This is a genomic window from Saccharopolyspora endophytica (genome assembly GCF_018070075.1).
Lineage (GTDB): Bacteria > Actinomycetota > Actinomycetes > Mycobacteriales > Pseudonocardiaceae > Saccharopolyspora > Saccharopolyspora endophytica.
Genome location: NZ_JAGPXE010000003.1, coordinates 1 through 227,948, shown reverse-complemented (window position 1 = coordinate 227,948; position 227,948 = coordinate 1). Strand labels below are relative to the sequence as shown.

At 71.2% G+C, this 227,948-nt stretch carries 209 protein-coding genes, 1 tRNA gene, 3 pseudogenes and 1 riboswitch (1 of these 214 running past the window's edge); of the genes and pseudogenes, 119 read left to right on the top strand and 94 right to left on the bottom strand.

The genetic code is table 11. From position 1 onward, the window contains the following. The 12 genes from qcrB to KBO27_RS08615 form a co-directional block, all read left to right on the top strand. Positions 1-681, top strand: partial view of a cytochrome bc1 complex cytochrome b subunit gene (gene qcrB, locus KBO27_RS08670; protein ID WP_210969458.1) — the 3' end only. The gene continues 957 nt to the left of window position 1, outside the view; only the last 681 of its 1,638 coding nucleotides appear in the window; its start codon lies beyond the left edge, outside the window; its stop codon occupies positions 679-681. Between the two features lie 43 nt (positions 682-724). Next, positions 725-1,639, top strand: a complete 915-nt coding sequence (locus KBO27_RS08665; RefSeq protein ID WP_210969457.1) for a ribonuclease Z — start codon at positions 725-727, stop codon at positions 1,637-1,639. A 96-nt stretch (positions 1,640-1,735) separates the two neighbouring features. Then, entirely contained in the window at positions 1,736-2,245 is a 510-nt protein-coding gene (locus KBO27_RS08660; RefSeq protein WP_210969456.1) for a mycothiol transferase, read from the top strand. Positions 2,246-2,284: 39 nt separating this feature from the next. Further along, positions 2,285-2,767, top strand: a complete 483-nt coding sequence (locus KBO27_RS08655) for a DnaJ family domain-containing protein (RefSeq protein ID WP_210969455.1) — start codon at positions 2,285-2,287, stop codon at positions 2,765-2,767. 197 nt (positions 2,768-2,964) lie between these two features. Further along, positions 2,965-3,453, top strand: a complete 489-nt coding sequence (locus KBO27_RS34165) for a winged helix-turn-helix domain-containing protein (RefSeq protein WP_281420682.1) — start codon at positions 2,965-2,967, stop codon at positions 3,451-3,453. A 77-nt stretch (positions 3,454-3,530) separates the two neighbouring features. After that, a complete protein-coding gene (locus KBO27_RS08645; RefSeq protein WP_210969453.1) occupies positions 3,531-4,826 on the top strand; it encodes a hypothetical protein in 1,296 nt (431 codons plus the stop codon). A 274-nt stretch (positions 4,827-5,100) separates the two neighbouring features. Continuing rightward, positions 5,101-6,087 (top strand): LacI family DNA-binding transcriptional regulator, encoded by a 987-nt coding sequence (locus KBO27_RS08640; protein ID WP_210969452.1) that lies wholly within the window; start codon positions 5,101-5,103, stop codon positions 6,085-6,087. Positions 6,088-6,097: 10 nt separating this feature from the next. Continuing rightward, the gene (locus KBO27_RS08635; RefSeq protein ID WP_210969451.1) at positions 6,098-7,570 is read left to right on the top strand and encodes a mannitol dehydrogenase family protein; all 1,473 of its coding nucleotides are present in this window, start codon (positions 6,098-6,100) and stop codon (positions 7,568-7,570) included. 29 nt (positions 7,571-7,599) lie between these two features. Further along, entirely contained in the window at positions 7,600-8,937 is a 1,338-nt protein-coding gene (locus KBO27_RS08630) for an MFS transporter (protein WP_210969450.1), read from the top strand. A gap of 104 nt (positions 8,938-9,041) precedes the next feature. Further along, positions 9,042-10,244 carry a sensor histidine kinase gene (locus tag KBO27_RS08625; RefSeq protein ID WP_210969449.1) on the top strand — a complete coding sequence of 401 codons (1,203 nt, stop codon included), beginning with the start codon at positions 9,042-9,044 and terminating at the stop codon, positions 10,242-10,244. After that, complete coding sequence (locus KBO27_RS08620; protein ID WP_307870297.1) at positions 10,241-10,918, top strand: response regulator; 678 nt, start codon at positions 10,241-10,243, stop codon at positions 10,916-10,918. Before KBO27_RS08625 ends, KBO27_RS08620 begins: the two co-directional genes overlap by 4 nt. Before the next feature lie 88 nt (positions 10,919-11,006). Continuing rightward, positions 11,007-12,092 carry a DUF418 domain-containing protein gene (locus KBO27_RS08615; protein WP_210969447.1) on the top strand — a complete coding sequence of 362 codons (1,086 nt, stop codon included), beginning with the start codon at positions 11,007-11,009 and terminating at the stop codon, positions 12,090-12,092. 10 nt (positions 12,093-12,102) lie between these two features. Here KBO27_RS08615 and KBO27_RS08610 read toward each other — a convergent pair whose 3' ends face one another. After that, on the bottom strand, positions 12,103-12,891 hold the full coding sequence (locus KBO27_RS08610; protein ID WP_210969446.1) for an MBL fold metallo-hydrolase: 789 nt from the start codon (positions 12,889-12,891) through the stop codon (positions 12,103-12,105). 74 nt (positions 12,892-12,965) lie between these two features. On the opposite strand from KBO27_RS08610, the gene KBO27_RS08605 reads away from it, so the two are divergent. Continuing rightward, on the top strand, positions 12,966-13,175 hold the full coding sequence (locus KBO27_RS08605) for a DUF2277 domain-containing protein (protein WP_210969445.1): 210 nt from the start codon (positions 12,966-12,968) through the stop codon (positions 13,173-13,175). A 4-nt stretch (positions 13,176-13,179) separates the two neighbouring features. Here KBO27_RS08605 and KBO27_RS08600 read toward each other — a convergent pair whose 3' ends face one another. Beyond that, positions 13,180-15,096 carry a primary-amine oxidase gene (locus tag KBO27_RS08600; protein WP_210969444.1) on the bottom strand — a complete coding sequence of 639 codons (1,917 nt, stop codon included), beginning with the start codon at positions 15,094-15,096 and terminating at the stop codon, positions 13,180-13,182. 164 nt (positions 15,097-15,260) lie between these two features. On the opposite strand from KBO27_RS08600, the gene KBO27_RS08595 reads away from it, so the two are divergent. Next, positions 15,261-16,514, top strand: a complete 1,254-nt coding sequence (locus tag KBO27_RS08595; RefSeq protein WP_210969443.1) for an amidohydrolase — start codon at positions 15,261-15,263, stop codon at positions 16,512-16,514. 10 nt (positions 16,515-16,524) lie between these two features. On the opposite strand, the gene KBO27_RS08590 is transcribed toward KBO27_RS08595, so the two are convergent. From KBO27_RS08590 to KBO27_RS08555, 8 genes are all read right to left on the bottom strand, one after another. Continuing rightward, positions 16,525-16,860, bottom strand: coding sequence for a hypothetical protein (locus tag KBO27_RS08590; protein WP_210969442.1), 336 nt, complete (start codon positions 16,858-16,860; stop codon positions 16,525-16,527). A gap of 57 nt (positions 16,861-16,917) precedes the next feature. Beyond that, the gene (locus KBO27_RS08585; RefSeq protein ID WP_210969441.1) at positions 16,918-17,772 is read right to left on the bottom strand and encodes a class III extradiol dioxygenase subunit beta; all 855 of its coding nucleotides are present in this window, start codon (positions 17,770-17,772) and stop codon (positions 16,918-16,920) included. After that, complete coding sequence (gene ligA, locus KBO27_RS08580; protein ID WP_210969440.1) at positions 17,765-18,118, bottom strand: protocatechuate 4,5-dioxygenase subunit alpha; 354 nt, start codon at positions 18,116-18,118, stop codon at positions 17,765-17,767. The genes KBO27_RS08585 and ligA overlap by 8 nt, the downstream gene beginning before the upstream one ends. Further along, positions 18,115-18,396, bottom strand: coding sequence for a muconolactone Delta-isomerase (locus KBO27_RS08575; RefSeq protein ID WP_210969439.1), 282 nt, complete (start codon positions 18,394-18,396; stop codon positions 18,115-18,117). The genes ligA and KBO27_RS08575 overlap by 4 nt, the downstream gene beginning before the upstream one ends. A gap of 11 nt (positions 18,397-18,407) precedes the next feature. Beyond that, positions 18,408-19,118 carry an alpha/beta fold hydrolase gene (locus KBO27_RS08570; protein ID WP_210969438.1) on the bottom strand — a complete coding sequence of 237 codons (711 nt, stop codon included), beginning with the start codon at positions 19,116-19,118 and terminating at the stop codon, positions 18,408-18,410. A 145-nt stretch (positions 19,119-19,263) separates the two neighbouring features. Continuing rightward, positions 19,264-19,932, bottom strand: a complete 669-nt coding sequence (locus KBO27_RS08565; RefSeq protein ID WP_210969801.1) for a response regulator — start codon at positions 19,930-19,932, stop codon at positions 19,264-19,266. Positions 19,933-19,964: 32 nt separating this feature from the next. Next, a complete protein-coding gene (locus KBO27_RS08560) occupies positions 19,965-21,482 on the bottom strand; it encodes a PAS domain-containing sensor histidine kinase (RefSeq protein WP_210969437.1) in 1,518 nt (505 codons plus the stop codon). Positions 21,483-21,567: 85 nt separating this feature from the next. Continuing rightward, positions 21,568-22,872 (bottom strand): MFS transporter, encoded by a 1,305-nt coding sequence (locus KBO27_RS08555; protein WP_210969436.1) that lies wholly within the window; start codon positions 22,870-22,872, stop codon positions 21,568-21,570. Between the two features lie 289 nt (positions 22,873-23,161). On the opposite strand from KBO27_RS08555, the gene KBO27_RS08550 reads away from it, so the two are divergent. After that, positions 23,162-23,947 carry a DUF1932 domain-containing protein gene (locus tag KBO27_RS08550; RefSeq protein WP_210969435.1) on the top strand — a complete coding sequence of 262 codons (786 nt, stop codon included), beginning with the start codon at positions 23,162-23,164 and terminating at the stop codon, positions 23,945-23,947. Positions 23,948-24,177: 230 nt separating this feature from the next. Here the strand turns inward: KBO27_RS08550 and KBO27_RS08545 are convergent, their stop codons facing one another. Beyond that, positions 24,178-24,990 carry an oxygenase MpaB family protein gene (locus KBO27_RS08545; RefSeq protein WP_210969434.1) on the bottom strand — a complete coding sequence of 271 codons (813 nt, stop codon included), beginning with the start codon at positions 24,988-24,990 and terminating at the stop codon, positions 24,178-24,180. 84 nt (positions 24,991-25,074) lie between these two features. On the opposite strand from KBO27_RS08545, the gene KBO27_RS08540 reads away from it, so the two are divergent. Beyond that, positions 25,075-25,692, top strand: a complete 618-nt coding sequence (locus KBO27_RS08540) for a TetR/AcrR family transcriptional regulator (RefSeq protein ID WP_210969433.1) — start codon at positions 25,075-25,077, stop codon at positions 25,690-25,692. 63 nt (positions 25,693-25,755) lie between these two features. Continuing rightward, complete coding sequence (locus KBO27_RS08535; protein ID WP_210969432.1) at positions 25,756-27,294, top strand: CoA transferase; 1,539 nt, start codon at positions 25,756-25,758, stop codon at positions 27,292-27,294. On the opposite strand, the gene KBO27_RS08530 is transcribed toward KBO27_RS08535, so the two are convergent. The 4 genes from KBO27_RS08530 to KBO27_RS08515 all read right to left on the bottom strand — a co-directional run bounded on the left by KBO27_RS08530 (position 27,287) and on the right by KBO27_RS08515 (position 30,937). Beyond that, entirely contained in the window at positions 27,287-28,597 is a 1,311-nt protein-coding gene (locus KBO27_RS08530) for a TRAP transporter large permease (RefSeq protein ID WP_210969431.1), read from the bottom strand. The two genes, KBO27_RS08535 and KBO27_RS08530, sit on opposite strands and share 8 nt — an antisense overlap. Then, complete coding sequence (locus KBO27_RS08525) at positions 28,594-29,127, bottom strand: TRAP transporter small permease (protein ID WP_210969430.1); 534 nt, start codon at positions 29,125-29,127, stop codon at positions 28,594-28,596. Before KBO27_RS08525 ends, KBO27_RS08530 begins: the two co-directional genes overlap by 4 nt. 9 nt (positions 29,128-29,136) lie before the next feature. Further along, entirely contained in the window at positions 29,137-30,144 is a 1,008-nt protein-coding gene (locus KBO27_RS08520; protein WP_210969429.1) for a TRAP transporter substrate-binding protein, read from the bottom strand. A gap of 136 nt (positions 30,145-30,280) precedes the next feature. Then, the gene (locus KBO27_RS08515; protein WP_210969428.1) at positions 30,281-30,937 is read right to left on the bottom strand and encodes a TetR/AcrR family transcriptional regulator; all 657 of its coding nucleotides are present in this window, start codon (positions 30,935-30,937) and stop codon (positions 30,281-30,283) included. 117 nt (positions 30,938-31,054) lie between these two features. Between KBO27_RS08515 and KBO27_RS08510 the strand changes: the two genes are divergently transcribed. The 3 genes from KBO27_RS08510 (at position 31,055) to KBO27_RS08500 (ending at position 33,679) form a co-directional block, all read left to right on the top strand. After that, the gene (locus tag KBO27_RS08510) at positions 31,055-31,606 is read left to right on the top strand and encodes an NADPH-dependent FMN reductase (protein ID WP_210969427.1); all 552 of its coding nucleotides are present in this window, start codon (positions 31,055-31,057) and stop codon (positions 31,604-31,606) included. Between the two features lie 70 nt (positions 31,607-31,676). Further along, positions 31,677-32,912: a D-arabinono-1,4-lactone oxidase gene (locus tag KBO27_RS08505; protein ID WP_210969426.1), complete on the top strand. Its 1,236-nt coding sequence runs from the start codon at positions 31,677-31,679 to the stop codon at positions 32,910-32,912. Beyond that, positions 32,912-33,679, top strand: a complete 768-nt coding sequence (locus tag KBO27_RS08500) for an IclR family transcriptional regulator (RefSeq protein WP_210969800.1) — start codon at positions 32,912-32,914, stop codon at positions 33,677-33,679. The genes KBO27_RS08505 and KBO27_RS08500 overlap by 1 nt, the downstream gene beginning before the upstream one ends. Positions 33,680-33,932: 253 nt before the next feature. Here the strand turns inward: KBO27_RS08500 and KBO27_RS08495 are convergent, their stop codons facing one another. Further along, positions 33,933-34,727: an SDR family NAD(P)-dependent oxidoreductase gene (locus KBO27_RS08495; RefSeq protein WP_210969425.1), complete on the bottom strand. Its 795-nt coding sequence runs from the start codon at positions 34,725-34,727 to the stop codon at positions 33,933-33,935. 229 nt (positions 34,728-34,956) lie between these two features. On the opposite strand from KBO27_RS08495, the pseudogene KBO27_RS33500 reads away from it, so the two are divergent. Then, a pseudogene (locus KBO27_RS33500) lies at positions 34,957-37,032 on the top strand (MFS transporter); the annotation flags it as partial. 71 nt (positions 37,033-37,103) lie between these two features. Here the strand turns inward: KBO27_RS33500 and KBO27_RS08480 are convergent. Then, on the bottom strand, positions 37,104-37,481 hold the full coding sequence (locus KBO27_RS08480; protein WP_210969424.1) for a VOC family protein: 378 nt from the start codon (positions 37,479-37,481) through the stop codon (positions 37,104-37,106). 239 nt (positions 37,482-37,720) lie between these two features. Between KBO27_RS08480 and KBO27_RS08475 the strand changes: the two genes are divergently transcribed. Next, on the top strand, positions 37,721-38,311 hold the full coding sequence (locus KBO27_RS08475) for a TetR/AcrR family transcriptional regulator C-terminal domain-containing protein (protein WP_307870338.1): 591 nt from the start codon (positions 37,721-37,723) through the stop codon (positions 38,309-38,311). A gap of 29 nt (positions 38,312-38,340) precedes the next feature. Here the strand turns inward: KBO27_RS08475 and KBO27_RS08470 are convergent, their stop codons facing one another. Then, positions 38,341-39,162 (bottom strand): PhzF family phenazine biosynthesis protein, encoded by an 822-nt coding sequence (locus KBO27_RS08470; protein WP_210969422.1) that lies wholly within the window; start codon positions 39,160-39,162, stop codon positions 38,341-38,343. Positions 39,163-39,234: 72 nt separating this feature from the next. Here KBO27_RS08470 and KBO27_RS08465 point away from each other — a divergent pair, with 72 nt between their 5' ends. Next, entirely contained in the window at positions 39,235-40,173 is a 939-nt protein-coding gene (locus KBO27_RS08465) for an NADP-dependent oxidoreductase (RefSeq protein WP_210969421.1), read from the top strand. Between the two features lie 22 nt (positions 40,174-40,195). Here the strand turns inward: KBO27_RS08465 and KBO27_RS08460 are convergent, their stop codons facing one another. Both KBO27_RS08460 and KBO27_RS08455 read right to left on the bottom strand, forming a co-directional pair. Further along, positions 40,196-41,152, bottom strand: a complete 957-nt coding sequence (locus KBO27_RS08460) for an aldo/keto reductase (RefSeq protein WP_307870296.1) — start codon at positions 41,150-41,152, stop codon at positions 40,196-40,198. Further along, the gene (locus tag KBO27_RS08455) at positions 41,149-41,901 is read right to left on the bottom strand and encodes an SDR family NAD(P)-dependent oxidoreductase (protein ID WP_210969420.1); all 753 of its coding nucleotides are present in this window, start codon (positions 41,899-41,901) and stop codon (positions 41,149-41,151) included. The genes KBO27_RS08460 and KBO27_RS08455 overlap by 4 nt, the downstream gene beginning before the upstream one ends. A 468-nt stretch (positions 41,902-42,369) precedes the next feature. Between KBO27_RS08455 and KBO27_RS08450 the strand changes: the two genes are divergently transcribed. The 8 genes from KBO27_RS08450 to KBO27_RS08415 all read left to right on the top strand — a co-directional run bounded on the left by KBO27_RS08450 (position 42,370) and on the right by KBO27_RS08415 (position 51,402). Further along, entirely contained in the window at positions 42,370-43,206 is an 837-nt protein-coding gene (locus KBO27_RS08450) for a metallophosphoesterase family protein (protein WP_210969419.1), read from the top strand. Further along, the gene (locus KBO27_RS08445; protein WP_210969418.1) at positions 43,206-43,847 is read left to right on the top strand and encodes a 4'-phosphopantetheinyl transferase family protein; all 642 of its coding nucleotides are present in this window, start codon (positions 43,206-43,208) and stop codon (positions 43,845-43,847) included. The genes KBO27_RS08450 and KBO27_RS08445 overlap by 1 nt, the downstream gene beginning before the upstream one ends. A 136-nt stretch (positions 43,848-43,983) precedes the next feature. Further along, the gene (locus tag KBO27_RS08440) at positions 43,984-45,006 is read left to right on the top strand and encodes a LacI family DNA-binding transcriptional regulator (protein WP_210969417.1); all 1,023 of its coding nucleotides are present in this window, start codon (positions 43,984-43,986) and stop codon (positions 45,004-45,006) included. Between the two features lie 133 nt (positions 45,007-45,139). After that, a complete protein-coding gene (locus KBO27_RS08435) occupies positions 45,140-46,447 on the top strand; it encodes an ABC transporter substrate-binding protein (RefSeq protein WP_210969416.1) in 1,308 nt (435 codons plus the stop codon). Then, positions 46,444-47,415 (top strand): carbohydrate ABC transporter permease, encoded by a 972-nt coding sequence (locus KBO27_RS08430; RefSeq protein WP_246536593.1) that lies wholly within the window; start codon positions 46,444-46,446, stop codon positions 47,413-47,415. The genes KBO27_RS08435 and KBO27_RS08430 overlap by 4 nt, the downstream gene beginning before the upstream one ends. Continuing rightward, a complete protein-coding gene (locus KBO27_RS08425; RefSeq protein WP_210969415.1) occupies positions 47,408-48,247 on the top strand; it encodes a carbohydrate ABC transporter permease in 840 nt (279 codons plus the stop codon). The genes KBO27_RS08430 and KBO27_RS08425 overlap by 8 nt, the downstream gene beginning before the upstream one ends. A 207-nt stretch (positions 48,248-48,454) precedes the next feature. After that, positions 48,455-50,389 carry a cellulase family glycosylhydrolase gene (locus KBO27_RS08420; RefSeq protein WP_210969414.1) on the top strand — a complete coding sequence of 645 codons (1,935 nt, stop codon included), beginning with the start codon at positions 48,455-48,457 and terminating at the stop codon, positions 50,387-50,389. A 122-nt stretch (positions 50,390-50,511) separates the two neighbouring features. Next, entirely contained in the window at positions 50,512-51,402 is an 891-nt protein-coding gene (locus tag KBO27_RS08415; RefSeq protein WP_210969413.1) for an SMP-30/gluconolactonase/LRE family protein, read from the top strand. 266 nt (positions 51,403-51,668) lie between these two features. On the opposite strand, the gene KBO27_RS08410 is transcribed toward KBO27_RS08415, so the two are convergent. From KBO27_RS08410 to KBO27_RS08400, 3 genes are read right to left on the bottom strand one after another with little or no spacing between them, the layout of a single operon-like run. Then, positions 51,669-52,487, bottom strand: a complete 819-nt coding sequence (locus KBO27_RS08410) for a carbohydrate ABC transporter permease (protein WP_210969412.1) — start codon at positions 52,485-52,487, stop codon at positions 51,669-51,671. Continuing rightward, positions 52,487-53,422 carry a carbohydrate ABC transporter permease gene (locus KBO27_RS08405; protein ID WP_210969411.1) on the bottom strand — a complete coding sequence of 312 codons (936 nt, stop codon included), beginning with the start codon at positions 53,420-53,422 and terminating at the stop codon, positions 52,487-52,489. The genes KBO27_RS08410 and KBO27_RS08405 overlap by 1 nt, the downstream gene beginning before the upstream one ends. Next, positions 53,419-54,717 (bottom strand): ABC transporter substrate-binding protein, encoded by a 1,299-nt coding sequence (locus KBO27_RS08400; RefSeq protein WP_210969410.1) that lies wholly within the window; start codon positions 54,715-54,717, stop codon positions 53,419-53,421. The genes KBO27_RS08405 and KBO27_RS08400 overlap by 4 nt, the downstream gene beginning before the upstream one ends. A gap of 299 nt (positions 54,718-55,016) precedes the next feature. Between KBO27_RS08400 and KBO27_RS08395 the strand changes: the two genes are divergently transcribed. The 3 genes from KBO27_RS08395 (at position 55,017) to KBO27_RS08385 (ending at position 59,555) form a co-directional block, all read left to right on the top strand. Next, the gene (locus KBO27_RS08395) at positions 55,017-57,329 is read left to right on the top strand and encodes a beta-xylosidase/alpha-l-arabinosidase (protein ID WP_210969409.1); all 2,313 of its coding nucleotides are present in this window, start codon (positions 55,017-55,019) and stop codon (positions 57,327-57,329) included. A gap of 69 nt (positions 57,330-57,398) precedes the next feature. Next, on the top strand, positions 57,399-58,421 hold the full coding sequence (locus KBO27_RS08390; RefSeq protein ID WP_307870295.1) for a LacI family DNA-binding transcriptional regulator: 1,023 nt from the start codon (positions 57,399-57,401) through the stop codon (positions 58,419-58,421). A 147-nt stretch (positions 58,422-58,568) separates the two neighbouring features. After that, positions 58,569-59,555 (top strand): LLM class flavin-dependent oxidoreductase, encoded by a 987-nt coding sequence (locus tag KBO27_RS08385; RefSeq protein ID WP_210969407.1) that lies wholly within the window; start codon positions 58,569-58,571, stop codon positions 59,553-59,555. A 136-nt stretch (positions 59,556-59,691) separates the two neighbouring features. Here KBO27_RS08385 and KBO27_RS08380 read toward each other — a convergent pair whose 3' ends face one another. Then, positions 59,692-60,699, bottom strand: a complete 1,008-nt coding sequence (locus KBO27_RS08380; protein ID WP_210969406.1) for an ABC transporter substrate-binding protein — start codon at positions 60,697-60,699, stop codon at positions 59,692-59,694. Positions 60,700-60,759: 60 nt separating this feature from the next. On the opposite strand from KBO27_RS08380, the gene KBO27_RS08375 reads away from it, so the two are divergent. The 4 genes from KBO27_RS08375 to selD all read left to right on the top strand — a co-directional run bounded on the left by KBO27_RS08375 (position 60,760) and on the right by selD (position 63,903). Further along, positions 60,760-61,689 carry a siderophore-interacting protein gene (locus KBO27_RS08375; protein WP_210969405.1) on the top strand — a complete coding sequence of 310 codons (930 nt, stop codon included), beginning with the start codon at positions 60,760-60,762 and terminating at the stop codon, positions 61,687-61,689. Positions 61,690-61,760: 71 nt separating this feature from the next. After that, complete coding sequence (locus KBO27_RS08370) at positions 61,761-62,744, top strand: sigma-70 family RNA polymerase sigma factor (RefSeq protein ID WP_210969404.1); 984 nt, start codon at positions 61,761-61,763, stop codon at positions 62,742-62,744. A gap of 37 nt (positions 62,745-62,781) precedes the next feature. Further along, positions 62,782-62,876 (top strand) — tRNA-Sec (locus KBO27_RS08365). 28 nt (positions 62,877-62,904) lie between these two features. Then, entirely contained in the window at positions 62,905-63,903 is a 999-nt protein-coding gene (gene selD, locus KBO27_RS08360; protein ID WP_210969403.1) for a selenide, water dikinase SelD, read from the top strand. Positions 63,904-63,913: 10 nt separating this feature from the next. Here selD and KBO27_RS08355 read toward each other — a convergent pair whose 3' ends face one another. Together KBO27_RS08355 and KBO27_RS08350 are read right to left on the bottom strand one after the other, a co-directional pair. Further along, on the bottom strand, positions 63,914-64,657 hold the full coding sequence (locus KBO27_RS08355; protein WP_210969402.1) for an SDR family oxidoreductase: 744 nt from the start codon (positions 64,655-64,657) through the stop codon (positions 63,914-63,916). A 65-nt stretch (positions 64,658-64,722) separates the two neighbouring features. Then, on the bottom strand, positions 64,723-66,051 hold the full coding sequence (locus tag KBO27_RS08350) for a carboxypeptidase regulatory-like domain-containing protein (protein ID WP_246536592.1): 1,329 nt from the start codon (positions 66,049-66,051) through the stop codon (positions 64,723-64,725). A 165-nt stretch (positions 66,052-66,216) separates the two neighbouring features. Between KBO27_RS08350 and KBO27_RS08345 the strand changes: the two genes are divergently transcribed. Beyond that, on the top strand, positions 66,217-67,170 hold the full coding sequence (locus tag KBO27_RS08345) for a DUF3048 domain-containing protein (RefSeq protein WP_210969401.1): 954 nt from the start codon (positions 66,217-66,219) through the stop codon (positions 67,168-67,170). On the opposite strand, the gene KBO27_RS08340 is transcribed toward KBO27_RS08345, so the two are convergent. Then, positions 67,167-68,612, bottom strand: coding sequence for an Nramp family divalent metal transporter (locus tag KBO27_RS08340; RefSeq protein WP_307870294.1), 1,446 nt, complete (start codon positions 68,610-68,612; stop codon positions 67,167-67,169). The genes KBO27_RS08345 and KBO27_RS08340 overlap by 4 nt on opposite strands. A gap of 206 nt (positions 68,613-68,818) precedes the next feature. Here KBO27_RS08340 and KBO27_RS08335 point away from each other — a divergent pair, with 206 nt between their 5' ends. From KBO27_RS08335 to KBO27_RS08295, 9 genes are all read left to right on the top strand, one after another. After that, entirely contained in the window at positions 68,819-69,304 is a 486-nt protein-coding gene (locus KBO27_RS08335; RefSeq protein ID WP_210969400.1) for an NUDIX domain-containing protein, read from the top strand. A gap of 114 nt (positions 69,305-69,418) precedes the next feature. Further along, the gene (locus KBO27_RS08330; protein WP_210969399.1) at positions 69,419-70,240 is read left to right on the top strand and encodes a CoA transferase subunit A; all 822 of its coding nucleotides are present in this window, start codon (positions 69,419-69,421) and stop codon (positions 70,238-70,240) included. Then, positions 70,237-70,992 (top strand): CoA-transferase subunit beta, encoded by a 756-nt coding sequence (locus tag KBO27_RS08325; protein ID WP_210969398.1) that lies wholly within the window; start codon positions 70,237-70,239, stop codon positions 70,990-70,992. Before KBO27_RS08330 ends, KBO27_RS08325 begins: the two co-directional genes overlap by 4 nt. 46 nt (positions 70,993-71,038) lie before the next feature. Further along, complete coding sequence (pcaH, locus tag KBO27_RS08320; RefSeq protein WP_210969397.1) at positions 71,039-71,791, top strand: protocatechuate 3,4-dioxygenase subunit beta; 753 nt, start codon at positions 71,039-71,041, stop codon at positions 71,789-71,791. After that, entirely contained in the window at positions 71,791-72,351 is a 561-nt protein-coding gene (gene pcaG, locus KBO27_RS08315; RefSeq protein WP_210969396.1) for a protocatechuate 3,4-dioxygenase subunit alpha, read from the top strand. Before pcaH ends, pcaG begins: the two co-directional genes overlap by 1 nt. A gap of 38 nt (positions 72,352-72,389) precedes the next feature. Further along, positions 72,390-73,706: a 3-carboxy-cis,cis-muconate cycloisomerase gene (gene pcaB, locus KBO27_RS08310; RefSeq protein ID WP_246536591.1), complete on the top strand. Its 1,317-nt coding sequence runs from the start codon at positions 72,390-72,392 to the stop codon at positions 73,704-73,706. Then, positions 73,703-74,461 carry a 3-oxoadipate enol-lactonase gene (gene pcaD / locus KBO27_RS08305; RefSeq protein ID WP_210969395.1) on the top strand — a complete coding sequence of 253 codons (759 nt, stop codon included), beginning with the start codon at positions 73,703-73,705 and terminating at the stop codon, positions 74,459-74,461. The genes pcaB and pcaD overlap by 4 nt, the downstream gene beginning before the upstream one ends. Further along, entirely contained in the window at positions 74,458-74,841 is a 384-nt protein-coding gene (gene pcaC / locus KBO27_RS08300) for a 4-carboxymuconolactone decarboxylase (RefSeq protein WP_210969394.1), read from the top strand. Before pcaD ends, pcaC begins: the two co-directional genes overlap by 4 nt. 35 nt (positions 74,842-74,876) lie before the next feature. Then, positions 74,877-75,677, top strand: coding sequence for an IclR family transcriptional regulator (locus KBO27_RS08295; protein WP_132673405.1), 801 nt, complete (start codon positions 74,877-74,879; stop codon positions 75,675-75,677). 205 nt (positions 75,678-75,882) lie between these two features. On the opposite strand, the gene KBO27_RS08290 is transcribed toward KBO27_RS08295, so the two are convergent. Further along, positions 75,883-76,638: a FadR/GntR family transcriptional regulator gene (locus tag KBO27_RS08290; RefSeq protein ID WP_210969393.1), complete on the bottom strand. Its 756-nt coding sequence runs from the start codon at positions 76,636-76,638 to the stop codon at positions 75,883-75,885. 150 nt (positions 76,639-76,788) lie between these two features. Here KBO27_RS08290 and KBO27_RS08285 point away from each other — a divergent pair, with 150 nt between their 5' ends. From KBO27_RS08285 to KBO27_RS08275, 3 genes are read left to right on the top strand one after another with little or no spacing between them, the layout of a single operon-like run. Further along, positions 76,789-77,523 carry a (Fe-S)-binding protein gene (locus KBO27_RS08285; protein WP_132673407.1) on the top strand — a complete coding sequence of 245 codons (735 nt, stop codon included), beginning with the start codon at positions 76,789-76,791 and terminating at the stop codon, positions 77,521-77,523. 17 nt (positions 77,524-77,540) lie between these two features. Continuing rightward, positions 77,541-78,968 (top strand): LutB/LldF family L-lactate oxidation iron-sulfur protein, encoded by a 1,428-nt coding sequence (locus KBO27_RS08280; protein WP_210969794.1) that lies wholly within the window; start codon positions 77,541-77,543, stop codon positions 78,966-78,968. Further along, a complete protein-coding gene (locus tag KBO27_RS08275; protein WP_210969392.1) occupies positions 78,965-79,600 on the top strand; it encodes a LutC/YkgG family protein in 636 nt (211 codons plus the stop codon). The genes KBO27_RS08280 and KBO27_RS08275 overlap by 4 nt, the downstream gene beginning before the upstream one ends. Positions 79,601-79,604: 4 nt before the next feature. Here KBO27_RS08275 and KBO27_RS08270 read toward each other — a convergent pair whose 3' ends face one another. Continuing rightward, positions 79,605-80,636: a DUF3616 domain-containing protein gene (locus KBO27_RS08270; protein WP_210969391.1), complete on the bottom strand. Its 1,032-nt coding sequence runs from the start codon at positions 80,634-80,636 to the stop codon at positions 79,605-79,607. A gap of 162 nt (positions 80,637-80,798) precedes the next feature. On the opposite strand from KBO27_RS08270, the gene KBO27_RS08265 reads away from it, so the two are divergent. Beyond that, entirely contained in the window at positions 80,799-81,011 is a 213-nt protein-coding gene (locus KBO27_RS08265) for a DUF8847 domain-containing protein (RefSeq protein WP_132673410.1), read from the top strand. 53 nt (positions 81,012-81,064) lie between these two features. Here KBO27_RS08265 and KBO27_RS08260 read toward each other — a convergent pair whose 3' ends face one another. Together KBO27_RS08260 and KBO27_RS08255 are read right to left on the bottom strand one after the other, a co-directional pair. Next, positions 81,065-82,543 (bottom strand): APC family permease, encoded by a 1,479-nt coding sequence (locus tag KBO27_RS08260; RefSeq protein WP_210969390.1) that lies wholly within the window; start codon positions 82,541-82,543, stop codon positions 81,065-81,067. Positions 82,544-82,565: 22 nt separating this feature from the next. Beyond that, a complete protein-coding gene (locus KBO27_RS08255) occupies positions 82,566-83,393 on the bottom strand; it encodes a GPP34 family phosphoprotein (protein ID WP_246536590.1) in 828 nt (275 codons plus the stop codon). Positions 83,394-83,596: 203 nt separating this feature from the next. Here KBO27_RS08255 and KBO27_RS08250 point away from each other — a divergent pair, with 203 nt between their 5' ends. Next, positions 83,597-85,453: an ABC transporter ATP-binding protein gene (locus KBO27_RS08250; RefSeq protein WP_210969793.1), complete on the top strand. Its 1,857-nt coding sequence runs from the start codon at positions 83,597-83,599 to the stop codon at positions 85,451-85,453. Between the two features lie 7 nt (positions 85,454-85,460). Here the strand turns inward: KBO27_RS08250 and KBO27_RS08245 are convergent, their stop codons facing one another. Next, positions 85,461-85,946 (bottom strand): MarR family winged helix-turn-helix transcriptional regulator, encoded by a 486-nt coding sequence (locus KBO27_RS08245; RefSeq protein WP_210969388.1) that lies wholly within the window; start codon positions 85,944-85,946, stop codon positions 85,461-85,463. Positions 85,947-85,974: 28 nt separating this feature from the next. Further along, positions 85,975-86,604, bottom strand: a complete 630-nt coding sequence (locus tag KBO27_RS08240; RefSeq protein WP_210969387.1) for a hypothetical protein — start codon at positions 86,602-86,604, stop codon at positions 85,975-85,977. 10 nt (positions 86,605-86,614) lie between these two features. On the opposite strand from KBO27_RS08240, the gene KBO27_RS08235 reads away from it, so the two are divergent. After that, positions 86,615-87,016 (top strand): hypothetical protein, encoded by a 402-nt coding sequence (locus KBO27_RS08235; RefSeq protein WP_210969386.1) that lies wholly within the window; start codon positions 86,615-86,617, stop codon positions 87,014-87,016. Between the two features lie 32 nt (positions 87,017-87,048). Here the strand turns inward: KBO27_RS08235 and KBO27_RS08230 are convergent, their stop codons facing one another. Then, complete coding sequence (locus tag KBO27_RS08230) at positions 87,049-88,041, bottom strand: PHP domain-containing protein (RefSeq protein WP_307870293.1); 993 nt, start codon at positions 88,039-88,041, stop codon at positions 87,049-87,051. Between the two features lie 123 nt (positions 88,042-88,164). On the opposite strand from KBO27_RS08230, the gene KBO27_RS08225 reads away from it, so the two are divergent. Continuing rightward, on the top strand, positions 88,165-89,232 hold the full coding sequence (locus KBO27_RS08225) for a tartrate dehydrogenase (RefSeq protein ID WP_210969385.1): 1,068 nt from the start codon (positions 88,165-88,167) through the stop codon (positions 89,230-89,232). Here KBO27_RS08225 and KBO27_RS08220 read toward each other — a convergent pair. After that, on the bottom strand, positions 89,222-90,565 hold the full coding sequence (locus KBO27_RS08220) for an amidase (RefSeq protein WP_246536589.1): 1,344 nt from the start codon (positions 90,563-90,565) through the stop codon (positions 89,222-89,224). The genes KBO27_RS08225 and KBO27_RS08220 overlap by 11 nt on opposite strands. Positions 90,566-90,625: 60 nt before the next feature. Continuing rightward, positions 90,626-91,408: a hypothetical protein gene (locus tag KBO27_RS08215; RefSeq protein WP_210969383.1), complete on the bottom strand. Its 783-nt coding sequence runs from the start codon at positions 91,406-91,408 to the stop codon at positions 90,626-90,628. A 258-nt stretch (positions 91,409-91,666) separates the two neighbouring features. Here KBO27_RS08215 and KBO27_RS08210 point away from each other — a divergent pair, with 258 nt between their 5' ends. Beyond that, positions 91,667-92,353, top strand: a complete 687-nt coding sequence (locus KBO27_RS08210) for a GntR family transcriptional regulator (RefSeq protein WP_210969382.1) — start codon at positions 91,667-91,669, stop codon at positions 92,351-92,353. Positions 92,354-92,591: 238 nt separating this feature from the next. On the opposite strand, the gene KBO27_RS08205 is transcribed toward KBO27_RS08210, so the two are convergent. Beyond that, positions 92,592-93,710 carry an acyl-CoA dehydrogenase family protein gene (locus KBO27_RS08205; protein WP_210969381.1) on the bottom strand — a complete coding sequence of 373 codons (1,119 nt, stop codon included), beginning with the start codon at positions 93,708-93,710 and terminating at the stop codon, positions 92,592-92,594. 70 nt (positions 93,711-93,780) lie between these two features. Next, positions 93,781-94,788, bottom strand: coding sequence for a 2-dehydropantoate 2-reductase (locus tag KBO27_RS08200; protein WP_210969380.1), 1,008 nt, complete (start codon positions 94,786-94,788; stop codon positions 93,781-93,783). A 299-nt stretch (positions 94,789-95,087) separates the two neighbouring features. Between KBO27_RS08200 and KBO27_RS08195 the strand changes: the two genes are divergently transcribed. From KBO27_RS08195 to KBO27_RS08175, 5 genes are all read left to right on the top strand, one after another. Next, positions 95,088-96,788 (top strand): thiamine pyrophosphate-binding protein, encoded by a 1,701-nt coding sequence (locus KBO27_RS08195; protein ID WP_210969379.1) that lies wholly within the window; start codon positions 95,088-95,090, stop codon positions 96,786-96,788. Positions 96,789-96,881: 93 nt separating this feature from the next. After that, positions 96,882-98,108, top strand: a complete 1,227-nt coding sequence (frc, locus tag KBO27_RS08190; protein WP_210969378.1) for a formyl-CoA transferase — start codon at positions 96,882-96,884, stop codon at positions 98,106-98,108. Between the two features lies 1 nt (position 98,109). Continuing rightward, positions 98,110-100,239, top strand: coding sequence for an acetate--CoA ligase family protein (locus KBO27_RS08185; RefSeq protein WP_210969377.1), 2,130 nt, complete (start codon positions 98,110-98,112; stop codon positions 100,237-100,239). Between the two features lie 315 nt (positions 100,240-100,554). Continuing rightward, the gene (locus tag KBO27_RS08180) at positions 100,555-101,961 is read left to right on the top strand and encodes an Nramp family divalent metal transporter (protein ID WP_246536588.1); all 1,407 of its coding nucleotides are present in this window, start codon (positions 100,555-100,557) and stop codon (positions 101,959-101,961) included. Position 101,962: 1 nt separating this feature from the next. Continuing rightward, positions 101,963-102,373: a hypothetical protein gene (locus KBO27_RS08175; RefSeq protein ID WP_210969376.1), complete on the top strand. Its 411-nt coding sequence runs from the start codon at positions 101,963-101,965 to the stop codon at positions 102,371-102,373. A 25-nt stretch (positions 102,374-102,398) separates the two neighbouring features. Here KBO27_RS08175 and KBO27_RS08170 read toward each other — a convergent pair whose 3' ends face one another. Then, positions 102,399-102,587: a hypothetical protein gene (locus KBO27_RS08170; protein ID WP_210969375.1), complete on the bottom strand. Its 189-nt coding sequence runs from the start codon at positions 102,585-102,587 to the stop codon at positions 102,399-102,401. A 110-nt stretch (positions 102,588-102,697) separates the two neighbouring features. Between KBO27_RS08170 and KBO27_RS08165 the strand changes: the two genes are divergently transcribed. The 5 genes and pseudogenes from KBO27_RS08165 to KBO27_RS33485 all read left to right on the top strand — a co-directional run bounded on the left by KBO27_RS08165 (position 102,698) and on the right by KBO27_RS33485 (position 108,440). After that, positions 102,698-103,999, top strand: coding sequence for an MFS transporter (locus KBO27_RS08165; RefSeq protein ID WP_210969374.1), 1,302 nt, complete (start codon positions 102,698-102,700; stop codon positions 103,997-103,999). Between the two features lie 78 nt (positions 104,000-104,077). After that, a complete protein-coding gene (locus tag KBO27_RS08160; RefSeq protein WP_210969373.1) occupies positions 104,078-105,658 on the top strand; it encodes a phytoene desaturase family protein in 1,581 nt (526 codons plus the stop codon). Positions 105,659-106,209: 551 nt separating this feature from the next. Further along, the gene (locus KBO27_RS08155; protein ID WP_132683110.1) at positions 106,210-106,731 is read left to right on the top strand and encodes a lytic polysaccharide monooxygenase auxiliary activity family 9 protein; all 522 of its coding nucleotides are present in this window, start codon (positions 106,210-106,212) and stop codon (positions 106,729-106,731) included. A gap of 106 nt (positions 106,732-106,837) precedes the next feature. Next, positions 106,838-107,527: pseudogene (locus KBO27_RS34900) on the top strand (DUF7800 domain-containing protein); the annotation flags it as partial. Positions 107,528-107,807: 280 nt separating this feature from the next. Beyond that, positions 107,808-108,440, top strand: a complete 633-nt coding sequence (locus KBO27_RS33485) for a metallophosphoesterase family protein (RefSeq protein WP_246536587.1) — start codon at positions 107,808-107,810, stop codon at positions 108,438-108,440. Here the strand turns inward: KBO27_RS33485 and ilvA are convergent. Together ilvA and KBO27_RS08140 are read right to left on the bottom strand one after the other, a co-directional pair. After that, the gene (gene ilvA / locus KBO27_RS08145) at positions 108,437-109,684 is read right to left on the bottom strand and encodes a threonine ammonia-lyase IlvA (protein WP_210969372.1); all 1,248 of its coding nucleotides are present in this window, start codon (positions 109,682-109,684) and stop codon (positions 108,437-108,439) included. The genes KBO27_RS33485 and ilvA overlap by 4 nt on opposite strands. 46 nt (positions 109,685-109,730) lie before the next feature. Then, positions 109,731-110,126, bottom strand: a complete 396-nt coding sequence (locus KBO27_RS08140) for a DUF5313 family protein (RefSeq protein WP_210969371.1) — start codon at positions 110,124-110,126, stop codon at positions 109,731-109,733. 138 nt (positions 110,127-110,264) lie between these two features. Between KBO27_RS08140 and KBO27_RS08135 the strand changes: the two genes are divergently transcribed. From KBO27_RS08135 to KBO27_RS08125, 3 genes are all read left to right on the top strand, one after another. Continuing rightward, a complete protein-coding gene (locus KBO27_RS08135) occupies positions 110,265-111,560 on the top strand; it encodes a nickel pincer cofactor-dependent isomerase, group 22 (RefSeq protein ID WP_210969370.1) in 1,296 nt (431 codons plus the stop codon). Positions 111,561-111,859: 299 nt separating this feature from the next. Continuing rightward, on the top strand, positions 111,860-112,426 hold the full coding sequence (locus KBO27_RS08130) for a GNAT family N-acetyltransferase (RefSeq protein ID WP_210969369.1): 567 nt from the start codon (positions 111,860-111,862) through the stop codon (positions 112,424-112,426). A 255-nt stretch (positions 112,427-112,681) separates the two neighbouring features. Further along, positions 112,682-114,100, top strand: a complete 1,419-nt coding sequence (locus tag KBO27_RS08125; protein WP_210969368.1) for an LCP family protein — start codon at positions 112,682-112,684, stop codon at positions 114,098-114,100. Here KBO27_RS08125 and KBO27_RS08120 read toward each other — a convergent pair. The 5 genes from KBO27_RS08120 to KBO27_RS08100 form a co-directional block, all read right to left on the bottom strand. Continuing rightward, positions 114,069-114,947: an alpha/beta fold hydrolase gene (locus KBO27_RS08120; protein WP_210969367.1), complete on the bottom strand. Its 879-nt coding sequence runs from the start codon at positions 114,945-114,947 to the stop codon at positions 114,069-114,071. The genes KBO27_RS08125 and KBO27_RS08120 overlap by 32 nt on opposite strands. Next, positions 114,947-116,002, bottom strand: coding sequence for an amidohydrolase family protein (locus tag KBO27_RS08115; protein WP_210969366.1), 1,056 nt, complete (start codon positions 116,000-116,002; stop codon positions 114,947-114,949). Before KBO27_RS08115 ends, KBO27_RS08120 begins: the two co-directional genes overlap by 1 nt. After that, positions 115,999-117,105, bottom strand: coding sequence for an amidohydrolase family protein (locus KBO27_RS08110; protein ID WP_210969365.1), 1,107 nt, complete (start codon positions 117,103-117,105; stop codon positions 115,999-116,001). The genes KBO27_RS08115 and KBO27_RS08110 overlap by 4 nt, the downstream gene beginning before the upstream one ends. Positions 117,106-117,108: 3 nt before the next feature. Then, on the bottom strand, positions 117,109-117,552 hold the full coding sequence (locus KBO27_RS08105; RefSeq protein WP_210969364.1) for a Rieske (2Fe-2S) protein: 444 nt from the start codon (positions 117,550-117,552) through the stop codon (positions 117,109-117,111). Positions 117,553-117,621: 69 nt separating this feature from the next. Further along, complete coding sequence (locus KBO27_RS08100; RefSeq protein WP_210969363.1) at positions 117,622-118,566, bottom strand: LysR family transcriptional regulator; 945 nt, start codon at positions 118,564-118,566, stop codon at positions 117,622-117,624. A 296-nt stretch (positions 118,567-118,862) separates the two neighbouring features. Between KBO27_RS08100 and KBO27_RS08095 the strand changes: the two genes are divergently transcribed. The 8 genes and pseudogenes from KBO27_RS08095 (at position 118,863) to KBO27_RS08065 (ending at position 126,997) form a co-directional block, all read left to right on the top strand. Continuing rightward, the gene (locus KBO27_RS08095) at positions 118,863-119,558 is read left to right on the top strand and encodes a hypothetical protein (protein ID WP_307870292.1); all 696 of its coding nucleotides are present in this window, start codon (positions 118,863-118,865) and stop codon (positions 119,556-119,558) included. Between the two features lie 12 nt (positions 119,559-119,570). Then, positions 119,571-120,134, top strand: a complete 564-nt coding sequence (locus tag KBO27_RS08090; RefSeq protein ID WP_210969362.1) for a hypothetical protein — start codon at positions 119,571-119,573, stop codon at positions 120,132-120,134. Between the two features lie 62 nt (positions 120,135-120,196). Further along, a complete protein-coding gene (locus KBO27_RS08085) occupies positions 120,197-122,101 on the top strand; it encodes a hypothetical protein (protein WP_210969361.1) in 1,905 nt (634 codons plus the stop codon). A 37-nt stretch (positions 122,102-122,138) separates the two neighbouring features. Next, positions 122,139-123,086, top strand: coding sequence for a helix-turn-helix domain-containing protein (locus tag KBO27_RS08080; RefSeq protein WP_210969360.1), 948 nt, complete (start codon positions 122,139-122,141; stop codon positions 123,084-123,086). A gap of 146 nt (positions 123,087-123,232) precedes the next feature. Next, a pseudogene (locus KBO27_RS33480) lies at positions 123,233-123,358 on the top strand (FAD-dependent monooxygenase); the annotation flags it as partial. Between the two features lie 77 nt (positions 123,359-123,435). Then, the gene (locus KBO27_RS08075) at positions 123,436-125,034 is read left to right on the top strand and encodes an FAD-dependent monooxygenase (RefSeq protein WP_246536585.1); all 1,599 of its coding nucleotides are present in this window, start codon (positions 123,436-123,438) and stop codon (positions 125,032-125,034) included. A 2-nt stretch (positions 125,035-125,036) separates the two neighbouring features. Next, entirely contained in the window at positions 125,037-126,098 is a 1,062-nt protein-coding gene (locus tag KBO27_RS08070) for a maleylacetate reductase (protein ID WP_210969359.1), read from the top strand. Beyond that, positions 126,095-126,997: a hydroxyquinol 1,2-dioxygenase gene (locus KBO27_RS08065; RefSeq protein WP_210969358.1), complete on the top strand. Its 903-nt coding sequence runs from the start codon at positions 126,095-126,097 to the stop codon at positions 126,995-126,997. The genes KBO27_RS08070 and KBO27_RS08065 overlap by 4 nt, the downstream gene beginning before the upstream one ends. Before the next feature lie 35 nt (positions 126,998-127,032). Here KBO27_RS08065 and KBO27_RS08060 read toward each other — a convergent pair whose 3' ends face one another. Continuing rightward, positions 127,033-127,497, bottom strand: a complete 465-nt coding sequence (locus tag KBO27_RS08060; RefSeq protein ID WP_210969357.1) for a CAP domain-containing protein — start codon at positions 127,495-127,497, stop codon at positions 127,033-127,035. A 182-nt stretch (positions 127,498-127,679) separates the two neighbouring features. Continuing rightward, positions 127,680-128,915 carry a cytochrome P450 gene (locus tag KBO27_RS08055; RefSeq protein ID WP_210969356.1) on the bottom strand — a complete coding sequence of 412 codons (1,236 nt, stop codon included), beginning with the start codon at positions 128,913-128,915 and terminating at the stop codon, positions 127,680-127,682. 107 nt (positions 128,916-129,022) lie between these two features. Between KBO27_RS08055 and KBO27_RS08050 the strand changes: the two genes are divergently transcribed. After that, positions 129,023-130,051: an alpha/beta hydrolase gene (locus KBO27_RS08050; protein ID WP_210969355.1), complete on the top strand. Its 1,029-nt coding sequence runs from the start codon at positions 129,023-129,025 to the stop codon at positions 130,049-130,051. Here KBO27_RS08050 and KBO27_RS08045 read toward each other — a convergent pair. Continuing rightward, positions 129,966-131,384, bottom strand: a complete 1,419-nt coding sequence (locus tag KBO27_RS08045) for a pyridoxal phosphate-dependent decarboxylase family protein (RefSeq protein ID WP_210969354.1) — start codon at positions 131,382-131,384, stop codon at positions 129,966-129,968. The genes KBO27_RS08050 and KBO27_RS08045 overlap by 86 nt on opposite strands. Next, on the bottom strand, positions 131,381-132,697 hold the full coding sequence (locus tag KBO27_RS08040) for an MFS transporter (RefSeq protein ID WP_307870291.1): 1,317 nt from the start codon (positions 132,695-132,697) through the stop codon (positions 131,381-131,383). Before KBO27_RS08040 ends, KBO27_RS08045 begins: the two co-directional genes overlap by 4 nt. 269 nt (positions 132,698-132,966) lie before the next feature. Between KBO27_RS08040 and KBO27_RS08035 the strand changes: the two genes are divergently transcribed. From KBO27_RS08035 to KBO27_RS08020, 4 genes are all read left to right on the top strand, one after another. Next, complete coding sequence (locus tag KBO27_RS08035; protein WP_246536583.1) at positions 132,967-134,139, top strand: aminotransferase-like domain-containing protein; 1,173 nt, start codon at positions 132,967-132,969, stop codon at positions 134,137-134,139. A 128-nt stretch (positions 134,140-134,267) separates the two neighbouring features. Beyond that, the gene (locus KBO27_RS08030) at positions 134,268-136,634 is read left to right on the top strand and encodes a xanthine dehydrogenase family protein molybdopterin-binding subunit (RefSeq protein WP_210969353.1); all 2,367 of its coding nucleotides are present in this window, start codon (positions 134,268-134,270) and stop codon (positions 136,632-136,634) included. Beyond that, on the top strand, positions 136,631-137,482 hold the full coding sequence (locus KBO27_RS34535) for an FAD binding domain-containing protein (protein ID WP_210969352.1): 852 nt from the start codon (positions 136,631-136,633) through the stop codon (positions 137,480-137,482). Before KBO27_RS08030 ends, KBO27_RS34535 begins: the two co-directional genes overlap by 4 nt. Beyond that, positions 137,475-137,954 carry a (2Fe-2S)-binding protein gene (locus KBO27_RS08020; protein WP_210969351.1) on the top strand — a complete coding sequence of 160 codons (480 nt, stop codon included), beginning with the start codon at positions 137,475-137,477 and terminating at the stop codon, positions 137,952-137,954. Before KBO27_RS34535 ends, KBO27_RS08020 begins: the two co-directional genes overlap by 8 nt. A 124-nt stretch (positions 137,955-138,078) precedes the next feature. On the opposite strand, the gene KBO27_RS08015 is transcribed toward KBO27_RS08020, so the two are convergent. Continuing rightward, positions 138,079-140,115, bottom strand: a complete 2,037-nt coding sequence (locus tag KBO27_RS08015) for a HelD family protein (protein ID WP_210969350.1) — start codon at positions 140,113-140,115, stop codon at positions 138,079-138,081. A gap of 254 nt (positions 140,116-140,369) precedes the next feature. On the opposite strand from KBO27_RS08015, the gene KBO27_RS08010 reads away from it, so the two are divergent. Further along, positions 140,370-141,128 carry a dienelactone hydrolase family protein gene (locus KBO27_RS08010; RefSeq protein ID WP_210969349.1) on the top strand — a complete coding sequence of 253 codons (759 nt, stop codon included), beginning with the start codon at positions 140,370-140,372 and terminating at the stop codon, positions 141,126-141,128. A gap of 45 nt (positions 141,129-141,173) precedes the next feature. Here the strand turns inward: KBO27_RS08010 and KBO27_RS08005 are convergent, their stop codons facing one another. Both KBO27_RS08005 and map read right to left on the bottom strand, forming a co-directional pair. Continuing rightward, positions 141,174-141,404 carry an HC3 family zinc finger protein gene (locus KBO27_RS08005; RefSeq protein WP_246536581.1) on the bottom strand — a complete coding sequence of 77 codons (231 nt, stop codon included), beginning with the start codon at positions 141,402-141,404 and terminating at the stop codon, positions 141,174-141,176. 266 nt (positions 141,405-141,670) lie between these two features. Beyond that, positions 141,671-142,435, bottom strand: a complete 765-nt coding sequence (gene map / locus KBO27_RS08000) for a type I methionyl aminopeptidase (RefSeq protein WP_210969348.1) — start codon at positions 142,433-142,435, stop codon at positions 141,671-141,673. A gap of 86 nt (positions 142,436-142,521) precedes the next feature. Between map and KBO27_RS07995 the strand changes: the two genes are divergently transcribed. Next, entirely contained in the window at positions 142,522-142,788 is a 267-nt protein-coding gene (locus KBO27_RS07995; protein WP_210969347.1) for a helix-turn-helix domain-containing protein, read from the top strand. Between the two features lie 3 nt (positions 142,789-142,791). On the opposite strand, the gene KBO27_RS34530 is transcribed toward KBO27_RS07995, so the two are convergent. The 5 genes from KBO27_RS34530 to KBO27_RS07965 form a co-directional block, all read right to left on the bottom strand. Then, positions 142,792-144,429 carry an FAD-dependent oxidoreductase gene (locus KBO27_RS34530; protein ID WP_307870290.1) on the bottom strand — a complete coding sequence of 546 codons (1,638 nt, stop codon included), beginning with the start codon at positions 144,427-144,429 and terminating at the stop codon, positions 142,792-142,794. Positions 144,430-144,532: 103 nt separating this feature from the next. Then, a complete protein-coding gene (locus tag KBO27_RS07980) occupies positions 144,533-144,934 on the bottom strand; it encodes a VOC family protein (RefSeq protein ID WP_210969346.1) in 402 nt (133 codons plus the stop codon). Between the two features lie 116 nt (positions 144,935-145,050). Beyond that, positions 145,051-145,698, bottom strand: coding sequence for a DJ-1/PfpI family protein (locus tag KBO27_RS07975; RefSeq protein WP_210969345.1), 648 nt, complete (start codon positions 145,696-145,698; stop codon positions 145,051-145,053). A 17-nt stretch (positions 145,699-145,715) separates the two neighbouring features. Continuing rightward, positions 145,716-146,681, bottom strand: coding sequence for a GlxA family transcriptional regulator (locus KBO27_RS07970; RefSeq protein ID WP_246536579.1), 966 nt, complete (start codon positions 146,679-146,681; stop codon positions 145,716-145,718). A 59-nt stretch (positions 146,682-146,740) separates the two neighbouring features. After that, entirely contained in the window at positions 146,741-147,178 is a 438-nt protein-coding gene (locus KBO27_RS07965) for a MarR family winged helix-turn-helix transcriptional regulator (RefSeq protein WP_210969343.1), read from the bottom strand. A 121-nt stretch (positions 147,179-147,299) separates the two neighbouring features. Between KBO27_RS07965 and KBO27_RS07960 the strand changes: the two genes are divergently transcribed. Together KBO27_RS07960 and KBO27_RS07955 are read left to right on the top strand one after the other, a co-directional pair. Then, positions 147,300-147,878, top strand: a complete 579-nt coding sequence (locus KBO27_RS07960) for a quercetin 2,3-dioxygenase (RefSeq protein WP_210969342.1) — start codon at positions 147,300-147,302, stop codon at positions 147,876-147,878. After that, a complete protein-coding gene (locus KBO27_RS07955) occupies positions 147,875-148,708 on the top strand; it encodes an alpha/beta hydrolase (RefSeq protein WP_210969341.1) in 834 nt (277 codons plus the stop codon). The genes KBO27_RS07960 and KBO27_RS07955 overlap by 4 nt, the downstream gene beginning before the upstream one ends. Before the next feature lie 3 nt (positions 148,709-148,711). On the opposite strand, the gene KBO27_RS07950 is transcribed toward KBO27_RS07955, so the two are convergent. The 3 genes from KBO27_RS07950 to KBO27_RS34145 form a co-directional block, all read right to left on the bottom strand. After that, positions 148,712-149,389: a GntR family transcriptional regulator gene (locus KBO27_RS07950; RefSeq protein WP_307870289.1), complete on the bottom strand. Its 678-nt coding sequence runs from the start codon at positions 149,387-149,389 to the stop codon at positions 148,712-148,714. Between the two features lie 90 nt (positions 149,390-149,479). Further along, the gene (locus KBO27_RS07945) at positions 149,480-150,265 is read right to left on the bottom strand and encodes an alpha/beta fold hydrolase (RefSeq protein ID WP_210969339.1); all 786 of its coding nucleotides are present in this window, start codon (positions 150,263-150,265) and stop codon (positions 149,480-149,482) included. A 167-nt stretch (positions 150,266-150,432) separates the two neighbouring features. Continuing rightward, positions 150,433-151,191 (bottom strand): AraC family transcriptional regulator, encoded by a 759-nt coding sequence (locus tag KBO27_RS34145; protein WP_210969338.1) that lies wholly within the window; start codon positions 151,189-151,191, stop codon positions 150,433-150,435. Positions 151,192-151,238: 47 nt separating this feature from the next. On the opposite strand from KBO27_RS34145, the gene KBO27_RS07935 reads away from it, so the two are divergent. The 5 genes from KBO27_RS07935 (at position 151,239) to KBO27_RS07920 (ending at position 154,601) form a co-directional block, all read left to right on the top strand. Continuing rightward, the gene (locus tag KBO27_RS07935) at positions 151,239-151,862 is read left to right on the top strand and encodes an MSMEG_1061 family FMN-dependent PPOX-type flavoprotein (protein ID WP_210969337.1); all 624 of its coding nucleotides are present in this window, start codon (positions 151,239-151,241) and stop codon (positions 151,860-151,862) included. Between the two features lie 11 nt (positions 151,863-151,873). After that, on the top strand, positions 151,874-152,752 hold the full coding sequence (locus tag KBO27_RS07930) for a PDR/VanB family oxidoreductase (protein WP_210969336.1): 879 nt from the start codon (positions 151,874-151,876) through the stop codon (positions 152,750-152,752). Positions 152,753-152,890: 138 nt separating this feature from the next. Continuing rightward, positions 152,891-153,013 (top strand): hypothetical protein, encoded by a 123-nt coding sequence (locus KBO27_RS34140; RefSeq protein WP_281420676.1) that lies wholly within the window; start codon positions 152,891-152,893, stop codon positions 153,011-153,013. Between the two features lie 128 nt (positions 153,014-153,141). Further along, the gene (locus KBO27_RS07925) at positions 153,142-153,594 is read left to right on the top strand and encodes an NUDIX domain-containing protein (RefSeq protein WP_210969335.1); all 453 of its coding nucleotides are present in this window, start codon (positions 153,142-153,144) and stop codon (positions 153,592-153,594) included. Positions 153,595-153,812: 218 nt separating this feature from the next. After that, on the top strand, positions 153,813-154,601 hold the full coding sequence (locus tag KBO27_RS07920; RefSeq protein ID WP_210969334.1) for an NPP1 family protein: 789 nt from the start codon (positions 153,813-153,815) through the stop codon (positions 154,599-154,601). Positions 154,602-154,614: 13 nt separating this feature from the next. Here the strand turns inward: KBO27_RS07920 and KBO27_RS07915 are convergent, their stop codons facing one another. From KBO27_RS07915 to KBO27_RS07905, 3 genes are all read right to left on the bottom strand, one after another. After that, entirely contained in the window at positions 154,615-155,460 is an 846-nt protein-coding gene (locus KBO27_RS07915) for an SMP-30/gluconolactonase/LRE family protein (protein WP_210969333.1), read from the bottom strand. Between the two features lie 20 nt (positions 155,461-155,480). Further along, the gene (locus tag KBO27_RS07910; protein ID WP_210969332.1) at positions 155,481-156,482 is read right to left on the bottom strand and encodes a zinc-dependent alcohol dehydrogenase; all 1,002 of its coding nucleotides are present in this window, start codon (positions 156,480-156,482) and stop codon (positions 155,481-155,483) included. A gap of 158 nt (positions 156,483-156,640) precedes the next feature. Then, positions 156,641-158,107 carry an AAA-type ATPase lid domain-containing protein gene (locus KBO27_RS07905; protein WP_210969331.1) on the bottom strand — a complete coding sequence of 489 codons (1,467 nt, stop codon included), beginning with the start codon at positions 158,105-158,107 and terminating at the stop codon, positions 156,641-156,643. A 177-nt stretch (positions 158,108-158,284) separates the two neighbouring features. Between KBO27_RS07905 and KBO27_RS07900 the strand changes: the two genes are divergently transcribed. The 5 genes from KBO27_RS07900 to KBO27_RS07880 all read left to right on the top strand — a co-directional run bounded on the left by KBO27_RS07900 (position 158,285) and on the right by KBO27_RS07880 (position 162,651). Beyond that, positions 158,285-159,283, top strand: coding sequence for an amidohydrolase family protein (locus KBO27_RS07900; RefSeq protein ID WP_210969330.1), 999 nt, complete (start codon positions 158,285-158,287; stop codon positions 159,281-159,283). Position 159,284: 1 nt separating this feature from the next. Continuing rightward, entirely contained in the window at positions 159,285-160,019 is a 735-nt protein-coding gene (locus KBO27_RS07895) for a metal-sulfur cluster assembly factor (RefSeq protein ID WP_307870288.1), read from the top strand. Next, complete coding sequence (locus KBO27_RS07890; protein WP_210969329.1) at positions 160,016-161,041, top strand: NAD(P)-dependent alcohol dehydrogenase; 1,026 nt, start codon at positions 160,016-160,018, stop codon at positions 161,039-161,041. Before KBO27_RS07895 ends, KBO27_RS07890 begins: the two co-directional genes overlap by 4 nt. Positions 161,042-161,057: 16 nt before the next feature. Continuing rightward, complete coding sequence (locus tag KBO27_RS07885) at positions 161,058-161,381, top strand: putative quinol monooxygenase (protein WP_210969328.1); 324 nt, start codon at positions 161,058-161,060, stop codon at positions 161,379-161,381. 79 nt (positions 161,382-161,460) lie between these two features. Then, positions 161,461-162,651, top strand: coding sequence for an MFS transporter (locus tag KBO27_RS07880; protein ID WP_210969327.1), 1,191 nt, complete (start codon positions 161,461-161,463; stop codon positions 162,649-162,651). Here the strand turns inward: KBO27_RS07880 and KBO27_RS07875 are convergent. Together KBO27_RS07875 and KBO27_RS07870 are read right to left on the bottom strand one after the other, a co-directional pair. Further along, positions 162,635-163,225, bottom strand: a complete 591-nt coding sequence (locus tag KBO27_RS07875) for an MSMEG_1061 family FMN-dependent PPOX-type flavoprotein (protein ID WP_210969326.1) — start codon at positions 163,223-163,225, stop codon at positions 162,635-162,637. The genes KBO27_RS07880 and KBO27_RS07875 overlap by 17 nt on opposite strands. A 38-nt stretch (positions 163,226-163,263) precedes the next feature. Next, positions 163,264-164,262, bottom strand: a complete 999-nt coding sequence (locus KBO27_RS07870) for an iron-siderophore ABC transporter substrate-binding protein (protein ID WP_210969325.1) — start codon at positions 164,260-164,262, stop codon at positions 163,264-163,266. A gap of 220 nt (positions 164,263-164,482) precedes the next feature. Here KBO27_RS07870 and KBO27_RS07865 point away from each other — a divergent pair, with 220 nt between their 5' ends. The 7 genes from KBO27_RS07865 (at position 164,483) to KBO27_RS07835 (ending at position 171,585) form a co-directional block, all read left to right on the top strand. Beyond that, a complete protein-coding gene (locus KBO27_RS07865) occupies positions 164,483-165,253 on the top strand; it encodes an SDR family NAD(P)-dependent oxidoreductase (protein WP_210969324.1) in 771 nt (256 codons plus the stop codon). A gap of 17 nt (positions 165,254-165,270) precedes the next feature. After that, positions 165,271-165,408, top strand: coding sequence for a hypothetical protein (locus tag KBO27_RS07860; RefSeq protein WP_210969323.1), 138 nt, complete (start codon positions 165,271-165,273; stop codon positions 165,406-165,408). After that, positions 165,406-165,587: riboswitch (cobalamin riboswitch) on the top strand. It overlaps the preceding gene by 3 nt. Before the next feature lie 65 nt (positions 165,588-165,652). Further along, the gene (locus KBO27_RS07855) at positions 165,653-166,642 is read left to right on the top strand and encodes an ABC transporter substrate-binding protein (RefSeq protein ID WP_307870287.1); all 990 of its coding nucleotides are present in this window, start codon (positions 165,653-165,655) and stop codon (positions 166,640-166,642) included. Then, positions 166,639-167,661 (top strand): FecCD family ABC transporter permease, encoded by a 1,023-nt coding sequence (locus KBO27_RS07850; protein WP_307870286.1) that lies wholly within the window; start codon positions 166,639-166,641, stop codon positions 167,659-167,661. Before KBO27_RS07855 ends, KBO27_RS07850 begins: the two co-directional genes overlap by 4 nt. 75 nt (positions 167,662-167,736) lie before the next feature. Continuing rightward, entirely contained in the window at positions 167,737-168,741 is a 1,005-nt protein-coding gene (locus tag KBO27_RS07845; protein WP_210969322.1) for a Gfo/Idh/MocA family protein, read from the top strand. A 52-nt stretch (positions 168,742-168,793) separates the two neighbouring features. Further along, positions 168,794-169,996 carry a cytochrome P450 gene (locus KBO27_RS07840; protein WP_210969321.1) on the top strand — a complete coding sequence of 401 codons (1,203 nt, stop codon included), beginning with the start codon at positions 168,794-168,796 and terminating at the stop codon, positions 169,994-169,996. After that, positions 169,990-171,585 carry an outer membrane protein assembly factor BamB family protein gene (locus KBO27_RS07835; RefSeq protein WP_210969320.1) on the top strand — a complete coding sequence of 532 codons (1,596 nt, stop codon included), beginning with the start codon at positions 169,990-169,992 and terminating at the stop codon, positions 171,583-171,585. The genes KBO27_RS07840 and KBO27_RS07835 overlap by 7 nt, the downstream gene beginning before the upstream one ends. A gap of 169 nt (positions 171,586-171,754) precedes the next feature. Here the strand turns inward: KBO27_RS07835 and KBO27_RS07830 are convergent, their stop codons facing one another. Together KBO27_RS07830 and KBO27_RS07825 are read right to left on the bottom strand one after the other, a co-directional pair. Continuing rightward, positions 171,755-171,958: a DUF397 domain-containing protein gene (locus KBO27_RS07830; RefSeq protein WP_210969319.1), complete on the bottom strand. Its 204-nt coding sequence runs from the start codon at positions 171,956-171,958 to the stop codon at positions 171,755-171,757. A gap of 13 nt (positions 171,959-171,971) precedes the next feature. Beyond that, positions 171,972-172,808, bottom strand: a complete 837-nt coding sequence (locus KBO27_RS07825) for a DUF5753 domain-containing protein (RefSeq protein WP_210969318.1) — start codon at positions 172,806-172,808, stop codon at positions 171,972-171,974. Between the two features lie 124 nt (positions 172,809-172,932). On the opposite strand from KBO27_RS07825, the gene KBO27_RS07820 reads away from it, so the two are divergent. Further along, positions 172,933-173,151, top strand: a complete 219-nt coding sequence (locus KBO27_RS07820) for a hypothetical protein (RefSeq protein WP_210969317.1) — start codon at positions 172,933-172,935, stop codon at positions 173,149-173,151. On the opposite strand, the gene KBO27_RS07815 is transcribed toward KBO27_RS07820, so the two are convergent. The 8 genes from KBO27_RS07815 to KBO27_RS07780 all read right to left on the bottom strand — a co-directional run bounded on the left by KBO27_RS07815 (position 173,152) and on the right by KBO27_RS07780 (position 182,494). Continuing rightward, positions 173,152-173,559 carry a VOC family protein gene (locus KBO27_RS07815; protein ID WP_210969316.1) on the bottom strand — a complete coding sequence of 136 codons (408 nt, stop codon included), beginning with the start codon at positions 173,557-173,559 and terminating at the stop codon, positions 173,152-173,154. It lies immediately after the preceding gene. Then, positions 173,556-174,419, bottom strand: coding sequence for a helix-turn-helix domain-containing protein (locus KBO27_RS34525; protein ID WP_210969315.1), 864 nt, complete (start codon positions 174,417-174,419; stop codon positions 173,556-173,558). The genes KBO27_RS07815 and KBO27_RS34525 overlap by 4 nt, the downstream gene beginning before the upstream one ends. A gap of 29 nt (positions 174,420-174,448) precedes the next feature. Next, positions 174,449-174,706 carry a hypothetical protein gene (locus KBO27_RS07805; protein WP_210969314.1) on the bottom strand — a complete coding sequence of 86 codons (258 nt, stop codon included), beginning with the start codon at positions 174,704-174,706 and terminating at the stop codon, positions 174,449-174,451. 18 nt (positions 174,707-174,724) lie between these two features. Further along, positions 174,725-175,822, bottom strand: a complete 1,098-nt coding sequence (gene tal / locus KBO27_RS07800) for a transaldolase (protein ID WP_210969782.1) — start codon at positions 175,820-175,822, stop codon at positions 174,725-174,727. Between the two features lie 63 nt (positions 175,823-175,885). Further along, on the bottom strand, positions 175,886-177,247 hold the full coding sequence (locus tag KBO27_RS07795; RefSeq protein ID WP_210969313.1) for a hypothetical protein: 1,362 nt from the start codon (positions 177,245-177,247) through the stop codon (positions 175,886-175,888). Beyond that, positions 177,247-178,341 carry a baeRF2 domain-containing protein gene (locus KBO27_RS07790; RefSeq protein ID WP_210969312.1) on the bottom strand — a complete coding sequence of 365 codons (1,095 nt, stop codon included), beginning with the start codon at positions 178,339-178,341 and terminating at the stop codon, positions 177,247-177,249. The genes KBO27_RS07795 and KBO27_RS07790 overlap by 1 nt, the downstream gene beginning before the upstream one ends. Positions 178,342-178,425: 84 nt before the next feature. After that, positions 178,426-179,223 carry an SAM-dependent methyltransferase gene (locus KBO27_RS07785; protein ID WP_246536577.1) on the bottom strand — a complete coding sequence of 266 codons (798 nt, stop codon included), beginning with the start codon at positions 179,221-179,223 and terminating at the stop codon, positions 178,426-178,428. A 187-nt stretch (positions 179,224-179,410) separates the two neighbouring features. Next, positions 179,411-182,494, bottom strand: coding sequence for an amidohydrolase family protein (locus tag KBO27_RS07780; protein ID WP_210969311.1), 3,084 nt, complete (start codon positions 182,492-182,494; stop codon positions 179,411-179,413). 307 nt (positions 182,495-182,801) lie between these two features. Here KBO27_RS07780 and KBO27_RS07775 point away from each other — a divergent pair, with 307 nt between their 5' ends. Beyond that, complete coding sequence (locus tag KBO27_RS07775; protein WP_210969310.1) at positions 182,802-185,705, top strand: arabinosyltransferase domain-containing protein; 2,904 nt, start codon at positions 182,802-182,804, stop codon at positions 185,703-185,705. A 205-nt stretch (positions 185,706-185,910) separates the two neighbouring features. Then, on the top strand, positions 185,911-186,345 hold the full coding sequence (locus tag KBO27_RS07770) for a DoxX family protein (protein WP_210969309.1): 435 nt from the start codon (positions 185,911-185,913) through the stop codon (positions 186,343-186,345). Position 186,346: 1 nt separating this feature from the next. Here the strand turns inward: KBO27_RS07770 and KBO27_RS07765 are convergent, their stop codons facing one another. The 6 genes from KBO27_RS07765 to KBO27_RS07740 form a co-directional block, all read right to left on the bottom strand. After that, complete coding sequence (locus tag KBO27_RS07765) at positions 186,347-187,042, bottom strand: DUF899 domain-containing protein (protein WP_210969308.1); 696 nt, start codon at positions 187,040-187,042, stop codon at positions 186,347-186,349. Between the two features lie 111 nt (positions 187,043-187,153). After that, complete coding sequence (locus tag KBO27_RS07760) at positions 187,154-187,897, bottom strand: Rv0361 family membrane protein (RefSeq protein ID WP_210969307.1); 744 nt, start codon at positions 187,895-187,897, stop codon at positions 187,154-187,156. A gap of 147 nt (positions 187,898-188,044) precedes the next feature. After that, positions 188,045-190,039, bottom strand: a complete 1,995-nt coding sequence (locus KBO27_RS07755; RefSeq protein ID WP_210969306.1) for a neutral/alkaline ceramidase — start codon at positions 190,037-190,039, stop codon at positions 188,045-188,047. Between the two features lie 84 nt (positions 190,040-190,123). Continuing rightward, positions 190,124-190,882 carry an SDR family NAD(P)-dependent oxidoreductase gene (locus KBO27_RS07750; RefSeq protein ID WP_132678995.1) on the bottom strand — a complete coding sequence of 253 codons (759 nt, stop codon included), beginning with the start codon at positions 190,880-190,882 and terminating at the stop codon, positions 190,124-190,126. 21 nt (positions 190,883-190,903) lie between these two features. Then, entirely contained in the window at positions 190,904-192,430 is a 1,527-nt protein-coding gene (locus tag KBO27_RS07745) for an AMP-binding protein (RefSeq protein ID WP_210969305.1), read from the bottom strand. Positions 192,431-192,770: 340 nt separating this feature from the next. Beyond that, on the bottom strand, positions 192,771-194,045 hold the full coding sequence (locus KBO27_RS07740; RefSeq protein WP_210969304.1) for a NupC/NupG family nucleoside CNT transporter: 1,275 nt from the start codon (positions 194,043-194,045) through the stop codon (positions 192,771-192,773). 308 nt (positions 194,046-194,353) lie between these two features. Between KBO27_RS07740 and KBO27_RS07735 the strand changes: the two genes are divergently transcribed. After that, on the top strand, positions 194,354-194,842 hold the full coding sequence (locus KBO27_RS07735; RefSeq protein WP_210969303.1) for a MarR family winged helix-turn-helix transcriptional regulator: 489 nt from the start codon (positions 194,354-194,356) through the stop codon (positions 194,840-194,842). A 4-nt stretch (positions 194,843-194,846) separates the two neighbouring features. Here KBO27_RS07735 and KBO27_RS07730 read toward each other — a convergent pair whose 3' ends face one another. From KBO27_RS07730 to KBO27_RS07710, 5 genes are all read right to left on the bottom strand, one after another. Then, a complete protein-coding gene (locus tag KBO27_RS07730) occupies positions 194,847-195,650 on the bottom strand; it encodes a siderophore-interacting protein (protein WP_307870285.1) in 804 nt (267 codons plus the stop codon). A gap of 246 nt (positions 195,651-195,896) precedes the next feature. Further along, positions 195,897-196,835, bottom strand: a complete 939-nt coding sequence (locus KBO27_RS07725) for a terpene synthase family protein (RefSeq protein ID WP_210969302.1) — start codon at positions 196,833-196,835, stop codon at positions 195,897-195,899. Then, positions 196,832-197,866, bottom strand: a complete 1,035-nt coding sequence (locus KBO27_RS07720) for a hypothetical protein (protein WP_210969301.1) — start codon at positions 197,864-197,866, stop codon at positions 196,832-196,834. Before KBO27_RS07720 ends, KBO27_RS07725 begins: the two co-directional genes overlap by 4 nt. A 293-nt stretch (positions 197,867-198,159) precedes the next feature. After that, positions 198,160-198,615, bottom strand: a complete 456-nt coding sequence (locus KBO27_RS07715) for a (2Fe-2S)-binding protein (protein ID WP_210969300.1) — start codon at positions 198,613-198,615, stop codon at positions 198,160-198,162. A 12-nt stretch (positions 198,616-198,627) separates the two neighbouring features. Further along, complete coding sequence (locus KBO27_RS07710) at positions 198,628-200,847, bottom strand: xanthine dehydrogenase family protein molybdopterin-binding subunit (protein WP_210969299.1); 2,220 nt, start codon at positions 200,845-200,847, stop codon at positions 198,628-198,630. A gap of 909 nt (positions 200,848-201,756) precedes the next feature. On the opposite strand from KBO27_RS07710, the gene KBO27_RS07705 reads away from it, so the two are divergent. After that, positions 201,757-202,704 carry a polyprenyl synthetase family protein gene (locus KBO27_RS07705; protein WP_246536575.1) on the top strand — a complete coding sequence of 316 codons (948 nt, stop codon included), beginning with the start codon at positions 201,757-201,759 and terminating at the stop codon, positions 202,702-202,704. On the opposite strand, the gene KBO27_RS07700 is transcribed toward KBO27_RS07705, so the two are convergent. From KBO27_RS07700 to KBO27_RS07685, 4 genes are all read right to left on the bottom strand, one after another. Then, a complete protein-coding gene (locus KBO27_RS07700) occupies positions 202,688-204,307 on the bottom strand; it encodes an ABC transporter ATP-binding protein (protein ID WP_210969297.1) in 1,620 nt (539 codons plus the stop codon). The two genes, KBO27_RS07705 and KBO27_RS07700, sit on opposite strands and share 17 nt — an antisense overlap. Further along, positions 204,304-205,344, bottom strand: a complete 1,041-nt coding sequence (locus KBO27_RS07695; RefSeq protein WP_210969296.1) for a DUF1611 domain-containing protein — start codon at positions 205,342-205,344, stop codon at positions 204,304-204,306. The genes KBO27_RS07700 and KBO27_RS07695 overlap by 4 nt, the downstream gene beginning before the upstream one ends. A 253-nt stretch (positions 205,345-205,597) precedes the next feature. Further along, on the bottom strand, positions 205,598-206,236 hold the full coding sequence (locus tag KBO27_RS07690) for a TetR/AcrR family transcriptional regulator (protein WP_210969295.1): 639 nt from the start codon (positions 206,234-206,236) through the stop codon (positions 205,598-205,600). 73 nt (positions 206,237-206,309) lie between these two features. Continuing rightward, positions 206,310-207,071, bottom strand: coding sequence for a 3-hydroxyacyl-CoA dehydrogenase (locus tag KBO27_RS07685; RefSeq protein WP_210969294.1), 762 nt, complete (start codon positions 207,069-207,071; stop codon positions 206,310-206,312). A 135-nt stretch (positions 207,072-207,206) separates the two neighbouring features. Between KBO27_RS07685 and KBO27_RS07680 the strand changes: the two genes are divergently transcribed. Next, the gene (locus tag KBO27_RS07680; RefSeq protein ID WP_210969293.1) at positions 207,207-208,397 is read left to right on the top strand and encodes a thiolase family protein; all 1,191 of its coding nucleotides are present in this window, start codon (positions 207,207-207,209) and stop codon (positions 208,395-208,397) included. Between the two features lie 30 nt (positions 208,398-208,427). On the opposite strand, the gene KBO27_RS07675 is transcribed toward KBO27_RS07680, so the two are convergent. Next, a complete protein-coding gene (locus KBO27_RS07675; RefSeq protein ID WP_246536573.1) occupies positions 208,428-208,670 on the bottom strand; it encodes a hypothetical protein in 243 nt (80 codons plus the stop codon). Between the two features lie 346 nt (positions 208,671-209,016). Between KBO27_RS07675 and KBO27_RS07670 the strand changes: the two genes are divergently transcribed. After that, positions 209,017-211,170, top strand: a complete 2,154-nt coding sequence (locus KBO27_RS07670; RefSeq protein WP_210969292.1) for an acyl-CoA dehydrogenase family protein — start codon at positions 209,017-209,019, stop codon at positions 211,168-211,170. Between the two features lie 117 nt (positions 211,171-211,287). After that, on the top strand, positions 211,288-211,800 hold the full coding sequence (locus tag KBO27_RS07665) for a pyridoxamine 5'-phosphate oxidase family protein (protein ID WP_246536572.1): 513 nt from the start codon (positions 211,288-211,290) through the stop codon (positions 211,798-211,800). A gap of 13 nt (positions 211,801-211,813) precedes the next feature. Here the strand turns inward: KBO27_RS07665 and KBO27_RS07660 are convergent, their stop codons facing one another. Continuing rightward, positions 211,814-212,680 carry a LysR family transcriptional regulator gene (locus KBO27_RS07660; RefSeq protein WP_246536571.1) on the bottom strand — a complete coding sequence of 289 codons (867 nt, stop codon included), beginning with the start codon at positions 212,678-212,680 and terminating at the stop codon, positions 211,814-211,816. Between the two features lie 98 nt (positions 212,681-212,778). Here KBO27_RS07660 and gabT point away from each other — a divergent pair, with 98 nt between their 5' ends. From gabT to KBO27_RS07625, 7 genes are all read left to right on the top strand, one after another. After that, positions 212,779-214,125 (top strand): 4-aminobutyrate--2-oxoglutarate transaminase, encoded by a 1,347-nt coding sequence (gabT, locus tag KBO27_RS07655; RefSeq protein ID WP_210969290.1) that lies wholly within the window; start codon positions 212,779-212,781, stop codon positions 214,123-214,125. Positions 214,126-214,137: 12 nt separating this feature from the next. Continuing rightward, the gene (locus KBO27_RS07650; protein WP_210969289.1) at positions 214,138-215,586 is read left to right on the top strand and encodes an NAD-dependent succinate-semialdehyde dehydrogenase; all 1,449 of its coding nucleotides are present in this window, start codon (positions 214,138-214,140) and stop codon (positions 215,584-215,586) included. 349 nt (positions 215,587-215,935) lie between these two features. Beyond that, positions 215,936-217,354, top strand: a complete 1,419-nt coding sequence (locus KBO27_RS07645; protein WP_210969288.1) for a PucR family transcriptional regulator — start codon at positions 215,936-215,938, stop codon at positions 217,352-217,354. Between the two features lie 156 nt (positions 217,355-217,510). Further along, on the top strand, positions 217,511-218,968 hold the full coding sequence (locus KBO27_RS07640; RefSeq protein ID WP_210969287.1) for a purine-cytosine permease family protein: 1,458 nt from the start codon (positions 217,511-217,513) through the stop codon (positions 218,966-218,968). A 12-nt stretch (positions 218,969-218,980) separates the two neighbouring features. After that, entirely contained in the window at positions 218,981-220,303 is a 1,323-nt protein-coding gene (locus KBO27_RS07635) for a flavin monoamine oxidase family protein (RefSeq protein WP_246536570.1), read from the top strand. Then, on the top strand, positions 220,300-221,244 hold the full coding sequence (gene speB, locus KBO27_RS07630; protein WP_210969286.1) for an agmatinase: 945 nt from the start codon (positions 220,300-220,302) through the stop codon (positions 221,242-221,244). Before KBO27_RS07635 ends, speB begins: the two co-directional genes overlap by 4 nt. Then, the gene (locus KBO27_RS07625) at positions 221,244-222,668 is read left to right on the top strand and encodes an aminobutyraldehyde dehydrogenase (protein WP_210969285.1); all 1,425 of its coding nucleotides are present in this window, start codon (positions 221,244-221,246) and stop codon (positions 222,666-222,668) included. The genes speB and KBO27_RS07625 overlap by 1 nt, the downstream gene beginning before the upstream one ends. A gap of 4 nt (positions 222,669-222,672) precedes the next feature. On the opposite strand, the gene KBO27_RS07620 is transcribed toward KBO27_RS07625, so the two are convergent. Continuing rightward, positions 222,673-225,612 (bottom strand): FAD-binding and (Fe-S)-binding domain-containing protein, encoded by a 2,940-nt coding sequence (locus tag KBO27_RS07620; protein WP_210969284.1) that lies wholly within the window; start codon positions 225,610-225,612, stop codon positions 222,673-222,675. A gap of 691 nt (positions 225,613-226,303) precedes the next feature. On the opposite strand from KBO27_RS07620, the gene KBO27_RS07615 reads away from it, so the two are divergent. Further along, positions 226,304-227,881, top strand: a complete 1,578-nt coding sequence (locus KBO27_RS07615) for a BCCT family transporter (RefSeq protein ID WP_210969283.1) — start codon at positions 226,304-226,306, stop codon at positions 227,879-227,881. Positions 227,882-227,948 lie beyond the last annotated feature (67 nt).

Sequence of the window (227,948 nt, the reverse complement as noted above, 5' to 3'; positions counted from 1 at the left end):
GGCCGGTTGTGGCCGCCGTGGGAGCTCTACCTCGGTCCGTTCACCATCGGATCGCCGTTCTTCCCGCTGATCCTGGGCATGGGCCTGGTGTTCACCGTCGCCGCGATGTACCCGATGCTGGAGCGCAAGCTCAGCGGCGACGACGCGCACCACAACCTGCTGCAGCGGCCGCGCGACAACCCGGTCCGCACCTCGCTGGGCATGATGGCGATCGCGTTCTTCGTCGTCGTGCTCATCTCCGGGATGAACGACATCGTCGCCTTCGTGTTCAACCTGTCGCTGAACATGATGACCTGGGCCGGGCGCGTCGGGGTGCTGGTGCTCCCGCCGCTGGCCTACTACATCACCTACCGGATCTGCATCGGGTTGCAGCGCAGCGACCGCGAGGTGCTGGAGCACGGCGTGGAAACAGGCATCGTCAAGCGGCTCCCGCACGGCGAGTTCATCGAGGTGCACCAGCCGCTCGGCCCGGTCGACGGGCACGGTCACCCGGAACCGCTGGACTACCAGGGCGCGCCGGTGCCCAAGAAGATGAACAAGCTCGGCGCCGCGGGGCACTCCGTCCCCGGCAGCCTGCTGCGGCCCGACCCGCCCGAGGAAACCCGGGCGTTGGAGTCCGCGCAGGAACACGACGAGGAATCGCCGGTGAAATCCGGTCGACCACGCCCGCCCGAAGACTGAGGCCCGCTCCGCGCGAGCCGGTCCGGCGCATAGGGTGCTCGACGTGTCCAACCGGGAACTCGTCGTGCTCGGCACGGCAAGCCAGGCGCCGACCCGCACCCGCAACCACAACGGCTACCTGCTGCGCTGGGACGGTCTGGGGCTGCTGTTCGACCCGGGTGAGGGCACGCAGCGGCAGATGACCTTCGCCGGCGTCAGCGCCAACGACGTCGACCACCTGTGCATCACCCACTTCCACGGTGATCACTGCCTGGGGGTGCCCGGCGTGGTGCACCGGATGTCGAGCGACCGGGTTCGCGGCGCGGTGCACGCGCACTACCCGGCGTCGGGCGCGAAGTTCTTCGGCCACCTGCGCTACGCGGCGGCCTACGACGACACGGTCCAGCTCGACGAGCACCCGATCACCGGCGACGGCACGATCGCGCGAGGTCCGTTCGGATCGTTGCGGGCGGTGCGGCTGGAACACCGCATCGAGGTGTTCGGCTACCGGCTCGAAGAACCCGACGGCCGCCGCATGCTGCCGGACGCGCTGGCGGAGCTGGGCGTGCGCGGACCCGACATCGGCAGGCTCCAGCGGGAGGGATCGGTGCGGGTCGGCGACCGGACCGTGGAGCTGGCGGAGGTCAGCGAGGAGCGACCCGGTCAGCGGTTCGCGTTCGTGATGGACACCCGGCTCTGCGACGGCGTGTTCGAGCTCGCCGACGACGCGGACATGCTGGTGATCGAATCGACCTTCCTCGACCAGGACGCCGACCTGGCGGATCGGTACCGGCACCTGACCGCCGGGCAGGCCGCCCGGGTCGCGGCCGACTGCGGGGTGCGGTGCCTGGTGCTGACCCACTTCTCGCAGCGCTACACCGATCCGCGCCGCTTCCACGACGAGGCGGCTGAGGTCTTCGACGGCACGATCGTCGTCGCGTCCGATCTCGACCGCATCCCGGTCCCGCCGCGCCGCTGACACCGCAACACGCCGTCTCGGATCCGCTGCCGCTGAGGCCGGCGCGCCGTACGGTGTGCGCAAGCGTTTGCCGCCGGATGTGAGGAGCGGGACCGGATGACCAGCGCCGATGTGCTCGTCGATGCGTTCAGCCGGATTCAGGGAGTGGTGCACGAAGCGGTCGTCGGTCTCGACGAGGAGGCGCTGGCGCACCGCATCGACCCCGACTCCAACTCGATCGCCTGGTTGCTGTGGCACCTGGCGCGGGTGCAGGACGATCACATCGCCGACGTCGCCGAGACCGAGCAGGTGTGGCTGGTGCAGAACTGGGCCGCGCGGTTCGGGCTGCCGCTGGACGAGGAGGACACCGGTTACGGCCACGACTCGGATCAGGTCGAGTCGGTGCGCGCCTCCGGTGAGCTGCTGACCGGCTACTACGACGCGGTGCACGAGCAGACGCTGCGGTTCGTCACCGGCCTCGGAGACGCCGACCTGGACGAGATCATCGACGCCAGCTGGTCCCCGCCGGTCACCCTCGGCGTGCGCCTGGTGAGCGTGATCGCCGACGACCTGCAGCACGCCGGCCAGGCCGCGCTGCTCAACGGGTTCCTGCGCCGCGCCCTCTGACGGTGGCGCGGGCCGGCGCTCGTCCCGGACAATCGCGTCATGGCCGAGCGCAAACCTCCCGGGGTCACCTTCGAGTCGTGGGTGGACCGGCAGATCCGCACCGCCCAAGAGCGCGGCGAGTTCGACGACCTGCCCGGTTCGGGCAAGCCGCTGCCGGGGGCCGGGGAGCCGCTGGACGAGCAGTGGTGGATCAAGGAGCAGATCCGCCGCGAGGGTCTCTCCGGTGACGCGCTGCTGCCCACTCCCCTGCGCCTGCGGCGCGAGATCGACCGGCTGCCCGAGACCATCGCCGAGCTGACCAGCGAGCAGGCCGTGCGCGAGGTCGCCGCCGAGCTCAACCGGCGCATCGTCGAGCACCTGCGCTTCCCGGCCGGCCCGCAGATCGCGATCGCACCGGTCAACGTGGACTCGCTGGTCGAGCGCTGGCGGTCGCAACGACCGGCCCCACAGCCTCCCGAAATCCCGAAACCGGCCGCCGCGCAGGCCCCCAAGCCGCGCCGGCGCCGCTGGTTCCGTCGCTGACCTGCGTATTCCCACTGTACGAGCACGCTTTGACGAGGGTCACCGACCCTGATTCCATCTGGTGGCATGGCCTCCGGACCGCTGCTGGTGCAGCGCGCGCACATCGACCTGCTGTGGGTCGCCTCCGCTGCGTGTCCGCGCGGTTGAGCTCTTCCGCTCCCGCCCGCTCACACCCCGCAGCGATGGAGAAACGTGCCATGACGCTGGAACCGACCACAGCGGACTTCGCCCCGGCCGACGCCGGTCTCGTCGAGGTCACCGCTCGATTCGTGGTCACCCGCGAAGACCTGGGTCTCCTGGAGAGGATACTGACCCGCAACGCCGAGCTGCGCGAGGCGATCCCGGCGCAGTCCACGGTGGACGCCGCTCCGGTGGAGTCGCCGACGCTGCGAATCCTGGTCGCCGCCAGGCAGATCGTCCGCCCGGACGGCACCCACATCCGCTTCACGCGGCTGGAGTTCGACCTGCTGCTGTTCCTGGCCCGCAACCCCGGACGGGTGCACCACCGCAACACGCTGCTGGCGGCGGTGTGGGACTTCTCCAGCGAACCCCGCACGCGCACGGTCGACGTCCACGTCCGCCGGATCCGCAACAAGCTCGGTCCCGAGATGGATCTCATCACGACGGTGCGCGGCGTCGGATATCGACTCGATCACGCCGAGCGCATCCGAATCATCACCGACTAGACCGATCGCGTTGACCCCGACCAGCGATCGCGCAATCCTGGTGAAGTTTCGTCGGCGAACTGAATCCGGGTGGGGACATGAGCGTGGTGATCGGCGTCCTGGTGCACACGCGGCACCAGGAGGTCTTCCGCCAGGCAGCGAGCACCGTCTCCGGCGTGACCCTGCGCTGGGCCATCTGCGGGGAACCCGCCCAGGCCGGGGACCGATTACGGGAACTGCTCGCCTCGCCGGGGGTGAACGGGCTGCTCATCGGCCCGCGCTCCTACGAGGCCGTGCGCGGTGAGGTCCCGGAGGACCTGCCGATGGCCGTGGCTCGGCCGAGCTCGCTCGAGCTGGCCCTGGCGGTCGCCAGGATGCGCAGCGACTACCCCGAGCACCGCAGGGCCAGCATCGACACCTTCGACCACCACGTGATCCAGGAGGTCGCCACCACGCTCGGCGTCCGCCACTCCGCGCTCCCGTACGCCACGGGACAGCCGATCGCGGAGATCGTGGACCACCACCGCGCGGCGCTGCGCAACGGCGGCGTGGTGATCACCCCGCGCCTGGAGGTCGCGGAGGCGCTGCGCGCGGAGGCACCGGTGGTCGACACCGACCTGCTGGCGGCATCCGTGCGCGCCGAGCTGCAGGACCTGCTGCTGCGGGTGAAGGCCGGTCAGGCCGAGGATTCCCGCTTCGCCGCCGGGGTCTTCCAGGTCCGCGACGGTGAGGACGTCGAGCGCGCGCGGGCGGGGTTGCGCGAGATCCTGCTGCAGGACCCGCACTTGGCCGGTTCCTGGGTGGAGAACCGCGGCAAGCGCGGACTGGTCCTGTTCGCCCACAAGGCACTGCTGGAGCGCGCGACCGCGGGCTGGCAGGTGGTTCCCGCACTGCAGCAGGCCGAGCGCAGCATGGACGTGCGCATCGCCGCCGGTTTCGGCCTGGGCGCTTCGGTGCGCGCCGGGATCTCGCTCGCCGAGCGCGCGGCGGTGCGCGCCGAGGCCGAGCCGCACTCGTGCGGGTTCGTCATCGAGGACAGCGGCATCATCATCGGACCGATCGGTGGTGGCGGACGGCGCACCGAGTTCGCCTACCGGGACCACAGCGCCGAGCTGGAGCGGACGGCCCGCGAGGTCGGGTTGAGTCCGACGACGCTGTCCCGCCTGGTGTCGCTGGAGCGCGAGTTGGGCGGGCGCGCGGTCTCGCCCAGCGAGCTGGCCACCTTGCTCGGCATCACCGACCCGAGCGGGAGGCGGCTGATCCGCAAGCTCGGCACCGCCGAACTGGTCACCTCCGAGGGCAGCGCGCAACCCACCCGGCGCGGCCGTCCGACCCGCCTCTACCGGCTGCGCGTCGGCGAAGCCCTGGGCCAATCCGGCACCGCCCTCGACTAGTCCCGCTCAGTCCGACCGGATGTGCCACTGCGCGGTGTCGCATTGACCGTCGTCGTTGTTGCCGACTGCGGCGTCCCGGCGGCGACGGCTACGACGTCGCGCCGCGACGCGACATCGCACTGCCCGCGGCCGTTGTCTCCGGCGGCGAGCACCCAGCCGTCCTGCGGCGGGCTCTGGGCGGGTGAGTTCGGCAAGAGGTTGACAAGTTTGCGCAAGGTTGGTCAAGATCTGCTCTGCCCGGCGCACCGCCGGGGTGCGACGGAGCGGAGGGGCGATGGCGCCGACCTTGACCGACGTGGCGAAACGCGCCGACGTCGCGCTGTCCACGGCCTCGCGCGCCTTCAGCGACCCGCAGCGGCTCGGCCCGGACACCTTGCGCAAGGTGCTCGACGCGGCCCAGGAGCTGGGCTACCAGACCGCCAAGCCCGCCGAGGCGCAGGTCGCCGGTTCCACGGTGGCGATGGTCGTGCCCGACATCGCCAACCCCGTCTACGGCACGCTGGTCAAGGCGGCGCAGGGCGAAGGCCGCAGGCGCAGGCACACCCTGGTGCTCCACGACACCGACCGCGACCCGGAGCGCGAACGCGAGGCCATCGCGCACCTGCGCAGCCAGGTCTCGGCCATCGTGCTGTGCTCGTCGCGGCTGCCGGCCGACGAGCTCGTCGAGCTGTGCGGGTCGACGCCGTCAGTGCTGATCAACCAGGAGCACGACGCCGTCGACTGCGTGCTCGCCGACGCTGGCGACGGCCTGCGCCAGGCCGTCGACTACCTCGCCGCGCTGGGCCACGAGCGCATCGCGTTCGTCTCCGGCTCCACCCACTCCTGGTCCAGCCCCCGCCGCGTGCGACTCGTCGAAGCCCTCGCCGCCGAGGCCGGCATCGCGCTGCACGTGCTGGACTGGCACGCCGAGACCGTCGCCGCCGGAACGGCCGTGGCCGCCAGCGTGCTGGCCACCGGCGCATCGGCGGTGATCACCCACAACGACCTGGTCGCCTTCGGCGTGATCAAGGGCGCTCGCGCGCTGGGCGTGCAGGTCCCCGACGGGCTCAGCGTCATCGGCATCGACGACGTGGCGCTCACCGAGGTCTCCCGGCCGTCGCTGACCTCCATCTCCATCCCGTGGTCCAAGGCGGGATCGATGAGCATGGAGCTGCTCGGCCCGATCCTGGGCGGCCACCGCCCGCCGCCGCGCAAGCACCTGCTGCCCGCGCACCTGGTCGTGCGCGACTCGACCGCTCCCGCCGCCCGCCGGCCCGCCTGATTGGTTCGCCATGCAACGACTCAACGCGTCCACCACGCCCGTCTCCGCCCTGCAGCACCACCGCTCGCTGGGCGCGCCGGGCATCGTCCACCTGGGACTCGGCAACTTCCACCGCGCGCACCAGGCCGTGCACACCGCCCGCGCGCTGGAGCACACCGAGGGGCCGTGGGCGATCGTCGGCGTGGCCAACTCCTCGGCGGCGATCGCCGAGGCCATGCGGGAGCAGGACATGCGCTACGGGGTCGTGGAGATCTCCCCGGAGCGCACCGAGGTCGGCGTCCCGGCCGTGCACAGCGACGTGCTGGTCGCCGCGCAGCAGCCGGACGCCGTGCTGGACGCGCTGTCGGCGCACGAGACCCGCATCGTCACGCTGACGATCACCGAGAAGGGCTACAGCTACTCGCCGCGCACCAAGTCCCTCGACCTCGACGACCCGGGGATCCGAGCCGACCTGGCCGGTGGCGCACCGCGCACCACCATCGGCCGGCTGGCCCGCGCGCTCCAGCGCCGCGCGGCCACGCACGCCTCGCCGGTGGCGATCCTGAGCTGCGACAACCTCACCGGCAACGGTGAGCTCACCGGGCGCCTGGTGCGCGAGTTCGCCGAGGCCCTGCCCGCCGCCGAGCGCGAAGACCTGCTCGCCTACCTGCGCGGATCGGTCAGCTTCCCGAACGGGATGGTCGACCGGATCGTGCCGGCGACCACCGACGCCTACCGCCAGGCCGTCGCCGACCGGCTCGGCCTGCGCGACGAGGCCCCGGTGCCCGCCGAACCGTTCAGCATGTGGGTGCTGGAGGACCACTTCGCCGCCGGACGTCCGGCCTGGGAGCACGGCGGGGTCACCTTCACCGACGACGTCGAGCCCTACGAGCTGATGAAGCTGCGGCTGCTCAACGGCACGCACTCGCTCATCGCCTACCTGGGCGCGCTCGACGGCTGCGACCTCATCGCCGAGGCGATCGCCCGGCCGCACATCGCCGAGGCCGCGCGGCGGCTGATGCGCGCCGACTACCTCCCGACGCTGACGATGCCCGCCGACATCGACTTCGAGGACTACTCCGCCCAGCTGTTCACGCGCTGGAGCAACAGCGCGCTGGGCCACCGCACCCGGCAGGTCGGCTCCGACGGCTCGACCAAGCTCGCCCAGCGCGTCCCGGAACCGGCCGCGCTGCACCTCAAGGCCGGTCGGGTGCCGCAGCACCTCGCGCTGAGCGTGGCCGCCTACCTGCGCTGCACCACCGCGCCCGGGACCACCGAGCACACCGCGGCGATGGTGGATCCGGGCGCCGAGGCGCTGCGCACCGCGCGCGCGAACGCCTCCGGCACGCGCGAGTTCGTCGCCGCCGCTCTGCGCGACGGACTGCTCGGCGACGAACTCGCCGCGCACCAGGAGTTCCAGGCGCGGGTCGCCGAGCTCGTCGACGTGCTCGGCTCCCACGGGGTCGCCGCGGCGACCGAAGAAGCCCTGCAAGCCAACGGATAACGGACCGCACGACGAGATTGCGTGGACCCATGAGCGAACAAAGAAGTTCCACTGCGGACACCACCGAAACCCCTCCCGACCCCAAGGCCGTGCGGCGCGCGGCGTGGGCAGGGCTGATCGGCACGACGCTGGAGCAGTACGACTTCGTCATCTACGGCACCGCGTCGGCGCTGATCTTCAGCAAGCTGTTCTTCCCGAACATCTCGCCGGTCGCCGGGATCCTGGCCTCCTTCAGCGCCTACGCGGTCGGGTTCGCCGCGCGGCCGCTGGGCGGGCTGATCTTCTCCCGCTTCGGTGACCGGCTGGGCCGCAAGTGGGTCCTGGTGGCCACGCTGCTGCTGATGGGCGGGTCCACGCTGGCCATCGGCCTGCTGCCCACCTATTCGCAGGTGGGGCTCTTAGCGCCGATCCTGCTGGTCGCGTGCCGGTTCTTCCAGGGCATGGGCGCCGGTGCCGAGCAGGCCGGTGGCGCCACGCTGCTCACCGAGACCGCGGGCAGGGGCAAGCGCGGCGCGCTGGCGTCGCTGGTGATGACCGGTGCCGCGCTGGGCACCGCGCTCGGAGCGGTCGCGTGGATCCTCGCCCAGTCGCTGCCCGAGGACGCCTTGATGAGCTGGGGCTGGCGGCTGGTGTTCGGCAGCAGCCTGCTGGTCACGATCGCCGCGCTGATCATCCGGCGCAAGCTCAACGAGAGCCCGGTGTTCCAGGAGCTCAAGGAGCAGGTCGGCGAGACGAAGGCGCCGGTCGCCGAGACGTTCCGCAAGGGCCGCAAGCCTCTGCTGCTGGCGTTCTTCCTCAACGTCGGTTCCAACGCCCAGTCCTACACCTACCAGGTGTTCATGGCCTCCTACCTGGTCTCCGCGGTCGGGGTGGACAAGGCGTTCGTGCCGAAGGTGCTGCTGCTGGGCGCGATCTGCGGCGGCATCGCCGCCTTCGGGTTCGGCGCGCTGTCCGACGTGGTCGGCCGCAGGAGCGTCTACTCCACCATCATGGGCGCGCTGGTGCTGCTGCCGGTGCCGACGTTCATCGCGCTCAACACCGGCTCGCCGGTGGCGATCACGGTGGCGATCGTGCTCGGGTTCATCCTGGCCTGCCACGGTTCGGTCGGCGTCCAGATGAGCTACTTCCCGGAGCTGTTCGGCAACCGCTACCGCTACGCGGGCGTGGCCCTGGGCCGCGAGTTCTCCTCGGTCGTCGGCGGTGGCGTCGCGCCGCTGATCTGCGCGGGGCTGATGGCCGCGTTCGGCGGATCGTGGGTCCCGGTCGCGATCTACATGATGGTGATGATGGCGATCAGCTTCATCGCCTCCCTCCTCGCCCCGGAGACCAAGGACCGCGACCTCAACGTCGCCCACGACGCGATCTGAGACGTGCACCCGGAGCGGGCATCGGCCACGCGGCCGATGCCCGCTCCGCCGCATCGTCCGCGCGGCTGATCCGGCGGGGAACCCGCATGTCCTAGCCTTTCGACGTGCACAACGAGGTTCCCGACGAGGGCCCTGCCCTCCCCCGCCCCGCCCGGCACGCGCTCACCGCCGGGCTGTGCGGGGCGCTGCTGCTCGTGTGGTTGCTGGACCTGGAGTCCTCCGACGGCATCCGCGACGGGGACAACAACTGGATCCCGCCGCTGGTCGCCGGAGCCGTCGCCGCGCTGCTGCTGTTCATCCCCGACCGGTACGTCTCGCTGCACCGGCGTTGCTGGATCGCCGCGGTCGGCTCGCTGGCGCTGACCGCGACGATGCTGCTGACGACCGAGGTCAAGGGCAACTGGGGCGTGCTGGAGTCGATCTGCCTGCTGATCCTGCTCGGCCGCGCGTGCCGCCGGATCCCCGTACCGGCGGTCGCGGTGCCGCTCGGCTTCGCCGTGATCATCGGACCGGCGCGGACCTTCGGCTGGGACCCGGAGGAGTTCACCTCCGTGCTCACCTTCTCGTTCCTGCTCACCTTCGCCACCGGTGGCGTGATCGGTCTGGGCTCATACCTGCGCGTCCTCGACTCCCGCCGGGCCCGCGCGGTGGAGTCGGTGCGGCAGGGCGAGCGCCTGGAACTGGCGCGCGACCTGCACGACTTCGTCGCCCACCACGTCACCGGGATCGTGGTGCAGGCCAACGCGGCGCGCGCGATCCGCGACACGGCGCCCGAGAAGATCGACGCGATCCTGACCGACATCCACGACGCGGGGACCGAGACGCTCGATTCCATGCGGCGGCTGGTCCGGGTGCTGCGGGAGGTCGACGCCCCGCCCCGGCGCCACGGGGCGCTGTTCAGCGAGATCGCGGCGCTGGTCAGCAATTTCTGCACCGGCGAGGACCAGCGCGCGACGCTGTCGGTCGCCGCGGCCGCTCGCAGCGCGCGACTCGCCCCCGAGGTGGAGACCTCCGTGCACCGGTTGGTGCAGGAGTCGCTGACCAACGCGCGGCGGCACGCGCCGGGCGCGCTGGTCTCGGTGCGGATCGACCTGCCCGACGACCGGCTGCGGGTCGAGGTCGCCAACACCCCGCCCGCCGAGCGGACCGCGCTGCCCGTGGGCGGGCACGGCGGGTTCGGCGTCGTCGGACTCCGCGAACGGGTGTCCGCCGTGGACGGCACGATGGAAGCCGGCGCCACGCCCGACGGCGGATGGCGCATCGCCGCCGACTTCCCGGTGCTGGGCGTGCCAGACTCGTCGACGTGAGCGACACCCCGACACGAGTGCTCATCGCCGACGACCAGCGGTTGGTGCGCAGCGGTTTCCGGATGATCCTCGACGCCCGGCCGGACATCGAGGTGGTCGGCGAGGCCGCCGACGGCGCCGAGTGCGTCGAGCTGGCCCGGCGGCTCCGCCCGGACGTCTGCTTGGTCGACATCCGGATGCCCGAGCTCGACGGCTTGGAGGTGACCCGGGTCCTGGCCGGTCCCGCCACCGCCGAACCGATGCGCGTGGTGGTCGTGACCACCTTCGACCAGGACGACTACGTGCACGAGGCGTTGCGCAACGGCGCCTGCGGCTTCCTGCTCAAGGACGCCAGCCCGGCGCTGCTGGTCGAAGCCGTGGAGGCCGCGCACCGCGGGGACGCGCTGATCTCACCGGCGGTGACGGTCCGGCTGCTGCACCGGCTGGAGACCCGGGAGGCACCGGATCGAGCCCGAACACCGCCCGCGGTGCTGTCCGAGCGCGAACTGGACGTGGCGCGGCTGGTGGCGGTGGGCCGCACCAACCAGGAGATCTGCGGCGAGCTGTACCTCTCGCTCGGGACGGTTAAGACCCACCTGACCAACATCCAGTCCAAGCTGGGGACGCGCAACCGGGTGGAGATCGCGGCGTGGGCGTGGTCGACCGGCGCCGTCACCGCCGACCACACCGGCTGACGATCCGCCGGATTCCGGACTTTCGGCCGAGGGAGATCGGCCCGCGGGCCGAGGCGGGGAACCGCGCCCGCGGTGCACCGTAGCGGTCATGAGCACCTCAGCAAGCGAATCCTCTCGGGCGGTCGTGGCCCGAAGCGCTGATCCACAACCTCACCACCCGGTCGGTCCGGGCCGGAGCAGGCCGGCTTCCACCGGCGAGTCCGCGCCGCGCCGGGTCACCGAGTGGGACGCCCTCCGGGGCTTCGCGCTCTGCGGCATCCTGCTCGTCAACATCCCGCAGATCACCCGCATGGCACACGGGTCCGAGAACGGCGCGTCGCGCCTCATCTCCAACGGCCTCGGGATGCTGGTGGAGCAGCACTTCTACCCGATCTTCGCGTTCCTGTTCGGGCTGAGCTTCTCGCTGTTCCTGGAGGGCGCCCAGCAGCGCTCCCGCCGTCCCCGCCTGATGCTGGCGCGCCGGCTGCTCGTCCTCGGGCTCCTCGGCGCCGCCCACCACGTGCTCCAGCCGGGCGAGGCGCTGCTGCCCTACGCGATCTTCGGGCTGCTGGTCCTGCTGCCCGCGTCGTGGTTGCCGACCCGGGTCCTGGTGCCCGCGAGCGTTCTCGCCGCCGTCGCCGGGTTCACCGTGGTCTCGGGCGGGATGTTCAGCATCCCAGGGCTGTTCCTGCTGGGACTGGCGTGCGCCCGGACCGGCATCGCGCGGACCATCGACCGCCGTCCCGGACAGCTCGTCGCGGTGCTGGCCATCGCGGTGGTGCTGAGCGTGGCGGCCGTCTGGGCGCAGCTGGTGTACCCGCCGGACGGTCCGCTGACCACCCGCATCACGGCGGCGGCCGGTGTTCTCGGTGCCGTCGCCTACGCCTCGGCGTTCCTGCTCGTGCTCCGCACGAGGTTCGGCCGACCGCTGGGTGCGCTGGTGGGACCGCTCGGCCGGATGGCGCTGACCAACTACCTCACCGCCACGCTCCTCGTCGTCGCCGCGGCCGGACCCCTGGGCCTGCGCGAATCCACCGACTGGACCACCGCGCTGGTGCTGGCGCTGATCGTTCTCGCCGTCCAGGCCGCCTTCAGCCACTGGTGGCTCGGGAGGTTCCGCTACGGACCCGCGGAGTGGGCGCTGCGCAGCGCGACCTGGTGGAAGCCGATGCCGCTGCGGCGCAGGCCCGCCTAGGTCCGCGACCTCACGCCTCGCGCACGAACCGCAGGTAGCGGGCCGCCGAGCGCTGGACGATCTCGTGGGCGCCGGTGGGGATCACCGTGTCCCACCAGGCCCCGTGCAGGGAGTCGAAGGCGAGCTCGTCGAGCAGCTCGGCGGCCCGTTGCACGACGCTGGGGCGTTCCGGGATGAGGTTCGGGTAGCTGTACATGAAGCCGACGTGCGCGCGGTCCGGGATGACCTGGACGATGTCGCCGGTGAACAGCGACCCCCGCCCGGCGGCGCTGTGCAGGACCGTGCCGCCCGCGAAGTGGACGCCGAGGTTGATCAGAGTCAGGCCGGGGACGATCTCGTGGGTCGTGCCGCTCCAGAACCGGATCGCCGGGTCCGGGCGGCCGACCCACTGCCGGTCGGCTTCGTGCAGGTGGATGGGCACGTCGAAGGCGCGGGCCCACTCGATCATCGTCGTGTAGTAGTGCGGGTGGCTGATGGCGATGCCGACCAGACCGCCCAGATCGTCGATGGCGCTGATGATCTCGTCGTCCAGGTAGGCCGTGCAGTCCCAGAGGACGTTGCCCGCGTCGGTGCGCACCAGCAGAGCCCGCTGGCCGATGGCGAACTTCGGTTCGCAGCCGATGCCGAGCACGCCGCCCTCGTCGCGCAGCGCGGCGCTGCGCTCGGCCCGGAGGCTGTCCAGGTCGGTCCACTGCTGGCCCTCGCGCGGAACCCACTGGCGTTCGTCCTCGCAGATCGGGCAGTCCTCGCGTGCCTCGGCGTACTGCATCCCGCAGGTCGCGCAGATCGGCAGCCCCATCGTCCCTCCCCGGTGTCGGCGCCGCGCCCACGCTACCGCTGGTTCCTGTCAGAGGTGAGGCGGACAATGCGGGCATGTGCCGCAGCATCAAGACCCTCCGCCCGCCCTACGCCGAGCAGGTCTCCGACGCCGACGTCCGGGCCGCCGCCCTGCAGTACGTCCGCAAGATCTCCGGGTTCCGGGCACCGGCCGCCCACAACGCCGAGAGCTTCGAACAGGCGGTGGACGAGATCGAGCGCGCCACCGCCAAGCTCCTCGGATCGCTGCAGGTCAGAGGCCGGTAGATCACTACCCGTGGCAGTCGGCGCCGGTCGAGCGCGGCACGTCGAGGGTGGGGTTGCGGTCGAAGAACCCGACCGGTGTGAGCGTGAACCCCGCACGGTCGACGGGCATGATCGGCCAGTCCTCGGGCCGCGGGAAGTGGGTGAGCCCGAAGGTGTGCCAGACGACGATGTCCTGGCCGTCGATGTCGCGGTCCGCCGCCGTCCAGGCCGGTAGGCCGGCGCCACCGGGGTTCTGGTTGACCAGGTCGCCCGCCGGGTAGCGCTGCTCGGGGTCGTAGCGGGTGACCCACAGGTGCTTGGTCGCGAACGTTCCCCGGGCGTGCACAGAGGCCGACTCGTCGGCGAGCATGACCGGCTGGCCTTCGGGGTGCAGGACGTAGGAGACGTTGTCGCCGTAGCGGTTCTGGCTGCCGGGGTTGACGATGTGCCAGGTCCGGGCCCGGGAGTTGTCGGCGAGCCGGGCGGCCTGGCCCTCGGTGCTCAGCCGGGTCCTCTTGGCCCGGAACGCGTTTCCGCGCGGGTTGGTCTCGCTGACCGGGAGGCGTTCGGCCTCGACCTCCTCCACCGCGTTGCGCTGCCCGTCCACGGCCGGGTCGAGCCGGGCGCAGAACAGGTGCTGGTGGAACGGGGCGCCCAGGCCGGGGGCGATCTGGGTGGCGTGCTCGTGGCCCTCGGCGGGGTAGGCGGAGGTGAAGGTGATCCCGGTGGCCTTGCACTCCAGCTGGATGGTGCCGTCGAGGTAGAAGTACCAGTAGAAGCCGTAGTCGTAGTTGCCGACGGTGGTGAAGAACGAGATCACCAGCCGGCGCTGCCGCCGGGTCTCCTGCGAGCCGGTGAACAGGTCGGTGTGCTTCCAGAGCACCCCGTAGTCCTCCTCGTGCATGCAGATGCCGTTGCGGATGGTGCGCGGCCTGCCGAAGTCGTCGGCCACCACCGCGTCGAAGTAGTGGATCTCGCCGAGGCAGTCGCAGCCCAGCTCCAGCGAGTTGGTGTAGCGGGCGAACATGTACTCGCCGCAGTCGAAGTAGTTCTGCCAGAACCGCACCGGAGACGGGTCGGCGTAGGGCACCACCATCTCGGCGATCGACGCGCGGTGCAGCACCGGCCGCTGGTGGAACGACAGCTGGTGCAGGGTGAGCCCTTCCCGCTCGTTGAAACCCAGTCGCAGGTCCCAGTTCTCCCAGCGCACCCGGTGGCCCTCGACGGTGAAGCTGGGGCCTTCGGGCTGGGTGATCTCGATCGGCCGCAGGCTCGTGCGGGCCGGTCCGGTGACCTCGGGGTCGTCGAAGTTGCCGGACTCCTGCGGGACCGGCAGCTCGCGGTGGTCGATGACGCGGGTGACCTCGCGGTGGGTGAGGTCGATGTAGGCGCACAGCCCGTCCACCGGGTGCGCCCACGGGTGGTCGGCCGGGTGGAGCTGCTGGAACCCCAGCGACCGGATGATGCGCTTGCCCCGCTCCCCCGGTTCGTCGTAGACGCCCGCCGACAATGGCGCGGCGCGCACCGTGGCCGGGTCGATGCCGCGCTTGCGCAGCGCGGAGGTCCAGCGCTCGTCGGCGTTGACGATCTCCTCGACCAGCTCGAACTCGGTGTCGATGATCGGTGGCTGCCCGTCGACCGCCGGGTCCAGCCGGCGCGCGGAGTCCACAGTGGATCGGGTGGCGGAGACGACGGTGTCGTGCGAGACGCCGGTGGCCAGGTCCAGCAGCACCGCCCGGAACCGGCGGTCCGCTTCCTCTCCCGGTCGGTGGGCGAGCGCCGCGTCCCTGTCGGGTTCTTCGAGCGCGACGAAGGTGAACCGGACGTTCTCGCCGAGCAGCCCGGCTTCGTCGAGCGCCGCGCGGACCGCGGTCACCTCCTCGGCGGTCATCGGGTCCAGCGGGTGCGTGGTCGTGGTGGCGGGCTGTTCGGCGATGGTCATGCTTCCCTCCCCAGAACGGCCGCCGGTCCGGCGGCGGCAGGCCACCCCCAGCATGGCGCTGATGGCCCTCGCAGGCGAGGCCGATCCCCCGATGAGACCCCACGCGCTTCGCCTCGAACGTGCGAGGTGCGAGGGTGGCTCCGTCGCCCACGGGAGGAGCAGGGATGTCCGGGCTGCTGGCCGGGTTGGAAGACCGCATCGCAGGTGTCCGCGAGCTCTACGAGGACCTGCACCGGAACCCGGAGCTGTCGTTCCAGGAGCAGCGCACCGCCGGGGTCCTGGCGCAGCGCCTGCGGACCGCGGGCTACGAGGTGACCAGCGGGGTCGGCGGGACCGGCGTCGTGGGCGTGCTGCGCAACGGCGACGGGCCGGGCGTGCTGCTGCGGGCGGACATGGACGCGCTGCCCGTCCGCGAGGTCGAACAGGTCCCCTACCGCAGCACGGCCGTCGGCGTCGACGCGGACGGCAACGAGTCCTCGGTGATGCACGCCTGCGGGCACGACGCGCACATGGCGGCCCTGATCGGTGCGGCCGAGCAGCTGGCCGCACGTCGAAACGCCTGGTCGGGAACGGTTCTGGCGGTGTGCCAGCCCGCGGAGGAGGTCGGCGGCGGAGCGCAGGCGATGATCGACGACGGTTTCCTGGACCGCTTCCCCGCCTTCGACGTGGCCCTGGGCCAGCACATCGCCTCGGCCCCGAGCACGCACCTGTACGTGCGGCCCGGGGTGTTCATGGCCGCCGCCGACAGCCTGCGGGTCACGGTGCACGGCCGGGGCGGGCACGGCGCGCAGCCGCAGGCCACGGTCGATCCGATCGTCATCGCCTCCTCGATCGTGCTGCGGTTGCAGACCGTGGTGGCGCGGGAGATCTCCCCGGAGGACGTCGCGGTGGTGACCGTGGCCGCCGTGCACGCGGGTGGCAAGGAGAACGTCATCCCCACCACCGCCGAGCTCAAGCTCAACGTGCGCACCTTCGACCCGGAGGTGCGGGAGACCGTGCTGGCCGCCATCGGCCGCATCGTCCGCCACGAGGCCGCGGCGGCGGGCGCACCCCGCGAACCCGACATCGAGCCGATCAACTCGTTCCCGCTGCTGGTCAACGACGTCGACGCCGCACGCCGGGTCTCCGACGCCTTCGCCGGGGAGTTCGGTGAGGACGTCGTGCACACGCCGCAGGCGAAGGCCGGCTCCGAGGACTTCGGCGCGTTCGGCACCGCGGCCGGGGTGCCGTCGGTGTTCTGGAACTTCGGGGGCTTCGACCCCGCGCTCTACGCGGACCCGGCGAGGCCGAACGCGGCGGTGGCGGCCGGGAAGGCGCCCGGCAACCACTCGCCCGAGTTCGTGCCGACCGGCCTGGAACCCACCCTGCTGCGCGCTTCGTCCGCCCTGGTCACCGCGGCCGCGCTCTGGCTCGGCTGATCCGGCGCGATCACGCCTCCGGTTCGGCGGCGCTGCTGTCATGCCTGGAACGCACGAAGACGCCGATCGCGAAGCAGGCGATCGCACCGATGACGATGAGCATCACCGCGCCCGGCGCGTGACCGTGTCCCACGTGCTGCACGACGAACAGGCCGACCGCGTAGGGCAGGGTGACGGCGATGCCGATCCGCGTCGGCAACCACAGGCCGGCGAAACCGGCGAGGACCCCACCGGTGAGGAACCCGCCGACCGTCGGATCGTCGAACCACACGACGACCAGGAACACCGCCATCAGCGCCAGCACACCCGCAGCTCGTGCGAGTGGGCGCTTGATCTCCGCCGACAAGGTACCGCCTCCGGTTCCGGCTGATGTTCAGCCTCAGCCGCCCACCGTAGCCGGAGATCAACTCGGCGTGGGGCGGTTCTCGAAGAGAGCCAGCGCGGCGGCGGTGTTGGACGCCGGGACGTGGTAGGTGTCGTGCACGCGGTGGACCTGCTCGGACAGGGCGCCGCGCATGATCAGCCACATCACCAGCTCGAAGCCCTCGGAACCGGCCTCGCGCACGTAGTCGGCGCGGGACAGGCCCGCCAGGTGCTCGGGGTCGGTCTCGATCTCGCGCAGGAACATCCGGTCGAACTCGGGGTTGATGAGCCCGGCTCGCGCCCCGGCCAGCTGGTGCGACATCCCGCCGGTGCCGAAGATCGCGACCTCCACCTCCGGCGGGTACGCCCGCAGGGCGCGACCGATCGCCTTGCCGAGGGCGTAGCAGCGGGCGGCCGTGGGTTGCGGGTACTGGATGACGTTGACCAGCAGCGGAACCACCGCGCACGGCCACCGCTCGCCCGGATCGGGGCAGTACACCGACAGCGGGACGGTGCAGCCGTGGTCGACGTCGAGGCTCTGCAGCGCGGTCATGTCGAATCCGTCGTCGACCAGGCTCTCCAGCAGGTGCAGCGACAGCTCCGGGGCACCGGCGACGTCGGGCACCGGGCGCGGGCCGAAGCCCTCGTCGGCGACCCGGTAGGACTCGGCGGTGCCGATGGCGAAGGTCGGCACCACGTCGAGGTCGAGGGCGTTGGCGTGGTCGTTGTAGATCACCAGCGCCACGTCCGGGGTGCGCTCGGCCATCCACTCGCGGGCCGGGAGGTAGCCGTCGAAGAGCGGTTTCCAGTACGGGTCCCGGGTCTTGCCACCGTCCATGGCGGCGCCGATCGAGGGCACGTGGGAGGTCGCCAGACCCCAGATCACCTCAGCCACCGGTCCTCCCACCTGCGCGCATCATCGCCACGAACTCCTGCTCGGTCATCCCGGTGAACGCACCGCCGAGGTGCTGCATGGACTTGCCGTCGACCATCGCGAGCTTGAAGACGGAGAAGATGCTGCCGCCCTCCTCGCACAGCGCCTGCCAGTCGCGGTCGAGGACGGCGTCCCGCTGGGCGTCGGTGAGGCCGAACTCGGCGCAGTAGCCGCTCTCGTCGGCGAGGAACCGCTGCCGAGCGGCGGCGTCGCGGAAGGACATGAGCATCTTGTTGAGCCGGTACCCGCGCCGCGCTGCGTGCCCGTCGAAGACGAACGTCCCCGGTATGTCGTCCATCTCGGTCATGCGCCGCTCTCCTGCGGGTGGGTGGCCAGGGCTTCGACGGTGACGTCGAGCCACCGCGACAGCGGCAGCGACATCAGCGCCTCGTGCAGCTGCGCCGGGTCGTCGGCTTCGTAGAGCCCGACGGTGGCGTTGCGGCCGGGCACCCGCCACAAGCGCTTGAGAACTCCGCGCTCGCGCAGCTGCAGGGCGCGGGCGCGTTCGGCGGCCTTGAGCTCGGCGCGTCGTTCGTCGGGTGTGTCCGGCGGGAGCCGGTTCTCGGAGCGGACCAGGAATTCCACGGGCTCTCCCGTCAGTTCCGGGCGATGTCGAGGAGCGCATCGGCGAGTTCGGCGGGTGCGGTGACCATGGCTTCGTGGCCGGTCTTGAGCTCGTGCACCGGCCAGCCCCTGGCGTGCGCGCGGGCGGCGTGGACGCGGAAGACCCGCATCCAGTCGACGCATTCGACGAACACCGCGGGCACGTCGGCCTCGGCTCCGGTCAGGCGCAGCGGGTCGGTGTAGGTCTTCCACGGGTGCGGGGTGAGCTTCGGGGTGAGCCAGTCGACGTCCTCGGGCTTGCTGACGCCGAGCACCGACAGGGAGCGAGGCGGAACCATCCAGCCGAAACCGTCGCTGAGGGCCGATTCGGCCCAGTGGTGGCGCACCTGGTCGGGCAGGAGATCTCCGGCGGCTTCGCCGTCGGAGCCGACGAACGCGTCGAGGTACACCCTGCGGGTCACCACCTCGGGCCTGCGGTCGGCGACGGCGCTGACGATCTGACCGGCGTAGCTGTGCCCGACCAGCACGACGTCGCGCAACCCGAGCACGTCGAGGTGGCGCACGACGTCCTCGGTGTGGGTGTCCAGCCCGACCTGCGGCGAGAGCAGGTGGGAGCGCTCGGAGAGCCCGGTCAGCGTCGGCGCGTGCACCTCGTGCCCGACGGCCCTCAGCCGCGGTGCCACCCGGTCCCAGCACCAACCGCCGTGCCACGCCCCGTGCACCAGCACGAAAGTCCCGTCCATGTCCCGGATTTCTCCCCTACCAGTCGGATGCCCACCCTGCCCACGAACCTACGAACCCGCCCGCGCCCGCAGATCCGACCCCTGACGGCACAACACCCGCCGCCGAGCACCGACCGGATCGAGACATCCGTCCCTTCCCAGCCGTTCACGTGGGCGGGGAGACCAGTCCCTCCCGGATGGCGAGGAGGGCCGCTTGGGTTCGGGAGGAGAGCTGGAGCTTGCCGAGGAGGTTGCTGACGTGGGTGCGGGCGGTGCGTTCGCTGATGACCAGGCGTTCGGCGATCTCGCGGTTGCACAGGCCCTGGGCCACCAGGACGAGGATCTCCCGCTCGCGGCTGGTCAGCGAGGTCAGGCCGGTCTTGGGCGCGGCCATGCGGCGGGCGAGCAGCCGGGCCACGGCCGAGTCGAGGTGGACCTCCCCGGTGGCGGCGGCGTGGATGGCGGTGGCGACCTCGTCGGTGTCGGCGTCCTTGAGGACGTACCCGGCCGCGCCGGCGGTCAGCGCTGCGTGGACGCGTTCGGCCTCGCCGAAGCTGGTCAGCACCACCACTTTGAGCTCCGGGTGCGACCGGGCGATGGCCCGGGTGGCTTCGACGCCGTCCATCCTGGGCATCTGCAGGTCCATCAGCACCACGTCGGGCATGCGGGATCCGGTGACGTGCCACTGGGTGAGCCGGGCCACGGCGTCCTGCCCGTCGACGGCCTCACCCAGCATCTCCAGGGTGGGTTCGGCGTCGAGGTAGGCGCGCAGGCCTCGGCGGACGATCGCGTGGTCGTCGACCACCAGCACGCGCACCACATCGGTCGCGATCATCTCGGTCACCACTTCCTCCCTCGTGGACTCCTTCAGCGGGCCGAGGTGGCGGGCAGGGCGACCTCGACCGCCCATCCCCCACCGGGTTGGCCTCCGGCGACGAGGCCGCCGCGCCACCGCTCGGCGCGTTCGCGCATCGACACCAGGCCGAGGTTCGTCCCGCTGCCGGAATCGGCGGTGGCGCCGGTGCCGTCGTCGGTGATGCGCACGGTCACCCCGCCGCCGTCGCGCCCGGAGCGCCCGAACTCGATGTCGGCCCGTCCGGCGCGGGCGTGCTTGACGACGTTGTGCAGCGCCTCCTGGACGATGCGGTAGAGGTCTTCCTCGACGTCGACGCCCAGGTCCAGCTCCAGCCCGTCGTCGGCGTGCACCTCGACGACGAGCCCGCTGCGGGCCTCGATCCCGGCGGCGTAGCTGCGCACGGCGTCGACCAGGCCGCGGTCGGCGAGGTCGAGCGGGTGCAGCTCGAACACCAGCCCGCGCAGGTCGGCCAGCGCGTTGCGCGCCAGTCCCACCATCTCCTCGGCGCCCTCGCGCACGTCCGCACCGCCTTCGCGGGTGCGGTCCAGGCGCGAACGCAGCGCGCGGGCCTGCATGCCCATCGAGAACAGCTGCTGCACCACGGAATCGTGCAGGTCGCGGGCGAGCTTCCGGCGCTCCTCCATCTGGGCGCGCGAGCGGGTCTGGGCCAGCAGCGAGGCGGTTTCGATGGCGACCGCCGCGTGGTCGGCCATCGCCGACAGGAACGCCAACGAGCTCGGGCCGGGATCGTCGCCGGGCACGTAGTAGGCGTTGAGGACGCCGAGCACGCTGCCGCGCACCACCAGCGGCATCGACACGAAGCCGTCCCAGTCGGGTTCGCTCATGATCTGCTTGAGCGGCAGCCAGCGCGGATCGTTCATGATCACCCGCTTGCGGTGCAGCACGACCACGGCCTGCCGCTGTTCGAGGGCCTCGATGAACCGCACGTCGGCGCCGAGCCTCCGGCACTCGCTGAGCCGCTCGGTGAACCCGGCCGTGTCACCGAACCCGGCCATGCCCACCACGCGCAGCTCGTCGCGCGGGTGCTCGATCGTCATGATCTGCACGGCGGCGATGTTGGCGGTCCGCCACACCTCGCGCGCCACGGCGTCGAGGGTGGCGCTCAGCGATCCGGAGTCGGCGACGCTGGCGGCGGCGCGGGTGATCGCCGAGAGCCGCTCCTGCTCGCGCAGGGTTTCGGTGATGTCGGTGAACCAGACGGCCGCTCGCCCGTCGAGCAGCTCCGAGATCCGGTACTCCAGGCGCTGCCAGCGCCCGTCGCCGCCCTGCCACTCGGTTTGCCTGCGCACGTCCGAGGACGGTTGCGCGCGGCCGGCTTCGAACGGTGAGGGGTGCCCGCGCAGCGCTCGTTCACCGAGGCCGAGGATGCGGTGACCGGCCGCGTTGACCTCGGCGAAGCGGCCGTCCTCGTCGAGCACGGCCAGCCCGTCGGCGGAGACGTCGACCAGGGCGCGCACGACCGGCTCGGCGGTGGCACCCGCCAGCGGCGCGCGTCCCGGTGGTCGCATGCAGCCTCCTCGCCGTCGCCCACCCTGAATCTAAGGCCCACCGAACGCGCGAAGGCAACCACGCGCCTTCTGGCGGAAGCCCGGTTCAGTCAGTCGGCGCGGGTTTCGCAGCGGTGACGGCGGTGCGGGTGCGCAGGCCGAGGACGGTGATCAGGGTGACCGCGCACAGCGCCGTCAGGTACAGCGCGAGCGGGCCGGACGATCCCGTGGCGGCGTAGAGCGAGGTCGCGACGATGGGTGTCAGGGCACCGCCGATCATGCCGCCCATCTGGTAGGCGATGGAGATGCCGCTGTAGCGGAAGCGGGCGTCGAACAGCTCGGTGAACAGACCGCCCTGAGCCCCGGACATGATGCCCTGCACGATCGCGGCGACGAAGAACGCGATCCCGGCCGCGACCCAGTGCCCGGTGTCGACCAGCGCGAACATCGGGAAGGGCCAGATCACGGCGGTCAACGCGCCCAGCACGTAGATCTTCTTCGCGCCGTAGCGGTCGGCGGCCATCGCGGCGACCACGATGGCCGCGATCCACACCAGCGTCGACAGCAGGATCAGGGTCAGCAGGGTCGGGCGGCTGAACCCGGCGGCCTGGGTGCCGTAGTTCAGCATGTAGACGATCACCATGTAGCCGGTGGCCGGCGGGGCGATCGAGGCGAGGCAGGACAGCACGAGGTTGCGGGGTTCGGTGCGCACCAGCTCGCCGAAGGGCATCTTGCTCACGCCCTCCTGCTGCTTGACCTCGGCGAAGTCGTGGGTGTCCTGCAGCCGGGCGCGCACCAGGATCCCCACCACGATCAGCACGATGCTCAGCAGGAACGGGATCCGCCAGCCCCAGGAGGTGAAGCTGTCGTCGGGCATGCCGGACACGGCCAGGAAGGCGAGGTTGGAGGTCAGCACGCCGATCGGGACGCCGAACTGGGCGAAGCTGCCGTAGAAGGCGCGCTGCCGGGGTTCCGCGTGCTCGGTGGCGATGAGCACGGCGCCGCCCCACTCGCCGCCGACGGCGAGCCCCTGCAGCAGCCGCAGCCCGACCAGCAGCAGCGGGGCGCCGAGGCCGATGGCGCCGTAGGTGGGCAGCAGCCCGATGCAGAAGGTGGCGCCTCCGGTGATGACCAGGGTGATGACCAGCATCGACTTCCGGCCGAGCCGGTCGCCGAAGTGGCCGAACAGCGCCGCGCCCAGCGGTCGGGCGATGAAGCCCATGGCGAAGGTCCCGAACGCGGCGATGGTTCCGGCGGCCGGCGAGAACTGCGGGTAGAACAGGGTCCCGAACACCAGCGCGGCCGCGGTGCCGAAGATGTAGTAGTCGTACCACTCGATGGACGTTCCGACGAGGCTCGCGGTGAGGATCGTTCGTCTCGACGGGCCTGCGTTGCTGCCTGACTCTGCCACGGCTGCGCACTCCTTCGGACGCGGATGGGCACGACGGGCGCCCGGCACGGGCCGCGGCGGGCCGCCACCGCCATCCAAGTGCGCGCACCTCCACAGGACGCGGGTCCGGTGTCGCGTCCCGTCCGCGCCGCACGTCCCGGGACGAATACGTCACATGTCGCAGTACCGGACAGGACGTCCACTGCGGACCGTTCAGGCGTGAATCCGGGAACACCGCAACGGCCACCGGCTGCCCGACGGGCTATTTTCGAGGTGGATGCGACGGTGGAGCGACTGGAGGTGGCACCGGATGGAGCAGTCGGAGCGGACCGTGATCGGCGTGCTGGGCCTGGGCGAAGCGGGCGGCGCGTTCAGCGCCGACCTGGCGGCGGCGGGCGCGGTGGTGCGCGGCTACGACCCCGCGGTGGCGGCCGGGCCGGACCTCGTCGGCGCCACCAGCGAGTCCGATGCGGCGACCGGCGCGGACCTGGTGCTCAGCGTGAACCGCTCGGCGGTCGCCGTGGAGGCGATGGAGGCCGGAATCGGCTCGCTCCCGGCGGGTTCGGTGTGGGCCGACCTCAACACGGCGTCGCCGGAGAAGAAGAGGCGGCTGGCCGAGATCGCCGACCAGCACGGGGTGCGGTTCGCCGACGTGGCGATCATGGCGCCGGTCCCCGGACCGCGGCTCCAGGTGCCGCTGCTGATCAGCGGGTCCGGCGCGCAGCGCGCGGCCCGGCTGCTGCGCGGCTTCGGCGCGAACGTCGAGGTGCTCGACGGCCCGGCGGGGCTGGCGGCGACCCGGAAGTTGTTGCGCAGCGTCTACTTCAAGGGGATGGCCGCCTCGATCGTCGAAGCCCTGGAGGCCGCCAGGGCCGCCGGTTTCGAGGACCTGCTGCGGGAGAACATCATCGCCGACTTCACCGCGGCCGGTGAGTCCACTGTGGAGCGCATCATCTCCGGCACCTACCAGCACGCGGTGCGCCGCACCGACGAGATGGCCGCGGCCACCGAGATGCTCACCGACCTCGGCGTCACCCCCACCATGGCCACCGCCAGCCGAGACCTCCACGCCCACCTCGGCACCCACCCCCGCTGACGCATCGCCCTCTTCGAGAACACGCCTGAGCCGGGGGTTCAGGTCGATTCACGACGACGATGCCGGGTCACGACGCAGATCGGAGCGATCGAGAAGACCGCGCAGACGATGGCCCTGGTCGGCGGACGGCCTGGCCCTCTTGGCGTCGTGGGCGGCCGGCCAGGAGGGGCTGGCGACCGAAGTTCAAGCGCTCAGCTGATGTTCGCACCCTCCGGGTCCGTCCGAGTCGGCTACGCCAGCGGCATCCCGCGTCGCATGCGCAGGCGCAGGTCCCACAGGGCGAGGTTGAACGGGAAGCGGCGCAGCGGGCGCGGAGTGCGGCCGAGCACCGCGGCGACGACCTCGATGATGCGGTCGAAGCGGGCCTGGTCGCGTGCCGTCCAAGGCAGGCGCATCTCCTCGCGGAACCTCGGCGGCAGGAAGCCGGTGGTCAGGAACACGTTGAAGGGACCGAACGCGGCGCTGACCGGTTTCGGCAGGAACTTCAACGCGGCCACGTCGTGCAGGAGCTCGCGCACGGTGTCGTCGATGTGGACCTCGGCGAGCTGGGCGTTCCAGTACCGGTCGAACTCGGCGCGGTCGGCGGGCCACATGTCCTCCTGCACCTGCAGCGTCGTGCCCAGCGGAGCCGAGAAGCGGTAGATCGCGTCGAGCTCGTCGGGATCGGAGATGTCGCGGAACAGGCGGTGGACGTCCTCGATCCCCTTGTACATGCAGGCCGCGACCCACAGCTGCAGCTCCGGGTCGAAGGCGTTGTAGGACACCGGACTCCGCTCGGTGGAGCGGACCTGGGCGTGCTGCGCGTTCACCGCGCGCCGGTACGCCCGGCGTTCCTCGTCGGTGCCGAGGGTGGCCACCGCGATGTAGGTGATCGTGGTGCGGGTGCGCTTGACCGGGCGCTTGAACAGGTTTCCGCTGTCGACGCGGCTCTCCACCACGCCGTACCCGACGCCGGGACGGCTGAGCTGCATGATCACGTTCGCCGCTCCGGCGAGCAGGCCGGCTCCCATGACCGAGTCCTCCACGCCGCTGCTGCGCCGCATCGCACGACCTCCACCGCCGGATCTGGGAACGGTCGTTGTCAAATCCATGAGACGAGTCGCGGTGCGGGATGTCAAGATGGTTCGGTGGCCACCACTCCTCTGCGCGTCTACGGCGGCGTGACGGGTTCGGACCGCCAGGCCGAACGTCGCGCCATGTTCATCGAGGCCGGGCTGGAACTCCTCGGTTCCTCCGACGGCGATCCGAGCCTGACGGTGCGCGGGGTCTGCAGGCAGGCGGGGCTGGCCAACCGCTACTTCTACGAGAGCTTCACCGACCGCGACGAGCTGGCCACCGCCGTCTACGACCACGTCGTCAACGAGATCGCCACCACCGCGCTGGACGCGGTGACCGTCGTCGACGAGCCCGAGCGGAAGGTGCGCTGCGGCCTGACGACGATCGTGCGGCTCATCGCCGAGGATCCGCGTCGCGGCCGGCTGCTGTTCTCCCCGTTCCTGGCGGGCACGCCGCTGGCGGACCGGCGGGCCGAATCGACGCGGCTGTTCACCCAGCTGATGGGCACGCAGGCGCGCCAGGTCTACGGGGTGGGCGGTGCCCGGCTGGAGCTGCTGTCGAGCTTCCTGGTCGGCGGCCTGACCCAGACGCTCACCGCGTGGCTCGACGGCGGGCTGGACGCGTCGGAGTCCGAGATCGTCGAGTGGTGCAGCGAGATCTTCTTGGCCGCCTCCGAGTTTCCGCAGTAACCGGCAGTCCCCGCCGACCACCGCGGTGACCGCCGGTGGTCACGTCCCAGACGGGAGCGAATCGTGACGCTGACCGACCGGATCGCCAAAGCCGTGACCGCGCCCCGCACCGACGACGACTTCGACGTCCACGCCGAGCTGACCGAAGTCCTGGCCGGGATCGGGATGAGCCCGGCCGACACCGGAGGGCAGGTGCGGTTCCCGGGCGCGGATCCGGTCGTGCCGAGCACGCTTCGGCTGGGCGGAGCGGCGGCGATCACCCTCGCGGCCAAGTCCGCGGCGATCGCGCGGTTGTGGCGGCTGCGCGGCGGCGAGGGGCAGGACATCGAGGTCGACCTGCGCACCGCGCCGCACCGGTTGTGCCCGTTCTACGACCGGAAGTGGGAGCTGCTCAACGGCTACCCCGGTGCCGGAGATCCCAACCAGGCCTTCGGGTTTCGCTTCTACCCCACCGCCGATGACCGCTGGGTGATGCCGCTCAACCTGTACCCGAAGATCAAGGCCGGCGCGCAGCGGTTGCTCGGCGTGCCGGAGGACTCCGAGGCGGTGGCGGCGGCCACCGGCCGGTGGAACGCCCGCGACCTCGAAGAGGCCGGGGCCGAAGCCGGTGTCGTGATGCCGATGCTGCGCAGCGCCGAGGAGGTCCTCACCGAACCGCAGCACACCGAGCACTTCGCCGAGATGCCGCTGGTGGAGATCGAGCGCATCGGCGACGCCGAACCCGAAGCCCCGGCGCCGGGCGTCGAACAGCCGCTGTCGGGCGTCCGCGCGCTGGGCATGGGGCACGTCATCGCCGGGGCCGGGACGGGTCGTGCGCTCGCGCTGCACGGCGCGGACGTGCTGAACCTGTGGCGGCCGGGCGAGTTCGAGCACGAGGGCGCCTACATGAGCGCCAACGTGGGCGTGCGCTCGGCGACGATCGACCCCCGCGAGCACCGTCACGCGGTCGCCGAGCTGCTGGCCGGTGCGGACGTCTTCTACGCCAACCGGCGTCCGGGCTACCTCGACGAGATCGGGCTCTCGCCCGCCGAGGCCGCCGAGCTGCGGCCCGGGATCGTGCACGCGACCACCACGCTCAACGGCGAGCGCGGACCGTGGGCCGACCGGGTGGGTTTCGACCAGACCGCGGGCAGCCTGGTCGGGATGATGAACCTGGAGGGCGACGGCACAAGGCCGATGCTCCCGCCGATCCTGGTGGTCAACGACTACATCGTGTCCTGGCTGCTCACCGCCGGGATCACCGCGGCCCTGACGCGGCGCGCCACCGAAGGCGGCAGCTGGCGGGTCCACGTCTCGCTGACCCGCGCTGCCCTGTGGATCCTGAGCCTCGGGGTCTTCGACCGCTCCTACGCCTTCGAGGTCGCCGGGCGCGGCGAGCAGCACGCGTACCTGGACCCCGAGACCTTCACCGCGGACACGCCGCTGGGCCGCTACCAGGGCGTCACGGACCAGGTCCGCATGACGGCGACCCCGGGCCACTACCGCGACGTGCTCCTCCCCCGAGGCTCCAGCCGTCCGCAGTGGCTCCGACCTCGCGACCCGTCCAGGACAGCGGGCGGGTCCGGTCCGGAACGACCCCGGCGACGAGGACGAGCTAAGTGATGACGCTGGGCAGGTAGGTGGCCGTTCCGGGGACGGCGATCATCAGCAGGATCAGGGCGAACTCGATGGCCAGGTAAGGGGCGATGCCTCGGAAGATGTCGCCGAGGTCGAGCTCCGGGACCACCGACTTCATCGTGTAGAGGTTCAGCCCGACCGGCGGGGTGATCACCGCCAGCTCCAGGTTCACCACCAGCAGCACGCCGAACCACAGCGGGTCGAAGCCGAGCTCCTCGATGGCCGGGACCAGGATCGGCGTCACCACCAGCAGCAGCGACGCGGCGTCCACCAGGCAGCCCAGCAGGATCAGCACCAGCATGATCCCGATCAGCACCACGTAGGGGTGCACGTCCAGGCCCACCACGAAATCGGTGAGTGCCTCGGGAACCCGCGCCACGACCAGCATCTGGGTGAACACGAACGCCGAGCCGACGATGGCCAGCATCGCCGCCGACACGGTGGCCGTCGAGGCGAAGATGAGCTTGAGGTTCTGCCACCCCAGCTTCCGGTACACCAGCCCGGTCATCGCGAACGCCAGCAGCGCGCCGATCGCCGCGGCCTCGGTGGGCGTGGCGAACCCGGTGTAGATCGAGCCGAGCACCAGCGCGATGAGCACCAGCGCCGGCGTGATCTTGCCGATGGCCGCCCAGCGCTCCCGCCAGCTGAACCGCTCGCCGTCGCGGGGTGCGCTGTCGGGGTTGAGCTTCGCGCGCACCACGACGTAGCCGATCATCAGCGCGGCGAGCAGCAGTCCGGGAACGATGCCGCCGGCGAACAGCGCGGCGACGCTCTCGCCGGTGACCGAGGCGTAGAGGATGAACATCAGGCTCGGCGGGATGAGCATCGCCAGCGCGCCGGACGCCGCCACCGAACCGGCGGCGAAACCCGGTTTGTAGCCGCGCGAGAGCATCTCGGGCACGGCCATCCGCCCGATGAGCGCCACCGAGGAGATGCTGACCCCCGACATCGCGCCGAACAGCGTCGAGGACGCGATGGCCGAAGCGCCGAGCCCGCCCGGCACGCGGGTGAACCAGCGGTGCGCGGCTCCGAACAGGTCGCGCCCGAGTCCGGTGACGGCCAGCGCTTCGCCGAGCAGGATGTACAGCGGTGCCGCGACCAGCGCGTACTCCTGCAGCTGGGCGCCCATCGCCAGCGGCACCAGTTTCAGCCCGCCGAACCCGGACAGGCACAGCAGCCCGCCGATGCCGGAGACCGACAGGGCGATGAAGATCGGTGTGCGCACCGCGATCAGCACCAGCAGCAGCACGACCGCCAGCACCACGATGAGCCCGTGGGAGAGGATCACGCGTTCGCTCCGTCCTGTGCGGTGTCGGCGCCCGCGGCGGTCGCGGCGAGCTCCGGTTCGGCGTGCGGCGGGAACAGCAGCGCCACGAGCAGCAGGAACGCTCCGGCCGCGCCGAGGATCAGGTCCGGTATCCACAGTGGAACGCTGAACGTGCCGGAACCGGTGAGCCCGTGGGCGTAGGACAGCACCATGGACCGGAAGCCGGTGACGGCCAGCACCAGTCCGAGCAGCGCGGCCGCTGTCGCCGTCACCGCGTCGGCGATCTTTCGCAGCGTCGGCGACAGCGAGCGGTGCACGAGGTCCATCGAGATGTGGTGGCCGGTGGCGTACAGGTGCGGGACGGCCAGCACCGTCACGGCCAGCACCGCGCTGGAGTTGAGCGGGTAGGCCCAGTCGGTGGGCGCGCGGAAGGCGTAGCGGGCGATGACGTCGTAGCTGATGGACAGCATCATCAGCCCGATGGTGATCATGGCCAGCACCGCCATGGACCGGGTGCCGATCAGCACGATGCGGCGGAGGTGGTTCAGCATCGTCGCTCCTCAGGCGTCGCGGATGAGCTGGAGCGCCCGTTGCGCGGCGGCCGGGTCGCCCAGCAGGGCGCGCCAGCGCTCGTGCACGGCCGACACGGCGTCGCGGAAGGGCCGCAGCCGCGCCTCGTCGAGCTCGATGAGCTCGACGCCGGCATCGCGCACGGCGGGCAGGTACTCGTGCTCGTGGACGTCGACGAGCTTCGCGGTGCCGTCGCGGAAGAGCACCCGTCCGGCTTCGTCGAGCGCGTGGCGCTGTCGCGGCGCGAGCGCCTCGTACCAGTCGTTGCGGCAGTAGGCGTCCACGGTGTACGCGCCGAAGTGGGCCGCGGTGCCGTAGCGCAGGATCTCCTGCAGGTCGCGGGAGACCACGGTGCCGAGGTAGCTCATCATCCCGTCGATCGTGCCGCGTTCCAGCGCCTGGTAGAGCTCGGCGGATCCGAGGAAGACCGGTGCTCCGCCGAGCGCCTTGACCGTCTCGCCCTCGATCTCACCGGCGACCCGCAGCCGCAGGCCGCGCACGTCCTCCGGTGTGCGGATGGGCTTGTCGATGGTCCAGAGGTATTCGAACCCGGTGGCCATGCCGCCGAGCATCCGCATGTTCTGACCGGTCAGCCCCTGGTTGATCAGCCGGGACACCTCGCTGTCGGGGTCGCAGGCGCGCAGGTAGCGGTCGAAGTCCTCGGTGGTGAAGGGCAGTTCCAGCGATCCGAGGATCGGGAAGCTCGAGGACACGTACGAGCTGGTCTGCAGGACCACGTCGGCGACGCCGTGCAGCATCCCGGGGACGAGTTCCTCGGCGCCGAGCAGCTGCCCGGAGGGGAACACGTCGAAGTCGAACCCGCCGAGCTCGCGGGCCTTTCCGAGGAACATCTCCACGCCCGGGTAGAGGTCGTCGTAGGACGTGGTCAGGTAGGTGGCGGCCACAGGCCGGTGCGCGCCGGGTGCGCAGCCCGCGACCCCGGCGAGAACGCCCAGTCCGGCCGCGGCGAGGAAGCTCCGCCTCGGCACCGCGTTCATCGGCCCCTCCCCGAAAGTCGGGGCGGCACTTCGGACTCCGGGTCGTTCACCGGCGAACTCCCTTCACGCATGAGCCGCCGGAGGTTCGCACCGCGAACGGGGATTCACCAAATCGATCTTCCCGGCCAGCGGAAGATCACGGCAGGGGCGTCGCGAGCCTGGTGACCAGGTCCTGCCAGCCGGAGTCGAGGCGGTCGAGGCTGAACCCGCGCTGCTCGACCAGGTGGTGCACCAGCGGGGTGTCGAGGGAGGCCAGCAGGGTTTCGGCGGCGAGCTCGACGTCGGTGGTGGCCTCGGTCATGCGCAGCAGGATCACCAGGTGGCTCCGGCGGAGTCCGCGCGCGGGCACCACGCAGCGGCGCTCGGCGGGCGGCTCGGCGGCGAGGTAGAGCTCCGCGTTGTCGAGCTCGTGGCGCATCACCGCGGGCCCGAAGGCGCGCAGCCGCTCGATGGCCGGAGCACCGGGGCCCAGCGGTGGCGGGCCGGACAGGAACGCCTGCTGGAGGCGCTGCTCCTCGTGGTCCAGCAGGGCCAGCAGCAGGCCGTTGCGGTCGCCGAACCGGCGGAACACCGTGCCCTTGCCGACCTCGGCTTCGGCCGCCACCGCGTCCATGGTCAAGTTCGCGGCTCCGCAGTCGGCCATCAGGCGAGCGGCGGCGTCGAGCAGCTTGGCCCGGTTGCGGACGGCGTCGGCGCGCGGCCGGCGAGCGCCGTCGACGGACGTGAGGTCGAGTTCGACCGGCCCGGCCAGGGTGTCGCCGGTCGGCCCGATCCGCGGAGTGCCAGCACTCATGCGCACAGCGTAACGCCTCCCACAAGGAACTGGACCGCGGTCCGCTTCGGTGGTACAAAGTTAATCGGACCACGGTCCGATTAACTACCACCATACTCCTCACCTGGAGAGATACCAATGTCCGTCAAGATCCTCGCGCTCGTCGGCAGCCTCCGCTCCGGTTCGCACAACCGTCAGCTCGCCGAAGCCGCGCGCAGCCTCGCCCCCAGCGATGTCGAGATCGAGATCTTCGACGGTCTCGGCGACCTGCCCTTCTACAACGAGGACATCGACACCGAGGCCGACGTGCCCGCCGCCGCCACCCGGCTGCGCGAGGTCGCCGGCGCGGCCGACGCGTTCCTGCTGTTCGCGCCCGAGTACAACGGCACCATCCCGGCCGTGCTGAAGAACGCCATCGACTGGCTGTCCCGCCCGTTCGGCTCCGGCGCCCTCTCCGGCAAGCCCACCGCCGTCATCGGCACCGCCTTCGGCCAGTACGGCGGCGTCTGGGCGCAGGACGAGGCCCGCAAGTCCGCGGGCATCGCGGGTGCGGCCATCGTCGACGAGGTCAAGCTCAGCATCCCCGGCTCGATGACCCGCTTCGCCGAGACCCACCCGGCCGACGACCCGGAGGTCGTCGAGCAGCTGACCACCGCGATCGCCAAGCTCACCGCCAACGTCTCGGCATGAGCCCCTCCGGCGGCGGTGCGGTGATCGCAGACCGTACCGCCGCCGGCGTTCGCCGAGTTAACGTTTCCCCGTGGCTGGTAGTGGAACGAACTGGGCTGGGAACCTCACCTACGGCGCGCAGCGGACGCATCACCCGCGCAGCGTCGAGGAGGTGCGGCGGATCGTCGCCGAGGCCGAGCGGATCAAGCCGCTCGGCTCGCGGCACTGCTTCAACGACATCGCCGACACCACCGCGGATCACCTCTCGCTGGACGCCCTGCCCGACGACGTCGAGATCGACGGCGACGTCGCGTGGGTTCCCGGCGGCATGCGCTACGGCGAACTCGCCGCTCACCTGGCCGCCTCCGGCCGCGCGCTGCACAACATGGCCTCGCTGCCGCACATCACCGTCGTCGGGGCGACCGCCACCGGCACCCACGGCTCCGGCGTGCGCAACGCTTCGCTGAGCGCGGCGGTGGCCGGGCTCGACCTCGTGCGCGCCGACGGCGAGCTGGTGCGGCTGCGACCCGAGGACCCCGATTTCGCCGGTGCCGTGGTGCATCTCGGCGCGCTGGGGGTGGTGACCCGCATCGGTCTGCGCGTCCAACCGGCCTTCGACGTCACCACCACGGTGCACCTCGGTCTGGACTGGGAGTCGCTGCTCGGCGAGTTCGACGCCATCACCTCCGCCGCCTACAGCGTCAGCGTGTTCACCGACTTCGACGAGACCATCCAGGTCTGGGCGAAAGCCCGGGTGGGAGACGACTCCCGGGCCGACTTCTTCGGCGCCCGGCCGGCCGAGGTGCCCACGCACATGCTGCGCGGCACCGGGATCGACAACCTCACCGAGCAGCTCGGCGTCGCGGGCTCGTGGCACGAGCGGTTGCCGCACTTCAAAGCCGGTGTCACGCCCAGCGACGGCGATGAGTTGCAGAGCGAGTACTTCGTGCCCGCCGAGCACGGCGCGGCGGCGCTGGCGGCGTTGCGACCGCTGGCCGACAAGATGGCTCCGCTGCTGCACATCGGCGAGATCCGCACCATCGCCGCCGACGACCTGTGGCTGAGCCCCGCGCACGGCTCGGATTCAGTGGCCTTCCACTTCACCTGGCGCCCGGCGCAGGCGTCGGTGGAGCGGCTGCTGCCCGACGTCGAAGCCGCGCTGGAGCCCTTCGGCGGTCGCCCGCACTGGGGCAAGCTGTTCACCACCGAACCTCCGGACCTGGACCTGCTGTACCCGAAGCTGGCCGATTTCCGCTCGCTGGCACGGCGTTTCGACCCCGACGGCAAGTTCGGCAACGACTTCCTCGCCCGCACGATCGGGCTGTGATGGCCGCACGGCGCGGAAAGCCGGTCGGCGCCACCGGTCCCGTGGTCCGCCGCACGCTGCACCTGCTCGACGCGTTCTCACCGGAGCGCACGGCCCTGACGCTCACCGAACTGGCCCGCGAGGCCGGGCTCCCGCCCTCCACGGCCTACCGGATGCTCGGTGACCTGGTCGACTGGGGCGCGCTCGAACGCGGCGAGGACGGCGCCTACCGCGTCGGCCTGCGGCTGTGGGAACTGGGCGCGCTCGCCCCGCGCGGTCTGGGCCTGCGCGAGCGGGCGCTGCCGACCATGGAGGACCTCTCGGCGGTGACCCGGGAGAACGTGCAGCTGGCCGTGCGCGAGGGCACCGAGGTCGTCTTCGTCGAGCGCATCGCGTGCAGCGGCGCGATCCCGGTGCGCACCCGCGTGGGCGGGCGGTTCGCGCTCACCGCCACCGGAGTCGGGCTGGTGCTGCTGGCGCACGCCCCCACCGAGGTCCAGGACGAGGTCCTCGGCGGGCACATCCCCCGCTACACCGACCTGACCGTGACCGACCCGGCGGAGTTGCGGCGGATGCTGGCCGAGACGCGCGGCTGCGGTTTCGCGATCAGCGACCGGCAGGTCACCGACGACGCCCTGTCCGTGGCGGCGCCGGTGCACGACCAGAAGGGCGAGGTCGTCGCCGCGGTGTCGCTGGTCGTGCGCCACGGCAGCGCCGCTCCGCACGCGCTCAGCGCGCTCGTGCGCGCGGGCGCCCGCGCCATCTCGCGCGCGATCGGAGAACCCTGATTTACGGTTCTGCCGTTTACTGTCAAGATCAACAGCAATACGGTGGAGCTCCCCCGCCCTTCGCGACCGGATCGCGGACCCGACAGGAGCTCGCCATCGACACCCTCTGCCCGACCGGCGAGACCCTGGCCCACCGCGTGGAGTGGCTGCCGGGCGACAGGATCCGCGCGGTCTGCCGCTGCGGCGCCGAGCGCGAGTTCGACGCCGCAGCAGCGATGTGGGGCTGGCTGGTCCACCACCCCCACCTGCGCGATCAGGGCAGGATGGAGTCCACGTATCCGCCGTCCACGCGCACCGCAGCACCCGTGGTGGCCGAGGCCAGCGGGGAGCTGAGGTAGACGACCATGTTGGCGATCTCCTCCGGCTCGATGAGGCGCTGCAGCAGCGACTGCGGCCGGTGCTCGCGCATGAACTGCCGCTGCGCCTCGTCCCACGGCAGCGAGGAGTCGACCATCTCGTAGACGAACTTCTCCACGCCCCCGGTGTGGGTCGGCCCGGCGATCACCGAGTTCACGGTCACCCCGGTTCCGGCGGCTTCCTTGGCGAAACCGCGGGAAGCCGCGAGCAACGCGGTCTTGGACATGCCGTAGTGGATCATCTCGGCGGGGATGACCACGGCCGAATCGCTGGCGATGTACTGGATGCGACCCCAGCCCTCCCCCGTCATCCCCGGCAGGTACGAGCGGGTGAGCCGCAGCGCGGCGAGCACGTTGACCTCGAAGTAGCGGCGCCAGTCCTCGTCGGTGATCTCCATGGCCGGCTGGGCGCCGAAGATGCCGAGGTTGTTGATCAGCACGTCCACGCGCGGGAGGATCTTCAGCAGGTCGGCCGTCCCGGCCTCGGTGGTGACGTCGGCGGCCGCCGACACCGCCTCGGCGCCGGGCACGTCCCGCTGGATCTGCCGCACGGCCTCGTCGACCCGCTCGGCGGTCCGGCCGTTGATCGCCACCCGGGCTCCGGCCCGGGCCAGTCCCTGCGCGATGGAGTACCCGATCCCTTGCGTCGACCCGGTGACCAACGCGGTACGTCCCGAAAGATCTAGCTGCATGCCCGCGAGGATATGCGGCCCCGCTCCTGCCTGCTCCGCCAACCGGACGGCCGATCACCGCCCCCTCGGAGCAGCCGCGTTCCCGGGGCACGGACGTCGTGCCGGGCAATTGTGCGGTGCGGTCGCGAGTCCGGGTGACGGGTGAGCTGCGGGTATCGACCCGGTTGATGAGACGGGCCGGTCGTCGTCTATTTCCGCGTCGCGGCAGGAGCTCCCTAGGGTGTGATCCATGCCGCATCCGTTGTCGGACCTGCCGGTCCGGGTGGTCACCAGACCGTCCGGACCGGTGGCCCACCACGTCGCCGCCGACGTGTGCGTCCTCGGCGCCGGGATCACCGGGGTGTCGGCCGCGATCGAAGCCGCGAAGCTCGGCAAGCGCGTCGTGCTCGTCGACGCGCTGCCGGTGCTCGGCGGGCAGATGGTCAACTCGCTGATCGGCCTGTTCTGCGGCGTTTTCGGCAACGGGCCGGAGTACCGCCAGCTGACGCACGGCATTGTCGACGACATCTTCCGAGATCTGGCCCGCACCAACGACCTCCACTTCACCCACCGGCACACCATCACCGTCAACTACGACGAGGTGGCGCTCGAGCGGTGGGTGGAGAACGCGGTGCTGGCCCACGGCGTCCAGGTGATCACCAACGCCTCGCTGACGTCGGTGTCGCGCGACGAGCGGATCCACTCCCTGCGGCTGGCCACCCGGTTCGGCGAGGTGTCGGTCGCCGCGTCCGGGTTCGTCGACGCCTCCGGGGACGCCTCCCTCGCGTGGGAGGTCGGACTCCCCTGCCACCTGCCGGAACGCGAGATCTACGGGTCCCAGCAGGTCCTGGTGGAGAACCTCGGCGAAGGCCACGCGCCCGAACCCGCCGAGCTCTCGGCGCGACTCGCCGCGCGGGCCGAGGAGTTCGGGCTGATGCGCCGCGACGGCCTGGCGTTCTTCTTCCCCGGGCGCAGCACGGCGGTGCTCAACATGACCCACGCCTGGACGGCTGAGCACCACCACAACCACGGGAGGTCGGCGATGACGCTGTCCGGTTCCGGCAAGCCCATCACCGAGGCCGACGAGCGGAGATCCGCGCGCGGCGGCGCGATCTCGATGTTCGTCGACAGCTTCGACGTCTACCTGCCGGCGTTCGTGCTGCCGGCGGCCATGGGCTACTTCCTGCCACCGGGGCTGCCGGTGGAGGCGCGGGCGACGTTCACGACGCTGCTGTTCACCATCGGGCTGCTGGCCCGGCCGATCGGCAGCGTCATCTTCGGCAACCTCTCCGACCGCATCGGCCGCAAGCGGGTCACCATGATCAGCGGCTGGGGCTTCACGATCATCACGCTGGTGATGGGGCTGCTGCCCGGCTACCAGTTCATGGGCTACGGCGCGATCACCCTGTTCGCGATGCTCCGCCTGGTCGGCGGGATCTTCCTGGCGGGCGGCTACTCGGCACCGATCCCGCTCGCCCTGGAACAGGCGAAACCCGAGCGGCGCGGCCGGATCGGCGGCCTCATCGGCATGGGCGCACCGGCCTCGGTGCTCGGCGTGAACCTGCTGATCTTCGTGCTGCTGGAGTCCTTCAGCCACGACGGGTTCCTCACGTGGGGCTGGCGCATCCCGTTCATCGTCGGGTTCGGGCTCGGCGTGGCGTACCTGATGCACTACCGCAAGGTCGTCGAGGACGAGTCGGTCTACGAGCAGCGGCGCGCGTCGGGCAGCAAGCAGCCGGTGGTGGAGCTGTTCACCACCCACCGGGCGCTGATCTTCAGCGTCTTCCTGTTCACCTGCGGCTACTGGTTCACCGCGCAGATGTCGGTGTCGTTCCTGCCGACGCTGCTGGTGGTGCAGGTGCTCGACGTGAGCCCGCAGCTGACGACGACGGTGGAGATGGTCTCGTCGGTGGTGACGATCGCGGCCATCCTGGGCATGGCCGTGCTGGGGCAGCGCATCGGGCGGCGCAAGCTGCTGATGCGCGCGGCCTTGGTGATCACCGTGGCGGTCTCGGGTTCGTTCCTGCTGCTGGCGGTCACGGTCCCGGCCGGAGCTCCGGCGTGGTTCATCGTGCTGCTCGGCGTGATCGCCAAGGCGACGCCGTCGGCTCCCCTGGGCGTGATCCTGGTGTACCTCAACGAGCGCTTCCCGGCGAGCGTGCGGGCCAGCGGGTACGGGATCGGCTACATGTTCGGCCTGATCCTGCCGGGTCTCTACACGTTCTGGCTGCTGGGGCTCAGCGCGCTGATGCCCTACGAGTACGGGCCGATCGTGCTGGTGCTCATCGGTGGTGTCCTCATGTTCTTCGCCGTCCGCCGGGACCGGAGACCAACCCACCGGCCGCTGCGAACGCCGAGGTGCGGGCCCCCGCCGCGGAGGCGTGAGCCCGTGCCCGCTCAGCCCTTCCAGTCGACGAGCTGGACGATGACGCCGTTGGGGTCGCGGACCTGGAACGCCCGCTCGCCCCATTCCTCGACGGTCAGCGGCATGGTGATGACCACGCCTTCGTCCCGCAGCCGGGCGAGCTCTCCCTCCAGGTCGTCGACCTCGAAGGCCAGGATCAGTCCGGCGGCGTGGTCGTCGCGCTGGTCCTCGGGCAGCGACTCCAGCCCGCGCCGCAGGAACACCACGTTGACCCCGGCGTCCTCCCTGGCCAGCGAGGTGAACCCGTCTGCGGCCATGACCTCGGAGAATCCGAAGTGCTCCACCAGGAACCGGCTCGACGCCGCCACGTCCTCGACGTTGAGCGACACCGCAGTTGCCGTGATCCGCATCAGCCGACCCCCTCCTGCTCGCTTTTCCCGTACGTCGTACAGTGTACATAGTACGGAGGTGATGCGTGGTGGTGGAGCGGAGCAGCGCCGGAGATCCCGGGCGGACGTTGGAACTGCTGTGGCGGCACGAGCTGGGCGAGCGCTCACCGCAGCGCGGCCCGCGCAAGGGCCGCAGCATCGACCAGGTCGTCGACGCCGCGGTCGAACTCGCCGACGCCGACGGGCTCGCGGCGGTGACGATGCGCGGGGTCGCCGAACGCCTGGGCGTGTCGACGATGTCGATGTACACCTACGTCCCCGGCAAGGCCGAGCTGCTGGACCTCATGCTCGACGGCATCTACCAGCGCATGCCGCGAGAACCGCTGGCGGACCTGCCGTGGCGGGAGCGGGTCGTCGAGGTCGCCGCGCGCAACCGCGAGCTCTACCGGCTCCACCCGTGGGCGGTGAAGGTCTCGACGAGCCGCCCACCGCTGGGGCCGGGCCTGATCACCAAGTACGAGCACGAGCTCGGCGCGTTCCTCGGCCTCGGGCTGGACGACGTGGCCATCGACTCGGCGCTGACGCTGGTGCTCGACTTCGTCCGCTCCACCGCGCTCGCGGCGGCGGAATCCGAAGCGGCGCAACGGGACAGCGCCACCACCGACGAGCAGTGGTGGCACACCAACGCACCCCTGCTGGCTGAGGTCTTCGATCCCGCGGAGTACCCCAACGCCGCCCGCATCGGCGCAGCCGCCGGTGCCGAGCACCGGGCCGCCCACAGCCCCGACCACGCCTACGAGTTCGGGCTGGACCGCATCCTCGACGGCCTCGCCGCGCTCATCGACGGCTAGGCCCTGCTCACGAATCCCGGAGCGCGGGCTCAGATCTCGACGGTGCCGTCGATGCAGGTGACCGTGCTGCCGCCCACCCAGAGGGCGTTGTGCTCGTCGGTGTCGACGCGGACCCGACCGGCGCGACCGAGGGCCGTTCCCTGCCGGGTGGTGTACGGGGCCGTCGTGCGGCCGGTGGACAGCAGCCATTGGGCGAGGGAGGCGTTGAGGCTGCCGGTGACCGGGTCCTCCACGCACCCGCCGCTGCCCGGGGCGAACGCGCGGACCTCGTACCTGGCGGGCCCGTCCGCAGGGTGCGGGCCCGCGACACCGATCTTGAGGTCGTCGCGGTACGAGGGCTCCAGCGCCAGCACCGCGTCGGCGTCGGACAGCAGCAGCGCGACCCATCCGGGGCCGTTGTCGGCCCACTGCGCGTCCACGACCTCGCTGCTGTCGATGCCCAGCGCTGCGGCGATGCGGTCGAGGAGTTCCGGTTCCACCGGGCCGGAGCGCAGCAGCGGGGGCGCCTCGAAGGCCAGTCCGCCGTCGGTGCGGCGCACCGTCACCAGCCCGGCACCGCACTCCTGGACCACCGCGTCGCGCTGCCCGTGCACCGACTGCCAGGCGTGGCAGGTGCCCAGCGTCGGGTGACCGGCGAAGGGCAGCTCGGCGGAGGCGGTGAAGATCCGCACCCGGTAGTCGGCCTCGTCGACGGTCGGCGGCAGCACGAATGTCGTCTCCGACAGGTTCGTCCACGCCGCGAAGCGCTGCATCTGCGCGTCCGTCAGACCTTCCGAGTCGAGCACGACCGCGACCGGGTTGCCGTAGTACGGGACGTCGGTGAACACGTCCACCTGCTGGAACCTCCGCATGAACGCAGACTAGTTCACGTGATCCGCCTGACGCGCCGGAATACCGGCCGCCTGCCGCAGGTTGTGATCGACATGCGTGTCGTTGGTTTCACCGAGTTCGGCGGTCCGGAGGTCCTGGGTGTGCACGAGGTGCCGGAGCGGCATCCCGGCCCCGGCGAACTGCGGATCCGGGTGCGCGCGGCGGCGGTCAACCCGACCGACACCGCCGGTCGTGCGGGATGGTTCCCCGACCGGTACCGCGACGTCGAACCGCCCTACGTGCCGGGCATGGACGCCGCCGGCGTCATCGACGAGATCGGCGAGGGCACCGACACCGACCTGCGGGTCGGCGATGACGTGATGGCCATCGTCATCCCGTCCGGTGCGCACGGCGCCTACTCGGAGAGCATAGTGCTGCCCGCCGCGTCCGTCACCCGCACCCCTGCCGGGACCGGTCACGACGCCGCCTCGACGCTGCCGATGAACGGGCTCACCGCTCGCCTCGCCCTCGACCGGCTCGCGCTGCCGCCCGGAGGGCTGCTCGCCGTCACCGGCGCCGCCGGAACCCTCGGCGGCTACGTCGTGCAGCTGGCCAAGGCCGACGGCCTGCGGGTGATCGCCGACGCCAAGGACTCCGACCGCGACCTGGTGGCCTCACTGGGCGCCGACGAGATCGTCGAGCGCGGCGACGACGTCGCCACCCGCATCCGCGAGATCGCGCCCGGCGGTGTGGACGGCGTCGTGGACGCGGCGGTGCTCAACGACGCGGTCGAGGCCGCGGTCCGCGACGGCGGAGGCATCGCCACGGTGCGCGGGTTCACCGCCGAGGCCGAGCGCGGCATCCGGTACCACGCGGTGCTCATCCGCGACTACTGGTTGGAGCAGGCCAAGCTCGACCGGCTGCGGCAGCAGGTCGAGGAGGGCGCGCTGACGCTGCGCGTCGCGGACACCTACCCGATCGAGAAGGGCGCCGAGGCGCACCGGCGGCTCGAAGCCGGTGGCACGCGGGGACGGTTGGTCATCCGCTTCTGAGGAGCTGGCGGCGGCCGGACGGTCAGGGCCCGGCCGCCGCCAGCTCCTCCCACAGCTCGTCGGGGACGGGCGCGTGGAACAGCTCGGCATTCCGCCGGACCTCCTCCGGCGAGCGCGCTCCCAGCACCACCGACGCCACGGCCGGGTGCCGCGCGGCGTGCGCGATGGCCGCCTGTGGGAGGACCACCCCGTGGCGGCGGCAGATCTCGACCATCCGCCTGGCCCTGCCCACCACCTGCGGTGATGCCGGGAGGTAGTCGTAGACGGCGTGGGCGGCGGGATCGTCGGTGGCCAGCACCCCACCGTTGAACACGCCTGCGGCCAGCACGGACACGCCGCGCCGAGCGCACTCGTCCAGCAGTGGCTCACCGGAGGTGTCCAGCAGCGTGTAGCGGCCCGCGAGCATCACGGCGTCGACGTCGGTGTCGGTGACGAAGCGCCGCAGCATCTGCCACTGGTTCATCCCCACCCCGATCGCCCCCACCACTCCCTGCGAGCGGAGCTCGTGCAGGGCCGGGTAGGCCTCGGCGACCGCTTGCGCCCAGTGCTCGTCCGGATCGTGCAGCAGCACCAGGTCGACGCGGTCCAACCCCAGTCTGTCCACACTGGATTCCAGGGAGCGGCGGACGCCGTCGGCGCTGAAGTCCCACCGCCGCGCGAAGTCCGCGGGCACCGCGAACCCGCCCGCCACGTCGCGGGCCCGACCGGGGTTCGGGGCGGGTTCGAGGATCCTGCCGACCTTGGTCGACACCGAGAACTCGTGCCGGGCCCGTCCCGCCAGCGCCGCGCCGAGCCGGCGTTCGGCCAGCCCCAGTCCGTAGTGCGGTGCGGTGTCGAAGTAGCGGATCCCGGCGTCCCACGCCGCCGCGACCGTCTCCGCCGCCGTCGCCTCCGAGACCTCGCGGTAGAGGTTGCCGATCACCGCACCGCCGAAGCCCAGGGCGCTCACCCGCACCCCGGATCCGCCCAGGACGGTCACTTCCGCAACCGCAGGCCCTGCATGCCGCCGTCGACGGCCAGCGTCGTCCCCGTCGTGGCCCCGGCCGCGGGCCCCGCCAGGTAGGCGATCGCGGCCGCCACCTCGTCGGCGGAGACCAGGCGGCCCGAGGGCTGCCGGGCGTTCAGCGCGGCCAGCTCCGCGTCCGGATCGTCCGCCGCCGACAGCAGCCGACGCACCCACGGCGTGTCGGCGGTGCCCGGGTTCACGCAGTTGACGCGCACCCCCTCGGCGAGGTGATCAGCGGCCATCGCCTGGGTCAGCGACAGCACGGCGCCCTTGCTGGCGCTGTAGGCCGCGCGGTCCGGAAGCCCGGCCGTCGCCGCGATCGAGCACGTGTTGACGATCGACGCGGCGGCCGACCTGCGCAGGTGCGGCAGGGCCGCGCGGCTGGTGCGCACGATGCCCAGCACGTTGACGTCGAAGACGCGCCGCCACTCGTCGTAGGAGTTCGTCTCGACCGTGCCCTGCGCGCCGATGCCCGCGTTGTTGACCAGCACGTCCAGGCCGCCGTGGTGCTCGACGGACTCCCGCACCGCTGCGCGCACCGAGTCCTCGTCGGTGACGTCGCACCGGAGACCGAGCATCCCGGCCGGAACCCCGCCCGGATCCAGGTCCAGCGCCGCGACCTTCGCCCCGCGATCGGCCAGCGTCCGCGCCACCGCCAGGCCGATTCCCGATCCGCCGCCGGTGACCACCGCCGCCAGCCCCTCGAACTCCCCTGCGCTCACCGGTCAGCCCCTTCGCTCGCCGAGATCTCCCGGAGCTCTAGCACCCCGAACGAGCAGGCGACAAGGAACCGCCTCCGCCCCCTCGACCTCCACCCGGGAGTCCGCCACCTTGCCCTCGACGACGACCACCACGCGCCCGCGCTCGAACCACGAGAAACCTCCGGAACTCCCCGCAGGCGGGAACTCGCTGCTCCTCGGTGCGTTCGTCGCGGGCGTGGAGGGAGGGGACGCGGGCGACGCGCACGAGCACTCGGCCGTCCCGCACAGGTCTCGCAGGTCGACGATGTCGGTGATCGGATCGGGGCAGCGGAACCGTGTCGCACCGGACCGCGAGCCCGGCAGGGCCCGGCCGGCGGAAGTCGCGGAGCAGCTCCCCGCCCTCATGACCACCCATGCACGTCACCTTAGCTCCCGTACCACACCAATCCTGGCGGGACGCTGGTTTTCGGCGGTTAGCATCGGGGAATCATGGCCTCTGGTGAACTGCTCGCCATCAGCGACCTGCACGTCGCCGCTGGGGAGAACAAGGACATAGCCCGGAAGCTGCGCCCCGGCTCCGATCAGGACTGGTTGCTGGTCGCCGGGGACGTCGGGGAGATGTCCGACGACATCACAGGGGCTCTGGAGATGCTGGCCGGGCGCTTCGAGAAGGTGGTGTGGGTTCCCGGCAACCACGAGTTGTGGACGCCGAAGCAGGATCCCCTGCAGCTGCGCGGCGAGGCGCGCTACCTCGAACTGGTGCGGCGCTGCCGTGAGCTCGGCGTCGTCACGCCCGAGGACGAGTTCCCGGTGTGGACCGGCCGCGGCGGACCGGTCACGATCGCCCCGCTGTTCGTGGGCTACGACTACACCTTCCGACCCGCCGGCACCTCCACCAAGGACGAGGCGCTGGCCGTGGCGCACGAGTCCGGGGTGGTGTGCACCGACGAGTTCCTGCTGCACCCGGACCCCTACCCCAGCCGCGACGCGTGGTGCCGAGCCCGCGTGGACCACAGCGAGAAGCGGCTCGCCGACTGCGATCCGGACCTGCCGACGGTGCTGGTCAACCACTACCCGCTCGTCCGCCACCCCACCGACGTGCTCTGGTACCCGGAGTTCGCGCAGTGGTGCGGCACCGTGCGCACCGCCGACTGGCACGTGCGGCACCGCGCGGCGGCCGTCGTCTACGGCCACCTGCACATCCCGCGCACCACCTTCTACGACGGGGTCCGCTTCCAGGAGGTCTCGATCGGCTACCCGCGCGAGTGGAAGCGCCGGGGTCTGCCCGACGAGCCGCTGCGCCGCGTGTTCCCGGAGGAGTCGTGATGCTCGAACGAGTCCTGCCCGACGATCTCGCGCGGCACGAGCTGTTCACCGATCCGCCGGAGGTGCGGTTGTTCCCCGAGGAGACCGCGGTGATCGCGCGAGCGGTCGACAAGCGACGTCGCGAGTTCGCCACCGTGCGCCACTGCGCCCGCACCGCGCTGGCCGAGATCGGCGCGCCCGTCGGCCCTCTCCTGCCTGGTGAGCGCGGCGTTCCGGGGTGGCCACCGGGAGTGGTGGGCAGCATGACGCACTGCGCGGGTTACCGAGCGGCCGCGGTCGCCTGGGACAAGGCGGTGCGCACGATCGGCATCGACGCCGAACCCCACGAGCCGCTGCCCGACGGCGTGCTGGACGCGGTGTCGCTGCCGGCCGAAAGAGCCATGATCTCGGCGCTTCCGGGCGCGGTGCACTGGGATCGAATCCTGTTCAGCGCCAAGGAATCGGTCTACAAGTCCTGGTTCCCGTTGACCCGCGAGTGGCTCGACTTCGAGGAAGCCGAACTCACCCTCTCCCCCGACGGCACCTTCCACGCCCACCTGCTCAAGCAGGGCCACGACCCCCGCGGCGCACCCCTGACCTCCTTCACCGGCCGCTGGCTGGCCGAGAACGGCCTGATCATCACCGCCATCGTCGACCGCTGAGCGATCTCGCCGGCGTCCGACGTGCAGTACTCTGCTGCTCGAACAGCAGGCGCCCGAGGGGAAAAGCGGTGGCGGGACTTCCGGACTGGTCGTTGCGCGAGGAACTGCCGTCGCGGCTCGACCAGGCCGTAGCGCCGTGAAGCGGCCGACGATCATCGACATCGCCCGCGCGGTGGGCGTGTCCAAGGCCGCGGTGTCCTACGCGCTCAACGGCCGCGGGGGCGTGTCCCAGGAGACGCGGGAGCGCATCCTCGACGTGGCCGCGGACATGGGCTGGCGCGCCAGCAGTGCGGCGCGGGCCTTGTCGAGCGACCGGGCCGCCACCGTCGGCGTCGTGCTCGCGCGGTCCCCGGAGGTGCTGCGGACCGAACCCTTCTTCATGCAGGTGGTCGCCGGGTTGGAGCAGACGCTCTCGGCGCACGGCTTCTCGCTCCAGCTGGCGCTGGCGTCGGATCCGGACACCGAGCTGGAGACCTACCGCCGGTGGTGGGCGGAGCGCCGCGTCGACGGGGTGCTGCTGACCGATCTGCGGGTCGACGACCCGCGCCCGGCGCTGTTGCGGGAACTGCGGATACCGGCGGTGTTCTTCGGGACCGAGCAGCCGATGGCCGGGATTCCCGTGCTGTGGGTCGACGAGCACGACATCGCCGACAGCGCGATCGCGCATCTCGCCGGCCTGGGTCACCGCAGGATCGGCCACGTCGAGGGACCGGGTCAGCTGCGGCACACCGCTCGTCGCGAGCGGGAGCTGCGGCGCGCGGCGGCGGAGCGTCCCGGTGTGGCCCTGGTGCGCGATCAGGGCGACTACACCGAGGGCGGCGGCGTGGCGGCCACGGCGCGGCTGCTGGCTTCGGCGCGGCCACCGACGGCGATCATCTACGACAACGACGTGATGGCGGTGGCGTCGGTGGCGCGGGCCGCGGAACTCGGAGTGCGGGTGCCCGAGGACGTTTCGGTGCTGGCGTGGGACGACTCGATGCTGTGCCGGGTGGTGCACCCGGCGATCACGGCCTTCTCGCACGACGTGGGCGCGGCCGCGGCGCGGGCGGCGCTGATGCTGCTGGAGCTGATCGAAACGGGCGTCGCCGACGACTCCCGGTTGCAGCCCAGAGAGCTGATCACGCGCGAGAGCACCGGCGCGGCACCGGCGTTCGGCTGACCGGAGCAGCACGAGAGCACCAAAGGTAACGAATCGGTCACGCAGATCGGACCGGCCTTCTTGTTAACCGGTTAAGTCCCTAGTTTGAGCGGCGGACCCAACGACGGGTCCGACGAGGCCGAGGAGTCGTTTCGTGATCAAACGCTCACTCGCGGCGGTGTCGCTGATCGCGGCACTGCTCGCCGGGACGCTGACGGGATGCGCGGGCTCGGCCGAAGACCCCAACACGATCACCTACTGGGCCAGCAACCAGGGCAAGAGCGCCGAGCAGGACATGGAGATCCTGCACGACGAGCTCGCCCAGTTCACCGCCCAGACGGGCATCGAGGTGAACGTCGAGGTCATCGGCTGGTCCGATCTGCTCAACCGGATCTTGGGCGCGGCCACCTCCGGGGTCGGGCCCGACGTGGTCAACCTGGGCAACACCTGGGCCGCGTCGCTGCAGGCCACCGGCGCGTTCGTCCCGTTCGACGACCGGTTGATGCAGCGCTTCGGCGGCCGGGAGCGGTTCCTGGACAGCAGCATGAGCTCGACCGGCATGGCGGGCCAGGTCCCGACGTCGCTCCCGCTCTACGGGTTGAGCTACGGCGTGTTCTACAACAAGAAGCTCTTCGCCGAGGCCGGACTCGCTCCCCCGCGCAACTGGGACGAGTTCCTCGCCGCCTCCCAGCGCCTGACCGATCCCGCCCGCAACCGCTGGGGACTGACCATCGCGGGCGCCAGCTACACCGAGAACGCGCACTTCGCCTTCATGTTCGCCCGCTGGGAGGGCGTCGACCTCATCACGGCCAACGGGCCCGAGTTCGACTCGCCCGGCGCGGTGTCCGCCGTGCAGCGCTACCTGGACCTGATGTCGACGCAGAAGGTCGTCAGCCCCGGCGACGCCGAGGAGGGCAACACCTCCAGCGCCGCGGAGGACTTCACCGACGGCAACGCGGCGATGCTCATCGCGCAGAACAGCGTCATCCCGACGCTGGAGGACAACGGGATGTCCGAGGACGCCTACGGCGTGGTCCGGCTGCCCGCGCCCGATCCGCTGCCACCGGGCGGCACGCCCGCGCTGAGCCACGTGGCCGGGTCGAACGTCGCGGTGTTCGCCGACAGCCCGAAGCGCGAGCAGGCGCTGAAGCTGGTGGAGTTCCTGACCAGCAAGGACGTCCAGGCGTCGTTGAACAAGAAGTACGGGACGCTGCCGGTGGTCACCGACGCCTACGACGATCCCGCCTTCCACACCGAGAAGGACGAGGTCTTCTCGGACGTGCTGGCCCACTACTCGGAACCGGCACCGATGATCCCGACCGAGGCTCACTTCGAGACGACCGTGGGTTCGGCGATGCGGGACCTGTTCGCCGAGATCGCCACGGGCCGCCAGGTCACCACCGATGACGTGCGGGCCGCGCTGGCCGACGCCGAGCAGAAGATGCGAGGTACCGGAAGTTGACCAGCACCGCTGCCCCCTCCCCCGCCCGGCCGGTGACGACGCCGGAACCCCCACCGAGGCGCAGGTGGTCGCCGAGCCGCCGGCTGCTGCCGTACCTGCTGGTGGCGCCCGCGCTGTGCTTCGAGCTGCTGGTGCACCTGCTGCCGATGCTCGGCGGGCTGTACATGAGCGTGCTGGAGCTGACGCAGTTCTACCTGCGGGACTGGCTCAACGCTCCGTTCGCGGGCCTGTCGAACTTCAGCTTCGCGCTGGACTTCAACAGCGCCGTCGGCGTCACGCTGCTGCGCTCCTTCGCGGTGACCGCCGGCTTCTCGATCCTGACCGTGGGGTTGTCCTGGCTGCTGGGCGTGTTCGCGGCGACGCTGCTGCAACGCTCCTTCCGCGGACGTGCGGTGCTGCGCACCCTGTTCCTGGTCCCCTACGCGCTGCCGGTCTACACCGCGGCGATGATCTGGAAGTTCCTGCTGGACCAGGACGACGGCATGGTCAACGCGACGCTGGGCGGGCTGGGTCTCACCGGCGGCCAGACGTTCTGGCTGCTGGGCGACAACGCGTTCCTGGCGACGGTGGCCACGGCGACCTGGCGGTTGTGGCCGTTCGCGTTCCTGGTGCTGATGGCGGGCATGCAGTCCATCCCGCACGACGTCTACGAGTCGGCCACTGTGGACGGTGCCGGGCTGTGGCAGCAGTTCCGCTCGATCACGCTGCCGATGCTGCGGCCGGTGAACCAAGTCCTGGTGCTGGTGCTGTTCCTGTGGACGTTCAACGACTTCAACGTCCCCTACATCCTGTTCGACAAGTCGGTTCCCAACGCGGCGAACCTGCTGTCGATCCACATCTACAACAACTCGTTCATCACCTGGAACTTCGGCCTCGGCTCGGCGATGTCGACGTTGCTGCTGCTGTTCCTGCTGGTCGTCACGGCCGGGTACCTGGCCTTCACATCGCGGAGGATGAAGGATGCCTGAGCCGAGGTGGTTCCGCGTCCTGCGGGTCGTGGGCCTGACGCTGCTGACGCTGTTCACGCTGGTGCCGCTGTACGTGATGGTGACCTCGGCGTTGAAGCCGCTGGGTGATGTGCGGGACCGGTTCCAGTGGATCCCGGACCACCTCACCTTCGAGCCGTTCATCGACATGTGGTCGACGATCGACCTCGCGGACTACTTCATCAACAGCGCGATCGTCGCGCTGGGCGCGGCCCTGGTGTCGCTGACGCTGGCGATCCTGGCGGCCTACGCGGTCAGCCGCTACAGGTTCCGCGGGCGCAACGGTTTCCGGATCGTGGTGCTGTCGACCCAGATGTTCCCGGGCATCCTGTTCCTGCTGCCGCTGTACCTGATCTACGCGACGATCGGCCGTTACACCGGCATCGAGCTCTACGGCAGCCATCTCGGGTTGATCGTCACGTACCTGACGTTCTCGCTGCCGTTCGCGATCTGGATGATGGTCGGTTACTTCGACACGATTCCGCGCGATCTCGACGAGGCCGCGCTGATCGACGGCGCCAGCCCGATCGGCGCGCTGTGGCGCGTGGTGCTGCCCGCCGCGCGGCCGGGCATCGCCGCGGTGGGCATCTACGCGTTCATGACGGCGTGGGGCGAGACGCTGTTCGCCTCGATCATGACCGACTCGGATTCGCGGACGCTGGCGGTCGGGCTGCGCGAGTACTCCACGGAGACCTCGGTGTACTGGAACGAGGTGATGGCCGCCTCCCTGGTGGTCAGCATCCCGGTCGTCATCGGGTTCCTGGCGCTGCAGCGCTACCTCGCGCAAGGGCTGACCGCCGGTGCCGTGAAGTGACCGAGCTTCCGGCACCAGCCGTTTCAAGTGTGGGACTCAGCTCGCACCGCCGCGGGTTCGCCAGCGGTTTCGTGGCGAGTACGCCGGGACGCCGTGTATTGGCATACATCAGGAGCGGCGCACGGAGTCCACGAAGCCGCTCAGGTTCCGCCACCCGCACCGCCAAGCAGGGCAACCACAGAACAGAAAGACAGCGGAAGGGTTTTCATGCGACGCAATAGCGCCAAGGTGATGGTGGCCGGACAGCCCCAGGTGTGGCTCGGGGCCAACTTCTGGTCGCGCACCGGTGGCCCTCTGATGTGGCGGAACTACTCCCCCGAGGTCGTGCGCGAGGAGCTCCGGGTGCTCCACGACCACGGCCTGCGGCAGACCAGGTCGTTCTTCTACTGGCCCGACTTCATGCCCACCCCGGACACCGTGGACGAGCAGAAGGTCGCGCACTACCAGGACTTCCTGGACGCCCACACCGAGATCGGCATGACCTCGATCCCCACCTTCCTCGTCGGGCACATGTCCGGCGACAACTGGGACCCGGAGTGGCGCGGCGGCCGGGACCTCTACGCCGACGTGTGGCTGGTGTCCCGGCAGGCGTGGTTCGTCCAGCGGATGACCGAGCGCTTCGCCGGTCACCCGGCGGTGGCGGGCTGGCTGCTCAGCAACGAGATGCCCATCTACGGGCGGTTGCGGCACGAACCGAAGGCGCCGACCGAGCAGGTCAGCGCGTGGGCGCAGCTGATGGTGCAGGCGGTGCGGGCCGGTGGCGGCACCCAGCCGGTGTCGCTGGGCGACGGCGCGTGGGGCATCGAGGTCACCGGCGTGGACAACGGGTTCTCGGTGCGCGAGACGGGCGCGTTGGTCGACTTCGTGGGTCCGCACGTGTACCGGATCGACAGCGACCCGGTCCGCCAGCACCTGATCGCGGCGTTGATCTGCGAGCTGTCGGCGGTCGCCGACAAGCCGGTCGTGCTGGAGGAGTTCGGCCTGTCCAGCGACCAGGTGTCGCCGGAGAACGCCGGCCACTACTACCGCCAGACGCTGCACAACTCGCTGCTGGGCGGTTCGACGGGTTGGGTGGCGTGGAACAACACCGACTACGACGACCTGATCGGCCAGGGCCCGTACTCCCACCACCCGTTCGAGATGCACTTCGGCATCACCGACCGCACGGGTGCGCCGAAGCCGCCGCTGCACGAGCTGGCCGCGTTCGCCGAGGTGCTGGAGCAGGTGGACTTCGCCCGCTGCGAGCGCAGCGACGCGCGAGCGAGCCTGCTGGTGACCGAGTACCTGGAGCGCGGGTACCCGTTCACCCAGGACGACGACCGGCCGCTGATCTTCGACACGCTGCACCAGGGGTACGTGGCGGCCCGGGAAGCCGACCTGCCGGTGGGGTTCACGCGGGAACGCGACGGCATCGACGCCGACTGCGACCTCTACCTGCTGCCGTGCGTGAAGCAGATCCAGGGCCCGACGTGGCAGCGGCTGCGCGAGCGGGTCGCCGAGGGCGCGGTGCTGTACCTGTCCTACACCGCCGGTGAGGTGGGACATCACCGGCAGCCGTGGATCCCCTACTTCGACGAGACCTTCGGCGTGCGCAAGCAGATCACCTACGGCGTGGTCGACGAGGTCGCCGACCAGGAGGTGGTGTTCACCTTCGTCGAGGACTTCGGCGGCATCGAGGCGGGTGCGACGCTGCGGTTCCAGGTGTCGGGCAACGAGCACAGCCGCTCGTTCCTGCCCGTCGTCCCGGACGGCGCCGAGGTCGTGGCCACCGATGCGCACGGCAACCCGGCGCTGCTGCGCCGCGCGACCGGCCGAGGCCTGGCGGTGCTGTGCACGTACCCGGTCGAGCTGTTCGCGGCCCGCAGCACGCGGGTGAACCCGGACGACAGCCACCGGCTCTACGCGGCGCTGGCCGACGTCGCCGGGGTGGCCCGCGAGGTCGTGGTCGACGATCCGGAGGTGTTCGCCGATGTCCTGGTGCACGAGGACGGACGCCGGTTCGCGTGGCTGGTCAGCCAGCACGCCGAGGCGGCGACGGTGGCTCCGCGCACGGCGGGTTCGCTGCGGAGCCTGTCCGGTGAGGCGCTGTCGGAGGTGGCGCTGGCGCCGTTCGGCGTCGAGGTGGTCGAGCTGAAGTCCTGACAGACCGCGGGCGGTCCTCGGCCTCTCGGGGGACCGAGGCTCGCCCGCTCTTCGCGCGGGCTGACAACCCACCTGCCTGCGCGCATACTCCGGGTTGACGTCAACGGTGACGAGGTGGAGCGATGGACCGCGACATCAGCACGGTGGCCGACGGTTTCTCCTTCCTGGAGTGCCCGCGCTGGCACGACGGCAGGCTGTGGGTGTCGGACTTCTACACCCACCGGGTGGTGGCCACCGACGGCCGCGGCGCGGTCGAGGAGGTCGCCGAGGTCCCGGGGCAGCCCGCGGGAATCGGGTTCCTGCCGGACGGGCGCGCTCTGATCGCGTCGATGCGGGACAAGCGGTTGCTGGTGCGCGAGACCGACGGACGGCTGACCGAGCACGCGGACCTCTCGGGGCTCGCTCCGGGCGTGCTCAACGACATGCTCGTCGACGAGCGCGGCCGCGCCTACGTCGGCGACTTCGGTTTCGACCTGATGGCCGGCGCCCCGATGCGCGACACGGGGCTGACCCGCGTCGACCCTGACGGGACGGCGACCTCGGTGGCCGAGGACCTGCGCTTCCCGAACGGGATGGTGCTGCTGCCGGGCGGTGTTCTGGTGGTGGCGGAGACGTTCGCCGGGCGTCTCACCGCGTTCGACGTCGCCGAGGACGGGTCGCTGCGCGACCGCCGGGTGTGGGCCGCGTTCGGCGAGGCCCCGGACACCGATGACGTCGAGCAGGCCCTGGGCGCGCTGGCGGTCGGGCCGGACGGCCTCTGCTCGGACGCCGAGGGGGCGATCTGGGTCGCCGACGCGCTGCACGCCCGGGTGCTCCGGGTCCGCGAGGGCGGCGAGGTTCTCGACGAGATCAGCACGGGCGCGGGCGTTTTCGCCTGCATGCTCGGTGGCGAGGACGGCCGGACGCTGTTCCTGTGCACGGCACCGTCCTTCGCCGAGCACGAGCGCCGACCGGCCCGCGAGGCCGAGCTGCGCGCGGTGCGGGTCGAGGTGCCGCGCGCCGGACTGCCGTGAGGGCGGGGCCGGCCGCCTGCGCCGACGGCCGGCCCCAGCGGACCACGCCGACACCGGATCCTGGTCCTTGAGGGGCGGATCGCGGTGGGGCGTAACCGAGCATGCCGCGGGTGGCGACGATGGTCACCGCGGCCGCGACCTGCCGCGGGACGACCGCGCCGACCGGCGGGTCTCGGCGGTGCTGCGCTACCTCGACCGCTCCCCGATCCGACCGCGCTGACGGTGCCGGTCGGCGGCCTGCCCCTGGCCGCCGACCGGCACGGTTCTCACTTGCCCGCGCCCGCGGTGAGTCCGGCGATCATGAACCGTCGGCCGAGGATGTAGAGCACCAGCACCGGGATCGCCGAGAGCACCACACCGGCCATGATGGCGGGAACGTTGACGGTGTACTGGCCCTGGAACTGCCACAGCATCACGGGCAGCATCGCGGTCTCCTCGCGCTGGGTGAGGATCAGCGGGAACAGCAGCCCGTTCCACACCTGCAGCGCCTGGTAGATGCCCACCGCCAGCAGCGCCGGACGCGACAGCGGCAGGACGAGGTCCACCAGCACCCGCATCTGCCCCGCGCCGTCCAGGCACATCGACTCGTAGAGCTCCTCGGGGATGTCGCGCAGGAAGTTGCTGAGGATCAGCACCGACAGCGGCATCGCGAAGGCGATCGCGGGCAGGATGATCGCCAGCAGGCTGTCGTAGAGCCCGGCCTCCACGATCATCACGTACACCGGGATGATCGTGGCCTGCAGCGGGATCGCCAGTCCTGCCAGGAACATCCGGAACAGCCACTGGTGTCGGCGTCGCTTTCCGCGCACCACGACGTAGGCGGCGGGCAGCGCGACGAGCAGCACCACCACGACGGTCAGCCCGGTGGTGAGCAGGCTGTTGAACAGGAACTTCAAGAACCCGTCGGAGAACACCAGCCCGTAGTTCTCCAACGTCGGGGAACCGGGCAGCGACAACGGGTTCGCGCCGGTGGTGTCCTCCTGGGCCCGCAGGCTGGTGACCACCACGTAGTACAGCGGCACGGCCACCACCAGCGCCCACAGCAGGGCCGCGGCGTTGGGCAGCAGACCTCTGATTCGCAGCATCACGCGCCCTCCTGGTCGCTGCGCATCCGGGCGAAGCCGGAGTACTTGGTCAGTCCCAGCGACAGCGCGGTGCCGAGCGCCACCAGCAGCAGCGCGATCGCGCTGGCGTATCCGAGCTGGTACTGCTGGAAACCGGTGACGTACATGTTCACCGGCAGGATCCGGGTGGCGTCGCCCGGTCCGCCTTCGCTGAGCACGTAGAACAGGTCGAAGTAGGTCAGCGAGCCCACCAGCATCAGGGTGCTGGAGGTGACGATGGTGTTGCGCAGCTGCGGCAGCGTGATCAGGAAGAACCGCTGCACCGGCCCGGCTCCGTCGAGTTCGGCGGCTTCGTAGAGCTGCGCGGGGATCTGCCGCACGCCGGCCTGGTAGATCAGCGTGTGGAACGGGATGAACTGCCAGGACACCACGAAGATGAGCGTGAACAGCGCCAGGTTCGCGTCACCGAGCAGGTTCAGGCCAGGCAGGCCGAGCGCGGGCAGCACGCCGAACTCCGGGTCGACGAGGTTGCGCCACACGATGCCGATGCCGGTGGACGACAGCACCAGCGGCAGGAAGAACAGCGCGGCGAGCACCGCCCGGTGCCGCTGCTGCCCGGCGACGTAGACGCCGAGCAGGATGCTGATGGGCGTTTGCACGACCCAGCACAGGATCATCACCTGCAGCGACACCCACACCGAGTGCCACATGCCGGAGTCGGAGGCGAGCTTGCCCCAGTTCTCCGCGGCGTTGAGCTCGGGCGCGGAGATGCCGTTCCAGTCCATCATGGACAGCACGATCACCACGACGATGGGCGCGACGACGAACGCCGCGAAGAACACCAGCGCGGGCGCGGCGAACCAGGTGGAGGGTTCGGTCCAGTGCCGCGCGGAGCGGCCCCGTCGTTCGGTGGTGGTCGGCGGCGCCGTGGGGCGCAGCGCCTCGGTGGCGGTCATCGCGAGGACTCCTCCATCAGCTGGGAGAACTCTTCCGGGCTGATCTGGTCGAGGAACAGCTTCTGCAGGTTGATCAGCACGTTCTGGGCGGGACCGGGCGGCAGCGCCTGGTCCCAGGACTGCTGGAAGTGCGGTGCGTTCTTGGCCAGGTCGTAGACGAAGGTCATGAAGTCGGCGTCCTCGGAGGCGCGCAGCTGGTCCTCGATACCGGTCACCGGCGGGACGTCGCCGCGCTTCAGACGGCCCTCGGTGAAGGCGTCGCTGGAGAGCTCCTGGCGCAGGAACTCCACCGCTTCCCGCTGGTCGGGGCCCGCGGTCGCGGACATGAAGGTGGTGGGGTTGCCGACGAGGTTGGCCGGATCGCCCTTGCCGCCTTCCACAGCGGGGAACGGCGCCCAGCCGAGATGCCCTTCGCGGACCCACTTCTCGTCGTCGCCGAGCAGGTCGGAGTAGCCGGAACCGAGGTGGACCATCATCGCCGCGCGTTCGCCGGCCACCAGCGTGCGCTGCTGGCCGAGCTCGGCGCTGGTGGAGGCGAAGGCGTTGCCGAACGCCCCTCTGCGCACGAGGTCCTGCAGCATGGTGTTGGCCTTGATGATGTCGGGGTTGAGCCACGCTCCGGGCTTGCCCTCGACCACGTCCCGGAAGGCCTCCGGCCCCGCGACCCGGTCGACGATGGCCTCCTCCCACATCAGGTAGGTCCAGGAGTCCGCGCCGCCCAGCGCGATCGGCAGGACGCCCGCCTGCTGGAACCGCGGGATCTGGTCGAGCAGCTCGCCCCAGGTGCGCGGCGGCTGCAGGCCGACCCGGGCGAAGACGTCCTTGTTGAAGTACAGCAGGACGGGCTGGATCCCGCCGACGGGGATGCCGTAGGTGCCGCCGTTGATGTCGACGGGGCTCATCACGCTGGGCAGGAAGTTCTGCCGCCACTCGGGGTGTTCGCGCATCGCCGGGCCGAGGTCGGCGACCTTGCCCGCGTCGATGAACGCCTGCAGCGCGCCCCCGCCCCAGCCGAAGAAGGTGTCCGGCGGCGTGCCGGAACCCATCGAGACCCAGAGCTTGTTCTTGTAGGGGTCGTTCTGGAAGAACTGGGTCTGCATGCGGCGACCGGTTCGCTGCTGGAACTTCTCGCCCTCGGCGGGCATCAGCTCTTCCTCACCACCGCCGCTGATCGCCCAGGTGGTGACCACGTCGGCGCTGCCCTCGCTCGGCGGCAGCAGCACGGCGCAGCCGGTGGAGGTCAGCGCGAACGCCAGCGCCGCACCCATCGCGCACAGACGTCGCAGTCCACGCATCGTCAACTCCCGTCGCACCGTTGCGGACCTTCCGGAGTCCCGGGGCCGGTGTGCACGCGGTCACACCCGGCTTCCGGTCGGCGAGACCGTACCGCAGCGTCGAAGCGATCTACAAGACCGAGTTTCCAAAACTTTCACGCTGTGCTCGATCCGTGATTTATCGGCCCCAATGCAGGACTTTCGATGAACCATGTGGCAATCTGTCGAACGTTGCACCCCTGGTCGACCGCGACGCTGGCCGAAACTGTTTCGAAATCCTCGTCCGGACGACCGCCCCACCACGACGGGAGTCGCCGCACATGCCGCAGTCGCGCCCGACCGAGGACCGCCAGCCCTACCGCGATCCCGCACTACCGGTCGAGGAGCGGGTCGCCGACCTGGTGTCCCGCATGACGCTGGAGGAGAAGCTCAACCAGCTCGTCGGGATGTGGATCTACGTCTCAGGAGCCGAGGAACGCGTCGCGCCGCACCAGGAGGACTTCGCCGACGACACCCCGCCCTGGGACGAGATGATCAAGAACGGGCTGGGGCAGCTCACCCGCGTCTTCGGCAGCGCGCCCATCGAACCGGCCGAGGGCGCCGCCGCGCTGACCCGCCTGCAACGCGAGATCACCGGGTCCAGCCGGTTCGGCATCCCGGCCGTGGCGCACGAGGAGTGCCTGGCCGGTTTCACCGCCTGGGGCGCCACCGCCTACCCGGTTCCGCTGTCCTGGGGCGCCTCCTTCGACCCGGACCTGGTCGGCGAGATGGCCGCGAGCATCGGCGCCGACATGCGGTCGGTGGGCGTGCACCAGGGCCTGGCGCCGGTCCTCGACGTGGTGCGGGACCTGCGGTGGGGACGGGTCGAGGAGACCATCGGCGAGGACCCCTACCTGATCGGCGCGGTCGGCTCCGCCTACGTCGCCGGCCTCGAGTCCAGCGGAATCGTGGCCACCCTCAAGCACTTCGCGGGCTACTCCGCCTCCCGCGCCGGCCGCAACCTGGCGCCGGTGAGCATGGGTCCGCGCGAGTTCGCCGACGTCGTCCTGCCGCCGTTCGAGATGGCGCTGCGGCTGGGCGGTGCCCGCTCGGTCATGCACTCCTACACCGACGTCGACGGCATGCCCTCGGCCGCCGACGAGGCGCTGCTGACCGATCTGCTGCGCGACGAACTGGGTTTCACCGGAACAGTCGTCGCCGACTACTTCGGCGTGTCGTTCCTGCACAAGCTGCACGGCGTCGCCGACGGACCCGGGACGGCGGGCGCGACCGCGCTGCGCGCCGGGGTGGACGTGGAGCTGCCCAACGCCCGCTGCTACGTCGAGCCGCTGGCGCAGCTGGTGCGCTCCGGCGAGGTCGACGAGGCGCTGGTGGACCGGGCGCTGACCCGGGTGCTCGACCAGAAGGTCGAGCTGGGCCTGCTGGATCCCGACTGGTCGCCGGAGGTCGCGCAACCGCGCGAGTTCGACTCCGCGCGCAACCGGGACCTGGCCCGGCGACTGGCCGAGGAATCGGTGGTGCTGGTGGCCAACGACGGCACCTTGCCGGTGCGCGAACCCGGCGGGGTGGCGCTGGTGGGCCCGCTGGCCGACGACCCGTTCGCGCTGCTGGGCTGCTACTCGTTCCCGGCGCACATCGGCGTGTCCTACCCGGACTGGCCCAACGGCATCGACCTGCCGACCTTCCGCGACGAGATCGCCCGCATCGCCACCCATGTCGACCACGTCAAGGGCTGCGACCTCCCCTCCGGCGGCGCCGACTTCGACGCGGCGCGCGCCGCCGCGGCCGACGCGGACCTGTGCGTCGCGGTGGTGGGCGACCGGGCCGGCCTGTTCGGACGCGGCACCTCAGGCGAGGGCTGCGACGCCGCCGACCTGCGGCTGCCCGGCGACCAGGAAGCGCTGGTGGAGCAGCTGCTGGAGACCGGAACACCCGTGGTGCTGGTGGTTTCCAGCGGTCGCCCGTACGCGCTGGGCAGGTTCGCCGACCGGGTCGCGGCCGTGGTGCAGGTGTTCTTCCCGGGGGAGGCCGGTGCTGCGGCGCTCGCCGACGTGCTGACCGGCGAGGTCAACCCGTCGGGCCGGTTGCCGGTGTCGATCCCGGCCACCCCGGGCGGCAACCCGGGCACGTACCTGACCGCTCCCCTGGGCGCGGCCAGCGAGGTCAGCTCGCTGGACCCGACGGCGCTGTTCCCGTTCGGCCACGGCCTGTCCTACACGACCTTCGCCTACTCGGACCTGGCGATCAGCGCCGGGGAGGTCGCCACCGACGGCTCGGTGGACGTCTCGTGCTCGGTCACCAACACCGGCGACCGCGATGGCGACGAGGTCGTGCAGCTCTACCTGCGCGACCCCGTCGCGCAGGTGACCCGGCCGGTCCGCCAGCTGACCGGTTTCAAGCGGGTTTCGGTGCCCGCGGGCGAGTCCCGCACGGTGTCGTTCCACCTGCACGCGGACCGCACCGCCTACACCGGCGCGCGCGGCAAGCGGATCGTCGACCCCGGGCTGATCGAGGTCCACGTGGGCGGCGACAGCGCGCACGCCCGGCTGTCCGGCGAGTTCCGGCTGGTCGGCGAGGTGCGGGAGGTCGGAGCCGACCGCGTCCTGGACACCCCGGTGACGGTGACGTCGTGAGGTGATCGGGTGCGGGCGGTTGCTCCGAAACTTTCAGGTACGGTGACGTCGGTCGAGCGAGGAGGCAGGGTGGCTGAGGCGAAGAAGAGCCGCGTGACGATCAGCGACATCGCGCGGGAGGCCGGCGTCTCGGTCCCGACGGTCTCGAAGGTCCTCAACGGACGTCCGGAGGTCGCCGCCCACACCCGGGAACGGGTCGAGAAGCTCATCACCCGCCACAACTACTCGCGGCGGGCCAACCACGGCAGCGGGCGCGCGGGGCTGATCGACCTCGTCTTCCACACCCTCGACAACGAGTGGGTGCTGGAGATAGTGCGGGGCGTCGAGAGCGTCACCCACGACGCCGGGGTGGGCATGGTGGTCTCGGCGGTGCACGACGGCCGCAAGACCGAACGCGCGTGGCTGGACAACCTCACCTCGCGCCGGTCGGACGGCATCATCCTGGCCGTCACCGAGCTCGGCCCGCGGCACGCGGAGCAGCTGCACGGCCTCGGCGTCCCGGTGATCATCATCGACTCGCTCGGCCAGCCCGACCCTCGGGTGGCGTCGGTGGGCGCGACGAACTGGAGCGGCGCCCGCGCCGCCGTCGAGCACCTCATCGAGCAGGGCCACGAGCGCATCGGTTTCATCGGCGGCCCACCGCAGTTGCAGTGCTCGGTCGCGCGGCTCGACGGCTACCGCTCCGCGCTGATGGCGGCGGGCATCCCGGTCGCCGACGAGCTGATCGCCGACGGCGACTTCACCCACGACCGGGGCCAGGACGCCGCGGGCGAGCTGCTGGCCCTGGCGGAGCCGCCGACGGCGATCTTCGCCGCCAACGACCAGCAGGCGCTGGGCGCCTACCGGACCGTCGAGCAGCGCGGGCTGCGCATCCCCGACGACATCAGCGTCATCGGCTTCGACAACCTGCCGATGGCGCAGTGGATCTCGCCCGCGCTGACCACGGTCGACCAGCCGGTCGCGACGATGGCGGCCGAGGCGGCGCGGATGGTGCTGCGGCACGCCGAAACCGGGCGCTTCGAGACCAACCGCGTCGAACTGGCCACCGACCTGGTCCTGCGCGCCAGCACCGGTCCCGGCCCGAAGGCCTGACGCACCGCGCCCGCCCGGGCACACCGCGCATCGGGGACCAGATCACACGGCTTCCGGGAAATATCGGGAGTCGGCGACGCGTTGCCACCAGGGTGGCCGGGACGACGGGTCCCGGACCGTGGCGCGTGTGGAAAGGCTGATCCTGTCGTGACTGTGGCTCTCTCCGTTCTCGATCTGGCGCACATCGGCGAGGGGGAGACCGCCGCGGACAGCTTCACCGCCAGCGTCGACATGGCCCAACGCGCCGAGCGGTGGGGCTACCACCGCATCTGGTACGCCGAGCACCACAACATGCCGACCATCGCCTCCTCGGCGACGAGCGTCCTGATCGGCCACGTCGCGTCCCAGACCAGCACGATCCGGCTGGGCGCGGGCGGGATCATGCTGCCCAACCACTCGCCGCTGACCATCGCCGAGCAGTTCGGCACGCTCGAAACCCTGTTCCCGGGCCGGATCGACCTCGGTCTGGGTCGCGCGCCCGGCAGCGACCAGCGCACGATGCGGGCGCTGCGCCGCGATCCCACCTCGGCCGACGCCTTCCCGCAGGACGTGCTGGAGCTGCAGGGCTACCTGGCCGGCGAGACCCGCATCGCCGGGGTCAACGCCACACCCGGCTACGGCACGAAGGTGCCGCTGTACGTGCTGGGTTCGTCGATGTTCGGCGCGCAGCTGGCCGCCCTGCTGGGTCTCCCCTACGCTTTCGCCTCGCACTTCGCCCCGGACGCGCTGGAGGCGGCGACCTCGCACTACCGGCGCGAGTTCCAGCCTTCGGCGCAGCTGTCGGAGCCCCACGTCATCGCCGGGGTCAACGTGATCGCGGCGGACACCACCGAGTACGCCCAGCAGCAGCTCCTGGAGGCCAAGCGCTACCGCGCGGGCCGGATGCTGGCCCAGGGCCGCAACCTCAGCACCGAGGAGATCGACGCCCTGCTGGCCTCCCCCGCCGGCCGCCAGATCGAGGGGATGACCCGCTACAGCGCGGTCGGCACCCCGGCCGAGGTGGACGACTACCTCGACAAGTTCGCCAAGCAGGCCCAGGCCGACGAGCTCATGGTCGTCTCCTCGGCCGTCGACCGGGCCGCCTGGCTGCGCTCCCTGGAGCTCCTCGCCGACGTCCGCGGCCTCGGCGACTGACAGCGCCCCGGCTCGCTCCCGGTCGCGAAGTCACTGGGAGCGGGCGGTTTTGGCCCGAACCGTCCGGGCATCGATCACGGACGGTTCGGACCACCGCCGAGTGCCCACCCCCTGCCACGAGCACCCGAGAACGAGATCAGGCGGCCAGCCGGGATTCGAGCTGGTCGGCGAGCTCGTTCATGATCTCGGCGTAGCTCGCGTGGCTCATCGGGGCGACGGCGTCCCACTCGACGAACCGGTCCGCGCTCGCCGCGGGTGTGGCGGCGAAGACGGGGTTCTGCTTCATCTGCTCGGGCGTCATCGACGCCGACCGGGCGTCCCAGAGCATGATGTCGCCGGGATAGGCGTTGGCCTTCTCCCAGGACAGCCGCTCGAAGTAGCCGCCGCCGGCCTGGTCGGGGTTGGCGGGCGTGGTGATCGGCAGGCCGAGTTCCTGGACGTAGTAGTCCAGGTCGGGGTTGCGGGCGGGCACGACGACGAAGAACTCCTCCTTCGTGCCGCCGATCGCCAGGATCGACTTGCCCTCGGCCTTCATCCGCGCGCCGATGTCGCGCAGCCGGGACGCGGCGGCGTGGAACGCCTGCTCGTCGGCCTTGACCTTCGGTGACTCCACGTTCGCGCCCAGCGCGCGGGCGAGCTCCTTGTACTTGTCGATCGCGGCGGGCAGCGCGATGCCGGACTGCTGCACGCCCGCGGTCGGCACGATCTGCTTGACCTTCTGCTCCTGGTCCTCGACCAGGTGCCACAGGCCCGGGTACTCGGCGTACTTGCCGCTGACCAGCAGGTCCGGGTGCAGCGAGGCGAGCCGTTCCAGGTTGACCTCGCCGTAGCCCGGGCCGGTGACGTCGGTGACCGCTTTGGGGTCGAGGCTGCCGGCCTCGGGTTCGACCGAACCGTCGTCGCGCACCAGCGGACCGAAGGTCCCGGCGATCTTGACGCCGAAGTCCTGCAGCGCGGCACCGGCCGAGACCTGGGCGACGATCTGCTGCGGGGGCTCGGGGCGGGTCACCGTGATGCCGCGGTCATCGGTGTAGGACCAGCCGTCGCCGGCCTGTTCGGGCTGCGATGATCCGCACGCGGACAGCGTGCCGATGGCGGCGAGCGAGACCGCGGTCAGCGCGGCGGCCCGGATCGTGTGACGCAAGGTCGACCTCCCATGATTCTAAGGCTAGGCTAACCTAGCACCACCACGGGGAGGTTTCGGATGACAGTCGCACGAACCGGACGTATCGCCAGCGCGAAGCCGGAATACCGCCTCTTCCCGGTCGAGGTGACCCGGGTGCGGCGGCTCGGCCCCAGCTTCGTGCGGATCACCTTCGGCGGCGCCTGCCTGTCCGGGTTCGGGTTCGGCGGTCACGATCAGCGCATCAAGATCGTGCTGCCCAAGCCGGGCCGCGCGCTCGACGACTTCCCCGAGGGCGACGACTGGTACCCGCGCTGGCTGGACCTGCCCGACGACGTCCGGCCCGACCTGCGGACCTACACCGTCCGCGACTACCGGTCCCACGCGCAGGAGGTCGACGTCGACTTCGTGCTGCACGGGCTCGACGACGGCCACGCCGGTCCCGCCTCCACCTTCGCCGCCGCCGCGCGGCCCGGCCAGGTCATCGGCCTGTTCGCGCCGGACCGGCCCGGCTCGGGCCGGATGTGGGGCTGCGAGTGGTCTCCCCCGGCCTCCGCCGACCGCCTGGTGCTGGCCGGCGACGAGACCGCCGTGCCCGCGCTCGCGGCCATCGTGGAATCGCTGCCCGCCGACGCGCGCGGCGTGGTCTGCGTCGAGGTCCCCGACGGCGGCGACCAGCAGGAGTGGGCACGCCCCGCCGGGGTGGACGTCCGCTGGTACCCGCGCGCCGGAGCACCGCACGGCAAGCACCTCACCGAGGGCGTGGCCGAGGCGCTGCGCGAACTGCGCCCGGTCCGCGACACCTCCCCGCGGGCGTCCGAGCTCGACGACGTCGACGTCGACACCGGGGTGCTCTGGGAGGTGCCGGAAGGCGCGACCGGCTCGATCTACGGGTTCCTGGCGGGTGAGGCGGGCGTGATCAGGCGGCTGCGCCGATTGCTGATCGACGAGCACGGCGTCCCCAAGCAGGCGGTGGCGTTCATGGGCTATTGGCGCGAAGGTCGTTGTTGACCCTTTTGTCGGTCTAGCGCGCTAGCGTCTTCGGCATCGGGTCGGGCCACCTCACACCGAAGGACAGCGCCATGCCAGTCACCTCGACCGCGCCAACCGACGACTTCGTCGCGCAGGCGGACTCCTACCGCCGGGAACTGATCGCGCACTGCTACCGGATGCTGGGATCTCTGCAGGACGCGGAGGACCTCGTTCAGGAGACCTACCTCAAGGCGTGGCGGTCCTACGACCGCTTCGAGGGCCGCAGTTCGGTCCGCACCTGGCTGTACAAGATCGCCACGACGACCTGCCTGACCGCGCTGGAGAGCCGCAAGCGACGTCCGCTGCCCAGCGGTCTGGGCGCTCCGGCCGACGACGTGCCGCACGAGAAGGTCGTCGAGTCCGGCGAAGTGCCGTGGCTGCAGCCGATCCCGGACGGGATGATCGCCGACACCGCCACCGACCCGGCTTCGATCGTGGGGCTTCGGGAGAGCACGCGACTGGCGTTCATCGCCGCCCTGCAGCACCTGCCCGCGCGGCAGCGGGCGGTGCTGATCCTGCGCGACGTCCTCAAGTGGCGGGCTGCGGAGGTCGCCGCCGCCCTGGAGATCTCCACCGCCGCGGTCAACAGCGTGCTGCAGCGCGCCCGCGCCCAGATCGCCGACATCTCCCCGACCGAGGAGGACCGGCCGCAACCGCTGACCGCCGAGCAGGAGCGGCTGCTGGAGCGCTACGTGGCCGCGTTCGAGGCCAAGGACGTGTCGACGATCGTGGACCTGTTCACCGCGGAGGCCGTCTGGGAGATGCCTCCCTTCCGGCTGTGGGTGCGTGGCGGCGAGCGGATCGCGCAGCTCAACGCCAGGCAGTGCCCCGCCGGGCCGGATGGGCTGCGGCTGCGCCACACCCGCGCCAACGGGCAGCTGGCCTTCGGCGTCTACATCCGCGGCGACGACGACGTGTTCCGCCCCTTTCAGCTGCACGTGCTCGAACTCGGCCAAACGCGGGTCGAGCACGTGGTGTGCTTCTTCGACGTGGACTTCGCCAAGTTCGGCCTCCCGGAGTCGGTGACCGACTGATCTGTGCTGATCGGCATTACCTCCTACAGTGGGCGCCGGAGACGTCAGGGGTCTGGTGGCCCCCACGGCCTTCAAAGCCGATGGCGCCGAGCACCTCGGCGCGGCGGGTTCGATTCCCGTCCGTCTCCGCCAACTCGTTCCCCGACCGCGAGGGATGTCGATGGGCGGCTACCGGCTCACGCAGTACGCGCACGGCGGCGGATGCGCCTGCAAGATCCCGCCGGGCGAGCTGGAGGAGGTCGTCGGCGGGCTAATGCCGGAGGTCGCCGAGCCGAACGCGAAGCTGCTGGTCGGGTTGGACACCGGCGACGACGCCGCCGTGGTGTGCACCGACGAGGGCACCGGGATCGTGGTGACCACGGACTTCTTCACGCCCGTGGTCGACGACGCGTTCGACTGGGGGCGGATCGCGGCGGCCAACGCGCTGTCCGATGTGTACGCGATGGGCGCGACACCGCTGCTCGGGGTGAACCTGCTCGGCTGGCCTCGGGACGTGCTGCCGTTCGAGCTGGCCGGTGAGGTGCTGCGCGGCGGCTCGGAGATCGCGGCCGCGGCCGGGTGTCACCTGGGCGGCGGGCACAGCGTCGACGACCCGGAACCCAAGTACGGGCTGGCGGTGACCGGTCTGGTGGACCCCGACCGGATGCTGCGCAACGACGCGGCCCGGCCGGGTCTGCCGCTGACGCTGACCAAACCGCTGGGCATCGGAGTCCTCAACACCCGGCACAAGCAGACCGGCGAGCGGTTCGCCCACGCCGTGGCGGCGATGACCGAGCTCAACCGGGACGCCTCGAAGGCGGCGCTGCGCTCCGGCGCGGTGTGCGCCACGGACGTCACCGGTTTCGGGCTCCTCGGGCACCTATTCAAGACGATGCGCGCCTCCGGCACGACGGCCGAGCTCGACGTCGCGGCGGTGCCCTACCTGGAGGGCGCCAGGGAGGCCGTGCGCGACGGGTACGTCAGCGGAGGCACCCGCCGCAACCTCGACTGGGTGAGGCCCCACCTGGACCCGGGAGGCACCAGCGCCGAAGACCTCTTCCTGCTCGCCGACGCCCAAACCTCGGGCGGTCTCCTGGTGGTGGGCGAGGTCCCCGGCTCCCCGGTGATCGGCCACGTGCTGCCCGCCCGGCCCGACGACATCCGAATCACCCTCCGCTGAACCACGTTTCCTAGCCGCGGCCGATGAAGGGCATGGTGGTGGCGGTGATGGTCATGAACTGGACGTTGGCGTTGAGCGGAAGCCCGGCCATGTAGAGCACGGCGTCGGCGACGTGCTGCGGGTCGAAGGTGGGTTCGGGACGCACCGATCCGTCGGCCTGGGCGGCGCCGGTGGCGATGCCGGAGGTCATGTCGGTGGCGGCGTTGCCGATGTCGATCTGGCCGCAGGCGATGTCGTGCGCGCGGCCGTCGAGCGAGATCGACTTGGTCAGCCCGGTGATCGCGTGCTTGGTCGTCGTGTAGGCGACGCTGCGCGGCCGGGGCGCGTGGGCGGAGATCGAGCCGTTGTTGATGATGCGCCCGCCGCGCGGGTCCTGGTCCTTCATGATCCGGAACGCGTGGTGGGCGCACAGGTACGAGCCGGTCAGGTTCGCCTGCACCACGGCGTTGAAGTCCGCTGCCGGCAGCTGGCCGACGTCACCGGCGGGACCGAACGTGCCGGCGTTGTTGACCAGCAGGTCCAGCCGCCCCCACCGCTCGCGGACGCCGTCGAACAGGGCCGCCACCGAGTCGGGATCGGTGACGTCGGTGGGCACGACCGCGGCGCCCGCGGCGTCGCCGGCCGCCTCGGTCAACGGCTCGGCGCGACGCCCGGCCAGCGCCACCCCGTACCCCTCGTCCAGCAGCGCTCGGGCGATCACCCGCCCCAGCCCCGAACCGGCACCCGTCACGACCGCGACCCGCGTGTTGCTCATGGCCTCATTGTCACCTCTCGCCGACCGACCGCCGATCAGCCCCCGCGGCCGGTCGGCGCTCTCGGCTACCTCCGGGTCGCCCCGGCGCGCTCGGACGGCAGCTCGAAGTCCTGGCCCTCGACGCGTCCCGGGCGGATCCTGACCCGATCCACGGCGGGCCGCCTGCCCGGGGCGGAGACCACGACGGTCGCGAAACCCTCCGGCAGGTCGTGGACCTCGTACTCGCCCACCGGCGAGGCGACGAGGCGGGCCAGCTGCAGGCCGGACTGGTCGGTGATGGTCAGGACCGCGCCGGGAACCGGGGTTCCCGCGCTGTCGCGCACGGCGCCGGAAAGGGTGCGGTGCCTGCGGGGTTTCGGCGCCTCGAACACCGGGTCCAGCACCACGCCGTCGTCGTCCTCGTGCTCGTAGGTGCCGGCTGCCGTCACCGCCTCCGGGTCGGCTCCGGTCTTGCGCCGCACCCACCACAGGTGGCCGACGACCAGCGCGATGCCGAAGGCGAACCAGCAGCACAGCCCGAGGATGCCGCGCGCAGCGCCGACGCCGTCGAAGTAGAGGATGCCGCGCATCGAGTCGACCGCCTGCCCGAGGGGCAGAACCCCGTGCAGCGCCTGGAAGAACGGCGGCACCAGTTCCTTCGGGATCGCACCGCCCGAGGACGGCATGCTCAGCAGCACGAACAGCCCCATCGCCACACCGGGCAGGAACTGCTTGACGAACGGCACGAGCCCGAACGACGTCCACCCCACGGCTTGGGTCAGCAGGAAACCGACCAGCAGCAGCGACAGCTGGTTGTAGATCACGCCCATGGACAGCGCCGCCGTGTAGCAGACGATCGAGGCGAACGCGCCGACCCCGACCAGGGCGGCGAGCTTCTGGCGGGTGCGCAGTTCGGCGCGCAGCAACATCATCACCGTGACGTAAGGCGGGATGTTCATCGCCAGCAGGCAGTAGAGCAGGCCGGTGCCCATCACGTCACCGGGTGCCGACGGTGCGAGGTCGGTGAGCACCAGGTGGTGTCCGGTGGCTGCGGCGACCGGGGTGAAGATCTGCTGCAGGATCATCATCAGCGCCGAGCCGTTGGCCTTGGCGTAGAGCAGTTCGCCGCTGCCGGGGTCATAACCGGCGACGGCCTCGCGCTGGGTGATGGCGTCGCGCGCGCGGGCCTCGTCGGGGACCGGGGTGATGTCGAAGCCGCCGGGCATGCGCGCGTGGAAGGTCGCGGCGAGCTGGTGCGCGGCCTGGTCCCCGACGACCACGACGGGCATGTCGTGGGGTTTCGGGGCGTGCATCGGCAGCAGGTAGCAGAGCATGAACCCGCAGATGAAGAACGCGGGGAACCACAGGGTGCTGACCAGCGTGCGGACCGTCGAGGGCGGCTGTGCCTCGGTCAAGGAACCTCCTTCTTCGCGACGCGGGAGAACGGTTGCGTCGAACAACCATTAGCAATGCTAACTTACCTCCGCGCGCGCCTCCCCCAGGCTCAGGACCTCGATCGAAATGCGAATTCTTTCCAGATCCGTAGGCTCGGACAGCAGGGGGAAGGAGTCGGCCGCACCATGCGCACCCGCTTACGCACGTTCTTCGCCGCGCTGATCGCGATCGCGACCCTCGCTCTGACGGGTTGCCAGCCGACCCCGGCTCCACCTCCACCGCAGGGCGGCGGCACCACCTCCGGCGAGCAGGGCGGCGCAGCGACGCCTGACGGACCGCCGGTGGTGGCGGTCAAGATCGACAACTCGTCCGAGGGGCGTCCACCGGTGGGCATCGACGCGGCGGACGTGGTCTACGTCGAGCCGGTCGAAGGCGGGCTGAGCCGGATCCTGGGCATCTTCGCGACGCACAAGCCCAAGACCGTCGGCCCGGTGCGCAGCGCGCGCGAGACCGACGCCGAGCTCCTCCCCCAGTACGGGAGACCCACGCTGGCCTACTCGGGCGCGGCTCCCGAGGTGCTGCCGATCATCGCGGCCGCCCCGCTGACCGACGCCTCCGACGCCAACGCGCCCGACGCCTACTCCCGCGACGAATCTCGCCCGGTTCCGCACAACCTGTTCGTCGACTCGACCAGGCTGCCGCCGGCGCAGCCGTGGCCCGGAGCGAGCAGGCCGGTGATCGGCGACGTTCCCGGCGGCGGCGCGCCCACCGAGCGCTACGAGGTCCGCTACCCCGCCGCCACCATCGGGTTCTTCTACAATCACCCGTCGCAGCGGTGGATGGTCTCGATGGACGGCGAGCCCTACGCGGCGGTGCACAGCGGACGGCTCGGCGTCTCGACCGTGATCGTCCAGAAGGTGCGCACGCACGATTCGGCGGTGCGCGACGCCGCGGGCAACCCGTCGCCGGTGGCCGAGAGCATCGGCAGCGGTCCGATGGTGATGCTGCGCGACGGCAAGAGCTTCGAGGGCACCTGGAACCGGCCCTCCCCCGAAGCTCCCACCACCTACACCGACCGGACCGGCGCACCGCTCACGGTGGACACCGGTCAGGTCTGGGTCGTGCTCAGCCCCGTCTAGAACTGGTCGACGAGCAGGGCGATGGAGAAGTAGCCGTAGAACACCACGGCCACGCACATCATGACCATCCGCCAGCCGCCCAGCCGGATCGAGCGCGGGAGGAACCGGCGGTTCGTGAAGATCAGCAGCATCGAGTACAGGAACATCACCACGCCGCCCGCCGACGAGGAGATCAGGATCAGCGCCAGCGGCTCCTCGGTGCCCGACAGCAGGATCGCCGAACCGGCGATGATCATCACCCAGATCACCGCGAAGTAGATGCGGCTCTCGGTGACCTTCGTGCTGCCGCGGAAGAACGTGACCTTGACGGTGTCGGCGGTCAACCGGCTGACCCAGTCCATGATGCCCAGCTGGGTGGAGAACAGCGCGATCGCACCGGCCATCCAGAACGCGGTCTGGAACCACCCCCCGAAGCGCTCGCCGAAGATCTCGCCCTGGGCGCGGATGAAGTCGAAGTCGTCCTCCGGCAGCGGAACGCCGAACACCGTGGCGTAGGCCAGCACCGACATGATCACCAGCGTTCCGCAGCCGAGCAGGAAGAAGGTGCCGAACTGCTCGACGTTGGCGACCTTCCACCAGCCCTTCCAGCGGCGCCGGTTCTCGTCGCTGTCGAGGAACATGTGCCCGGTGCCCGCGGCGGCGGCTTCCTGGCCGGTGAACGGCGAGGTCACGCGCGGCATGTACTGCCCCATGCCCATCTGCTTGTCGCGCGCCCAGTTGCTCTGGACCAGGTTGTTGCCGCCACCGGCGCCGGCGAAGGCGATCGCGCCCAGCAGCGCGGCGATCCCGCCGACCTCCTCCATCGGCGGCAGTTGCCCGACGTGGGCGAAGCTCGCGCCGAACGCGGCCCAGTCGGACAGCCCGGTTCCGACGAACAGGGCCACCACGAGGAACACCGCGATGCCGCCGACCAGCACCATCTCGACGCGTTCCACGGTCTTGTAGACCACTTTGGACAGGGTCAGGGCAGCACCGATGGCGACCATGGCCACGATCGCGATGGGCACCGGAGACCCCGCCCCGGCCACGTAGGTGACGATGGTGGCCGCACCGGTCGCCCAGCCCGGCCACAGGTTCGGGATGATCGCGATGACGGTGATCAGCACGCCCAGGGGCGGCCAGATCCGGGTGAAGCCGGTGACCGCGGTCTCGCCGGTGGCCAGCGTGTACCGCTCGATCTCCATGTTGAGGATGTACTGCATGAAGAAGCCGAGCACGGCCGTCCACATCAGAACGAGCCCGACCTGGCTGGTGATGTAGGGCCACAGCACGAACTCGCCGGAACCGATCGCGGTGGCGGTGAGGATGATGCTGGCCCCGAAGATCTGGCGGAACGTGCGGGGTTCGGGCAGGTCTCGGTACTTGGCCGCGGGAAGGAATCTGCTGGGCAGTTCGCGGGCTTCGGCCCCTGCCTCCGGTACCTCTCGATCCTGGATGGCCACGATGCCTCCTGGCTGGAGCGGATTCGGCCGATCAGGTGTAGCAACCCGAACCGGCTCTGTGAACCAGATCACAGAACTTGATCCATCCCGAATGTCCGATTTGAGATCTGTGCGCAGCGGAAACACCCTTTCGAACGCAGGTGCTCACACCGCCCTCTCGGGTAAAGTGATCTTTTCTCCGCACCTCGCCGAAGGGACCCGCACCAATGCCCAAGTTCTCCTGGCACACCGACCCCGTTCCGGCGGGTCTGGCGGTGCGGCAGGTGTACGGGTTCCTCTTCGTCCCCGACGGCAGGCTCCTGATCCGCCTCGACGGCACCAAGCACACGCTGCCCGGCGGACGCCCGGAGCCGGGCGAGGTCGCCTACGTCGACATCCTGCGCCGCGAAGCCATGGAAGAGGTCACCGTCGACATCGACGAGCCGCACTACCTCGGCTACCAGTGCGTCAACGACGGCATCTCGCCCTACGCGCAGGTCCGGATGGCGGCACTGATCTCCTGCGCCTACCCGCCCGCGCCGGACCCCGACAGCGGGCGCACCTACCGGCGACTGCTGGTGCACCCGAGCAAGGCCGGCGACTTGCTGGCCTGGGGCGAGACCGGGTACCTGCAGGCCACGGCCGCCGCCGAGGCCGCCGTCGGGATCCTCGGCCTGCCCGCCGACGGACTCCCGGCCGCCAGCGAGCTCTGACCGCTCCCGCACCCTTCAACCAGGCGAAACCGCCCTTGACCTGGCCGCAGCGGGTCCTCTATCGTTCGCATACAGCACACTTGTTCACTATGCGCACAACGAGAGGTGGTCGGGGTGGCACGCATCCTGAGCCTTCGCGAGGCCGTCGCGGAGCTGGTCCACGACGGTGACACGGTGGCGCTGGAGGGCTTCACGCATCTCATCCCGGTCGCCGCCGGTCACGAGATCATCCGGCAACACCGCAAGGACCTGACGCTGATCCGGATGACGCCGGACATCGTCTACGACCAGATGATCGGCGCGGGCTGCGCGCGCAAGCTGGTCTTCTCCTGGGGCGGCAACCCCGGCGTCGGGTCGCTGCACCGCTTCCGCGACGCCATCCAGAACTCCTGGCCGGTGCCGCTGGAGATCGAGGAGCACAGCCACGCCGGCATGGCCAACCGCTACGCCGCCGGCGCCTCCGGGCTGCCCTTCGCCGTGCTGCGCGGCTACACCGGGACCGACCTGCCCGACCAGACCGACACCATCAAGCCCATCGAGTGCCCGTTCACCGGCGAGCGGCTCACAGCCGTGCCCGCGGTGAACCCGGACGTGGGCATCATCCACGCGCAGCGCGCCGACAAGACGGGCAACGTGCAGATGTGGGGCATCACCGGCGTGCAGAAGGAGACCGTCCTGGCCTCGAAGCGGTCGCTGGTGACCGTCGAGGAGATCGTCGAAGAGCTCACCCCGGTGCCCGGCGCCGTCGTGCTGCCGCAGTGGGTGGTCACCGCCGTCGCCGAGGTGCCGCGCGGCGCGCACCCCTCCTACGCGCAGGGCTACTACGAGCGGGACAACGAGTACTACCAGGAATGGGACCCGATCGGCCGGGACCGCGAGCGCTTCGAGCAGTGGCTGACGACCGAGGTCCGCGGTGCGGAGAGGAGCGCGCGATGAGCCTGGAGTTCACCTCCGACGAGATGATGACCGTCGGTGCCGCCCGGTCGCTGGACGACGGGGCGAAGTGCTTCGTGGGCATCGGATTGCCCAGCACGGCGGCGAACCTGGCGCGCCGCACGCACGCGCCGAACCTCGTGCTGATCTACGAGTCGGGCACCCTGGGCACCAAGCCGGACCGGCTGCCGCTGTCCATCGGCGACGGAGTGCTGGCCGACACGGCGGATTCGGTGATCAGCGTCCCGGAGATCTTCAACTACTGGTTGCAGCCGGGCCGCATCGACATCGGCTTCCTCGGCGGGGCGCAGGTCGACCGCTTCGGCAACATCAACACCACCGTCATCGGCGGCGACTACCGCAACCCCAAGGTCCGCCTGCCCGGTGCGGGTGGTGCCCCGGAGATCGCGGCGTCGTGCGGCGAGGTGCTGATCGTGATGCGGATGAGCCCGCGCAGCTTCGTCGACCGCGTGGACTTCGTGACCTCGCTGGGCTACGGCACCGGCAAGGGCGACCGCGAGGCGCTGGGCCTGCGCGGACGCGGCCCGGTCAAGGTGATCACCGACCTCGGCGTCCTGCGCCCGGACCCGGAGACCTGCGAGCTCACCCTCACCGAGCTCAGCCCCGGCTCCACCGTCGAGCAGGCCAAGGCGGCCGTCGGCTGGGACCTCAAGGTCGCCGACGACCTCGGGACCCAGGATCCGCCCAGTGAAAACGAGCTGGAAGTCCTGCGCGCCCTGAAAGCTACGGTCTAGAACCGCTGCGACAAGACCTGCGAACGAAGCTGTTCAAGGAGCTCCCATGACTGTTCATGAGACGCGGTCCGGGTCCGGTCTCATCCTGCCGGAGTACGCGTCCGACGATGCCTCGCACGCGCCGCTGGATTCGCCCGAATACCGGTCCTCGACGCTGCGGCACCCCAAGCAGCCGCTGCAGTACCTGCCGCAGTACCTCACCGAGGTCACCGGCCCACTGCTCGGCCAGGACCGGTGCGGCGCCCACGACGACGACCTGACCACCCAGCACGACGGGGAACCGCTGGGCGAGCGGATCATCGTCTCCGGCAAGGTGCTGGACTCCTCCGGCAAGCCGGTGCCGAACACGCTGGTGGAGATCTGGCAGGCGAACGCGGCGGGCCGCTACCTGCACCAGGGCGACCGGCACCCGGCGCCGCTGGACCCGAACTTCTCCGGCACCGGCCGCTGCATGACCGACGCCGAGGGCAACTACCGGTTCGTCACGATCAAGCCGGGCGCCTACCCGTGGCGCAACCACGACAACGCCTGGCGGCCCGCGCACATCCACTTCTCGCTGTTCGGCCAGGCGTTCACGCAGCGGCTGATCACCCAGATGTACTTCCCGGGCGACCCGCTGTTCCACCAGGACCCGATCTTCAACTCGGTGCGCGACGAGAAGGCGCGGGAGCGGATGATCTCCCGGTTCGACCTGGACTCGACCGAACCCGAGTGGGCGTTGAGCTACAAGTGGGACATCGTGCTGCGCGGTCCCCAGGCCACGGTGTTCGAGGACGAGGAAGAGGAGGACGACGACTGATGAGCGCTCCCGCCACCACCCCGTCGCAGACGGTCGGCCCGTTCTTCGCGCTGCCGCAGGGCATGCTCTGGGACGACGGCCCCGAACTCGTCCCCGCCGACCGCGAGGGCGCGGTCGTGCTGCGCGGTGTTCTCCGCGACGGCAACGGCGATCCCGTCCCGGACGGGGTGATCGAGATCTGGCAGGCCGACGAGCAGGGCCGATTCGACCACCCCGACGACCCGCGCCCGGAGTCCTCCGGCTGGCAGGGGTTCGGCCGGTGCGGCACCGACCCGGAGGGCCGCTTCTGGTTCCGCACGGTCAAACCGGGCCCGCTGCCCACTCCGGGCGGGCAGACCGAGGCGCCGCACATCGACGTGACGGTGCTGGCGCGCGGCATGCTCAACCGCGTGGTGACCCGCGTCTACTTCCCGGACGAGGCGGCCAACGACACCGACCCGGTGCTCTCGGCGGTGCCCGCGCAGCGCCGGGACACGCTGATCGGTGTCGCCGAGGCTGACGGCCTGCGGTTCGACATCCGCCTGCAGGGCGATGGCGAAACGGTGTTCTTCGCGGTCTGATGGTGCCGCGAGTCCACACGGGATCGAGGGAGGCCGGCTTGTTCGGTTCGATGTTCAGCACTCCGGAGGCCACGGCGCGCACCGGCGACGACGCGTGGTTGCAGGCGATGCTGGACTTCGAGTCGGCACTGGCCGCCGCCCAGTCCGACGCCCGGATCGTGCCCGCCGGGGCCGCGGCGGACATCGCCGCGCACTGCCGCGCCGAGGAGTTCGACGCCGCGGCCATCGCTGAGCGCGCGGTGTCCTCGGCGACTCCGGTGATCGCCCTGGTCAAGGACCTCACCGCCCTGGTCGGCCCGGATTCCCGGCCGCACGTGCACAAGGGCGCCACCAGCCAGGACGTCATCGACACGGCGGCGATGCTGGTGACCCGCGGCGCGCTGGATCTGGTCCTCGACGACCTCCGGGCAGCGGCCCGGGAGTGCGCGCGGTTGGCCGAGGAGCACCGGGACACGGTGCTCGTCGCCCGGTCGCTGCTGCAGCAGGCGCTGCCGACGACGTTCGGGCTGCGCTGCGCGGGCTGGCTGACCGCCCTGGACGAGGCGATCGCCGGGCTGGAGCGAGTCCCGTTGGCTGTCCAGTTCGGCGGCGCGGCGGGCACTCTCGCGTCACTGGGAACCGAGGGCACCGCGGTGCTGACCGGGCTCGCCGAGCGGCTCGGCCTGGCCGAACCGGTGCTGCCCTGGCACACCGACCGCACCCGCATCGCCGAGCTCGCCGGAGCCCTGGGCACGGCGTCCGGGGTGCTGGGCAAGATCGCCCTCGACGTGGAGCTGCACGCCCAGACCGAGGTCGGCGAGCTCACCGAGGGCAAGCCGGGTGGTTCCTCGGCCATGCCGCACAAGCAGAACCCGGCGACGTCTGTGCTGATCACCGCCTCGACCCAGCGGGTTCCGGGGCTGGTGGCGACGCTGCTGTCGGCGATGCCGCAGGCCTACGAGCGCGCGGCCGGGGCGTGGCAGTCCGAGTGGGAGCCGCTGACCGACCTGCTGCGGCTGACCGCCGGCGCCGCCCGCCGAACCCGAGAACTCCTGTCGGACCTGCGCGTCCACCCCGAGCGCATGGCCGCCAACCTCGAACTGACCCACGGCCTGGTGCTCGCCGAGAACACCGCGGCCCGGTTGGCCGGCGCGCTCGGCCGCACCGAGGCCCAGGAACTGGTCGCCGAGCTGTGCCGCCGCACCGTCGACCGCGGCAGCACGCTGCGGGCCGAACTGCTCGCGGAGCCGAGAGTGCGCGACGTGCTGTCCGAGCAGGACGTCATCGCGGCCACGTCCGCGAGCGATTACCTGGGCGCCGCATCGGATTTCATCGACCGGGCACTGGCCGCACACACCGGATTGGAGAAGCGGTGAACGTCAACCACGAACTGACCGGGCCCGAGGGGGCTCCGGTCGTGGTGCTGTCCAACTCGCTGGGCACCGACATGCGCCTGTGGGATGAGCAGGTCCCGGCGCTGACCGGCAGGTTCCGCGTGCTGCGCTACGACCAGCGCGGGCACGGCGGCACCGAGGGCAAGCCCGGTCCCTACACGCTGGCGCAGCTGGGCGGCGACGTGCTGGAACTGCTGGACCGGTTGGACATCGCCGAGGCGCACTTCGCCGGGGTGTCGCTGGGCGGCATGACCGGGATGTGGCTGGCCGAGCACGCGCCGGAGCGCATCGGACGGCTGGCGCTGATCTGCACCTCGGCGGACCTGGGCGGCACCGCGTGGCTCGACCGCGCCGCGACCGTGCGCGCCCACGGCATGGCCGCGATGGTCGAGCCGTCCCTGCCCCGCTGGTTCACCCCGGCCGCGGCCGAACGTCCCGACGTCCGGGCGAAGTTCGGCGACATGATCACCAGGGCCGACGCCGAGGGGTACGCGGCGTGCTGCGAGGCGATCGCCGGGATGGACATCCTCGACGACCTGCCGGCCATCACCGCCCTCACCCTGGTGATCGCCGGTGCGGAAGACCCCGCCACTCCCCCGTCGCACGCCGAGCGCATCGCCGCCGGTGTCGCGGGCGCGCGCGTGGAAGTGCTGTCGCCGGCCGCGCACCTGGCCAACGCCGAGCAGCCCGAGGCCGTCAACCGGCTGCTGCTGGAGCACTTCGGAGGAGCCGCATGAGCGACGAAGCCCGCCACGACGCGGGGATGCAGGTGCGCCGCGCGGTCCTCGGTGATGCGCACGTCGACCGCGCCAACGCGCGCAAGACCGAGTTCACCGAGGACTTCCAGGACTTCATCACCCGCTACGCGTGGGGCGAGGTGTGGACCGGCGACGGCGTCGACCGGCCGACGCGCAGCATGCTGACGCTGGCGATCCTGGCCGCGACCGGCTGCGAGGACGAGTTCGCGATGCACGTGCGCGCGGCCCGCCGCAACGGCCTGGAGCCCGAGCGGATCAAGGAGGTGCTGATGCACGTGGCGATCTACGCGGGCGTGCCCCGCGCGAACACCGCCTTCGGCATCGCCAATACGATCCTCGCCGAGGAGCAAACGGAGTAACTTCACCTGGAGCTGCGCCGACGAGGGGATCATCGATGGAATCCGAGTCCGACACGGGCACCGGGTACGTGCAGTCGCTGGCGCGCGGGCTGCTGGTGATCCGCGCGTTCAACGAGGCCAACCCGGAGATGACGTTGTCGGAGGTCGCCCGCGCGACCGATCTCTCGCGCGCGGCGGCCCGCCGGTTCCTGCACACCCTGGTGCACCTGGGCTACGTGTGGACCGACGGGCGGGTGTTCGCGCTGACCCCGCGCGTGCTGGAGCTGGGCTTCTCGTACCTGTCGAGCGTGTCGCTGCCGGAGATCGCCCAGCCCCACCTGGAGCAGCTGGTCTCCGAGGTGCACGAGTCGGCGTCGGTGTCGGTGCTCGACGGCACCGACGTCGTCTACGTCGCCCGCGTGCCCACCTCGCGGATCATGGCGGTCTCGATCAACATCGGCACCCGCTTCCCCGCCTACGCGACCTCGATGGGCAGGGTGATGCTGGCCGATCTGCCCGAGGACAAGCTGCACGCGCACCTCGACCAGATCGACCTCGCGCCGCTGGGCCCGCACACCATCACCACCCGCGCCGACCTCGTCGAGGAGCTGGCGCGCATCCGGGAGCAGGGCTGGGCGCTGGTCGACCAGGAGCTGGAGGCGGGCCTGCGCTCGATCGCGGCGCCGATCCGCGACCGCTACGGCCGGGTCGTCGCCGCCGCCAACATCTCCTCGCACGCCAGCCGGACCACGCTCGAAGCCGCGCACGAGGACCTGCTGCCGCCCCTGCTGGACACCACCCGCCGCATCGCCGCCGACCTCGCGGTCTCCCCGCAGTCCCGCGCGGTGGTCCGCTGAGCTGGGGCGGTTTCGCGGTTGCTTTGCTCAGCGGTGCGGGTGGCGGAACCTGAGCGGCTTCGTGGACTCCGTGCGCCGCTCCTGATGTATGTCCAGTGCACGGCGTCCCGGCGTACTCGCCACGAAACCGCTGACGAACCCGCGGCGGTGCGAGCTTGAGTCCCACACCTGAAAAACACCGGCTCCGCCGCGCTCCTCACGGCACCTAGGGCAGTTCCTGGGCCCAGCCGTGCCGGTAGGAGGCGCGGATGTGGGACTCGGTGAGCTTCTCGGCGGCGTCGGCGTCGCCGTCCCGCAGCGCCTGGTGGATCGCGCGGTGGTCGTGGCGCAGTTCCTCGGCGATCGGGTACCAGTCGTCCCCGCGGTCGTCGAACGCCGCCAGCAGCGGTCGGCGCATCGACTCCCGGATGGCGATGGTCATGTCCGCGACGAGCCGGTTCCCACCGGCTTCGGCGATGCCGACGTGGAACTCGGTGTCGAGGTCGTTGAAGCGGGCGCGGTCGCAGTCGGGCGAGTCCATCTCGTCGAGGAGTTCGCCGAGCCTGGCCAGGTCGTCGGGCCGGGCGCGGGTGGCGGCGTGCCGGGCGCTCTCGCGTTCGAGCATGATCCTGGCGCGCACCACGTCGGCGACGGGGAAGTTCGCCAGCGCCACGTGCAGTCGCAGCAGCCGGGTCAGCGCCTCGCTGGGCAGGGCGGCCACGGTGGTTCCCGAATCGGGCCCGGTGCCGACGTTCATGCGCAGCACTCCCTGGGCTTCCAGCGCGCGGAAGGCCTCTCGCACCGCGGCTCGGCTGACGCCGAGCATCTTGGCCAGGTCGCGTTCGGCGGGCAGCCGGTCACCGACCTCGAGCGAGCCGGAGACGATCTGCTCCTCGACCCGGTCGATGACCAGCTCGTAGGTGCGGGTGCGCGCGACCGGACGCCATTCGGCGTCGGCCGCGTCGGATTCGAAGCCGGTCACTCGGGTCCCCTTTACACGCGCCGTCGCCGGTACCTAGGGTAAGTCTCCGCTATGGTCGGACCATACAATGGTCAGCAAGTCCGGTGTTGTGGCGCGCGGTGCGCGAGGATGCTCGTGAGCCCCGGACGGAGAGGAACCGGTGATGCGCGCATGAGGGTGGCACTGTTCGCGACCTGTCTCGGCGACACGCTATTCCCGTCAGCCCCGAAGGCGACGTTGCAGGTCCTGGAGCGGCTGGGCTGCGAGGTGGACTTCCCCGCGGCCCAGACCTGCTGCGGTCAGATGCACACCAACACCGGGTACCGGAAGCAGGCGAAGTCCTCGGTGCGGACCTTCGTCGACGCCTTCGCCGGCTACGACGCGATCGTGGCGCCGTCGGGTTCGTGCGTGGCCTCGGTCCGCCACCAGCACGCGATGGTCGCCGACGGCGACCGCGCGCTGACCAGCGCCGTCGAGCGCACGGCGCCGAAGGTGCACGAGCTCTCGGAGTTCCTGGTCGACGTGCTGGGCGTGACCGACGTCGGCGCCTACTTCCCGCACCGCGTCACCTACCACCCCACCTGCCACTCGACGCGGCTGCTGCGGGTCGGGGAACGCCCGGTGCGGCTGCTGCGCGCGGTGCGCTCGCTGGACCTGGTGGAGCTGCCCGCGTCCGACCAGTGCTGCGGCTTCGGCGGCACGTTCGCGCTGAAGAACCCCGACGTGTCGGTGGCGATGGGATCGGACAAGGCGCGCCACGTGCGCGAGACCGGCGCGGAGGTGCTGTGCGCCGGGGACTCCTCGTGCCTGATGCACATCGGCGGATTGCTGTCCCGCCAGCGCTCCGGGGTCCGGGTGCTGCACCTGGCCGAGATCCTGGCTTCGACGGAAGGAGACCAGCTGTGAGCGCGACCCACCTGGGCATGCCCTCGTTCCCGGACGCGGCCAAGCGCGAGCTCGCCGATTCCCAGCTCCGGCACAACCTGGCCAACGCCACCACCACGATCCGCCGCAAGCGCGCCGACGTCGTCGACGAGCTCGACGACTGGGCGCAGCTGCGCGAATCCGGGGCGGCGATCAAGGCCCACACGCTGTCCAACCTGGACACCTACCTGGAGCGGTTCGAGACCGCGGTGACCGAGGCCGGCGGCACGGTGCACTGGGCCCGCGACGCCGAGGAGGCCAACCGGATCGTCACCGAGCTGGTGCGGGCCACCGGCGAGCGCGAGGTCGTCAAGGTCAAGTCGATGGCCACCCAGGAGATCGAGCTCAACGAAGCGCTGGCCGAGGCCGGGATCGACGCGTGGGAGACGGACCTGGCGGAGTTGATCGTCCAGTTGGGACACGACACCCCCAGCCACATCCTGGTGCCGGCGATCCACCGCAACCGCGCGGAGATCCGGGAGATCTTCCGCAGCGAGATGGGCAAGGTCGGCACCCCGGCTCCTGACGACCTGACCGACGAGCCCGCGCGCCTGGCCGACGCGGCGCGCCGGCACCTGCGGGAGAAGTTCCTGCGCGCCAAGGTCGCGATCTCGGGTGCCAACTTCGCGGTCGCCGACACCGGGACCCTGGTGGTCGTGGAGTCCGAGGGCAACGGGCGGATGTGCCTGACCCTGCCGGAAACGCTGATCAGCGTGGTGGGCATCGAGAAGATCGTGCCGAGCTGGCAGGACCTGGAGGTGTTCCTGCAGCTGCTGCCGCGGTCGAGCACCGGCGAGCGGATGAACCCCTACACCTCGACCTGGACCGGGGTGGCCGCCGGTGACGGGCCGCAGGAGTTCCACGTGGTGCTGCTGGACAACGGGCGCACCAACGCGCTGGCCGACGAGGTCGGCAGGCAGGCCCTGCGCTGCATCCGCTGCTCGGCGTGCCTGAACGTGTGCCCGGTCTACGAGCGCACCGGCGGCCACGCCTACGGTTCGGTGTACCCGGGGCCGATCGGCGCCGTGCTGACGCCGCAGCTGCGCGGGACCGCGTCCGAAGTGGACAAGTCCCTGCCGTACGCGTCCTCCCTGTGCGGTGCGTGCTACGACGTGTGCCCGGTGGCCATCGACATCCCGGACCTGCTGGTGCACCTGCGCACTCGCGTCGTCGAGGAGCACTCGGGCGTCCGCGACAAGCCGATGGACGCGCTGATGGGCGTGGCCTCGTGGGTGCTCGGCGATGCGAAGCGGCTGGCGGTGGCGCAGAAGCTGGCGTCGTGGAGCCGGAAGGTGATCGGCCGCCGCGGCACGATCGGCCGGCTGCCCGCGCCGCTGTCGCGGTGGACCGACGCGCGGGATGCGCCCGCGCCCGCGCAGGAGTCGTTCCGGTCCTGGTGGGAGCGGAACCGAGGAGGCAAGGCATGAGTTCGAACTCGGCTCGCGAGGCCGTGCTGGGGAAGGTGCGGCGGGCGCTGCGCGATGCCGAGCGCACTCCCCTGTCGGCCGTTCCCCGCGACTACCGCACGGCGCGTCCGCTGGCGGATCTGGTGGGGTCGTTCTGCGAAGCGGTGGCCGACTACCAGGCCACTGTGGACCGGGTGGCCTCCGACGCCGTCGCACCGGCGATCGCCGCGACCGCGCGCGCGGCCGGAGCGCGTCGGCTGCTCATCCCGGATGGGGCACCACAGGCGTGGTCGGCCGCTCTGGGCGAGGAGTTCGAGCTCGTCGACCCGGCAGCCGACACGGCGGCGTTGGAGCAGGTCGACGCGGTGATCACCACAGCCGCGGTGGGCATCGCCTCGACCGGCACGATCGTGCTGGACCACGGCCCGGGCCAGGGCCGCCGGGCGGCCACCCTGGTCCCGGACCTTCACATCTGCGTCGTCGGCGAATCCCAGGTCAGCGACGACGTGCCCGCCGCGCTGTCGCGCCTGGACCCGGTCCGCCCGACGACGTTCATCAGCGGTCCCTCGGCCACCAGCGACATCGAGCTCAACCGCGTCGAGGGCGTGCACGGCCCCAGGACGCTCCACGTCCTGGTCCACCCGGACGCCTGACCGGTCAGAGCGGGACGACGTCGGCCAGCACCGCGCCCGGCTCCTCCAGCCGGTGCGGTGCTGGGCTGTCGTAGACGACGAGGAGCTCACCGGAGGGCAGTAGCGCGATCCCCTCGGCGTGGTCGTCGCCCTCGCCGTGCGGCAGGTCGAGCTCGCGGTGCAGTTCGCCGCGGTGGACGACGTCGGCGGCGTCGAGGGTGGCCGCGCCCGGCCAGCGGTAGACGCGGACCGGGCCGTCGAGATCCATCGAGGGCCCGGCCAGCAGCAGCAGGTCGTCGCCGTGCACGCACATGTCGCGGATGCCCAGACCGTCGAGGTCGAGGAAGATCTTGGCGTAGCGGTGGCCGTTGAGCTTGCGCAGCTCCAGCTCCCCGTCGTCCTCGCGGGGTTCCAGCAGCAGCACCACCGCCCAGCCGCGCAGCACCGGACCGCGCAGTCCGAGGTAGACGCGCTCCTCGCCGGGTTCCCCGTGCACCGCGATGCCTTCGACGTCGAGCCCGTTGTCCTTGCCCGGGATGGTGAGGAACGGCGCCAGGTGGTCGTCGTCGGCCAGCAGCGCGAACAGCCCTCCCCTGCCGAGGCCGGCGCTGCGGGCGCCCTCCGGGGTGCGTTCGGCAGGCACGTCGTCGGACAGGGCGATGCGGGCGAGCACCCGGCGGCTCGGTTCGGCGCTGACGGAGGCGAGGCGCTTGGCGGCCTTGGCGTCGGAGTGGTGCGACTTGATCTTGCGCCGCTTGGCGCTGTGCGACCCCACCACCCACAGGAACGGTCCGTTGCGGGAGATCCCCTCGACGTCGACCTCCTCGTCGGCCTCACCGGGCAGGTCGACGACGTCGGCGAGCGGGAAGCTCACGTGTTCCCGGTACTCGGTGGGCTTGCCGGGGTCGTCGCAGGTGAGCCGTTCGACCGTGGCCGTCTCGTCGCCGGCGATCCACAGGTGCTCACCGTCGGTGCGGACCGCCGAGAGGTTGACGTGCGTGTCGGATTCGACCGCACCGGCGGGGAAGGTCAATCGCACCGTTCGTGCTACGTTCATCCATCGTTTCTACCAGGATGTACCGGTGTGAGCTCCTGGATCTGGTGACGGGATGATCTCCTCGCCCACACGATCAAGTGACTGCGGGAACCGGGCCACGGGTGCGCGGGTCCTAGCCGATGTCGTTGTCCTCGCGTCTTTGGGAGAAGGAAAGGGGTCGCCGTGCCAGACATCCGGGTCCGGCTCCGCGGTGGGCCGCAGGACGGTCAGGAGCTGACCGTTTCGGCCGATTCATCGGGCAAACCGATCCCGCGCATCACCCTTCCCGCTCGCGCGCGCAATCCGGAGGCCGTGCCACCGCGGCTGATCTACGAGCGCGCGGGCAAGAACGGTGATGGAACCTGGGAGTTCCGCTACACGGGTGCCGAAACCTGACGCCTCGTCGCCACGGCAGGGCACGGAGCCGGGTGCCCTGCCGCGACCGCCGGTCAACGACCGACCAGCTCCTCCGGACCGATGCGCACCACGGTCGCCCGCGCGCCGAGTCCGATGCGCGCGTAGACCTCCGGTCTGGCGCGCTTGAGCACCACGCCCCAGACCAGGCCGAGCGTGAAGACCACCGCCAGGCCCGACGGAACCACCCAGCCCAGCGCGTGTCCCGGACCGACGCCCAGCGTGGTGTCGTAGGAGGAGACCGCCAGCACCAGCACGACAGCCAGCAGAACCGATGCCCCGGTGGGCGCGATCGTGGTGGGCCACGCGCCGTAGCCGTTCCCGCCGACGCGGCGGAAGTAGCCGACGACGGCGATCGAGGTCAGCAGCACCAGCAGCAGCACGCCCAGCGCACCGGTCGTGGCACCCCAGAAGAACAGGTGCACGGCCGGGTCCAGCCCCAGCACCCCCGTGGCCAGCACCGCGACGCTCGCCGCTCCGGTCGCGATCAGCGATCCGGCGACCGGCGCGGCGGTGCGGGTGCTCGTCCGCGCCCACCACGCCGGGCCGATCCCCTCCCGGCCGAGGGCGAACAGGTAGCGGGCGCACACGTGGTGGAAGGCCAGAGCCGCGGCGAACAGCGAGGTCAGGTAGAGGGCGTTGCCCAGGTCGACGATCGCGGCCGGGAGGCGGTCGGCGGCCAGGACGAACAGCAGGCGCGTGGAGTGCCGGTCGGCGGCGGCCACCACTTCGCCCGGCCCGGCGGCCTCGGTGATCGCCCAGGTGGAGGCCGTGAACAGCGCGCTGATGACCAGCAGCGACAGGAAGGCCGCGCGGATGACGGTGCGCGGGTCGCGCGCCTGCTGGGCCAGCACGGTGAGGTTGGCGAAGCCGATGAAGCCGGTGAAGGCGATCAGCAGGATCGACCCGGTCGAACCGATCACCAGCTCCGCGGGGTCGAGCGAGCCGAACCCGACGCCGCCGGGGGCGGGTGCGGCCACGAACGCCACGTCGAAGACCAGCAGCACCGTCACCTCGGCCAGCAGCAGCAGGGCGAGCACCCGCCCGTTGACGTCGATGCGCTGCACCCCCAGGGTCGCGACCAGCAGGATCGCGGCCGCCGAGAACCACCACCAGGCCACCGCGAGGCCGGTGAGCCGCTCGGCGAAATCCGCTGCGCCGACGCCGAACCCGCCGACCAGCCCGGCGAGGATCATCAGGTAGGACACCACGGCGACCGCCCCGGCCCCGGTTCCGGTGGCACCGCCGAGCCCCTTGGCGATGTAGGCGTAGAAGGCGCCCGCGTTGTCGACGTGCCGGGACATGGTCACGTAGCCGATGGCGAACGCCCCCACGACCAGCGCCATCGCCAGGTAGCCCAGCGGCACGCCGGGCGTTCCGGCCACGGCGAATCCGCTGACGGAGACACCGCCGACGATGGTGGCGGGGGCGCCGGCGGCCACCGTGAAGAACACGATCGACAGCACGCCCAGCCTGGATCCGGCCAGTGCCGCCGAGACGTTCGAAGATGGCAAGTGTCGCGCTCCTCGGATCTTCTCAGTGGCGTGGGGTGATGGCAGATCTCCCGCGTGCGACGGCGATCTCGTGCACCAGGCTGCGCAACGTGCCGGGCAGCAGCGATTCCCACGAGTCCATGCGGAAATCACCCTGGCGCTGCGCCTGTTTGGACAGACGCAGGTGCCGCAGCGCCCCGGTCTCGCGGACCAGCAGGGCGAAGGTGATCTCGGCGAGCCGTTCGGGCACGGTGATCACGCCGTTGCCGGTGGCGGTCTCGGTTCCGGTGAACAGCTCTTCGAGGTCGGCGGTGGTGTTCCCGCGGTGGTCGTCGGCGATGCGCCACGCCGCGGCCGAACCGCCGCGCAGCCCGCCCGACACCGGGACCTCGCGCAGGACGTCGACCAGGACCAGCCTGCACCGCACCTTCTCCACCGCGGTCTGCGCCAGGTACTCCAGCCAGGTGTTCAGGTCGTGCCCGGACTCGCGGCGGATCTCGCGCAGCACCGTCCAGGACAGGAAGTCCGGGCAGCGCCCGTTGCCGCTGGGCCGCACGTCGGGGGTCAGGGCGATCTCCTCCTCGACGAGCAGCTCCGCCAGCAGACCGCCGGCGCAGCCCAGCGCCAGCAGTTCCCCGTCGATCCGCGGGGAGATGCGACTCTCCCCGCTGTGCGCTGCGAGGAAGAACCGGTCCGCGATGCGCAGCGGAAGTCGCGTGCCGTCGAGCTCCGCGACGATTCGACCGTCCCTGGCCGCGCCCTTCACCACGTGGTCGTTCTCCTTCACCAGCCAGACCGGGTTCGCCGAGCTCGCCGCACTCCGGAAGGTGTCCAGGGGCGGCACTCCGCGCAGTGCACGCCCATCGTTCAAGATCAACCTCTCCGGGCGCATCGATCGGACGCGGGATGTGGCCGAATCGTTGTGGTGCCCAACTGTCCGCTTGGCGGTGCGCGGGGAACATCCGGGAGGCGCATTGACTTCCACCTAGCACGAAGTCCGAGGATGTAGTCACCCGAACCGCTGAGCACCACCACGTCACGAAGGACCACCAAGTGAACGCCAACTGGTCGACGATGCGCTCGTTCGCGAGCGACAAGTCCGTCACCCGGCAACGCCTGTCCGCCGGCCTGCTGCGCCGCATCGCCGGCTACGCCCGGCCCTACGTGCGCGACATCGTGCCGTTCCTGGTGCTGGTCGCGCTGGCCGCCGTGCTCGGGGTGGTCAACCCGCTGCTGTTCAAGGCCATCATCGACGACGGCATCGTGCCCCGGAACTTCTCGCTGGTGGTGTGGCTGGCGCTGGGGGTGGCCGCGGTCGCCGTGCTGGAGGCGGCGATGAGCCTCGCCCAGCGCTGGTACTCCGCGCGCCTCGGCGAGGGCCTGATCTACGACCTGCGCCGGGAGGTCTTCGACCACGTCCAGCGGATGCCGGTGGCGTTCTTCGTGCGCGCCCAGACCGGGGCTCTGGTCAGCAGGCTCAACAACGACGTCATCGGCGCGCAGCGTGCGCTGACCTCGACGTTGTCGTCGGTGGTGTCCAACGTGCTGAGCCTGGTCCTCGTGCTGGCCACCATGTTCACGCTGTCCTGGCAGATCACGGTGATCTCGCTGGTCATGCTGCCGCTGTTCCTGCTGCCGGTGCGCTGGGTGGGTCGCAAGCTCCAGCGCATCACCCGCGAGCAGATGCAGCTCGACGCCGAGATGAGCTCGCTGATGACCGAGCGCTTCGGGGTGTCCGGGGCGATGCTGGCCAAGCTCTACGGCCGCGCGGACGAGGAGTCCGACCGCTTCGCCCGCCGCGCCGAGAAGGTCCGCGACATGGGCATCATCTCGGCGATGTACAGCCGGGTGTTCATGGTGGCGCTGACGCTGCTGGCGGCGTTGGCCACCGCCGTGGTCTACGGCCTGGGCGGCGGCCTGGTGCTGGCCGGGGCGTTCCAGCTGGGCACGCTGGTGGCGCTGGCGACGCTGCTCAACCGGCTCTACGGACCGCTGACCGCGCTGTCGAACGTCCACGTGGACATCATGACGGCGCTGGTGAGCTTCGACCGGGTCTTCGAGGTGCTGGACCTCAAGCCGATGATCACCGAGAAGCCCGACGCCCGGGAGCTGCCCGCCGGGGCCTCCGACGTCGAGTTCGACCAGGTGTCGTTCCGCTACCCCGCTTCCAGCGAGGTGTCGCTGGCGTCGCTGGAGTCGGTGGCGCGGGCCGACAACTCCCCCGCCCACCCCGTGCTGCACGACATCAGCTTCCGCGCTCGACCGGGTCAGACGATCGCGCTGGTCGGTCACTCCGGTGCGGGCAAGACGACCATCACGAACCTGGCCGGTCGGCTCTACGACGTCAACGCGGGCGCGGTGCGCATCGGCGGGATCGACGTGCGGGAGGCGTCGCTGGCGTCGCTGTACGAGCACGTCGGGGTGGTCACCCAGGACGCCCACCTGTTCCACGACACGATCCGGGAGAACCTCGCCTTCGCCCGCCCGGAGGCCACCGAGGACGAGCTCGTCGAGGCGCTGCGGACCGCGCAGCTGGGCGAGCTGATCGAGAGCTTGCCCGACGGGCTGGACACGGTGGTCGGCGATCGCGGGCACCGGCTCTCGGGAGGTGAGAAGCAGCGACTGGCGATCGCGCGGCTGCTGCTCAAGGCGCCGCCGATCGTGGTGCTCGACGAGGCCACCGCCCACCTCGACTCGGAGTCGGAGGCGGCGGTGCAGCGGGCGCTGGCCACCGCGCTGTCGGGTCGCACGGCGCTGGTCATCGCCCACCGCCTGGCGACCATCCGGGAGGCCGACCGGATCCTGGTGATCGACGGCGGCACGATCGCCGAGGAGGGCACCCACGAGGAGCTGCTCGCCCGAGGTGGTCACTACGCGGAGCTGTACCGCACGCAGTTCGCCCCGCAGTCGGACTCCGACGAAGCGGCCTGAGGCCGGGTCAGCCGGGCGGGGCCACCGAGAGGGTTCCGCCCGGATCGACCTGGGCGAGCAGTGCGCTGCAGAGCTCGTCGAGGCTCCGGACCTGGTCCTCGTCGAGACCGTCCATGATCAGCGAGCGGACCTGCTCGACGTGGCCGGGGGCGGAGGCGACGACCTTGGCCATCCCGGCGTCGGTGAGCTCGGCGATGCTGCCGCGCGCGTCGTCCTCGGCCTTGCGGCGGGCGACGTAGCCCTGCTTCTCCAGCCGCGACACCACGTGCGAGACGCGCGAGGCCGAGGCGTTGGACTGCTGCGCGAGGTGGCTCATCCGCAGCTGGTGCCCGGGCGCCTCCGAGAGCATCGCCAGCACCCAGTAGCCGAACATCGTCAGTCCGGCGTCGCGCTGCAGCTGCGCGTCCAGAGCGGCCGGCACGACCGCCATCAGGGCGGCCAGCTTCCGCCAGGCGCGCTGCTCGTGGTCGCTCAACCAGCGCGTGTCACTCACGACCCAGAGCCTAACAGAACTTCAAGCTTCAACGAGGTTGCCCGACCAGTGGGGACACCCCTCGGGCCGCGCAGAACGAGCCGATCTTCTCGCGCAGTTCCACCGCAGCCGGGGCCGCCTGCAGCGGCGTGCGCTCCAGCGCCTTGCCGAGCCGCCGCAGTCGCCGCAGCACGGCTTCGGTCCGTCGCGCGGCGGCCGCGACCAGCACCAGGTCGACCTGCTCGACGGCTCCGTCGAGCTCCCCGCCTCGCAGCCGAGCGGCGGCCAGGTCCAGCCGCGCGAGGCACAGCTCGCCGATGCGCTGCCGCTCGGCGGGTTCCTGCGCGTAACCGGCGATGGCGGTGATCGCGTCGCGCTCGGCGCGTGCGAGGCCCACCTGGCCACCGAGCCACAGCGCGGTCGAGGAGGCGTAGCCGTACTGCTTGGCGACCGGGAACTCCATCAGCCCGGCCGGGTCGTCGGCCTCCACGACCTGCTCGCGGGCTTCCTCGGCGCGGGTCAGGGCGCGTTCGGCGGCGTGGGCGTCGCCCAGCCGCGCCTGCGCGCGGGCCTCCACGGCCGCCAGCCGCACCATGGCGGTGCCGGATTCGGGATGGTGGCGCAACCCGTCCTGGGCGAGCTCGACGGAGTCTCGACAGCGGTCGTCCCAGTAGGCCACCAGGCTCTGCGTGCCCCGGATCCAGCAGCGCAGCGCATCGGGTTTCGGCCGCCACCGGGTGCCCGAGGTCGAAGGCGGCGTTGGCCATCGCCGCGCACACCAGGCCGGTGGTGTGGAACCAGTCGCGGGCGTGGTCGGCGGGCACCCGCCGTTCCAGCACCTTCATCGCCCTGTCGCGCAGGTCCCGCAGCTCCACGTACAGCGGGAACACCGGCTGGTGCGGGTAGTCGTCGATGATGCGCGCGACGTCCGCGCGGAAGCGTTCGAGGTTCTGCGGCCCGTGGGGGCCTGGCCGGGTGGGGGTGGCGTGTTCGGTGGCCGGCATGAGCGCCTCGCTCTCGACGTGCCGTTGCCCCGAAAACCGGGCCTGGACCTGCTGCTTCGTCGCAACGGCGGCTCACGCGTACGGTGACAGCCCGTCCGAGAACCCCGCAAGTGGGACTTTCAGCCGGCGACATCCGCTGCCGGGCGGGTGTTGATGACGCGGTCGGGGCCGATGCCGCACTCCTCGGCGCGGGCGCAACCGTGGAACAGCCAGTCGAGTTGGCCGGGGGCGTGGGCGTCGGAGTCGACGCTGAACTCGCAGCCGAGGTCGCGGGCGAGTTCCAGCAGCTCGCGGGGCGGGTCGAGCCGGTCAGGACGGGAGTTGATCTCCACGGCGACCTCGTGGTCGCGGCAGGCGGTGAACACCTCCCGCGCGTCGAAGGTCGACTGCGGCCGCTTGCGGTCGCCGATGAGCCGGCCCGTGCAGTGCCCGAGCACGTCGACGTGCGGGTTGCGGGCGGCGGCGACCATCCGGCGGGTCATCGGCCCCGAGGCCATCCGCAGGTCCGAGTGCACGCTGGCCACCACGACGTCGAGCTCGGCGAGCAGGTCGTCGTCCTGGTCGAGGCTGCCGTCACCGAGGATGTCGACCTCGATGCCGGTGAGGATCCGGAACGGCGCCAGCCGCCGGTTGAGCTCGCCGACCACGCCCAGCTGCTCGCGCAGCCGCTCGGCCGACAGGCCGCGCGCGACCGTGAGCCGGGGCGAGTGGTCGGTCAGCGCCATCCACTCGTGCCCCAGCTCTCGCGCGGTGGTGGCCATCTCGGCGATCGGGCTTCCGCCGTCGGACCAGTCGGAGTGGGTGTGGCAGTCCCCGCGCAGCGCGGCGCGCAGGGTTTCGCCGTGCTCGGGGACCTCGGCCTCGTCGCGCAGCTTCACCAGGTAGTCGGGGGTGTCACCGCGGTGGGCCTGGGTGATGACCGCGGCCGTGGTGCGGCCGATGCCCTCCAGGTCGGTGAGCCCGCCGGACTCGACCCGCCGGCCCAGGTCGGAGGTCTCGGACACGACCGCGGCGGCCCGGCGGAACGCCCGGACCCGGTAGGTGGGCGCGTTCTGCCGTTCCAGCCAGAAGGCGATCTCGCGCAGCGCCGAGACCGCGCCGTCGTCGGTCACCCGTCCTTGGTAGCCCGTGACGCGCTCCTCCGCCACCGTTGCCGCACGACCCTTCCCCGCCGATGTCCCCACGCGTTAGATGAACCCGAACGTGTCCGCTCGACCTTGCGACGGGATGTGCCCATGCAGAAGTACGAGATCGCGGTGTTGCCCGGCGACGGCATCGGCAACGAGGTCATGCCCGAAGCGCTGCGCGTGCTGGACGTGATCGGCGCGAAGTACGGCGTGCGGTTCGACCACCGCCACTTCGACTGGAGCTGCGAGACCTACCGCAAGACCGGGCGGATGATGCCCGAGGACGGCCTCGACCGGCTGCGCGACCACCACTCGATCCTGCTGGGCGCGGTCGGCTACCCGGGCGTTCCGGACCACATCTCGCTGTGGGGGCTGCTGATCCCGATCCGCCGGGTGTTCGACCAGTACGTCAACCTGCGCCCGGTGCGCCTGCTGCCCGGGGTGACGCCTCCGGTGCGCGACAAGCAGCCCGGCGACATCGACTTCTGGGTGGTGCGGGAGAACACCGAGGGCGAGTACTCGAAGCTCGGCGGCCGCCAGAACGAGGGAACCGACCGCGAGACGGTGCTGCAGACCGCGTCGTTCACCCGCTTCGGCACCGACCGGATCATGCGCTACGCCTTCGACCTGGCCCGCAAGCTCGGGAAACCGCACGTGACCTCGGCGACGAAGTCCAACGGGATCTACTACTCGATGCCGTTCTGGGACGAGCGGTTCGCCGAGATCTCCCAGGAGTACCCGGAGATCCGCGTGGACCAGGACCACATCGACATCCTGTGCGCGCGGTTCGTGATGACCCCGGAGCGCTTCGACGTGGTGGTGGCCAGCAACCTCTTCGGCGACATCCTCTCCGACCTCGGTCCGGGCGTGACCGGCACGATCGGCGTCGCTCCCTCGGGCAACATCAACCCGGAGGGTCGCTACCCGTCGACGTTCGAGCCGGTGCACGGCTCGGCGCCGGACATCGCGGGCAAGGGCATCGCCAACCCGATCGGCCAGATCTGGTCGGTCGGCATGATGCTCGACCACCTGGGCCTGACCGAGGCGGGCGCGGACGTGGTGGCCGCGATCGAGCAGGTGCTCGGCGACCCCACCGCCCCGCGCACCCCGGACCTGGGCGGCACCGCCACGACCGAGGACCTCGGCAAGGCGATCGCCGAGGCGATCAACGGCTGAGTCGGGCGGCGACGGCGAACAGCCGGTCCTCCTGTCCCGGTCGGCCGACCAGCTGCAGGCCGACCGGGAGCCCGTCCACCGTTCCGGCGGGCACCGAGATCGCCGGGGCTCCGGCGAGGTTCCAGGGCCGGGTCAGCCCGATCAGCGGGCCGCGCACCGGCGTTGCCGTGCCGTTGACCTCGATCTCGCGCTGGTCGATCTCGGGCGCGGTGACGCAGGTGGTGGGCATGGCCAGCAGCTCGACCTCGTCGAGCAGCCCGGCGACCTCGGCGCGCCAGTCGTCGCGCTCACCGAGCGCCCGCACGTACTGCCAACCCGCGGTCTCACCGGCCAGCCGCAGGATCGCCAGGACGTCGTCGGTGAACAGCTGCGGCGCGTCGGCGATGCGCTCGGCGTGCACGGCGTGGGCCTCGCTGAACTGGATCGCGCCGAAGGCTCGCAGCATCCCCTCCAGCCCGCTCGGCCGGACTTCCCGCACGTCGATCCCGTCGACGTCGAGCGCAGTCCGCGCGACGCCGGTGACCCGGGGGTCGGTGGGGTGCAGCAGGTCCGGCGGGATCCAGCCGAGGGACACCTCGGAACCGCGCTCGCGGCTGGGCATCGGCCGCAGCCCGGCCAGCACCCGGTAGGCCAGCCGGCAGTCGGCGGTGGTGCCCGCGAGCACGCCGACGTGGTCGAGGGTCTGCGACAGCGGGAACACGCCGTCGGTGGGAATCGCGCCGTGGGCGGGTTTGAAACCGGCGACCCCGCACAGCGATGCCGGGATGCGCACCGAACCACCGGTGTCGGTGCCCAGCGCCAGCGGCACCATCCCGGCGGCGACCGCCGCGCCGCTACCGCCGCTGGAGCCGCCGGTCATCCGCCCGCGATCGTGCGGGTTGCGCGAGGGCCCGTTGTGGGCGCGGTCCCCGGTGGGGCCGAAGGCGAACTCGTGCGTGGTGGTCTTGCCGATGATCACCGCCCCGGCCTCCCGCAACCGCCGCACGCACTCGGCGTCCGATGTGGACACGTGGTCGGCGAAGTGCGCCGAGCCCATGGTGGTGCGCAACCCGGCCACGTCGATGATGTCCTTGACCGCCACCGGAATGCCGTGCAGCGCGCCGCGGTCGAGGCCGTCGGACAGCTCGGCGTCGGCCTTCTCCGCCGCGCGCAGCGCGCCGTCGCGGTCGAGGGTGACCACGGCGTTCAGCTCGCCGTCGAGCGCGTCGACCGCGGCGAGCGCGGCGGTGGCGAGGTCGACGGCGCGCAGCTCATCGCGGCGCAGCTGCTCGCCGAGCTCGTCGATGGTGCGGCCGTGGAAGAAACCTGTCGTGTGCTGCGTCCCGGTGCTCAAGGCGCCTCCCGCCCGGCTGATCAGCGAAGGGCTCATCTTCGGCTCGCGAATGACGATCCGTCAACGCTCGGCGCGCACCGCGGTGATCACCATCAGCGCCGCCACCAGCAGTGCCATCCCCAGCGACAGCACCATCACCCCGGCGTCGTCCGCGGGCCCGTGCCCGGACAGCCCGGAGAGCAGGGATTTCACCCCGAGGAACACCAGCAGCGCCGAGAAGCCGACCGCCGCGTCGGGCGCCCGCGCGCACAGCCGGGCGGTCAGCCGCACCAGCCGGACGGCGCCGAGCAGCGCGAGCAGGTTCGCGCACAGCACCACCACCGATCCTCCGCCGGTCGCCGAGACCGCGAAGGCGCCGAACGCCACCGCCGCCGGAACTGCGCCGAGGCTCAGCGACCCGGCGCGCGGCAGGCCGGTTTCGCCGCTCCGGAACAGCCGCCACGCGGCGACGAGCACCAGCAGCCCGAACAGCGCCGAGATCCACGCGACCCCGGCGACTCCGGTGGCCGCCAGGACGATCCGGGCCAGGGCGGAGGCCCCGACGGCGAGCACCACCAGACCTCTCGCGGCGGGGATCCGGTGGGTCAGCACCACGAGCACGACGGCCAGGTCCACGGTGACCGCGAACGCCGACCCCCACGCCGCCAGGAACTCCCCGGCTGCCGCCGGTGAACCGATGCTCAGGCCACCCGCGGCGAGCAGCGCGACCGCGATTCCGGCCGCGGCCACGGTCAGGTCGTGCCGCGTGGGGGCGCGGCCTCGGGCGCAGGTGAGCAGGTCGGTGGCCACTGCTGCGAGCAGCACGGCGACCGCTGCGAACGGGAGCAACGCGGGCACGCTCATCGGCGCCTCCGGCAGTGGGGAGCGGATCGTTCCCCGCGGACCTCGGCTCTGAGGCCTGGCACCGGTGGTTGTAGTCCGGCCGGAGGATGGTGTCCAGGACCACACCCGTTATCCATCCGTTCGGCCCAGCGGCTGGTCCACACTGGACGAATCGGTTCCGCCGCTCGCGCCTCCGCGCTCACCGTCCGGAATACTGTATGCTAAAACCACGGGCTGAGCCCGTGGCCACCGTCGGTACGAGCAACCGGAGCTGACCGCATGTCGCTGACCTCGAAGCTGTCCGAGGGCATCGCCACCCGCCAGGTGGCGCGCCCGGTACCGCTGCGCGAGACGGTCTACGAGGCCATCCTCGAACTGATCATCACCGGTGAGCTCAAGCCCGGCCAGCACCTGGTCGAGAAGGAACTGGCCGAGGCGCTCGGCGTCTCCCGCCAGCCCGTCCGCGAAGCCCTCCAGTGGCTGCAGAAGGACGAGTGGGTCGACCTGCGCCCGGGTTACGGCGCCTTCGTCCACAGCCCCACCCCGGAGGAGGCCGATCAGCTCCTCGGTGTGCGAACCCTGCTGGAAGCCGAATCCGCCCGGCTGGCGGCGCTGAACTCCACCAAGGACGGCGTCGCCGAGCTCAAGCGGATCTACAAGTCCGGTCTCGCCGCGCTCAAGGCCGACGACGTCGAAGCGGTCGTGGCCGCCAACGCCGAGCTGCACGCCAAGATCACCGAGATGTCCGGCAACAAGGTCCTCAACGAACTCGCCGCGCAGATCAACCGCCGGGTCCGCTGGTACCACACGCCCGTCGCCAAGAGCCGCGGCAAGCAGGCCTGGGACGAGCACTCCGCGCTCATCGACGCCATCGCCAAGAAGGACGGCGACACCGCGTCGAACCTCATGCGCGAGCACACCGAGCACACCCGCAAGAGCTACCTCGATCAGAGCACCGAGGACTAGATCAACTCCACACGCTCCGGCTTCTCCGTTGTGAAAGCACCGAGAAAGCTGAATCGTGCACCATTCGTGTTGCCTGCCTGGGGCACATGGGCGTCCGGTGTTGGATCGGCGGTCGCTCGGGTGGCCGGGCGCCGGTTCGATGAGTGATGGGGGATTCATCGCGCCGGCGCCGGCGTCACCGTTCTGGGAGGGGGACCGAGAGCGGCCGCTTGTGGGGAGCGGCCGTTCTTTCCTCTTCCTAGGCCAAAAGCGGCTTCCCGCAGGCGATTCTGCCCAGGTGGTCCAGGGCTTGATCCACCGCGAACTGACCGTGGGCCGCGGTGTGGGCATCTCTGAAGCGGCGTTCGACGCCGTAGTCCTGGCGGAACGCGTGCTGACCGCACACCTTGATGCCGAGTTCGGCGACCTGGACGGCGTTCTCGCCGCTGAGCGCGCGGGCCTGCAGCAGTCGTTGCAGACCGTCGGGGTGCCAGCCGTGGTGGACGGCGTCGGCGAGCACCAGCTCGGCGGTGTCCACCTTCGTCCGCATCCGGGCCAGATCGGCCCTGACCTCGGGTTGCTCGGCGGGCGGGGCCTGCCAGCGGGACCAGGACGGCTGCGGGCCGGTCACGCACTCGACGCCGCGAGCGAGCACCGCCCGCATCAGGCCGAGCGCGAGCGCGGCCTGCAGGGCGCACAGCCAGGGCAGGATCACCTCCATCAGCTCCTGCGCGGCCCCGTCGCCGCCGATCGCGGCGGAGGTGGGGACCAGGACCGGGTCCGCGGTGATGGTCGCGGTGGCGCTGCCGCGCAGCCCCACCGCGTCGGCCGATGCGGGAACGCACAGGCCGGGCGCTTCGGCCGGGATCAGCCACAGCGACAGGCCGCTGCGCGGCCCGGTGGGCGGTCCGGTCCAGACGTAGCTGTCGGCTTCACCGGCCGAGACGACCCAGTTCTTGCGGGCCGACAGGGCGACCACTCCCCCGCGCGATTCCGCCCGCCCTGCCGGGACCAGTCCGGGATTCCCGGTCTCGGCCACCGCCAGGGTGCTGAGGTGGCGGCCGGTGGCGATCGCGCGCAGCAGTTCGGGATCGGCGTGGCGGGTCAGCACCGCCGTGGCCGCGTAGTGGGCGGCCAGCACCGCGGCGGTGGATCCGCAGACTCGGGCGACCCGGTCGGTGACCTCGACGGCTTCGCCGAGGCCGCGGCCGCAGCCGCCGTGCCGGGTGGGCAGGGTCAGGCCGAGCAGACCGGACCGACCGAGCGCGTCGACGTTCTCGCGCGGGAACCGTCCTGCACCGTCGGTGTCGCGAGCTCGCGGCTCGATGGTCCTGCGCAGGACGCGGTCGAGCGCGTCGCGGTGGTTGCGGGCCGTCATCGCGGACCCCTGGCCGGGCCCGCCGCGACGAGCGCGCGGCGGGCCCGGGTGCTGCTGCGGTCGGACATGCTCACTCCCGTGGGATGCGCCCGGCCGTCGCGGGCTCGCCGGGCGCGAGCCGCTGACCGAGCAGGTCACCGAGTGCGTTGACGGTGCGCAACGTGGGGGCTTCGGCACCCACCAGGTCGGCAAGTTCGACGACCGCGGTGAGCATCGCCTCCAGTTCCAGGGGTTTTCCCCTCTCCAGGTCCTGCAGGGTCGAGGTCTTGTGGTCACCGGTGCGTTCGGCTCCGGCCAGACGCCGGTCGATGGCGATGTCAGGAGAGCAGCCGAGCGCGGCGGCGATCTCCAGCGATTCGCGCATCATCGCGGCCACGAGCGCCCGCACGCCCGAGTGGCGGCACATCCCGGCGAGGGTGGCTCCGGTGAGCGCGCTGATCGGGTTGAAGGCGACGTTGCCCATCAGCTTGATCCAGATGTCGCGGCGGATGTCGTCCTCGACCGGGCACTTCAGCCCGCCGGCGATCATGGCGTCGCTGAACTCGCGGCAGCGCCCGGAAGCGGTGCCGTCGGGTTCGCCGATGGAGAAGCGGGTCCCCTCCCTGTGCCGCACCACTCCGGGGGCGTCGAGTTCGGTGGCGGCGTAGACCACGCAGCCGATGGCGCGGCGTGGCGGCAGGACCCGGCTGACGGCGCCACCGGGGTCGACGGTGTCGATGCGGTGGCCTTCGAAGGGGCCGCGCAGTCCGTGGAAGTACCACCACGGAATTCCGTTCTGCGCGGCGATGATCGTGGTGTCCTCCTTGAGCAGGGGGTGGACCAGTGGTCCGCAGGTGGCGTAGGAATATGCCTTCAGGCCGAGGACGACGTGGTCGACCGCGCCGATCTCAGCCGGATCGTCGGTGGCGTGGGGCGTGGCCTGGAAGTCCCCGCGGGGGCTGAGCACCCGCACGCCGTCGGCGCGCAGCGCGGCCAGGTTGTCCCCACGAGCCAGCAGGCTCACGTCCGCTCCCGCCCGATGCAGGCAGGCACCCACGTACGCGCCGATGGCACCGGCGCCGACAACAGCGACTCTCACAATCGATCTCCGCTCTGGTCTTGCGGCCAGGCGCAGGTGTCGGTGCATTCAGTATACAGTATGTGAATCACCGGGCAAGATTCTCGCCCTCCCGGGCTTCTGAAGAAAGCCGAGATCGACCCGCTGGCCAGCTGATCCGCATTCCTTCCATCCACTGTGGACGCACTTCGGCCGGCGACGAATCCCGCGGCGACCTATGGACACCCGCGCTTCGCTGCGGTATCCCTGATACAGACCTCATACGGTATGCAGTATGGAGACGACCGCAGACGCGTGTTCACACAAGGGGATGAGCGCTGATGGCCCAGACGGCACCCGACAACGCAGGCGAACCCGATCAGATCTCCGGCGGTCACCTCGTCGCCAAGGCGCTCAAAGCCGAAGGCGTGGACACGATCTTCACCCTCTGCGGTGGCCACATCATCGACATCTACGACGGCTGCGTCGACGAGGGCATCGACGTCATCGACGTGCGCCACGAGCAGGTCGCCGCCCACGCCGCCGACGGCTACTCCCGCATCACCGGCAAGCCCGGCTGCGCGGTGGTCACCGCGGGTCCCGGCACCACCGACGCGGTCACCGGCGTGGCCAACGCCTTCCGCGCGGAGAGCCCGATGCTGCTCATCGGCGGCCAGGGCGCGCTGTCGCAGCACAAGATGGGCTCGCTGCAGGACCTGCCGCACGTGGACATGATGAACCCGATCACCAAGTTCGCCGCCACCGTGCCGCACACCGAACGCGCCGCCGACATGGTCTCGATGGCCTTCCGCGAGTGCTTCCACGGCTCGCCCGGCCCGTCGTTCCTGGAGATCCCGCGCGACGTGCTCGACGCCAAGGTCCCGGTGGACAAGGCCCGCATCCCGCAGGCCGGCGGATACCGGGCCACCACCCGCTCGGCGGGTGATCCCGACGCGGTGCAGAAGCTCGCCGACCTGCTGGTCAAGGCCGAGAAGCCCTGCATCCTGCTGGGAAGCCAGACCTGGACCTGCCGGGCCACCGACTCGGCGGTCAAGCTGGTCCGCGAGCTCAACGTCCCCGCGTTCTGCAACGGCGCCGGACGCGGCACGCTCCCGCCCGGGGACCCGCTGCACTTCCAGCTCGCGCGCCGCTACGCCTTCCAGAACTCCGACCTGATCATCATCCTCGGCACGCCGTTCGACTTCCGGATGGGCTACGGCAAGCGCCTCTCCCCCGAGGCGACGGTCGTGCAGATCGACCTGGACTACCGCACGGTCGGCCGCAACCGCGACGTCGACCTGGGCATCGTCGGCGACGCCGACGCGGTGCTCACCGCCCTGTCGCAGGCCGCGTCCGGGCGCACCGACAACGGCGCCAGCGGGCGCAGGGCGTGGGTGCAGGAACTGCGCGAGGTCGAGAGCGCCGCGCTGACCAAGCGCCTCCCGCGCCAGCACTCCGACTCCTCCCCCATCGACCCCTACCGGCTGGTGCACGAGATCAACGAGTTCCTCACCGAGGACTCCATCTACATCGGCGACGGCGGCGACATCGTCACCTTCTCCGGACAGGTCATCCAGCCCAAGGCCCCCGGCCACTGGATGGACCCCGGGCCGCTGGGAACCCTCGGCGTCGGCGTGCCGTTCGCCATGGCCGCCAAGAAGGCCTGCCCCGACAAGGAAGTGGTGTGCCTGTTCGGCGACGGCGCGTTCAGCCTCACCGGCTGGGACTTCGAGACGATGGTGCGCTTCGACCTGCCCTTCGTGGGCATCGTCGGCAACAACTCCTCGATGAACCAGATCCGCTACGGCCAGGTCGCCAAGTACGGCGAGGACCGCGGCCGGGTCGGCAACACCCTCGGCGACATCCCCTACAGCAAGTTCGCGCAGATGCTCGGCGGCTACGGCGAAGAGGTCCACGACCCCGCCGACATCGCCCCCGCGCTGCAACGCGCGCGCGAGTCCGGCAAGCCGTCGCTGATCAACGTCTGGGTCGATCCCGAGGTCTACGCCCCGGGAACGATGAACCAGACCATGTACAAGTGAGACCCCTTCCCGGAGCCCTTTTTCGCGTTGAGGTGCCAGTAGCGAGAGTCGACCGAGCGGCTTCGCCGCTTCAGGAGCAAAGAGGTGCCAGTCATGAGTGCATTGGAAGGCGTGCGCGTCCTGGACATGACGCACGTCCAGTCCGGACCGTCCGCGACGCAGATCCTGGCCTGGCTCGGGGCCGACGTGGTCAAGCTGGAGGCACCCACCGGCGACATCACCCGCAAGCAGCTGCGCGACGTCGCCGACGCCGACAGCCTCTACTTCACGATGCTCAACTGCAACAAGCGCAGCATCACGCTGAACATGAAGTCCGACGCGGGCAAGGAGATCTTCACCCGGCTCGTCGCCGAATCCGACGTGCTGGTGGAGAACTTCGGCCCCGGGACCGTGGACCGCATGGGCTTCACCTGGGAGAAGCTGCGCGAGATCAACCCGAAGCTGATCTACGCCTCCATCAAGGGTTTCGGCGACGGGCCTTACACGCACTTCAAGGCCTACGAGGTGGTCGCCCAGGCCATGGGCGGTTCGATGTCCACCACCGGTTTCGAGGACGGCCCACCGATGGCCACCGGAGCCCAGATCGGCGACTCCGGGACCGGGATCCACACGGTGGCCGGGATCCTCGCCGCGCTGCTGCAGCGCGAGCGCACCGGGGCCGGCCAGCGCGTGTCGGTGGCGATGCAGCACGCGGTGCTCAACCTGTGCCGGGTGAAGCTGCGCGACCAGCAGCGGCTGGCGCACGGCCCGCTGCGCGAGTACCCCAACGCCGACTTCGGCGACGAGGTCCCGCGCTCGGGCAACGCCTCCGGCGGCGGTCAGCCGGGCTGGGCGGTGCGCTGCAAGCCGGGCGGCGACAACGACTACATCTACGTCATCGTGCAGCCGCAGGGCTGGGCACCGATCGCGAAGCTCATCGGCAGGCCCGAGCTGATCGACGATCCCGACTGGGCCACGCCGGAAGCTCGTCTGTCCAAGCTGGACAAGATGTTCAGCCTGATCGAGGAGTGGACGCTCGGTCACGACAAGTGGACCGTGCTGGCCGCGCTCAACGAGCACAACGTGCCCTGCGGTCCGATCCTGTCGACCAAGGAGATCATCGAGGACGCCTCGCTGGCCGACAACGACATGATCGTCAGCGTCGATCACCCGGAGCGCGGTGAGTTCAAGACGGTCGGCTGCCCGATCAAGCTCTCCGACTCCCCCGTCGACGTCCAGCGCTCCCCCCTGCTCGGCGAGCACACCGCCGAGGTCTTCCGGGACCGGCTGGGCATCGACGAGTCCGAACTGGCCGAGCTCAAGGCGAACGGAGTGATCTGAAGTGGCATACGACGGTGCCCGCGTGCGGGAGGTGCTCGACGCGGTGCGGTCCGAGGGCCGGGCGGCGCTGACCGCGCCCGAAGCCAAGCAGCTGTGCGACGCCTACGGCATCCCCACCGCCGGTGAGGGCCTGGCCACCAGCGCCGACGAGGCGGTCGCGCTGGCGGCCGAGTTCGGCGGCCCGGTGGCGTTGAAGATCGTCTCCCCGGACATCCTGCACAAGACCGACGCCGGCTGCGTGCTGGTCGACGTCAGCGGCGAGGACGACGTGCGGGCCGGTTACCGGCAGATCCTGGCCAACGCCCACGCCCACGTCGAGAACCCCGCGATCGCCGGGGTGCAGGTGCAGCAGATGGTCAGCGGCCAGGAGGTCATCGTCGGGGCCACCACCGACCCCACCTTCGGCAAGGTCGTGGCCTTCGGGCTCGGCGGGGTGCTGGTGGAGGTGCTCTCCGACGTCACGTTCCGGCTGGCTCCGCTGAGCGCCGGGGAGGCCAGGGCGATGCTCGACGACATCGCCGCGGCCGAGGTGCTGCGCGGTGCGCGCGGCGCGGACCCGGTTGACGCCGAAGCGCTCTCGGAGGTGCTGCGCAGGGTCTCCGAGCTGGTCGGCGACTTCCCGGAGATCGCCGAGCTGGACCTCAACCCGGTCTTCGCGACACCGTCGGGCGCCACGGCGGCCGACGTGCGGATCGTGCTGCAGACCGAGGAGCCCGCCGAGGCTCCGCAGCGCTCCCAGGAGGAGATCCTGGAGTCGATGCGGCGGCTGATGACGCCGAGCAGCATCGCGGTGATCGGGGCCTCCAACGAGGAGGGCAAGATCGGCAACTCGGTGATGAAGAACCTGATCAACGGCGGGTACGCGGGCGAGATCCACCCGATCAACCCCAAGGCCGACGAGATCATGGGCCGCAAGGCGCACAAGAGCATCACCGAGGTGCCGGGCGAGGTGGACGTCGCGGTGTTCACGGTGCCCGCGAAGTTCGTGGCCTCGGCGCTGGAGGAGTGCGGCGCGAAGGGCGTCGCGGCGGCGGTGCTGATCCCCTCCGGCTTCGCCGAGACCGGCAACCACGAGCTGCAGGAGGAGGTCGTGGCGGTCGCCCGCAAGCACGGCATCCGGCTGCTGGGCCCCAACATCTACGGCTACTACTACACCCCGCAGAACCTGTGCGCGACGTTCTGCACCCCCTACGACGTGCGCGGCGGGGTGGCGCTGACCTCGCAGAGCGGCGGCATCGGGATGGCCATCCTGGGCTTCTCGCGCACCACGAAGATGGGTGTGTCGGCGATCGTCGGGCTGGGCAACAAGTCCGACGTGGACGAGGACGACCTGCTGACGTTCTTCGAGCACGACGACAACACCAATGTCGTGGCCATGCACCTGGAAGACCTCAAGGACGGGCGGGCGTTCGTGCGGGCCGCCAAGAGCATCACGAAGAAGAAGCCCGTGGTGGTGCTCAAGGCCGGTCGCACCGACATGGGCGCGCGAGCGGCCAGTTCGCACACCGGGGCGCTGGCGGGCAACGACAAGGTCTACGACGACATCCTGCGCCACTCGGGCGTGGTGCGGGCTCCCGGGCTCAACGAGATGCTGGAGTACGCGCGCGGCCTCCCGGTGCTGCCCACGCCTCAGGGCGAGAACGTCGTGATCATCACCGGTGCCGGCGGGTCGGGTGTGCTGCTGTCGGACGCCTGCGTGGCCAACGGTCTCGACCTCATGGACATCCCGCCGGACCTCGACGCGGAGTTCCGGCGCTACATCCCGCCGTTCGGAGCGGCGGGCAACCCGGTCGACATCACCGGTGGTGAGCCGCCGAGCACCTACGAGGCCACCATCCGGCTCGGGTTGCGGGATCCGCGGATCCACTCGCTGATCCTGGGGTACTGGCACACCATCGTCACTCCTCCGATGGTGTTCGCCGAACTGGCTTCCCGCGTGGCCGAGGAGGCGCGCGCGGAAGGGATCGACAAGCCGATCGTGGTGTCGCTGGCGGGTGACACCGAGGTGGAGAAGGCGGCGGACTACCTGTTCGACCACGGCATCGTCGCCTTCCCCTACACCACCGAGAAGCCGGTGGCGGTGCTGGGCGCGAAGTACCGCTGGGCCCGCTCCGCCGGACTCCTCGGCTGATCGGCCGACGGTCACGCAAGCGGCGCAGCCGCTTTCTCCTCCACCACCCTCGCAACTCGCACCGCCGCGGGTTCTGAGCGGCTTCGTGGCGAGGACGGCCACTCCGCCGTGTATTGGACATACATCAGGAGTGGCACCCGCAGTCCACGGAGTCGCTCAGGTTCCGCCACCCGCACCGCTAAGCAGAGCTCTCACTGGAAGGTCCCGAGGACAAGGAGGTCCGATGTGGACGCTGACAAGGCGCCTGGGAGAGACGATCAAGAACCGGTATTAGAAACCGGCGGTCGGGTCTGGAGCGCGGGTGGGCTGGAACCCATGCCCATCCGCAAGCTTCCCGACGCGCCGCCGTCCATCCACCTGCTCGGCCCCACCGTGTTCCTCGTCGCGCTCGGTGTGGGCATGGGTGAGTCCTACATGTGGCCCCGGCTGGTGCTGGTCTTCGGCCCGGAGATCCGGTGGCTGTTCCTGATCGGGGTCACGCTGCAGGCCGTGGTCATGCTGGAGATGGCCCGCTACGCGATGGCCACCGGGGAGAGCATCTTCTCCGGTGCGGCTCGCGTGGCCAAACCGCTCATGTGGTTCTTCTTCATCACCGCGATGGCCGTCTACATCTGGCCCGGTCACCTCTCCGCCGGAGCCGCGGCCCTGGAGCAGATCACCGGGATCCCCTGGTACATCTCGGGATGCGTCGGGCTGCTGCTGGTCGGGGTCATCTTCACCATGGCCAAGGTGATCTACAGCCTGCTGGAGAACGTGCTGTCGATCCTCATCGGCCTGCTGGTGGTGGGCACGGCTGTCATCGCCTCGCTGGTGGGCAACCTGGGCGACCTGACCAGCACGATCGCCGGCATGTTCCACTTCGGGTACTTCCCGGAGGCGGCGATGTCACCGGAGTGGTTCCCGGTCGTGGTCGGCGCGATCGCCTTCGCGGGCCCGTCGGGCATGCAGCAGATGTGGTACACGCTGCACCTGCGCGATTCCGGCGCCGGCATGGGCGCGCACATCCCCCGCATCCGCGGCCTCAGGCACGCGGGCGAGGAGGAGGTCATGCCCTCGCGCGGGTTCATGTTCGACACCGAGGACCCGGCCGAGATGGCCAAGTGGAAGGGCTGGCGGCGCTGGGTCACCTTCGACGCGCTGCTGCTGTTCTGGGGCGTCACGATGCTGGTGACGATCTCGTTCACGGTGCTGGCGCAGTCGGCCTCGCGGGAGAACCCCGACGTGAAGTCGCTGATCGAGAGCGGTGAGCGGGAAGCCGCGCTGTCGGCGATGTCGGACGCCTTCTCCTCGGCGGGTTCTCCGATGCTGGGCACGGTGTTCCTCGGGTTCATCGCCCTGATCGGGCTCAACGCGACGCTCGGGCTGTTCGACTCGTTCTCCCGGGGTCAGGCCGACATGACCTACAACTTCGTGCCGGGGGCCAAGCGCTTCCGGATGTCGCACCTCTACGCCGCGTTCCTGTGGGGCGTGATCATCTTCGGGATCCTGATCCTGCTGTTCGGCCCGGCCGACGGACCGAGCGCGATCCTGGACATCCTCGCGTTCCTGTCCACCTTCGCGATGGGCGCCTACTGCGTGGTGCTGCTGCTGGTGAACAACAGGATGCTGCCCAAGCCGATCCGCCCGAAGTGGTGGAGCAACCTCATCATCGGTGCGGGTGCGGTGTTCTACCTCGGGATGCTGTTCTACAGCCTGGTGCGCTTCGGAGTGGTCGTGAGCTGACATGACCGAGACGACGAGGATCACCGCCCCGGGTCTGGTCATCGGCTCCGTCGCCGGGCTGTTCACCGCATTGTTCACGCTGGTCGCCGGCGCACCGCCGGCGTGGGCGGTCACGGCCGGGCTGATGCTGGCGGTGCCGCTGGCGGCCTTCGGCGCGGGGTGCAGCGCGCTGCGGCTGCGCGGGGTGCTGCGCGGTGGCGCGTTCGCACCCGTCGCGCTGTACTGGCTGATCGCGTTCCCGCTGGCGCGGCTGGTGCAGGAGGTGGGCACCAGGCTGGCGGTGGGCGACAGCTTCTCGCTGCCGCCGCAACCGGTTTCGTTCCTGATCTACCAGGCGCTGATCAGCGTGGGGTTCGCGATCGGTTTCGTGTGGGTGCAGGAACGGCTGGTCCGGGGTGGTGCCGGGAGATGAGCGCACCGGTCACCACCACCGACGATCAGCCGCGCGCGTTGACGAGTCGCCCCTCGTCGACGTGCGTCGGCTCGGGCCGCGCGCCACCGCGCCGGTCGTCCTGACGAGCCGATTCGATCGCGGCGGACGTGGCCAGTCCCAGCATGCGCCCGTCCGCCGCGAACCCGCGCGGCATGCGTTCGAGACGGCGCAGGATGTTGCCGATGATCCGCATTGTGCTCACCTCCTCCCGATTCGTGCCTTGCATACAGTATGCCGTTGGGATGTCCGGTTGGCGAAGTCCTTGTGAGCAGCAACACCCGAGCCGAGCGGACGGTGACACCGATGCGCGAGAAGTGGGCGATGATCGGACTGCACACGCCGAACCTGGAGGCGCGCGACCACCACGGCCGCCGCTACCGGGTCGGCGAGCGACCGCGCGAGCTCACCGGCCTGCCCCGCGCGGCGATGCTGTGGGCCTGCTGGCTGCCGATGCTGCTGGTAGGAACCATGCAGTACGCCTTCGGCGCGGCCATCCCCGGACTGCTCGCCGCCGGGCACGACCTGGCCGGACTCTGCTGGACCCTGGCCGCCTGGGCGGTGCTGCAGGCCGGCGCCGGACTGCCCGGCGCCCACCTGCGCCAGCACGACCGGACCGGACCTCGGGCGATGCTCATCACCGGCGGCTTCCTCTGCGCCGCAGGCGTTCTCAGCCTCGGTCAGGGCGTGGCCGCCGGGTACGCCGTGCTCGGCGGGATCGGAGCGGGGCTGGTCTACGCCGCCTGCACCTCCACCACCGAGAAGTGGTTCCCGGAGAACTCCCCGGCCCGCGTCGGCGTCGTCACCGGCGCGTTCGCCTACGGCGCCACCCCGTTCGTCATCGCCCTCGCCCTGGCACCCCGGCACGTCGAGGCCGGGCTGACCGCCTTCGCCCCCGCGCTGCTCGTGGCCGTCACCGCGTGCGGACTGCTCATCGCCGACCCGCCGCGGCACTGGTGGCCGGCGCACGTCGACCACCACCGCTGGGCGCGGGCGAACCCGCCCGCCGCGCGGGAGTTCTCGGCCACCGAGGCGCTGCGGACCCCGGCGCTCGCGGTGATGGCGGCGAGCCTGTTCTGCGCGGCGGCGGTCTCGCTGTTCGACGCGGCCTTCCTGGCGCTGCTGGCCGCACCCCTGTCCCCGGTCGCGGCGATCGCCCTGTTCGTGGCCACCAACGGCGCGGGCCGGACGCTGGCGATGGCGATCGCCGCCCGCCTCGGCCGCCGCCGGACGCTGCGCTGGGTGGTGACCGTGCAGGCCGCAGGCCAGGTGCTGCTGCTCATCGGCATCGAGCAGGCCTCCGCCGGGTGGCTGGTGGCCGGGGCGACGGTCGCCGGAGCCGGTGGTGGGGCCTTCTACCCGCTGTTCGCCGCGCTGGCCAGGGAGTGCTTCGGCCAGCACCGCAGCATCGAGGTGCACGGGCTGGTCTACAGCGCGAAGGCCGTCAGCGGCGTGGTCGGCATCGGGCTCGGCTGGGTGGCGCTGGCGGCGTGGGGTGCACCGGTCGCGCTGGCGCTCGCCGCGGTGCTGTCGCTGAGCTCGGCGGTGCTGTGCGGGCGGTGGCACCGACCCGGATTCCCGAAAACCCTTCCCACCGCCAAGTCTTGATCGGTATAGGTTCAAATGCGAAGATCTTTCCGATTGATGTGGTGATATGGGCTCGCGGGCCCCGGGAAGGTCGGCTGGATGAGCGCCGAAAGCGATGTGATCGTCGTCGGAGCCGGCATCAACGGCCTGGTCGCCGCGGCCGAACTGGCACGGGCGGGCCGGTCCGTGCTGCTGCTGGAGCGCAACGACCGGCTCGGCGGGTTCATCGCATCCGAGCAGCGCACCGTCCCCGGCTACATCCACGACACCTACTCGTCGTGGCACCCGCTGTTCCTGGCGGGCCCGGCCTACGCCTCCCTCGGTCCGCAGCTGCACGAGCACGGGCTGGCCTACCGCAACACCGACTCCTGGGCCGCGGCCAGCGTCGCCGACGACGGCCGCGTGACGACGAGCCACCGCGACCCGGCCACGACCGTCGAAGCCTTCGAGCACGACGCCGACCGCGACGCCTACCTGTCCATGCTGGACCGGATCGGCGCCAACATCGCCGCCATCAACCGGATGCTCGGCGGCGAGCTGCGGTCCTGGTCGATGCTGTGGGAGGGAGCCAAGCTGATCAACACCGGTGGCGTGCGCGGCGCCGAGGGCTGGCTGCGGCAGCTCGCCACCAGCGGCCGCGCCCTGTACCGGCGCGAGTTCCGAGGTCACGAGGTCGACCACCTCTTCACGCCCTGGCTGCTGCACGCCGGGCTGGGACCGGACCACGCCTCCGGCGGGCTGATGACCGGCCTGCTCGCCGCCGGGCTGCACGGCGCCGGCCTGCCCGTCGTGGAGGGCGGCGCGGGCAACTTCGTGACCGCCTTCTCCAAGCTGCTGGACTCGCTGGGCGTGCAGGTCCAGACCGACACCGAGGTCGAGCGCGTCCTCGTCGAGGACGGCCGCGCGATCGGTGTCGTCGCGGGCGGCCGGGTGCTGCGCGCGCGGCACGGTGTGATGGCCTCGGTCGCGCCCTCCGCGCTCTACGGCCGGCTGCTGCCGCCCAGCGCCGTCAAGCCCCAGCTGGTGCGCCAGGCCGAGAAGTTCCGGTACGGGCGAGCGGCGATGCAGATCCACGTCGCATTGGCCGCGCCGCTGAAGTGGCGCGACGAGCGGCTGGCGGCGTTCCCGATCGTGCACCTCACCGACGGCTCGTCGAGCACCGGCATCGCCTGCGCCGAAGCCGAAGCGGGACTCCTGCCGCGCCGCCCCACCGTCGTCGTGGGCAGCCAGTACCTGCTGGACGAGACCCGCGTGCCCCGGGGCGCGGCGTCGCTGTGGCTGCAGCTGCAGGAACTCCCGTTCCACCCGCTCGGCGACTCCGCCGGAGAGCTCGACACCAGCCAGGGCTGGACCCGCGAGCTGGCCGAGGGCTACGCGCGCCGGGTGCTCGACCGGCTCAACGCCCACGCCCCCGGCCTGCACGACCTGGTGTGCGCGGTCGACATCATCAGCCCGCCGGAGCTCACGGCGCACAACCCCAGCGCCGCCGAGGGCGACCCCTACGGAGGCAGCACCGAGCTCGACCAGAACTACCTGTGGCGACCGCTGCCCGCGGCGGGCAACCACGCCACGCCCATCCCCGGCCTCTGGCACATCGGAGCCTCCACCCACCCGGGCCCCGGCATGGGCGGCGGTTCCGGCTACGCGGCCGCCAACGCCCTCATCAAGCGCACCCGCTGAACCCGCCCTCCCCCGGACTCCCGAGAGGGCGCGTTGTGGCCTGCCCGGGAATCGATCCTCGACGGTTCACCGCCCGATTGCCCGCGCACATCACCACGGTCGTGAACCCCGCAATCGCGGTACGGCTCCACTTCGCGGGGTGACCGACGTCGGGTTGCAGTGCAATTCCGGAGACTGGAACAATGATCTTCGCGGATTGGTGATCATTTCTCGCCACGTGACCGATCAGCCCATTGCGCTGCGTCATACTGCCGAATTCCGTTGCAGCTCTCCAGCTCTCGGGAAAAATGGCAATCGGATTGGGAAAATCCGGGTGATCCGACTATTCCATCCGTCATCGCAGGTCAGAACGTTCGCATAACTGCACCACCCCGGATGCGTAGCCGATTCGTCCTTGACCGGTCCGCAGGCCCGAATTATGGTCCAGACCACTAACTGATTCGGCGATTCCCCTTCCGCGACAGGCATTGTTGAACAACGGACCGCCGCCGATGGGTTCCGCTGTTCGGAATCGATTCACCCTGTCGCGACTTCCCCCGAAGGAGCTGACAATGCCCAATCGCAAGATCTCCGCAGCCATGGTCGGTGCCGCCGTCGCACCGTTCCTGATCGCGATCCCCGCCGGGACCGCGAGCGCCCACGGCTACGTCGACGCACCGCCGAGCCGCCAGGCCCAGTGCGCCGCCGGCACCGTGCAGTGCGGTTCCATCACCTACGAGCCGCAGAGCGTCGAGGGCCCGAAGGGACTCAAGAGCTGCAGCGGCGGCAACGAGAGCTTCGCCGAGCTCGACGACGACTCCAAGGGCTGGACCGCCACCCCGATCGGCACCCAGGCCACGTTCAACTGGAAGCTGACCGCCGCCCACGCCACCACCACCTGGGAGTACTACGTCGGCGACAAGCTCGTCGGCTCGTTCGACCAGGGCGGCCAGCAGCCGCCGCAGCAGCTGTCGCACAACGTCGACCTGTCCGGCTTCAGCGGTCCGCAGAAGGTGCTCGCGGTGTGGAACGTCGCCGACACCGCCAACGCCTTCTACGCCTGCATCGACGTCAACGTCGGCGCCATCAAGTAAGCACCACCAGGACGAGCGGGCGGGCCCGACCCCTCCACACCGGGCCCGCCCGCTCACGTCCGGACCACAGTGGACACCGCGCCGCCGAGTTTCCCCGGCCTGCCACGTGGTGTATCCAGGACCGGTGACCGAGTTGGTGCTGGGCCCCCTGCTGCGCTACGTCGACCAGAACCGGGCCACCGTCTGGGTGGAGACCGACGGGCCCTGCACGGTCGAGGTGCTCGACGCCGCCGAGCACACCTTCCAGGTCGGCGGCCACCACTACGCGCTGCTCACCACCCACGTCACCGGCCCGACGCCCTACCAGGTGCGACTCGACGACCACCTGGTCTGGCCCCCGCCGGAGATCTCCCCCAGCGTGATCCGCCCGGTCACCGGAACCGACCGGCTCACCGCCCTGTTCGGCTCCTGCCACTTCGACCGGCCCGCCGCGGGCCGCGACGGCCTCGGCCCCGACGCGCTGACCGCCATCGCCGCCCGCATCGCCGCAACCCCGGAGGACGAGCGACCGGACGTGATCATGCTGCTCGGCGACCAGGTCTACGCCGACCAGCCCACGCCGCCCGTGCGCCGCGAACTGGCGAAGCTGCGCGACCTGCGTCGACCGCCCGTCGGCGAGGTCGCGAACTTCGAGGAGTACACCCGCCTCTACCGGCACGCCTGGCAGGACCCCCCGGTCCGCTGGCTGCTGTCGACGCTGCCGAGCATGATGATCTTCGACGACCACGACGTGCGCGACGACTGGAACACCTCGCGCAGCTGGCGAAGCGCGATCTCCACCCAACCCTGGTGGCGCGAACGCCTCCTCGGCGGGCTCGTCGCGTACTGGATCTACCAGCACATCGGCAACCTCGACCCCGACGACCTCGCCGCCGACCCCGTCTTCCGCGAGGTCCGCGAGGTCGGCCGCCACGGCGACGCGCTGCCGGTGCTGCGCGAGATGGCCGCCCGCGCCGACCGCGAGGACCAGGGCGAGAAGGGAACGCGCTGGAGCTACCACCGCGACCTCGGCGGCGTGCGGCTGGTCGTGCTCGACACCCGCTGCGGCCGGATCCTGGAGACCGGGCGAACGCGCCATGCTCTCCGACGGCGACTTCGCCTGGCTGCGCGACATCGCCGCCGCCGACCGCCGCCACCTGGTGCTGGCCTCATCCCTGCCGTGGCTGCTGCCGCCCGCCGTGCACCACCTGCAGTCCTGGAACGAACGCGCCTGCAACGGAAGGCACGCCGGGCTCGCCGAGAAGGTCCGCCAGGCAGGCGATCTCGAGCACTGGGCCTCGTTCCGCGCGTCCTTCGACCGCCTCGCCGCACTCATCGGCGACCGCGCCGCGGACACCGACGCGCCCGCGACCATCAGCGTGCTCTCCGGCGACGTCCACCACAGCTACTTCGCCGAGGCCGATTACCCGCGCGCGCTGAACTCCCGCATCACCCAGCTGACCTGCTCACCGCTGCACAACCAGGCCCCGAAACCGCTGCGCAGGCCGCTGCGCGCCGCCTGGTCGCACACTGCGGCCCGCCTGCTGCGGACGATGTCGCAACGCGCCGGGGTGCCACCGCTGCCGCTGCACTGGCGCCGGACCGACGGGCCGTTCTTCGGCAACGCCATCGCCCAGCTCGACTACGACGGCACGCGCGCGCAGGTGACCCTCTGGGAAGCCACCGCCGACGACGCCCTCGCGCGGACCTGCGTCCGCCGGCTGATCTAGACCAGGAACGAGAACAGCGGCGAGCCCGGCGAGACCTGCTCGATCTGCAGCGGCGATTCCTTCATCCGCGTCAGCAGGTCGTCGAGGTCGTCGGCGTTGTCGAGCTCGATGCCCACCAGCGCCGGACCGGTCTCCCGGTTGTTCTTCTTGACGTACTCGAAGGCGACGATGTCCTGGCCCTCGACGAGCACGTCGTCGAGGAAGTGCCGCAGCGCCCCCGGCTCCTGCGAGAAGGTGACCAGGAAGTAGTGCCGCAGCCCCTCGTGCAGCAGCGAGCGCTCGACGATCTCGCCGTAGCGGCTCAGATCGTTGTTGCCTCCGGAGACCACGCACACCACCGGACCGCGCGGTGCCCGCTCCAGCATCCGCGAAGCGGCGCTGGCCAACGCACCCGCGGGCTCGGCGATGATGCCCTCGGTCTGGTACAGCTCGATCATCTCGGTGCACACCGCGCCCTCGGGCACGGCCACCAGCTCGTCGACCAGCTCGCGCGCCACCTCGTACCCGAGGTCGCCGACCCGGCCGACGGCCGCGCCGTCGACGAACGTGTCCACCGCGGGGAGCTTGACCGGCGCGCCCTCGTCGAAGGCGGCCCGCATGCTCGCCGCACCGGCGGGCTCGGCACCGACCACGCGGATCTCCGGGAAGTGCTCCTTGAGCCACAGCACGATCCCGGCCAGCAGTCCGCCACCGCCCACCGGGACGATCACGGTGTCGATGGGTCCGTCGTGCTGCTCGGCGATCTCCAGGCCCACCGTGCCCTGACCGGCGATGGTGCGCGGATCGTCGAAGGGGTGCACGTACACCGCGCCGGTGCGCTCGGCGTCGGCCTTGGACGCGGCACTGGCCTCGTCGAACGAAGAGCCGACGATCACCGGCTCGATCCACTCGCCGCCGATGGTGGCGATCCGCTTGCGCTTCTGCCGAGGGGTGTTCGAGGGCAGGTACACGCGGCCCTTGATCTGCAGCTCGCGGCAGGCGAACGCCAGGCCCTGAGCGTGGTTGCCCGCGCTGGCGCACACCACGCCGCGCTCGCGCTCCTCGGCGTCGAGCCCGGAGATCAGGTTGAACGCACCGCGCACCTTGTAGGACCGGCAGACCTGCAGGTCCTCGCGCTTGAGGCGGACCGGTACGCCGAGCTCCGCGCTGAGGCGGCTGCTGGATTCCAGCGGCGTGCGCCGGACCACCTGTCGCAGGCGGGTGCCGGCCCGGAAGATCGCGGCGGGAGTGAGCTCAACGGACACCTGGTGATACTAAAGCCGCTGGTGAATCAGACGGCCGTCGGGTGGCTCAGCTCTCAGGCGGGTCCTGCCGCCACACCGCCCGGTACCGCTCGGCGGCCTCGGCGTCGCGCTGCCTGCGCACCGCCGACCCGTGCCCCGGCGGGAAGCCGTACCGCGTGAGCCTGCTGTCCACGCTGTCGATCGAACTGGTCAGCACGATCCGCGCCACCACCAGCAACCCCAGCAACAAGGATCCGGCAGCGATCGGCCACGCCCCGCCCAGCAGGCCGAGCGCGAGGAACAGCACCGCCCCGATCGGCGCGATCTGCAACAGCCCGCGGATCAGCACCCGCAGCACCCAGGTCCGGCAGGTCGCGTCGTGCAGGACCCAGTCGCGGTACTGCTCGGGCAACCTGCCGCCGTACTGGTAGGCCACCCACCGCACCGGACCCGGACGCATCATCCCCCAACGATAGAGGCCGCCGAACGCACACCGGCGATCACGGCGCCCCGACACCCCCGAGCACGGGGGTGATCCCGGTCGTTCGAGCTGCCAAGGTGGGAGAACCCCTGGTCGCAGCGCTGAGAAGGACTCGCAGAGATGTTCAACGTAGAGAAGGTCCGGTTGGCAGGTGCCGATGTCGAGCTGCCCAGGATGCTCCCCATCGAGCAGCGCTACGCCGCCGAGTCGATCGACGACCTCGAAGGCACGATCCGCGCGCAGGTGGCCGAGCACGACCGCGCCCACCCGGTCAGCGGCAAGCGCATCGCGGTGACGGTGGGCAGCCGAGGCATCGCGCAGCTGGACCGCATCGTCATCGCCCTGGTCGGGGCGCTCGCCGAGCACGGGGCCAAGCCGTTCGTGGTGCCGGCGATGGGCAGTCACGGCGGCGGCACCGCGGAAGGGCAGCGGCAGGTGCTGGCCGAGTTCGGGGTCACCGAGGAGACCGTCGGCGCACCGGTGATCTCGTCGATGGAAACGGTCGTGATCACCAGGCTCGCCGACGGCACGCCGGTGCACTTCGACGCCGAAGCCGCGCAGGCCGACAGCGTCGTGGTGCTGGGCAGGGTCAAACCGCACACGGACTTCCGCGGCACGCACGAGAGCGGCCTGGCGAAGATGATCGCGATCGGACTGGGCAAGCACCGGGGCGCGGCGACGCTGCACCGGCACGGCTTCGAGAAGTTCGACACCTTGATCCCGGAGGCCGCCTCGGCAGCCCTGGGCGTGGTGCCGTTCGAGTTCGGCGTGGCGGTCGTGGAGAACGCCTACGAGAACATCGCCCGGCTGGAGCTGGTCGCGACCGACCGGATGCTGGAGCGCGAAGCGGAGCTGCTGGCCGAGGCGAAGTCGCTGATGCCGAAGCTGCTGATGTCCGACATCGACGTGCTCGTGGTCGACGAGATCGGCAAGGACATCAGCGGTGCGGGCATGGATCCCAACATCACCGGCCGCGCACCGGTCAACGCCGACAAGTTCCACGCGACGCCGATCAAGCGGATCGTGGTGCTCGGCCTGACCGAGCACACCAACGGCAACGCGTGCGGGCTGGGACTGGCCGACCTGACCACGCAGGAGTGCGTGGACCAGATCGAGTTCGGCTCGTTCTACACCAACTCGCTGACCTCGGGTGTTCCGGACGGCGCGCGGATCCCGATGGCGCTGGCCAACGACCGCGACGCGATCGTGGCCGCCCTGCACCTCACGCGAGGCCCGCAGGAGCGACCCGCGAAGGTCGTGCGGATCCGCAACACCCTGTCGATGCCGCGCGTCGAGGTCTCCGAGGCCTACGCCCGGGAAGTCGCCGAGCACCCGGACATGGCCGCCCTCGGCGAGCCGCTCCCCTGGCAGTTCGACGCCACCGGCCGCCTCCCCAAGCTCCCACCCGCGCACTGACCCCACCTCACCGCCCAGGCAACCGGATTTCACTGGAGATCGGGTCCCGGATTTCAGTGGAATTCCGGGGCCTGATTTCAGTGGGACTTCGGGTCCGGATTTCCACTGAGACCCGGTCGCTGGGTGTCGGGGCGGGCTTCTTCTTCTCGTTCTCGGGCGTTGAGTTCGATCGGCACTGAAGCGATAGGAGTCGGTAACAGGTGTATGGGGTGCGCGCTGGGCGGATAGAATCCGAGGTGGCTCCCCCACATCACCCGATCCGGCGGGTTCCGCCGGTGCGCGGAAGGCGAGGGCAGACGATGCAACTTCCGCTGACCACCGAACGGCTCGTGGTCCGGGACTGGACCGCCGACGACGCCGACGTGCAGGCCGCGCTGGACCTCTACGGCCGCCCCGAGGTCACCGAGTGGCTGACCCCGGTGATCTCCAACGTCGCCGACCTGGCCGCGATGCGCGCCGTGGTGCACTCCTGGATCGAGTCGCAGCCCAACCTCGTGCCGCCGACGGGCCGGTTCGCGATGCACCGCCGCGAGGACTCCCAGGTCGTGGGCGGACTCGTGCTGCGCCTGCTGCCGCCCTACGACCACGACGTCGAACTGACCTGGCAGCTGCGCCCCGACGAGTGGGGGCACGGCTACGCCACCGAGGCCGCGATCGCCCTGCTGCACTGGGCGTTCACCTTCGACATCGACGAGATCTTCGCGCTGGCCCGGCCGGACAACACGCGCGCGATCGCCACGGCTCAGCGCATCGGCATGGACTGGGCGGGCGAGACCACGAAGTACTACGACACCTCGCTGCAGGTCTACCGGGTCAGGCAGAGCGATCTGCCCGACGTCCCGGGCGTCGGAGACACCGAGGACTGACCAGGAAACATCACTTTCCGTGGCGAAATCGGCCGCCATCGAGTGATCACAACAGGCCCGGTCGGCGGTTTCAGGATGTAATCCTGGAGTTGTCGCTCGAGCGCCGAGAGGGGCGCACCCGACGGAGGAACCTTGCCAAGGCCACACGACAGGAATCCGGTCCCGCCCCGGCGCCCCAGGGGGCGGCAGCCGGCCAGACCGCTCCCGCCGCGTCGGCGCCGCAAGCCGATCGGGCCCCGAGCCGTCGCCACCATCATGTCGCTGGTGATCCTGCTGGTCACCGGCTACGGCTGGAGCAACTACCGGCACCTGCTCAACGGCCTGGCCACCAGCGACGTCGCCGACGGCGGCGGCGCGGACGGCGCCGTCGACATCCTGCTGGTGGGCATGGACAGCCGCACCGACGCGCACGGCAAACCGCTGCCCGAAGAAGTGCTGCGCGAGCTGCACGCGGGTTCCAACGACGCGTCGCTGACCGACACGGTCATCATGCTGCACATCCCCAACGACGGGACCAGCGCGGTCGGCTTCTCCTTCCCCCGCGACTCGTACGTGTCGATTCCCGGCCAGGGCAACCACAAGATCAACTCGGCGTACGGGCGCGGCAAGGAAGCCGAGATCGCGAGCCGGCAGCAGAGCGGCGTGACCGACCCGGCGGCGCTGGACCGCGCCGGCAACGAGGCCGGCCGCAAGCTGCTGCTGCGCACCGTGGAGAACCTCACCGGCTCCTCCATCGACCACTACGCCGAGGTCAACCTGCTGGGCTTCGCCAAGATCACCGAATCGGTCGGCGGCGTTCCCGTGTGCCTGAACTCGGCCACCCGCGACTCCTTCTCCGGTGCGGACTTCCAAGCCGGCCAGCAGACCATCGCGGGCCCGGATGCCCTGGCGTTCGTGCGGCAGCGACACGGCCTCCCCCGCGGCGACCTCGACCGCGTGGTGCGGCAGCAGGCCTTCCTCGCCGGGCTCGCGCAGACCGCCCTGTCCGGCGGCGTGCTGGCCAACCCGAACAAGCTGCGCGACCTGATCAACTCGGTGCAGGACTCGGTCGTGCTCGACCTCGGTGAGGACTCCGACGTGCTGTCGTTCGCCGAGCGGCTGCGCGGCCTGGCCGGCGGTGCCATCAAGTTCGACACGATCCCGATCGAGGACGCCGCCTACGACACGCCCGACGGCGAGGCCCTCAAGATCAATCCGCGCGCGGTCAAGGCGGCCGTCCGCGCGGCGACCTTGCCGCCGGGCGCCCCGGGCTCCCCGCCTCCGCAAGCACCGCCGACCTCGGCTTCCCACAAGCCCGCGTCGGCGCGGGTGGACGTGCTCAACGGGACCCGCACCTCGGGCCTGGCCTCGAAGGTCCAGGACCGGCTCAACGCCCAGGGTCTCGACGTCGGCGCGGTCGGCAACACCAGCAAGCGCAGCTCGTCGGTGATCCGCTACGGCTCGGGGGCGGAAGCGGCCGCGCAGGAGGTGGCCTCCCTGCTGGGCGGCATGCGGACCGAGGCTAGTTCGTCGTTGTCCTCCGGCCGCGTCCAGGTGATCATCGGCTCGGACTACGACGGGCCGGCGGCCCCGCGCTTCTCCCCCGGTGGCGCGATGGCGCTGGACGGCACCGCGCGGCAGCAGGAACCGGCGCAGGCGCCGATCAGCGCGGCGGGAATTCCCTGCGTGAACTGAGGAATCGGGTGAGCTCGCCAAGCGTCTCCTCCGGCGACTCCTCCGCCAGGTGGTGGCCGCAGTCCAGCTCCCGACCCGAGATCCGCGGTGCCCGGTTCCGCCAGGCGGCCAGCGGGTCCGGGTCGCGACCGAGCGGACCGCTCCGCCCCCACAGCAGGAGGGTCGGGCAGTCGATGGTGGCGCCCCGGTCGTCCTCGTCATCGGCCACGTCGATGCTGGCGCCCGCCCGGTAGTCCTGGCACATGGCGTGCACGACCTCGGGCCGGCGCCACGCCGCGCGGTAGCTCTCCAGCGCCACGTCCCCGAAGGCCTCGGCGGGACGGAGGAACCTCGTGAAGAAGGCGTCCGGGTCGGCGCCGATGAGGCGTTCCGGGATCTCGGGCTGGGCGAGGAAGAACCAGTGCCACGCGCCGAGCGCGAAAGCCGCGTCGGCGCGGGCGAAGACCTCGGCGGTGGGCAGCACGTCGAGCACCGCCACAGCGGTCACCACGTCCGGGTGGTCGAGGGCCATGCGGTAGGCGCAGCGGGCTCCCCGGTCGTGGCCGACGACTGCGAAGGACTCGTGCCCCAGCGCCCGCATCGCCGCGACGAGGTCCGCGGCCATGGCGCGCTTGCCGAACGAGGCGACCTCGGCGTCCGGTGCGGCGGTGCTGTCGCCGTAGCCGGGCAGGTCGGCCAGCACGACCGCGCGCGTCCGGGCCAGCCCGGGCGCCACGCGGTGCCACATCGCCGAGGTCTGCGGCCATCCGTGCAGCAGCAGCACCGGCGGGCCCGACCCGCCGACCCGGGCGCGGATCGTCGCGCCGGAGGGCGTGGGCAGGTCGTGCGGGCGGAAGTCGTCGAGCATCACGCGATTCCGTACCACTGCGCCGCGTTGCCGCGCAGCACCGCCTCGCGCTCGGCGTCGGTCAGGGCGGTGAGGAGGCGTTGCCCACCGCTGCCGTGGTCGTGCGGGTGGTCGGAGGCGTGCATCAGCAACTCCGCCGGGCCCAGCAGGTCGAGGGCTTCGCGGACCTGGACCGGATCGCGTGGCAGGTGCGCGGGTGCGGTGGTCAGCCGGACGTGGTCGGCGATCACCTCGCCGGACCTGCGGTTGATCCACGGGACCTCCCGCCAGACGCCCTTCCAGTCCTTGTCGAAGCGCCACAGCAGCGTCGGCAGCCACGAGAAACCGCACTCCAGCAGCGAGACCCGCAGATCCGGCAGCTGCGCGAACACCCCTTCGGCGAGCAGGCTGACCAGCTGGGCCTGGACGATGCTCTGCGAGTTGCCGAGGTAGTCCTCCAGGTAGGTGTGGGTGAAACCGCTGGAGGTCATGGCGTTGCCGACCCTGCCCCACGCGTGCAGTCCCACCACCAGCCCCTTGTCGGCCGCGGCGCGCAGCAGCGGCCGGTGGCGGACGTTGCCCCACGGCTGGTCGCCGCGCACCGGCAGCAGCACCTGGACGATGCCGGGGTGGTCGCCGATGCGCTCGATCTCGGCGACGGCGGCCTCGGTGTGCAGCGTCGGCACGACCATGCTGGCGCGCAGGCCCGAGTCCGCGGCCAGCCAGCGCTCGATGAGCCAGTCGTTGAGGGCGCGGGTCAGCGCGGTCTCGTAGTAGGGGTTGCGGTTGCAGCCGAACGAGGTGGTGCAGTTGAGGATCGCCGTTCCCGCGTCCAGCTGGGCGCGCAGTGCGGAGACCTCGTGCGGCGGAACGGCTCCGGCTTCCCGCGCGGCCGGGGTCGCCGTGGTCGGGGCCGGCGGCGGGTAGGCGCCGCCCTGGGCGTGGTCGATGCGCTGGCTGCCGTCGCGCAGGTAGCCGCGCCAGTAGTCGTCCAGGTAGGGCTCCAGGTCGGCGAAACCGGCCGGGGCGCAGTGCACGTCGGTGTCGATCATCGCGGTGCGGGCGGGGGCGCTCATCGGGCCTCCTGCGCTCGTTGCGGGAGGCCGAACAGCCGGCACGCGTTGGCACCCATCACCTGCTCGCGGATCGCCGCGGGCAGCAGTCGCGGTGCCATGCGGGGCGAGTCGAAGTCCCAGTGCGGGTAGTCGGAGGCGAACATGATGCGGTCGTTCATGTCGATGTGCCGCAACGCCGTCTCCAGGTGCGCGGGATCAGCCGGTTCCTCGATGGGCTGCGTGGTGAACCAGAAGTGCTCGCGGACGTACTCCGAGGGCGGTGCGCTCAGGTGCGGGACGTCTTCGCGGAGCATCGTCCAGGCTTCGTCCATCGCCCACATCAGCGGTCCGAGCCAGGCGATGCCGCCCTCGACGCAGATCACCTTCAGCGTCGGGAACTCCTCGAACACGCCCTCGCAGATCATGCTCATGATCAGCGCGGACATCGTGTTGCCGTTCCAGACGTGCTCTTCCAGGTAGAACGACGGCCAGCCCGGACCTCGGTGCTGCTCCAGGCCGCCGGTGTGCGCGGCGATCGGCAGGCCGGCCTCGACGGCAGCGGCGTAGATCGGCCAGTAGTGACGGCGGCCGAACAGCGCTTCTCCCCCGGTCGACAGCAGCACCTGCACGAACCTGGGATCACCCGCGCGCCTGCGGATCTCCTCGGCGGCGAGGTCCGGTGACTCCAGCGGGACGGCGATGGAGCTGCGCAGCCTCGGTTCGGGGTCGAGCCATTCCTCGACGATCCAGTCGTTGAGGGCGCGGCACAGCGCGTCGGCGAACTCGCGGGCCTCCGCCCCCCAGCTGTGCGATTGCAGCGGGATGAGCACCCCGTGGTCGATGCCGAACTCGTCGAGCAGCTGCTGCTGCATCAGGGCGAGGTCGTTGCCGGGAAATCCGCCGTCCGGCCACGCGTCGAGGCGGTAGCCGCCGTTGCTCACCCTGGGGTAGATCTCCGGTGGTCCGGGCACGCGGCTGCCGAACCTCTCGAACCGCCGCCGGTTGCGGGCGTCGAGCCGGGGCAGGACGTCACGCGGCAGCGCCTGCGGGTGGATGTCGGAGTCGACGAGCGTGCGGGCCGCGCGGTTGCGGGCCGCGTTCTGCGAAGCGACGGTGCTGGTCATCGTTCACCTCCGAGGGCTGGTGTCGACCACGACGTAGGCGTCCTCGACGCTGACCGGGAACGTCTCGGCGACGTAGGGGCCGGGCATCCGGCCGTTCTTGGGTTCCGGTGGTTCCTCGGCGGTCTCCAGGCGCACCTCGTAGGTGCGCACGGGCGGTTCGCCGGGTCCGAGGAAGGACTGGCCGGTCGCCAGCTCGTACTCCCAGCCGTGCCAGGGGCAGGCGATGAGCGCCTCCTCCCCCTGCATCGCGTACTCGCCGGGTTCGCCGGAGACCACCCAGGGCTTGGTGCGGCCGACGCACAGCGGGCCGCCCATGTGCGGGCAGTGGTTGTTCAGCGCGTAGAACCGGTCCCCGACCCGGAAGACGCCGATCGAGCGGCGTCCGGCCTCGACGACCGTGCGCGACCCGGGCGGGAACTCGTCGAGCCTGGCCACCACGATTCTCATGCTTCGACGGTAGGAAGTTCAGCGCTGCCAACGGAAACTGAAAATCGGGATGCGCGGCATCGAGCCGTTCTATACCGGGGTGTCGCGCACGGCTTCGCGCACCGTCTCGCGCATCCACCGGTGCCCGGGGTCGGTCTCGTGCTTCTCGTGCCACCACAGGGTTTCCACGATGGGCTCGGGGTCGCCGGGGCAGTCGAGGATGCGCAGGTCGGTCCGGTCGCCGAGGCGGCGGGCGAGCCGTTCCTGCACCACCGCGACCCGGTCGGTGCCGCCCACGAAGTAGGGGGTGGCGCGGTAGCTGTCCACCCGCACCGCCACGTCCGGGACCAGGTGCAGCGAGGCCATCAGCGGAGCCAGCGGCGCGGTGGAGGGGTACTCGCGGCCCGGGTGGTGCGGGACGACCCAGGGCCGTCGGCGCAACTCCGCGGCCGGCAGCGTGCGCCATCCCCCGGGCACGGTCCCGGCGTCCACGACGCACACCCAGCGGTCCCGGAACAGCTCGGTGCAGCGCATCCCCGACACGCGCAGGCGCGCGTTGGGCGTGGAGGCCAGGCCGTCCATCAGCCGCAGCGTCTCCACCAGGTCGGTCGGCAGGCGGCCGGTGACGAGCATGATGTGCAGCTTCGCGCCCGGCGCCTGGTGGTGCAGCGCCCGCGAGATCGGTTCGCCGACGGCCTCCAGGACGTAGTCGGGCATCAGCAGGCTGTACTCGCGCTGGGTGCTGGCCGGGTCGAAGGGCGCGGTGGTGAACAGCCGCTCGGCGGCCTCGCACAGCGGCTCGATCTGCGCGTCGAGCTCCACCGCCAGCGGCGAGAGGACGTAGCCACCGCGCTTGCGCACCAGCAGCTCGTCGTCGAAGTGCCTGCGCAACCTCGCCAGCGCGGCGCTGGCGGTGGGCTGGGTGACGCCGATGTTCTCGGCGGCCCGGGTGACGTTGCGGGCGCGCAGCAGTTCGCGCAGGAACACGAGCAGGTTGAGGTCCAGGTTCGCCAGCGTCGATCCGGACTGCTTCACCTGATCAGCTCCCGTCGCGCCTTCGCCCGGCCCCCGGGAACATTCACACCCACCGCGTTCGCGGTGTCAAGAACTGCTTGCGCCGGTCATCGGGTCCCGATAGCGTGCACGCACGGGTCGTGCTCACACCGTTGCGACGTTGCGCCGATCGGATGGCGACAAGCCTGGGGATTGATCCATTCGGGTTGCGTCTTCGCACGTCACAAATTCGGAGCACCGATTGGTTCCGAAAACGACACTTCCCATTGGCTCGCAGTACAGCTCAACCATTCCACCGGACCGCACGCTCGTTGAACGTGCGCAACGTTGAGGGTGACCAGCCAGACGAGACGTTTGACTCGCCCGTGACGAGCCGGGAGCAGGACGCGGTGCGGTTGCTGCTGCTGATCGACGGTGCCGCCGAACCGCTGTCCTTCCCCGTCCCGGACCCGGCGCTGGCCGAGGCGGTCGGTGTCGTGACCGGGCAGACGAGGTTGCAGAAGCTCGATTTCTGGCTTCGCAGCCCTGATTTCCTCGCCGACGAACTGCTCAACGAGTACGAGCGAACCGCGGACGGGCACCTGCTGGAACTGGCGGGCCGGATCCTCGATTCCGAAGAACCCGAAGTGCGCCGGTATCCGATGCTGCGCCACCACTTCGGCGCCTACGAACCGCTCGACGACGCGCTGGCGGTGCTGCGCAGCGCCGGCCTGATCGTGCGCCGCCGGCGCGGCCGGGTCGGGCACACCAGGCGGCACGACTACTACCTGCTGGAACGGGGCAGGCGGGTCGCCCGCACGATCATCGCCCGAGCACCGGCCTTCCGCTACTACGTCGACCGCGTGACGCTGGTGCTCGACCTCGCCGACGGGCGCGGCGGCAACGAACTCCGCAACCGCCAGTACCTGCAGGCCGAGTACGCGAGCACGCGGCGCGGCACACCCATCGCCACCATCGCCGAACGGGTCCGCGACCGGCTCGCCCGGCTTCGCGCGGAACTGCACGCCGCGTAGGGGGTTTTGACGATGAGCACCCGACCTTCGCCGATGCACGAACGACTCTCGACGATCACCGGGATGCCCGCTCAAGCCGTGGCCCGCCTGCTCGCCTCCGGGGGCAACTCGCCGAGCCCGGACCTGCGGCGGCGGATCACCGAGGCCGAGCGCAAGTGGGACCGGCTCGACCAGCTGCACCGATCGGCCCGCCACCGCAGGCAGGCCGATGAGCGCTCGCTCAACGACAGCACGGAGAGGGACGTCGCGCGGGTGCTCTTCCACGGCTTGGAGCCGCACTCGTGCCCCCGCTGCGACACCCCGATCTCCGAGCAGCGGCGTCGCGAGGAGCGCGAGAACCACCGGTGCGCGGTGTGCACCAGCGACCTGTCGGCCACGGCTTCGGAAGTCGCGGAACCGGAGATCGCCGCGCGGCTGCGGCTGGCCTCCAGCGAGGCGGCCGAGACCACCGCGCTGGCGAGGTTGCGCGGTGCCGAGGTCGCCCTGGCCGAGCTGGTCGCGGAGCTCACCGAACCGCCGCGCCCGCGCAGCGGCGACAACCCCACCGGCACCCCGGCGCCGGACCGGCGCCGGTGACCCCGCGGCGACCACCGGGCGCGGTGGCGGCCGGACCTCAGGCTCCCGTCCTGGCCAGGGCTTTGACGAACGCTGCGGGCCGGGGTGCTCCCGGCTGGCGCGGCACGCTCGCGGAGTTCATCGACGGTCTTCCGGCGCAGCGCAGCCTGCTGGCGCTGGCGTCGACCATCGACGCACTGCTGGCCGGACCGGACGTGGTGCAGGAGCACGGCGTTCGGCTGCACGACGCGCTGCTGCACGATCTCGGCCCGGTGATCGAGCGCGATCCGCTGATCGCCGCGAGCCGGCTGGAAGGGGCCGTCCGGCTGGCGATCGCCGACGCCGTCTCGCCGTTCACCGTGCTGGGCAGGCTCACCGGGTTCGCACCGACGACGCCGGAGGAGTTCACCGAGACGCTGCCCCGGCTGCTGGGTGCGGCCATGGACCGGTGGGTCGGCGAACCCGCGATCACCACGCCGCTGCGCGAAGCGCTGGACCGGTTGCGCCACGACGAGGCGGCCGCGGTCGACGCGGCGTTCGAGCTGGCCTGCGACGACCTGCGGACGGCGTTGACCGCCACCGAGATGCCCGCGGTGCTCGAATCGCTGACCACCGCCCGGTCGCGGTTCGCCACGGTCGACGCCGCGGAGCAGGCGCGCCACGACGCCCGCGCCTACGCGGCCGCCTGCGACGCGATCCTGGCGTTCGCGGCGCAGGACCCGGACCGGCTGGCCGACGCCGCGGACCGGCTCACCACCGCGCTGGACCAGCGTTCCGCCTGGCTGCGCGGCACCCACCAGCCGCAGTGGCTGCGCCCCCGGCACGCCGCCGAGCCCGCGTGGCGGCGTCTCGTGCTGCTGCTGCGCGCGGCGGCGGCGCGGCTGGCCGAGACGATCTGGATGGACGTCTGGGAGGCCCTCGGCGCCGTGCTCGACGCCTACACCCAGGTCCGGTCGCTGCAACCGCTTCCCGGGGCGCGCACCGCACCCGGCTTGGCGGTGGTGATCGAGCCGACCATCGAGAACGCGATCGTGCGCAGCCAGAGCCGGCTCGCGGCGCTGCGCCGGACCGTCGTGGAGGCCTCGGCCATCGAGAACCCGCCGCTGCCACCGCGCACGGCGCAGCTGCTGCTGGACCGCATCGAGAGCACCGGGACCGATCGCCGCCCGGACCTGCCGCAGGCCGCCCGGACCCCGCCGGAGGAGGACGAGGACGAGGACGGCCATGCCGCGACCTCCCGCGCCCACCGGCTGGCACCCGCGCTGGTGCGCGTGCTCGGCGAGCGCCACGCGGCCGGGCTGACCGCGGGCCTGTGCGACGACGACCTGCGGATGCTGGACGGAGTGGTGCACAGCAGCGAGATCGCTCGCTCCCGCACCGCGCACCCCGTCCTCGACCCGCTGCTGGAGACGCTGCTGAGCCGGCTCTCCGAGTCCCCGGAGTTCACCGGCCGGGTCCGGGCCACGTTCGGGATGCTGCTGGAGCAGACGTTGCGGTTCCTGTTCAGCCGCGCGGACCTGACGTCGACGACCTGGGGCCGCGGGGAGACCGACTACCGGCGCCCGCTGCGCAAGGGTGAGCGGCGCCCGCGCGAGTCGGACCTGCAGCGCGACTACCACCAATGGCTGGCGACCGGGCAGCTCGGCGGACTGGTGGCGGTGGAGACCACCGACCTGGCGATGGGACGGGCGGACGTGACCACCACGTTCGGGTCGCTGCGCTACGTCACCGAGATCAAGCGGGAGCTCCGCGACTCCTCGCGCGGACACATCGAGGCCCAGCACGTGCCGCAAGCCGCGGCCTACGGCGGCACGAACGTGCCGTTCGGGCAGCTGCTGGTGCTGGACCTGACCCCGCACCCGCACGGCGCACCGCGCGTCGACGAATCGGTCTGGCTGGCCAAGCACCGACCACCGCACGGTGGAACCGACAGGTACGTGATCGTCGGGGTGATCACGGGGAACCGGCCCACGCCCCACGAACTCTGATCGACTTGTCCGGTTCTGCTGCTACAGTGCCGTGGCCATGGGTCAGGTCACTGCGGCCGGTAGGGCTCGCGCGTTCTCCACGACAGGGCTGCCGCCCGCAGAACGCGTGGCGTTGTGGGAACAGCACAACGCCCGCGCGCTGGTCGGGCTGTCGTGCAAGACCATCGACGACGCTCCCTTGGCGGCCACCGAGCTGAACCTGCAGCTGCCGAGCCTGCACTTCGCGCGCGTGACCGGCAGCCCGCACCTCGTCGAACGCGGCGCCCGCGAGATCAGCGATCGACCGACGGGCTCCGCCGTCCTCTACATCGCGATGGCCGGCGAGGCGTTCTTCTACAGCACCGGCGGCACCCGCGTGCTGCGTCCCGGCCACGCGGTGCTCTGCGACGCCGACCGGCCGTTCGCGCGCGGTTTCTCCCAGGGCCTCGAGGAATTCGTGCTGAAGATCCCGCACGACGCGCTGCTCGCGCTCACCGGGTCCACGCCCGAGCAGCCGGAGTTCTTCGACCTCGCCGGCGGCGCACCCACCGACTCGCTGCGCGCGCTGACCCGCGTGATGCGGGCCTCCCTCGACGGACCCACCGACGCCCGCCGCACCGAGCAGCAGGCCCTCGGCCTGCTCGCCTCACTGCTCACCGGCGGCACCAGCCGCCACCTGGACATCGCTCGGGCGATCATCGAGGTGCACCTGCGGGATCCGAACCTGTCGGCGGCGCGCATCGCCGCCCGCATCGGCATCAGCGAGCGCCAGCTGTGCCGGGTGTTCAACCGCGCGGACCTCAGCGTCGCGCGCTACGTCCTCGACCGGCGTCTGGACCTGGCCCGCGAACTGCTCCGCTCCCCTCGCTCCGCGCACCGCTCGATCGCCGAGATCGCCCGCGACTGCGGGTTCGTCTCGCCCTCCCACTTCACCCGGACCTTCAAACGGCGATTCGACGTCACCCCGGCCGAAACTCGCCGCACCGCAGCAGATCCCAGCGCCTGAGACCTCGACGCGGTTCCGGGAAGCGGCGGACCGGCTGCGTTGCCCATTCGCGACCGGGTGTTGTCCATCTGCGCCGTCCGGGAGGTGGGGCGCCGGACTCGTGCGAGCCTCCCGGGCAACCAGCGCGTCGCAGGAGGACCGAGACGATGGAGTTCAACGACGGTGTGGCCGACACCGAGGTTCCCACCACCGGCACGGTGGACACCGAGGTGCTGATCATCGGCTCCGGCCCGGCCGGGGCTTCGGCCGCGCTGTTCCTTTCCACCCTCGGCGTGGACAACATCATGGTCACCAAGTACCGCTGGACCGCCAACACCCCCCGCGCGCGCACATCACCAACCAGCGCACCATGGAGATCTTCCGCGACCTCGGCATCGAGGAGCAGGTGCTGGCCGAAGCCACCCCGCACCACCAGATGGGCGACACGGTGTTCTGCACCTCGATCGCCGGTGACGAGATCGGGCGCATCCGCACCTGGGGCACCCACCCGGCGCGACACGCGGACTACGAGCTGGCGTCCCCTTCGCTGAACTGCGACATCCCGCAGACCTATCTCGAACCGATCCTGGTCCGCAACGCGACCGTGCGCGGTTCGCACACCAGCTTCTCCACCGAGTACCTCTCGCACACCCAGGACGCGGACGGCGTCACCGCGCGGGTGCGCGACCGGCTCACCGGCCACGAGTACGACATCCGCGCCCGGTACCTCATCGGCGCCGACGGGGCGCGCTCGAAGGTCGCCGCCGACATCGGGCTGCCCTACGAGGGCCGGATGGACATCGCCGGGTCCATGAACATCACCTTCAAGGCCGACATCAGCGAGCTCGTCGCCCACCGCCCGTCGGTCCTGTACTGGGTCATCCAGCCCGGATCGAACATCGGCGGCATCGGCACCGGCCTGGTGCGCATGGTGCGGCCCTGGGACGAGTGGCTGATCGTGTGGGGCTACGACATCAGCCGGGAACCGCCGGAGCTCGACGACGACGCGGCCCGGCAGATCGTCCGCAACCTGCTCGGCGTGGCGGACCTGGACGTGGAGATCACCGGCTGCTCGTTGTGGGGCAACAACGAGCAGTGGGCCACCCACCTGCAGTCCGGTCGGGTGTTCTGCGCGGGCGACGCGGTCCACAAGCACCCGCCGTCGAACGGGCTGGGTTCCAACACCTCGATCCAGGACTCCTACAACCTCGCCTGGAAGATCGCGGCCGTGCTGCGCGGCTGGGCGGGCCCTCGACTGCTGGACACCTACTCGGTCGAGCGGGCACCGGTGGCCGAGCAGATCGTGCGGCGCGCCAACCGGAGCGGTCGCGAGTTCGGGCGGCTCTTCGAGGCGCTGGGCATCACCGACGGCGACACCGAGGAGCAGATGCGCGCCAAGATCGCCGAGCGCACCGCGGACTCGCCCGAAGGCGCTCAGCGGCGCGAAGCGCTGCGGCACGCGATGGAGCTGAAGAACTACGAGTTCAACGCGCACGGCGTCGAGATGGGCCAGTTCTACGCCTCCACCGCCATCGTCTCCGACGGTTCGCCGCGCCCCGAATCCGAACGCGACCCGGAGCTGTACTACCGGCCCAGCACGGTGCCGGGTGCGCGGTTGCCGCACGTGTGGGTCGGTGATGCCGCCACCACGCTGTCCACCCACGACCTGGCCCGCTACGGCCGGTTCACCCTGTTCACCGGCATCTCCGGGGACCCGTGGGCGGCAGCGGCGCAGGAGACCGCCGAGCGGCTGGGGGTGCCGCTGGACGCGGTCGTGATCGGCCCCGGGCGCGCGGTGACCGATCTGTACTTCGACTGGGCGGCGGGCCGCGAGGTCCCAGAGGATGGGGCGGTGCTGGTGCGCCCCGACAAGCACGTGTGCTGGCGCTCCCACCAGCTGGTCGACGATCCGGCGGCGGTGTTGACCGAGGTGCTGGCCGGGATCCTCGACTCCGGAGGTGAGGTGTGAGCATGGAATTCGACCACACGACGCTGGGCCAGCGGGTCCTGTTCGGCGCGGGCAAGGCGGCGGCGAACCTCGCCGAGGAGGTCCGGCGGCGAGGAGCGACGGCGGTGATGGTGATCGCCGAGGGCCGGGAGGCCGAGCTCGCGCGGCGCATCACCACCGGGATCGACGTCGCCCTGCACCACGACGACGTCGCACCGCACGTGCCGGTCGCCAAGGCCGACCAGGCGCGCGCGGCGGCGCAGGCGCACGGCGTGGACCTGCTGGTGTGCGTGGGCGGTGGTTCCACGACCGGCCTGGCCAAGGCCGTCGCCCTGACCAGCGGGCTGCCGATCGTCGCGGTGCCCACCACCTACGCCGGTTCGGAGGCCACCAACGTCTGGGGCCTGACCGAGGCGGCCCGCAAGACCACCGGCGTCGACGACCGCGTGCTGCCGGGAACCGTCGTCTACGACGCCGAGCTCACCCTCTCGCTGCCGGTCGAGCTGTCGGTGGCCTCCGGCCTCAACGGACTGGCGCACTGCGTGGACTCGCTGTGGGCACCGCGCGCGGACCCGATCAACGCCGCTCTGGCCACCGAGGGCATGCGCACGCTGGCGGCCGGGTTGCCGAAGGTCGTCGCCGATCCGCACGGCCTGGAGGGCCGCGAGCTGGCGCTCCACGGCGCCTACTTGTCGGCGGTCGCGTTCGCCTCGGCCGGTTCCGGGATGCACCACAAGATCTGCCACGTGCTCGGCGGCACCTACGACCTGCCGCACGCACAGACCCACGCGATCGTGCTGCCGCACGTGCTGGCCTTCAACGCGGTCGCCGCCCCCGAGGCCGCCGACCGCATCGCCGGCGCCCTCGGCGGTGCCGACGCCGTTGGAGCGCTGACGGCGCTGCGCGACCGGCTCGGTGCGCCGACGGCGTTGCGCGACATCGGCCTGCGGGAATCGGACCTCGACGAGGCGGCGGAGCTGTCCGTCGCGGCGATCCCCGCGTCCAACCCCCGGCCGGCCACCGCCGGGGACGTCCGCAGCCTGCTCACCGCCGCGTGGGCCGGAACCGCACCGGAGGGCGCATGACCGACGTGGAGACCACCGACGACGACAAGCAGCGCCGAGCCGAGGAGGAACTGGTCGCCAAGGTGCTGGCCAGCTTCGACGGCACCGAGGACGAGCGGCTGCGCACCGTGCTGCGATCGCTGGTCGCGCACCTGCACTCGTTCATCCGCGACGTGCGGTTGACGCAGCGCGAGTGGGAGACCGCGATCGCGTTCCTCACCGACACCGGGCACATCACCGATGATCGCCGGCAGGAGTTCGTCCTGCTCTCCGACGTGCTCGGCGCGTCCATGCAGACCATCGCGGTGAACAACGCGGCGCGCGGGAACGCGACCGAAGCCACTGTTTTCGGTCCGTTCTTCGTCGAGGGCGCACCGCACGCGGACCTGGGCGGGGACATATCCGGTGGCGCGTCCGGCGAACCGTGCTGGGTCGAGGGCACCGTCACCGACACGAACGGGAATCCGCTGCCGGGCGCCCGGATCGAGGTGTGGGAGGCCGACGACGACGGCTTCTACGACGTGCAGTACTCCGACGACCGCACCGCCGCTCGCGCGCACCTGTTCACCGACGAGAGCGGCTGGTACGGGTTCTGGGCGCTCACCCCGACGCCGTACCCGATCCCGCACGACGGGCCGGTGGGGAGGATGCTGGAGGCCACCGGGCGCTCGCCGCTGCGGGCAGCGCACCTGCACTTCATGGTCAGCTCGCCCGGCCGGCGCACGCTGGTGACCCACATCTTCGTCGAAGGCGACGACCTGCTGGACCACGACGCGGTCTTCGGCGTCAAGGACTCGCTGATCAAGCGCTTCGAGCGCCAGCCGCCCACCGCTGAGGTGCCCGGCGGCCGGGACCTCGGCGGACGGCCGTGGACCCGAACCACCTTCGACATCGTCCTGCCTCCGGAGGAGCCGAGCTGACGAGCTGGTGAAGAAACCGCATTCCAGAACAGCTGTCAGCGGCCGAAGTCCTGGGTCCAGTAGTTGCCGCTGTGCTCGACGCCGACGCCGATCGTCCGCAGCGAGCAGTTCATGATGTTCTTGCGGTGGCCGCGGGATTTCAGCCAGCCGTCCACGACCTGGTCGGCGCTGGTGTGGCCGCGGGCGATGTTCTCGGCACCGGGCGAGGGGTAGCCGGCGGCCCGCACCCGCTCGCCGAAGGTGACGCCTTCGGGCGTGGTGTGGCTGAAGTAGCCGCGGCGGGCCATGTCGGCGCTGTGCTCGGTGGCGGCCTTGGTCAGCCGGCCGTCGACGGTGAGCGGGGCGCACCCCGCCCCGGTCCGGACCTTGTTGACCAGCGCCACGACCTCGTCCTCCGCCGGGGGCGCCGGGGCCGCCGACATGGACACCGCTGCGGTGCTCATCCCGGCACCGATCAACAGGGCGGCTGCGACTACGGACAGCGTTGTCTTCGGGGTCATGGCCCCGAAAACTACGGCAGTTCCGGGGACCGCATTCAGATCAAAAACCTTGCTGTGCCAAGACTTCACACCATCTCGCTACTCCGGGTGATCGCCTCGGGCAGCACGCTTCGGGGTCCGCCGCCACGCGTCCCGACGACAGTATCCGGCCACGCGCGTCACACCCGCCACCCTGCGCGGGCTCACGTGATGCGGTAGCGCAGCGGCAGGTGCTTGAGCCCGCCGACGAACGTGGTGTCGCTCCACTCCGGCTCGCCCGCCGGTTCCACCCGCTGCAGGCGGGGCACCAGCTCGGCGAAGAACGCCCGCGCCTCCATCCGGGCCAGGGTCGCGCCGAGGCAGACGTGAGCGCCGAATCCGAACGACAGGTGGCGGTTCGGATCACGGCCGACGTCGAACCGGAACGGGTCGTCGAACACCGCCTCGTCGCGGTTCGCCGACGGGTAGCACAGCAGCAGCGACTCACCCGCCTCGATGCGCTTGCCGCCCAGCTCGTAGTCGGTCGTCGCGGTGCGCATGAACTCCTTGACGGGCGTGACCCAGCGGATCATCTCCTCGACCGCGGAGGGGATCAGCTCCGGATCCCGTCGCAACCGCTCCAGCTCGCCCGGGTGGGCCACCAGCGCCTGCAGGCCGCCGGCGATCGTGGAGCTGGTGGTGTCGTGCCCCGCGGTCGCGATGATGACGTACTGCGAGGCCGCGTCGGAATCCGAGAGGTGTTCGCCGTCGATGCGCGCGTTGGCGATCGTCGAAGCCAGGTCCTCGGTCGGGTTGGCGCGCCGGTCGGCGGTGATCCGGTTGAAGTAGTCGAAGAAGTCCAGCAGGACCTGCAGCAGCTCTTCCGGCGACCGGCCGCGCCGCAGCTCGGCATCGTCGCTGCCGAACAGCTCCTGGGTCAGCTGCAGGATCCGGGGGAAGTCCGACTCCGGCAGCCCCAGCAGCGAGAGGATCACGTAGAGCGGGTAGTCGACGGCGATCTCCTGCGCGAAATCGCACTCGCCGCCCAGTTCGGCCATCTTGTCCACGGAGCGCTTGGCCAGGCGCCGGACGTCCACCTCGATCTTCCGCAGCGCTCGGGGCCGGAACCAGTCGGCCACGACCGATCTCAGCGCCTTGTGCTCGGGATCGTCGATGTGGACCAGGGTGCGCAGCATCCGGCCGTGCTCGGCGGTGTAGCGGTCCTGCGCCGCGCTCACCAGGATCGGTCGCGGCTCGTTGAGGAAGGTCTCGTGCTGCCGCTCGACCTCGAGCACGTCGGCATGCCGGGTCACCGCCCAGAACGGGTTGAACGCGGGCAGCGGATCGACCCGGTGCACCGGGTCTTCGCGCCGCAGCGCGCTCAGCGCGGCGTGCAGCCGCCGGTCGTCGGCGTAGGCGGTCGGATCGGCGAGCGTCAGACCGGCGTCGTCGATGTTCACGTGCGCGTCCCCCTGGACATCGGTCCCCCGCACCGACGTTACTCAGCTGATCGCGGACCCGACAACACCACCGCGAATCCGGTGACCACTCCCCTCGCGGCGGACCGGTGACTACCGTGATCGCCATGCCCGTGCTCAGCCATCCCCTCGTCACGCGCGTGGCCGCCGCGTTGATCCAGGGCGTCACGTCGCTGGCGCCGCGCCTCAACCGCCGGCACCGGTTCCCCGACATCGCGTGCGCGACCCGCCGGATCGAGATTCCCACCGCCCACGGCGTGGTGCCCGCGACGCTGTACCTGCCGGCGAGCGGCGACGTCCCACCACCACTGCACATCAACCTGCACGGCGGCGGTTTCATCATCCGCTACCCCGAGCAGGACGACCCGCTGTGCCGCTACCTCGCGGCCCGCCGCGCCGGGGTCGCGGTGCTCAACGTCGACTACCCGGTCGCGCCGCAGCACCCGTTCCCGATCCCGCCGAAGGCGTGCTTCGAGGTGACGCGCTGGGCGGCCGAGCACGCCGGAGAGCTCGGCGTCGATCCGGAGCGGCTCAGCATCGGCGGGGCGAGCGCGGGTGGTTCGCTGGCCACGGCCGTGGCCCGGCAGGCGCGCGACGCGGGTGGCCCGCACCTGGCCCTGCAGGTGCTGCACTACCCGTCGCTGGACCTGGTGACCTCGACGCAGGCGAAGCTCAGCGCCCGCGGCCGGACCGAGCCACCGTTCCTGAAACCGTGGATGTCCGCGGTGTTCCACAACTCCTACCTGCCCGACAAGGCGCTCGGCCTCGACCCGCTGGCCTCGCCCGCGTACGGCGACAACGGCGCGGACCTGGCCGGGACGGCACCGGCACTGCTGATCACCACCGAGCTCGACCTGCTCAACGCCGAAGGGCGGCGCTACGCCGAGGCGTTGCGCCGCGCCGGAGTGCTGCTCGAACACCGCGACATCCCGGGTGTCGATCACGGCTACGACCAGCTGGGAGCCGGTGACGACCTGGCGCGGGAGACCTACGACCTGATCGTCGAGCACCTCCGCCGCGTCACTTCGAGCGCTAGGACGGGCGGTGGAGCAACCCGAGGAACTCCTGGAGGAGGCGTTCCCGCAGCTTCGGGCGCGCGATCGCGAGCATCGCGTTGATCTCGGCCATCCGCTCGGGCGGGCCCGCGCCACCGCCCATGCCCGCAGCGGTGAGCAGGGCGTCGAACTCCTCCTGCGAGAGCGCGTCCGGGTCGAGGTCGGCGAGGAACGCCGCCATGTTCTCATCGACCGCCACCGGACCCGCGGCCCGGGCATCGGCGACCGATTCCCGCAGGGCGGTACCGAATTCGGCCTCACCGCCCCGGTTCGCGGCAGTGATCGTGAGGTGGAGGTTCGCCGGCGAGCTCTCGTGGGCGAACTGCGGTTGCACGTACCAGCCGCGCGCCTTCATCTCGTCGGCGACAGTGAACAGGTCGATCCCGTCGTCGGTGGTGATCGCGAGCAGCGTGGAGTCGGGTTCGGCGAGCAGCCGCACTCCGTCGACGGCGGCGATCTCCGCACGCATCTTCTCCACCGCCTCCAGCGAGGCCTGCGCGAGCGCGAGGTACCCGTCGTCACCGAGGTGGTGCACCACCGCCCAGGCCGCGGCCAGCGGGCCGCCGGAGCGAGTGGATTGCAGCGTCGAGTTCAGCATCGTGTACCCGGGCCACCCGGCGCCGGCGAAGAAGTGGCCCCGGCGCAGCTCGGCGTCGGCGTGCAGCAGCACCGACGTGCCCTTCGGGCAGTACGCGTACTTGTGCAGGTCGACCGACACGCTGGTGACGCCCTCGACCGCGAAGCCGAACTCCGGCACCGCCTTTCCCAGCCGCCGGAGGTGGGGCAGCACCCAGCCGCCGATGCAGGCGTCGACGTGCATCCGCACCCCGCGCGCCGCCGCGACTGCGGCGATCTCGGCTATCGGGTCCAGGACGCCGTGCGCGTACGACGGGGCGCTGGCGACCACCAGCACCGTGCTCTCGTCGATGGCCTCGGCCATCGACGACGGGTCGGCGCGGAAGGACGTCGGATCGACCGGCACCACCACGGGGCGGACCCGGAACAGGTGCGCGGCCTTGTGGAACGCGGCGTGCGCCGTGGAGGGCAGCACCACGGTCGGCTCGGTGACACCGGGGTTTCCCTCGCGCGCCGCCAGGACCGCGAACATGCAGGACTCGGTGCCACCCGAGGTCACCGAGCCGACCGTGCGCTCCGTGCCGCCCAGCAGCCGGGAGGCGGCGGCGACCAGGTCGTTCTCCATGCGCAGCAGGCTGGGGAACGCCGTCGGGTCGAGGCCGTTGGCGCTGGAGGCCAGCGCGTGCGCTGCGGCCCCGAGCTCATCGAGCCCGTCGAGCCCGCTGTCGTAGACGTAGGCCAAGGTGTGCCCGCCGTGGGTGGGGACGTCGGCGGCGCGAAGCGCGCGCAGCTCGGCGAGGACTTCGTCGGCGGACCTCATCGCCCCTCCAGCACGTCACGCCGCAGCAGCGGCAATCCCAGCAGCACCAGCGCGCCCGGCAGCAGCGAGAAGCCGAGCACGATCGCGGTCACCGCGCTGCCCGGCTGCGGCACCACACCGTCCACACTGGACACGTAACCGCCGATTCCGAGCACCAGACCGAAAAGCCCCGGACCGAGGGCCATGCCCAAGGTCTCCGCGCCGGTCCACACCCCGGCAGCCACGCCCGCCCGGGTCTCGCCGGTCCGCTCCTCCTCCGCGGTGATCAGGTCCGGCATGATCGCCAGCGGGAACACCTGGATGCCCGCGTAGCCGACTCCGGCGAGCGCGACGAACACGAACGACACGCCCACCGGAAGCACCAGCGCCGCGCACAGACCGGCGCAGGCCACGCCGAAGGTGATGCAGGCAGCCCGGAATCCCCACAGCTTGCCCTGGCGTTCCCCGATCCTCGGCCACAGCGGCATCGTCATCAGGGCGGGGAGGACGAACCCGGCGAACAACCAGGTCTGCACCGCCGGATCGCCGAAGACGTACCGGGACGCGTAGCTGACACCGGCCAGCAGGGTCGCCAGTCCGAGGGCCTGCACCGAGTAGGCCAGCACCAGGCGCCGGAACGCACGCCACCGCCGCATCGTGCTCACCAGGTCGCGCCACCCCTGCGCGCCGGGTCGCCGCCGACCGACCGGAGCGTCGCGGATGCCCAGGACCATCAGCACCGCCCCGAGCAGGATGACCAGCCCGATCACCACGCCCATCACCCGGTAGCCGGCCACTCCCCCGATGCCGTTGGCGATGCCCGGCGCGCCGCCACCGGCCAGCAGCACCGCCACCGCCAGGAATCCCATCCGCCAGCTGGTGAGCCGCGTGCGCTCGCCGTAGGAGTCGGTGAGTTCGGCGGGCAGCGCGTTGAAGGGCACCTGGAACAGCCCGAACGCGGTGGCGCACAGCAGGTACAGCACCATCACGTACCCGGCGTCCAGCGCCGTGTCACCGAAGCCGGGGTGGGCGAAGATGCCCGCGAACAGCACCGCGACGGCCAGGCCGCCGAAGAGCAGGAACGGCCGTCGGCTGCCGTGGCACACGAGGCTCGCGTCCGACAACCTCCCGGCGATCGGGTTGAACACCACGTCCCACACCTTCGGCAGCAGCACGATGGCGCCGGCGATCGCGCCGGGGACGCCCAGGGTGTCGGTCAGGTACGGCAGCAGGAGCAGACCGGGCACGGTGGAGAACGAGCCTGTGACCAGCGAGCCGAACGAGTAGCCGATCCTGGTGCGGGTACCGATCCCGATCTCGACGGGTAGTGGCACGGAAACGTCCTCCAGAATCGCTCGCCTTTCCGCATGGTCGCACCACCGGGGCGGCTTCCGGATCACATCGAATCGTTTCGTTACGCAACTATTCCATTCGGGGTCAAAGCCGAGTGAGCCGCGCCAAATTCGGGTGACCGGCCGAATCCGATGCCTTAGAATCCCGCTCGGCTCCTCGAACAGCGAAGCCGTTCCGTGAGGCGCGCCAGCGGCAACACTGCGGCCCGACGCCCCGCTTCTCGTCAACGCCTGTCGTTCCAGGAGCTCCCATGCCTTCTTCAGCCCGTGCCCGCCGGATGGACGGGGTCACCAGCTCACCGGTGCGCGACCTGCTCGCGCTGACCCGCCGACCCGGTGTGATCTCCTTCGCCGGCGGGCTTCCCGCCCCGGAGCTGTTCGACACCGACGGGCTGCGCGCCGCGTTCGCGCGCGCCCTCGCCGAGCCCGACGCCACCCGCACGCTGCAGTACTCGCCCACCGAAGGCGACCCGGCGCTGCGGGAGATCGTGGCCGCCCGCCTCACCCGCCAAGGCCTGCCCACCGGATGCGAGGACCTGCTGGTCACCACCGGTTCCCAGCAGGGCCTGAACCTGGTCGCCTCGGCGCTGCTGGACCCCGATGCCGTCGTGCTGGTGGAAGAACCCGTCTACCTCTCGGCCGTGCAGTGCTTCCAGCTCGCGCAGGCCCGGATCGTGCCGGTGCCCTCCGACGCGGAGGGCATCGATCCCGAGGCGCTGGATCGCATCGCCGCGAACGAACGCCCGGCACTGCTGTACCTGGTGCCGACGTTCTCCAACCCCACCGGCCGCACGATCGGCGAAGCGCGGCGCGACCGGATCGCCGACATCGCCGCGCGGCACGACTTCTGGCTGATCGAGGACGACCCCTACGGCGAACTGCGGTACAGCGGACGGCCGGTGAGCCCGTTGTCCGCGCGCGTGCCGGACCGGTCGATCTACCTCGGCAGCTTCTCCAAGATCGTCTCGCCGGGCATGCGGGTGGGCTGGTTGCGCGCACCCGCGCAGCTGCGGCAGCAGCTCACGATCCTCAAGCAGGCCGCCGACCTGCACACCTCCACGATCGATCAGGCCGCCGCGGCCGAGTACCTCGCGACCGCCGATCTCGACGCGCGGGTGCGCGTGCTGCGCGAGACCTACCGGGAGCGGCGGGACGCGATGCTGGCGGGACTGCGCGAGAGCACCCCGCCGGGCACCGAGATCACCGAACCCGAGGGCGGGATGTTCGTGTGGGTGCGGCTTCCCGGCGAGGTCGACACCGCGGAGGTGCTGCAGGAGGCGCTGCGCCACGACGTGGCGTTCGTTCCCGGATCGGCGTTCCAGGTGGGCGAACCCGACCGCGCGACGATGCGGTTGTCGTTCACCACCTTCGCCCCCGACACCATCGCCGAGGGACTGCGCCGACTGGCCAAGGCCCTGACCTGAGCGCGCATCCCCGGGTGCCGTCCATCCGGAGGATTGCGCACGTCCCCGGAGCTGCAGCAGGCTACCGTGAGTCCACCGCTGTGACGGCCATCACCTGAGCCGTCCGGCGGGACCACTGGGGAGGTCTGATGCAGGCGATGCAGGGCGGGCGGCCCACTCTGCTGGGCGTGCGCACACCGCGCGTCGAGGACGACAGGCTGCTCACCGGCCGAGGCCGCTACGTGGCCGACGTCGTGCTGCCGGGCATGGTGGAGGCCGCCTTCGTGCGAAGCGACGTCCCGCACGCCCTGGTGCGCGGCGTCGACAAGACCGCCGCGCTCGCCTCACCCGGTGTGCACGCGGTGTTCGACGGGGCGGACCTGGACCTCGACGCGGTTCCCGACCGGATGCCGTGGGTGCGGGCGGTGCGGCACTTCCCGCTCGCGCGCGACCGGGTCCGCTACGTCGGCTGCCCGCTGGCCGTCGTGGTCGCCGAAGACCGCTACCTCGCCGAGGACGCAGCCGAACTCGTCGACGCGGATCTGCACCCCCTGTCCACCGTGGACACCGTCGACGATGCCCTCTCCCCCGACGCCGCGCTGCTGTACCCGGATTGGGGCGACAACCTGCTGCTGTCGGTCGAGCCCGACACCGCCGAGGTGGACGCCGCGTTCGAGCGGCTGCGCACCATCAGCGGAACGTTCACCACGAACCGCCACTCGGCGGTGCCGCTCGAAGGACGCGGGGTGGTGGCCGAGTTCCGCGACGACCGGCTGACCGTGTGGACCTCGACCCAGGCGGCCTACGTCGTGCGCGCCATGCTCGCCACCGTCCTGGGCATGCCGGAGCGCGACATCCGGGTCATCACGCCGGACCTCGGTGGCGGGTTCGGGCAGAAGAACGAGATCTACCCGGAGGAGTACCTCGTCCCGTGGCTGGCGATGCGGTTGCGCCGCCCGGTCCGGTGGATCGAGGACCAGCACGAGCACCTGATCGCCGCCACCCACGCCCGCGACACCAGGATCGACCTGTCGGCGGCCGTTCGCGAGGACGGCACGATCGCCGCGCTGCGCGGCCGGGTGCGCACCGACCTCGGATCCGGCGAGATCTTCCCCGCCGGGTACGGGCCGAGCCTGGTCGCGGTCGGCTCGCTGTGCGGGCCCTACCGGATCCCGCACCAGGCCATCGCGGTGCAGGGCGTGGTCACCAACAAGACGCCGACCGGCGGGTACCGGGGTTTCGGCGCCCCGGAGGGAACCTTCGCGATCGAGCGGCTGGTCGACAAGATCGGACGCGAGCTGGGCATCGACCCGCTGGAGCTGCGGCGCCGGATGATCCTCACCCCGCACGACCTGCCCTACGAGACCGCCGCGGGGGCTCGGCTGGTGTCCGGCACCCACCGCGAGGCGTTCGAGCGCGCCGTGGAGCTGGGCGAGCGGATGCTGGCCGAGGAGCGCTCCACCGCCGAACCCGGAACGCACCTGGGCGTCGGCTACGCCACCTACGTCGAAGGCGTCGCCTCCACCACGTTCTCCATCACCGGAACCTGGAGCAGCCAGGACTCGGCGGACGTCCGCTTCGACTCCGACGGCGGCGTCACCGCGGCCGTCGGGATCTCGGCGATGGGTCAAGGCACCCACACCATGGTCGCGACGCTCGTCGCCGAGTCGCTGTCGATCCCGATCGAGCAGGTCCGGGTCGTCATGGGCGACACGGACACGGCTCCGTTCGGCCTCGGCAGCTGGGCGAGCCGCGGGACGCTCGTGGCCGGTGGAGCGATCGAACGCGCGTCAGAGGTGTTGCGGCGCAAGGGAACCGACATCGCCGCGCACCTCCTGGAGGCGTCCCCGGACGACCTGGAACTCAGCGAGGGGCGTTTCCAGGTCCGGGGCAGTCCCGGCAGCGCGGTCTCCTGGGCCCAGGTGGCCCAATCGGCTCTGAACCGGACCTTCGAGCTCCCGCCGGGCGTCGAGCCGGGACTGGAGGCGCGCGCCGTCTACGAGCCGCCCGGCCTCGATCACGTGCCGCGTCCCGACGGCAAGATGAACGCCGCCGCCACCTACACCAACGCCACTCACGCCGCCGTCGTCCGCGTCGACGCCGACACCGGAGTCGTCGAGGTGGTGCGCTACGCGGTGGTGCACGACTGCGGCCGCGTCATCAACCCGCTGACCGTCGCGGGCCAGATCCACGGCGGGGTCGCGCAGGGCATCGGCGGAACGCTCTACGAACAGCTCCCCTACGAGGACGGCCAGCCGCTGGCCACCACGTTCTCGGAATACCTGCTGCCCAGCGCCCGCGAGATCCCCGAGATGCTCGTCGAGGAGCGGGGCGGCCCCGCTCCGGAGACCCCGTTCGGCGCCAAGGGAGCGGGCGAGGCCGGCATCATCGGCCCACCTGCCGCGATCGCCGGGGCGATCGAGAACGCGCTCGCACCGCTGGACGTCACCGGGATCGACACCACCCCGCTGACCCCACCTGTGGTGCGCCGCCTGATCGAGGAGGCCCGCTCGTGAAGCCGCCGCCGTTCGACTACGTCCGGCCGCGCACCGTCACCGACGCGATCGCGCTGCTGGCCGCCGACGAGGACGCCAGGCTCCTCGCCGGTGGGCAGAGCCTGCTGCCGATGATGAACTTCCGGCTGGCCCGGCCCAGCGCGCTGGTCGACATCACCCGCCTGCCCGGCATGGCCGAACTGCACCGCGATGGCGATGAGCTCGTGATCGGGCCCGCCACCCGCCAGCGCGCGGTCGAAACCTCACCCCTGGTCGCGCGGACCTGCCCGCTGCTGGTGGACGCCCTGCGCCACGTCGGCCACCACCAGATCCGCACCCGCGGCACCGTCGGCGGCTCGCTGGCCCACGCCGACCCGGCGGCCGAGCTCTGCGCCGCGGCCCTCGCGCTCGACGCCGAGGTGGTGGCCACCGGTCCGGACGGCCGCCGCTGGATCCCGGCCACCGAACTGTTCGTGGCCCCGTACCAGACGGCGCTGCGCCCGGCCGAGATCATCACCGAGACCCGCTGGCCGATCCGGCCGAGCGCCCGTCACGGGTTCGCCGAGATCACCCACCGCGCAGGCGATTTCGCCCTCGCCGGACTGGCGGTCGTCGTCGAGCTCGACGGGTCCGAGGTCACCCGGGCCCGGCTCGCCGCGCTGGGCGTCGCGGGCACCGTCCGCCGACTCCCCACCGCCGAGCAGGCACTGCTGGGCCGCCCGCTCACCGCGGGGTCGATCGACGACGCCGCCGACACCGCAGCGGTGTCGGTCGAGCCGCCCGAGGACGTGCACGCCGACCCCGATACCCGCCGCGCCGCCCTGCGCGCGGCCACCCGGCGAGCCCTGGAGCAGATCCCCCATGCCTGACACCCCCACCGCGAGCTGCGACATCACGCTGACGGTCAACGGCCGCGAGATCCGGCGCCCGGTGCCCGCCCGGCGGTTGCTGGTCGACTTCCTGCGCGAGGACCTGGCGCTCACCGGCACCCACGCCGGCTGCGAGCACGGGATCTGCGGCGCGTGCACGGTGCTCATCGACGGTGAGCCCGCGCGGTCCTGCATCACCCTCGCGGTGCAGGCCGACGGCTGCGAGATCACCACCGTCGAGGGCCTCACGCCGGAGACCGGGTTGAGCCCGATGCAGCAGGCGTTCAAGGAGTGCCACGGACTGCAGTGCGGTTTCTGCACCCCGGGCCTGCTCACGACGCTGGCCGCGGCCGCACCGGAGGACCACCCGACCGACGCCGACATCCGAGAACTCCTGGGCGGCAACATCTGCCGCTGCACCGGGTACCAGCACATCGTCGACTCGGTGAACAAGGCGTGGGGCCGTTCCTGAGGTGGCGCGGCCATCTCAGGACTCGCTCGGTCTGGACCGTCGACGCAGCGCAGGCCCTAGCTCCGGGCGTGCAACGACGGCGAGGGTCTAGGACGAGACGAAAGCAGCTTCTGCGAGTCGCTTTTCAGCGCGCCGCCGATGCGGGCTCGCGGGATGCCATCCCCGTCAACGGGTCCGGAACCGCGTCCACGCAGACCACACCCAACCTCCGGGTCGCGCGCGTCATCGACACGTAGAGATCGCTGCGCCCGAAACCGCCGTCCCCGAGGATCGCGGCGGGTTCCACGATCAGCACCGAGTCGAACTCCAGGCCCTTGGCCTGGCCCGGCTCCAGCACCACGATCGAGCCGGTCAGGTCGACCGGCAGTCCCACGCCCACCACCGAGGCGAGCTCGCGCACCAGCTCCGTCGGTGCGATCACGGCGAGCTGTCCCTCCGCGTGCTCGGCCACGACCTCGCCGACCAGATCCCCCAGCGATCCGCGGGAAATCCGCTCCAGCCACGGAACCTCGCCGGAGGACCGGACCGAGCGCGGCGGACGCAGACCGGTTCCGGCCAGCAGGTCCTCGGTCGCGGCCATGATCTCCGACGGCGTCCGGTAGTTCACGGTCAACTCGGCCAAGCGCCACCGGTCGGCCACGTGCGGCGCCAGCACCTGACCCCACGAGCTGGCTCCGGACGGGCTGCCGGTCTGCGCGAGATCGCCGACGAGGGTCATCGACCGGGAGGGGCAGCGGCGCATCAGCATCCGCCACTGCATCTCCGAGAGCTCTTGCGCCTCATCGACGACGACGTGGCCGAACACGGACTTGCCCGCGTCGTGACCGAGCAGCGCGGCGGCCTCGTCGAGCAGCGGCACGTCGGCCGAGGTGCGCGGAGCACCGCCTGTCAGGTCGGTCACCACGTGCTCGGGCGTCAGCTCCGGCCACAGCTCGTCGAGCGCGGCCAGCACCCCGTCGTCGGCCAGCAGCGAGGCGCGCAGCGCGTCGCGATCGGCGGAGTCGATCATCTCCCGAGGGGCGTCGTCATCGGCGTCGACGATCACCCCGGCGGCCGAGAGCGCGTTGCGGTCGGCCGCGCTCAGCCGTCCATCAGCGCTGCCCCCGTCCAGGGCTCGACCGTCCTCGCTGAGCACGAGCGATTCCATCCGCTCGACGAGCGAGCCCACGAGCGAGCCGACGAGCTCGTTCTGGAACACCAGTCGCGCCTGGTTGTGCGGCAGGGCGGCCTCACGCGCCTTGGCCACCGCCCGACGGCACGTCTCCGGGTCCAGCGACAGCACCTGCTCCTCGAAGGTCACCTCGACCGGCTCGTCGGGGACCCGCACCCGCGCCCGGATCGCGTGGGCGATCTCCTCGGCCATCCGGGCCGATCCCTTGCGCTCGGCGTCCGGATCGATGGCGTCGGCGTCGAGACCGCCGCCGAGTTCGGCGATGGTGGAGGCGATCACCCGGTTCTCACCGAGACCCGGCAGCACCTGCCCGATGTAGTCCAGGAAGATCCGGCTCGGCCCGATCACCAGCACTCCCCTGTTGCGCAGGTGCTCGTGGGTGTAGAGCAGGTAGGCGACGCGGTGCAGCGCGACCGCCGTCTTGCCGGTTCCCGGCCCGCCCTGCACGACCAGGACACCGCGCTCCGCCGAGCGGATGATCGCGTCCTGCTCGGCCTGCAAGGTCGTGACGATCTCGCGCATCCGGCCGGTGCGCTCGGCGGTCACGGCCGCCAGCAGCGCGGCCTCGCCGACCAGGTGCTCCTCGGTGCCGTCGGAGTCCAGCAGCTCGTCGTCGACGGCCACCACGGTCCGGCCCCGCGTGGTGATCCGGCGCCTGCGCCGGACTCCCTGCGGATCGGCCGCCGTGGCGGTGTAGAAGGCGCGGGCCAGCGGTGCTCGCCAGTCGACCAGCAGCTGCTCGTCGTCCGATTCGCGGAACACGCCGATCCTGCCGATGTAGGCGCTGGTCCCGTCGTTCATGTCGAGCCGGCCGAAGCACAGCCCGTGCTCGATGCCGTCCAGGCGCGACACCTCGGCCTTCCAGACGGCGACGGTGTCGGGATCACCGCCGGCTTCGACCCGGGCGGCCGCCTGTGCGCGCAGGGCGTCCACGTGGGCGTACAACTCGGTCAGGTGCTCCTGCTCTAAATCGAGCTCATCGCCGCTCAAAGCCCCAGGACTCCCATGTTCGGACGTTCGACCAGCACAGAGTGCCCGACAGCGTTCGACAATTCCAGTCGCGCCACCTCGTCCGGTGTGGACGGAGGCCGCTCTGCGGGTTTCCGGACGAACGGATCCATCGGCGATTCACGGGCGCTGGAGGGCAGATCCGGCATTCCGCCCGGCGGCCGATCCCCGCGCGTCGCGGCTGGTGAACGAGTGTTTAGATCGGTCCGGCGTCAACCACGAGGAGGAACAGCACCATGACTGCCGCACGCGGGACCACGGTGGAGATCACCACGCCGGACGGCGTGGTAGATGCGTACCTCACACATCCGGAGGGCGGCGGGAAGCATCCCGCGGTGCTGTTCTACATGGATGCCTTCGGGCTGCGGCCGCACCTCTGCGCCATGGCGGACCGGCTGGCGGCCGAGGGTTTCACCGTGCTGGTGCCCAACCTATTCTACCGGGCGGGCCGGACCCCGGTCTTCGAGCTGCCTGAGTTCATCGACCCGGGTGCGCGGCCGGAGATCTTCCAGACCATCGGCCCGATCATGCAGCAGCTCACGCCCGAACTGGCGATGCGCGATGCCGGCGCGTACCTGGAATGGCTGGCCGACAGCCCGCTGACCACCGGTGAGCCGGTCGGGGTCACCGGCTACTGCATGGGTGCCGTGATGGCGCTGCGCACGGCCGGGGCCTACCCCGAGCGCGTGGCGGCGATGGGCGGTTTCCACGGCGGCAACCTGGCCACCGAGGCGGAGGACAGCCCGCACCTGGTCGCCGGGAAGATCAGCGCCGAGCTGTACTTCGGCCACGCCGATCAGGACCACGCGCTGCCGCCGGAGCAGATCCAGCGGCTCGACGAGGCGCTGACCGAGGCCGGTGTCCGGTTCCGCACCGAGGTCTACGAGGGCGCGCCGCACGGCTACACCCAGGCCGACACCGCCGCCTACGACGAGGCGGGGGCGGAGCGCCACTGGGAGGCCCTGCTGGAGCTCTTCCACCGCACCCTGCGCTGAAGCGGCGTCGACGGCGCCGGCCCGCCGCGCGCAGGGCCGGCGTCGTCACTCCGCGCCGTCGCCGGCCTCGGGGACGCCGGCCAGCTCGTGCGCCCGGGTGTTGCACGACGAGCAGGTGGGCCACAGCCAGCCGATGTCGGAGTTGTCGGCGGTGACCTTCTGGGAGCACAGCGTGCGCACGGTGACGCCGTGGTAGCCGTGGCGGGGCTTGGAGTCGGTGGTCGCGTGGCGCTGCCCCTCGGCGGGCACCCAGCTGAACGGATGCGGCCGGTACATCAGGCCGCCACTTCGCGCGGGCGCGGTCCGAGGCACGGCCACCCGCCCCCGGTCGATTCGATCACGCCCGCCACGATCTTGAACGCTACCCGAACAACGAGCGATCACACGCAACCCGTTCGGAGTAGTTGACCTCTCCGCAAGCACGAGAGACCACCCGAGACCACCACTCGCGGTGACAACTCCGTGATTCCCGGAGTCCCTGGAAGTCTCGAATCTCCCATTTGCCACCCAGGCCATCACGGGCGGTCATCGCCGCGAGGACGTCAGGGAAGGGTCAGGATCCGAGGGCCGTCGGAGGTGATCGCCACGGTGTGCTCGGAGTGGGCCGTGGTGGAGCCGTCGGCCGAGCGCAGGGTCCAGCCGTCGGGGTCGGTGACGATGCGCGCGGTGGTGCGCGCGAACCAGGGCTCGATGGCGATGGTCAAACCCGGCTGCAGCTTCATGCCCCGGCCGGGCTTGCCGCGGTTGGACACGTGCGGCCCCTCGTGCATGGTGCGACCGAGACCGTGCCCGCCGAACTCGGTGTTGACCGGGTAGCCGTAGTCGGTGGCGACGGCCTCGATCGCGGCCGAGATGTCGCCGAGCCGGTTGCCCGGCTTGGCGACGTCGATCGCCGCGCGCAGCGCCTCCTCGGTCGAGCGGACCAGCCTGCGGTCCTCCTCCTTCTCGGACCCGACGATGACCGTGCGGGCGGCGTCGGCGACCCAGCCGTCGATGCTCACCGCGAAGTCGGCGGTGAGCACGTCGCCGTCGCGCAGCGCGTAGTCGTGCGGGAGCCCGTGCAGCACGGCGTCGTTGACCGACAGGCAGATGACGTTGCGGAACGGCCCCTCGCCGAAGGACGGCGAGTAGTCCCAGTAGCAGGACTGGGCACCGCGCTCCTCGACCCGGCGGCGCGCGTGGTGCTCCAGGTCCATCAAGTTGACGCCGACCTTCGCCATGTCCCCGACCTCGGCGAGGATCTCGGCGACGAACGCGCCGGTGACGCGCATCTTGTCGATCTCGGCCGGCGTCTTCAACTCGATCACTCGTACTCCTACGACTCTCACTGTCGGTATTTTAATACCAAGCCTAGCACTTGCAGGTATTTAAATACCACCGTAGCCTTCGAGTCGTGGTACGGCTTCCTCTCACCCCTGATCAGGTGGAGTCCGGCGCGCGCGTCGGCAAGATGCTGCGGGACGCGCGCGCAGGACGCGACGCGGTCGAGATCGCCCGCGCGGCGGGGATCTCCCCCGAGACGCTGCGCAAGATCGAGTCCGGCCGGCTGCCGACCCCGGCGTTCGGCACCGTGGTGGGCCTGTGCGATGCCCTGGACCTCCCGGTGCAGAAGGTCGCCGAGGTCTGGCGCGGTGAGGTGAGCCTGCGCAGCGCCTCCTGACCCTCACCGCACGCGACGGGCCCTGAGCACCACGTCGTGCGGGTGGTCCTCCTTGCCGGGCCCGGTGCGCGGGCGGGTTTCGTCGACCTCCACCTGCCAGTCCTCGTCGAGGAACTTCGCGACGTCGGCGGGCTGGACGTACTCGGCGGGGTCGAACTCGGCGTCCGGCGGGAACCCGGCGGGGTCGTGGCCGACGTACAGCAGCGTGCCGCCCACCGCCACGGCGGCCAGCAGGGCGCGCACCGGCTCGTCGCCGCGCTCCTTCTTCAGCGCGAAGTACTGCGCGGATACCAGGTCGAACGAGCGGGCCGGCGGGTGCTCGGCGGCGAGGTCCGCGCGCACCCACGCGATGTTCGCGGCGACCTCGGCAGCGCGCTCCGCGGCGACCGCAGCACCGCGCTCGACCGCCACCCGCGAGATGTCGGTGGCGGTCACCTTCCAGCCCTGCTCGGCCAGCCAGATCGCGTCGCCGCCCTCGCCGCAGCCGACGTCGAGGGCCTGCCCCGGCGACATGCCGGTGACCTCGGCGACGAGGGCGTCGTTGACGGCGCCGCTGAAGAGCCGCTCCTGGCTGCCGTACCGCTCGTCCCACTCCGCTGCGCTCATGTGCTCCTCCTGGTCGTGCACCAGTCCGTGCCGGCTGTCGCCCATCGCGACCTCGCAGGTGCGGTTCTCCGCCGCCGCGGTGAAGGGATTCCGCGCGGAGGCGACGGCGCGGGCGGTCTCCTCCTCGAGCAGGTCCATGTTGATCATTCCCCCGACGGTCGCCCCGGCCGCCGCCGCGACGATCACGGTGGCGCGCAGGTCGGTCGTGTTGCCCGCGACCCACACGCCCGGCACGGACGTCCGGCCGTGCTCGTCCGAGGGGATGTGCGCACCGCCGCTGGGGTGCGCCTCGGGTTCCAGCCCGAGGCCGGCGGCCGGTTCCGACCGGGCGACCATGCGCGGAGCCACCGCCAACGCCCGCAGCGGAACGACTCGCCCGCCCGCCAGGCGAACTCCGGTCAGCTCGTCGCCCACGACCTCCAGCCTCTCGACCGGCTCCGCGACGACGTCGATGCCGCGAGCGGCGAGCTTGTCGGCTTCCTCACCGGACGGAGCGTCGGATCCGTTGAGCAGCAGCGTGATCCGCTCGCTCCACTGCCGGAACAGCAGGGCCTGGTGCACGCTCATCGGGCCGGTCGCGAGCACGCCGATCGGTTCGTCGCGGAACTCCCAGCCGTGGCAGTAGGGGCAGTGCAGCACGTCGCGGCCCCATCTGTCCGCCAACCCCGGCACGTCGGGAAGTTCGTCGCGCAGACCGGTTGCCAGCAGCAGCCGTCGCGCACTCACCCGCCGGCCGTCGGCCGTCTCCACGACGAAGCCCGAGCCCTCGCGGCCCGCCGAAACCACCTGCCCGGTGAGGATCTCTCCCCCGTAGCCCGCCACTTCGCGGCGACCGGCCGCGAGCAGGTCCGCGGGCGCCTCACCGTCGCGCGAGAGGAACCCGTGCATGTGGGCGGCGGGGGCGTTGCGGGGCTGCTCGCCGTCGATCACCAGGACGCTGCGACGCGCCCTCCCCAGCATCAGCGCGGCGTTCAACCCGGCCGCGCCGCCCCCGACGACGACCACGTCGTACCTGGTCAGACCCTCGTTTTCCATCACTGACCACCTCCAGCGACCACCATGCCCAACCCCCGCAGGATTCAGCAACGTTCTTTGCCGCCTCGGCAACAGGTTGGACCGCGGAGGGCTTGCGCGGGGTTCAGGCCGGTGGGGCGAAGAACTCGAGTGCGATGTGGTCGGGGTCCCGGAACTGCACCCCGGAGCCGTAGTGGGCGTCGACGATGCCGCCGTGCTGGATGTCGAGGTCGTCGAGGCGGTGGCACCAGCTCTCCAGCTCTGCCCGGTCGCGGCAGGCGAAGGCCACGTGGTCCAGTCCGGTGCGGTGCCCGTCGAACGCCCCGCCCTTGGCGCCGCCGGGGTGGGTGTGCAGCCCGAACAGCTGTCCGCCGGCCAGCGCGAACACGGTGTGGTGGAAACCGCCGCTGGTCTCGTCCTCGTCCAGGACGGGTTCTGATCCGAACAGGGCCCGGTACCAGCGGGTGCTGCGTTCGAGATCGGACACGGTGATCGCCACGTGCGTGATGGGTGGGAACTCGGCCATGCCAGCCTCCTCGGGAACTGCGCCGGGAGAGCGGCAGGACCGCCCCGGCGCGGTGTGGTTCTCATGGTGCCCACACCGCGCCGGTCTCGGAACCTCCGTCGAGTCGCCCGTTCGCGTCAGGCGGGGACCCGGCCCTCGACCATGGGGCGCAGTTGCGCGTCGACGAAGTCCACGACGGCCGCCGGTGCCTTCTCGGGCGAGCCGGCGTCGAACGGCGGTTGCGGGTCGTACTCGATGCCCAGCTGCACGCCCTGCGCCACCTCATCGCCCGCGATGCGCGCGACCAGCCGCAACGCCATGTCGATGCCCGCGGACACGCCCGCCGCCGTCACGTACTTGCCGTCGAACACCACGCGTTCTCCGGTGGGCTCGGCACCGAACCGGGTCAGCTGTTCGAGCGCGAGCCAGTGCGAGGTGGCCCGGCGGCCGTCGAGCAGCCCGGCAGCTCCCAGCAGCAGCGATCCGGTGCACACCGACGTCGTCCAGGTCGTGGTGGCGTCGACGCGCCGCAGCCACTGCACCACCGGCCCGTCGGGCAGCTGGTTGTGGTGGTTGCCGCCGGGGACCACGACGACGTCCGGTTTCGGCACCTCGTCCAAGGTGGCCGCCGGGACGACCCGCACGCTGCCGTGGTCGTTGCTCACCACGTCGGTGCGCTCAGCGACGAGCACGACCTCGGCGCCGGGCAGGCTCGCCAGCACGTCGTGGGGCCCGATGGCGTCCAGGGCGGTGAACTCGTCGTACAGCGGGATCGCGATCTGCATCTGTCTCCTCCTGGTGATCAGCTCGCCGGCTTGAACCGGCGGCGGTACTCGGCGGGTCCGACTCCGAGGGCGCGGATGAACGCTCGGCGCATCGCCTCGGGTGTGCCGAAACCGCAGTTCCTGGCCGTCTCTTCGATCCCGGCGTCGGTGTCCTCCAGCCGGCGCCGGGCGGCTTCCAAGCGCACGCGGTCGACGTAGCGCCCGGGCGACGTCCCGACCTCGGCGGTGAAGGCGCGGGCGAACTGGCGCGGCGAGAGGTTCGCCCTCTCCGCGAGCGCGGGAATCGCCAGGTCGGCCTCGGGGTGTTCGTCGATCCAGCGCTGGACCTCGCGCAACGACCTGCGCTGCGCGGTCTGGCCCGCCAGCTGCGCGCTGAACTGCGACTGGTCGCCGGGCCTGCGCAGGAACACCACGAGGTACCGGGCGACGGTCAGTGCCGCTTCGCGGCCGAGGTCGTCCTCGACCAGCGCGAGCGCGAGGTCGATTCCGGCGGTCACCCCGGCCGAGGTGGAGACCTCGCCGTCGCGCACGAAGATCGGTTCGGGCTCGACGTCGATCTCGGGGAACCTGCCGGCCAGGGTGTCGCACAGCCACCAGTGCGTGGTGGCCCTGCGCCCGTCGAGCAGTCCGGCTTCGGCGAGCAGGAACGCGCCGCTGCACACCGAGACCAGCCGTTCGGCTCGCCGGGCGTTGCCGCGCAGCCAGTCGACGACGTCGGGTTGTTCCCGGGTGCCCTCCCCGCCCGGCACCAGCAGCAGGTCGGGCGCGGGGCCGTCGTCGAGGGCGGAGTCCGGTGTGATCACCAGTCCCGACGACGTGCGCACCGGGTTTCCACCGATGCTCGCGGTCCTGATCTCGTAGGCCTTGTCCAGCCCCTGCTCGGCGCACCACGCGTTGGCGCCCGCGAATACCTCGACGGGTCCGGTGAGATCGAGGCTCAGCACCCCGTCGAAGACGAGGGCCAGCACAGTGCGGGTTCGCATGTCATCCATGCTGGTCAACAGCGCGGATGACTACAACGTCGAATTCCCCTCCTTTCCGGTCATCGGATGAGGGGCGGGGTGTCCCAGGGCTGGTCGAGCGCGGCGCGCAGGGCGGCGACGGCGTCGTGGCCGATGCGCGTGGCCAGTTCGCGTTCGATGGCCTCGATGGTGCGCAGGGCCTTGCGGTGGACGCGGGCGCCTTCCTCGGTGACGCGGACCAGCCGGCTGCGGGCCGACGTGGGGTCGGGGACCTGTTCGAGCAGACCCATCCCGATCAGCCCGTGCACCGCCTGGTGGACCGACTGGCGGGTGGTGCCGATCCGGCGGGCCAGTTCGGCGACGGACGTTCCCGCCGCGTCGAGGCTGGCGAACACCGCGGCCTGCGCGACCGTGACCGGCTGCTCGCCGGAGTGCCGCATGCTGTTGTGCAGAGCGTCGTCGAACCAGCGCTTGGCCGATGCCAGCAGTTGCGGCACGTTCGGCGGGATGTCGTCCATGATCCTCAGCTTCCGGGAGCGGTCGAGGTACACGATCGCACGATCTCCCGCCCGGTCGTTCACACCTCGCCCATCGTCAGGTACCTTGACGGTATCGGCGACTTGGAACGCGGAGGGGACCATGACGATCGAGTTCGCGACGCAGCACCGGACGCGCTCGCAGATCCCGCCGGAGCCGGGCAAGCCCTACTTCATCGAGAAGGGGCAGGGCGACCGCGCGCACCTGTTCGGGGACCTGTTCACGATCTACGCCGGCGGCGAGCAGACCGAGAACACCTTCAACTTCTTCACCTGCGAAGGACCGAAGGGCGACATCATCCCCGCGCACTCGCACCCGGACACCTACGAGGTCTTCTTCATCACCGACGGCGCCGTCCGGCTCTTCGTCGAGGAGACCGGCGGCGAGCAGCACGAGAAGCTGCTGACAGCAGGTGATTTCGGGTTCGTGCCGAAGAACTGCCCGCACGCGTACCGGATCGAACGCCACCACAGCCGCATCGTCGGCGTCGCGGCCGGGCCGGGCGGGACCTTCGAGCGGTTCTTCGAGAACCTGGGCGCACCCACGGACGAACCGGGATTGCCGACCGCGCCGGTGGTTCCCGAACCGCACAGGTTCGGCGCCGTGGGCGAGCGCTACGACGTCCGGTTCCTGCCGGATCACCGGTGGCGCACTCCGTCGGCGAACGAGCAGCGACCATGACCGGCACCGAACCGCTTCCCGCCGCGACGGCGATCGGAGGCATGCCGGGAAAGCTCCTGCGCGCAGTGCCCTACGCGACTCCGGCCGGGTTCCGCCCGCTGCTGGCCGACGTCCACCTGCCGCCGGTGCCGAAACCACCGGTGGTGCTGTTCCTGCACGGCGGAGGCTGGCGGCTCGGCTCGCGGACCTCGTTCTGCCCGACCTGGCGGGACTGGTCACCGAGCCCGTTCGCGCGGCTCGTCGCGGCGGGCTTCGCCGTCGTCTCGGCCGACTACCGGCTCAGCGGCGAGGCGGCCTTCCCGGCGCAGCTCGACGACGTGACCACCGCCGTGCACTGGATCCGTGACCGCGCCGTCGATCTGGGGGTCGACGCGGAACGGATCGTGGTGTGGGGCGAGTCCGCGGGCGGGCACCTCGCCGCGCTGCTCGGCCTCACCGCCACCCGGAACGCGCCGGACGCGGTGGCGGGAGTGGTCGACTGGTACGGGCCGAGCGATCTCAGCGCCATGCCCTCCCGGGACGACCCGGGCTCGCGGGAGGCTCAGCTCCTCGGAGCCGCGGCATCCCAGGTGCCCGATCTGGCGAGAGCGGCCAGCCCGGTGTCGCACGTGCACGGCGCCGCTCCCCCGTTCCACCTCGCCCACGGCACCGCGGACGACGCCGTTCCCGCCGAGCAGAGCCGACTGCTGGCCGACGCGCTGCGCGAGGCGGGTCGGCCGGTCGAATGCGACCTGGTGCCCGACGCCGGGCACCTGTGGCGCGGGCCGGTCGACGGCGAGCGGATCTTCACCCGCGCCCTGGAGTTCGCCCAGCGGGTCACCGCCCGCTAGCGCTCACAGGGCATTGAAGCGCGCCTGGGTCTTGTCCACCTCGGGCAGGGCTTCGATGACGCTTCCCAGGTGGGTGCGCATGGCCGACTCGGCGGCGTCGGCGTCGCCGGCGCAGATGGCCTCGATGATCGCCAGGTGCTGCGGCAGCGACACCGAGGGGCGGCCCGGGTGCATGGCCAGGCGGAACTGGTGCCGGACGTTCTGGCCGCGCAGCCGCCCGAGCACCGCGCACGCCGTCTCCTGGCCGCTGATGCGCAGGATCAGGGCGTGCAGGCGCTTGTTGATCTCGGAGTAGCCGAGCACGTCGCCGGCGGCGACGGCCTGCTGCATCAGCTCACCGATCTCGCGCAGCTCACCGTGCTCCTGCTCGGTGGCGCGCTCGGCCGCGCGCGCCGCGCACAGGCCTTCGACGACCATCCGGACCTCGGTGATCTCGATGGCTTCCTGCAGCGACACCGCCCGCACGCGAGCGCCCCGGTTCTGGATGCGCTCCACGAGGCCCTCGGTGGTCAGCTGGACGAGCGCGTTGCGGACGGCGGCGCGGCTGACGCCGAACTGCTCGGCGAGCTCGGCCTCCACCAGCCGCTGGTTCGGGGCGAAGTCTCCACTGGTGATGGCCTCGCGGATGGCGTCCACGACCGGAGCCTCCTGGCCGACGTCGTCCCGCTTCGCTGTGGTCACTACCCCTACCCCGAGATTGATAACAATTTTGTCCACCATCTTAGCGGGCGGGGTTCGCGCAGGCCCGCGCCATCCTCACCGGGCGGAAGATCAGCGCGCGAGGAAGTCGCCGACGAGCTTGCTCGCCACCGGCCGGTTCTCGTGGAAGTAGGCGTGGCGGAGACCGGGCAGGACGTGCGCTTCGGCGTTCGGGATGCGCTGGGCCAGCAGCTCGGCATTGCTCGCCGGGGTCATCCGGTCGTCGGCGCCGTGCAGGACGAGGGTGGGCGAGCAGATCTCGTCCAGCCGGTCCCAGGCGTTGTGGCCGTTGCTGGCGGCGAGGTGGTGGCGGGCGTGCACCGGCATGTCCGGGTCACCGAGAACGGTGCGCGGCCCGTCGTGCGAGGCCAGCCACTCCGGGCTGTACATCAGCTCCAGCAGCGCTCGTTCGGCCGCGTCCCGGTCGGGCTGCGCGAGCGCGCGGCGAACCGCGGCGTCGCGTTCGACCGCGTGCGGGCCGCCCGGCGACGTGCAGCCGAGGACCAGCCGTCGCACGCGATCGGGGTGGTTGATGGCCAGCCACTGGGCGGAGCGACCACCCATGGAGGTGCCGTACACGTCAGCGGAGTCGATGCCGAGCGCGTCCAGCACGGCGATGACGTCCTCGGCGAAATCCTCCGTGGAGCAAGGCTGATCGGGTTTGCCGCTGGCACCCGTCCCCCGGTAGTCCGTGGTGATGGTGCGGTGGGCGCCCTCGAAGTCCTCGCGCGCGCCGTCCCACCAGCGGTGGTTGTTGGCCTGCCCCGCCAGCAGCACCAGCGGGCGTCCCGCACCCGCGACCTGGAAGGCCAGCGAGGTGCCGTCCTGAGCGCGCGTGAACTCCTGCCCGACTGCCATGCGTTCTCCTCCCGAAGACGACCACCCGGAACCCTACGCAGCCCCACCACGACCTACGTCACGCCTCACGCACCCTCGTCACCAGCACGACCCCGAATGCGGCGGTATCCCGGCCGCCACCCGATGAGGACGGTCTCCGGAACGCCGCCGCTGGGGGCGATCGCGCCTCAGCCGCTGCGGTAGATGCCGGGGTGTTGGCCGGTGAGGCGGTGGAAGGTCTCGGCGAAGGCCGCCGGTTTGCGGTAGCCGACGGCGCGGGCGGCTGCACCGACGGAGGCGCCGGCCGCGAGGTGGCCGACGGCGGCGCGCATGCGGACGCGGGTGCGCCAGCGGGCGAAGGTCATGCCGGTCTCGGCGGTGAACAGGCGGCTGATCGTGCGCACTCCCGCCTTGACCGCGAAGGCCCATTCGTCGAGGTCGCGCGGGTCGGCGGGGTTGGCGATGAGGGCGTCGGCGATGCCGCGGATGCGGTCGTCGGTGGGGATCGGGACGTCGAAGACCGTGTTGGGAACGGGTTCCAGGACCCCCAGCAGGAGCGATTCGGCGTGGTGGCGGAGGGTTCCGCGCTGCCGGTTCTCGTCGAGGTGCACGATCAGCTCGGCGACCAGCGGGGTGATCGCGACGCCGGTCGGCTCGCGCCACTCGCCGGGACCGTGGTCGTCGACGAACACCACGACGCGGACGCCCCCGGGTTGGCGGACCTCGACCGCGTGCAGGATCCCCGCGGGGATCCACAGGCCCTGGTTCGGAGGCACGAGCCATTCGCGGCCGGCCGCGTGCAAGGCGATCGTGCCCGATTCCGACCAGCACAGCATGTTCCGCCGATGCCGGTGCTCACCGACCGAACCCGGGTCGACCTTCGGCTGCCCGATCACCACCAGCATCGGGTTGGCCGAATGACGGTCGTGGATGGCCACCTGCCGCACATCGGCCACCCTACTCTCGGCCTCACCAGAGCGATCCAGGAGGCGACATGACCCGCGCAGCACCCAGGAAGGTCCCGTTCGAGGAGGTCCGGGCGTCGCTCGGCGAACCGGACGACATGATGAAGGTCAAGAAGCTCCCCCGGCTGGACGAGCACCTGCGCCGGTTCATCGCGCACTCCCCGTTCCTGTCGATGGCCACCGCCGACGCCGAGGGCAACGTGGACTGCACACCGCGCGGCGACCACCCCGGCTTCGTGCGGGTGCTCGACGACGTCACGCTGGCGATCCCGGACCGGCCGGGCAACCAGATCGCCGACTCCTTCCGCAACCTCGCGTCCCATCCCGGTGTCGGCCTGCTGTTCTTCATCCCGGGCCTGCGGGAGACCGCGCGGGTCAACGGGTCCGGGTACGCGACCGACGATCCCGAGGTGCTGGCGCGGATGCAGGCCGAGGGCCGCACTCCCTCGCTGGCGATCGTGGTGCGGGTCGAGGAGGCGTTCCTGCACTGCGGGCGCGCGCTGCTGCGCTCGCGCCTGTGGGACCCGGCGAGCCAGGCGCTGGCCGAGGAGATCCCGTCCCCCGGCGAGATCGCCGCCGACCAGTTCGGCATCGACGTCGATCCCGAGGCGCTCAACTCGATCCTCGAACGCGGCTACCAGCGGCTCTACTGAGAGGCACAGCGTTGCAGAAGGCCATCATCGACGACATCTCCTCCATCGCCGACGGCGTCGCGGCGCTGACGCTGGTCGGCGCAGGCGAACCGCTGGCGGCGTGGGGGCCGGGTGCGCACATCGACGTGACGCTGCCGAACTGGCTGACCCGCCAGTACTCGCTGTGCGGCGACCCCGGAGCCGAGGACTACCGGATCGCGGTGCGCCGGGAGCGGTTGAGCCGGGGCGGCTCGGAGTACGTCCACGACCACCTCCGGCCGGGGCGAGAACTCGACATCTCCCGGCCTCGCAACACCTTCCCGCTGATCCCGGCACCCGAGTACCTGTTCATCGCCGGCGGCATCGGGATCACACCGATCCTGCCGATGATGCGCGCGGCCGTGACCTCGGCCGCCGCGGCGACGCTGGTCCACTGCGGTCGTTCGATGCCGTTCGCCGACGAGCTGCGGCGCGAGCACGGCGACCGAGTCCGGTTCGGCCGACCGGACATGGCGGAGCTGGCAGCGGGCCTGGGCCCGGAGACGCTGGTGTACTGCTGCGGCCCGGAACCTATGCTCGCCGCGGCGGAGGCCGCGTTCCCCGCCGATCGGCTGCACGTGGAGCGGTTCCGGCCGCGCACGAGGACTTTCGCGCCGGACACCGCGTTCGAGGCGGTCTGCGCCCGTTCGGGCAGGACCGTGCCGGTGGAGGCCGACGAATCGCTGCTCAACGCGCTGCGCTTCGCAGGCTTCCCGGTCTCCTCCGGATGCCGCGAGGGGGTCTGCGGCAGCTGCGAGCTGCGCTACCTCGACGGAGAACCCGAGCACCGCGACGAGATCGGAGCCGCCGAGGGCCGCCTCTACCCGTGCGTGTCCCGCAGCCGCACCGATCGCCTCACGCTGGACCTGTGACCACGCAGGGCAGCGTGGGCGTCCAGCCGCAGCGCCCCGCGCTGACAGCGGCGGCCGGATCCGGCGCCGCAGTCGACGGCGTCTGCTGAACCCACCACGCGGCATCACCCTCGTGCCTGCTGCACCGGACAGCCACTGGTGCAGCAGGCACGGGAGCATCTCGACCTGCTGGAGTCCGGTGATCGCGAGGGGGCGGCGGAGTACCTGCGCAGTCGCCTCGACGAGGTTCGGGAGCGGAAGACCCGGCGAGGTTCCCGCTAGCCGTGGCGGCCGCAGAACCCGAGGGGGGCTCGCGATCGCCCGTGGCGATTTTCCGATGCCGGGGAGCGTTTTCGGGGGTGTGACGGCAAACTGGTGGTGAGCCGCACGGATCGAGGGGGCCGCGACTCATGAACAGTGCACAACTCGCCGAACTCATCGCCCGCGACGCCGCGGACGGCATCCGCCAGCACGTGGTTCGTGCGCTCATCATCCGCGCGGGCAAAGCGCTGATGTTGCGCCGTCCGCGCCACGAATCCCGCGGTGGGATGTGGGAAATGCCCGGTGGCAAGGTCGAACCGCACGATTGCGACCTCTTGGACGCGCTGCGCCGCGAGGTCCACGAGGAAACCGGACTCGCCGTCACCGGATTCACCCGCCATCTCGCCGCGCACGACTTCGTCAACCGGCACGGCCGCAACGTCCGGCAGCACACGTGGTCGGTGACCGTGGCCGGACAGGACGTGCGACTCACCGAGCACGACGCCTACACCTGGACGAACGCTCACGACACCCACCCGATCAGCCCGCGGGACCGGAACCTCATCAGCACTCACGCTGTGCGAGGCACGACACTCCTGTAGGGGTCACCCGAATTCGCTCAGCGGGTTTTTCCCGCACTCTTCCCGGAATCCGGGGACAATTTCGGCAATTCGCCGACCTTCTCCGGTGAAACTGGGAAAACCGCGAGCGAGACGCCGACGTGTCCTATTCTGTTCAGATCTTTTTCTCCTGTTCCGGACCGGAATCGATTTATGATCGAACGACTTTCGGATTCGGAAACGAGAGGAACGATCGCCTGATGAACACTGTGGACGGAACGCCCCGCGCCGGCCGGGCCGGGAAGTTCGCGGCCAGCGTCGCGGGAGCCGCGGTCCTGCTCCTCGCGCTCCCGCCGGCGATCGCCGCCGCCGACCCGCCCGCCGCGCTGCCCACCAGCGCTGCGGAAGCCGACGCGAAGTGGCAGCCGGCCTTCGACTACGACGGCGACGGTTGCTACCCGACCCCGGCGATCGGGTCGGACGGCACCATCGCTCCCGGCCTGGACACCACCGGCGCGATCAACGGCAGCTGCCACGACCAGTCGGACCTGGACAACACCAACTCCTACTCGCGTTCCAAGTGCAACAACGGTTGGTGCGCCTACGTCTACGACCTGTACTTCGAGAAGGACCAGGCCGTCGACGGCAGCGGGCTCGGCGGGCACCGCCACGACCTCGAACACGTCATCGTGTGGGTGGAGAACGACGAGGCCAAGTTCGTCTCGACCTCCGCGCACGGGGACTACTCGACCTTCCCGGCCAACGAGGTCCAGTGGGACGGCACCCACGCCAAGGTCGTCTACCACAAGGACGGCGTGAGCACGCACTGCTTCCGGCCGGCCGGTGCGGACGAGCAGCCGGAGAACCACTACGGCACCTGGCAGTACCCGGCTCTGGTGAGCTGGGACAACTGGCCGGACACCGGTCTTCGCGACAAGCTCACCTCGGCCGACTACGGCAGCGCGAGCCTGGCGATCTCCGACGGCGCCTTCAACGGCAACCTGGAGAGCGCCAAGCCCGAGGGCATCCCCTTCGACCCCAACGCCTGACGCGAGCGGAACGTCACCCCGCGTAGGAGCGCGCCGGCAGGCCTCGTACCCCGGGATCGGTGGCGAACACCGCACCGGCTCCGGGGTGGTGTTCGAGGTCGGTGTCGACCTGCGAGGTGGTGATGTAGAGGCGGTCGAGGTCCTCGCCGCCGAAGGTGCACGCGGTGACCTTCGGAGCGGGGACCTCGATCACCTCGGCCAGCGCTCCGTCGGGCGTGTAGTGGCGGACCGCACCGCCGCCCCACAGGGCGACCCAGACGCCGCCTTCGGCGTCGACGGTGAGTCCGTCCGGGGATCCGTCGGCCGGGTCGATGTGGGCGAACGGCCGCCTGTTGACCAGCTCTCCGCCCTCGAAGTCGAACACGTCGACCCGCTGGGTGGGGGTGTCGGCGTAGTAGGCCCGCGATCCGCCCTCCGTCCACATGAGACCGTTGGAGATGCTGACCTCGGGCACGACGGGTTCGACGCGGCCCCGCGGGTCGAGGCGGTAGAGGGTTCCGGCGCCGGGTGTTTCGTCGTAGGCCATGGAACCGCAGTAGAACGCGCCGTCCGGACCGCAGCCGCCCTCGTTCATCCGGACGTCGGTGCTGCTCCACAGCTCCGGCAGCAGCTCGATCTCCTGCAACGCGTCGTCGGCGAAGGCGAACCCGCGTTCCAGCGCCAGCACCGCGCCGCCGGATTCCCTCGGCCGCAGCACCGCTGCGACCGAGCCGACGTGGCGGCGGTGGACCTCACCGGCGGCGTCGAGGGTCAGCACGTCACCGACCAGCATGTCCACCCAGCGCAGGCCCGGCCAGCGGCCGAACCACACCGGTCCTTCGCCGTGCCCGGCCAGCGGAGGGGTGATCTGCTCCGGCATCGGTGAACCTCCGCGACGAGTCATGGGTGCAGCAGGACCTTCCCGGTGGGCACCGCCGGGTCGGCGAGGGCGTCCAGCGCCTTCCCGGCATCTTCCAACGCGAACTCGTGCGTGATCAACGGGGCCGGGTCGAGCCGGCCGGTGGCGAAGGCGCGCACGGCGTGCGCCCACGCGCGCGAGGACGCCCCGAACACGGTGTGCACGGTGACCGCGGCGCCGACCAGTTCCGCCGGGGTGAGCGGTTCGTGCTCCTCCGGGGCGATGCCGGTGAGCACGGTCCGCCCGCCGCGCCGGGTGGAGCGCACCGCGAGCCGCCCGGTTCCGGACGCGCCCGCGGCTTCGAGCACCACGTCGTACCCGCCGCCGGCCTCGTCGGGGGTGCGGAAATCCGTTGCGCCGCAGGCCTTGGCGGTATCGGCGCGGTCGGTTCGCGGATCGACCACCACGAGGCTGCCGGCACCGGCAGCGGCGAAGAGCTGGGTGGCGAGCATGCCGAGGGTTCCGCCGCCGATGACCGCGACGCTCTCTCCCACCCGCAGGCCTGCCTTGAGCACCGCCGAGGCCATGCACGCGGCCGGTTCCAGCAGCGCGGCGGCGCGCAGGTCGGCTTCGTCGGGAAGCGGGTGCAGCAGCCGGGCGGGGATGCGCAGGTGATCGGCCCAGGCGCCGGGCTGGGTGAAGCCGGTTTCGTCGTAGGCGGCCGAGCACAGGCTCGTGTCCACTTCGCGGCAGGCCGTGCACCGGCCGCAGTTGCGGAACCCCTCGCCCACCACCTTGCGTCCGACCAGCGCCGGGTCGACCCCGGCTCCCACCCGCACGACGGTCCCCGACCACTCGTGGCCCGGGACGACGGGGTAGCGGACGAACTCCGGGGGCCGGGTGCCGTGGTAGACCTCCAGGTCGGATCCGCAGATCCCGGACCAGGCCACTTCGACGAGCGCTTCGCCGTGGCCGGGCGGCTCGGGTTCGGCTGCGACGACGCGCAGCTCCTGCGGAGAATCGATCCGGACTGCGCGCGGCATCGCTGCTCGAACCCCTTCCACGGCGTGATGGCTCCGCCGCAGAGCCTGCTCGGCGGAACGGCCGCTGTCCAGTGGCTCGTCCCGTGGAGTCCGGCGATGTGGTCTGAAATGACCGGACGGACCGGACTTCGGCCGCCGGACTCCACGGGTACCTCGGGTCAGGCTCGGGGAGCTCGGCCGGGGACGGTGATGCGGTACTGGGCCATCTTCCGGTAGATCGTGGCCCGGCTGACGCCGAGCTCGCGGGCCGCCTCGCCGACGGTGGTGCCCGGCTCGGTGAGGCAGCGGATGATCTCGTCGCGCTCCACCGCTTCGAGCCTGGTCAGCGGCCTTCCCGGGCCGGTGAAGACCTCCGGCGGCAGGTGGTTGAGGTCGATCAGGTCGGCACGACCGGCGGCGTCGCGGACGACCTGGCGCAGCTGGCGGACGTTCTCCGGCCAGTCGTAGGCGTTGAGGGTTCGGGCCGCCGAAGCCGTGAAGTCCACCTCGCGCCGCCGCTGCTGACGTGCGAAGTGCCTGGCCAGCGGCTGGATGTCGTCCGGCCGGAACCGCAGCGCGGGCACCTCGACGACGGTGTCGACCAGCCGCCGCAGCTCCTCGGGCATGGCCTCGGCCGATTCGGCGGTGAGCACGTAGGGCTGCATGCCGCCGACGGCGCGCACCTCCCCCAACCGTTCGGCGAGGTCGCTGATCACCCAGGCCGGCAACCGGTCGACCCCGGAGATGATCACGCACGTGCTGTCCTTGCCGAGCTCCGGCGTCCACAGCTCCAGCCACGCCTCGACGTCGTCGGGCGCGGGCGGTCGCACGCTGAGCACCCGCTCGCGGCGCAGTTCCCGGCGAGCCAGCGAGGCCAGCGCGGTCTTGCCCGTTCCGGCTTCGCCGACCACGGCGACCGCGCGGCCGTTGCGGAAGGCCGAGCGCGCTTCGGCGAAGACGTTGCGCCACCCGGGCGTGAGCACCGAGGCCTCCGGCGCGCGCATCCGGTCGGCGTAGACGCGGAAGACCTCGCCGCGCGGCATCGGGTGCGCGCTGCGCCCGGCTCCCCTGGCCAGCATCAGCGCCGTGGTGTTGCCGGCGGCCGACTGGGCGAGCGCCAGCAGCAGCTCGGAGGCCGAATCCGACCAGGTCGTGAGGTTGACGCTGCCCGCGACACCACCGCTGACCGGGTCCAGCACGGGGGCCGCCGCGCAGGTGTAGCCGCGCAGTCCCGCGCAGAAGTGCTCCTCGGCCCGCACCAGGGACGGGGCGCGGTCGGCCAGGGCCAGGCCGAGCCCGTTGGTGCCCGCGTTCTCCTCGGCGAAGTAGAAGCCCGGCGCCAGGTGCACGCGGTCCAGCGAGCGGTTGATCGTGCCGTCCTCGCAGATGCGGCTGAGCACCAGCCCCTCCGGGTCGGTGATCATCATGCTGACCGGTTCGTTGGCGAGGGTGGCCTGCAGTCCGCGCAGCACAGCGGTGCCGCACTCGTAGAGCAGCGATCCGGTGTCGACCGAGCCGGTGAACACCGGACGCATCTCCTCCGCGCTGATCCCGTAGCGCTCGCTGCGCCGCCAGGACGCCCGCAGCCGGGGAGTGACGGTGGCCGGGCAGGCGGCGGGGTCGGGCGCACTCCGGTGCAGGTGCATCTCGAACCTCCAAGGGACGCGTCGTTGCGCCGGTGGGAACAGGGTAAGCGCAGGATGCGGCCTCCATCACCGATCACGCTGTCTCAAAGTGAGACACGCAGAGGCCCCTCGGAGGCTCTCGCCACTCCTACCGTTCCGTCCCGACGTGCCACGGCTGCCACGTAGCGGAGGATGCAGATGTACAGCAAGGACGGCGAGAACTACTTCATCGTTGACGCACACGTCGCGCTCTGGGACGCCCGTGCCGACAACCAGCGCAACATCCACGGCAAGCAGTTCATCGACTGCTTCTACGACTACCACCGCAACCTCAGCCCGGAATCCGAGGTCTGGCCCTACGAGGACTTCCTCCACCAGGGCGGTGAGCGGCTCATGCGAGACCTGTTCACCGAGGGCTACGTCGATCACGCGATCTTCCAGCCCGCGCTGCTGAGCGCCTTCTACGGCAACGGTTTCGGGCAGACGGAGGAGGCTTTCGCGCTGGCGCAGAAGCACCCGGACAAGCTGACCTACAACCACTGCTGGGACCCGCGCTTCGAGCAGGCGGGGCTGGACCAGCTCCGGCGCGACGCGGAGCGCTTCGGCCTCAAGGGCGTGAAGCTCTACACCGCCGAGTGGCAGGGCGATTCGCGCGGTTACAAGCTCGACGACCCGTGGACCTACAAGTACCTGGAGGTCTGCCAGGAGCTGGGTATCCGCAACATCCACATCCACAAGGGCCCGACGATCCGGCCGCTGGACCGCGACGCCTTCGACGTCGCCGACGTGGACAAGGTCGCCACCGACTTCACCGACCTGAACTTCGTGGTGGAGCACTGCGGGCTCCCGCGCCTGGAGGACTTCTGCTGGATCGCCACGCAGGAGCCCAACGTGCACGCGGGTCTGGCGGTGGCCATGCCGTTCATCCACTCCCGGCCGCGCTACTTCGCGCAGATCATCGGCGAGTTGCTGTACTGGCTGGACGAGGACCGCATCCAGTTCTCCAGCGACTACGCGATCTGGACGCCGAGGTGGCTGATCGAGCGGTTCGTGGACTTCCAGATCCCGGCGGACATGACCGAGTACGCCCCGCTAACCACGGATCAGAAGCGCAAGATCCTCGGCCTCAACGCCGCCCGCATGTACGGCATCGAGGTCCCGGCGGGGCTGGACGTGGCCGAGAAGGCGGGCGTCTGAGGTGGCCGCCGGACTGGAGAGGGCGGCGTGGGAGGCGCTGCACCAGGTCATCGACCCGGAACTGGACGAGCCGATCACCGATCTGGGGTTCGTGCGGTCACTGCGGGTCGAGGACTCCGGTGAGGTCGAGGCGCACCTGCGGTTGCCGACGTCGTTCTGCGCGCCGAACTTCGCCTACCTGATGGCCTCGGACGCCAAGGACGTGCTGCGCGCGCTCCCGGGCGTGACCGGGGTGCGGGTGGAGCTCGACGACCACCACGACTCGGAGCTGATCAACACGGGGCTGGCGGCCGACGCCGGGTACCGCGACACGTTCCCGGGCGAGGCCGAGCAAGACCTGGAGGAGCTGCGCGCGACGTTCCGGCGCAAGGCGCACGCGGCGGCGATGGAGCGGGTGCTGACCAGGCTGCTCAAGGACCGGCCGGAGCTCGACGAGGCCGACCTGCACGCGATCACCGTCGCCGACCTGCCGGACGAACCGGCGACGCGCTCGCTGCTGAACCGGCGCGAGGCGGTGGGTTTCGACAACTCCCCCTCCGCGCTGGTGCTGGTCGACGACGAGGGCCGGCCGTGCACGCCGGAGCAGGTGCCGTTCCGGCTGCGCTTCGCCCGCGCGACGCGCATCTCGGTGGAGGGCAACTCGCACTTCTGCCGCGGGCTGCTGCGCACCCGCTACCCGGATTCCGCGGCCGACCAGGCGCCGCGGGCCATGACATCGGAAGGACGAGGACGATGAGAGCAGTGCAGGTGGTCGGCTACCACGAGCCGATGCGGTTGACCGAGGTCCCGGTGCCGGAGGCGTCCGGGCCGCACGACGTGGTGGTCAAGATCGGTGGTGCGGGCGTGTGCCGCACCGACATCCACATCCTCGAAGGTCAGTGGGCCGAGAAGTCCGGTGTCACACTGCCTTACACGATCGGGCACGAGAACGCGGGCTGGGTGCACGCGGTCGGCAGCGCGGTCACCAACGTCTCCGAAGGCGACAAGGTGATCGTGCACCCGCTGGCGACCTGCGGGTTGTGCCGGGCCTGCCGGTTCGGCGACGACGTGCACTGCGAGCAGTCGCTGTTCCCGGGCATCGACACCGCGGGCGGCTACGCCGACTACCTCAAGACCTCGGCGCGCAGCGTGGTGCGCATCGACGACTCGCTGGAGCCCTCGGACGTGGCGGCGCTGGCCGATGCCGGACTGACCGCGTACCACGCGGCGGCGAAGGCGGCGCGCAGGCTGCGCCCGGGCGACAAGTGCGTGGTGATCGGCGCGGGCGGGCTCGGCCACATCGGCATCCAGGTGCTCAAGGCGATCTCGGCGGCCGAGCTGGTGGTGCTCGACCGCAACCCGGACGCGGTGGAGCTGGCGACCGGCATCGGCGCCGATCACGGCGTGGTGGCCGACGACACGCACGTCGAGCAGGTCCAGGAGCTCACCGGCGGGCACGGCGCGGAGGCGGTCATCGACTTCGTCGGCGAGGGCGGTGCGACCGCCGACGGGGTGCGGATGCTGCGCCGCGCCGGTGATTACCACGTGGTCGGTTACGGCGAGAACATCAACGTGCCGACGATCGACATCATCTCGACGGAGATCAACTTCATCGGGAACCTGGTCGGCTCGTACAACGACCTGTGCGAGCTGATGGTGCTGGCCGCCCAGGGCAAGGTCCGGCTGCACACCAGCAAGTACCCGCTGGAGCGCTACCAGGACGCCCTCGACGACCTCGACGCCGGCCGCATCCGCGGTCGCGCGATCCTCACCCCCTGATCCGGAGGCGACGACGATGATCTTCATCACCGCGAAGTGGCGGATCAAGCCGGAGCACGCGGACAACTGGCCGGAGATCGCCCGGCCCTTCACCGAGGCCACCCGCGCCGAGCCGGGGTGCCTGTGGTTCGACTGGTCCCGCAGCCTGGAGGACGAGACCGAGTACGTGCTCGTGGAGGCGTTCCGCGACGGGGAGGCGGGGTCGGCCCACGTCACGTCGCAGCACTTCCAGGACGCCCGCGCGCAGCTCCCGCCCTACCTGGCGGAGACGCCGCGCATCATCAACGCCGAGCTCGACCGGACCGGCTGGTCGGAGCTGGGCGAGATGTCCGTGGAGTGACGGACCGGAGGGGGTGCGCCTGCGCGCACCCCCTCGGACCCCGAATCGTTGCCTTCGCTAATGGTCTACCGTTCGGATCATGACCGCTCCGCCGATCACGCGCGTCCCGAACCGCTGGCTGATGCTGGCGATCTCGATGTTCGCGCAGCTGGCAGCGACGGTGTTCACCAACGCCGCCCCCGCGCTGATCCCGAACCTGCACTTCGAGCGCGGGCTGTCGCTGTCCCAGGCGGGCCTGATCGCCGCGGCTCCCCTGGCCGGGACCATGTGCACGCTGATCATCTGGGGGGCGATCGTCGACCGCATCGGCGAGCGCGTGTCGCTGCTGATCGGGCTGAGCATGCTGGCCCTCAGCGCCGCCGCGTCGGCGCTGGCCGACTCGCTGGTGCTGCTGGCGGTGCTGCTGTTCTTGGGCGGCGCGGCCGGAGCGAGCTCGAACTCGGCCAGCGGCCGGATCGTCTCGGGCTGGTTCCCCCCGCAGCGCCGCGGGATGGCGATGGGGATCCGGCAGACCGCGCAACCGCTCGGGGTGGGTCTGACCGCGGTGCTGGTGCCCAACCTCGTCGAGGCGAGCGGACTCGCCGTGACCATGCTGACCGTAGCCGCTGTGTGCGCGCTGGCAGCGGCGCTGGTGGCGGCGATGATCGTGGACCCGCCGCGACCGTCCATGGCCGAGTCCCGGCGCACCGGCCACGGCGCGAACCCCTACCGCGGGGACCGGAGGCTGCTGCGCATCCACGGCGTCTCGATCGCGCTCACCGTGCCGCAGCAGACGGTCTGGACCTACATGCTGGTCTGGCTGATCGCGACCCAGCACTGGACCACCGCCGCAGCCAGCGCCCTGGTCGGCACGACGCAGCTGCTCAGCGCCCTGAGTCGGGTCGGCGCGGGGATCTGGTCGGACCGGATCGGCAGCCGGGTGCGCCCGATCCGCTACTTCGCCTTCGGCTCTGCGATCGCGATGGGCGGGCTGGCGGCGTTCTCCGGCACTCCCCTGGCGCTGACCTTCATGATCGTCGCCTCGATCATCGCGGTGGCCCACAACGGCCTGGCGTTCACCGCGGTGGCCGAGATCGCGGGCCCGCACTGGAGCGGTCGGGCCATGGGAGCGCAGAACACCGGCCAGTCGCTCACCGCCACCGCGGTCCCGCCGGTGATGGGAGCGCTCATCGCGGTGGCCGGCTACCCGATCGCCTTCGCGGTGGCCGGGTGCTTCGCCCTGCTGGCGGTGCCGGTGGTTCCCGCTCGCAGCGTCACGCCCGAGGCTTGAGCGCCTGCTGGGATTCGAAGAGCGCCATCACGCCGGGCTGCTCGTCCTCCGGCCAGGTGCCGGGCCGCCAGACCCCGGATCTGAGCAGCGCTCGGCCGCAGTGCACGAACAGCTCCTCGACGGTGACGACCACCGCCAGCGCCGGGGGCACGCCCTTGAGCGCGAGGTCGGCCATGAACGGCGCGGACCGCACGATGGTGGCGGTGCCGTTGACCCGCAGCACGTGCTTGACGCCGGGGATCAGGAACAGCATTCCCACCTGCGGGTTCCGCAACAGGTTGTGCAGCCCGTCCACGCGCCGGTTGCCGGGCCGTTCGGCGTAGGCCAGCGTCTTTCCGTCGTCGAAGACCACGACGCTGCGGGCGGTGTCACCGCGCGGCGAGACGTCGATCCTCGCGTCCTCGCCCGCGGTGGCCACGAAGAACAACCGCGACCGCTCGATGAACCGGCGGCTGACGCCGTCGATCCCGGAGACCACCTTCTCGGCGATCTCCGGGTGCGGCGCTCCGACGACCTCGCGGAGTTGCGCTGCGGAGGTGACCTGCTCGGCCTCACCCGGATCCCACGAGGGCACGGAATCGTTCTCCTGATCAGTGGTGCGTCGGCGCGGGTTCAGCCCGCCTGGGCCTGCGCGATCAGCGGCACGACCTCGTCCACCGCGTAGGCCATGCCCGCGGCGGTGCCCGCCGAGAACGCCTGCACGGCCTGCTCGTCGTGCAGCACGACGGCACGGTGTTCGCGGACCGACTGCAGCGACTGGAACATCTGGTCCTTGTCGACCTCCGTCGCGGACAGGCCGATCGGGAACATCACGGTCAGGTCAGCGTTGAACAGGTCCATGCGCTCGGGCGAGACGCTGACGAAGAAGTTGTCCCCGGCCACCGCCTGCACGGCCGGCGACTGGCGGAATCCCAGCCGCTCCATGAACTCCAGGCGCGAACCGCCGTTGACGTAAGCGCCGTAGGAGCCGACCATCTTCGCGCCGACGGCGACGGTCTTGCCCGCGAACTGCGGGTGCGCGGCGGCGGCCTGCTGGAACTTCGCCTCCAGATCGGCCTTCTGCTGAGCGGCTTCGGCAGTCTTGCCCAGCGCCTTGCCGACCATGTCCAGCTGCTGGTCCCAGGTGGTCAGGTAGCTCTCGCCGCCCGGCGGGATGCTCACCACCGGAACGCCGAGCCGGTTGAGCAGGTTGTAGCGCTCCTTGTCGCCGCTGGCGCGGGTGTCGAGGATCAGGTCGGGCTGGAGTGCCGCGACGGCCTCCATGTCGACCTCCATGGTGCCGAGCATCTTCGGCGGCGTGGTGTAGCGCTTGTCGGCCGGGATCCACGGCGGAACGCCGTCGCCGCCCACCGGCAGCCAGTCGGCGGCACCGACGGGTTGCACCCCGAGGCTCAGCGCGGTTTCGGCGTCGCCCCAGCCCAGCGCGACGACGCGCTGGGGACGCTCCGGAACGATGACGTCACCGAACGCGGTCTTGATGGTGACCGGGAACTGGCCGTCCGCCGATCCGGCGGTGGGCTCGTCGTTCTCGGGACCGGCCGCGCCGCAGCCGGTCAGGGCGATTCCCAGCAGGACTGCCATGATCAGCCCCAGGGTCCGCATCCAGCGCATCTCCACACCTCGCAGTGAGTTAAGTGCGCCTAACCTAACTAACGCTCCGTGGGGAGTCCACCCCGAGACCTACCCGCTGTGACCGACGTTCGTCACATTCGTCCACACCGGACGATCGACCGCTCACCCCCGGTTCATGAGCAACTTCCGGCCTCGTCGTGCGTTGAGCCTCACGAAGGCCCGGTCGGGGCGTTCGAGGGTGCGGAAGGACGCGATCGCGATGGACAGGCTCAACGGCAAGCGCGTGCTCGTGACAGGTGGAGCGTCGGGGATCGGGCAGGCCAGCGTGCTGCGCCTGCTCGACGAGGGCGCCAGGGTGCTGACCACCGACATCGATGAGACCGGGTTGAAGGAGACCTCGCGGCGCGCGGCCGAGGCCGGCACGTGCGACCGGCTGGGCACGCTGCCCCTGGACATCTCCCAGGAGGACGCCGTCGACGCCACGGTACCGGCTGCGGCCGAGCAGCTGGGCGGGCTGGACGTGCTGGTCAACGCGGCGGGAATGCTGCACAGCGCGCACACGCACGAGTGCTCGCTGGAGCTGTGGAACCGGATCCTCGCGGTCAACCTCACCGGCACCTTCCTGGTCACCCGCGCGGCGTTACCCGCGCTGCTGGGGACCGGCAGCGGCGTGGTGATCAACTTCAGCTCGACCTCGGCGAACTTCGCGCACCCCTACATGGCCGCCTACGCCGCCAGCAAGGGCGGCATCCAGTCCTTCACCCACAGCATCGCCCTGGAGTACGCCAAGCAGGGTCTGCGCGCGGTGTCGCTGGTGCCCGGCGGGATTCGCAGCGGCATCACCGAGACCACCGCGGACAAGCTGCCCGCCGACACCGACTGGGACCTGTTCACCAAGCTCTCCCCCGCCCTCGGCAGCGGCTTCGCACCTCCGGAGCACGTGGCGGGCGTGGTCGCGATGCTCGCCTCCGACGACGGCGCCTTCATCACCGGCACCGAGATCCGCGTCGACGGCGGCACGCACCAGTAGTCCACTGTGGATTCTTCTTGCCCCCGATCTTTCCGGAGCGCACCGCGCCTCCGCGCAGCGTCATCACTGGTCGGCGGCGATGCCACCCCGCCGCCCACGACGTCGAGTCGATCCGGCGCAACGGCCGCCGGATCGACTTCACCCCGGCCGGTTAGACTCGATCGCGAGCCGGTCGTGCCACGTGTGGCCGATGGGAATCCGGTCGGAAGCCGGAGCTGACGCGCAGCGGTAGGGGTGACGGGCGAGCCCGAGCCACTGGATCGCACTCGATCCGGGAAGGCGGCTCGCCCGGTGGAGCCCGAGCCCGAAGACCTGCCGGCTCCCCGGAACCGCACCCGGTTCCGGGAATCGGCCGACCAGGTCTCGCGCATGGGCCTGGGGTGAGGATTTCCGCACAACGTGTTCTTACGCTGGACGCGCACGGGCTTGATGCTGCTCTGCGCCACCGCACTCGCCGCCTGCAACGCACCCGCGACGGAGTCGGCTCCGCCGCGGGTGTCGCTGCCCAACTGCGACGGCCACGTCTCGGTGTCCGAACCACCGCGCCGGGCCGTGAGCCTCAACCAGTCGACCACCGAGATCATGCTTGCCCTGGGGCTGGCGGACCGGATGGTGGGCACCGCGACCTGGACCGATCCGGTCGATCCGGGCCTGGCCGCCGAGAACGCCCGGGTGCCGCGGCTTTCCGACAACAACCCGTCCTTCGAATCGGTGCTGGCAACCGAGCCCGACGTGGTGCTGGGCGCCTACCAGGCGGTGTTCACCGACGAGGGCGTGGCCTCGCGGGAGCGCTTCGCCGAGCTCGGCGTCCCCACCTACCTCTCCCCCTCGAACTGCTTCCCGGAGGAGGCGCCGCTCGCCGAGCCCGTCGAGCTCGACGACATCTACCGGGAGGTGCAGGAGATCGCCACGCTCTTCAACGTCCCGGAGCGCGGCGAGGCGCTGGTGGCGCAGCTGCGGCAGCGGGTGGCCGACGCCCAGCGCAAGGCCGTCCCCCACCGGGACACCTCGGTGCTGTTCTGGTTCGCCCGCACCGAATCCCCTTACGTGGCAGGCTCGACCGGATCTCCGGCGATCATGACCCGCACCCTCGGGGTGCGCAACGCCTACGACGACGTGCGCTCGATGTGGCCGCAGGTGTCGTGGGAGGACGTGCTCGCCCGCGACCCCGACCTGCTGGTGCTCGGCGACCTCACCCGAGACGGCGAAGGCGATTCCCTCGCCGCCAAGCAGGAATTCCTGCGCACCGACCCCGCGATGTCGCGGCTGCCCGCCGTCGGCGAGGGACGGTGGATGAGCATGACCGGCACCGAGATGAACATCAGCATGCGCACGATCACCGGCATCGAGCGGCTCGCCGACCGGCTGGCCGAGCTGGAGCGGCGGTGAGGACCGGGCGCCTGCCCTCCTCGCTGATCGTGCTGGCCGGGATTCCGCTGCTCCTGCTGTCGATCGCCGTGGCCGTCACGCTCGGACCGGCTCCGCTGTCGGTGGCCGACGTGGCCGGTGTGGTGGGCGCGCGGCTGGGCCTGGGCGAGACCGACGTGTCGCGGATCGGGCAGGGCATCGTCTGGCAGCTGCGGTTGCCGCGCGCGGTCCTCGCGGCGATCTGCGGCGCCGGGCTCGGGGTGTGCGGCGCGGTGCTGCAGTCGCTGCTGCGGAACCCGCTCGCCGACCCGTTCCTGCTGGGCGTGTCGGCAGGCGCCTCGACCGGCGCGGTGCTGGTGGTGATCCTCGGACTGGGCGCGGGCGCGATCGGTGTGACCGCGGGCGCCTTCGCCGGTGCCCTGGTCGCGTTCGCGCTGGTGATGACGTTGGGAGCGGTGGCCGGTGGCACCACGACGCACCTGGTGCTCGCCGGTGTCGCCGGGACGCAGCTGTTCTCGGCCCTGACGTCGTTCGTCGTGATCACCTCGGCCGACGCCGAGCAGACCCGGGGCGTGCTGTTCTGGTTGCTCGGCTCGCTCTCGGGCGCCCGCTGGAACGACGTGGCGGTCTCGGGCGCGGTGTGCGCGGTCTGCCTGCTGCTGTGCCTGTCGCGAGCCGGGGCGCTGGACGCCTTCGCACTGGGGCACGACACGGCCGCGGCGCTGGGCGTGCACGTCACGCGGCTGCGGGTCGTGCTGCTGGTGGCCACCGCGCTGCTGACCGCCACGCTCGTCGCGGCGGCCGGTGCGATCGGGTTCGTCGGCCTGGTCCTGCCGCAGGCCGCGCGGCTGCTGGTGGGTCCGCGGCACCGCGCGCTGCTGCCGGTCACGGCCGTGCTGGGCGCGATCCTGCTGGTGTGGGTGGACGTTCTGGCCACGACCGTCGCCGCCCCGCAGGAGGTTCCGGTGGGAGTCATGACCGCGCTGGTGGGCGTTCCGGCCTTCGCCGCGCTGCTGGCCCGGCGCGGCCGAACCTCCTGAGCGTCCCGCGACCGTTCACCGGAATCCCCTACGCTGCACGCGTTGCGCCGCGTCGAGGAGTCTGCGAGGGATCAGATGAACCAGCCGGTGGCGTGGGGCGTGCTCGGCTGCTCCGGAATCGCCGAAAGACGAATGCTGCCCGCGCTCCACGAGATCGAGGGGTCCCGGGTCGCCGGGGTCGCCAGCCGAGCTCCTGCCAGGGCCGAGCGCTTCGCCGCCGAGCACGGCGGGACCGCGATGAGCTACGAGGAGATGATCGACTCCCCCGCGATCGACGCGGTGTACCTCTCGCTGCCGAACTCGCTGCACTTCGAGTGGGCGCGACGGGCGCTGAGCGCCGGAAAGCACGTGCTGTGCGAGAAGCCGATGACGGTCTCGGCCGAGCAGACCGGTGAACTGGTGGCGCTGGCCGCCGAGCGCGGACTGCTGCTGCGGGAGAACTTCGCGTTCCTGCACCACCCGCAGCACGAGATCGTGCGCGAGGTCGTCGAGCGCGGACGGCTGGGCCGGTTGCGGACCTTCAGCTCGGCCTTCGGCGTTCCCTCGCCGCGCGCCGGGGACATCCGCTACGACCCCGAGCTGGGCGCGGGATGCCTGCTCGACGTCGGCGTGTACCCGATCCGGGCCGCGCAGCTGATGCTCGGCGAGGGGCTGACGGTGGCCGGCGCGACGCTGCGGGTCGACGCCGACACCGGTGTGGACATGGCCGGGCACGCACTCCTGGTGTCGGAGAACGGGGTCTTCGCCGATCTGGAGTTCGGCTTCCAGCACGCCTACCGCTCCCGCTACGCGCTGTGGGGCGATGCGGCACACCTGAGCCTGGAGCGCGCGTTCACCCCGCCCGCCGAGCACCGCCCGCTGCTGCGGCTGGAGGAGCAGGACCACGCCGAGGAGTTCACGCTCGACGCCTCGCACCAGTTCCGCGATTCGCTGGCCTCCTTCGCCGGTGCGGTGCGCGAGGGCCGGACGCCGGAGATCGAGCGGTCCTGGCTGCGCGGAGCGCGGGAGACCGCGCGGCTGGTCGAGTCGATCCAGGAGACCGCGGTGCGGGTCCGGCAGCGGGGCGCGGTCCCGTCCTGAGCTGTTCGGGTACCTTGGTTAAGTCACGCGACTTAACCAAGGGGGAACGCTCGTGCCCGAGGCAACCGAGCCCGCCGTCATCGAGGTCAGCCGCCGCCGGAGCGGGTTCGGTCCGGCTCCCGACGTGGAGGCCGTTCGCGACGGCGCCGGAATCGTGCGGGTGCCCACCCCGTTCGGCCCGCCCTCGTGGCTGCTGACCCGCCACGAGGACGTGCGCCGGATGCTCGGCGACACCACCGGTTTCAGCAACGGCTGGACCACCGCCGACCTCGTCGGTGGCGCGAGCCGCGACCCGCGCCACCTCTCCGGTGACGGCAGCGGGAACCTGCTGTCGATGGACCCGCCGGACCACAACCGGTTGCGGCGGATGCTCACCCCGGAGTTCACGGTCCGCCGGATGCGCCGCCTGGAGCCGCGCATCACCGAGATCGTCGACGAGCACCTGGACCTGCTGGAACGGCACGGCAGCCCGGCCGATCTGGTGTCGCAGTACGCGCTGCCCATCCCGTCGCTGGTGATCTGCGAGCTGCTGGGCGTTCCGGTCGCCGACCGCGACGAGTTCCAGGACCGCACCCGCGAGCAGCTCGACCTCACCGTCTCCCACGACGACAAGGTCGAGCTGGGGCGCGCAGCGCAGGCCTACATGACCGACCTGGTCGAGCGGGCCCGCCTCGAACCCGGCGACGACCTCATCGGCATGCTGATCCGCGAGCACGACGAGCAGCTCACCAACGCCGAGCTCATCGGCGTGGCGAACCTGCTGCTCGTCGCCGGCCACGAGACGACCTCCAACATGCTCGGCCTGGGCACGCTGGCGCTGCTGCGCCACCCCGAGCAGCTGGCCGCGGTGCGCGACGATCCCGAGTCGGTTCCGGGCGCGGTCGAGGAGCTGATGCGGTGGCTGAGCGTGGTCAACTCCGGTTCGCCCCGGCTGGCCACGCGGGACGTGGAGCTCGGCGGCGTGACGATCCGGCGCGGTGACCTGGTGTCGTTCAACCTCCCCGCCGCCAACCGGGATCCGGGCCTGGTCGAGGAGCCGGAGCGCTTCGACATCGCCCGCCCCGCCAACCAGCACCTCGGGTTCGGGCACGGCATCCACCACTGCCTCGGCGCTCCGCTGGCGCGGATGGAGATGCGCATCGCGTTCCCGGCGCTGCTGCGGCGATTCCCGACCTTGCGGCTCGCGGACGAGGAGATCGCCTGGGCCGGCGATCACGCCATCTACGGACTGAAGGAGCTCCCGGTCGCATGGTGAACACCCGCTTCCCCGGTTTCGGCACGCCGCGGAGCGAGCGCTGGTCGATGCGCAGGCTCAACCGGCCGAGCCCGCTGTGGGGGTCCAACGGCATCACCTTCGGACCCGACAAGCGGCTCTACGTCGCGCAGTTCCTGGCCGGGCAGATCAGCGCCGTGGATGCGACCACGGGTGAGGTGGAGGTCGTCGTTCCCGCCAACGGCCCGGTGCAGGCGCCCGACGACCTGGCCTTCGGCTCCGACGGGTCGATGTACATCGCCGACATCACCCCGCAGCGGGTGTGGCGCCGCTCCCCCGACGGCGAGTTCACGTTGCTGTCGGAGGAGATCCGGGTGCCCAACGGCATCACGTGCGTGGGCGACCGGTTGTTCGTCAACGAGATGCGGCCGGGCGGGCGGGTCGTGGAGCTGCTGCCCGACACCGGCGAGATCGTGGTGCTCGCCGAAGGTCTGGCGATGGGCAACGCGATGCAGCAGGGCCCGGACGGTTCGCTGTACTACCCGCACATGATGACCGGGCAGGTCTGGCGGGTCTCGCCGGACGGCGGCGCACCGCAGGAGGTCGCCGACGACGTGCACGAACCGGTGGCCGTGCGCTTCGACCACGACGGCGCGCTGGTGGTGCTGTCGCGGGGCGTGACGGGCATCGTCACCCGCATCGACCCGGACACCGGGCGCCGCAGCACCATCGAGACCGGTGTGGCGGGCATGGACAACGCGGCGTTCGACCGGGAGAACCGGATGCTCGTGTCCAGCTACGGCAGCGGTGGCGTGACCCAGGTCGACGCGCTGGGCACCCGCGCGGTCGTGGGCCGGGGACTCCACGGTCCGTTCGGCGTGGCCGCCGACGAGGCGGGCCGGGTCTACGCGGGCGACCACTTCCGGCTCGCCGACGGGGATCTGGTGACCGGGGACCTGATCCAGCCGGTCGCGGGCGGCGCCTGCCACGGCGTCGCCGCAGGTGGCGGGCTGGTGCACATCACCTCGATGCACGGCGACGTGCGGACCTTCGACCCCGCGACCCGGGAAGTCCGGATGCGCGTGAAGGACCTCGCCGAACCCACCGGCATCGCCATCACCGAAACCGGCCTGCTCGTGGCCGAAACCGGCGCCGGCCGGGTGATCCACATCGACGAAGCCGACGCGGTGACCCCGATCGCCGAGCTCCCGCACCCGGTGGACGTCGCCCTCGACGCCGAAGGCCGCCACTACGCCTCGGACGACTCCCTCGGCGCGGTCGTGCGCATCGAGGACGGGTCGGTCGCGACCCTCGCGGACGGACTGGACCAGCCACAAGGCATCACGACCCTCGACGACACCCTTTACGTCGTCGAGGTCGGCACCCAACGCCTCGTCTCCATCGACCTCACCACCGGCGAAACCCGAACCGCGGCCACGTCTCTCCCGGTAGGCCTCCCACCAGGCCTCCACCGCGAAGACCCGGCCCCCACCCTGTTCCCGCCGGCCAGACCCCGCCCCTTCGCAGGCCTCACCACCACCGCGAACGGGTGCCTCCTCCTAGCCGCCAACGGCGAAGGCACGGTCCAACTCCTCACCCCGCACGACCACACCCGGCTCCACCACACCTGAGCAGAGCTGTTCGAATTTCGCGCGAAATTCGACCGCCGAAGTTCGCACTCGAATTTCGCGCGAAATTCGAATCCCCGCCTCAGGAGCCCGCTGTCGTGGGTCACTCGAGGGGATGGTTCGTGCATGAGAAACGCCCCCGGCCAGGCGGGGGCGTTTTTCGTGCGCTGGGTCAGCGGTCAAACCGACCGGTCTTGATCGCGTCGACGAAGTGCTGCCACTGCGGGGCCGTGGTGGTGAAGTGGCCGGCGGTGCGGTTCTTGGTGTCGCGGACCGCTGCTCCGGCGTCGGAAATCCGGCCGACCTCCACGCAGTTCTGCGCCCCCTGGCTGCGACTGGACGTCCGCCAGCCCGTGACCGACTGAGACGGGCGCATGGTCACCACTCCACTAGGTCAGTTCTTTGATCCTCCGATCCAGCATCTTGACCGAGGCTCGGTCGGACGCTGCGATCATCCGCAGGGTATCGAACGCTTTCACGTAGCGATCGGTATGGGCGGGTTTGTCGAGGTAGTCACCACTCGTGAGCGCTTCGGTGTAAACGAAGGTCGCCGACGGCTCGTCCAGGTGCAACAGCGTCCAAGACGACCCGAGCGCGACGTGCTCTCCCGCGTCGAAAGGCAGGACCTGCACGGTGACGTTCGGCCGCGCCGCAGCTTTTCGAAGGTGCTGGAGCTGATCGCGCAGCACGCCTCGACCACCGACCTGCCGGAAGAGAGCGGCTTCGCCGACGACGCACCACAGTTGCGGTGCGTCGTCACCGAGCACGCGATCCGCCCTGCGGACCCGTTCTGCCACGGCCGGTTCGACGTCCTGGGTCTCGTCGAGCGGGTTGGACAACGAAGCCCGCGCGGTGTGCTCCGTCTGCAACACGGGCGGGATCACCTCGGGGTCGTAGTACTTGATCTCCGCTGCTGCGCCTTCGAGGGCGACGTAGGTGGCCGCCCAGTCCGGGACTCTTGCCGGTTGGTCCCTGCGACGGGCTTCCTTGGCGAGGGCTCGCAGGCGGTCGGCTTCGGCCTGATCGTCGAGACCGAAGAGCCGGACGAGTTCGTTCACCTCGGCCGCGGAGACCGTGAGGTTGCCGGACTCGACCTTCTGGAGCTTGCCGACGTACCAGTCGAGCGTCTCGTTGATCTCCTTGGACTTCACTCCCGACCTCTCGCGCATCGCGCGGAGCATCAACCCGACCTGCACCCGCCGGACCGCCGGCCATGTCTTCGACATGGATCCGGATCTTGCACCAGTTCGACACCGGCAATCAAGCAGATCAACCTATTGGGTTATCGCGAGTTGCAATTGCAGTTCGCTACCTTGCAGCCCAAGCTGATCACGAGTGAGAGGACTGGGGATGCACACCGAGCAGGCGCAACGGCACTTCTGGCTTCCGATACCCAACGAGAACGTACCGGGCGGTGTGCGGCACGCGTTCCGCGGAGCCCGCTGGGAGGGCCTCGCCTCGACCGAGGCGGTGTGCGGCGAACTCGTCGCCATGGCCCAGCCCAGCGAGCTCGACTGGATCTACTTCCCCACCTGCACGGAGTGCAACTCCCGCCTCAAGGGCGTGTGATCACGGGCGGGGTTCGCCTCGGTAGTAGCCGAAGGACCAGAGGTTGCCTTCCGGGTCCCGGACCCCGAACTCGCGGTTGCCGTACTCCTGGTCGGCGATCTCCCGGAAGATGTCCGCACCCGCCGCGCGCACTCGCTCGTAGAGCGCGTCGGGGTCTTCGGTCACCACGTACATCCCGGCCGTGCCGGGTTGGCGGGACCAGTCGTTGCCGGGCTGGTAGGTGCCGAGCATGATGCCGCCGCCCTCGGGCCAGTCGAGCTGGGCGTGGGCGACCTGATCTCCGTCGGTGTAGGCGGCGGTCTTGATGAAACCGAGCTTGTCCACCAGGAAATCGATGAGCGCGGGTGCGTCGTGCGCTTGCAGCGTTGCCCACACCGTGGGTGCGGGTCTGGTGTTCGTCGTGGTCATGGGGGAAATTCTTCCGCCCGCTGACCGGCGCCGGCTTGGATGTTTCGGAGCTCCGCGGCGATCCACCGGCTCGGGCTCGACCCGGCGTACTGGTTGAAGTCGCGCACGAGGTGCGAGTGGTCGTAGTACCCGCACGAGTGCGCCACGGCCGAGAGATCGAGCGGACCCCCAGCTTGGACGGCGCGGGCGATGCGCTGACGAGCGTGCTCGAAGCGCATCAACCGCGACGCCCCCTTCGGCGACACGCCGAGCTCGGCCTTGAACAGCGACGTCAGCTGCCGTTCGCCGAGGTGGACGTGCCGGGCGAGGGCACTCATCGAACCGGTGCCGCGGTGCCAGGCGATCCACTTCCACGCCTCCGCCACCTCCGGACGCGCACCCGAGGTCACCTCCGCGGCGTTCGCACTCAGGTAGGTGGCCAGGGCCGCGAATCGCTCGGGCCACGTGGTCATCTCGGCGAGTCGCTGGCGCAGGTCCTCGACGCCGCCGCCGAGAACCTCCCGCGCGTCGATCGCCCGATCCCGCAGCTCAGCGGCCGGAACGCCGAACAGCCCGCGCAACGCCAGGGGCCGGACGGCGAGCTGGATGCCGCTCTGCACCCTGGGCTGAGCGATGTAGGCGGGGCAGGTGTGCAAGCCGCCGAGCACCAGGTGAGTGCTCTCGGCGTCCTCGCCGGAGGGCTGGAAACCCGAGATCACCGGCTCGTCGAAGGTCAGCACCAGCGTCAACGCGGGCGAAGGCATCCCCACATGCCGGCACGGCCGGTCCAGGCGGGAGCTGTAGCCGACCGCCGAGACGACGGCGTCGGGCAGCAGCCGCCCGCCCTGGACGAACCGCCACTCCTGGTCCTGCTCGGTCACCTCGCCCATTGTCCACCGGCCACCGACAGCTAGTCGGTTTCCGGGCGTTCCTCGGCGATGCGCTCGTCGAGCGTCCGACCCTCGCGCTGCTCGCGCGGGGTGGGCCGCTCGCGGGAGGCGGCCGACCAGCCTTCGGGCGGTTCGACGCCGCGCTCCAGCGGATCGGTGCCGAGCTCGTCCTCGTCGAGGTCCTCGGCCGACTGCAGGTTGGCCGGGTCCTCCGGGTCCTGCGGGTCGGGCTCGGTCTCGTTGGGAGTGGGTGTGGAAGCATCCACGGGATCAGACATCTCATCCTCCTCTGTGGACTACCCGAGCCGATCGGCGACGGTGCCGAGGAGTTCGGTCCAGGACTTCTCGAACTTGTCGACGCCGTCGGTCTCCAGGTGCTTGAAGACGTCGTCGAGGTCGATGCCCGCGGCGGCGAGGTCGTCGAAGACCTTCTGCGAGGCCTCGGCGGTGCCGCTGACCAGGTCACCGCGCACGTCGGCGTGGTCGGCGGTGGCCTGCAGCGTCGACTCCGGCATGGTGTTGACCGTGTTCGGCGCGGCGAGCTCGTCGACGTAGCGGGTGTCGGAGTAGGACTTGTCCTTCACTCCGGTCGAGGCCCACAGCGGGCGCTGCGCCCGAGCACCCTCGGCCTGCAGGGCCTTCCACCGCTCGGAGGAGAAGACCTCCTGGTAGGCGGCGTAGGCCAGGCGGGCGTTGGCGATCGCGGCCTGCCCGCGCAGCGGGTGGCCCTCCTGCATCGCGTCCAGCCGCTTGTCGATCTCGGTGTCCACGCGGGAGACGAAGAACGACGCCACCGACTCGATCGACGCGAGGTCGTGCCCGCCTCCCTTGGCCTGCTCCAGACCGGCGAGGTAGGCGTCCATGACGGCCTTGTAGCGCTCGACGGAGAAGATCAGGGTCACGTTGACGCTGATGCCCTCGGCGATCACCTTCGTGATGGCCGGCAGGCCCGCCACCGTGGCCGGGATCTTGACCATCAGGTTCGGCCGGTCCACGGCCTTCCACAGATCGATCGCCTCGGCGACCGTCTTGTCGGTGTCGTGCGCCAGCCGCGGGTCGACCTCCAGGGAAACCCGACCGTCCACACCACCCGTCTGCTCGTAGACGTCGCGGAAGACGTCCGCCGCATCGCGCACGTCGTCGGTGGTGATGATGCGGGCGGCCCGGTCCGTGGTCACGCCCGCCTTGGCGAGCTCGTCGAACTGCTCGTCGTACTCGGGTTCCTTCGACAGCGCGTTGGCGAAGATCGTCGGATTGCTGGTCGCGCCCACCAGACCGTACTTCTGGATGAGCTCGTCGAAGCCTCCGGACAGGACCCGGTTGCGCGACAGGTCGTCCAGCCAGATCGACACTCCGACGTCGTTCAACGCCTTCAGGTTCGCATTCGCCACCAGACGTCCTCCAATCCCACTCGGGCTCCCCACGGCCTACCCGCTCAACCCTCGCGCCATGCGTGCTCACAGGCGCACGTTCGGCCCCCGGAGCAGCGATTCCGCTTCGTGGAACGACATCTTCGGCAGCTCGTCGCGCGCGGACACCCGGGTGAGAGCCCGGTGGGCGCGGACCAGACCCGCGAAGTCCCTCGGGTACGCGGCCGGATCGGCTCCCAGCACCGTGCCGAACCGGCGAGCGCGACCGACGAGGTGCTGCCAGGTCTCGATCGGGGCGAGCCCGATCGACTCGGTGCCGTGCGAGAACAGCATCATCCGGATCTCGTCGTAGGACACCGAGTCCAGGTGCTCGCGCAGGGTTCCCGGTGAACTCCCCGCGTTGAAGGTCAGCCAGAACGGCACCGAACCCGTGCGCCACGCCCAGTGCGGTTCCAGCAGCAGGAAGGTCTCCACCAGCAACCGATCGGTGGGCGAGCCGTTCGCGGCGTACCAGTCGCGGTGCAGCTGCGCCACCGCCGGGCTCAGGTCCTCCGGGTGACCGAATCGCAGTCTGCGCACCGGAAAACCCAGCGCGTCGACGTCATCGAGGAGCTCCGGCTCGAAACCCCACTCGGCCTCCGGCCGCCGCTCGTCCGGCTGCGGCGGGTTCCAGGACTCGTGCTCGGAGCCGTAACTGCGCAGGAACTCGCGCACGCGCGGACCACCGGTGAAGTACTCCTGCTCGTCGGCTCCGCCGAGCGCGCCGAACTGGAACACGTGGCGCTCATCGACCCTGGTCACCGGCCAGTCCAGATCGCATTCCGAGGTGACCACGACGCCGTCCGGGGCCAGGTGCTCGCGGATGAACCGCCGGTAGGCCACCGGCAGCCGCCGCCACTTGACCCGGAAGTAGGACATGCCGGCGATCATCAGCCGGTCCTGGTTCGGGTCGTGCATGTGGTGCAGCACGAGTTCGGGGTTCGTGCGCAGCAGCTCGCGTCCCGGATGCCGCCCGGCCTCCAGCTCGGCCGCCGGGTCGTCGCGGTCCACGCCGCCGCGCCGCACCGGGATCAGCAGCGTCTGCGGCAGCCACGGCGCGTCCAGCGCGGCGGCCAGGTGCATCAGCGCGCCGTTGGAGGAACCGAGGAACACCACCGGATATCGGCGACGCGGGTAGTGGTCGACGGTCCACTCGGCGAGGTCGTCGGCGTCTATGTCGGCGAGCCGGCCGGGCGGCACCGCCTCGCCGACGCCGCTGACCGCGTACACCTGATCGGCCAGCGAGGTCGGCAGCCGGTTCACCCCGCCCAGCAACGCCGAGATCACCGGCACCGCCGCGCGCGGAGCCGCACCCAGCGCGGGCGCGTCACGTCCGGCCAGGCAGTGCGACAGCGCGCGCAGCATCCCGGTCGCCGAGTCGAACGAGGCGACCGCGCGACTCGGCCGCATCACGCCGCCCGGTACCGCAGGACCGCGCCGATGCCACCGGTGAGGTCGATGGTGCCGGGCTCGGTGATCACCAGGTCGGCACCGGTCCCTGCCAGTGCGCGGACCACGGCCGCGCTGGCGGGTGCGTCACCGATGATCTCGCTCCCGGTGTCCTTCAGCGCGCGTTCGTCCGCGGCGAGCTCGGTGGCACCGGCACCGACGTGCAGGTCGCCCGCGTGATCGTCGGCGGTCCACAGCAGCGTGCGGACCTGGCCTCGGCGCAGGGCCTCCACGGTGTCCTGCCAGCCCTCCACGGCGCGTTCGCCCCGGCCGCTCTCGCGCTGGAACTCTTCGACCGCCTCGGCGACCTCCGCGTCGTGCACGCTGCGGGTCACCTCGTGCCGCAACCGCTCCGCCGACTCCTGCCGAGAACCCGGTTCGATCACCAGGTCCTGGTCCTCACCCAGCAGCGAGTGCACCAAGGAGCGCTGCTGATCCTCACCGGTGAGCACGATCGCCTGCGCGCCCATCTTGCCCGCGCGCTCGGTGATCTCACCGGCCACGGCCTCGGCGTTGCGCTTCCAGCGCTCTTCGACGGCCATGTGGAACCGCTGCTGGTTCTCCTGCTCTCCGGCGTGGGTCTTGTGCACCGGGTGCGATTCGCCGTCGATGCGGACCCGCTTCATCTCCCCCGAGCCCGACACCACCGTCAGGTCCGCGCCGGTGTGGTCGACGTCGGCCACCAGGAACGCCACCCGGGACATGCATCGCCGCAGGTAGGGCATCAGGTGCGGGACCGGGCCGACGTAGGCCTGGTCCTCGGCCGGCAGGTCGGTGGGCGGCTCGGGCAGTTCGTCCTGCAGCACCACCTCGGCGCCTTCGCCGACGAGCACCTGCCCGCGCTGGCCGGTCTGCGCGCGATGTTCGCGCACGTGATCGGCGATCGCCTGGACGGTGGCCTCGTCGGCTCCCTGCTGCTGCAACCGCTCGTGGATCGCTCGCCACCGCAGCTCGATCGCCTTGGCGGCGTCTTCGGCGTCCCCCGAGGTGTCCAGATAGGCGGTCACGAAGGGGCCGGGTCGGTCGTAGACGTGCTGGAGAGTTCCCGTCTCCACGGCTACATCACCCTGTTCTGCTGCACGGTTCGCCCCCGCGACGGCGGAGGCCGTGCCCGGAGAATCCCCGGGTGGTCCGTGCGTTTAAACCAGGCGGCCGACGGCGGCGTAGGCGTTGGCGCGAGCGATGTCGTCCTCGCTGGGCGGCAGGTCGGGATGCCAGGACGGCGTGGGGACCAGGCCAGGCGGGATGAGTTCGTAGCCGTGGAACAGCTCGGCGATCTCCTCCGGCGGACGCCACCGCACCGGGGTCGGCGTGCGGGCCATGACCTCTTCGGCCGCGGCGACCTGCTCATCGGTGGCGGCGAGCTGCGAGATGTGCGTGGCGGCCAGGTAGCTGCCAGGAGCGCAGGCCTCCCGGTAGGCGGCGGTGAGCGCGGTGGCCTCGTCCTGGTCGGGCACGAACGGCAGGATCGCGACCGCCAGCACCGCCACCGGGCGCCCGAAGTCGATCTTGGCGACGCCGGTGGCACGCAGCACCGACTCCGGTTCGCGGATGTCGGCCTCGTCGATGGAGACCATCGGGTTCTCGCCGAGCAGCGCCCGCGCGTGGGCGACCGCGACCGGTTCGTGGTCGACGTAGGCGATGCGGGCCTGCGGGTTGTGCTGGTGCGCGACCTCGTGCACGTTGCCGACGGTCGGGATCCCCGACCCCAGGTCGAGGAACTGGTCGATGCCCTGGCGCACCAGGTGGTCCACCGCGCGGCGCAGGAACGCCCGATTGGCGACCGCGTAATCGCGGGCGTGGGGCATCGCCTTCAGCCCGGCCTCGGCGGCTTCGCGGTCGACCGCGAAGTTCGTCGACCCGCCCAGGTAGTAGTCATACATCCGCGCCGAGTTCGGGCGTTCGACGTCCACGCCCTTCGGCTCCGGCAGAACCAACGCGCCTCCCCGCACCGGCGAACCCAACCTTCCCAGGCTACCGATCCGAGGCGCGTCTCCGGTACCCCGAGGCCTCCGCGGCCCAGCCGCCGGTTTTCCCCGGCAGGCGGCGGTTTTGGTCCGATCCGTCCGTGATCGCTGCCGGTTTCGCCCGGTCGGTCCGGACCAGAACCGCCCGCTGCCCCCATCACCCGAAGCGCGGGTGCTCGCAGCAGGCGCGGTGGGTCCATTCCGGTTCGTGCCACCAGAACGCCGGGTCGGTCTCCGGTCCGGCTCGGTGCGATCCCGAGATGGGGGCGGTCGCTGTCGTGCCGGGTGATGCGAAGGGGGCCAGGAGAGCGTCCGCGGTGTGCGCGGCGCCGCCCTTGATGACCGTGCGGACCGCCGCTGCGGCGGTGATGTCGGTGAGCGGGTCACCGGCGACCAGGGCCAGGTCCGCGTAGGCGCCGGGGCGGATCTCGCCGAGCTCGCCGGGAAGACCGAGCCAGCGGGCCGGGTTCCGGGTGGCGGTCGTGAGGGCTTCGCGGGGCGTGAATCCGTGCGCGACCATCGCGCGGAGGTTCATGTGCAGCGAGACCGCGATGTTGTCCAGCGGCGAATCGGTTCCCGCGATGACGAACCCACCGCCGCGCTGGATGCGCAGCAGCATGTCGACCTGACCGGCCAGCTTGAAGCGGGTGACCTCACCGTCGGGACCGGCCGCGTCCTCGGCCTCGGCGAGCAGGCGCTGGTACTCCCACGGCGGGAACAGCACCCGCGTCCGCCGGTCCTCGATCAGCGACCGGTCCTGCGCGTACATCCCCGACGAGGTGAACAGCGTGGGGGTGATGGACATCCCGCTGGCGATGAACAGCTCCACGGCGTCGTCGTAGGACCTGCCGAGCTCGTCGCAGGTGTGGGAGTAGCCGAGCCTGTTGGTGGCCCCGGTGTGCTCCATGCCGTCCATGCCCAGATGCGCGGCCGGGTAGACGTAGTGCGAGCTCAGCGGCCTGCCCTGCGCGTGCGCCTGCGCGATCGCCGCCTGCTGCATCCGCACCGGCATGCGCACGTAGGTCTTGACCATGTCGTAGTCCAGGGCGGACGCGCGCCGCATCTCCAGCCGCAGCTGCTCCTCGCTGAGGGTGGGGCGCATGAAGTTGTAGTAGATCCGCCCGCCGTCGATGGCCTCGCCGGTGGCGAAGTACCGCGGGCCGACGCGGTCTCCCGAGCTCAGCGCCTCGCGGGTCTCCTGCATCTGGTAGGCCGGATCCCCCGGCGATCGGGTCGTCGTGACGCCGTAGGCAAGCCAGGCGCGTCCCTGCCGGTCGCCCCACTGCCGGCCGCGCAGGTGCCAGTGCACGTGGGCGTCGATGAGACCGGGGATCGCTGTCAGCTCGCGCGCGTCGATGCGGGCGCGCCCGTCCTGCGCCGGGAGCACGGCGGCGATGCGCTCCCCCGCCAGCACGATGTCGACGTCGCGGCGCAGCTGCTCGGACGCGCCGTCCCACAGCGCACCGACGCGCACCACCTGGTTCTCGCTGGTCCGCGCCGGAGTCCACGTCAGGTCCAGGGGGATCGAGGCGACCTCGCCGGTGCCGACGTGCACCGAACGCAGCTCGCCACCGTTGAGGAACAGCAGGTGGTCGGCGTCGCGCCAGCTCGGCGAGTCGGTCAGCTCGGTGGTGACCTGGCGGGGTGCGCCGGTGAACGCCCCAGTCGCGTCGACGGTAACGATCCACGCGGTCGACTCCACGACGAACGCGAGGTGCCTGCCGTCCGGGGACCACACCGGGCCGTCGTCGCCGCGCGTGGCCAGCGACCGGAACGGCATCACCTCGGTGTAGTGCAGCGCCCCCGTTTCCACGTCGACCCGCAGGACCTGGCTGGTCCCCTCGCGGAACCGCGTCCCGTAGGGCTTGACGGCGGCCAGCACCAGGGTTCGCCCGTCCGGCGACCAGTCGGGACGACCCGGCTGGAACAGCGGTGGCGTCACCTGGCGCGGTGCGCCGCCGGCGAGGTCGGCGACCCACGTGGCACCGTCCTGGTCCTGGTAGGCGATCCGGTCGCCGTCCGGGGAGAACCGGGGCGTGATCGCCGCGCCGTGCACGTCGGTGATGCGCCGATCCGAGCCGGTGGCCAGGTCGTGCAACCACAGGTCGGCGGTGCCGCCGCGGTCGCTGCTGTGGAGCAGCTGCCGCCCGTCCGGGGAGAAGTCCGGGTCGGACGCGAAGTACCCGTCGCCGACGACTTTTCGAGGTGCGCCACCGATCGGCATCACCCACAGCGCGTTCAGCGCGCGGAACGCGACCTGCGCGCCGTCGCGCGAGCACACCGGGCTCGCGATGCCGGTGACCTTCGGCCCGCGCACCCCGGGACGCCGCTTCGGGTAGTCGCGGCGGGAGAGCACCGGAACCGTTGCGGTGAACGGAACCTCGTTGCGCTCGCCGGAGGGCCCGCGCCTGCGGACCACCCCGTCGGCGGTGTAGAGCAGTTCACCGGGGCCGATCCAGCGCGGCGCGAAGCCGAAGACGTCCTCACCTTCGGTCACGGCCTGCCCGTCTACCACCAGGTCCCGCCGGGCACCGGCCAGGCGGACGTAGGCCAACCGGCCTTCGGGAGCGAGGCTCGGACCGTGGAGCGACACCTCGCCACCACCGTCGACCATCACGCTGACCTGCCCGGACGCGATCTCCACGCGCTCGATCGCGGTGTCCCCGGCGACGTAGACCAGGGCCTTGCCGTCGGGCGCCCAGCTCGGCATCGACACGTCCGGCCGATCCCGGGTGATCTGGCTGATCACCCCGGAACCGAGGTCCATCACGAACACCTGGTAGCCGCCCGCGCGGTCGGAGGCGAACGCGAGAGCCCTTCCGTCGGGCGAGAACCTCGGCTCCCGGTGGTCCTTCCCGCCCGCGGTGAGCTGCCGCAGCCCGGAACCGTCGGCGGCCATCGTCCAGAGGTGGAAGTTGCCATCGCGGTAGGACTGGAACACCAGGGCGCGACCGTCCGGGGAGAAGTCCGGCTGCGTGGCGTCCTGCAGCTCATCGGTGAGCTTGCGCGCCGCACCGCCGCCGGGTTCGAGCACCCAGATCGCGTTGACCAGGTCGAACGCCACGCGCCCGTCCGGTGCCGCGGCGGCGCAGAGGTTGGTGCCCTGCCGCAGCGTGACACCGGCGCCGTCGGCCAGCGCCAGGCGTGGTGGAGCGAACGCGAGGGCCGCTGCCGCACCGGTACCGGCGGCCTGCAGGGCGCGTCGTCGGGTGAGCCTGAACCGTGAAATCCCCGCTGCCATCGACAATCTCCCGAAGATCCGTCGAAATCCGCGAATCGATCGATCGTCCGCCCACCGACGATCACGCACAATCCGCCGACGAGTGAAAAAACCGCATCCCGATCGATCCGGTCGCTCCCGCCACCGAGATCGGTGAATCTCGTTCGGATTTCGCGCACTCGATCGTGTAGTGCAGTTGACGGGGCGGGCCGTCGATGACTATGGCGTGGTCGTATCGCAGTCCCCTCCTGCACTGAACCCATCCACCTCCGCGCGCCGCCCGCGCATCCGGCCCGCCCCGGCTGATCGCCGAGCGTGGTGGTGCGGCGTGCTCGCGGCGATCACCGTGCTGCTGGGCGTCGCGATCCCCTTCGCGCCGGTCACGGCCTCGGATCCAGTGGTTTCCTGGCCGCAGGCGGGCAAGTTGCCCAGTTCGACGGTGGTTCCGCTGAGCCCGCCGCGCCCGCTGTCGCTGCACGCGACGATCCCCTGCGCCGCCCTGCGCGCCGTCGGCAACGGCGACGTCCTGCGCACCGTCCCGGCCGGGGCGAGCCCGGCGACCGGACTGGCCGTCACCGCCGCCGCGGGCCGGGTTTCGGTGCTCGCCGCCGGAACTCCGCTGCTGGACGAACCCATCCCCGCCGGTGGCTGCGACTACCGCATCGCCGCGACCGCGACCGGCCTGTCCATCACGCGCGATTCCGCGCCGGTGGCGCACTTCCCCGATCTGCCGGTGCCCTCGGTGTCGGCGCTGATCACCACCGCCGAGGGGATGCCGCAGGCGGGCGGGCTGTCGGTCTCGCTGCACGCCGACGACCGCTACAACTCCCATCCCAACGGGCTCAAAACACTTCTCCTGTGGGCACATCTGCTCGCCCTCGGCGCGACCCTGGTGCTGGCGTGGCGGCACTGGGGACCGGTGCGGATCCCGCGAGTCCGGCCCCGCTGGGCCGACCTGGTCGTCGGCGTCACGGCCGCGTCGTGGGTGCTGCTCGGACCGGTGCAGTACGACGACGCGTGGTACGTCCTGATGTCCCGCAACGCCGGGGCGGCGGGATACCTCGGCAACTACGTCTACATGTTCAACGCCACCGAGAACCCCTTCGTGCTCAGCCAGTACCTGATGCAGTTCTGGGGCCGACTCGGGGAGTTCTCGCTGTGGTGGCTGCGGCTGCTGCCGCTGGCCTACGGGCTGATCACCTGGGTCGCGCTGCGTCGCCTGCTGACCACGACGCTCGGCCGCACCGCCGGCAACCGCTGGGTGCCGTGGGCGCTGGGGCTGGCGTTCCTGGCCTGGTGGATGCCCTACGGCATGACGCTGCGACCGGAACCGCTGATCCTGTGCCTGACCGCGGTGACGATGCTGCTCGCCGAGACCGCCCGTCGCCGCGAGAGCATCCCGGCGGCCGCCGCGGCGACGCTGGTCGCGGCCCTGGCGCTGAGCTGCTCGCCGTCCGGTCTGGTGGCGTGGGCGCCACTGGTCCCGGCGCTGCCGTGGCTGTGCCGGTGGCTGCGCGACCGCAGCGGGAAGTCGCGCTCGGTGGCGGGGTTGACGGTCGTGGCGGCCGGAACCGCCATCGTGCCGGTCGCTTTCGCCGACGCGACCTTCGGGGACGTGCTCGAAGCGACGAAGGTGCACCGCTGGTACTACGGCTCGTTCGCCTGGTACGAGGAGTGGCGGCACATCGACACCCTCATGACCGGGCCGTGGGCGCTGCGCCTGCCGGTGCTGATGACCCTCGGCGTGGGGCTGCTGGTGGCGCTGGGCCGCGGCCGCCGGACCGCGCCGGGCACGGTCCGCTGGCTGATGCTCAGCAGCGCCGTGGTCACCGCGCTGGCGATGGCGTTCCTGGCGTTGAGCCCCACCAAGTGGGTGCTGCACTTCGGCGCCCTGGCCGCCCCGGCGATCGTGCTGCTGACGACCGCGCTGCTGCGCTCGCCGCTCCCGCGCACCACGGGCGCGGTCGCGAGCATCGCCGGGACCGGTGTGCTGATCATGGTGGCCGCCGCGGGGTTCTCCGGGCCGAACATCTGGAAGCCGTTCAGCGACCGCGGCCAGTCCTTCGGCAACCACCTCCCCGCGTCTCTGTCGAAGATCGAGCTGAGCATGACGGCCCCGCACATCGGGGACGTCTTCCTGCGCGACGCGAAGCTGTGGGTCGCCCTGGCCGCGGTGATCGCCGGGTTCGGCCTGTGGCGGCGCCGCAGGCGACTGGGAGTGCTGCTGCGCCCGGAGCGCGGCGTGCTGATCGCCACCGCGCTGCTGCTGGTCATCGGCATGTTCGCGGTGTTCGCCTACGCGCCGTTCCGGCAAGCGCCGGGCTGGACGGTCGCCAGCGGCGGCTTCGAGTTCGCCACCAGCGGTCGCACCGGCGGGCTCGCCGACCACGTCAAGGTCCTCGCCAACGCCGACGTCCAGCCGCCCGCACCGGTCGAACCTGCCGTCGTGCGAGGCGATTTCGCCACGTCGGCGCGGCTATCGGTGCCGCCGTCGGCACCCGGGGAGGTGTGGCACAGCCGCACCACCCTGCCCACCGGGCGGGGCACGCTCACCACCGGCTGGTACCCGGTGCCCGCGACCGGGGACGGCACCCACGTCACGGTCCCGGTGCTCGGCGAAGGGCTCACCGCCCACCGGCTCGCGGTGCAGGCCGACACGCCGTCCGGTGTGGTCAGCCTCCCGCTGAGCCCGGACGCCGCGCTGGGCGCGCGCCACTGGCAGGAGCTCGCGGTCGCGCTCCCGCAACCGGCTCGCGCGATCCGCGTCGTCGCCGAGCAGCGCGGTCCGTGGCTGGCCGTCGGTGAGCCGCGCCTGACCAAGATCCGGCCGGTCACGACCGTGACCGACGGGCAGACCGTCTTCGCCGACCAGCTCTCGGCGATGCTGTGGCCGGACATCGACCACGCGGAGATCGCGCACGGCATGACCAACCCGCCGACGGTCCGGGTGAGCGCGGCCGAGCACATCGACCCGGGCGTGCTGTCGAACTCCACGTTCACCGACTGGGGCGGCAACTTCGCCACCAGCGCCCAGACCGCGACCTACGTGCGCATGGCCTCGGCGCTGCCGGGCGGACCGGAGACCGCCCCCTGGGGCACCGTCGACCGGATCCTCTACGACTTCCCCACCCGCCAGGTCGACTTCGGGTTCCGGCACCACGACCGCGCGGGCTGGACCCGACTGCCGACCCTGGCCGGGGAGGAGTACATCGGCCGGAAGTACACGGGGTGAGACTCCGTCGACTGAATCGTTCCCGTTTACCAGCTAGCGCCGGGCCTGACCAGCGGAATCAGGTCGCGGCCACTGGTGCGCACCTGGTCGGCCGTTCGCAGTCAGGGGTGTTTCCGGTTCTGGACAGCCGGGCTGATCACCCTTGACATTAGGCTACCCTAACTTAACGCTCGTCGGGTGTCCGCTTGCACCTGAGGAGTCGCGCATGTCCAGTCTCGACAGGAAAGCAACCACCCTCGCGCCCTACGCCCTCGGCGCCTTCCGGATCGTCGTCGGTGCGCTGTTCGCCAGCCACGGCGCCGCATCGTTGTTCGGCGTCTTCGGCGGGGCCCCGGGAACCGGCGGAGGCGTCGTGCCGTTCGGAACCTGGCCGTCGTGGTGGGCCGCGGTGATCCAGCTGGGCTGCGGGCTCCTCGTCGCGCTCGGCGTGCTGCACCGCGGCGCCGCGGTGCTCGCCTCCGGCTCGATGGCCTACGCCTACTTCATCGTGCACCAGCCCGACGGCCTGCTCCCCCTGCAGAACCAGGGAGAGCAGGCCGCGTTGTTCGCGTGGTCCTTCCTGCTCCTGGCCTTCACCGGACCCGGCGCTCTCGCCCTGGGCCGGGCGCTGCGCCGCTCACCGCAGCTCGCCGCGGCGTGAGTCAGGCGTCGGGCCGGCCGTAGCGCTCGGCGACGATTTCGGAGGACTGCCAGCGGCTTCCGGGGACCTCGTCGTTCGGCCAGCCCGCCGGGGAGTCCTGCCAGGCCTCGCGGCGACCGTAGGGCAGGGCGTCGATCAGCGCGAAGGTGTGCCCGAGCTGCTCGATGCCCCTGCCCGTGGTGTGCCAGGTGCGGTAGACGGCGTCGCCGTCGCGCAGGAACACGTTCAGGCCGAAGCCGCCGCCCGGAGGCGCGCCGACATCGGTGCCGAAGGAGCTGTTCGCGGTGGAGTACCAGGGGAACGCGTTGCCGACGCGGCGCTTGTAGGCCACGGCCTCGTCCATCGTCCCCTGGGTGACGATGACGAACCGCGCGTCGTAGTCGCGGAGGAACTCCAGGCGGGTGAACTGCGAGGTGAACCCGGTGCAACCGGGACACTGCCACCTCTCCCCCGGGAACCACATGTGGTTGTACACGATCAGCTGGGAGGCGCCGTCGAAGATCTCGGCCAGCGTGACCGGTCCCGCTTCGCCTTCCAGGACGTAGTCGGGCATCCGCACCATCGGCAGGCGGCGGCGCTGCGCGGCGATCGCGTCGAGCTCCTTGGTCGCCGCCTTCTCACGGGCGCGCAACGCGTCGAGCTCGCGCTGCCAGGTGCCGGCGTCCACGACGGGCGGCAGTGCGTGCGTGGTGGTCATGGTCTCTCCCGCGGACGAGTTTCAGGGGCAGTCGCCAATGGAGACCCCGACCACCCTTGAAACTCATCGGTGCCCGGCCGCAACGACGACCGGGCACCGAGGAGGGACTGCTCAGGCGCAGAGCTTCCAGTCGCCGTCCTCCTTGACGAGCTTGAGCTCGGCGGCCTGCGGCTGCTGGCCGGGAACGGTGGACTCCATGGTCGCGGTGCCCGTGTCGCCGTTCTCCTGGACCGACTTGACCGTGGTCTTGACCTGCTTGAGCATCTCGAGGTCCTGCGGCTTGGCGACCTTGAGGAACTCCTCCTTCTGCTTCTGCAGCTCCTCGATCTGCGGCATCGCGCTGTTGCAGACCACCGCGCGGTAGTCGTCGGCCTTGACGCTGCGCGGGTCCTGGGTCTCCTTGGTCGACAGCGCCGCGTAGTCCTCGGCGGTCGACTGAGCCGAGCCGCCGCTGAACAGCCAGAAGGCACCGACGGCCACGACCGCGATGACGAGCACGGAGGCGGCGACCGCGACGATCACGCCGACCTTGCTCTTCTTCGCGGGCTCCTCACCGGACTCGGTGGCCGCAGACGCCTCAGAAGCCTCAGAAGCCTCAGAGGACTCAGCGGACTCGGACGACTCGTTCGATTCGGTGGTCTCGGCCGCGGGCTGAGACTTCTCGGTCTGCTCCGCGTCGGGCTCGCCCTGCTCGGCACCAGGCTGCTCGGCGCCCGACTTCTCAGCGCCGGACTCGGCGTCGCCGTGGCCGGCTGCGGAGCTCTCCGAGGGCTGCTCCACTGCCGAGGTCTCGGTCTCCTCAGCGGGCTGCTTCTCGGAGCCGCTCTGGCCGGGCTCGTTCGGCGAAGAGGTCATGAACACCTTCCTGGTTCGGACTTGTCAAGTGCTGTCCCCACGTGTACGCGACCCGAGCCTCGAGTTCCACCCGTGTCGAACTTTGGACTCCGCATTTCCCACGCTGGAACATTACGATTCGACCACGCGCGCGCTCGAACTTCGCATTCACGCCACGAGGAAGTCCCGACTGCGTCCGGTGAACGGCGTGATCTCGCCCGAGGCCGCTGCTTTCCAGTCTCCGTTGTGGACGATCCGGTAGCGGCCGGTCGGCACTTCCGCCGGAACGTCCCAGGTGATCGTCGCCGTGGAGGACGCGACACCGCTGCGCTTCCAATGGTACTGGGTGGACCAGTCGCGGTCGTCGGCCACCGGCACCCACCGGCCGTCCACCAGGCGCTGGACCTCGGCGTAGGTGCCGCCGCGGCGGAGGTCGTTCTTGGGGTGCCCGGTGACGAACTCGACCGCGACCCGCTCTCCCCGGCGGTAACCGCTCGCGGGCTCGGCCAGGACGTCGCCGAAGGCGCGGCCGGGAGGCGGCGCGTCGAAGACCACGCCCGGCTGGAAGTTCGGCAGCGTTCCGCTCATGTCGGGCGGAACGGGACCGAGCGGGACCCGCTCCCCGGCACGCATCGCCGCGGCCAGCCTGGTGAACTCCTGCTGGTAGGCCGGGAGCGTGTAGCGGCCGAAGAGCGTGGAGGCCCCCTCGTACTGCTGGGAGTCGTACTCCTCGGGCGTGGTGACGTACTGGCTGTAGGCGTTGGCGTAGCCCTGGATCAGCACGTTCTCCAGCGGGACGCCGAGCTCGGCCGCGACGCTCCGGCGGATCCGCAGCCCGGCGACGATGGTGAACTCGGCGGGTCCGGCGACCAGGTGGAGCTCGCCGATGCGCATCAGCTGCAACGGCAGCACCTCCGGGCACCACGGGTGCGGCGGCATCGCGCCGAAGGGCACCGCGACGGGTTTGGGCGCCTGCTCGTCGGCGAGTCCCGGCGGGATGGGAACGTCTGCTCCCCCGAGCCAGTCCAGCAGCGGGTTGCGGATCCCTTCTCCGATGGGGATTCCCGGTCCGTCCTCGGTGCTGCCGGCCAGCATCGACATCCCGATGGCCGCGGTGCAGGTGCGATGCGTCTTGCCGTCCGGGGTGAATCGTCCGTCCACAGTGACCTCGGACAGGTCGACGTAGCACAGCGCGGAGTCGACCGGCCCGCTCATCGACTCCCGCGCCGAGTCGAAAGCGATTCGCGCGGCGCGGAATTGGCGTTCACCGATGATCCGGGTGTTGTCGAACTCGTCGTCGGTCGGACCGGACCCGGGTTCCAGGTCCAGGTTGGGCGACATGTCGCCCGCGTTGGTCTGGGCGAAGCAGGCCACGAACTCGGCGTCGAGGCGCTCCCAGGCGAAGGCCGCGTAACCCTTGTTGTCCGAGCTGATCAGGTGGTTCTCGTTGGTCATCGAGGTGCCGTGGGTGGCGAACCACGTGATCGCGCCGACGTCCCGCCCGCCCTGGGAGAAGCGCAGCACCGTCACCGCCGGGTCGATCGCCTGCGGGAAGTGCCGGGTGTCCTCCGCCGGGTTGAGGTCGAAGGCGCTGCGGGAGCGGTTGACGCTGGCGTCGGTGAGCTCGGCCCGCCCGAGCGCCAGTGCGCCGGGCCGCAGATCGTCGTGCGCCTTCCCGATCGCCTCGGTGATGCCGTCGACGACGGCGTTGAAGACCTGCTCCTGGAAGCCCAGGGTCGCCAGGTCGTAGGCGGCGTAGTGCGAGTCTCCCCCGCAGGCGGCGTGCGTGTGGGTCGCGTTGAGCAGCACGTTCTGCTCGGTGTAGAGACCGCCGTAGGTCTCGGCCAGGCGGCGCAGCACCTCCTGGTGCACCGACTGGAACAGCGCGCCCAGCTCGGCGGTCACGAACACCACGCGGTTCGCGCCGTCGTCGACGACGAACGCGCGCGCGAGCGTGCGCAGGTGGATGCCCGCGGTCTGCTGCTGCGGCATGGAGTAACCCATCATGCCGTTCTCAGCGGCCGGACCGGTCACGTCGGCGACCCCGCGCCCGACCCGGTAGCCGGTGGCCTCCTGGCCGGACGCGGGGGTGACGCCGAACATCGTGGCGGCGAGCGGTGCGGCGGCGGCCGCGGCCAGCACCTGCCTCCTGGCAACGGGCATGAGCCTGCCTCTCGGTGAATGTGAAGCGTGTTCACGTTCATGGATGCGGGCAGGCTACGCCGATCAACTACGGGCTGCCAAGACTCACTTCGGCGCGAAGCGCTGGCCCGCGTCCAGCCGCAGGCACTGGCCGTTGAGCATCGGGTTGTCGACGATGGCCCGCACCAGCTTCGCGTACTCCTCCGGGCGACCCATGCGCCGGGGGAACGCCGCGTCCTTGACCAGCGCGGCCTTCACGTCCTCCGGAGCTCCCTTCACCAGCCCGGTTTCGAACAGGCTCGGCGCGATGGCCAGCACGCGGATGCCCATCGACCCGAGATCGCGCGCCATGGTCAGGCACATCCCGGCGATCGCGGCCTTGGCCGCGGTGTAGGCGACCTGCCCGACCTGGCCCTCGAAAGCGGCGATCGACGAGGTGTTGATGATGACCCCGCGCTCACCGTCCTCGGGCTCGTTGTCGTTCATGTGCGCCGCGGCCAAGCGGCTGATGTTGAAGGTGCCGACCGTGTTGAGGTCCAGGATCCGGCGGAACGCGTCGAGGTCGTGCGGCCCCTGCTTGCCCAGCGTGCGCTGCGCCATGCCGCCGCCGGCCGTGGTCACGGTGATGTGCAGCCCGCCCAGCTCGGCGACGGCCGCGTTCAGCGCGTGCTCGACGCCGGCGAAGTCGGTGACGTCGACCGGGTGGAACGTGCCGCCGAGCTGGGCGGCGACGTCCTGGCCCGCCGAGTCGGCGAGGTCGGCGATCGCCACCGACGCCCCCTGCGCCGCGAGCAGTTCCGCGCTGGCCCGGCCCATGCCCGAGGCTCCGCCGAACACGACCGCCTTCTTGCCGTTGATCTCCACTGGTGCTCCTCCTCGTCGAGGTCAGCGAACCCGCTGGCGGAGTTCGCGCTTGAGGACCTTGCCCGCCGTGTTGCGCGGGAGCTCGTCGACCACCAGCACCTGTCGCGGGCACTTGTAGCGCGCGAGGTGCGCCGCGCAGAACTCGCGGATCTCGCGTTCGGTCAGGTCGGGCTCGCCGTCGGCCTCGATGACGGCGACGACGCGCTCGCCCCACAGCTCGTCCGGCGCCCCGACGACCGCGGCGGCCGCGATGCGCGGGTGCTGGTGCAGGACGTCCTCGACTTCGCGGGAGTAGACGTTCTCCCCGCCGGTGAGGATCATGTCCTTGCGGCGGTCGACGATGGCGAAGCGACCCTCGGCGTCGCGCCGGGCGAGGTCGCCGGTGCGGAACCACCCTTCGCGGAACGCCTCCGCGGTCGCCTCGGGCCGGTTCCAGTACCCGGAGAAGACCTGATCACCGCGGATCTCCAGCTCGCCGACCTCGTCGGCGCCGAGTTCGACGCCGTCGTCGTCGACGATGCGCGCGGCCGTCAGCAACATCGACCGACCCGCCGAGGCCAGCAGTTCCGGACGCCCGGCCGCAGCCGCTCGGTGCCCCTCCGGGCCGTGCGCGAGGGCGTTGCCGGCGAGCTCGGTCATGCCGAACCCGGCGCGGAACCCGGCGTTGGGGAAGCGGGTCATGGCCTCGCGGAGCGTGGCCACCGGCATCGGCGCCGATCCGTACCCGATGCGGGTGATCGAGGTGGTGTCGCAGGCGCCGATGCCGGGGTGGCGCAGCAGCATCTCCAGCATCGTCGGCGCGACCGTGGTGCCGGTGACCCCGTGCCGCTGCACGGCGTCGAGGAAGCCCTCGGTGCTGTACCTGCGCAGCAGCACGACGTTCTCGGCGGCCAGGTGCGCGACGAGCACGTTGTACCCGGCGATGTGGCACAGCGGCCACGGCACCAGCGTCACCGGCCGTTCCTCGGCGGCTCGCGGCCAGCTCAGCACGGCGTTGACCGCGCCCGCGACCACGTTTCGGTGGGTCAGCACGGCGCCCTTGGCCCGTCCGGTGGTGCCCGAGGTGTAGATCAGCCACGCGGGCGAGCTCTCGTCGGCGCGCTCGGGTTCGGTGTCCGGTCGGCCGTCGAGCAGCGCGCTGAAGGGCGTGGTGCCCGCGACGTCGTCGACGGTGACGACCGTGTGGATCGAGGGCACCGCGTCGGCGGCGTGCCGCGCGGGGTCGAGGTACTTCGCCTCGGTGATCAGCACGGTCGGCGCGGCGTCGGTGAGCAGGTCGGCGATCTCGCGCTGCGCGAGCCGGTAGTTCACCGGCAGCAGCACCATCCCGGCGAGCGGGACCGCGTAGTAGGCCAGCACGTACTCGACGTTGTTCTCGGTGAGCACGGCGATGCGGTCACCGCGCCGAGCGATGTCGGCCAGCCCGTGGGCCAGCCGGCAGACCGAGGCGTGGAGCTCACCGAACGTCCAGGTGGTGGACTCGAACGTCAGCGCCGGAGCTCCGGGCGTTCGTCCGGCGGCCAAGGCCACCACGTCGCTGATCAGCATCACGCCTCCCGCGCCCCACCTCGGACACCGGAGGCACCGTACCAAACAATCGCTTGGTTAGGCGATCACGCTCGTCGCGGCAACCCTTCCGAAGCACCCGCGGAGCAACACCCACGTGCGGGAGAACGGATTACCGCCGTAATCAGGCACCTGAACACGGCGGTAATCCGGGTGACACCGTCCATCCACACCGACCGCGACCACCACCGGAACACGGATTACCGCCGTAATCAGACACCCGAGAACGGCCGTAATCCGGGTCGTGAAGCGCTGCGGCCACGGGCACGGGCGTTGTCCGGTGACGGGTTGACGGCGTGATCCGGCGCCGCGGGGACGGGGCTTAGACCAGGACTCCGGCGATGGTGGCGCTCAGGAGGTTGGCGAGGGTGGCGGCGAGGACCGCTCGGATGCCGTCCTTGGCGATCCAGCTGCGCTTGGCGGGCACGAGACCGCCCAGGCCGCCGAGCAGGATCGCCAGCGAGCCCAGGTTCGCGAAGCCGGTGAGCGCGAAGGTGACGATGGTGGCGGTCTTCTCGCTGAAGTTGCCTGCCTGAGGACCGAAGTCGCCGAACGCCACGAACTCGTTGATCACCAGTTTCTCGCCGACGAAACCGCCCGCGGCGATCGCTTCGTGCCACGGCACGCCGATCACCCACATCAGCGGCGAGAACACGTAGCCGAGGATCTGCTGCAGGGTCAGGTCCGGCAGGCCGAACAGTCCGCCGAGCGCGCCGACGATGAGGTTCAGCAACGCGATCAGCGAGACGAAGGCGAAGAGCATGGCGCCGACGTTGAGCGCCAGCTTGAGACCGTCGGAGGCACCCGTGGCCGCGGCGTCGATGACGTTGCGCGGCTTCTCCTCCAGCGCGGGCGCGGCGGTGCCGAAGGCGACCTTCTTGGACTCCTCCTCCTCGGCCGCCTCGTCGTCCTCGGACACCTGGGCGTCGTCGGAGCTCGGCTCGTCCTTGGGGGCCGGCATGATCAGCTTGGCCATGAGCAGGCCGGCGGGGGCGGCCATGAAGCTGGCGGCGATGAGGTTCTCCAGCTTCGCGCCGAGCATGGCGTAGCCGACCATGACCGTGCCGGCCACGGTGGCCAGGCCGCCGACCATGACCGCGAAGAACTCGGACCTGTTCATGCTCGCCAGGTAGGGGCGCACCAGCAGCGGCGCTTCGGTCTGGCCGAGGAAGATGTTGCCGGTCGCGTTCAGCGACTCCGCCCGCGTGGTGCCCAGCGCCTTCTGCAGCGCGCCACCGATGATGCGCACCACCCACTGCAGGACGTGCAGGTGGTAGAGCACCGCCGTCAGCGAGGACACGAAGATGATGATCGGCAGCACCTGGAAGGCCACCACCGTGCCCTCGGTGGGCATGATCGGTCCGACCAGGAAGTCGATGCCCTCCTTCGAGGACTCGATGACCTTGGTGACCCCGGCCGCGACGGCGGCGAGCACCTGCTGCCCCAGCGGCCAGCGCAGCACCACGACGGCGAAGACGATCTGGATCGCCAGCGCACCGAGCACCGTGCGGAGGTTGATCGCGCGCCTGTTGGTCGACAGCGCCAACGCCAGCAGCAGTACGACGACCATGCCGCCGATGCCCCACAAGACCTGCACTGGTTCCAGCCTTTCCTCGAACCGCCGCGGCAGTCGCGGCGCTGTTGGGTCCGGGGGATGCTCGCACGCAGACCCCAGGGCACGCACCCGGGTGGCGAGTTTGTGACTCCGCTAACGGCAGGTCAGGGGAAGGTGATCACTCCACAGTGCACACCCGATCGCCTCCAGAGAGCGCGGGCGAGCGGGCGTCTGGATCTCGCCAACCGCATGCCGAGAAGAGGCTCATCAAGAGATATCTTTCGCTCAAGATGATTGCGTGTAAGATTGTGCTCGGAGCCGTCACCACGTCGGCGAGAACGGAGAGCGCGATGAGTCCGCAGAAGGGAACGGAAGCCGTGGCCCACGAGGTCGATCTGCCCAGCGATGACGAGACCGTCACCTGGTGGGGTCTGGTCATCGAGGGCTACCACACCACCCACAGCCTGATGATGAACGAGATCAGCCAGCGCGTGGACCTCGCCCCGGGCTCGTTCGACATCCTCATCAGACTGCTGCGCTCCCCCGGGCACCGGTTGCCGATGACCCGGCTCGCCGTGGAGGCCGCTCTGAGCAGCGGTGGCTTCACCAAGGTCGCCGACCGGCTGGCCAAGGCCGACCTGATCTGCCGCGAACCCTCGGCCGAAGACCGCCGCGTCGTCTACGCGGTGCTCACCGACCACGGCCTGGAGGTCGCCGGGGAAGCGCGCAAGGTCTGCGCCGAGATCCTGCGCGACCGCATCCTCAAGCCGCTCGGCGAGCAGCAGTCGCAGAGCCTCGCCGCCGCGATGCGCACCCTGCGCAACGCCAACGCCGCCTGATCGGTCAGCGAGCCGCGGCCTCGGCCTTGTTGAACTCGGCCTTCCACTCGCGGAAGGCCTCCTCGGTGCGGCCGCGGCGCCAGTACCCCGAGATCGACGCCTGGTCGCGCGCCACACCGCGCTCGCGGAACAGGTAGGGACGGACGCGACGCATGACCTCCTGGGCCTCGCCGTGCACGAAGGCGTGCACGCGGCCCGGCAGCCACTCCAGCTCGCGCACCGCCTTCTCCAGCGCGCCGTCCTCACCGACGTCCGAGCGGTAGATGAACACGGCCTCGCCGGCCGCGGGCAGCACCAGGTCGGGCGCCTCGGCGGGCGAGTCGACGAGCATGACCACGCGCACCACGGCGTCGGCGGGCATGCCGGCCAGCGCGGCGGAGATCGCGGGCAGCGCGGACTCGTCACCGGCGAGCAGGTGCCAGTCGGCCTCCGGGTCCGGCTTGTAGGCACCGCCGGGTCCGTTGATGATCAACCGGTCGCCCGGCTCGGCCTTCGCCGCCCACGGACCGGCCACGCCCTGGTCGCCGTGCATGACGAAGTCGATGGCCATGGTGCCGCTCTCGACGTCGGGGAACAGCGCGGTGAAGGTGCGCACGGTGGGCATGTCCTCCGCCGGGAACGTGCCGCGCATCGCCTTGACGTCGAGCGGCTCCGGGTAGGTCACGCCCTCCTTGGGGAAGACCAGCTTGACGTAGCGGTCGGTGTGCACGCTCTCGGCGAAGGCCGACAGGTCATCACTGCGGAACCACAGTCGCCGCACCCGGGGAGTCACCATCTCGGCACCGGTCACGGTCAGGTAGGTCGCCACTCGAACTCCTCAACGCACTCACAAAGACTTAGGTCAGCCTAACTTATCTCTGCGGTAGCGCGCAGCACCAACCCGCCCCCTTGAGCGACATCGCCGGAAGTTCACCTGCGCCCCGAGCTCACCCGGCCACCCGCACCTTTCCCACCTCACCGAACGCATGAGCCACAACCAGCTCGCCCAAACTCCCCTGCAACGCGCCGGTCGAGCGACCTCCCGGGGAGGCCGCTCGACCGGCGAGGGGTTCGGCTACGCGGCCGGGGGTCGGTAGCGGGCCGAGGTGTCCAGCCAGGCGGCGTGGCCTCCCGGGATGTGGGCGATGACGTCGATGAGGTGGTCGATCCGCGCCCGCAGCTCCTCGGGCCGGCCCGCGAGCTGATCGCGGACCTCGGCGGCGGCCTCCTCGAGCTCCTTCTGCCGTTGCAGGATCTGTTGGCGGACCTCGGTGATGGCCTCGTCCTCGGTGCAGGCCTGCGCCTGGCGCAGCACCGTGACGTAGTTGGTCGGCTCCTCGTTCGCCGACTCCTTGGCCAGCGAGCGGATGTCGTTGCACCAGGCCGTGAGGTCGTTGGAGGCGGCGCAGAGCTCCTTCCACGCCTCGCCGCTCACCAGAGGTTCGGGAACCTCGGTGCCGCAGGCGGATTCGAGGACATCGAACATGAACATGCCGTTGGACTCCCGCCGCAGCACCGGGTACTCCTCCGGCGTGGGCAGGGTCCCCGCCGCGCGGTGGGCGATCTGGGTGAGGAACGCGTCGCGGTGCCGGTGCAGGTGGGCGAGGACGCGGTCCCGCCACCGCACCGACATGCCCGCCGCCGTGCGCGGCCACAGGTCGGTCATCGCCGACATCAGCGGGCTGCCGACCAGCACCGGCCGCCCCTGCACGAGCGCGGTGATCGCCGCGTAGACCTCGCGCACCGAGTCCGGCGAGCGGTCGGCGTCGTCGTCCTGCTCGTCGTCGAGGTGGAACAGCACCGTGATCCACTGCGCGTAGAGCTCGACGGCCTCCGGCGGGTCGTCCGGCAGCACCATCGCCGTGACCTCGTGGAACCCGGCCCCGCGCAGCCGCTGCTCGTCGAGGTCGGTGGTGATCAGGCCGACGCGGGCCGCCCACCGGCACAGCCGATCGCCGATGTCGGCGACCTCCGGGTGGATGCGGTCGCGGACCGGAAGTCCGAAGTCGCTCACCGGCTCACCTCGCCCGACCGCCACAGCGCGCGCATCGCGAAAGCCGTTGTCAGGTAGCGCGATCCGAAGTAGACCTGGAACCGGCCCATCCGGTAGTAGGCGCCGGCCGCCCACGAACCGTCGGAGTCCTGAGCCTCGGCGAGCGAGAGCCGTCGCTCGTCCTGGCCCTCCTGCGCCCCGAGGTTGTCGGCGGCGAGCACGTGCAGCGCGATGTCGAGCGATGTCTCGCCGGTGGGAAGCTCCGCGAGAGCGCTGCGGGCGGGCCCGGTCAGGGTGCTCATCTCCTCGGGGAACCGGGCGCACACCCGCGACAGGGCGTGCAGGAACGCCTGCGGCGACGGGTAGTAGCGGGTGCCCTCCCGCCAGCGCCCGGAGTCCAGGTGGGCGGCCAGGTAGCGGGTGGTGGCGTCGCGGACCGCGCGCTCCTCCATCCGCTCCGGCACTCCCGCCAGGTGCAGGGCGTAGAGGGCGTTGGCGCACACCACCGCGTCGTGCTTGCGGCCCCGGCTCAACGTGCCCGGCTCCTCGCCGTCCTCCCAGTAGACCAGGTACACCCAGGGCCACAGGTCCTCGGAGCCGTCGGGCTCGTGCGAGGCCGCCAGCGACAGCTCCCGCACCGTCGCCTGCAGGTCCGGGACCCGCAGCATCCCGAGCTCGCGCAGGGCGCCGGTGGCCATCGCCGTGCAGTCGGTGTCGGCCGGTAACCCGCTCTCCGGCAGGAAGCGGTAGCGCCGCCTCCACCGGCACCGCTCGACCTGCTCGAACAGCGGCGCGATCAGCTCGCGGTCGGGCCTGCTGTCGGTGGTGGTGAGCAGCATCAGCGACACCATCGCCGAGAACGCCTCGTCCGCGAGGTCGAAACCCGGGTCCGCACCGAGGGTTTCGGTCAGCTTCCGGCGCGCTTCGCGGCCGGTGAAGCTCTCCTCGAACCGCGGGTCGAAGGACATCTCGACCGACGGAGCCCCGTCCGGTCCGATCGACTTGCGCACGTAGTCCAGGGCGCGATGCGCGGTCTGCTGGAACAGTGTCACGACTGTTGTCTCCTCATGGTGTTCGAGGCGGTGGAGATCGACGGCGAGGGCCCGGTGACGACCGGGCTCCCGCCGCCCTCAGGTGTTCGCACTAGGTCGTGTTGAGGAATGCGGCGGTAGCCGCTGTTTCAGGTGTGGGACTCAGCTCGCACCGCCGCGGGTTCTGAGGTGGTTCTCCTGTGAGGACGTGTCGACCTGGTGCATTGGCATGCATGAGTCGGCGCGCCCGGAGCAGGAGGGCCGCCTCAGAACCCGCTACCCGCACCGCTGAGCAAACAGTTCCCAAACAGCTCCTAGGCCTGCGCGGCCTGCTTGATCGCGGCCCGGATCCGTCCGTAAGTGCCGCAGCGGCAGACGTTCTCGATTCGGTCGATGTCCGCGTCGGTCACCTCGTCGCCCTTGTCGTTGATCAGCGCGACGGCGGCCATGATCTGGCCGGGCTGGCAGAACCCGCACTGCGCGACGTCCTGGTCCATCCACGCCTGCTGCACCGGGTGCGGCTCGTCGCCGTCGGCCAGGCCCTCGATGGTGGTGACCTCGGTGCCGTCGGCGTCGGCGGCCTTGACCATGCAGGTCTGGACTTCCTCGTCGTCCATCAGGCAGGTGCAGGCGCGGCACACGCCGACACCGCAGCCGTACTTCGGTCCGGTGATGCGCAGCTCGTCGCGCAGCACCCACAGCAGGGGCATCTCCGCGGGGACGTCGACCTCGACGTCCTCCCCATTGACCGTGATCGAGTACTGGGGCATGCGAGCCCTCCTCTAGTTGTTGATCGGGAACTGGCGGGGGACGGTTCCGGTGGCGCGGCCGTAGGCGTTGGCGACCGCGGCGGCCGAGGCGGGAACGGCGATCTCGCCGACACCACCGGGCTCACCGGTGGGCGGCATGATGAAGACCTCGGTCCGCAACGGCGCCTGGGCCTGCCGGGCCACCTGGAAGTCGGCGAAGCTGCCTTCGCGCACCGCGCCGCCGTCGATGTGCAGGCCGGCGTAGAGGACGGTGTTGATGCCGTCCATCAGCCCGCCCTGCATCTGGGCCTCCACCCCGCGCGGGTTGATGGCGCGGCCGGGGTCGATGGCCACGAACGCCTTGGTCACGCGCGGCTTCTTCGGGTCCGTCGCGTCGATCTCGACCAGCGTCGCGGTCGTCGACTTGTACTCCTGGTGGATGCCGACGCCCTGCGCGTGGCCCCGCGGCATCGCCCTCCCCCACCGGCCTTCGGCGGCGACCTTGCGCAGCACCGCCTTGGTGCGGTCGTCCTTGAGCGACTCCAGCCGGAACGCGACCGGGTCCTTGCCCAGGTGCTCGGCGATCTGGTCGACGGTGATCTCCTCGGCGACCCGGTAGGCCACCGAGTGCACGCCCCGCATCACACCGGTGTTGGGCAGCTTCACGTCGGTCTCGGTGCCCGAGACCGTGGCGAGGCCGAACTCGTAGGGAACGGTCTGGGTGACGCCGATGACGACGTCGGCCACCGCCTCCTTGGCGGGCTTGCCCATCTCCATCAGCGCGGTGAACACGATGTCGCCGAGACCGTGGGTGAGGTCGGTCCACGCGCCGGAGACCCGGTGGTGGAACGAGCGCACCTTGCCCGCGCGCACGGACGCCTGAACCCGCTGGTGGGTGGCCGGGCGCATGCGCCCGTGCCGGGTGTCGTCGTCGCGGGTCCAGAAGAGCTTGACGACCTTGCCGGTCGCCCGGGAGACCTGCGCCGCCTCCAGCGGTGCGTCCATGTGGCAGTTGCGGCCGAACGACCCGCCTGCGCGTTTGACGTGCACCGTGACGTCGGCCGTGGTCAGGTTCAGCTCGTCGGCGACGAGCTTCTGCACCTCGATCGGGACGTGCGAGGAGCACCACACCTCGGCGTGGCCGTCGCGGACGTCCGCGACGGCGAAACCGGTCTCCATCGGCGCGTGGCTGGTGAAGGCGAAGTCGAAGCGCTCGTCGAACTCACCGCCGTCGGGACTCACGACGTCGGCCGCGCTGCCCGCCTTCTCCTTCAGGACCGCGGCGATGTCCACATCGGACTTGGCGGCGGCCGCGCCGTCCTCCCAGGTGACCTTCACCTTCTTGGCGGCTTCCATGGCCTGCCAGGTGTTCTCCGCGCACACCGCGATGCCGGTGGGGATCTGGGCGACGGCGGCGACTCCCGGCATGGCGCGTGCGGCCGAGTCGTCGTAGGAGGCGACGGTGCCGCCGATCGTCGGCGGGCGCACCACCACGGCCACGACGGAGCCGGGGATCTTGGTGTCGGAGATGTAGGAGGCCTTGCCGGTGACGATGTCGTTGGCGTCCAGGCGGTTCAGCGGCTTGCCCACGATGTGGTAGCGCTCCGGCGGCTTCGGCGTCGCCGGGACCGCGGGGATCCCGACCTTCGCCGCCTCCTTGGACAGCTCGCCGAAGGTCAGCTTGCGCCCGTCCGGCGCGTAGACGCAGGTGTCCTTCGTGGACAGCCGGCCGGCCGGGATGCCCCAGCGCTTGGCGGCAGCGGTGACCAGCCGTGCCCGGCCGGCCGCCGCCATCGAGGACAGCGGTGTGCGCAGCACGCGCACCGAGGTGGAGAAGGCGGTGACCTGCGAGTAGGACAGCTCGGGACGCGCGTCGGAGTGCGTGATGGCGATGTCGGTGGGCTTGGCGTCGAACTCCTCGGCCAGGATCATCGCGACCGTGGTGTTGATGCCCTGCCCCACCTCGGTCTTGGGCAGCTCGAACCAGACCTTGTTGTTCTCGCTGATGCCCAGGCGCAGCTGCCCGAAGGTGGGCGTGGCCAGGAGGTTGATCGCGTCACCCATGTCGAACAGGTCCGCGATCGGCGGCACCGGCAGCTGGTTCGGGGCGAACGCGGCGGCGGCCGCTTCGCCCTCGGCCAGCACCTTCCCGACGACGGTGAGCGTGGGCGCCGCCGCCAGGTAGGTGAGGAACCGACGGCGGCCCAGTCCGGCCTTCTCCTCGGTTTCCGCTTTCGTGGCAGGGCTTTCCATCCAGAGACTCCTCTCAATGTCGCCACAGGCCACGACCGGGAACTCCCTCCACGCGGGCGGCATCGATCCGCTTGGCCACTCGGTGCCGCTTTGCGGGCACGACGGATCGCACGAACATCCCCACGCCGCGTTCCAGAACGACTGCAGTCCAGGGATGTTCGCGAATGCGCTCCGCGAGAGAAGAGTTAGTTCGCAGTGAAGCTGGAGACCTGTGCCGACTTCTTTCCGTGAAAACCGAACTTGCCAGGCACGAAGGATGTTTCGAGACACCCATCCGTCCTGTTGCCGGGCGGACCATACCGGGGGCGTTTCAGCGCGATGAATCGCCCGCACGACGGCGAACCACTAGTCCGAACAGTGGCGGAGAGATACCACCCGATCCTGAGCGCAATGCAAAACCGCAGCTGGGAATTAATTCGGAACCGGCAAGTCTGGAAATTCGCGGGACGGCTGCCCGTTCAGATCCATTCGGAAGATCAACATTGCATCCCCACGGAGATCGCAAAGAATCCGTTCCGTGATGAACTCACGGCGTTAGTTTCCGCCTGAAACACTGGTATATGCCAATTGCAGGGCTGCCACGTGCGGTGATTACAGAACTGGCATGTCCAGCAATAGGAGACCGCGCGTCCGGATGCGGGTCTGGCGGCCTGCCTGGTCGCCATTTTGGAATATTCCAACCAGCGATATTCAGCATCTGTTCCGGATGTAAGCAATTGCTTGCTTGCGTTCACCGTCGAATTCCGAGTCCCCTCAATGTCGCAACGAGCATCTCTGTCCGGCGTAAAAATGGCCCCAATGCGGGGTCGCCGGTTCCCGTCGCGGCCTCGGCGCTGCCAAGATCATCTGGTGATGGCGACTTCGGTAGTGGATTCGTTGCGGTGGTCCCGAGAGTTGTTCGATCCCGCGATGAGACAGGCGATTTCCGGCCTGCCGAACGAGATGCGGCACGTGTGCGGCTACCACCTCGGTTTCTGGGACGAGCGCGGTGAACCCGGCGAGGAGGCGTCGGGCAAAGCGGTCCGCCCGGCCCTGGTGCTGCTGTCGGCCGAAGTGGTCGGCGGCTCGGGGATGGCGGCGGTTCCGGCCGCGGTCGCGGTGGAGCTCGTGCACAACTTCTCGTTGCTGCACGACGACGTTCTCGACCGGGACGCAGCCAGGCGGGGACGTCCGACGGCCTGGGCGGCGTTCGGCGCCGGACCGGCGATCATGGCCGGGGACGCGCTGCTGTCCCTGGCCTACCGGGTGCTCGCCGGATGCGGCGCCGAAGCGGTGCGCGTCCTGCACGAGGCCACCACCGCGCTCATCGAGGGCGAGACGTCGGACCTGGCGTTCGAGAACGCCACGAACGTCGCGGTGTCCGAAGTGGAGGACATGGCCCGCGGCAAGACCGGCGCGCTGATCGGGGCCGCCTGCGAGCTGGGCGCTCTGCTCGGTGGCGCCTCCGCCGAGCAGCGCCACGACCTGAAGTCCTTCGGCGAGAAGCTGGGGCTGGCCTTCCAGCACGTCGACGACCTGCTGGGGATCTGGGGCGATCCGGCCGTGACCCGCAAACCGGTGCACGCCGACCTGCGCGCCCGCAAGAAGAGCCTCCCGGTGGTCGCGGCGTTGAACTCCGGGACCGACGCAGGTCAGGAGCTGGCGTCGCTGTACTCCTCCCGGCAGGAGCTGACCGACACCGAGGTCGAACAGCTGGCCCTGCTCGTGGAGAAGGCCGGCGGCCGGGAGTGGAGCCGGTCGGAGGCCGAAAGGCTGATGTCCGAGTCGCTCTCGGCCGCGCGCCGCGCCGAGTACCGCCCGGGTGCGGCGGAGCGGATCGAGCAGGTGGCCCACCTCGTGGTCAACCGGGAGTTCTGAGCTCCCCGCCCCGACGGGAGAACCCGGCCACCACGACGTGCTGGGAGCTGGGAGTCAGGTCCCACACCTGGTGGTCCGGGACGATGCGCTCCGGGGCGTCGGTCGCCAGGACCACCACGCCCGGGTAGTCGGCGAGCAGCGTCCGCAGCAGGTCGGTTCCTCCCGCGCCGAGTTCGTCGTCGATGTGGTCGAGGACCAGCAGCGGTGGTGTGCCGTGGCGGGCGCGGGCGAGTTGCAGGCGGGCGCGTTCGGGGATCGACAGCGGTTCGCCGCCTCGGCGCAGCTTCGTCCGCTCCCCGTCGGGCAGGGCGCGGACGCGCTCGCCGATCCCGACCGCGTCGAGGTCGGGCATCACGGCGCCCTCCTGCTCGGGTCGCCGGTACCGCACCGCCCTTGCGATCGTGCCGCGCTCCAGTGCCAGTCCCCGGGCGGCGTAGCCGACGTGGCGGCGGCGCTGCACCGCCGGGAGGTCGTCGAGGTAGTGACCGGACACGCGCACCCAACCGCGCGCGGTCGTCCCGATCCCGGCCAGCAAGCCGAGGACCGCCGAGATCCGCTCCGGGCTCCCCCGCAGCACCACCCTGGCACCCGGCGCCGCGGCCAGTCCGGGCACGGCCCCATCGACCCAGAGCTCGTGGACGTGGACCTCGGCCGGTGCCCGGACCTCCCCCGCCGGGACGGCTCGCGGTTCCGGCAGGTCCCGGGCCAGCGCGGGAGCCAGGACCCGCCGCGCGGCCAGGTAGGACTGCCGGTATTCCACGACCCGACCGAGGTCGTGCACCGGCGCGACCAGCACGCCGACGACCGTGATCGCGGTGGCGATCAGCGCGTGCGGGATCCCGAAGCCGGTGCCGACGACGACCACGCCGAGCGTGGCCAACGCCGCCGTCGACACCGCCGACCCGCGCAGGTATCCGGCCACCCGCGCGCGGCGCACGGCCGTCGCGCGCACCCGCCCGCTGAGCTGGTCGATGCGCTTGAGCTCGCGGTGCACGCCACCACCCGCGCGAATCGCCGACTCCGCCGCGACCGCGTCGCTGACCTGCGCCGCCAGGCGTCCGCGCGCTCGGCGCACCGTTCTCGCCCGCGCGTAGGCCACGCGCGCGAGCAGCCCGAGAACGGCGCCCAGCGCGAGGATCGGCGTCACCACGGCCGCCGCCAGCGCCGGATGCAGCGCTGCGAGCACCACGAGGACGCCCGCGATCAGCGGCAGTCCGCCCGCCATCGGCGCGATGCCCCAGGCGATCCAGTTGCGGACCGCCGAGAGGTCGTTGGTGGCGCGGGCGATCGTGGTCCCCAGCGAGGGTCGGCGTCCCTCGGCGAGCGCAGCGGTGAGCAGCCCGATGCGGAGTTCGTGGACGTAGTCCTGCCCGAGCTTCTCGGCCAGCACCCACTCCGCGACCCGCACTCCGCCCACGCAGCCCGCCGTCGCGAGCATGATCGCGAGCCAGAACCACCTCTCACCCGGGGCCGCCTGCAGCAGGCGCGGCATGCTGATCGCGGTCGTCCCGGCCAGCGCCGCCTGACCGAATCCGGCGCACACGAGCAGCGCGAACAGCCCGCGGCGGCCTCCGGTCAGCAGCCTCGGCATCCTGTCGCTCACAGCACGCCCTCGAGCACGTCGGGCTCGGTGAGCGCGGAGGTCTCGACCACGGGAACCTCCAGCGCGGACCGCACCTCCCGCATCGCCAGCGGCGCCGAGGTCAGCACCCCGCTCACCGCGGCGACCGGCACTCCTCGCCGCCGCAGCAGCTCCACGCCGCCGATGGCCCCGGCCGCGCCGTCGGCGGCGAACACGACGTGGTCGACCACCCGCGAGAACACCGGATCGGCGACCAGCGCGGCGGTTTCGCGCTGGTAGAGGCCATCGGCGATCTCGACGACGACCACGTCGACGTCCGGCCCGGAGAGGCCGTCGACCACCGACAGCAGGAGCGCGCGGACCTGGTCGTGCTCCAGCCGGAACGTGGTGGGGAACCCGAAGTCGGTGAAGTCGAGGACCGCGGCGGCACCGGCGTCGGTGAAGCTGTTCGGATCCCCGCCCGCGCCCGTCCCGGTCGCCTTCCCGGCGCACACCCGCAACCCCGATCGCACCAGGCCGCGGATGAGCGAAGCGACGGCGGTGGACTTGCCGGAGTTCATCGACGTGCCGAGCACGGCGATCACCGTCGGCCCGTCCGCGCGCGGGGATGGTTCCGCGGTGAGCGCGCGAGGCGCGCAGCGGGAGAGCGTCACGACTCCGCGCGCGTCGGCGAGCAGGCCCAGCGGCTGCAGGAGGGTCGCGTCGGAGATCTTGGCGTGCTTGGCGGTCACCAGCGCCGCCACTCCCCCGGCTGCGACGAGGTGGACCGGCCGCAGGTCGTCGGGGACCTCGGCTTCGAACTGGTCGGGGGCGTAGCGGTGGCCGTAGGCCACGAGCACCTCGTCACCGGCGAACAGCGCCTGACGCCGGCTCACCGGGCTCTCCAGCCGCGTGTGCATGCCGAGCCGCTCGACCCGCGCGAGAACGACATCGCCAGGACGCGGAACCACGTCGGGCCCGTCGAGCAGCGCGTATCCGCGCGGGGCGGCCTCGACGCGCGCTGCGACCGAACGAGTGGTGTACGCCTTCTTCGACCGGCGCAACCGATCGGGCTGCACCTCGGATGAGAACCCCTCCGCACGAACAGGATTCGCCACGACTGGCCCGACACCGGTGGAGACGCTCATGATGCGTTCGCTTCCTCTCGCTGAGCACGGTGCGATCACCGAGCTGCCGACGAGGAGAAAGCTAGGGACGCCACATGAGACGTCCGTGGGATTCAGATGAAGGAGTCTTCCTTCGATGTCGCAGGAGGTACGCCCAGGCGAACCACCGCGGACGGCCGCACCACGCAGAGGTGAACCCGGCGGCTCAGCGCTGCAGGCGGGGGTGCGCGCCGACCGTCATCAGAGCGATGTCGACGTAGCGGGCCGCGATCTCCTCGGGGCTCAGCGGGCCGTCCGCGTGGTACCAGCGCGCGACCGACTGGCACATGCCCAGCAGCGCCCGGGAGGTCTCCACCGGGTCGGCGATGGTGAAGGTGCCTTCGCGAGTGCCGGTTTCGATGACCTCGGTGAGAACGGTCTCCACGGTCTTGCGGCGGGCGCTGTAGCGGCGCCGGTTGCTCGGCGACAGGTACCGGGTCTCGCTGTCGAGCGCCGCCAGCCGGAACCGGTAGGTCATGTGCAGCACGATGGCCTCGATGACGTTCACGAACTGATCGCGCGGCGATCCCGGGGCCTCGCGCGCTGCCGCGCGCACGCGCCAGGCCACGTCGCTGGTGCCCAGTTCGAGGAGGGCGACGAGCAGCCCTTCCTTGTTCTCGTGGTGGTAGTACAGCGCGGGAACGGTCATGCCGACGCGGCGAGCGATCTGGCGCACGGTCGCGCCGTGGAACCCGCTCTCGCGGAACTCGTCCACCGCGGCGTCGAGGATGGGCGTCAGTTCGAGCGGCCCGAAATCCCGCCACCCGGACGCGGCGTCCGGCTTCGCCGCACTCGCCTGAGCCATCACGTCTCTCCCTCTCCCCGCCTGCGGGTGACCTTACCGGCCGGTGAAGACCACCGGCCGGTTCGGTCGAGCCTCATCGAGGTGCCATGCGGATGGCCCCGTCCAGCCGGATGGTCTCCCCGTTGAGCATGGGGTTCTCGACCACGTGGCGCACCAGGGACCCGTACTCGCTCGGCTCGCCGAGCCGCGACGGGTGCGGGACCTGAGCGCCGAGCGAGGCAACGGCCTCCTCGGGCAGCGCGGAGAACAGCGGCGTGTGGAACAGGCCCGGGGCGATGGTCGTCACCCGGATCTTCAGGCTCGCCAGGTCCCGCGCGATGGGCAGCGTCATGCCGACGATGCCGCCCTTGGACGCCGAGTAGGCGGCCTGGCCGACCTGCCCGTCGAACGCGGCGACCGAGGCGGTGTTGACGATGACTCCGCGCTCCTCGCCGACCGGCTCGGTCCGGGACATGCGCTCGGCGGCGAGCCGGAGCACGTTGAAGGTGCCGATGAGGTTGACGTTGATGACCTTGGTGAAATCGGCGAGCGGGAAGGCGCCCTTCTTGCCGACGGTCTTGGCGGCGTTGCCGATGCCCGCGCAGTTCACCGCGATCCGCAACGACCCCAGCGCGTCGGCGGCGTCGAGCGCCGCGGTCACCTGCTCCTCGTCGGTGACGTCGGCGGCGGCGAACACGACACCGTCACCGAGCTCCGCGGCCACGGCCTCGCCCTGGGAGGACGGCAGGTCGACGATGACGACCTTCGCGCCCTGGCCGTGCAGTTCCTCGACCGTGGCCAGGCCCAGCCCGGACGCACCTCCGGTCACGAGCGCGACAGCACCTTCGATGTCCACTTCCCGACTCCTCACATGTCGACCGAGCAACCGGACGGCAGCATACTGAGCGAGCGATAAGTGACCAAGCGTTCGTCGTATTGACACCCCGCACCTGCTTAGCGACCGTTAAGTGGACTTCGGAGGAGGAGCGCCATGGACGCCGTCATCGTCGACGCGATCAGAACCCCATCAGGCAAGGGCAAACCCGGAGGGCAGCTCTCGGGCATCCACCCCGCCGAACTGCTCACCCGCACGCTGCGCGGTCTCGTCGAGCGCACCGGCATCGACCCCGGCGAGGTCGACGACGTCATCGGCGGCTGCGTCGGGCAAGCCGGCGAGCAGGCGCTCAACATCACCCGCAACGCCGTGCTGGGAGCCGGTTTCCCGGAGTCGGTGCCCGCCACGACCATCGACCGGCAGTGCGGTTCGAGCCAGCAGGCCGCGCACTTCGCCGCCCAAGGCGTCCTCGCGGGCACCTACGACGTGGTGATCGCCTGCGGCGTGGAGTCGATGAGCCGGGTGCCGATGGGTACCACGCCGATGGGCACCAACCCCAGGGGCCCGTCGATGGCCGCGCGCTACCCCGAAGGCCTGGTGAACCAGGGCGTCTCGGCGGAGCTGATCGCGGCGCGGTGGAAGTTCGGCCGCGAGGAGCTCGACGAGTTCTCCGCCCGCTCCCACGCCCGCGCCGCGCAGACCGCCGCCTCCGGCGCGTTCGACGACGAGATCCTGCCGGTGGCGGTGACCGGCGCGGACGGCGCCGAGCGCGTCGTGAGCACCGACGAGACCGTGCGCGCGTCGACCACCGCCGACGGGCTCGCGGGCCTGCGACCCTCCTTCACGAACGAGGAGCTGGCGAAGCGCTTCCCGGAGATCGACTGGCGGATCACGCCGGGCAACTCCTCGCCGCTGACCGACGGCGCGTCGGCGGTGCTCATCATGAGCGAGGCCAAGGCCGCGGCGCTCGGCTTGCAACCCAAGGCCCGGTTCCACAGCTTCGCCGTCACCGGCAGCGATCCGCTGCTCATGCTCACCGGCGTCGTGCCGGCCACCCGCAAGCTGCTGGACCGCGCGGGCGTGTCGATCGACGAGATCGACGCCTACGAGGTCAACGAGGCGTTCACGCCGGTGCCGCTGCTGTGGCAGCGCGAGTTCGACGCCGACCCGGCCCGGCTCAACCCGCGCGGCGGGGCCATCGCGCTCGGCCACCCGCTCGGCGCCTCCGGCACGAGACTGCTGACGACGCTGGTCAACCAGCTGCAGGCCACCGGCGGCCGGTACGGCCTGCAGACCATGTGCGAGGGCGGCGGCATGGCCAACGCAACCCTCGTCGAACGCCTCTGAGCGCACCAGCGGCCTCCCCCGGGAGGCCGCTCAGCCCAGGAGGGGCTTGACCCTCTCGCCGAAGTCGCGGACCCCGCGCTCGAAATCGTCGAAGGTGAACATCATGCCCTTCACGCCGGGGATCTTCGCGACCTCGTCGAGGTGGCGGGCAACGGTCTCGTAGGAACCGACCAGGGTCGCCATGGTGAGGTTGATGGCGCCCTCGGGGAGGTTGATCGTGCGCGCGGTGCCGGTCGGGTCGGCCGAGGTGTCCCGGGTTCCCTGGTCGGGCATGTAACCGAGTAGCGGTGGCCGAAGCAGTCGTCCCCCGGACACAACCCCATCGGCACGTACTCGGCCCTCGCCCAGCCGGGAACGAAGTCCACGCGATCCTCGATGAACCGTCGGCGCTCACCAACCACATCTCACGCCCGCTGCTCCAGTCTGCTGCCGGGTGATCAACGGTGGAGTCGATTCAGCGCCACTGAGACTTGGATCACAGGACTACTCATCAGGCCACAGTGGACAGTCGCTCGCCGGTCATCTCGCGGTCGCAGCGGTCGACAGCGGTGATGCGGTCCGCGAGATCTGATGGGTCTCCTGGGTGGGCTGGGGGCGTTTTTGAACCTAGGCTTCAGGCATGTCGATCGCGATCAACGAGGATCACCGGCTGCTGGCTGAGACCGCTTCCGACCTGCTGGCGCGGCGCGAGGCACGTGGTGCCGGCCGCGCGCTGCTGGAATCCGACACCGAATCCCTTCCCGCGTTCTGGCAGGAGACGGCCGACCTGGGCTGGTTGGGGCTGCACCTGCCCGAGGAGCACGGCGGCGCGGGGTTCGGGCTCGCGGAGACCGCGATCGTCGCCGAGCAGATGGGGCGGGCGGTGGCACCCGGACCGTTCGCGCCGACCGCGATCGCCTCGGCCGTGATCGATGCCGTCGGCGACGAGGAGACCAAGCGGCGGTTCCTGCCCGGCCTGGCCGACGGGTCGGTGCCCGCCGGTATCGCGCTCGACGCCCGGCTGGAGGTCTCCGGCGGGACCGTCTCCGGGTCGGCGCCGGCGGTGCTCGGCGGCGGTCTGGCGCGGCTGCTGGTGCTCCCGGCCGGTGACGACGTCGTGGTCGTCGAGGTCGGCGACGCCGTGACCGCGGAGGTTCCGGCCAACCTGGACCCGTCCCGCCGCTCGGCCCGGGTCTCGCTGGACGGCGCACCGGCCGCGGTCCTGGCCGGGGGACGTCGAGCGCTGATCGATCTGGCCCGCGTGATCCTGTCCGCCGAGGCCGCCGGCGTCGCCCGCGAGTGCACCGAGCTCGCCGCCGCCTACGCCCGGGAACGCGAGCAGTTCGGGCGCGTCATCGGCACGTTCCAGGCCGTCAAGCACCACTGCGCGAACATGGCCGTGGCCACCGAGCTGGCCACCAGCGCCGTCTGGGACGCCGCCCGCGCCGCATCGACCGGCGGAGACCAGCTCACCTTCGCCGCCGCTGCCGCCGCCGCGCTGGCCGCGCCCGCGGCGGACCTGTGCGCCAACCTCACCACGCAGGTGCACGGCGGCATCGCCATCACCTGGGAGCACGACGCGCACCTCTACGTGCGGCGCGCGACGACGCTGCTCGCGATCCTGTCGCCCGACGACGCCGCCACCGAGGTCACCGCGCTCACCCGCCAGGGCGTCACGCGGGCCCGGACCGTCGAGCTGCCGCCCGAGGCCGAGGACCTGCGCGCGGAAGTCCGCGCCGTCGCCGAAGAACTGGCCGCGCTGCCCGAAGAGCAGCAGAAGCAACGCCTCATCGAGACCGGATACGTGATGCCGCACTGGCCCGAGCCCTACGGCCGGGCGGCGGGCGCCGTCGAACAGCTCGTGGTGGAGCAGGAGTTCGCGGCGGCCGGGGTCAAGCGCCCCCAGTACGGGATCACCGGCTGGGTCATCCTCACGCTCATCCAGCACGGCACCGAGCAGCAGGTCGGCCGGTGGGTCGATCCCGCGCTGCGCCAGGACGTCATCTGGTGCCAGCTGTTCAGCGAACCGGCCGCCGGCTCGGACGCCGCCGGGATCAAGACCCGCGCGACGCGCGTCGACGGCGGATGGCTCGTCAACGGCCAGAAGGTCTGGACGAGCGGCGCGCACAAGGCGGGCAAGGGCTTCGCGACCGTGCGGACCGATCCCGAAGTGCCCAAGCACCAGGGCATCACGATGATGGTCATCGACATGCGGGCCGAGGGCGTGGACGTGCGGCCCATCAAGATGCCCTCCGGCGCCTCGGAGTTCAACGAGGTCTTCTTCCAGGACGTCTTCGTCCCCGACGAGGACGTCGTCGGTCCGGTCAACGGCGGGTGGACCGTCGCGCGGGCCACGCTCGGCAACGAGAGCGTCAGCATCGGCGGCGGTCAGGGCACCATGTCCACCCCGGCCTCGGCGATGGTCCCGCACCTGGACGCGCATCCCGACCGGCTCACCGGCGGCGCCGTCCGCATCGGCCGGTACGCCGCGGAGCACCACGCGATGGAGATGCTCAACGTGCGCTCGGCGCACCGCGCCGTCGCCGGAGGCGAACCGGGGCCCGAGGGAGCCATCACCAAGCTCGTGCTCTCCGAACTGGGGCACGAGGCCGCGGCCATCATGAACGCCCTCAGCGGGCCCGAGGCGGTCTACCTGGACGGACCCGGCGCGTTCAGCGGTGCGCTGGCGCTGCTGCACCGCGGGCTGTCCATCGCGGGCGGCACCAGCGAGATCAAGCGCAACCAGATCGGTGAGCGCATCCTCGGACTTCCCCGCGACCCGCTGATCAAGTGACCACCCCCTGCCCCGGCGGAAACCCGTCCGGGCGCAGGGGTTTCGACGAACTCGGCCGCATCGGCCTGGCAGTCGGGCGTCCACGTGGGGACGCTCCAGCACGAGAAGAGGATTGGCATGGCCAAGCAACGAGCGCAGGTCCAGATGACGCCCGAGGAGATCTCGGCGTTCATGGCCACCCGCCGCACCGCGACGCTGGCGACGCTGGGCGCCGACGGGCACCCGCACGCCGTGGCGATGTGGTTCGCGCTCATCGACGGCGTGATCTGGTTCGAGACCAAGGCCAAGGCCCAGAAAGCGGTCAACATCGGCCGCGACCCGCGCGTCACCGTCCTGATCGAGGACGGCCTCACCTACGACGTGCTGCGCGGCGTCTCCCTGGAGGGACGCGCGGAGATCGTCGACGACCCCGACGCGCTGTGGGCCGTGGGCGTCAGCATGTGGGAGCGCTACCACGGGCCCTACAGCGAGGAGGTGAAGCCGTTCGTGGAGCACATGCTGCACAAGCGCGTCGCCGTCCGCATCGACGTCCACCGCACCCGCTCCTGGGACCACCGCAAGCTCGGCCTCGACCCCATGCCCCTCGGCGGCACCACCGCGGCGCACTACCCGGAATCGGCCGAGCAGTAGGGAAATCGCCAGGTCAAGGCCGGGGGTAGCGGGTCAGGCAGAAGGTCTCGAGGCGTTCGGCCAAGGTGCTCAGCGACGCGGCCGCGTGGTGTCCGGGATCCCACGCCGCGTGGAGGGTGATGCTGAGGTCGTCCTCTCGGGGCCGGGTGATGCGCAGGCCGTGGAGGTCGAAGCGCGGGTCGTCCGAGACGACCGCGATGCCGCGGCCCGCGGCCGCGAGCGCTTGGGCGACCTGCGCGTTGCCGCATTCGACGGGGTCGGCCAGTGCCTGCCCGCCCTCGGCCAGGGCCTGGTCGAGCAGTTGGCGCGGCCGGAAGGTCGGGTCGAGCACGACCAGCGGTCGCCCGGCGAGCTCGTCGAGGTCGACGGACTCGCGGCCGGCCCACGGGTGCTCCTGCGGCACGTAGGCCCACAGCGGCAGGACCGCCAGCGTCCGCGTGCTCCAGACCGCCGGTGGCTGCTGGGAGACGATCGCGAGGTCCGCTCCGCGCCGCAAGCGGTCGAGGGCTTCCGGACCGCTCGACTCCTGCACGGTCGGCAGCGGGTCCTGCGGCCCGAAGGTGGCCAGGAACGGGGCGACGACGTCGGTCAGCGTGGTGGGGCTGGCCGCGATCGTCAGGTCCACCAGCCGTCCCGCCGCCAGCGACTCGGCGGCCGCGGTGGCGGCATCGGCGCGGTGCAGCACGTCGCGCACGACGGGCAGGAACCCGCGACCGGCCGCGCTGAGCTCCAGCCTGCCCTCGCGGCGGTCGAACAGCGTCACCCGCAGCTCGCGTTCGAGCAGGCGGATCTGCCGGGACAACGCCGGCTGGGTCACGTGCACCCGCTTGGCGGCCTCGCTCACGGTCCCGGCTTCGGCGACGGCCACGAAATACCTCATGCTGCGCAGTTCCACACCTGCGAGTATGCCTGAACGTACTAGGTGGCGTGCGAAACAGGCATTCGACGGCATGGGCTCGCGTGCCGAGGATGGGTCCCATGACCGCCATTCCCGACACGGGCCTTCACCAGAACCGCCACCTCGTGACCGAGATCCCCGGTCCCCGCTCGCGCGCGCTCATGGCGCGCAAGGAAGCCGCCATCGCCCGAGGCGTCGGCACCACGATGCCGGTGTTCGCCGCGCGCGCCGCCGGTGGTGTCGTCGAGGACGTCGACGGCAACGTGCTCATCGACCTCGGCTCCGGCATCGCCGTCACGACCGTCGGGGCGAGCGCGCCCCGCGTGATCGAGGCCGTCGAGCAGCAGGTGCGGGAGTTCACCCACACCTGCTTCATGGTGACCCCCTACGAGGGCTACGTCGCCGTGGCCGAGCGGCTCAACCGGCTGGCGCCCGGGACGCACGAGAAGCGCTCGGTGCTGTTCAACTCCGGTGCCGAGGCCGTCGAGAACGCCGTGAAGATCGCCCGCGCCGCCACCGGGAGGTCGGCGGTCGTGGCCTTCGACCACGCCTACCACGGCCGCACGAACCTGACGATGGCGCTGACGGCCAAGGCGATGCCCTACAAGCACGGCTTCGGCCCGTTCGCTCCCGAGGTCTACCGCGCGCCGCTGTCCTACCCGTTCCGCGACGGCCCGGACGTCGACGGCGAGGAGGCCGCGCGCCGCGCCATCGACGTCATCGACAAGCAGGTCGGTTCGGACAACCTCGCGGCCCTGATCATCGAGCCGATCCAGGGCGAAGGCGGGTTCATCGTGCCGGCCTCCGGTTTCCTGCCCGCGCTGCAGCAGTGGTGCCGCAGCCGCGGCGTGGTGCTCATCGCCGACGAGGTGCAGACCGGGTTCGCGCGCACCGGTGCGATGTTCGCCAGCGAGCACGAGGACGTGGTCCCGGACCTGCTGGTCAGCGCCAAGGGCATCGCCGACGGTCTGCCGCTGGCGGCGGTCACCGGGCGCGCCGAGATCATGGACGCCGCGCACGCGGGCGGACTCGGAGGAACCTACGGCGGCAACCCGCTGGCCTGCGCCGCGGCGCTGGCGACGATCGACACGATCACCGAGGACGGGCTGATCCAGCGCGCCCGCGACATCGAAGCGCTCGCCCTGCCCCGGCTCTCGCGCCTGCGCGACGCCGACCCGCGCATCGGCGACGTGCGCGGCCGGGGCGCGATGCTGGCCGTGGAGCTCGTCGATCCGGCGACGGCGGCACCCGACCCCGAGCTCGCCCGCGCGGTCGCGGCCGCCGCGCACGCCCAGGGCGTGATCGTCCTGGTGTGCGGGACCCACGGCAACGTCCTGCGCTTCCTGCCGCCGCTGACGATCAGCGACGAACTGCTCCACGAGGCGTTCGACCTGCTCTCCGCCGCGTTCGCCGACCTCCGATCCTGAAAGGACGATCACGTGCTCTCCCCCGACACCCTCGACACCGACCGCGCGCTCCACATCGCGGGGCGGTGGCAGGCCGGTCGCGCGGGCCGGTTCGACGTCGTCGACCCCGCCACCACCGAGGTCCTGGCCACCGTCGCCAACGGCTCGGCCGAAGACGCCACCACCGCAGTCGACGCCGCCTCCGCCGCGGCCGCGTCCTGGGCGGCGACGCCACCCCGGCAACGCTCCGACGTGCTGCGCCGCACCTACGAGCTCATGCACCGCGACCACGACGCGCTCGCCCGGCTGATCACGGCGGAGAACGGCAAGTCCCTGGCCGACGCGCGCGCCGAGGTCACCTACGCCGCCGAGTTCTTCCGCTGGTTCGCCGAGGAAGCGGTGCGCGCGGAGGGCCGCTACTCGACCGCGCCCGCCGGAGGCGCCCGAACCCTGGTGACGTACCGGCCGGTGGGCGTGGCCGCGCTGGTCACGCCGTGGAACTTCCCCGCCGCCATGGCCACCCGCAAGATCGGCCCGGCGCTGGCCGCCGGGTGCACCGTGGTGCTCAAACCCGCTGCGGAGACGCCGCTGACCGCGCTGGCGATCACCCGGCTGCTGTCCGAGGCCGGCGTCCCCGACGGGGTCGTCAACCTCGTCCCGACCGATGACGCCGCCGCGGTCGTCGGCACGTGGCTGGCGGACTCGCGGGTCCGCAAGCTGTCCTTCACCGGCTCGACCCGCGTCGGCCGGTTGCTGCTGCACCAGGCCGCCGACCGGGTCGTCAACACCTCCATGGAGCTCGGCGGGAACGCGCCGTTCGTCGTCACCGCCGACGCCGACCTCGACGCGGCCGTGGAGGCCGCGATGGTCGCGAAGTTCCGGGGCGGAGGCCAGGCCTGCGTGTCCGCCAACCGGTTCTACGTGCACGCCGACGTCGCCGAGGAGTTCACCGCGCGGCTGGGGAAGGAGGTCGAAGCGCTGCGCGTCGGCCCCGCCGACGACCCGGGCAACCAGATCGGCCCGCTGATCAGCTCGAAGGCCGTCGCCGACATCACCGCGCTGGTCGACGACGCGCTCGCGCGCGGTGCCCGCGTCGCCGCTCGCTCCGATGTCCCGGACGGCCCGGGGTTCTTCCTGGCCCCGACCGTGCTCACCGACGCGCCCGCCGACGCGCGCGTCGTGCGCGAGGAGATCTTCGGGCCCGTAGCGCCCGTCGTCACCTGGCGCGACGAGGACGAGCTGCTGCGGTCCGTCAACGACACAGAGATGGGCTTGGCCGCCTACGTCTTCGCCGGTGAGCTCCAGCGCGCCGTCGACCTGGCCGAGCACATCGACGCCGGGATGGTGGGCATCAACCGGGGCGTCGTCTCCGACCCCTCGGCCCCGTTCGGCGGCACCAAGCAGAGCGGGCTCGGCCGGGAGGGGAGCCACGAAGGCCTCCACGAGTTCACCGAGACCCAGTACCTCAGCCTCGCCTGGTGACTATCCCCTCCTCGACTCCGGAACACCGGAGTCGCCCCACCCGATGAGCCCCTGACCGGATCTCCGCAGAGATCCGGTCAGGCGTCGCGACCGTCCGGTGAAACGGTGAATCCGGCTGCCGCACCGGTTTCGACGCCGGGCTTCCCGATTACGGCCGCAATCCGCACCCTGATTATCGCCGTAATCGGGGTCCGGAATACGGCGGTAATCAGGGACCCCGAGTGCGGCCGTATTCCGCCGCCCCAGAGGGGTTGGTTCGGGTGGGGTCGGGTGGGTCCGAGGTATAACCGGTGGGCCGGTGCTCGTGGTGGGGCACCGGCCGGTCGGTCGGAGTTGCGGAGGTTGCCGGTTGCGAGTCGACGATCTGCTGAGCACCCCCGAACTCGCGCTGGAGGTGCGGGTGCGCGGTCAGGTGGACCGGCCCATCCGCTGGGTCCACACGATCGAGGTGCGCGCCCCGGGGAGGTTCCTGCGCGGTGGCGAGGTCGTGCTCACCGCCGGCGTGTGGCGTGCGGCCGGGATCACCGCCGAGGCGTTCATCGACGACCTCGTCGAGGCCGACGTCGCCGCGGTCGGGTTCGGGATCGTGCCGCCGGAGTCCGCGGTACCCGAGGACTTCATCGACGCCGCCCGACAACGCGGTCTGACCTGCTTCGTCGTCCCGGTCGACGTCGCGTTCCTGCAGATCGTCGAGGCGTTCGTCAACACCAAGCGGGCCGAGTGGGAGCGCCCGCTGCGACGCCACCTCGGCCAGCACGACGCGATCGTCGCCGCGCTGCGCGTCCGGCGCGGCGTCGAGACGGTGCTGCGCACCCTGGCCGGTCAGCTCGGGCAGCCGGTGGCGGTGCGCGGAGGTGGCGGGCTGATCGAGGGCGAGGAGCCGCACCCCAGCCATCCGCTGCCCCTCGTCGGCGAGGGACTGGCCGACGCCGAGCTCCTGCTGCCGCGACCGATGGACGAGCTGGACGTCGAGCAGCACGCGGCCGTGGTGCAGGCGATGCCGTTCATCGCCATGGAGATCGAGCGCGTGCGGGCGGTGCGCGCCACCGAGGTCCGGTACTGCTGGGAGCTGTTCGAGTGGGTCCACAGCGCCACCGTCGACACCGCCGCCGTGCGCACCCGGCTGCACTCGCTGGGGCTGCCACCGGACGGGCCGCTCGCGGCGGTCGTGCTGCGCAGCCGGGATCCGGCCGCGCACTCGGTGCGGTTGGGCGAGCTGCTGGCCACCGACGGCATCGCGGTGCAGCGGGGCCGCGAGGTGGCCGCCTTCGCGCACGTGCGCGGCACCGAGACCGAGCTCGCCCGCCGCGTCCACGACGCGTTCGCCGAGACCGGCGAGGTGGTCCACGTCGGTGTCGGCAAGCCCGGCGGAGCCGGTGAGCTGCGGGTGAGCCTGCTGCAAGCCGCCCACGCCGCCGAAGCGACCTCCTCGCGAGCCGACGGCGGCTGGATGACGCACGACCAGCTGAGCAGTCCGGCGCTGCTGCTGTCGGTGCAGGACCCGGAACTGCTCACCGCCACGGCGAAGGCGCTGCTCGGCCCGGTGCTCGACCACGACGAGAGCCGCGGCGGAGACCTGCTGCCCTCGCTGGCGGTGTTCCTCGACGCCGGGGGCCGCTGGCAGGAGGCCGCGCAGCGACTGCACGTGCACATCAACACCCTCCGGCACCGGATGAGCCGGGTCGAGGAGCTGACCGGTCGCAGCCTGTCGCGCACCTCGGACCGCGTGGACCTCTACCTGGCCCTGCGCGGCCTGCACCAGGGCTGACCCGCGGATCGCACACCGGCGTTGTGCGATCGTCCAACGACACCTCTCGACTTCGGAGGATCGGTCCCTATCCGATCCCGGGTGAGGTCGACCACTCTGTGCGGGAGCCACGGCCAACGACGGCCGATGGGAGCCCTCACAGGAGGTCATGCGCTGATGCATCCGGAGACGCGGCGCGACTCGGGTATCGAGAAGCACGGGGTCGACACCATCCCGGAATCCGACCGCACCGGCCGACCGCGCGACGTCGCGGGAATCCTGCTCGGTTCCAACATGTGTCTCGGCGTGGTCATCTTCGGCTGGTTGCCCGCGTCGTTCGGGCTGGAGTTCTGGCCGGCGATCGCCTCGATGGTCGCCGGAACGCTGCTGGGGACCGTGCTGGTCGCCCCGCTGGCCCTGGTGTCGTTCCGCACCGCCACCAACCTCTCGACCAGCAGCGGCGGCACGTTCGGCGTCCGGGGCCGGCTCATCGGCTCGATGATCGGGCTGCTGCTGTCGCTGGGTTACGCGGCCCTGACGGTGTGGACGGGTGGAGCGGCGATCGTCGGCCCGCTGCACCGGCTGTTCGGCCTCCCCGACGGGGGCGCCAGCTTCTCCGCCGCCTACGCGGTGCTGGCGGTGCTGTCGGTGCTCATCGCGATCTTCGGGTACCGGTTGCTTACGCGGATGAGCAAGTGGGTGGCGGCCGGGACCATGGCGCTCATGGCGCTGGGCATCGTCGCCTACGCCGGGAAGTTCAGCACGGCGCCGGTCACCGACGCCGGGTACGCGATGGGCGATTTCTGGACCACGTGGGCGCTCTCGGCTGTCGCGGCGGGGCTCAGCGGTCCGATGGCCTTCATCACGCTGCTCGGCGACTACAGCCGCTACGTCTCGCCCCGGCGCTACTCGGGCCCGTCGGTGTTCGTCGCCTCGGCGGTGGGCATGGTCCTGGGTCTGCTGGTGCCGCAGCTGTTCGGCACGTTCACCGCGTTCGCCTCCGGCGCCGCCGACGACTACGTCGGACCGCTGGTGGCGGCGGCACCGGTGTGGTTCCTGATCCCGCTGCTGCTCAACGGCGTGTTCGGCACGATCGGCAACGCCGGCGCCTTGATCTACAGCATGGGCCTGGACCTCGACGCGATCCTGCCGCCGCTGTCGCGGGTCCAGGCCACGATCCTGACCTCGGTGGCCTCGACGGCCCTGGTGTTCCTCGGCTACTTCGTGTGGGACGCCGAGGACGCGGTCACCGCCTTCGTGCTGCTGCTGACCGCCATCGGCGCTCCGTGGGCGGTGATCACGCTGATCGGCTTCCACCGCTGCCGAGGCCGCTACGACCCGGACGCGCTGCAGGTCTACAACCGGCGTTCCCGGGGCGGGCTCTACTGGTTCACGGCCGGCTGGAACCTGCGAGCCGTGGCGGCGTGGGCCATCGGCTCGACGATCGGCCTGCTGTCGGTCGACACCGCCCTGTTCCGCGGGCCGCTGATCGAGTGGACGTTCGGCCTCGACCTGAGCTTCGCGCTCGCCGCGGTGACCACCGCCGCGGCCTACCTGCTGCTGACGATCGGTTCCCCGCAACCGGTTCCGGACGCGGCGACACTAGCAGTCCCGGCCCAGGCCGCATCCGCCTGAGGCACCTGAAAGATGAGGAAGCAAGAGATGGACCACTACGACGTCATCGTCGTCGGCGCCGGGTTCTCCGGGCTCACCGCCGCCCGCGATCTGCGGGAAGCCGGCAAGAGCGTGCTGATCCTGGAGGCCCGGGACCGGATCGGCGGATCGACCTGGTACCGGCCGGACGCGCTCGGCGGGTTCGGGCTGGAGATGGGCGGCACCTGGATCGTCCCGCAGCAGACCCACGTCTGGAGCGAGGTGCAGCGCTACGGCATCCCGGTCGTCGACAGCGACCTCCCCGGCCGCATGACCTGGTCCGACCACGGTCGGGTGCTCGACTCGCTGCTGCCGGTACCGCCCGAGCAGTACGGCGCGCTGGAGGACGCGCTGCGCGCTCTCGTCGAAGCCGGTTCCCGGCTCGACCCGCAACGCCCGCTGTCCGAGCAGGGCCTCGCCGACCTGGACGTGCCGATCCGGCAATGGGCCGACGACGCCGGCTTGACCGGCAACGCCCGGGAACTGCTCATCTCGTGGTTCTGCGGTTGCGCCAACGCCAGCGAGGAAACCGGTTCTGCGCTGGACATCCTGCGCTGGCTGTCCTCGATGGACAACTCGCTGTGGGGCATGGTGCAGGCCAGCGTCCTCGGCCACACCTTCACCGAGGGCACGGTGTCGCTGGCCGAGGCGATCCGCGCCGACGGTGCCGCCGAGCTGCGCCTGTCCAGCCCGGTCCGCACGATCAGCGCCGACGCCGACGGCGTGACCGTCGAGCACGACGGCGGCTCCGCGCGGGCCGACCGGGTGCTGATGACCACCCCGGTCGGCGTCTGGCGCGACATCGAGTTCACCCCGCCGCTCACCACCGCCAAGAAGGCGATCAGCGAGGAGAACCACGCCGGGCAGGGCCAGAAGGTGTGGGCGCTGGCCCGCGGCGTCGATCCCGAGATCAGCGGCTTCGGCTGGGGCACCAGCTTCGACTACGTCGGCGCGATGGGCACCACCGACGACGGTGTGGTGCTGGTCTGCTTCGCCCCGGAGCACGACCGGGTCGACGCCGACGATCTCGGCGACGTGCAGCGCGCGGTGCGCGAGTTCGCGCCGGAGGCCGAGGTGATCGCATCGGAATCGCACGACTGGGTCAACGACGAGTTCAACAGGGGGACCTGGGCGACGTTCCGGGCCGGCCAGTTCGCGCGCTACGAGATCGCCGTCGGCGAGCCGGAGGGCCGGGTGCACTTCGGCGGTTCGCACACCGCGCGCCGGTGGCGGGCGTTCATCGACGGTGCGATCGAGTCCGGCAAGCGGGCCGCCGCCGAGATCGTGGCCGCTCAGTCCGAAGGAGGCCGGAAGTGACCGAACCCATCGGCCCGGTGGACGCCACCCGCGTCCCCCGCTACGGCGGAGACACGACCTTCGCCCGACTCCCCCGGCTCAGCGAGGTCGGCGACGCCGACGCGCTGGTGTGGGGCGTGCCGTTCGACACCGGCGTCAGCTACCGGCCGGGCGCCCGGTTCGGCCCGAACCACGTCCGGCAGAGCTCCCGGCTGCTGCGGCCCTACAACCCGGCGCTGGACGCCGAGCCGTTCGCGGTGCGCCAGGTCGCCGACGCCGGTGACGTGGGGGTCAACCCGTTCGACATCGACGAGGCGATCAGCACCATCGAGGCCGCGGCCCGGGACCTGTCGGGCACGCGGCGAACCCTGCTCACCGTGGGCGGCGACCACACCATCGCCCTGCCGCTGCTGCGCGTGCAGCACGAGCGGCACGGACCGGTCGCGGTGCTGCACTTCGACGCGCACCTGGACACCTGGGACACCTACTTCGGCGCTCCGCACACGCACGGCACGCCGTTCCGCAGGGCCTCCGAGGAAGGGCTCATCGACTTCGACCACTCGATGCACGTGGGCATCCGGGGGCCGCTGTACTCGCGGCTGGACCTCGACGAGAGCGAGCGGATGGGATTCGCGGCGGTGCACTGCCGCGACTTCGCCAGGACTCCGCTGGACACGATCATCGACCGGATCCGAACCCGGCTGGGCACGCGTCCGGTGTACGTCTCGATCGACATCGACGTGCTCGACCCCGGTTTCGCGCCGGGCACCGGCACTCCCGAGGCCGGCGGGCTGTCCAGCCGCGAACTGCTGGAGCTCGTGCGCGGTCTCGACGGGCTCAACCTCGTCGGCGCCGACCTCGTGGAGGTGGCGCCCGCCTACGACCACGCCGAGATCACCGGGATCGCGGCGGCTCACGTCGCCTACGAACTCCTCAGCGTGCTGCCCAACGGAGGTGCCTGATGCGCGCGGTTCACAACGTCATCGACGGCAAGCCGGTCCCGGCCGAAGGCGGGCTGACCACCGACCTGATCGCCCCGGCGACCGGCGAGGTCTTCGGCACCGCCCCGCTGTCCTCGGAATCCGACGTCGACGCCGCCTACCGGTCCGCGTCGCGGGCGTTCCAGGACTGGAAGCTCACCACTCCGGCCGAGCGGCAGCGGCTGCTGCTGCGGTTGGCCGACGAGCTGGAGCGGCGGTCCGAGGAGTTCGTCACCGCCGAGACCGAGAACACCGGAAAGCCCGTGGAGGCCACCCGGACCGAGGAGGTCGCCGCCTCGGTCGACCAGATCCGCTTCTTCGCCGGCGCGGCACGCGTCCTGGACGGATCAGCGGCGGCGGAGTACTCGCCCGGGCGCACCTCGTACGTGCGGCGCGAACCGGTCGGCGTCGTCGGCCAGGTCGCCCCCTGGAACTACCCGCTGATGATGGCCGCGTGGAAGGTGGCGCCCGCCCTGGCGGCCGGAAACACCGTGGTGCTCAAGCCCGCGGACACCACACCGGTCACCGCCGCGCTGCTCGGTGAGCTGGCCGCCGAGATCCTGCCTCCGGGCGTGCTCAACGTGGTCTGCGGCGACCGCGACACCGGCCGCGCGGTGGTGGCCCACCCGGTGTCGGCGATGGTGTCGATCACCGGATCGACGCGAGCGGGCCAGCAGGTGGCACGCGCCGCCGCCCAGGACGTCAAGCGGGTTCACCTGGAGCTCGGCGGCAAGGCTCCCGCGCTGGTCTTCGCCGATGCCGACCTCGCCGCCGCGGCCGAGGGCATCGCCGATGCCGCGTTCTTCAACGCGGGCCAGGACTGCACCGCCGCGACCCGCGTGCTCGTCGAGGAATCGGTGGCCGAGGAGTTCACCGCCGAGCTCGTCGAGCGGGCGGCCGCGCGGCGCTGCGGACCTCCGTCCGATGTGGACGCGATGTTCGGTCCGCTGAACAGCGCCGCGCAGCTGGACCGGGTGCGGGCCATCGTGGACGGGCTGCCCGACCACGCCCAGGTGCTCACCGGAGGCCACCCGGTCGGCGACACCGGGTTCTTCTTCGCGCCCACCGTGATCGGCGGCGTGCGCCAGCACGACGAGGTCGTGCAGGAGGAGATCTTCGGGCCGGTGCTGACCGTGCAGACCTTCCAGGACGAGCGGCAGGCGCTGAGCCTGGCCAACGACGTCGACTACGCGCTGGCCTCCAGCGTGTGGACGACCGATCACGGCCGAGCCCAGCGCCTCACGGCCGGACTGGACTTCGGGTGCGTATGGGTCAACACGCACATGGTCCTGGTCGCCGAGATGCCGCACGGCGGTTTCAAGCACTCCGGCTACGGCAAGGACCTCTCCAAGTACGGCCTCGACGACTACACCCGGATCAAGCACGTCATGCACGAGTTCGCCTGAGGCGCTACTCCGCTCGGGTCGGGCCGGGGTCGAGGAGTTGGGCGAGGTGCAGGCCGGGCCTGCTCGGGGCGAGCTGGTCGACCTGCCGGGCGCACGAGAAGCCGTCGGTGAGCACGGCGACGTCGCCGCCCGTGCTGCGGAGCGCCGGTGCGAGGGCGTTCTCGGCGACGAGCATGCTCACGTCGTAGTGCTCGGCTTCGAAGCCGAAGTTGCCCGCCACGCCGCAACATCCGGTCGCGTCGACGACCTCGCCGACCCCGGCCGCCTCGAGAGCTCTCCGCTGCGCCGCGGCGCCGAACACCGAGTGCTCGTGGCAGTGCGTCTGGAGCACGGCCCGCTGCGGCGCGGGCCGTGCCGGCGACGGCACCCACCCTCCCGACACCCGGTCGGCGACGTGGGCGGCGAAGCTGCGCACGCGCGAGGCGACCCGCCTCGCCTGCTCGGTGTGGACGAGTTCGGGCAGGTCCTTGCGCAGCGCGGCGGCGCAGCTCGGTTCGACGACGACGATCGGCCGGTCCGTGCCGTCGTCGAGCGCGGCGGCCGTCTTGGCCAGCAGGCGCTTGGCGGTGCCGAGCTGGCCGGTGGAGATCCAGGTCAGACCGCAGCAGGCGTCCGCCGAGCACGCGACGGTCTCACCGGCGTCGCCGAGGACGCGCGCGGCGGCACCGGCGACCTCGGGCCGGAACCCCCGGGTGAAGGTGTCGACGAACAGCACCGCCGATCCCCGCGCTCCGGCGTCGGTGATCTCGCGGCGCCATTCCCCCGCGCGGGCGAACCTGGGCAGTGCGCGCTTGGTCGTGAGTCCGCCCGCTGCCGCCGCGGCCTTGGCCAGCGGCGTCGCCAGGACGGCGTTGACCAAGCCCGAGACGCGCCCGGTCAGCTTCATCCAGCGCGGGAGCCAGCCCAGCGAGTAGTGGGATCGCGGCCTGCGGCGGCCTCGGTAGTAGTGGTCGAAGAACTCCGACTTGTAGGTGGCCATGTCGACGCCCGCAGGGCAGTCGGTCGCGCACGCCTTGCACGACAGGCACAGGTCCAGCACCTCCCGGGCCTCCTCCGACCGCCAGCCCTCCTCCACCGTGCGGGCGCCCCGGACGACTTCCTGCAGCACGCGGGCGCGGCCGCGCGTCGAGTCCTTCTCGTCCCGCGTGGCGCGGAAGCTCGGGCACATCACGCCCCCGGTGTCCGCGCGGCACCGGCCCACGCCGATGCAGCCCTGCACGGCGTGGACCCACGGGTCCCGCCCGGCCGACGCCGGGCTCAACTCGAAGCTGGTGCGCCACTCGCGGTCCGGCACACCGGCGAGCGCCAGGTGGCCGTCCATCGGGTCGGGATCGGTCACCGAGCCGGGGTTGAGGATTCCCGCTGAATCCCACAGCTTCCGGCACTCGGCGAAGGCGGCCATCACCTCCGGCGAGTACATGATGGACAGCAGTTCGGACCGGGCGCGGCCGTCGCCGTGCTCGCCGGAGAGCGAACCACCGTGCCGGACGACGAGTTCCGCCGCCTGCCGGGTGAACTCGCGGAAGACCCGCCGGCCCTCGCCGGTGCGCAGGTCGTAGGTGATGCGGATGTGCATGCAGCCGGCGCCGAAGTGCCCGTACATCACCCCGGTGAGCTCGTGCTCGGCCAGGAGTTCGCGGAGGTCGGCGAGGTAGTCGGCGAGCCGTTCCGGGGCGACGGCGGCGTCCTCCCAACCGGGCCAGGACTCACCGCCCGACGCCAGGCGGGAGGACAGGCCCGCGCCGTCCTCGCGGACCCGCCACAGCGACGCGCGCTCGGCGGGGTCGGCGGCCTTGCGGCCCTGCACGAGCCGGCCGTTCTCACCGAGCCGGTCGAGCAGCCGGTCCGCCTGGGCGCGCACCGATTCCGGGTCGTCACCGTCGAGGTCCACGAACAGCCACGCCTGGCCCTCGGGCAGCCCCAGCACGGAGTCGGGGCCTCGGCGGTGGCGCATCGTGGCGACGATGGCCTCATCGGTGCCCTCGACCGCGGCCGGGGAGAACTCCAGGATCGTCGGGACGTCGCGGGCGGCGTCGACCACGTCCCGGTAGCCGAGGCAGACCAGCAGCGCGCTGGCCGGTTTCGGCACCAGCTTCATGCGCGCGCCCACCACCACGGCCCACGTCCCCTCGGAACCGACGACCGCGCGAGCGACGTTGAACTTCTCCGGCAGCAGGTTCTCCAGGTGGTAGCCGGAGACCTGCCGGGGGATGCGGCCGAGTTCGAGCCGGAACGCGCTCAGGTGCTCCTGCGCGAGCCCGGCCAGCGAGGCCACGAGGGCGTCCGCTCGCGCCGCGGCGGTGGAGTCGGCGGGATCGGTGGCGCGCAGACCCGCTTCGGTCGCCGTCAGCCGCGCACCGTCGGAGGTCACGAGGTCGATCTCGGCGACGTGGTCGGACGTGCGGCCGTAGCGCACGGAGTGGTTGCCGCACGCGTCGTTGCCGATCGCCCCGCCCACCGTGGCGCGGTTCTTCGACGAGGGATCCGGCGCGAACGTGCGGCGACCACCGGTAGCGCGCTCGACCTCGCGCGTCAGCGTCGCGAGGACGACTCCGGGTTGCACGTCGACCGTTCCGGCGTCCTCGTCGATGGTGCCCACCTGGTCCATGTGCCGGGAGAAGTCGAGGACCAGCCCGGGACCGACGGCGTTGCCCGCCATCGAGGTCCCGCCGCCGCGGGCGATGATCGGGGTCTCGGTGGTCCGGCACGCCGCGACGGCCGCCACGACGTCGTCGGTGGTGCGCGGGAACACGACCGCCAGCGGTTCGACGCGGTAGTTGGAGGCGTCGTAGGCGTACTCGGCGCGCCGACGGGGTGAGGCGTCAGCCTGCACACCGGCATCCGCGAGCGCCCGGAGCAGCGTCGACTCCGGATCGCTCCCGCTGCTGACATCATCCCGGTGCGATGTCGCGGTGGGCACCGGACGGCCGGCGGAATCGGTCATGCGTCGAGTCCCTTCGCGCGGACGAGAAGCGGTCGCGGGTGGCTCCCGTGCTGCACGGTACCGACTCCTCCGCGCGCCACCGGAGAAGTCATCGCGGAGCGTGTCGACATCAGCCCTCCACAGTGGACGATACCGGGGCCGCGCGAGCGCACGCCCAGGGCTTTTGGCCCTGGCCTGATCCGAACCGCTGGTACCGGGAACCCATCGCGGAGGATCTCGGCGCGCCCACCGATTTCCACGCCAAGCCGGCTCCGATGGCGCCGCTCGCGCCTGATGCGCGACTCAGGTCTCGGACACCGCGCGTCCCGACGCCGTCACCGGGCGTGTGCGCACCGCATCCACCCTGATCGTCGGCGGTTTCGGCGCGGTGACCGGGGGCCGCCCCGCGCACCCGCGGGTTCGTCCCGGCGAGTAAACTCTCTTCCCGCTCCGGCGAGCTTGACCAGCGCGAACGTTGTCGCCGATGTTGCGAGCAACCGCAACACCCCCAAAACCGCAGCGCACGCGTCCGCCGGTGCTCCCCCGCGCAGCGGCCCACCCCCGTCCCCACGCCGCCGACCCAGTCACGGAGACCTCTTCCGAAGCACGAGCGTCATGTCGGTCCCGGCGTCACGGTCTCCCCCGCGACGGCATCACGCGTGCCCACAACAGGTCGCCCCACCGTCGTTCCCCCAGCTCACGGAGTCACCGATTGTCTGAATCACCCACCGCGCCGTCCGATCAACGGCGGCCCGGACCGGTCCTGTACGTCTCGCTCGCCCTGGCGCTGGCGATCGCCGTGTGGGGCGCCGCCGCCGGCGACTCGCTGTCGCGGGTCGGCTCCGCCGCGCTCGACGGCATCACGCGCGGCTTCGGCTGGGCGTACCTGCTCGTCTCGCTCGGGTTCCTGGCGTTCCTCGCCTTCCTCGCGTGCAGCCGGTACGGCAGCCTGCGGCTCGGCCGCGACGACGAGCGTCCCGCGTTCCGCCGCGTCACCTGGTACGCGATGATCCTCTCGGCGGTGATGGGGATCGGCCTGATCTCCTACGGCGTCACCGAGCCGATCTCCCACCTCGCGGAGCCGCCGCACGGACTGGCGCAGCCGATGACGCCGGGCTCGGCGGTCACCGCGATGCAGTTCTCGTTCTTCGACTGGGGCTTGCACGCCTGGGGCATCTTCGCGGTCGTGGGGCTCGCGATGTCCTGGTCGATGTTCCGGCGAGGCCGTCCCGGACTGGTCAGCGCCCTGTTCCGGCCGCTGCTCGGCCGTCGCGTCGACGGCGTCGCCGGCGGCGCGATCGACGTGTTCGCGGTCCTGGCCACGCTGTTCGGCACCACCACCTCGCTCGGGCTGGGAGCTCTGCAGATCAACGGCGGGTTCACCGCCCTGTTCGGCATCCCCACCTCGCGGCCGGTGCAGTTCGCGATCATCGCCGTCATCACGCTGCTGTTCACCGCCTCGGCGCTGACCGGCGTCGCCCGCGGCATCCGGTTCCTGTCCGAGACCAGCATGGGCCTGGGGGCGCTGCTGTTCGTGTTCGTCCTGGTCGTCGGGCCCACCATCTACCTGGTCGACCTCTACGTGCAGTCGATCGGCCGCTACGTCAGCGAGCTGGTGTCGACGAGCCTGATCACCCCGGCCAACGGCGACCTCGACTTCATGCAGTCGTGGACCTACTTCATGCTCGCCTGGTGGCTGTCCTGGGCGGCCTTCGTGGGCGTATTCCTGGCCCGCATCTCGCGGGGCCGCACGATCCGCGAGTTCGTCGTGGGCGTGCTGCTGGTGCCCAGCGTGGTGTTCTCGCTCTGGTTTACCGCCTTCGGCGGCACCGCGATCCACAGCGACCTCATCGGCAGCACCAAGATCGCGGTGGCCGCGGCCGGGGACGAGAACTCGGCGTTCTTCGCGACCCTCCAGTCGCTGCCGCTGTCCACGGTCACCTCGCTCGTGACGATCGTGCTCGTCGTGCTGTTCTTCGTCTCCGGAGCCGACGCCAACACCTTCGTGCTCAGCATGCTGACCAGCCGGGGCACCGAGAATCCGCCCTCGTGGATCCTCGCCCTGTGGGGCGCGGTGACCGGCGCGGCGGCGATCGCGCTGCTGGCCGCGGGCGGTCTGGACTCGCTGCAGCAGATGGTGATCGTCAGCTCGGCACCGTTCCTGCTCATCCTCATCGGCGTCGCCGTCGGCTTCTGGAAGGACCTGAGCTCGGAGTTCGTTCCGCGCCAGGTACCCGTACCCGCCGAACCGGAACCTGCCGAGGAACGAACAGCGAAGGCGCTGCACTAGGCCCTGCTCAGGTGCGGACTCGGCTCGCACCACCTCATGTCCTTCAGCGGCGTGCTGGGGCGCTCGC

What these genes read in the sequence shown, in the direction of transcription:
- KBO27_RS08660 (WP_210969456.1), top strand. Translation starts at nt 1,736, where the DNA reads ATGACCAGCGCCGATGTGCTCGTCGATGCGTTCAGCCGGATTCAGGGA.
- KBO27_RS08655 (WP_210969455.1), top strand. Translation starts at nt 2,285, where the DNA reads ATGGCCGAGCGCAAACCTCCCGGGGTCACCTTCGAGTCGTGGGTGGAC.
- KBO27_RS34165 (WP_281420682.1), top strand. Translation starts at nt 2,965, where the DNA reads ATGACGCTGGAACCGACCACAGCGGACTTCGCCCCGGCCGACGCCGGT.
- KBO27_RS08645 (WP_210969453.1), top strand. Translation starts at nt 3,531, where the DNA reads ATGAGCGTGGTGATCGGCGTCCTGGTGCACACGCGGCACCAGGAGGTC.
- KBO27_RS08640 (WP_210969452.1), top strand. Translation starts at nt 5,101, where the DNA reads ATGGCGCCGACCTTGACCGACGTGGCGAAACGCGCCGACGTCGCGCTG.
- KBO27_RS08635 (WP_210969451.1), top strand. Translation starts at nt 6,098, where the DNA reads ATGCAACGACTCAACGCGTCCACCACGCCCGTCTCCGCCCTGCAGCAC.
- KBO27_RS08630 (WP_210969450.1), top strand. Translation starts at nt 7,600, where the DNA reads ATGAGCGAACAAAGAAGTTCCACTGCGGACACCACCGAAACCCCTCCC.
- KBO27_RS08615 (WP_210969447.1), top strand. Translation starts at nt 11,007, where the DNA reads ATGAGCACCTCAGCAAGCGAATCCTCTCGGGCGGTCGTGGCCCGAAGC.
- KBO27_RS08610 (WP_210969446.1), bottom strand. Translation starts at nt 12,891, where the DNA reads ATGGGGCTGCCGATCTGCGCGACCTGCGGGATGCAGTACGCCGAGGCA.
- KBO27_RS08605 (WP_210969445.1), top strand. Translation starts at nt 12,966, where the DNA reads ATGTGCCGCAGCATCAAGACCCTCCGCCCGCCCTACGCCGAGCAGGTC.
- KBO27_RS08600 (WP_210969444.1), bottom strand. Translation starts at nt 15,096, where the DNA reads ATGACCATCGCCGAACAGCCCGCCACCACGACCACGCACCCGCTGGAC.
- KBO27_RS08595 (WP_210969443.1), top strand. Translation starts at nt 15,261, where the DNA reads ATGTCCGGGCTGCTGGCCGGGTTGGAAGACCGCATCGCAGGTGTCCGC.
- ligA (WP_210969440.1), bottom strand. Translation starts at nt 18,118, where the DNA reads ATGACCGAGATGGACGACATACCGGGGACGTTCGTCTTCGACGGGCAC.
- KBO27_RS08570 (WP_210969438.1), bottom strand. Translation starts at nt 19,118, where the DNA reads ATGGACGGGACTTTCGTGCTGGTGCACGGGGCGTGGCACGGCGGTTGG.
- KBO27_RS08565 (WP_210969801.1), bottom strand. Translation starts at nt 19,932, where the DNA reads ATGATCGCGACCGATGTGGTGCGCGTGCTGGTGGTCGACGACCACGCG.
- KBO27_RS08560 (WP_210969437.1), bottom strand. Translation starts at nt 21,482, where the DNA reads ATGCGACCACCGGGACGCGCGCCGCTGGCGGGTGCCACCGCCGAGCCG.
- KBO27_RS08550 (WP_210969435.1), top strand. Translation starts at nt 23,162, where the DNA reads ATGGAGCAGTCGGAGCGGACCGTGATCGGCGTGCTGGGCCTGGGCGAA.
- KBO27_RS08545 (WP_210969434.1), bottom strand. Translation starts at nt 24,990, where the DNA reads ATGCGGCGCAGCAGCGGCGTGGAGGACTCGGTCATGGGAGCCGGCCTG.
- KBO27_RS08525 (WP_210969430.1), bottom strand. Translation starts at nt 29,127, where the DNA reads ATGCTGAACCACCTCCGCCGCATCGTGCTGATCGGCACCCGGTCCATG.
- KBO27_RS08520 (WP_210969429.1), bottom strand. Translation starts at nt 30,144, where the DNA reads ATGAACGCGGTGCCGAGGCGGAGCTTCCTCGCCGCGGCCGGACTGGGC.
- KBO27_RS08515 (WP_210969428.1), bottom strand. Translation starts at nt 30,937, where the DNA reads ATGAGTGCTGGCACTCCGCGGATCGGGCCGACCGGCGACACCCTGGCC.
- KBO27_RS08510 (WP_210969427.1), top strand. Translation starts at nt 31,055, where the DNA reads ATGTCCGTCAAGATCCTCGCGCTCGTCGGCAGCCTCCGCTCCGGTTCG.
- KBO27_RS08500 (WP_210969800.1), top strand. Translation starts at nt 32,912, where the DNA reads ATGGCCGCACGGCGCGGAAAGCCGGTCGGCGCCACCGGTCCCGTGGTC.
- KBO27_RS08495 (WP_210969425.1), bottom strand. Translation starts at nt 34,727, where the DNA reads ATGCAGCTAGATCTTTCGGGACGTACCGCGTTGGTCACCGGGTCGACG.
- KBO27_RS08480 (WP_210969424.1), bottom strand. Translation starts at nt 37,481, where the DNA reads ATGCGGATCACGGCAACTGCGGTGTCGCTCAACGTCGAGGACGTGGCG.
- KBO27_RS08475 (WP_307870338.1), top strand. Translation starts at nt 37,721, where the DNA reads ATGCGCGGGGTCGCCGAACGCCTGGGCGTGTCGACGATGTCGATGTAC.
- KBO27_RS08470 (WP_210969422.1), bottom strand. Translation starts at nt 39,162, where the DNA reads ATGCGGAGGTTCCAGCAGGTGGACGTGTTCACCGACGTCCCGTACTAC.
- KBO27_RS08465 (WP_210969421.1), top strand. Translation starts at nt 39,235, where the DNA reads ATGCGTGTCGTTGGTTTCACCGAGTTCGGCGGTCCGGAGGTCCTGGGT.
- KBO27_RS08450 (WP_210969419.1), top strand. Translation starts at nt 42,370, where the DNA reads ATGGCCTCTGGTGAACTGCTCGCCATCAGCGACCTGCACGTCGCCGCT.
- KBO27_RS08445 (WP_210969418.1), top strand. Translation starts at nt 43,206, where the DNA reads ATGCTCGAACGAGTCCTGCCCGACGATCTCGCGCGGCACGAGCTGTTC.
- KBO27_RS08425 (WP_210969415.1), top strand. Translation starts at nt 47,408, where the DNA reads ATGCCTGAGCCGAGGTGGTTCCGCGTCCTGCGGGTCGTGGGCCTGACG.
- KBO27_RS08420 (WP_210969414.1), top strand. Translation starts at nt 48,455, where the DNA reads ATGCGACGCAATAGCGCCAAGGTGATGGTGGCCGGACAGCCCCAGGTG.
- KBO27_RS08415 (WP_210969413.1), top strand. Translation starts at nt 50,512, where the DNA reads ATGGACCGCGACATCAGCACGGTGGCCGACGGTTTCTCCTTCCTGGAG.
- KBO27_RS08410 (WP_210969412.1), bottom strand. Translation starts at nt 52,487, where the DNA reads ATGCTGCGAATCAGAGGTCTGCTGCCCAACGCCGCGGCCCTGCTGTGG.
- KBO27_RS08405 (WP_210969411.1), bottom strand. Translation starts at nt 53,422, where the DNA reads ATGACCGCCACCGAGGCGCTGCGCCCCACGGCGCCGCCGACCACCACC.
- KBO27_RS08400 (WP_210969410.1), bottom strand. Translation starts at nt 54,717, where the DNA reads ATGCGTGGACTGCGACGTCTGTGCGCGATGGGTGCGGCGCTGGCGTTC.
- KBO27_RS08395 (WP_210969409.1), top strand. Translation starts at nt 55,017, where the DNA reads ATGCCGCAGTCGCGCCCGACCGAGGACCGCCAGCCCTACCGCGATCCC.
- KBO27_RS08375 (WP_210969405.1), top strand. Translation starts at nt 60,760, where the DNA reads ATGACAGTCGCACGAACCGGACGTATCGCCAGCGCGAAGCCGGAATAC.
- KBO27_RS08370 (WP_210969404.1), top strand. Translation starts at nt 61,761, where the DNA reads ATGCCAGTCACCTCGACCGCGCCAACCGACGACTTCGTCGCGCAGGCG.
- selD (WP_210969403.1), top strand. Translation starts at nt 62,905, where the DNA reads ATGGGCGGCTACCGGCTCACGCAGTACGCGCACGGCGGCGGATGCGCC.
- KBO27_RS08355 (WP_210969402.1), bottom strand. Translation starts at nt 64,657, where the DNA reads ATGAGCAACACGCGGGTCGCGGTCGTGACGGGTGCCGGTTCGGGGCTG.
- KBO27_RS08345 (WP_210969401.1), top strand. Translation starts at nt 66,217, where the DNA reads ATGCGCACCCGCTTACGCACGTTCTTCGCCGCGCTGATCGCGATCGCG.
- KBO27_RS08335 (WP_210969400.1), top strand. Translation starts at nt 68,819, where the DNA reads ATGCCCAAGTTCTCCTGGCACACCGACCCCGTTCCGGCGGGTCTGGCG.
- KBO27_RS08325 (WP_210969398.1), top strand. Translation starts at nt 70,237, where the DNA reads ATGAGCCTGGAGTTCACCTCCGACGAGATGATGACCGTCGGTGCCGCC.
- pcaH (WP_210969397.1), top strand. Translation starts at nt 71,039, where the DNA reads ATGACTGTTCATGAGACGCGGTCCGGGTCCGGTCTCATCCTGCCGGAG.
- pcaG (WP_210969396.1), top strand. Translation starts at nt 71,791, where the DNA reads ATGAGCGCTCCCGCCACCACCCCGTCGCAGACGGTCGGCCCGTTCTTC.
- pcaC (WP_210969394.1), top strand. Translation starts at nt 74,458, where the DNA reads ATGAGCGACGAAGCCCGCCACGACGCGGGGATGCAGGTGCGCCGCGCG.
- KBO27_RS08295 (WP_132673405.1), top strand. Translation starts at nt 74,877, where the DNA reads ATGGAATCCGAGTCCGACACGGGCACCGGGTACGTGCAGTCGCTGGCG.
- KBO27_RS08285 (WP_132673407.1), top strand. Translation starts at nt 76,789, where the DNA reads ATGAGGGTGGCACTGTTCGCGACCTGTCTCGGCGACACGCTATTCCCG.
- KBO27_RS08280 (WP_210969794.1), top strand. Translation starts at nt 77,541, where the DNA reads ATGCCCTCGTTCCCGGACGCGGCCAAGCGCGAGCTCGCCGATTCCCAG.
- KBO27_RS08275 (WP_210969392.1), top strand. Translation starts at nt 78,965, where the DNA reads ATGAGTTCGAACTCGGCTCGCGAGGCCGTGCTGGGGAAGGTGCGGCGG.
- KBO27_RS08270 (WP_210969391.1), bottom strand. Translation starts at nt 80,636, where the DNA reads ATGAACGTAGCACGAACGGTGCGATTGACCTTCCCCGCCGGTGCGGTC.
- KBO27_RS08250 (WP_210969793.1), top strand. Translation starts at nt 83,597, where the DNA reads ATGCGCTCGTTCGCGAGCGACAAGTCCGTCACCCGGCAACGCCTGTCC.
- KBO27_RS08225 (WP_210969385.1), top strand. Translation starts at nt 88,165, where the DNA reads ATGCAGAAGTACGAGATCGCGGTGTTGCCCGGCGACGGCATCGGCAAC.
- KBO27_RS08215 (WP_210969383.1), bottom strand. Translation starts at nt 91,408, where the DNA reads ATGAGCGTGCCCGCGTTGCTCCCGTTCGCAGCGGTCGCCGTGCTGCTC.
- KBO27_RS08210 (WP_210969382.1), top strand. Translation starts at nt 91,667, where the DNA reads ATGTCGCTGACCTCGAAGCTGTCCGAGGGCATCGCCACCCGCCAGGTG.
- KBO27_RS08205 (WP_210969381.1), bottom strand. Translation starts at nt 93,710, where the DNA reads ATGACGGCCCGCAACCACCGCGACGCGCTCGACCGCGTCCTGCGCAGG.
- KBO27_RS08195 (WP_210969379.1), top strand. Translation starts at nt 95,088, where the DNA reads ATGGCCCAGACGGCACCCGACAACGCAGGCGAACCCGATCAGATCTCC.
- frc (WP_210969378.1), top strand. Translation starts at nt 96,882, where the DNA reads ATGAGTGCATTGGAAGGCGTGCGCGTCCTGGACATGACGCACGTCCAG.
- KBO27_RS08180 (WP_246536588.1), top strand. Translation starts at nt 100,555, where the DNA reads ATGCCCATCCGCAAGCTTCCCGACGCGCCGCCGTCCATCCACCTGCTC.
- KBO27_RS08175 (WP_210969376.1), top strand. Translation starts at nt 101,963, where the DNA reads ATGACCGAGACGACGAGGATCACCGCCCCGGGTCTGGTCATCGGCTCC.
- KBO27_RS08170 (WP_210969375.1), bottom strand. Translation starts at nt 102,587, where the DNA reads ATGCGGATCATCGGCAACATCCTGCGCCGTCTCGAACGCATGCCGCGC.
- KBO27_RS08165 (WP_210969374.1), top strand. Translation starts at nt 102,698, where the DNA reads ATGCGCGAGAAGTGGGCGATGATCGGACTGCACACGCCGAACCTGGAG.
- KBO27_RS08160 (WP_210969373.1), top strand. Translation starts at nt 104,078, where the DNA reads ATGAGCGCCGAAAGCGATGTGATCGTCGTCGGAGCCGGCATCAACGGC.
- KBO27_RS08155 (WP_132683110.1), top strand. Translation starts at nt 106,210, where the DNA reads ATGCCCAATCGCAAGATCTCCGCAGCCATGGTCGGTGCCGCCGTCGCA.
- KBO27_RS33485 (WP_246536587.1), top strand. Translation starts at nt 107,808, where the DNA reads ATGCTCTCCGACGGCGACTTCGCCTGGCTGCGCGACATCGCCGCCGCC.
- KBO27_RS08140 (WP_210969371.1), bottom strand. Translation starts at nt 110,126, where the DNA reads ATGATGCGTCCGGGTCCGGTGCGGTGGGTGGCCTACCAGTACGGCGGC.
- KBO27_RS08135 (WP_210969370.1), top strand. Translation starts at nt 110,265, where the DNA reads ATGTTCAACGTAGAGAAGGTCCGGTTGGCAGGTGCCGATGTCGAGCTG.
- KBO27_RS08130 (WP_210969369.1), top strand. Translation starts at nt 111,860, where the DNA reads ATGCAACTTCCGCTGACCACCGAACGGCTCGTGGTCCGGGACTGGACC.
- KBO27_RS08125 (WP_210969368.1), top strand. Translation starts at nt 112,682, where the DNA reads ATGTCGCTGGTGATCCTGCTGGTCACCGGCTACGGCTGGAGCAACTAC.
- KBO27_RS08120 (WP_210969367.1), bottom strand. Translation starts at nt 114,947, where the DNA reads ATGCTCGACGACTTCCGCCCGCACGACCTGCCCACGCCCTCCGGCGCG.
- KBO27_RS08115 (WP_210969366.1), bottom strand. Translation starts at nt 116,002, where the DNA reads ATGAGCGCCCCCGCCCGCACCGCGATGATCGACACCGACGTGCACTGC.
- KBO27_RS08110 (WP_210969365.1), bottom strand. Translation starts at nt 117,105, where the DNA reads ATGACCAGCACCGTCGCTTCGCAGAACGCGGCCCGCAACCGCGCGGCC.
- KBO27_RS08105 (WP_210969364.1), bottom strand. Translation starts at nt 117,552, where the DNA reads ATGAGAATCGTGGTGGCCAGGCTCGACGAGTTCCCGCCCGGGTCGCGC.
- KBO27_RS08090 (WP_210969362.1), top strand. Translation starts at nt 119,571, where the DNA reads ATGAGCACCCGACCTTCGCCGATGCACGAACGACTCTCGACGATCACC.
- KBO27_RS08080 (WP_210969360.1), top strand. Translation starts at nt 122,139, where the DNA reads ATGGGTCAGGTCACTGCGGCCGGTAGGGCTCGCGCGTTCTCCACGACA.
- KBO27_RS08075 (WP_246536585.1), top strand. Translation starts at nt 123,436, where the DNA reads ATGGAGATCTTCCGCGACCTCGGCATCGAGGAGCAGGTGCTGGCCGAA.
- KBO27_RS08070 (WP_210969359.1), top strand. Translation starts at nt 125,037, where the DNA reads ATGGAATTCGACCACACGACGCTGGGCCAGCGGGTCCTGTTCGGCGCG.
- KBO27_RS08065 (WP_210969358.1), top strand. Translation starts at nt 126,095, where the DNA reads ATGACCGACGTGGAGACCACCGACGACGACAAGCAGCGCCGAGCCGAG.
- KBO27_RS08060 (WP_210969357.1), bottom strand. Translation starts at nt 127,497, where the DNA reads ATGACCCCGAAGACAACGCTGTCCGTAGTCGCAGCCGCCCTGTTGATC.
- KBO27_RS08045 (WP_210969354.1), bottom strand. Translation starts at nt 131,384, where the DNA reads ATGAGGTCCGCCGACGAAGTCCTCGCCGAGCTGCGCGCGCTTCGCGCC.
- KBO27_RS08035 (WP_246536583.1), top strand. Translation starts at nt 132,967, where the DNA reads ATGCCTTCTTCAGCCCGTGCCCGCCGGATGGACGGGGTCACCAGCTCA.
- KBO27_RS08030 (WP_210969353.1), top strand. Translation starts at nt 134,268, where the DNA reads ATGCAGGCGATGCAGGGCGGGCGGCCCACTCTGCTGGGCGTGCGCACA.
- KBO27_RS08020 (WP_210969351.1), top strand. Translation starts at nt 137,475, where the DNA reads ATGCCTGACACCCCCACCGCGAGCTGCGACATCACGCTGACGGTCAAC.
- KBO27_RS08010 (WP_210969349.1), top strand. Translation starts at nt 140,370, where the DNA reads ATGACTGCCGCACGCGGGACCACGGTGGAGATCACCACGCCGGACGGC.
- KBO27_RS08005 (WP_246536581.1), bottom strand. Translation starts at nt 141,404, where the DNA reads ATGTACCGGCCGCATCCGTTCAGCTGGGTGCCCGCCGAGGGGCAGCGC.
- KBO27_RS34530 (WP_307870290.1), bottom strand. Translation starts at nt 144,429, where the DNA reads ATGGAAAACGAGGGTCTGACCAGGTACGACGTGGTCGTCGTCGGGGGC.
- KBO27_RS07980 (WP_210969346.1), bottom strand. Translation starts at nt 144,934, where the DNA reads ATGGCCGAGTTCCCACCCATCACGCACGTGGCGATCACCGTGTCCGAT.
- KBO27_RS07975 (WP_210969345.1), bottom strand. Translation starts at nt 145,698, where the DNA reads ATGCAGATCGCGATCCCGCTGTACGACGAGTTCACCGCCCTGGACGCC.
- KBO27_RS07970 (WP_246536579.1), bottom strand. Translation starts at nt 146,681, where the DNA reads ATGCGAACCCGCACTGTGCTGGCCCTCGTCTTCGACGGGGTGCTGAGC.
- KBO27_RS07965 (WP_210969343.1), bottom strand. Translation starts at nt 147,178, where the DNA reads ATGGACGACATCCCGCCGAACGTGCCGCAACTGCTGGCATCGGCCAAG.
- KBO27_RS07960 (WP_210969342.1), top strand. Translation starts at nt 147,300, where the DNA reads ATGACGATCGAGTTCGCGACGCAGCACCGGACGCGCTCGCAGATCCCG.
- KBO27_RS07955 (WP_210969341.1), top strand. Translation starts at nt 147,875, where the DNA reads ATGACCGGCACCGAACCGCTTCCCGCCGCGACGGCGATCGGAGGCATG.
- KBO27_RS07945 (WP_210969339.1), bottom strand. Translation starts at nt 150,265, where the DNA reads ATGGCAGTCGGGCAGGAGTTCACGCGCGCTCAGGACGGCACCTCGCTG.
- KBO27_RS07935 (WP_210969337.1), top strand. Translation starts at nt 151,239, where the DNA reads ATGACCCGCGCAGCACCCAGGAAGGTCCCGTTCGAGGAGGTCCGGGCG.
- KBO27_RS07925 (WP_210969335.1), top strand. Translation starts at nt 153,142, where the DNA reads ATGAACAGTGCACAACTCGCCGAACTCATCGCCCGCGACGCCGCGGAC.
- KBO27_RS07920 (WP_210969334.1), top strand. Translation starts at nt 153,813, where the DNA reads ATGAACACTGTGGACGGAACGCCCCGCGCCGGCCGGGCCGGGAAGTTC.
- KBO27_RS07915 (WP_210969333.1), bottom strand. Translation starts at nt 155,460, where the DNA reads ATGCCGGAGCAGATCACCCCTCCGCTGGCCGGGCACGGCGAAGGACCG.
- KBO27_RS07910 (WP_210969332.1), bottom strand. Translation starts at nt 156,482, where the DNA reads ATGCCGCGCGCAGTCCGGATCGATTCTCCGCAGGAGCTGCGCGTCGTC.
- KBO27_RS07905 (WP_210969331.1), bottom strand. Translation starts at nt 158,107, where the DNA reads ATGCACCTGCACCGGAGTGCGCCCGACCCCGCCGCCTGCCCGGCCACC.
- KBO27_RS07900 (WP_210969330.1), top strand. Translation starts at nt 158,285, where the DNA reads ATGTACAGCAAGGACGGCGAGAACTACTTCATCGTTGACGCACACGTC.
- KBO27_RS07890 (WP_210969329.1), top strand. Translation starts at nt 160,016, where the DNA reads ATGAGAGCAGTGCAGGTGGTCGGCTACCACGAGCCGATGCGGTTGACC.
- KBO27_RS07885 (WP_210969328.1), top strand. Translation starts at nt 161,058, where the DNA reads ATGATCTTCATCACCGCGAAGTGGCGGATCAAGCCGGAGCACGCGGAC.
- KBO27_RS07880 (WP_210969327.1), top strand. Translation starts at nt 161,461, where the DNA reads ATGACCGCTCCGCCGATCACGCGCGTCCCGAACCGCTGGCTGATGCTG.
- KBO27_RS07870 (WP_210969325.1), bottom strand. Translation starts at nt 164,262, where the DNA reads ATGCGCTGGATGCGGACCCTGGGGCTGATCATGGCAGTCCTGCTGGGA.
- KBO27_RS07865 (WP_210969324.1), top strand. Translation starts at nt 164,483, where the DNA reads ATGGACAGGCTCAACGGCAAGCGCGTGCTCGTGACAGGTGGAGCGTCG.
- KBO27_RS07845 (WP_210969322.1), top strand. Translation starts at nt 167,737, where the DNA reads ATGAACCAGCCGGTGGCGTGGGGCGTGCTCGGCTGCTCCGGAATCGCC.
- KBO27_RS07835 (WP_210969320.1), top strand. Translation starts at nt 169,990, where the DNA reads ATGGTGAACACCCGCTTCCCCGGTTTCGGCACGCCGCGGAGCGAGCGC.
- KBO27_RS07830 (WP_210969319.1), bottom strand. Translation starts at nt 171,958, where the DNA reads ATGCGCCCGTCTCAGTCGGTCACGGGCTGGCGGACGTCCAGTCGCAGC.
- KBO27_RS07825 (WP_210969318.1), bottom strand. Translation starts at nt 172,808, where the DNA reads ATGTCGAAGACATGGCCGGCGGTCCGGCGGGTGCAGGTCGGGTTGATG.
- KBO27_RS07820 (WP_210969317.1), top strand. Translation starts at nt 172,933, where the DNA reads ATGCACACCGAGCAGGCGCAACGGCACTTCTGGCTTCCGATACCCAAC.
- KBO27_RS07815 (WP_210969316.1), bottom strand. Translation starts at nt 173,559, where the DNA reads ATGACCACGACGAACACCAGACCCGCACCCACGGTGTGGGCAACGCTG.
- KBO27_RS07805 (WP_210969314.1), bottom strand. Translation starts at nt 174,706, where the DNA reads ATGTCTGATCCCGTGGATGCTTCCACACCCACTCCCAACGAGACCGAG.
- KBO27_RS07795 (WP_210969313.1), bottom strand. Translation starts at nt 177,247, where the DNA reads ATGCGGCCGAGTCGCGCGGTCGCCTCGTTCGACTCGGCGACCGGGATG.
- KBO27_RS07780 (WP_210969311.1), bottom strand. Translation starts at nt 182,494, where the DNA reads ATGGCAGCGGGGATTTCACGGTTCAGGCTCACCCGACGACGCGCCCTG.
- KBO27_RS07770 (WP_210969309.1), top strand. Translation starts at nt 185,911, where the DNA reads ATGTCCAGTCTCGACAGGAAAGCAACCACCCTCGCGCCCTACGCCCTC.
- KBO27_RS07765 (WP_210969308.1), bottom strand. Translation starts at nt 187,042, where the DNA reads ATGACCACCACGCACGCACTGCCGCCCGTCGTGGACGCCGGCACCTGG.
- KBO27_RS07760 (WP_210969307.1), bottom strand. Translation starts at nt 187,897, where the DNA reads ATGACCTCTTCGCCGAACGAGCCCGGCCAGAGCGGCTCCGAGAAGCAG.
- KBO27_RS07755 (WP_210969306.1), bottom strand. Translation starts at nt 190,039, where the DNA reads ATGCCCGTTGCCAGGAGGCAGGTGCTGGCCGCGGCCGCCGCCGCACCG.
- KBO27_RS07745 (WP_210969305.1), bottom strand. Translation starts at nt 192,430, where the DNA reads ATGCTGATCAGCGACGTGGTGGCCTTGGCCGCCGGACGAACGCCCGGA.
- KBO27_RS07735 (WP_210969303.1), top strand. Translation starts at nt 194,354, where the DNA reads ATGAGTCCGCAGAAGGGAACGGAAGCCGTGGCCCACGAGGTCGATCTG.
- KBO27_RS07715 (WP_210969300.1), bottom strand. Translation starts at nt 198,615, where the DNA reads ATGCCCCAGTACTCGATCACGGTCAATGGGGAGGACGTCGAGGTCGAC.
- KBO27_RS07710 (WP_210969299.1), bottom strand. Translation starts at nt 200,847, where the DNA reads ATGGAAAGCCCTGCCACGAAAGCGGAAACCGAGGAGAAGGCCGGACTG.
- KBO27_RS07705 (WP_246536575.1), top strand. Translation starts at nt 201,757, where the DNA reads ATGAGACAGGCGATTTCCGGCCTGCCGAACGAGATGCGGCACGTGTGC.
- KBO27_RS07690 (WP_210969295.1), bottom strand. Translation starts at nt 206,236, where the DNA reads ATGGCTCAGGCGAGTGCGGCGAAGCCGGACGCCGCGTCCGGGTGGCGG.
- KBO27_RS07680 (WP_210969293.1), top strand. Translation starts at nt 207,207, where the DNA reads ATGGACGCCGTCATCGTCGACGCGATCAGAACCCCATCAGGCAAGGGC.
- KBO27_RS07675 (WP_246536573.1), bottom strand. Translation starts at nt 208,670, where the DNA reads ATGCCCGACCAGGGAACCCGGGACACCTCGGCCGACCCGACCGGCACC.
- KBO27_RS07670 (WP_210969292.1), top strand. Translation starts at nt 209,017, where the DNA reads ATGTCGATCGCGATCAACGAGGATCACCGGCTGCTGGCTGAGACCGCT.
- KBO27_RS07665 (WP_246536572.1), top strand. Translation starts at nt 211,288, where the DNA reads ATGGCCAAGCAACGAGCGCAGGTCCAGATGACGCCCGAGGAGATCTCG.
- KBO27_RS07660 (WP_246536571.1), bottom strand. Translation starts at nt 212,680, where the DNA reads ATGAGGTATTTCGTGGCCGTCGCCGAAGCCGGGACCGTGAGCGAGGCC.
- gabT (WP_210969290.1), top strand. Translation starts at nt 212,779, where the DNA reads ATGACCGCCATTCCCGACACGGGCCTTCACCAGAACCGCCACCTCGTG.
- KBO27_RS07640 (WP_210969287.1), top strand. Translation starts at nt 217,511, where the DNA reads ATGCATCCGGAGACGCGGCGCGACTCGGGTATCGAGAAGCACGGGGTC.
- KBO27_RS07635 (WP_246536570.1), top strand. Translation starts at nt 218,981, where the DNA reads ATGAGGAAGCAAGAGATGGACCACTACGACGTCATCGTCGTCGGCGCC.
- KBO27_RS07625 (WP_210969285.1), top strand. Translation starts at nt 221,244, where the DNA reads ATGCGCGCGGTTCACAACGTCATCGACGGCAAGCCGGTCCCGGCCGAA.
- KBO27_RS07620 (WP_210969284.1), bottom strand. Translation starts at nt 225,612, where the DNA reads ATGACCGATTCCGCCGGCCGTCCGGTGCCCACCGCGACATCGCACCGG.